This window comes from Pseudoalteromonas sp. J2K-J979 (assembly GCF_058169715.2).
The window spans coordinates 187672-418357 of sequence record NZ_CM200281.1; the positions used below are offsets into that span (position 1 = coordinate 187672).

Below are 230686 nucleotides of genomic sequence, written 5' to 3' on the forward strand. Positions count from 1 at the left end.
CGTGCGTTAATTAACCGTCCAGCCGTTATTTTTGCAGATGAACCAACCGGGAATTTAGATAGCAAAACATCTCACGAAATAATGACACTACTAACAGAGTTGCACCAGCAAGGGCAAACAATTGTGATGGTGACACATGAAGAAGATATTGCTGAATATGCACAACGTGTGATCCGTATGAAAGATGGCAATATTGTGGAGGACTCAGCATGCGTAGTGTGATATTAGGCAGTGTTTTGCTGATCAGTAGTCCTGCGTCAGTAGCGGGGTTGTTGCTTAGCGGCGAAATAAAAGCACGTGAAAATCAAGGTTTTTTTGCACCCAAAACAGACAGCTGGCGAGTTGAAGTCCAGTGGATGAAGCCTGAAGGTGAAGTGGCTCAACGTGGCGAAGTGGTGGTGGTGTTTGACAGTGGCAGCATTGCCACAGAGATTGAACAAGCGAAAGTAACACTTTTTACCGGTCAAGAAGAACTCCAGCGTGTCAAAACACAAGCAGAACAAACTATTTTCGAGGCTGAGTTTGCGGTTAAGCGCCATCAACTATTGCTTGAAAAAGCGCGTATTGATGCAGGGATCCCAAAAGAAAATCTGAGCGCCTACGATTATGAAAAAAACCAACTTGAATTAGAAAAAGCGTTAATAGAACTCAACAAAGCACAACAAAAATGGCACGAAAGCAAAATCACCAGCCAAGTCGAAATTACAAAACAGCAACTGTTAATAGAAAAAACCACCGCTGATCTAGCTCGAAATGAAAAACAGTTGGCCCAAATGAGTTTGACTGCTGCACAATCAGGACCACTGATTTACGGCAAACACCCTTGGAATGGTGAAAAAAACTTTGTGGGGATGACGGCTCAGCCTGGATGGAATATTGCCGAGATACCTTCTTTAGAAGGCTTATACATTGAAGCATGGGTTCATGAAGTGGATTTTCATCAACTCGCGTTAGGGCAATCTGCTTCATTTAAGCTCGATGCTTACCCTGGGAAAACGTGGAGCGCAAAGACTGCTGTTATTTCGACGCAACCAGAAGAGAAAAAACCTTGGGGGGGAGCGGCTTATTTTAGAACTGAGTTTAGTTTCTCTGCGACTCCGACATTTAAGCTTATTCCTGGAATGAGTGTGCAATTAGCATTAACAGGGGCTGACAATGAATAAAACACTCTTATTTTTGATCGTCTCGGTGTTACTTAATGGTTGCCAGCAAGAAATGACCCGAGAAGAAGCTCGCTCTGAGCAAAGACCCGTTGTTTATGCCAGTGGTGAGCTTGAGTCGGCCGAAAGCTACTTATTAGCTCCGCCTTCGATTAAGCGTATGTGGCAATATCAAATCAAGTTTTTAGCGCCAGAAAATAGCGAAGTCAAACAAGGGCAGGTGGTCATCAAGTTTGATGATAAGCAAGTTCAAGATCAGTTATTAGAAAAAACGGGCGAGCTGGATCGTGCAAAAAAAGCACTTGAAAATCAGGCGTCGAACGAGAAGAAGAATGAGCAAGAGTTGATTTTGGCCGTAGCCGAACAGCAGATGAATTATGATAAAGCTAAGCGAAAGGCTGAAATTATTGATCATTCTCGTTCAGATATTGAACGTAAAAAAGCGCAGATTGACTTTACTATTGCCCAAAATGATTTGGTCTTAGCGAAAAAGAAACTCGACTATCACTATCAGACTACCGAATTAAATCTAAAAATGGCACAAGGAAAAGTGGATCGTTTTGCAGCTGAAGTGAGTGGTTTAACGGATGATATTGAAAAGCTCAAAGTAAAATCACCGATTAATGGGTTTGTCATTTATAAAACCAATTTTGATGACGAAAAACTGTCCGTTGGAGAAACAGCACAATTTGGTCAGGCTGTGGTCGAGGTGGTTGAGTTAGACAAAATGCAAGTTCAAGCGCAGATTGATGAACCAGATAGCGGGAAAATTGAACTAGGTCAGCGTGTTAAAGTAATTTTAGACGGTAGCTCAGAGCGTGTTGTTAATGGCAGAGTGATGAGCCTCGGCAGTGTATTTCGCGAAAAATCGTGGCAAGACAAACGCCGAATTATTGATGCACAGATTTCATTGGATGAGATTGACACTCGCGTGATGCGCCCAGGCATGTCGACGCGGATAGAAATAGACATTGCATCCTCTTTGCACAATCAAGGAGGTGCATAATGGCTAGATATTCAATTTGCTTGGTATTGAGTCTAAGTCTTGTCGGTTGTGGTGGGGAGCCTGTCGCAACAAACCCTCTTCACTATCAGGTGGTTAAACAAGACTTTACTACTCAAGTGCCGGCTAAAGGGTACTTAGAAGCTGTCACGGCTACACCGGTTAATTCGCCATCGGGTTCACGAGGGCCACAAACATTGGCTTGGCTGGCTCCTGAATATTCGCTGGTTAAAAAAGGGGAGGTTGTTGCACGTTTTGAAGGAGAGCGGTTAGAAAATGAACGTGCACAATTGAGTAATGATTTGGCTGTTAATAGTGAAGACAGTCAAGGTAAAAAAGCAGAACTTGACAGCGAAAAAGCGATTTTACAGTTTGATCTGACGGCAGTTGGTCGTGAAAAGCAGTTTTCACAAGATTACAATATTGATGACATTCGCATTCGTTCCAAACTCGATATTATTGATGCGGCACAAAATACCGAATTCTTGCAGGCTAAGGAGCGGTTTTTATCGTGGAATGATCAGCGGTTTTCGCAAAGTTCTGCAGGAGAAATGGCGCTGATAGCCATGAAAGAGGCGCAATTTAATCAACGTATGGAGATGATCGATAGTAACCTTTCATCCCTTGAGGTGATCGCTCCTCATGATGGTTTATTGACTTATGAGGCAAACTGGCGGGGTGAAAAACCGAAAGAAGGGCAAACGTTGTGGCCAGGGCAGAAAATAGCTGAGTTACCCGATACCAGTGTAATGGCGCTTAAACTGTTTGTCGCTGAACGCGAGGCAATCGATTTAGCGGTTGGGCAGCGGGTGACTTTCACACTCAATGCTCAGGCGCAGCATGAGTTTCAGGCCTCGATTAGCGAAGTGAGCCCTTTTCCGCAAAGTATTAAACGGGGCGATCCGCAAAAATTCTATCAGCTGAAGGCTACCCTAGCGGCCACTCAGGCTGACTTTTTTCCGGGGTTGAAGTTGACCGCTGAGATTTTAGTTGCAGAGGTGACTCAGGCGGTTACTGTTCCTAGCCAATCGGTGTTCAAAGAAGAAAACGCTGATTTTATTTACCTTTATCAGCAAGGGGAATACAAAAAGCAACGGGTTGAAATTGGTCAGCGCAGTGCCAGTTTAGTTGAGATCATCAGTGGTGTTGATGTTGGTCAGGTTGTATCCCTTATTTCCCGAGCAGAGAGTTAATTTTATGAAGTACGTTACCTTATTTTACGATACAGCCGCAGAGCTCGCACAACACAAATTACGCACATTTTTGACTTTGCTCGGGATGATTTTTGGTGTTGGCGCGGTCATAGCAATGCTTAATATTGGTAAAGGCGCCGAGCAAGAGGCGTTGAAAATGATTGACTCTATGGGGTTATACAACGTCATTATCAATGCCAAGAAATTTGATAAAAAAGAACTAGCCGAGCAGCGTAAACACTCAGCAGGGTTGTCGATACGAGATGGGGAAGTCAGTGTAGCTTCTTTGCCTTTCGTGACAGGTTTTAGTGCCAAAAAAGAGGTCGAGACCTACCATATTTTTAGTGAGCATGGAAAAAGCGAAGGGCAAGCGGTTGGGGTGAGTGCGAATTATTTTGAATTGGCTCATTTTAAACTCGCGCAAGGGCGATTAATTAACTTGGCTGATGATCAGCGGTTTAAACAAGTTGTTTTGCTTGGCGCGAATACTGCGAAAAACCTTTTTCCTAGCGGCCATGCTTTAGGGCAAACAGTTAAAATTAATCATTTATGGTTTGAGGTGATTGGCGTGTTGGCTGACCCTTATTTAGGCCAAAATGAATTTCAGGGCGTTAAGTTAGGCACGGAACAAGATCAAGTTTTTATTCCGTTAAGAACAGCAATCCATCGCTTCGCTGATAGTGAGCTGGCCAGTGAAATAAGCAGCTTGACGCTTGGTTTAGACAAGTCGGTTGACTCGGTTGTGGCTGCGCAAGCAATTGAGCAATTGTTTAAGCGTCGTCATAATGATATCGAAGACTATGAATTAGTGATCCCCGCGGCTTTATTAGCTCAGCAAAAACAAACCCAGCAAATTTTTAATATTGTTATGTCATGCGTGGCGGGTATTTCTCTGCTCGTTGGGGGGATTGGTATCATGAATATTATGCTTGCCACAGTGCTCGAGCGGACAAAAGAAATTGGTTTATTACGCGCCATTGGTGCCACAGAAAAAGACATTCGCATTCAATTTATTGCAGAAAGTTTTACTATTTCGATTCTCGGAGGGTTACTCGGCGTTGTGTTTGGGATTGTGCTCTCAGAAGTGATTTCGCTCTATTCGCAATGGGCGGTTTCATGGTCGATGAGTGCTATTTTATTGTCATTTAGTATTTGTGCGTCGATTGGGTTGGTGTTTGGTGTCTATCCAGCGATAAAAGCCTCACAGCTTGACCCTATCACTGCGTTGCAAAGTGATTAACTCATTTTCGTCTAAAGTCAGCGAAGTTGCAGAGTCAAACAGGACTCAGTAACTTCATATGATTTTGAATACTCATCAATATTACCTTTTTATCCACAATTCAATACAGCCTTTTTAGCTTCAATAGGAATAGCACGCCAATTGAAATAAGGGTTTCTTTCTTAGGAGGTGCGCGCTACAACATGATGTTGAACAGTTACTTTTTATAAACAATTTTTATTTTCAAGGTCTTATAAAATAGATGCGTTGAAGTGATTATATAGGTTGTAAATTTAACAAAAATGCCTTATTTATTAAGTATGGCTGTTGTAGAGGTAGCGTCATGGCACATCATGGTTCAATAATAAAACACGGGATTTCGCTTAGCTGCGCAATCGCTTTTATGTGTTTTTCAGCATGGTTTAGCCACAGTGAAGTATCATTACACAGCCCCGCTGTGGAATGGGCCGCCAATTTAGATGATGTCCTGACTGCTGATTGGCAACTAGAACATGGCGATGACGTTGCTAATTTATGTGTGCTCCAACTCAGTCACGGCATTTACAGTGAGCCCGAAAGTGAGTTTGCTTCTTTTCCCTTATTACCTAAGCGCTATTGTGTTGCGGTTGGCCGAGCCCCTCCAAATAAATTTATTAGTTAAAAAACAATTTTAATAAATTTTTATGGTGGTCAATATGAATACATTTAAAGAACTCAATACAAAAACTATTGAGAATTGCGCGCTGCTTCAACCAACAGAACAAGTTGCATTAACGCTAAACGATCCTGTTAAAACAATTGTGACTGATTTTATTAGCTACAACCCATTACGATTAATTGGCACAACAGGCATTGATGATGCACTGGTTTCATTACGGGAGGCGGCGACATCTTTTATTTTGGTGCTCGATGAAAATGCACGTTTTTCTGGTGTGATTTCTGCCGCAGATTTGCAGTCTGCAAAGGTGTTAAGTTTAGCGACCCAACTAGGTTTAACACGAAAAGACCTGACAATTGAAGATATGATGACTCCGATTAAAAAAGCTCAAGGAGTCAGTTTACGCTATATGGAAACGGCGACGATTGGCGATACACTACACACCATGCAAAAGCGTGGAGCGATGTTTTTGTTGGTGTTATCGACAGATAATCAAGTATGTGGATTAATTTCTGCCAGAGAAATCTCTCGTAGGCTGAATATTCCCTTGCATATTACACCCATTGCAAATGGGTTCCATGAAGTGATGATGTCGGTCGATCATCCTCATTAGAGCAGGATGTAACATGCAGTAAAAAGCCCATTTAAAATGGGCTTTTTTATGTTGAGATTATTGATCTGGCTGTTCAGAAGCTTCTATGCGTGCTTGGTTTTCGCGCATTTGCTCAAATGCAGCTTTTATTTCATCCAGTACGGAGTCGACATCGGCATTGTGTTCATCTTGTGCTATCACGCCAAATAGCTCTATTTCTGGGCTCAAATCTCCAGATTCGTATAAGGCCCACATTTCTTCACCAAAATGAGTATCAAGTAGCTCGGGGGCGTACTGACCATAGTAATGTCGCATATTATGTACATCACGTAAGAACATACGTTCTGCATTGTTATTAGCCGCAGCATTAACGGCTTGTGGTAAGTCAATTACGATTGGACCATCTTGATCGACGAGCACATTAAACTCAGATAAATCGCCATGAACAATACCGGCACATAACATCAAGCGAATGTAGTGGATCATGGTGGCATGATCTTCAATCGCCTGTTCGGCGCTCATGCTAACATCGTTGAGCCGAGGTGCGATATCGCCATCTTCATCGGTCATTAAATCCATCAGTAATACGCCATCGTAGCAGCCATAAGGGTGAGGAACTCGCACACCAGCTTTGGCTAGCGTAAAGAGAGCGTCGACTTCAGCATGTTGCCATGCGCTTTCTTGCTCTGCTCGGCCAAATTTAGAGCCTTTTTCCATTGCACGCGCGCGTCGACTATTACGTACCTTCCGACCTTCTTGATACTGAACCGCCTGTTTGAAGCTGCGCTTTGCTGCGTCTTTGTAAACTTTCGCGCAGCGAATATCTTCGCCACAACGTACGACATAAACGCTGGCTTCTTTGCCGCTCATTAACTGGCTAATGACTTCATCAACCAAACCGTCTTCGATCAACGGTAAAATTTGTTTTGGTGTTTTCATAGCGCACTTATACCGCACTTCAGGGGAGATGTAATCATTGAACAAAAAATAATTAGTGTTTAGAGGCGATTGTCATAAAAAAGCCGCTGTAGAGTCACGGCTCAGTCATCAAAATTTTATGAAACAGCAACACTCACCGACTAGAGTATCCACGCTGATAGATGCATTCGCACATTCAAAAAACACGGGAAACAACATGAAATTTAACAAGCTTGCGCTGGCAATAGCCGCGCTTTCGATGGCTTCGGGTAGTGCAATGGCCAAGGTGCTACCAGATGTCCAAAAAAATTCACTCTGGTATAGCGCCGCACAAGACAAAATTGTCGATAAACAGACAATGCTGAAAATGGCAAAAGCGAAAAATGTTATTTTATTTGTTGGTGATGGGATGGGGATCTCAACCCTGACTGCAGCACGTATTTTAGAAGGGCAAAATAAAGGGCTATCAGGCGAAGAAGGGTTGTTAAGTTTTGAACAATTTCCTTATTCAGCGCAGGTGAAAACTTACAATGTCGACGCACAAACCCCAGACTCAGCAGGCACCATGACAGCGATGGTTTCGGGTGTGAAAACCGATGCGGGCGTGATTGGAGTGGATGCGGATATTGAACGTGGCAATTGTATTACAGTTGCGGGTAATGAGTTGGTTACAGCGCTTGAATTAGCAGAGATCAAAGGGTTGGCAACTGGGGTAATTTCAACTGCGCGGATTACACATGCGACACCCGCTGCGACCTATGCCAAGTCGGCTGATCGAAATTGGGAAGATGTATCAGATATGCCTGATGCTGCAATCGCTGCAGGCTGTGAAGATATCGCCTCCCAATTAGTTAATTTCGAAAAGAATCTTGAAGCGCGTTACTTAGGTGTCGATGTCGACGGCCTCGAAGTAATAATGGGTGGAGGCCGTCGTCACTTTTTACCAAAAGATGCGGCGTTTAACTCCTCTGATGCCCGAAGTGCAGTTGAAGGCGATCGTACCGATGGCCGTGATTTAACCGCAGAGTGGCAAACGCACTATCCGACGGGGCAATATGTGATAGACCAAGCTGGTTTTGACGCAATTAATGCCGATACAACCTCGCATTTATTTGGATTGTTCAACGAATCACATATGCAATATGAAGCTGATCGAGCGAATGATATTGCTGGTGAACCTTCTTTGACACAAATGACCACAAAAGCGATCGATATTTTAGATAATGCAGACAAAGGGTTCTTTTTGACCGTTGAATCGGGGCGAATAGATCACGGTCACCATGCAGGAAGCGCCTACAATGCACTGACTGATGCCATTGAGTTAAGTAACGCAGTCCAAGCTGCTGTTGATGCTACTAACCCAGAAGAAACCCTTATTTTAGTGACTGCCGATCACAGTCATGTCTTTACCATTGCAGGTTATCCAAAACGGGGAAATCCAATTTTAGGTAAAGTGGTTGGGGTTGGTAAAACAGAGCCAACACTTGCCAAAGATGGCATGCCGTATACCACTTTAGGTTATAGCAATGGCTTAGGGTTTCGTGATCTAGGGGATGAGACCAATGCGGATGCTTCTTACAGCAAACCTGCTGTGGTTACGGGTCGTCAGGATTTATCAAGTGTTGACACAACCTCGTCCGGTTTTCATCAAGAGGCATTGGTACCGCTGGGTTCTGAAACACACGCAGGTGAAGATATTTCATTGCATGCACAAGGGCCAGGAGCGCAGTTTGCGCAAGGGGTTATCGAACAAAGTGTCGTTTTCCATCTTATTAATCAGTCACTTGGCTTAATAGAGCAATAGTAGGTATCACAATGAAAAAATTAACACTTCTTTCGGTCGCAGTGACGGTAGCATTAGCGGGCTGTTCGGGTGACGACGGTAAAAATGGCCAAAATGGTATTGACGGTGCAAACGGGTTATCAAGCCTAGTATTACAAACGCAGTTATCTGTTGGCGATACGGTGTGTCGCAATGGTGGCGTTAAAATTGATTCAGGCCTTGATGCGGATAACAATGGCGCATTAAGCGCTGATGAAGTAAGTGGCACTGAGCACGTGTGTGCACCGACCATCACCAGTTTACATGCTGAAGATGTCGCTGTTACAGCGAATAATACGTGGTTCAGTGAAGGTGAAGACCAAGTGGCGATGGCTAAATCGTTGGCAGCAAAAATAGCTAAAGAGTCAGGTAAAGCGAAAAACGTAATTTTATTTGTCGGTGATGGCATGGGAATTTCGACTGTGACTGCCGCACGGATTTTAGAAGGGCAGCATAAAGGTAAGTTAGGTGAAGAGCACTCACTGAGCTTTGATAAAATGCCATTTTCTGGTTTTTCTAAAACTTATAATGTTGATGCTCAGACCCCAGACTCTGCGGGTACGATGACCGCAATGATTGCGGGTGTGAAAACCGATATTGGCGTTGTGGGGGTTGCTGAAGCGGTGGAGCGAGGTAATTGTCTATCAACCAAAGGGCAAGAGCTGGTGAGTGCAGCAGAGTTGGCTGAATTGGCAGGTAAATCGACCGGTGTTATTTCCACAGCCCGCATCACCCATGCAACCCCAGCAGCAGCGTATGCAAAATCAGCTGATCGTAATTGGGAAGACATCTCAGATATGCCAGCAAATGAAGCCGAAAACTGCGAAGATATTGCTCTTCAGCTGGTTAATTTTGAAAAAAATCTAGAGGCGCGCTTTGCCGGAGTCGATGTTGATGGGCTCGATGTGGTAATGGGCGGCGGGCGTCGTCACTTTTTGCCAAAAGATGCAGCGTATAACTCTGTCGATGCGGTCAGTGCAGTTGAAGGCGACCGTACCGATGGCCAAGATTTAACAGCGCAATGGCAAGCACAGTACCCGACTGGTAAGTATGTTGTCGATCAAGCTGGCTTTGATGCAATTAACCCAGCGCAAACAAATAAGGTATTTGCATTGTTTAACGAGTCGCATATGCATTATGAAGCCGATCGTGAAAACGATATCGCTGGCGAGCCATCATTAAGTGAAATGACAGCCAAAGCAATTGATATCTTAGACAATAATGATAAAGGCTTTTTCTTAACGGTTGAAGCTGGGCGAATCGATCACGGTCACCATGCGGGTAATGCCCATGGAGCGTTAACCGACACCATTGAGTTTTCGAAAGCAGTGCAAGCTGCGATGGATGCAACCAGTGAAGAAGATACGTTAATTATAGTGACGGCAGATCATAGCCATGTATTCACCATTGCAGGTTATCCAAAACGCGGTAATCCAATCTTAGGCAAGGTGGTCGGCATTGGTAAAGATCAACCGAGCCTTGCGGCAGATGGTATGCCTTACACAACCGTTGGATATAGCAATGGCGGTGGCTTTAAAAATTTAGGCCAAGAAGCTGATGCAGACCAAGGCTACTATCACTCAGTGGCAGCAGGTCGTGTTGATTTAACAGCTGTAGATACGACTGTACCAGGCTTTTTTCAAGAAGCGATGGTGCCATTATCATCTGAAACTCATGCCGGTGAAGATGTTGGGATTTATGCATCGGGTCCGGGCGCGCATTTAGTGACGGGCACAAACGAACAAAGCTATATTTTCCATGTGATGGACTATGCTGCTGATTTGGTTAAAAAGGCTGAAGCCGCTGTACTGTAACATGCGTTAAATTGACATAATTAACACATAAAACTGTCAATAAACGGCATTAAAGTAAGGGCCAATTAAGGCCCTTTTTTATTGAGATGTATGTATGAACCCCTTTCTTTGTAGCCTCCCTTTTTTAGCGAGTTTTTCTAGCGCGGCATTGACGCTGCAATGCCCAACAGGTGACAACCAACTTGGTGCACAGTATCAAATTGAATACACCAAAAATGGGCAAAGCCAAATCGAGACCTTTGAGTTATGGCGCAGTGGCCAACAAGTGGCACACTCAGGTAAGCAAAATAACATTACCGAGGTGTGGCAAAAACTCAGTAATGGCCAAATCAGACCCATTCGTTATTTTGAAGACTACCAGCATGGCATCGAGTACCAACCCATCGACTTAACTGGGCAAGGCAGCGTTCCTGCGTGGCAAGATAAATATCAGCTTATTACTCAGCAGCAGCTTAATAACATGTCGTTAAAGGAGCAATCTGGTGAAGGGTGTAGTGAAGTGCAGAAGTTCGAATTGAATAACGAAACGATACAATTAACCGTTGAATGGCTACCACAGCTGCATTTGGTTAAATCGTTGCAAGCGGTTAGGGCGCACCACACTGAACAATGGCAGTTAGATAATCTGATTATCGCAACGCAGCAAGTGAGTGATAAATTCCGCTATTGGGATAATTTTCAAACCACCGATTATGCCGATATTGGAGATAATGAATCCAACCCGCTCTTGGCAAAAATGATTAAACAGGGATTTATTGAACACGGGGCATCAGGGTTTTATCATGCCGACGGCACGGTTATTGGTAAGGGGCATCACCATTAGTCCGCACTACTGTTACATAAACAGGGGCTAAATTGGCCCCTATTTGATCTTTATTAGTCTATTAGTGATTGATAGCTTCACCATTAATGATTTTTATCAAGCTGGTAATAAATAGTGTGACAGCATCAAGGTCTGCAAATTTAAATGCCAATCCATAGTGGATGGGTTTACTGCTTTTAAAAATTCGGGTTGGAAAGCGAGTCATCTCTGCGCTATGGAAATACCCTTCTTTGTATTTTATGCCGGTTAATGCGACTAAGTCAGGTAAAAAAACTTCATAAGCTGGACGAATAATCAGTTGCGGGATCTGGTTGTCGACGTGCAAGTAAAAAGCTTCTTTGCTGTTAGGCAACATGTATTCCGTGAGATTTTTAATATTAAAATTAGATCGACACTGCAATTCAGTTAATAACTCGGTGGTTTGTTGCAAACTGATAGCCAAGATGAGCTCCAAAAAAACGTTGTATTTTAACCCATTAGACGTGATGTCAGTCCTGATGGCAAGAAAAGAAAAAGAGCCCACAAAGCGCAGGGGCGCAAAGTGGGCTACGGGAACAACAACTCTTTTCAGGGAGATTGCGGGTCCATGGGGAAACAGACTCGCAAACGGGTTACGCTAGTGATCGTGCTCTTCAGGGATCCCTAACCAAATTAGTTTATTTGGCACAAAATCAAGCGTTAAGATTGTTTCTGCACTTTGTTGTTCAAGGTCGACCGCCAGCACTTGTTTTGTTTCTTGAGCGGCAATATAAACTGTGTCGCTGGCTGATGAGGTGGTCAATGTGTATGTACCCTTTACTTCATCAAGTACTTTAAAGCGACTCGTTACTTGCCATTGTGCAGATTCAGCAAAAATATTGATAAACCCTTGGTTATCGAGTACAGCCATGATCCCGTGTGCTTCACTGAAACTATACGCAACAACCGTGACACTCTCATCGCTACGCCAGTTAATTTCACTCATTGTATGTGTTTCACTATCAATTAAGTAAAAATAATTGCGTTGGGCATTTGCAATGTAAAGGTGCGATTCATGGCTAGCTTTTAGGGTTCCAATACGTGCCCCTTCTGGCATAGAATCAAGGTTACTAATTTTACTGCCGGTGAAATTTTCATCCTCTTGAGTTACCAGTAGCACACCATCGGTACAACCAAATGCGATAGAGTCATGATTTTGTGCACTGCCATGTAAACCTGGGCAATTTGGCTCAATACGTTGCTCTTGATGGAAGTGATCGTCGTGCTGGTGGAAAACATCTACAAAATCGGGTAACACCGATGTTGCTTGGTCACTACGATAAGTCGCAAGTACGATATCTTCACGTAATTGAGCTGTACCATGCATTGCACGGTCTAAGGTATGACTGGCTAATTGAGTATTTTTTTCAATTGCTTCATCATCGAGTACGATAAAACCAGCCGGAATATTCAGCTCGTCATTGCCATCGATAAATAATGCTGCACGCTCATGTGCTACATCGAAATGCGTTGGTTTAGCAGCCGATATTTGAAAGCTACTCAAAGCAGGGTCTTCTTGATATGGGTGTAAGTGGTCGCCATGGTTTTCTTGGTAAAGGCCACCATCAACAAACTCGACAAGATCTTGATTGCGTTGAACGAGCACACCGTAGCGTAAACCTGGGCTTGCATATAAACCACTGACTACATTGGTGGTATTAAACGTCTCAAGCAGCTGATTTTCGTCGAGTTCGAAAACAGAAACCGCTGCATTATCTTTATCAGTGATCACTAAGCGACCATTAGATTCAATCGTGCTGTGATCATGACCATCGCCTTTGTCTGTTGATTTTTGCTGATTTTGCTCAGCGGTCATTTTATCAATTTCACTATTACAAGCTGTTAAGCTGACAAGTGCACAAAATATAGCGGCAAGTTTAAAACGATGAGAACGCATTGGCGGTAAAAAACCTATGTTTTGTTATAATATAACGAAATGATATATTATAACGTTTTTGCTGTGAAGTGCTTTTTGAATTAAATTGAGCAAAATTTAAAAATTATAAGATGATTGATGTGAGTGCCAGCGAATAAAACTAAAAAACCTGTGCCAGCAGGTTTTTTAGTTTACCGTCATGCTAAAACAGGGCAATGAAACGTGTTCGAGCATGAGATCCATTGTGATGGCGTTTAAAAGCTCGAAAAGTCACTTAACCCAAAATCGTTCACATCCCCATTTCTATCTATTATGTCTATTCGAATATAGCGGATTCTGACTTCGATATCCGCTTGGATCCCTTCGTTAGTCAGTCGAGACTCTAGCTGCTGCACTACGGTTTTTTCGGGTTTGACTGGTGCACGCAAGACTACTTTGACTCGCCATTTTTTATTCGTTTCTTCTAAAGAAATTTTGATAATGTTCACTGCATTAAAGGTGCTGAGTTCTTGTGTGATGACACGTCGTATTTTGCTCTCGAAAAGCTGTTTTTTAACAATAACCTGTAAATTGACAATCAGCGCGCCGCTAATCATTATCAGCAAAGCAATCGAGATGAAATTTCGTTTAATTACAGCGAGTAAACTAGTATCTTGCCATGCTGAAAAACCATGAAATCCATTGACCCAAAGCACAATTGACGAAATAAACTGGATCGCCAAAATATTGGTAAGCGTTAACAGTACCGCCCCTTGGGCTAAAGAGAACTCTCCTTTACTCAATAATATGCTCGCTGCACACAGAGGCGGGACGAGCGCTGTCGCAATAGCGACCCCAACAAAAGAAGTGCTTAATCTAGGGGATATAGTGGCGTATGCGCCCGCAGCTCCGCCTGCTAAAGCAATCATTAAATCAATAAAATTAGGTGATGTTCGCGCCATTATCTCTGGTGTGATTGGAATATCTTGATGGATGACACCAATTAAAAATGCCACAACAGAGACCAGTAAAGAACCTAAAACAATCGATTTCAAGGAATGGTTTAACAAGCTTTTGTCGTTTTCAACAACACTCAGTGCTAAGCCCAAAATGGGTGAATACAAGGTGGCGACAATCATGGCGCCAATGACAACGGCCGGGCTATTGGCGAGCAAACCATAGCTGGCAATAATCGCGGCCAGTGCGTTCATAATTACAAAGGCAATATCAATTTTGGCATTAAGCTGTATTGTTTGTCTGGTATGTTCTTTAAATTTAATAATATCCATAGGTTAACCTAGCCGAAATGATACCGTGTGATTTTGGTAGAAATAACATGCACCTGCTTACTCAGTGACACGTGATAATGCATCGTACCAACCTTGCAGTAAGAGGTGTCGTTGCTCAGGTGGCATACTAGCGCTAAAAGTCATTTTAGTATCTACTTTTTGCATTATCTCTGCCATATCGCCCCAAAATCCGACCGCTAGGCCAGCAAGAAATGCTGCGCCTAACGCCGTAGCTTCGGTCTGTTTGGGTTTGATAACAGAGACTTCGCTGATATCAGCCTGAAACTGCATCAAGAAATGATTATTTACTGCGCCGCCATCCACGCTTAGTTCGCGAAGGTGTAGCTGGCTGTCTTGGCACATGGCCTGAAGTAAATCTTGGCTTTGATAAGCGATGGCTTCTAAAGCTGCCCGAATTATATGATTGCGGTTTGTGCCTCGAGTTAAGCCAATTAATGCACCTCGCGCATCGGGATCCCAATGTGGCGCACCTAAACCGACAAATGCAGGGATCAAGTAAACACCTTGGGTGTCGTCAACTTGAGTGGCAAAATACTCGGTATCTTTCGCATCACGGATTAAGCCAAGTTCATCTCTGAGCCATTGAATGGTGGCCCCACCCATAAAAACAGCGCCTTCAAGGGCGTAATTAATGTCACCTGTCGGGCCGATAGCAACGGTTGTTAGCAAGCCATGTGTTGATTTTACGGCCTCCTTTCCTGTGTTCATTAATAAGAAACACCCGGTGCCATAAGTGTTTTTAGCACTACCTGCAGAGGTACAACCATGACCAAATAAAGCGGCTTGTTGATCGCCTGCCACCCCGGCGATACGAATTTCGCTGCCTTCACCTGCGATGCGGGTGGTGCCATAAATAGAGGAAGAAGGCAGGACTTGGGGTAATAAGCTTGCTGGAATATCAAAGAGCGAAAGTAACGAGTTATCCCACGCTTGCTGGTGGATGTTATACAGCATGGTTCGTGACGCATTGGTAGGATCGGTAGCATGTACTTTGCCTTCAGTGAGCTTCCACAGCAGCCAAGTATCAATGGTGCCAAACAGAAGTTGGCCACGCTCTGCTTGCGCTCGGGCATTGGGCACGTTATCGAGCAGCCATTTTATTTTACTGGCTGAAAAATAAGGGTCGAGGACTAAGCCCGTTGCAGCCGTAATGGCATCTTGATGACCTTGTTGTTTAAGGTGTTGGCAAATATCGTTGCTGCGTCGGCACTGCCAAACAATGGCATTGTGAATGGGTTTGCCAGTGTGTTTATCCCAAATGACCGAGGTTTCTCGTTGGTTGGTGATACCGATTGCTGCGACTTCATCACTGTGGATCCCTGCACTGGCAAGCGCCTCAATTAACGTTGAACTTTGAGTGGCCCAAATTTCCATTGGGTCGTGCTCAACCCACCCCGCTTTTGGATAATGCTGAGTAAATTCACGCTGTTTGCAGCTGATGATCTGTGCATTATGATCGAAAATAATGGTGCGAGAGCTTGTGGTGCCTTGATCGAGTGCAATAATATATTTTTTGTTTTTCGTGTTTGTCATTCAGTTTTTACCTGTTGCCAAATCGCGACCCACACTGAGCAAGCCTGTCACTTAGCTGTGTATTTTGCATCGCTGTGCAGTACGTTTTACGGTTCAGTGGTTTATTTTTCGGTCTGTTACTGGATTTAATTTCATCATAACGAGGCAATGAGAGACTGACCATGAAAAAATTCGCGCGAGTGTGTTTATTTGCGATAAACGCTGTTGAACTGAGGGGCCTTAAGTTGACACTGACGTTGTTTAACTTTAGTGAGCGAGTTAGAAAAATAACCAGATAGTGATGATTAAAAAAACACTCTGCAAACTTGTATACACAAGCTGCAGAGTACGGTTGGGATCAATCAAAGGTTAATTTTTATAAAATTTCGATGCTTTGCTTAACGACATATTGCTCTCATCAAGTGCGGTGACGGTAAACGTGATATCGGTCACTTTATTAGGTAAGTCATAGCCATCAGCAATCAGAGTAACCGGAACTTTTTGCATGACTCCGGGCAAAACAGTGATTGTGTTAGGTGCGTGCAACTGTGCTTGTACTATGCCAGATGCTTCGATTTTAAAACGCTGAATTTGCTGTGTTTTGTTGCTGATAGTGAGGGTGTAGGGGTTTTCTATCAAGCCTTCAAAGTTCATTCTGTACAGGGTATTTCGATCTCGTAATACTGAAACTTCAAGTGGCACACGAACCGCTAACCAGATAGCCATTATTATAAAAGTAGCTAAGGTAAACACGGCATAACCGACTAATTTCAATCGCCAAGGATTTGTTGATTGACCCTTGAGGTTATTTTCGCTGGTGTATTGGATGAGGTTCCTATCATAACCAAATTTATCCATAGTTTGATTACAAGCATCGATACACAAACCGCAGTTAATACATTCGTATTGCAAGCCATTTCGGATATCAATGCCCGCAGGGCACACGTCCACGCATAAATTACAATCGACACAATCGCCGAGGTTGTTACTTTTAGGATCTTCTTTGCGTTTACGTGGACCGCGGCTCTCACCGCGTTCGCTATCATAAGTGACAAGCAAGGTATCTTTGTCGAACATTACAGATTGAAAACGAGAATACGGGCACATATAAATGCACATTTTTTCCCGTAACCATCCTGCATTGCCGTAAGTGCATACGGTAAATAAGAAGACCCAGAATACCACTAAGCCACTGGCTTGCCAGGTAATTAAATCGCCATAGAGTTGATACACGGGGACGAAATAACTCATAAAAGTGGTCGCGGTTAGCACAGACATTACTAACCAAATGCTATGTTTAGCCGTTTTTATTGCAATTTTCTGTGTATTTAAAGGCGATTTATCAAATTTGATTCTTTGATTGCGAGTGCCTTCTATTTTGTGTTCAACCCAGATAAACATCAGCATCCATACTGTTTGTGGGCAAACATACCCACACCACACGCGGCCTAACCAGTTAGTTACAAAAAATAAGGCAAAAGCACCAGCCATAAATAAACCTGCAACTAACATAAAGTCTTGCGGCCACAAGGTGAGTGAAAAAATACGAAATTGTTGATTGGCCACATCAAATAACACAGCCTGCTCTCCTCGATACGAAATAAAGGGCACTAAAATAAAACAGAGCATTAATAGCCAATTTAAACTACGCCGGTATTGCTGGAATCGGCCCTTTTGCTCTCGCACATAAATACTTTGATCTTGCTTGTAAGGCTTTATGATCAAATCTTCTTCTTTTATATCAAACTTCATAGTGGTTCTCGCTAACGGTGATAACGAGATATCTCAAAGATTATGCCAAGATTAATCAATCTTAACTTCATGAAAATAAACAGTAAAAATTATTATGTATTTTCACTTGGCACGGTATATCGTGTGCGGCACGGTATGTCGTGTTATTTTTTGCTATGAGTCATTGCCTCAAGCTGTGAATGAGGTGCTATTTACATTCAAATAAGCTAAATTAATGCTTTTGTTGACGTTTTACATCCACCATTCTTACAGGTTAGGGCTATGTCCGAAGAAATAGACGATATTAAAGCAAAAGGATCACCGAGTTGGATGACAACGTTTGCTGATTTGATGTCATTATTAATGTGCTTTTTTGTCTTGTTGTTATCATATTCAGAAATGGATGTTGAAAAATTCAAGCAAATCGCCGGTTCCATGAAATATGCATTTGGCGTGCAGCGAGAGGTTATCGTTGAAGAAGTCCCGAAGGGAACATCGGTGGTAGCAAACGAATTTTCACCTTCTGTGCCGGCACCAACCCCAATTAATAACGTGGTGCAGAATACAGCAAGCCACGAGCAGCCATTTTTGCAATCAGGGCAGATTGAGCAAGCTCAAAACGAGCAAAATGAGGCCCTTAAAAAGCACTTAGAGCAGGTGTTTGCAGAGGAAATAGCCGACGATATGCTCGAACTTGAGTTGCTTGGGCAGCAATTGATTATCCGTTTAAAAGAGCATGGTACGTTTCCCTCTGGATCGAGTTTTTTACAACCCCGCTTTAAGCCTGTTCTACTGAAAATAGCGTCAGAACTAAATGATATTCCAGGAAAGATCACGGTTTCAGGCCATACGGATAACCGCCCTGTGCGCAGTGAGTTACACGCTAATAATTGGGACTTGTCGGCCAAAAGAGCCGCTGCCGTGTTGACTACCTTACTGAGTGATCCCGTTTTTGATTCGACCCGAGTAAAGTTAGAAGCGAGAGCTGACACTGTGCCGCTTAAACCGAACTCGTCTGCCAATAATCGAGCACAAAATAGACGGGTTGAAATTATGATTAATCAAGGTCAAGCGACAGAGCTTGCACCGATTTCATTTAATTAGAGGACAATATGGATAAAGCAAGTGGAATAGGGATTGCAATTATTGTTGGCGCACTCATTTTTGCGATTAATATGAGTGGGGCTGCACCGAGTATTTTTATCAATATACCTTCGATATTCATTGTAGTCGGGGGAACCTTGGGTGCTGTCATGTTGAGTTATCGCCTGAGTGTGTTTTTTAAAGCAATGAGCAATATTAAGCAGGTTTTCAGTGGGCAAACCCCGGATATGTTTACCACCCTTGATACTTTAGCTGATTTGGCTGAGGCATCACGAAAACGGGGGTTATTGGCACTTGAAGAACATCAAATAGATGACCCATTTTTGCAAAAAAGCATCAATTTACTGGTTGATGGCCATGATACTGATACTGTTGAGTTTGCGCTCAACCGCGAAATTCTACAGGCGCGCCAACGTAATAATCAATCGATCAAAGTACTGAACAGCTTTACCGAGCTGGCTCCAGCTATGGGAATGGTTGGGACGTTAATTGGCTTGGTGGCGATGCTGATAGCAATGGAAGACCCAAAAAGTATTGGTCCTGCAATGTCGGTCGCGCTTTTAACAACCTTATATGGCGCACTCATTGCCAATGGGTTTACTGGTCCTTTTGCGAACAAGTTAGGTGAGCGTGCGGATGAAATAAAGCAGCATATGATGTTAGTGCGTGATGGGGTACTGCATATCGCAAAAGGGGATAACCCAAAGATGATGAGTAACATGCTTGCTGGGTACCTTGGGGAAGATATTACTAGCCCGAGCGCAATGGCCTCGCCGCCCCCAGAGCAGGTGAATGAGCGATGAAACAAGTCAATAGTACCTTATGTCGTTGCCCTTGGGTTGATTTAACCAAGCCTGATTATGTGCAATACCATGATGAAGAATGGGGAGTGCCAGTGTATGACGATACTAAAATGTTTGAATTTATCGTGTTGGAATCCGCACAAGCAGGGTTGAGCTGGTACACCATTTTAAAACGACGTGAACACTATCGCGCCGCATTTGCGCAGTTTGATGTGGTGCAGGTCGCGCAGTTTGATCAACACAAAGTAGAAGCGTTGTTGCAAGATTCGGGGATTATTCGCCACCGGGGTAAAATAAATGCAGCGATTAGTAATGCACGTGTATTTATTGCTATCCAGCAGGAGTTTGGTAGTTTTTCTGAGTATTTATGGCGTTATGTTGACCATCAACCAATTATTAACTCGCCTCGCAGTAAAGAAGATTATTTAGCCACGTCTGATTTATCCGATCGGATTAGTCGAGATTTGAAAAAGCGTGGCTTTAAGTTTTTTGGTTCGACCATTTGTTATGCCCATCTGCAGGCGTGTGGATTGATTATTGACCACAGTCGCGATTGTTTTAAATATACGCCTCACAGTAGTTTGCTATAACGCCAGTTGCCAGTGTTGGGCTCAGTATGTATTCGTACTCAGGGTACGCCGTTTTAGTAGACGTAAGCCCTGCGGCCTTTTTACTACGCTGGGGGCATTGAGCATGTTAACTGTTTGCTCGACTAATTCGCAATTTCTGCATTTTTGAACGCAGAGTGCTATCGGCTAAATTAAGTATTTTTGCGGCGCCTTTTTCACCGCCGATGACCCAGTTACAATGGTTGAGCACTTGTAAAATATGATTTTTTTGTACTTCGTCTAAAGAAACAAAATGGGGCTCACTCGGAGAGTCAGCATGGCGTAGCTTCTGGCTGATATGAAGCGTGGTCTGTTGGGATAAAATGACTTCGCGTTCGAGTATGTTTTGCAGTTCGCGGATATTTCCCGGCCATGAATAAGCAGTGAGTTTTGTTAAGCTTTGCTGGCTAATGCTATCAATGTGTTTGCCTAGCTTTTTATTCAGGCTTTGCAAAATATTGAGGCACAACATTGGGATGTCTTCTTTACGGTCACGCAGGGCCGGTACTTGTATTGGAAAAACATTTAAGCGGTAATACAAATCCATACGAAATTGGCCTTGTTCGACCATTGCTAATAAATTCCGGTTAGTGGCAGCAATGATACGGATGTCGACTTGAATAGTTTGATTGCCACCGACTCGTTCAAATTCATGCTCTTGCAACACGCGAAGTAACTTACTTTGCGCTGCTAATGATAATTCACCTATCTCATCAAGAAATAACGTCCCTTTATTGGCTAGTTCAAAACGACCTTTTCGGCGCTCATTTGCGCCTGTAAATGCGCCTTTTTCGTGCCCAAATAGTTCAGACTCTAATAGGTTTTCACTAAATGCGGCGCAATTAACTTTGACTAATGGCGCATGTTTGCGTTGGCTGAGTTGATGGACATTGCGGGCCACGAGCTCTTTACCTGTACCGTTTTCACCTAAAATTAACACAGTACTGTCGGTTTTACTGACTAAGGCCAATTGACTGAGCATAGTTTGAAATATATCACTTTGTCCGACGAGCCCAGAGTCAGGCCAGTTTTCAGACAGTTCATTTTGCAAATAGACATTTTCGGCTTGCAGTTTTTCGCTTAAGGCTTGAATTTCGTTGAGTGCATTTCTGAGGGCTTGCTCTGTCTGTTTTTGTTGGCTTACGTCTCGAAACAGTGCCACTGCGCCAACAATTTTGCCTTGATGATAGACTGGGGTCGAGGTGTATTCAACATCAAAATAGCTGCCGTCCTTTCGCCAAAAAACCTCATTGCTGACGTGACGAGGTTTGCCATCTTGTAATGTGGCATATATGTGGCATTCATGTGCGGGGTAACATTGACCATTTTTATGGCTGTGATGGTGATATTGATGAATTTTTTTCCCAAGGAGTTCACCACTTTGCCAGCCTGTCATGCGCTCGGCAGCTGGGTTTATAAATACAGCATTTCCTTCTAAATCAAACCCATAAATACCTTCACCTGCGGCATTAAGTAGTAAGTCTGAATCGGCGAGTAAATCTTTTAGTGAGTCCATTATATTAAGCCACGAAATATCGTGCTGGCATTGTGGCGTGTTTAAACCCGAAAAGAAAGTGACAAGCGGTCATATAAAATGATTGCTGGTGAAATTTTTTCAGGTCAGAGCGTTATTATGGCAGCACTAAAAAAACTAAGGAGTGATGATGCAAATATCTGTCGAAGGGGTGGTGAAAAGCTACGCTCATGTTAAAGCGGTTAAGGGGATGAGTTTTGCTGTCAATGAAGGGGAAATTTTTGCTTTGTTAGGCCCTAATGGGGCGGGTAAGTCATCATTAGTTAGAATGTTAGTGGGTTTTACACACCCAGATGAAGGGCGTATCGCAGTTCGCCTTAATGACCAAGATTACTCAGCGATTCCTAATGAGGCATTGGGTTATTTACCTGAAGATCGTGGTTTATATGCAGAAAAAACAGTGAGTCAAAATTTACTGTATTTTGCCGCGTTGCATGGATTAGATAAGTCTGTGGCAAAAGAGCGGATGGATTATTGGTTAGAGCGTTTTGAATTACTCGATAGAAAAGATCAGCCGTTGAAGTCTCTATCCAAAGGCAATCAGCAAAAAGTTCAGCTGGTCAATGCGGTATTACATCAGCCAAAAATAGTGATTTTAGATGAGCCTTTTTCGGGATTAGATCCAATAAATCAAGAGAAAGTGGTGGTATTTTTAGCTGAATTAAAACAACAAGGCATGACCGTTATTTTAAGTGCGCATCAGATGTCGATGGTCGAAAAGTTAGCCGATCGTATGTTATTGATGAATCACGGCGAAGTTGTGTTGTACGGTAGCTTAGCTGAGATCCAACAACAAATTGGGGTTGGAGCGCAATTGCTTGTTGAATTTGAGCAGCGACCTAAAGTTGAAGAAATAGCCGTGGCACTGCGAAATTTTGAGTTTAGCTTTGACGAATCTCATACGTTAGAAGTGAATTTAGCCAGTGCAACACAGGTCAATAAAGTACTGACACAACTGCTTACCCTAGGGCATATAACAAAACTAGACAGTAAAAAAATGGATTTACATCAGTTGTATTTAAAAGCCATTTCAGATCATCAAGGAGCACCACAACATGTCGCAGCTTAATAAAACATGGCTTGTCGCGAAATGGGAGTTCATGCATTTTTTTAAATGGAAGCAAGAGATTATTAGTAAACTGGTTATGCTGCTTATTGCCGCGGTAGTCTTTTTTTGGCATTCAAGCCAAGAATTTGTTGCCACACAGTATAAGGTGAGTGTTATCGCTGAGCAGGCACCTAGTGGCGAAATAGGAGACTTCATTTTTACGCAAGCGCAAAGTAATAAAGACAGTGTCCTCGAGTTACTGAAAACAGGTGAGATCGATGCAGTTATTGTGGCTAAAAATGAAGGGACAGATACTGCGACTTTAGATGTATATAGTCAAGGCAAGCATGGCTGGCAAAGTGACCTGGCCGAGATTGTTGAACGTCATTACGCGGCACAAGTGACACAGCAGTTAGGTTTAAGCGCTGCACAACTCCAGCAATTGCAAAGCCCGGTTAAAATCGTAAATCAGTACCTTGATAACCAAATAAAAACACAAGACCAAGCTTCGAGTGTGACCGCTATTGGCGTGTTGGCCATGATGGCGATCGGTATTTTTGTTTCATTTGCACAAATTTTTGTATCAATCACAGGTGAAAAACAGCAGCGAGTGACAGAACAACTTTATGCATGTATGAATGCGCAAACTTGGATTGATGGAAAAATAGTGGGGCAAATGTTACTAGCACTTAAAGCGATGGCCGGAATGTTGATTTCGATGGTTTTATTTTACAGCTTTATGCAGGTGGTCATTCGCGGTCAAGGTTTGGACTTAACATTTATCGATTGGCAATTACTGCCTTGGGTGATTATTTTTGCCAGTCTAGGGTTGTATTTATCGACCGCCTTTATGGCTGCCGTGGCTGCGGCGATTGATGATCCTAATCATAGTGGTAAGTCATCTTTTATGTTGTTACCTCTAGTGCCGATGATTTTAACTTTTATTGTGATGGACAGCCCAAGCGGCTGGGCATTGACGATTTTAAGCTATCTCCCTTTGACTGCTTTTGCAGCCATGCCGGTGAAAATGGCGTTGGTTGAAGTGAGCTTGTGGCAGCCTTTGTTATCGATTGCTATTACAGTATGCACCTGTTGGTTTGTACGCCGAGTGGCAGGCCGAATGTTTAAAATGGGTATGGTGATGTATGGTAAGGAGCCTAGCTACAAGCAAATGTTAAAGTGGGCTTTTACATAAAATTAAATTGTTTAAACATGGCGCATAAATTGCGCCATTTTTTATTATTTATTAATAAAAACGCCAAAAATTTGCTTTAGAGCAATCTTTTTATGGTCGGATATTCCATCAACTTAGTTTTTTGATATAGGTCAATTTTTGTTCGTGATAATCATTAATACTTTGGGTGTCAAAAACAATACACCATCATGAGGGATTATTATGAGCACAGTAAAAAAAAGTGAAATAGTGGTTTTAGTGTTAGCGGTTGTGACATTTGTTATTGGGGTTGTCGGTCATTTAGCTGCTGCAAGTTATGCTAATTCCGATGCGTTTGGCTACATTGCAGCGCCTACGCCGTTAATTCTCGCAATTGTTGCTTATATTGCGTTTAAATATGCCCAAGCTGCAGAGTCAAACAATGCATCTGATCATTAATAATGCAATCAGATACAGTGAGTAAGTTGGCTTTATCCAGTCAATCACTTGCTAAGTCTCTTTACTTGGCAAGTGATTTTGTTAACGCGCGTTTGATGAATCATTTGGTTAGGCTAAATAGGCTTTTAGCATCCAAATCAGTTTTTCTTGCTCTTTAATGTAGTCACTCATTAATGAGGCCGTGCCTTCATCAGAGGCTTCACTTGCTTGGGCCAGAATAATACGCTGATGGCTGATAAGTTGCTCGAACCCTGCAAGTAAGTTTTGCACTGCTGTTGTGCCGTCTGAAATGTCTTGCGCTTCGCTGATATTGCTCAAGGCCATATAGTCTGAATAAGCGTGTTTGGGCTGGCCGCCTAAGGTTAAAATTCGCTCCGCTACTTCATCTACTTTGAGTAACAAGTCGTTATAAATCTCTTCAAATTTCAAATGTAGTTCGAAAAATTGACGTCCTTTGATATTCCAATGAAAGCCACGTGCATTCATATACTGAATTTGATAACTACTTAATAACGTATTGAGCTGCTTTGTTAGTGCTTCACTTTGTGTGATGTTTAATCCAATTGATGTTAGTTGTGTCATTACACTTCTCTCTTGTTATCGGTGAATGTTTTACTGTTGACGCTATAATGCCCAGAATTAACAAGTTGGTAAATTGATTAAACTTGATTGTAATGTTCGATAAAATAGATTGGTCAAGGTTTTGCAGCTAACGTGCAGAGGATATAGTTGAGCACTTGGCGGGAGTAAATCATACTGGTATGGCTTAGGTGAAATATTTTATGCTCAGCCATCCCATTTAGGCGTGTTTCATCTAGCAAGACTGTCCCGTCAGATTCACTGCCTTTTTTTAGAAGGGGCATGAGGCCTATAGGTAGATCTCCTGCAACACTAAACAACTTTGCTTTGAACGGCCAATCGACATTATGTGATAATAAAAATTCCACACTGCTTTTTAATAATCGCTCCAGCCCTTTTTGGTGCATGTGTTGCGCTATTTGGCTGCCCTTATGTGGGGTGCCTAATGTAATGACTTTTTCAATATGAGCAGACTGTTTACTTTGATTTTCAAGGTAAGCACGTGCGATTAGCCCTCCCAATGAATGACACACTAAAGCCGTGCTTTGTCCGTCAATAAACGCATCGATCTGTCGGAAAATCTCACTTTTATCAGGAGCCAAGCTGTTGTAGGTGAGGTTTAAAATTTCATAGCCTGCTTTTTTAAGTTGATAACATAATGGGCGCATCACAAACCCAGACATGTATAACCCATGCAATACAATTATTCGTTTAACGGCCATGTGTACCTCGCTTATTTATCTGTTGCAGTGTAACCATAGATGGCTTGGCTGTCATCGTTCCTTTTGATTTAGGTATTTGAATCCTAAACCGAAAAATATAACTAAGAAGAGCCAATTTAGAGAGCCCGCGCTTTGTTCGACTTCGATATAAAGATCGTTGTGGGTATGAACGTAATTTTCTGATTCTAGGGCTATATGACCTAAATTAGCCCATGCGCTGGCACTTAAATGATGGATTTTATTCCTGTAAGATGCATCTCGGATCACTAACTCGACATCATAATGGTCAGGATAAAAGCCTTGCTTGAGGGCAACCGAAAAGCGCTGTTTATCGTTACTTGAATGACCGTATAGTGTAAATGATTTGCTTGTATATACAAGCTGGTTGTCAATGATTAACTCCGCGATGACACGCTGACTCGAATATTGACTGTCGGCATCGAGGTGTAAGGTAAACGTTTCATAATAACCGTCTAGATCTTGGTCTTTATCGAGATCTAATTGAAGGGAATAGATTGATAAAGATGCATCTTGGTCAAATTGCTGGCTTTCGATGGCTAAGTCTTCTAATGCTGTAAATTGATCGCTCGTAGCTTGGAGTAAGATCTGACCTTGCGAATCTAATACATCAAATGATATCTGATAATAGCCACTCTCGAGTGGGGATAAGAATTGAAACTCAAATTGTTGAGTGTCATCACTTTGATTGCCTGATAAGGAAAAATAATGACTTCGGATAAGTGAGCTAATTTGACCCGATGGGTGGGTGAGGTAAAACGCCAACGCGACTTGTTGTTTGTGGTAACGGGTATCAAGATCCAGTCGTATAGATAAATTTTGATAAAACCCATCTTGGTCTAAATCTTGTTGTAGCTCTGTATCAATTTGATAAACCCATACGTTGCTTTGGGCATTGCTGGCAGTGTGTATTTTTTGGGTTGTCTGCTGGGCTGTCTGGACGATGTTTAGTGGGGTTGTTTGTGTGGTTTTAATTGATTGCTGCACGAGTGCTTGGGGGTTTGTCTCGGCATAGAGATTGGCAGATAATAACGTGCTGAACATTAGAAAATAAATTACAAAAAGTGGTTTCATAGTCGCGATCTCATTATTGGCATGGAGTAATCAAAGCGTTTCACCACTGAATCGAACCTGAATTAGTTGGAAATAATCACTCGTTTTCTCGTTATTCTGACTTCATCGTCGGGTTTTTTGTGTGTTTTCGGATTTAATAACGTATTGTTCGAATGAAAAATTCGATGCAACTGGTGCTGTGAAGAGTACAATTGCGGACTATTTTAAAAGGGAGTGAAGCGTGAGTGAGTGTGAAGTCGGGCGTAATAACCAGCATAAAAAATGGCTGATCCATCATTGGTTGGGGTTTCAGCTGAGCGGTGTGTTGGTGTTATTTATGTTTAGCGGCGTTATTGCGGTGCTTAAAGCGCCATTGACCGCGGCGTTTATCCCCGCACAAACGCAATCACCTAGTGAGAAAAGTGTTTCATGGACTCAATTAGAATCAGAGCTCGCCAAGTATTATCCGAATATGCAAATTTACGCTTTGACTCTTCCTAAAGAGTCATATTTGGCTGCCAAGATAACCTTGATGCAGGCAAAAACTGAGCATCATGCAGCACGTAGAATTGAAGTGTTTTTTGAGCGATCGACAGGCGAAATTTTAGATGAGAAGTATCGCGAAAGTTGGCTGGATAAAATCAGTGGTTTTCATCGTAATGTTACTCAGCAACGCTCTCTCTCAACATGGGTGTTAGTTTCTGCGCCGCTTTGGCTGGCTGTAATCATATTGAGTATGTATCAGTATAGGTATCGATTAATCAGGTTGTTGCGTGTCAACAATCAGCATGCAAGCAAAACACATGGCTGGGTGATGGCTTGGATGCTGCCGCTTAGTTTGATAATAGTGGTTAGTGCGAGTTGGTTTTTAGCTGAGCGAGTACTCTGGCAACAGAATATTTCCGTATACCCAAATTTACCCAAATCGGATGGCAAAGTGAGTGACGTCGCGTTATCGCTGAGTGAGCTAATGGCTCGCGTTGAGCAAGCAGCACCTGATGCAGACATTCGTTTTGCGGGCTACCCTTCAAGCCCAACGGGTACATTTTCAGTGTTGATACAATCACCTCAGCCTTGGGTCTATTACCGAGCTCATCAGTTGCACTTTAATGTATTTACAGGTGAGCTCATTGAGGTTGTTTTACCGGATGATAGCGAGGGGTTAGCTTGGTGGGCTGATTTGATGCGTTTTATTCACTATGGTGAAGCTCAGTGGTTGATGTGGGTATTGGCATTCGCAGGTGTATTGTTAGTGTGGATGATTTGTGGTGCATCGTGGCGATACATTATAAAAACCAAGCGCCAAGTTGGGGGGGTGACATTTTTGACAGTGATCACTATCAATGGCGTTGTGTTTGTGTTGGCTATTTATGGGTTGTGGTTACTCCGAGATGATAGGCCGTATCAAGGGTGGTCGGTAGTGTCGCCTATTTTGTGATTTTTCAGTGTGTTATTAGTTCGTGTTTTGCATGTGAGGTGCGCGAAGCGACCTCACAGTTGATCTATTAAAGTAACACGGTCGGTTTTATTTCTAGGCTGCTTTGTTCGTCTGAGAGCCACACATCGCCATCTTGCACTGTCATATTGAGCTGCATATTGCGTTTGGCCATACTGGCTAATTGTTGAGTGGCGTGAGCAGGCAAAGAAATAACAGATAGGTTTTTTTGCTGGTTAAGCTTTGGGGCGTTTTTTTGCCACCAAATGTCTTGCGCACCTTCGCCATAGGCATACACGATGACTTTTTTGGCGCGACCCAGTGCTTTTTTAAGGCGTTTTTCATCGGGTAAACCTAATTCAATCCATAATTCAATTTCACCAGAGTAATTTTTGTGCCAAATTTCAGGTTCATCATCAGCGCATAAACCTTTGGTGAATTCTAAATTTTCACACGCATTGAGTGCATAAGCGAGCACTCTAATCATTAAGCGTTGTTCTGTTTCTGATGGGTGTTGCGCGAGTGTCAGGCTTAAGTCTTGGTAATTGTGGGTATCCATATCACTTAAGGTGACGTGTGCTTTGATGATGGTTGCTTTTAGAGCCATGATTCTTGGTTATTTTAAAAATTTTACCAAGTATACCTGAATAAAGGTGACGGAGCTTGCTTTGGCCAGCTAAAATAGCAGCGAATTTATACTGAGGAGTAAATAATGGCGATCCAATGGTTCCCTGGCCACATGAATAAGGCCCGCAACGAAATTAAAGAAATCATGCCGCAAATGGATGTGATTATCGAAGTTCTCGATGCGCGTATTCCTTACAGTAGTGAAAATCCGATGGTGACCGCGCTGCGTGCAGACAAACCCGTGATTAAAATTTTAAATAAAGCAGATCTCGCTGACCCTAAACTAACACAAGCGTGGATGAGTTATTTTGAACAAGAAAATGGCGTAAAAGCCATTGCGTTTGGTCATGACAAAGCAGCTGAAGTACACAAAATTAATGAGATCTGTAAGAAGTTAGTGCCTCATAAAGTTGGCGCTGATAAGCAAATCAAAGCCATGATTATGGGGATCCCAAATGTGGGTAAATCAACATTGATTAATACACTGGCGGGGCGCATTGTTGCTAAAACAGGAAACGAGCCTGCAGTGACCAAAGCACAGCAACGTATCAAACTTGAAGATGGCATCATGTTGTACGATACGCCGGGTATGTTGTGGCCAAAAGTAGAAAATGAAAACTCAGGTTATCGTTTAGCAGCGACAGGTGCGATTCGTGATACTGCGATTGAATATGAAGATGTGGCCAGTTACACCGCAGAGTATTTGCTGGTGGCCTACCCTGAGCTGTTAAAACAGCGTTACAAAATTGATGAGCTTCCAGAGCAAGATTGGCAGTTTGTTGAGATGGCAGGTAAAAAACGAGGCTGTATCCGTCAGGGCAATCAAGTCGATACCCATAAAATGTCTGAAATTCTGATTAATGAATTACGTGATGGCATTATTGGCCGTATTACTATGGAAACACCAGCCATGCGTGACGAAGAAGAGGTTATGGTTGCGCAATTACGTGCTGCTGCAGAAGCAAAAAAAGCAGCCAAAGAGCAAGAAAAGAAAGAGCGTCGTGCCCGAGCGCGTAAAAATCGACGCTAAATGCTTAGCCAGCAGATGCTGGCGTTTATTTTTATTTTGATGAAGGAACACCACATGAGCAGAACAACACTTGTTGTGATGTGTGTCTTAATGGCAAGTTTAGGGATGAGTGCCCAAGTTGCGGCTGGTGATATTTTTAAATGGACAGATGATAAAGGCGTAGTGCATTATTCTGATCGTCCTCACGACAGTAAAGCAGTGAAAGTTGAATTAAAAGTGGCGAATGTTTCTAAGTCTAATTCAATAGAACCTCTGGGGCTGGAAGCCGATAAAAAGGCGGCTTCATTAGCCAGTGATGTGAAAAATATCAATCAGCAATGCCAATCTTTACGCCAAAAAATGGCGCAATTAGCGAAAAATAGACAATCAGACTTAACGAGTGTGAAAGCTCTGTTGAGTGAGCAACTCGAACAAAAGCTCGCTGATCTGGAGTGCTAGGGAATAAAAATGCCGTTATTATTGGAGCGTAGTACACCGATCTGTAAAGATTTATGGCAAATATCCACAGCTGATACCGCTCATTTTGCGTTTAATTGTTACCTGATCACGGCAGAAAAAACAGCTTTGATCCATACCGGGAAACCTTCACAATTTTCGGCGACTCTCGCGCTAATAAAAGCAAGACTAGCAGGTAAAGCGCTCGATTATTTATTGTTTTCTCATGTTGAGGCTGATGAGTGCGGCGCGATTGCTGCATTACTTCAAGCTTTTCCGCAATGCCAAGTGGTGTGTAATAAAGTGGCGGCGATTTCTTTAAAAGAAATGTTGGTACAGCCGCCGCTGATTTTTGATGACCAACAGGTTTTAGACTTAGGTGCTTACCAACTACGCTTGCTTAATACGCCTCATTTTCCACATAACTGGGACGGCCACTTATGGTATGAACCCCAACAACAATGGTTGTTTAGTTCTGATTACTGCAGTTTAGGTGGTATCCACCCTGCAGTGGTTGATGAGCCGTTATGCCAGGAAATGCTCGCATTTATGTTGCAAGGTCGCTTTATCGCCCATGGTGGCAGTGTGAGCCAAGTCACTCAGCAATTAGCGCAGCTTCCTGTATCGCTAATCGCCACAATGCATGGACCAGCGACTCAAGGTGTCGCGTGTAATCAATTATTGCGTAGCCTTCATAATGAATGGCTAGATAGGGCTCATGCAGAGCTGAAAACAATCGCTTATTTGTAATGCGGCTTTATAGGTTAAAATTTTTTACTAGCAGGTAATGAAAAATCATTCTGTGATAGGCATAAAAAAAGCCCGTTAGGGCTTTTTGGTTTCATATCTACCGTCACCGATATGAGCAATGTAGCAAGTAAAATAGGTTGGCCACCGTAATTTATGGCTCAGGGGCGATAGAGACAAAGGCTACAGTGGCCTAATCAGTTAACGTACTGTTGGACGTCTTCTAGGGTCGAGAAGATGGTTAAACCGATGGAGCTAAGTGGTTAACTGTTTTGTTGAGATTGATTATCAATTAGATCTTCACTCAGGTCAATACCTTTTTGATAATAATTCTCATTTTCTTTTGCGGGCTTGTTTTGGGTATTAACGTGCACAGTGTTGAGTAATGGATCTGCTCTGAATATAAGGCCATTATTTCACATCGATTGAGTGGGCAGAAAAGTTGGTTGTTTTTAGGGTATATTTAGGGCATAAAAAAAGCCCGTTAGGGCTTTTTGGTTTCATATCTACCGTCACCGATATGAGCAATGTAGCAAGTAATTGGGTCGACTGCTGTTACGAATCATTCAGGGGCGTCAGAACAATTCATAACAGTAGCCTAAGCAGTTAACGTACTGTTAAACGTCTTTCAGGGTCGAGAAAGAGAGTTGAATTAATGAAGCAACAAGCTTCTTAATGAGATTGATTATTAATTAGATTTAATCAGAGGTCAACACTTTTTTGATAATAATTATCATTTAGATCTGGTTTGATTAAAACAGCATAAACCTATTAACTCTGACATAAATCTTTAACATGTGATCTGTACAGTACGCTCAAACAGAGAAAGGCGACATCACGTTACGCTAACTCAGTTTGCAGATATACCCAGAATGACCCTTAAGTAACTTAGCCAGCCTATTGCTGGCTTTTTTTATGAGTGCTTTTTATCGGACAGACTTATCTCTAATTAAGCGATCTCGTGTTATAAAGGCAGGAGTTTATTTTTTATTGATAATGGAGGTTGTTTTTATGTAACAATTTATCAGATAGTGGGACATCTGTAGTAAATTTGTTTATAGTTCAAGCACATTAGAAATGGAGTTTGGCACTATGAAAAAAGCCCTGATCGCAACAGCTGTTATCGCCGCAGGCGTAACCGCATACCTATATCAACAAGATTCAACCTCAATAAATAATGCGCAGGTGCCGCAAGTATCTGAACTTGCCTATGTGCCTGCAGATACATTGTTTTTTGCAGGCCAATTAAAACCTTTTCCTGTTAAGCAATATTTAACGCATTTTTCTCCTAGTTACCCTGATGACTTATCTGCTGAATTGGAACAAGAGTTAGGTGCATCGAAGGAGCCCGCAGCTCGTTTTATTGCAAGCTTATCTCGTCAATATACTCAGGCCGTGACTTCGCCTGATCAGTTTGTTGAGGCGTTTGGTTTGGCAGAGCAAGTGAAAGGCTTGTTTTATATGGTTGGATTACTGCCTGTTCTGCGTTATGAAATCGCCCAACCAGAAGCGCTGTGGAAGATGTTTGAAAAAGCAGAATTGGAATCAGGTTTAGTTGCGAAAAAAGAGCAACTTAATGGCGTAGATATCAGAAAATACCCACTGATAGCAGAAGGTGAGGTTGAGTTTGAATTAGTTGTTTCAGTTAATAATGGCTGGGCGACCATAACGGCGAATACGAATTTCAATCAGCCGAAAGATTTATTACAAGCGCTGGCGATTGAAAAGCCGATCCGCTCTTTAGCGCAAACCGATACGCTACAGACAATGACAACGCAGCATCAGTTTGATGCCAAATACCTTGGTTTTGTGAACCATGTAGCGTTAATTAATGGTTTAACCGGTAAAGATGAAAATCAATTTAGTCAGATGCTTAACCAATTAGGCGGAAATGACATTGATGTTGAAATGGCTGAGTTTCGTACAGAAGCTTGTCAAAATGATTTTGCAGACATTGCTAATCATTGGCCACGTACAGCATTTGGCACCCAGAAGGTGGTTATCACCGATCAAACGGTCGAATTAAATGCAAAAATGGTTATTGAAAGCAACAGTACTGTGCTTAAAGCGCTTGCGAGCATGCGCGGATTTTTACCTGACTTCACAACTCATGCACAAAATAAGATTGCAAGTATTGCCTTTGGTATTGATGCAGCCAAACTTTCCCCCGCAGTAACATCAATGTGGACTGATTTCACCGAAGCGACATATCAATGTGAGCCCCTAGTGGCTGCACAGCAGCAAGTGAGACAAAATAACCCGATGATGCTGACAATGGCAACCAGTATGGCGACAGGGGTGAAAGGTGTGAGTTTATCTTTACTGGATTTTGCATTAAGCGAGCAGCAAGGTCAGCCAAATATCGACAAACTCGATGGGATCCTAACTGTTTCGGCTGCCAATCCAGTGGCGCTATTTAATAGTGTAAAAAGCTTTTACCCACCATTGATGGATGTAAAATTACCAACTGATGGATCAAGTATTAAACTGGAGCAATACCTAGATTTACCTCTTCAATTGAGTCAATCACTTGAGTTGGCTGTAAAGGGGGAGCATTTAGTCTTGTATCGTGGTCAGCAAGCGCAAACCTTGGCTGATTCTTTAATGAATCAAGCGCTCGATACTAATGGCTTTAGTAATTTAGCCGTTGATTATCAAGCATTCTTTAACCCTGTTTTTCAGTTTATAGAAGCCACGGGTGAGACCATCCCGCCTGAGCTGGAGATGCTAAAAGAAACGAATATGCAACTTTACTTTAATACGGACTTTAGCAGTAAAGGTATCGAGTTTAGCAGTGAAATGCGAACAAATAGCCTTTAGCGCTTAAAACAGCGAATAAGTAAAAGGTCTGTTAGTTTACTAACAGACCTTTTTTATTGCCTTAAACAAAGAGTGAAATTAAATATATAAAATGCAGGTCTGCTGTACTCGACGGTGGCTAAATTGGCTTGTGAATTAATGATATTAGACTATTAATTAATACTGTACTTAATTGTTTATTAGATAAAAACTCGTCGCTTAGCTATTTGGTTAAATAAAGGAAGTTTTATGTACAAGTATATTTTAATTGCCATGATAGCGAGCTTATCTTCAATACAGGTCGTTGCAAAATCCTTGTCTATACAAGTTCAAAACCAAGATAAACAACCATTGGAAAATGCGGTTGTTTGGGTTGAGCAAAGCGAGGAAGAATTCGTTCAATCTCAACCTGCCCATACACAAGCATATATTATGGATCAAAAAAATAAGCAGTTTGATCCTTATGTGTTGGCAGTACCTATGGCCAGCGATGTATTGTTTCCGAACTCAGATTCTATTAAGCACCATGTTTATTCGTTCTCACCCGCTAAGCCATTTGAGCTGAAACTGTATAAAGGGTCGAAACATCAGCCTTTGATTTTTAATAAATCAGGTGTGGTTGAGCTCGGTTGTAATATCCATGATTGGATGTTGGGGTATATTTTAGTAGTGCAAAGCCATATTTTAGCCACGACTAATCCAGATGGTTTAGCGACCCTTGAAGGAGTCAGTGATTCGAGAGAACTAAAGGTCTGGCATCCTAGATTTGAAAATAAGCAGTTACCATTCACTTACACTATCGAACCTGAAAAATCGAAGCAAATAATCACAATCACACAGCCTTTGCTCCCAGACCTTCGTCAATTCAGACAAACAGATAAATTTGATGCCTATGAATAAACGCAGCCAATCATTACAGGTAAAAATATTAACATTGTTTGTATTTTTGCTGATTTCTGTGCTCGCTGTGGCGATGGCGACAGTGCTTGGTCAAACTTATCAGCACTCTCATCAGCAGCTCGAGCAACGGATGGCAACTTCAGCCAATGTTGTGCGATTTAAATTTGTTGCCGACGCAGATGTTTTATTAAGGTCTTTGAATACTTTAGTAAAAGATTTTTCTGTTAAGCAGTTGATTGCCAGTGGCGCAGACGACCCTGCCTCCCTAGAATCTGCGCTTAGTAATCATAAGCGTCGTTTAAAGGCTGATTTTGCTTTAGTGTTAAATCAAGATCAAAAAATTATTGCGGGTACCACAGCATTTACTCAAGATGCTGATTTTGACTTTGATTTATCAAACTATAGTGACCATCAAATTAGATTGATTGAGCTTGCAGATCAGTTCTACTTAACAAAAATAGCCCCGGTAAAATTTGTTGAAAGTGCTAGCGGAGTCAATGCGTGGATGGTGATGGGGATTAATATTGACAGCCTTGTTAATGAGCGCATCGTTGAACTGGCTGGATTTAACGTCAGCGTGGTTTTGGCCCCACAAAAAGCGAACTATTTAGCCTCAACAATGAACAAAGCTCACTACCAAAATTTAATTAACAGTGGTTTAAGTTTTAATGATGAGGTGGCGTCATTTGATTTAGCTGATCAAAAGTTTGTTGCTGGCCTATTCGAACTAGGGTTTGTGAAAGAGCAAAAACTCTACATGTTGTTGACGACAGATAAAGCCCATGCATTTGTCTCGTTTAATACCCTAATGGTGCAATTATCTGTATTAATTATTTTTTCGGTAATTTTGGCATTTATTGCCGCCTTTTTTGTCTCTAAAAGTGTAACGAAGCCACTGACATCTTTGATGAAAATTGCTGAAAATATTCAAAAAGGCGATTACAGCAATCCGCTGCCTCAATCATCGACTCGCGAGGTTGATTCGTTATCTTTAGCACTTAATACCATGCAACACAGTATTGAAGAGCGTGAAGTAGAAATTAACCAATTGGCGTATTTTGATAAGTTAACAGAATTACCTAATCGAAATCACTTTGTATTACAGCTAAATAAAGTGATTTCAGAGCATCAAGAGCAAGGGCTGACCCTTGCGGTATTGCAACTTGATCTGGATCGATTTAAGGAAGTGAATGACACATTAGGTCATGCGTTTGGGGATGAACTCCTCAGAGTTGTGGGGAAAAGGTTGCAAACGTTTGTTTACCCCAATGCATTTTTTGCTCATTTTGCTGCTGATGAGTTTGGTTTGATTTTACCCGATATTGATGTTCAGCAATTAGACAGTGTGCTTGGGCAGTTTGAAAAGTTATTCGCATTGCCGTTTAGTGTTGAAGATGTCGCATTGGATGTTGATGCAAGCTTTGGGGTGTCACTCTACCCTGAGCATGGCGATACCTCAGGCAAACTGTTGCAGTGTACAGATATTGCAATGCATGCCTGCAAGGGTAAGCATGTACATCATATCCTGTATTATCAGCAGTTAAATAAACACTCGTTATTGCGTTTAAGTTTAATGTCTGAGTTGCGCAGCGCCATAAATGATGATCAGCTGGAATTGTTTTATCAACCTAAGCTTGATCTAATTCAGCAAAAAATAATCAGTGTTGAATGTTTAGTGCGCTGGCATCATCCAGAACATGGCTTTATTCAACCTGATGATTTTATTCCTTTGGCGGAGCAAAGTGGTCATATTCGTGCACTAACAGAATGGGCGATAGATACTGCGCTGAAACAAAAAAAATCATGGTTAAGGCAAGGGATTGATGTGCAGATGGCGGTTAATATTTCTGCGGTAGACTTAATTGACTTAAAACTGCCTGCCTACGTAGCACAACTGATGACTCATTATGGCTTACAGCCAAACGCTTTAAAACTCGAAGTGACTGAAAGTGCGGTGATGGCAGAGCCAGAGCAAGCATTGCGAGCGTTATGTATGTTAAACCAAATGGGGATCAAACTATCTATTGATGATTTTGGAACTGGGTTTTCATCGATGGCACAGCTTAAAAAGATGCCATTAGATGAGCTCAAAATAGATAAATCATTTGTTTTAGACCTCAATCATGATGAAGACGATGAGGTCATTGTGAAATCAACCATTGAATTGGCGCATAACCTGTCTTTATCGGTTGTCGCTGAAGGGGTTGAAGATTTAGCGACCTTGAATAAATTGGCTGCATTTGGTTGTGATACCGCACAAGGGTATTTTATTGCTAAGCCGATGACAGTTCAGAATTTCAATGATTGGTGGGATCCGATTGAGTTAATAAAGCAAATTTCTCAAGGAGAGTAAGGTGCGATTACAAACGCTTAGCTTTGGGTGTATGTTGGCATTTAGTGGTAGTTGTATTGCGGCAGAAGTGTCGGGTTTGATGCAAATAAGATACAACCAAACTGATAATCCTCAATCTTGGTTATACCAAGGCACGGGCGGGTATCGTTATGATGATGAACGCAGCGGATTGAGCATCGGTCAAGCGTTACTCAGTATTGAACAAGACTTTGATAGCGGATTGACGGGTCATGCCGTGGTTAATTATAACGATGATCCAAATCCGAGTGTTGGATTCACACAAGCCTATTTGAAGTATAAACCCTTAACAAAAAGTGGATATAAATGGCAGGTACAAGCAGGGTTGTTTTATCCCAAAATGTCATTAGAGAACCCGGATATAGCTTGGCTATCGCCTTATACGTATAGCAACTCTGCAATAAACTCTTGGATAGGTGAAGAAATAAAGACAGTAGGGGCTGAGTTTGAAATCAGCCGCCCTGGTCGGCAGTTTTCTAGTCCACACAGCTTTAATTTTGTCGCTTCAATTTTTAAAGGAAACGATCCTGCTGGTACGCTATTAGCTTGGCGAGGATTTGCAATTCATGACCGTCAAACCAGCTTAAATGAAGTAGTCCCGTTTGCCGCGCTTCCTAGTTTCGAGAATACACCGTTAAGTAAACAAGCTGATAATGTGCGACCATTTGAAGAAATTGATGGGCGATTTGGTGCATATATTGGCATACATTGGGATTATTTTAAGCAGTCGCAATTACGTGTTTATTTTTATGACAATAATGGTGATCCCAGTGTATTGAATGAGCGCACAGGCCAATATTCGTGGGACACGAAGTTTACTTCAGTGGCGTGGCAATATAAGTTAAATCAACAATGGCGGGTGATCACTCAGGCAATGATTGGGAATACTGCGATGGGTCATTCGCGAGGTGTCGATACTGATTTTAGCGCTTATTATGCGTTAGTGAGTTATCAGCATGGCGTACATCGATTCAGTGCCCGCTTTGATGACTTTACGGTGACTGAGCAGGATCATTGGTTTTGGGACCCGAATGATAGTGACGGTCAATCGTGGACGTTGGCATGGCGCTACGATGTAAGAAATAATTGGCAGTTCGGACTGGAATTTAGTCTATTGGATACGTTTGTTGAAAACCGCAATTTGTGGGGTTGGTCACAACACGAAACCCAGCAGCAATGGCAAGGGAATCTTCAATACCGCTTTTAATTACCCAATAAAAAACGCAGCGTCTGCTGCGTTTTTTATAATGACGTCACTTTATTTATTAAAAGCGCGCTTCATAAAGCCTGGTGTAGCGAGGGCTCCGTGGTGAATACCGGCATTATAATACTCAGTTTCAAACGATGCGTTTTGTGCATCATCTTCGCGAAAGCCCGAAAATTGTTCATCTTTGCGCGCAAGTGTGACAGACCATAAACCGGATGGGTAGATAGGTTGTGGAAATGGTAGAGTTTGCAAATCAACAAAGCCAACATCTAGCATTGCTTGGCGCATTTCAATTAACAAAGGCATATGCATCAAAGGTGATTCACTTTGCTGTACTAAGACTCCACCTGAGCGGAGTGCTTTTAAACAGCTGGTATAAAATGCATGGTTAAATAACCCTTCACCAGGCCCAACCGGATCTGTACCATCAACAATAATGACATCAATGGACTCAGGCGCTGCTTCAGCCATATATTTGATCCCGTCATCGAACATCACTTTGGCACGAGGGTCGTTGTTAGATTCACATAATTCAGGGAAGTATTTTAGCGACATTTCAGTGACGACTTCATCAATATCAATTTGATGGGCAGTTTCAACACTTGGGTGTTTTAACACTTCGCGTAATGTCCCACAATCACCGCCACCAATGATTACGACATTTTTAGGGTTTGGATGGCTGTACAGCGCTGGATGGCTGATCATTTCGTGATAAAAAAAGTTTTCGCGAGTGGTGACCATAGTGCAGCCATCAATAATCATCAGATTACCAAAGTCTGTGGTGTCATACATTTCTACTTTTTGAAATGGAGATTGCTTTTCATCGAGCTTTTTATTGATACGCAAAGAAAATGCGCTGCCATCACGGTCACTGATTTCAGTAAACCATTTATCTTGATCTAAGTTAGCCATGTCGTTATCACTATGGTGGTGGTAAAAATTGCGGCAATTTTGCCAGTGCTTGCCGAGGAGCTCAATTAAATTTTCGTCAAAATTGAAATTAGCTATGAATTATCGTTCAAAAGTAGCGAATTGTAGAGATTGGCAATAAATTAGAAGGGATTTTCATTGGCGTGGCTTTTGTTATCCGCATAAAATGCCTTGTAAAGAATTTAAATATAGAGACTGCCATGATGTGGGGTTCAGAAAAAGCAAAAGCAATTTACAACGTTGCTCATTGGAGTGAAGGGTATTTTGATGTTGATCCATCGGGACATTTGGTGGCTTATCCTGATCGAGATCAAAGTAAAAATGGGATTTCATTTCATACCTTAACTGAGCAATTCAAAGAGCAAGGTCTCACGTTACCGGTGTTGGTTCGCTTTACCGATATTTTGCAAAATCGCGTAGATAATTTAGTTGAAGCATTTGAGCAAGCCAAAACGGCACGCGATTACCAAGGTGTGTATACGGCCGTCTATCCAATCAAAGTGAATCAGCAATATTCAGTAGTTAAAAAGCTGATTGACCATCCAAGTAATAAAGTGGGGCTTGAAGCGGGCTCGAAACCAGAGTTAATGGCTATTCTAGGGGTTGCTCAACGGCCGTTAACGATTGTCTGTAATGGTTACAAAGACAGTGAGTTTTTACGTCTTGCTTGTATAGGTCAAGCGATGGGGCATCAGGTTAATATCGTGGTGGAGAAATTATCAGAACTCTCCACACTCTTGAACGAAATAGACGATTTAGGGGTTGAGCCTTCCATTGGTATTCGTATTAAGCTGAACTCTGTTGGAAAAGGAAAGTGGCAAAATACGGGCGGCGAAAAAGGCAAGTTTGGTTTAACCGCAGGGCAAGTGTTATCGGCAGTTAATACATTAAAAGCGGCAGGTAAGTTGCACCTTATGCAGCTAGTGCATTTCCATATTGGATCGCAAGTGGCCAATATTCGTGATATTCATCGCGCCCTTAGAGAATGTGCCCGCCATTTTGCAGAATTGTCACAAATGGGCGTGCCTTTAAAAATAGTGGATGTGGGTGGGGGACTGGGCGTTGACTACGAAGGATCAAGTTCTCGCAGTGCGTGTTCTATGAATTACAGCGTTGCTGAGTATGCGCGTAATGTAGTGGCGGCCTTTGCCGATGTGTGCGAACAAAATAACCTCGTACATCCAAATATTATTACTGAATCTGGGCGTGCGTTGACTGCGCACCACGCTGTATTGATCACCGATGTTATTGACATTGAAAGGGCACCTAAAGAAATGGCGCCTACGCCTCCTTCAGCAGATGCGGCAGCGATTTTGAATGAAATTTGGCATAGCTTTAATCAAATTAGCCCACGGATGGCGATTGAAACATACCATGATGTGATGCATCTATTCAGTGAGGCACATGGTCAGTATGTACACGGTTTATTGAGTTTGAATGATTGGGCGCAAGTGGAATTATTGTACTTTAGTACCTTGCATAAAGTTCGTGCTCAGCTTGATGTAAACTCACGTTCGCACCGAGAGGTGCTTGATGATTTAAACGAAAAACTCGCTGATAAGTTATTTGTGAATTTTTCTTTATTTCAATCAATGCCTGACGTGTGGGGGATTGAGCAGTTATTTCCAATTATGCCCATTGAAAATTTAGATCAACCACTGACCCAGCGAGCGATTTTACAGGATATTACCTGCGATTCTGACGGGCAAATCAGAGAATATGTCGATGGTGCAGGTATCGAGTCGAGCTTACCTATGCCACAGTACACGCCTGGTCAGCAGTATCATATTGGCATGTTTATGGTGGGAGCGTATCAAGAGATTCTGGGGGATTTACATAATTTATTTGGTGATACGGACTCGGTACATGTTGAGTTAACAGAGCAAGGGTATCAACTGACTTCGGCGATTAAAGGTGACAGTGTCACTGATGTGTTGAAATTTGTGCACTTTGATGCCAATAAATTAGAAACGGCATATGCCGAACAAATTGATAAACTGGCGGTTAACGTGGCGACTAAACAGCAATACTTAGATGAATTAAAGGCAGGGTTGAGAGGGTATACTTACTTTGAAGACTAGTACCGTTTTCATGTTCGCGAACGGAAAGATTGCCTAATTCGGTAGTGATTGATATGAAAAAGGGTTAACGATACTTCAAGTCGTTAACCCTTATTTAATTATGGAGTTTTTTCTCCTCTTATCAGGGGTCTTTGCAGGGTTGTTTATTCGCAATTTGCCTTTAAATGGGTATAATGAGCTGTTTTTTTAAGCGCTATTATTTAGTTATTTCATCAAGGAGCGAGTAGTGGCTGTTGTGCTCTCCAGTATCAGAATCATCATTGCGGGCATGCTTTATTGCCTCAATACCTTAGTGTGGGTTGGTCCTATTTTTTTATGTGGGCTTCTAAAGTTAATTCCAATCAAACCATGGCAAAAAGCAATGAGTTGGCTCGCAAAAAGTTGTGCCAGTTTTTGGGTTGGCTGTAATAGTGTTATCCAAAATGTTTGCACCCCTTTCGAGTTGTCAGTCAGCGGGCTGGATAGTTTAAAAAAGAAAGATTGGTATTTAGTAATCGCGAATCATCAAAGTTGGGTCGATATTTTGGTCATGCAACGCTTGCTCCATAAACGGATCCCATTTTTGAACTTTTTTTTGAAGCAAGAACTTATATATGTACCTTTCTTGGGTTTGGCTTGGTGGGCGCTCGATTTTCCATTTATGAAACGCACCAGTAAAGCGCAGCTGAAAAAGAACCCATCTTTACGTGGTAAAGATATGGAAACAACTCGTAAAGCTTGTGAAAAATTTAAAGAAATGCCGGTCAGTATAGTGAACTTTGTTGAAGGAACCCGCTTTACAGACAAAAAACATCAAAGGCAAAATAGTCCTTTCAATCATTTGCTTAAGCCAAAAGCAGGTGGGGTAGCATTTGTTATGCAAGCGATGGGTGAGCAATTAGCGCAAGTGGTGAATATTACAATTCATTATCCGCAAGGGATCCCTACTTTTGTTGATTTCTTGGCTGGGCGAGTGAAAGAAGTTCAAGTTGCTGTGAATGTTATGCCGGTGTCAGAGCACTTTATTGGTGATTACACCAATGACAATGAGTTCAGAGTGAAATTTCAACAAGAATTGAATCAATTATGGCAAGAAAAAGATCAACAAATTGCTCGCTTAGCACATAAGGAGCAAGCTTAATGCTTGCACGTTGGTTGCCAGCCCCCATACTAGCAAGTGTTGTTTTTTTTGGCTTGTTGGTTAACCTGATATTTTGGGGGGTAATTGTATTCACTTTAGGCTTAATTAAGCTGGTGTTTCGTGTTCGACCAGTCAGTGTGTTGTTGCACTGGGCTTACAAAGGCTGGTGTGTCGGTAATACATGGGCAATTAAATCGGCTTGTACAGAGCTACAAATTAATGTGCGCGGATCCTTAAAAGCAGATTCTTGGTATTTGTTAATTGCCAATCATCAATCAAGTTTAGACATCGTTCTTCTTACTGCTTTGGGGCAATTGCCAGCGCCTAAATTTTTCTTAAAAGATGAGCTTAAGTTTGTGCCCTTTGTAGGCATGGGGGCGTGGGCAATGGATATGCCGTTTATGAAGCGAGTTAGCAAAGAGAAACTAGCTAAGAACCCGAAGTTGAAGGGCTTGGATGTCGAAAGAACCAAGCAGAGCTGTCGTTATTTTCGTGAGCACCCGACAACGATTATTAATTTTGTCGAAGGCTCTCGCTTCACGGTTCACAAGCATGCGCAACAACAAAGTGAGTTCACCTATTTACTACGCCCAAAAGCGGGAGGTATTGCTTTTGCGTTAAGTGTATTGGGTTCGCAATTTGATGCGATGCTTAACACCTCAATTGTATATACAGGTGTATCAGACTCTATTCTGACGGATTTTTTTGCAGGAAAGTTATCATCGATCCAAGTCGATATTGATGTCACGCCCATTGATGTGAGTTTATTGGGTGATTATCAAAGCGATCGGCAATTTCGTATGGAGTTTCAAGAAAAGCTAAATCAAATCTGGCACGCTAAAGACCAACATATTGCTCAGATGAAGCGCCAACCACAGCCACAGTTTCAAAGTCAAATGGATGAAAGTGCGACTTAGGAGAAAGGAATGAGTCAATTAAAAGCTATGCTGTCCGATTGGATTGAGCCAATGAATAATGCGCCAATAATCGCAGATATTTGTGCAACAAGTGTCGGCTTTATCTGTCTAGCCATTATTTATTTGTTTGCTAAGCGCTTGTTTTTGCCAACCATTCAACGGTTTGTTATTTATTTATCCCCCAACAAGGCCGGTAGCCTTAGTCCTTTGCTGGATAAATTTAATGGTCGTTTAGCGGTCATGTTGTGTTGTGTCATTTATCTCAGCACGCTTACGTTTGTTTTTCCATTTTCGGAGTTCGTGATTGATTTAATGCGCTTTGCTGGTCAATGGGTCATGTTGGTATATGGCGGGTTAATTTTTAGTGCGATTATTAATATTCTTGGTGGTATATACAACCAATTGGCTTTTGCTAAAGACGTGCCTATTCAAGGTGTGATACAGCTTCTTAAATTAATCACTTTTATTGTGGTGGCAGTATTATCTGTCAGTTTGGTTATGGATAAATCGCCAACTTATATTCTGTCCGGATTTGGTGCTTTAGCTGCTGTATTACTACTTGTTTTTAAAGATACAATTTTGGGGTTTGTGGCGAGTATCCAAATCGCGGCAAATCGACTGGTAACTCATGGTGATTGGATTCAGTTTGACCAATATGGTGCAGATGGAGAAGTTGAAAGCTTAGGCCTTAACACGGTCAAGGTCCGAAATTGGGATAAAACCATCACCAGCATTCCGACTTATGCCCTAATCGCACATTCATTTAAGAATTGGCGTGGGATGCAGGAGTCGGGAGGTCGGCGAATTAAGCGCTCACTCAATATTGATATGCATACTATAGGGTTGATTGATGATGCTGTAATGGATCGATTAAAACAGCATGCCGTTTTTGATGATTTTTTAGCACAAACAGATGTCAGTTCGGTCGGAGTGACAAATGTAACTTTGTTTCGCCAGTACGCTGAATTCTATTTGAAACAACATGTGGCGCTGAACCGTACCATGACGTTAATGGTTCGCGAACTTCAGCCAACAGCGATGGGATTGCCTGTTGAGTTTTATTGCTTCAGTGATGATCAGCGCTGGATACCTTACGAGCATCTTCAGGCGGCAATCACTGATCATTTTTTAGCTGTGCTTCCATTGTTTGGTTTACGCCCATTTCAGCATTTGACAGGAGGGCTTGCCCAACCAGAGCGCTGATATGAAAATCGCTTTGGTACTTGTTTAGCGAACCGTCAGCACAACTGTATTATCTGAGTAATCTAATACGGCATGTTGACTAAAAAATTGTGGATATTGCTTACTGAGTTTGCGTTTGATTACTCTGGGGTAGCTGTAAACACCACTAATTGAGAGGCGCCAATGTTTCTCATCGCGTGTGAAACGAATATGCAGCGGTTGATCTACTTTACGATTCAGTAAATAACATAAGTGGTAAATACACAGGGGTGGAACCTCAATATCTGCAATTAATCGCTCGTCGATTTCGTCAATTATAATATCACCAGCATCGGCCAAATGTTGCATAAAATGCACGGCATGGAGCTCATCCTTTAGAAAGACTTCATTTTGCTTACTGGCTTTGAGTTTATAGCGTAACAGTTCGGCTAAGTCGGTAATTGAATCGCAAGCGGCATCACGATCCTTATCCATGAGTAGCTCTATTTTATCTAAGCTTTGATAAAGTAACTCTGGTTGGATTTGTTGTGTTAACAATTTGAGATTTAGTTCTTGGAATTGTGATTCAAGACGCCCTCTTTCTCGCGCGCTTAACGCGAGCCGATAACCGATAACCCAAATTATATTGAGTAAAATATTTAAGCCAAACAGACTATTAAACAAGCTGCTTTTATCATCTGAGTCAGTTTCCCAAATCATGGTTAACAAGTGAATAGGGACACTTGCGGCTAATGTCGTTGCCGTCACTGCAACAAAAAAAGAGATAATATGGCGGTGTGCAATTTTTTTGATGATGGCTCTGGCAACAAAATGCCAGCAAGTTAAACAAATAAAAATAAAGATCACCCAATCATGGGTATAGATGAAAATTTTACTGGGCTCTACAACCGCCAAAGAAATTAATGGGAAAGTACAAATAAGTAAAAAAATCACGGCTTGTGCTAGCCAATAATCAGTCATTCTAGGCATGTTTTTTTACCGAAAAAGGAATTACTAACGAGACCTGATAACTTGCATCGTCAATGACTTGGGATGACAGTTTGCTATTTTTTCCATAAATTAGGTCAAGCCTCTGAGATAAATTGGCAAGCCCGGTTTTGGTACCATCAGCTTGATGATCTGGTTTTATCGGATTAATGACTTCGATGGTTAACTTACCCCGGTAGACTCGTGCTCTGATGGTGATTTTCCCACCATAGATCAGCGGGGTGATGCCGTGTTTAATCGCATTTTCGATAAACGTAAATAAACTCATAGTGGGTAAAATTGCATTTAATGCTTTTTGATCTACAAGCCAAACCAGCGATAGGCGCTCTTCGAAGCGCACTTTTTCTAATTCTAAATATAACTGGCATAACTTGATTTCTTTTTCGAGCGTTTGTAAGTGTTGTTTATTCTCAAAATGGTGTTTGAATAACGCCCTAAATTGTTTTAATAGCGTTTTCGCTTCATCTGTATCTTCATAGAGCATGCCACGAATACTATTTAGTGAGTTAAATAAAAAGTGCGGATTTAATTGATATGTGAGGATATCGAGTTGCTGCTTTTTAAGTTGTTTTTTTAGTTGTTGTTTGTGCCTAAGAGCTTGATATTGAAGTAACACTAAAGCTAACAAGCAATAAAATAGGCCATGGACAAACATCTCAGCAAAAAATATCCCGGCTCCAGTGGCTGTATCGTACCCTTCAGCGGAGCTATTTAAGTGGATCCCAAAGGAGACAGAGGTTTCCTCGTCGTCTTCTTGATTGACTAATTGTTTGTTATGCGGTGAGGTTGCTTCATCCAAAGTGGGTTGCTCAGGGGTCTCTTTGGAGGCTTTTTCAACGTGCAACTTCAGTAAAAAAGAGCCAGGAGAGCTGATTGAATGAGTATAAGTGGCACTGCCTAGGCCTGCTAAAAAACCAAAGACCAGTGACAATAAATAAATGCGTTTACGGCTATTATTTTTTTTGTATAAGAGGAAATTAAGCGGAAAATAAATCAGTAAACAAGGCAGGAGTATAACTTGTACAAAGTGATGTAAAAAACTGACGCAAGCACGGGTATCTACATCTTTTAGAGATTCAGGAATACCTATGGTACTTAACGCGAGTAACAGTGTCAGAGACACTTGTACACAGATTAATACCCGATGCTGGCGAATTAATTTAAACACGATTTTCCCTGATGACTGCTTTTATAGCTTTTTATTAGTGCAATACAAAGCCTAGTGTAACAAAGGCGAGTACCAAAAACAGTATTTTAACTTTTAAAAATCGTAAACAAATAAAACCGAGCAAAACAATTGCTAAATCACGTGGTTGATGGACCGAAGAGGTAAATATAGGTTGGTAAAGTGCGGCCAGTAACAACCCGACAACAGCTGCATTGACCAGCGACATCGCGTGAGAAAATCGAGGTTGTTGACTCAAAGTTTGCCAACTATCGCGAACCATTAATAACAATAAGAACCCAGGTAAGAAGATAGCCAATGTTGCCAAAGTGGCGACCATTAATGCGTTATTCGGTTCGGCAATGGCGCCTAAATAAGTGGCGATGCTGAACATGGGCCCAGGAACTGCTTGGGCTGCAGAATATGCGACTAAAAAACTATCATCTGAAATATTGGGAACGGCTGCTTGTAAAAGGGGTAAGACCACATGGCCTCCTCCAAAAACAAACAAGCCAGCATAATAAAAAGAGGCCACTAATTGACTCAAATCATCCCAAGCAAAGAGTGCAGCGATACTCAAAATTAGAAAGGTAATTAAGGGGAGCTTACTGGGTTGTAATGCTTTTAAGCTGATGGTATTTGTAGATTGCTCTTTACAAGTTAAGTAGCCAAACAGAGCTGCGCAGCACAGGGCCAATAATTGAGTTTGTGGATGTGGGATCACTAAAATTACAACGGCGGTTAGCAGGCATGTAAGTATTGAGGTCTGCGTCTTACAAAAACTACGACCCATTGATATTACTGCATCGAGTACCACGACAACGGCAAAAAGCTTAAGTCCGGTTGTGGCGGCAAGTAAATATGCATTATTACTGTTAGGGATAGTAGCTAAACAATATAGCAGTAAGAAAGAAGGGAAAGTGAACCCTAAAAATGCAGCGCAAGCCCCTAATATACCACCTTTTTGTAAGCCGATACCAAACCCGACTTGGCTTGAGCTAGGTCCAGGTAAAAATTGTGATAAGGCGATGAGTTGTGCGTATTGCTCGGGTGTTAACCAGCGTTTTTGATCGACAAATACTCGTTGAAAAAAACCTAAATGCGCTGCAGGGCCGCCAAAGCTAGTACAGCCGAGTTGTAGAAATAGCCAAAAAATTTTAAGTGTATTCACGCATGCCCTTTTTGCTGAAGGTAGAGAGAGTAATATCTTACTTAATTTATATTTAATAGAAAGGCACGTTCAATTAATTAAGCTTAAATGAGCTGTCTTTGAACTTACATAGTATGGGTTGATCCTTGCTAATTAGGAGGACTCAGAGCAAGACAAATATTCTTAAGTGTATTAGAATCAAAATTGATCAAGTGAGTAGTAAAAGGATGTTCACATTTATCTAGAAGGTAATGATTGAGTGATAAACACCTTTATTCGACTTTTTATTTGTTTGCAGTTATTTGCTGGGGTTGTATATGCTCAGCAAAGCTACTCGCCGCGCATTTCTATCGGTATTCATCACGCGCCGCCTTTATCCTATGCTGATAATCAAGCTCGGCCATCAGGCTTAATCATTGATATTTTAGATGTCCTTGCAAAAGAGTTGGATTTCTCTTTACAGATTGTCCCTTGCCCTTTCTCCCGTTGTTTAAAAATGGTTAAAGAGGGAAAGATAGACTTACTTGGAGAGCTAATTTATACCGAAGCGCGCGCCAAAGAGCTGGAATATATGTTTCCGGCTTATATGATTTTACACTCGTCTTTTGTTTTTTATGCACTTCATAATAGTGATATTAAAGTCGAAAATTACCAACAGCTAGCTGATAAACGGATTGCAGTCATGCGAGGGGCAGCATATTTTTCTCGTTTTGACCAAGATACTTCTTTGCAAAAGGTGCCCGTCGATACCGAACGCGTAGTGGTTGAAATGTTACTTAAAGGCCGAGTTGATTTAGCGATTTCAGTTGAGGCTACAGCTGATCACAGTATGGGGGTGTTAAATCAACCGTCGCAACGGTTAAAAAAGCTCGCTTATCGTTATCAAGATGAAATATTAGGTCATGCCGTAATGTCGAAAAAGTTTGCGGCTAATCCGTTGGCGGATAAATTCAAAAAAACCTATCAATTATTAGCGCAGCAAGGAAAGTTCGATGACATCCTTGCTCGTTATAATTTACCGACGATTGCGTCAGCTTCGAGCACCACGAAAGATAATCACTGATCAAGATAATGTACCTCCAATTGCATTATCGGTTTGCTTGCTCAGTATTCGATAATGCTTTCATCATCTATTCAGTTTCAATGATTACACTCAATGACATTAAATTACCTTTATGTCAGTAAATTGTGCGGCATAATAGTGTAGAACACTTGTATATACATGGGAAAACACTAATGAAACAACCGATCCTTCTACTTCCGGCTATTATTTTACCGCTGATTTTGAGTGGCTGTGCCTCAACAAATGCCGAAAAAGGAGCCGCAATCGGTGCGGTTACCGGAGCCATACTTGGCAAGTCGACAAGTAACCATAAAGATAAACGCCTAGTATATGGTGCTGCAATAGGTGCGATTGCTGGTGCAGCGATTGGCAGTTATATGGATCAACAGGAGCAAGCTTTCCGTGATGAGCTCGCGGGTTCTGGCGTAGAAGTGATTCGAGAGGGTGATAACCTACGTTTAGTGATGCCGTCGAATATTACTTTTGCGACTGATCAGTCTTATATTTCTAGCGGTTTTCATGGCACCTTAGATGCGATTGCTAAAGTAATGAATAAATACGAAAAAACGTATTTGAGCATCGAAGGCCATACTGATAGCACTGGTAAAACACAGTACAATCAAACTCTGTCAGAACAACGTGCTTTGAGTGTTAAAAACTACTTATTAAACCAGCAAATTCTAGCGGTGCGCATAGCGACGCTTGGTTTAGGTGAAACACGCCCTATCGCTAGCAATCAATCGGCTTCGGGGCGTGCGTTAAATCGACGGGTAGAGATTCAAATCGTCCCTAATAAGGCATAATCGGTCAGCTGTTATAAACAAGAGCCAAGCTACAGCACGTAGATGGGCTCTTTTTTTAAGGCTGGTAAGTCGCTTGAATGTCTGGCGCTTTACAGGTAATCACACTCACGTTTTCATAACCAACCCGCTTGAGTTGCTCTGCACTTAAAGTCGCACGAGCTGCTGTGGCACAATGGAGGTATATCGGTTTAGTCGGATCTTTTTCGATTTCCAACAGCTTCATTTCTAATAATCCTCGAGGGATATTAATCGCGCCATAAGCTGGCATCGTTGCATGCTCTGCTGGCTCTCTGACATCAATGAGTAATCCATTGTTATCGTTCATCTCAGTTTTCGCTTGTGCTGCTGTAATGCGGCGTGTGCTAGCCGCCACCTCAGCAATTAAGTCAGGTATTGTTTTGAGCATGGTTAATCCTTAAATCCAAGAGAACGAAGAAAACTAATCATAGGGCACCACTTAGAAAATGCAGACTGAATTAAGTTCAGAGCAATAAATAAACTGAAAAAGACCCAATAAGGGTGAACAAAGTGACTAAGGAGTACTGAAATAATCATCATCAGACCTGCTATCAGTCGTAATGCATCATTAACAATCATAACTAAATCCTCATGTGTGAGCCGAAGTTATTTTTAGTATATTAGATTTTGTTAATTTAGCAATTTCTAATATTAGACTTTTCTAATGTATAAAACTATACTTTTATCATTCGATTGAAGTAGGGGGATAAAATGCAGCTAGATATGGCGCAATTAACACAAAATGCAGAACTGGCAGAGGCATTTTTAAAGCTATTAGCGAATAAAAACCGCTTAATGATTTTGTGCACCTTGCAGCAAGGGGAGTTGAGTGTGACACAGCTCAACAATCAGGTACCACTTGCGCAATCGGCGTTATCACAGCATTTAGCAAGTTTACGAAAATCAGGCCTAGTGTCGACGCGCCGCGAAGCGCAAACAATTTATTATCGGGTTGAGGATCCGCGAGTAGCCGCTATTTTGTCGCAGCTTTATCAGTTTTTCTGTCAAGGGAATTAAACCATGGCACAATTAAAACACCCGATAGATAGCGCTATTGCCCACTCATTACAAGGCGGGTTACCGCTGGCTATTTTTATTGTGGCAATGATTTTGGGGGCGTTAGCACTCAATTTCACCGCACGCGAAGAAGAACCACAAATAGTTGTCCCGATGCTTGATATTTTGGTTGAAGTCCCGCATGTCAGCGCCAACCAAGTAGAAAAACAAGTTACGATCCCGCTTGAAAAATTACTCGCGCAAATTCCTGGTGTTGAGCATGTGTATTCCAGCTCATCTCATGGCCAAACGGCCGTAACTCTCCGATTTAATGTTGGCGAAAATCGAGAAAATGCCATTTTAAACACTTATAACAAACTCAATGCAAATCAGGATGCGATGCCAAGTATCGTCCGCAATTGGCAAATTAAGCCCGTAGAGGTCGATGATGTGCCTGTTATGATGCTCGGTCTATGGAGTGATGCGCCACAGCTATACAGTGATTTTGAGCTTCGCCGCTTTGCTGATGAGATTGCGATCGACTTGCAAACCATTGCGGATAGCAATGAGGTCAACGTTGTGGGAGGCCGAAAGCGTCTGATGCAAGTGCAAATTGATGCCACTGCGCTGGCCGCTCGTAATACAACAATGAGTGATATTCTACATGCGCTGAATGTTTCAAATCAGTTAGCGCAAGTGGGTCAGCAAATTAGCGGTGAACGCACTATCGTCATTGAAGCGGGTGATGTATTACGAACAAAAGAGCAGCTCAGTGCATTAGTTGTAAATGTGATTAATGGCAAAGCGGTTTATCTTCACGAATTAGCTACGATCATCGATGGCCCAGCCGAGCCTGCTCAGTATCAGTGGTTGAGTTTTAATATTCATCATCAACCATTAGCTCAGTTAGATCAACAATACCCGATGGTGACAATCAGTGTGGCAAAACAAGCTGGCAGCAACGCAGTTGCATTGACACAGTCGATTGTTAAGAAAATGGATGAGTTAAAGCACACATTTTTACCTCACGAAGTGAAGTATCAGATCTTGAGAGATTACGGCCAAACCGCTGACGAAAAAGTGAATAATTTAGCTTCAAGTCTTGTGTTTGCTGTGTTTACCGTAGTGGTTTTTGTCGGTGTCTTTTTAGGTTGGCGTCCAGCAATTGTGGTTGGCTTAGCTGTGCCGATTTGCTACGGCATTACATTATTTTTGGATATGGCACTGGGCTACACCATCAATCGAGTCACTCTATTCGCTTTGATTTTATCGTTAGGTCTATTGGTGGATGACCCAATCACTGGGATTGATAATATCTCCCGTTTTATAACGAAAAAAGGCAACAAAGCCCCCAACATTGTCGCAGCGATGTCTGAAATTAGAGGGGCGCTGGTAATGTCGACACTTACCATCATGTTGGCATTTATCCCGTTGGCATATATTACGGGCATGATGGGGCCTTATATGGCACCTATGGCATTTAATGTGCCAGTGAGCGTGTTTGTTTCAACCTTAGTGGCTTTTTTAGTGACGCCATGGTTAGCGGCCAAATTACTCAAGCCCGGTGATGTGCTAAGCAGTGATGAGCAAGTTTCAGGAGGGGGGACTTATGGTCGAATGCTGGCACCCTTACTTGAAAATAAGCGACGTGCAAAACTTGCGCTTTGGTTGGTGTTGTTATTGTTTATAGTGAGTGCAGCGTTACCGATTTTTAGAGCTGTGCCATTAAAATTACTGCCTTATGACAATAAAAATGAGGTGCAAGTACTGATTGATTTGCCCGAATCTGCCACGCTCGAGCAAAGTTCAGCCATGACACAAACGGTGATAAAGCGATTGCAAACATTCCCAGAGGTTACGACACTCGCCGCTTATGTGGGTGAGCCTTCACCGATTGATTTTAATGGGATGGTTAGGGGGTACTATCAACGCCGAGCGGCTCATTTATCCGAAGTACGTGTGTTATTGGTGGATAAAACGCAACGTGAGCACCAATCTCATGCGGTGGTACTAAGAATGCGTGCTGAGTTAGCGGATTTAAGTCAGCAAGGTGTGGTGATTAAGGTGGTGGAAGTGCCGCCAGGTCCGCCTGTGCTCAGTACGTTAGTGGCCGAAGTGTATGCCGATCTGTTTATTGAAGATGAGATACATCGTCAAGCTGCTGAACGAGTGATGGCCAGACTAAAACGCGAACCACACGTTGTCGAAGTCGACTCAACATTAACAGCAAATCAACCGACTTTACGCTTTGTGACGGATCAAGAAAAAGCGGCGTTATCGGGGGTGTCAAAGCAAGATATCAAAGACACTTTGCAATTAGCTAGTGGCGGGATGACGGGGGGGATTGTTCATGTTCCTACAGAAAGCGAGCCGTTAGTTATCAACCTACAATTGCCTTATAGCGAACGCAATCAATTGGCTACTTTATTGAGTTTACAAGTAAAGGGGCGAGCGGGCATGAGTTATACCCAACAAGAACTCGGTTTGGAAACCGCCCCTCAACCGCTTGTTGCGTTATCAGAACTTGGGCAGTTCGAAGCGCGGGACAGTGAGCAAGTGATTATGCGCAAAGATCTCAAAAAAGTGATTTATGTGATGGCAGAACTCAATGGCCGTACCCCTGCAGAGGTGATTAGCGACCTCAGTCATGATTTAGTCACTGCAGCGCCATTAGAGTCAGATCTGGTTAATCTTGACTGGCAACAGCGCAGCTATCTTGATCCAGGGGCGAATGATTGGTGGCAACTGCCAGCAGGTACGCATTTAAGTTTCAGTGGAGAAGGTGAGTGGCGGATCACTATTCGTGTCTTTCGTGACATGGGAATTGCCTTTGCCTTTGCGTTGACAGCTATTTTTGTATTGCTCCGGCTACAGACTCAGTCGGTGGCTTTATCGCTGATTATTATGTCGGCTATTCCGTTGACGGTTATTGGCATCATGCCCGGTTTTTGGTTAATGAATCAATTTGGCGAGCGTATTGTAGCGGGAGCGCCTGAACCGGTGTTATTTACCGCAACGGCGATGATTGGCATGATTGCCTTAGCAGGAATTGTGGTTCGTAATTCATTAATTTTAGTTGAATTTATTTCTTTAGCTCGTAGTCAAGGTATGGCCATTAAAGAAGCTCTTGTACAAGCCGGGGCTGTCAGAATGCGCCCTGTCTTACTTACCGCAGGAACCACATTGTTGGGGAACTTAGTGATCACGTTGGACCCTGTATTTAGTGGACTCGCTTTGGCGATCATATTTGGCATTATTGCCTCTACGTTATTTTCATTATTTGTTGTGCCCTTAGTATACTTTTTAGTATTTGATTCATCGCTCAGCCACGTCGAAAAGGAGTAAGAGCATGACTGTTTTAGTAAACAAAAAGTGGTTGATACCATTAATCGCAATCAGTGGTTTATTAGTGCTGATTGCAGTAATGGTTGGGTTGTTTAATGATAAAATAGCCCCTGGAGAGCTATCTTCTCCAGAGTTATTTACAGGTAACACTTTCCCTGTTGCCTATCAAACAGTGGCAGATCAAGAAAGTGTGCCAGCGACCATTATTGCACAGCAAAATACGTTGATATCTAGTCGCATTTTAGCGCCAATCAGCGCTTTAAAAGTGCGGGCAGGGCAGATGGTTCGCCAAGGTGATGTTCTAATAGCGCTTGATGACAGTGAATTACAAACGCAAGTAGCGCAAGCTCAAGCCCAACTGGCAGCTGAGAATACACAGCTTATTCATGCTCAGTTGCAATTGGAACGAGCGATAAAGTTACAAGAGCAAGGGCTAATAGCCGTGAACGATTTAGATGAAGCGCGCGCTAATTTTGATGAACTCAGCGCGAGTTCAGTCCGTGCAAAACAGGGGGTCGCACAAGCTAAAGTGATGCTGTCTTATAGTCAAATAGTGTCCCCAATTGACGGTAAAGTGGTTGATAGAATGGCTGAGCCGGGAGATGTTGTCAGTCCTGGGCAGGTTTTATTATCTATTTATAATCCGACTTCGATGCAAGTCGAAGCCTCTGTCAGAGAGCATAAAGCGGTACAGTTGACTATTGGCCAAACTTTAGAGATTGAAGTGGCCTCAATAGAGTTGGAGACGACAGCGACGATTGCTGAAATTGTACCGGTTGCTGATAGTAATGCGCGGAGCTTTTTCGTCAAATTAGATATTAAGCAAGATAATCGACTAATGCCGGGTATGTTTACCAAGGTAAAGTTACCAGCACAGAGTTCGCAACAAATAGTGATCCCTTCGTCATTGGTAATCCCATATGGCCAGTTAGAGATGGTTCAGGTGGTTAATAATGGTGTGTTGGAACGTCGCTATATTCGCACTGGAAAACGGTTAGATAATCAAAATGTTGTAGTTGTTTCTGGCTTAGTAGTCGGGGATTTAATTGCACAGAAATAAAAAATGACAAGCAACCAATCACGAAGAGCTGGTTGCTTGTATATACCATTGATTGCTTTAATCTTTATATAAATGTAGCGATTTCTTCGAGGTCTTTTTTAACTAATGCATGTTCAGGCACTGTTGCATCGGCTGCAGGATAGCCTGCAATTAGCAGCATATATGGGCGTTCATTGTCTCGATCGCGTCCACAAATATCACTTAAAAAGCTCATAGGCTTAGGTGTGTGCGTTAAGGTTACTAGGCCTGCATGATGCAGAGCTTGAATTAAAAACCCTGTCGCAATCCCCACGCTCTCATGGACATAATAATTGGTGTTCTTATCCTCAGCATGAATGCCTCCTTTCTTTTGACTGAAAATGGCAATCAGCCACGGTGCATGCTCTAAGTAAGGTTTATTGGCATCGGTGCCTAAAGGTTTTAGCGCATCAAGCCATTCTTCACCTGCGCGGCCTTCGTAAAATGAACGCTCTAAATCTTCGGCCGCTTGGCGGATTTTCTGTTTAACATCTTGGCTATGAATGGCAACAAAATGCCATGGCTGATGATTGGCGCCACTGGGTGCAGTACCCGCAGCTTTTATACAGGCCTCGATTACTTCTTTTGGTACGGGCCGATCTGAGAATGAACGAATGGAATGACGGCGCTGGCTGTTTGCAAGGAAGTCATTTGCACGAGTTTGCATTTCGTTTACTGGGTATTCTATATAATCGTTTAGCGGCACATTTTGATGATCTTTCATTGGCTTTTCGCTTCTAATTTATGTTGTGTTTAGCTGTTTTATACCGAGCTTAATCAGGACGTGCAAGCGCAAAGTATAGGTTAAATGCTCTAAAATAAGCAGATTACAGAATGAGTGTTCACTTTCTATTCAGATGATTTACAGCAAAGTAAGACACCAACGAAATAGGAGTGGTGCTCATGATACCTGTAAATACAATTGCAGTTTACCCACAGAAAATGGAACCCATAAATGCCGCAGGCAAACCTACAGAGGTGGCATCGGCAAAGGGTTTACCTCAAGACCTTGTCAGCATTTCAACAGATGCACGAATGAAAGTGCATGCTGAAGCGGTCATGCCGCCATTTGAGCTAAAGCAGGCTACTTTTCCCAGTCAAGAAGAGAAACTGGAGCAAATTGATGCAGTTAAAAAGTCGATTGCGATGTATCAAGCTGTGAGTCAGATCCATGATGGAAAGTTGTCTTTAACAGAAGCTTATATCGTGAAAAACAATGAGAATGTACGCCAAGCCTATGTTGCGAAAGAGCAAAAGGCGCATAATCAAAGTTTGATCGCAGCGTACCAAAGTGGACAAGACATGGCGCTAAATTATTATGCGTAAGCAAAAACGACGCAATATATCCCAAGGATGGGGTGCGATTTTTGTGTGTGCCACTCATCATTTTATTTTACCGTTAATCACCTTCTTTTAGTGTTTGGCATCAGTCCGTTTTAACCTCTAGAGTGAAAGACACTCAATCAATCCAATTATAATAAGATGAAGAGGCTAAACCATGTTGAAAATAGAAGGGTTATCTAAAACATACGATAACGGTGTAAAAGCATTAAGTAATGTTAATTTAAATATTCCGAAAGGGATGTTTGGGCTGTTAGGTCCAAATGGTGCGGGAAAATCATCTTTGATGCGTACTATTTCGACGTTGCAGCAAGCGGATGAAGGAAAAATTGATTTTGCTGGGATTGATGTACTCAATGATCCGCAAGCATTACGTCAAAGACTTGGGTATTTGCCACAAGACTTTGGGGTGTATCCGCGAATTAGCGCGTATGAACTTTTAGATCACATGGCTATTCTCAAAGGTCTCAACAATGCGGCACAAAGAAAAGAAGCCGTAGAAGGGCTGTTAGCACATACCAATTTATACCAGCATCGTAAAAATGCAGTGAGTGGTTTTTCTGGCGGGATGCGCCAGCGCTTTGGGATAGCGCAAGCATTGTTAGGTAACCCAGATTTGTTAATTGTTGATGAGCCAACTGCCGGCCTTGATCCGGAAGAGCGTAATCGTTTTCATAACTTGCTTGTTAGCCTGGGTGAAGAAAAAGTCATTATTTTATCAACCCATATTGTCGAAGATGTCTCTGAACTTTGCCCGAATATGGCCGTGTTAGCGTCAGGACAAATCATTCTCGAAGGAAATCCGATTGGTCTGACTGATAAATTACAAGGTCAAATCTGGCGCAAAACGGTTTCCCAGCAAGAAGTACAAGAAATTGAAGCCGCCATGCCTGTAATTTCTAAACGCTTGTTTGCAGGTAAAACGATTGTGCATGTAATGGCTGATGATGCACCATCGGGGTTTGAAAAAGCGCCTGCGAATTTAGAAGATGTGTATTTCTCAACACTGCATAAACACCGCAGTGCTGCATAAGGGGGAATGACATGTTAGCTAAAATGTTTATGTTTGAATGGCGGTATTTTGTCCGTCAGCCCTCTTTTTATGTCACAAGTCTGATTTTTTTCTTTTTGACTTTTTTTGCTACGGTCAGTGAAAATGTTCAAATTGGTGGCGGTGGGAATGTGTTGTATAACGGGCCGTTTTCGATTGCGCAAACCTTAGTCATCATGGGGCTATTTGCGATGTTTTTGGTGGTTAATTTTGTGGCCAGTACAGCGACCCGCAATGATACCTCTAAAATGTCAGAGTTGCTTTATAGCAAGCCAATTAATCCAACAACGTATCAGCTTGGCCGCTTTTTAGGCTCTTTTGCGGTGGTGCTGACAGTCTTTAGTTTTGTACCACTGGGAATTTTATTAGGCACGTTAATTGGCGGGTTAACTGGGTGGGTTGATGTGGAGCGCTTAGGCGAAACTCACTTAAGTTACTATTTAACCGCGTTCTTTTATTTATCTGTGCCCACTTTATTTGTTTTATCGTGCTTCTTTTATGCGGTGGCGATTCGTTTTCGTTCGATGATGGCGGTATATTTATCGGCTGTTGGTTTATTTATTTTATATACCATATCGGGGCAATTCCTGTCAGAGCCTGAGTACCGAGCGATTGCCGCGCTTTCAGACCCTTTTGCTTTTAATACCTTAGGAGAAGTGACACGCTATTGGACTATGTTCGATAAGAATAATACTGTGATTGAGATGTCCGGTGTTTTACTCGAAAACCGCATTCTCTGGGTGGTTATTGGTGTGATTATTATGGTGTTATTTGGCGGTTTTAGAAATTTAGAGCGCTTGCCAAAAACTAAAAAAGCTAAGACTTCTAAAACAGTGCAGACTGATTTTACCCATTTACTCGGTAATAACCTTTCACATCGCAGTGAAGGGGAAAGTACCTTCGCTCAGCTATTGCATCGCACTCGTTTTGAGGTCAAACAAGTTGTGTTTAGTGCGCCATTCTTGATTCTCGGGGCGCTGACCATCTTTTTATTGGTTGCACCATTAGTTGATCCTACGGGGATGTTTGGTACGCCGGATTGGCCATTGACCCAAATGATGGTTGAACATATCGCAGGCTCTACGGGCATGTTGATGATGATTGTACTGGCTTATTACAGTGCAGAAATCGTGTGGCGAGAGCGCAGCTCTGGCATGGGCGATATTATTGATTCTATGCCGGTAAAAAATATCACATTTTGGTTATCTAAGCTGGTCGCCATTTGTTTGGTAATGGTATTGCTGTACGTGTTTGGCATGCTGGTGACGGTAAGTAATCAGTTTATCCAAGGTTATAGCAACTTAGAGTTAAGCCAATATGTGACTCGCTTAGGTTATGTGTATTTAATTCCTTTGTTTATGACTGCGGTTTTGGCATTTTTCTTACAAATTATCAGCCCAAATAAATATGTGGGCATGATGTTATTTGTTTTATACATCATTAGTACCATAGTGCTCAGTAACTTTGGTTTTAGTCATAATATGTTCCACTTTGGTCAAGCGCCCGCTGTTTTATACTCAGATATCAATGGCTTTGGTACTTATTTAACAGCGCATTCTTGGTATTTAGTGTATTGGGCGGCATTCACGGTGATTTTAGGTGTGCTTGGTTATGCTTTATGGCACCGAGGTCCATCACAGCCATTAAAAGTTCGTATCAGCCAGTTAGGGTATCAGTTAGCCCTGCCAGGTAAATTAGCTGTAGCTGCTAGCTTGGTGGTATTTATTGCATCTGGCAGTTACATTCATTACAACACTCGGATATTGAATGAATTTATGGTGCAAGATGATCGTGAACAGTTACAAGCTGATTACGAAAAGAAATATGTCCAATATAAAGATGCTCAGATCCCGACTGTGATCTCAACCAAAGTGAACGTGGATATCTATCCATATCAACGTAAGTTAACAGCTCAAGCCGATATCGTAGTAAAAAATACTTCGAATCAAGCCATTGAACGCTTTTTAGTGTCGCGACCTAGTAGTAATACACACCAATGGGACGTTGAAATTGAAGGGGGCAAAATCACCGAGATTGATGAGCAATATAGTAGCGCTTGGTTTGTGTTTGAACAGCCGTTATTGCCTGGTGAAGAACGCAGTGGTTTGTTAACGTCAGTGCGTGAAAATCAGGGCTTTGCAGATTCAGGTGAAGATGTGAAGTTAGTCGAAAATGGCACTTTCCTGAATAATTATGAGATTTTTGCTAATTTTGGTTACAACTCGAGTTATCAATTAACAGATCGCCATAAGCGCCGTCAACATGACTTAGAACCCTTACAACGTGCCAATAAACTCGAAGATACCGAATATTATAATGAAAGCTTTTTTGGGAAAGGTGTGGGGTTTATTGAGTTTGAAGCAACGATTACGACTGCAGATGACCAGTTTGCTATTGCTCCGGGTTATTTACAGTCAGAGAGTGTCGCTAACGGCCGTCGGACCTTCCATTATAAAATGGACGCCCCGATGGTGAACTTTTACTCTGTAATGTCGGCTAAATTAGAGCGTAAACACGAGCAATATAAAGGCATTGATATTGAGGTGTATTATCACCAAGATCACTCGATGAATATTGACCGTATGATTGAGTCAGTGCGTGATTCAATCGATTACTTTACGGCGAGCTTTGGTCCTTATCAGCACAAACAAATGCGTATCATTGAGTTTCCAGGTTATCAAACGTTTGCGCAAAGTTTTGCTAATACGGTGCCTTACTCTGAGAAAATAGGGTTTATCACCGACTTACGTGACCCAGAAAACATCGACCCAGTCTACTATGTCACAGCCCATGAAGTTGCACATCAATGGTGGGGACACCAAGTGGGAGCGGCCAATGTACAAGGTAGTGCGATTATTTCAGAAAGTTTATCGCAGTACAGTGCGTTGATGGTCATGGAAAAGAAATACGGTGAAGATAAAATTCGTAAATTTTTAAAATACGAACTTGATCGTTACTTACGTGGCCGCACGGTGGAATTTTTAGAAGAAATGCCCTTGATGCGCAGTGAAAACCAGCAGTATATTCACTATCGTAAAGGTTCTGTGGTGATGATGTCACTCAAAGACCGCTTAGGCGAAACACGCTTAAATGAGGCGCTTAAAGGCTTCTTACAGCAATACAAATATCAAAGTGCGCCTTATCCAACAACGGTTGACTTGGTTCGCTATATTAATCAAGACACCAATGAGCAAGAGCAGCAGTTTGTCAGTAATCTGTTTGAGCACATCACATTATATGATTTAAAAACCACAGAAGTCGCGATAGCCGAACAAGTGGATGAAAATGGATATTATGATGTCACTTTGACGATTGAAGCCAAGCTACAGCGTGCGGATGGTCAAGGACAAGAGACAGAAGTCACCTTTAACGATACGGTTGATATTGGTTTGTTTAGTGCCGATCCAGATGACTTAACCACAGATAACAACGTACTTTATTTACAAAAACACTTAATTAAAACAGGTACAAACGTGATTGAGCTGAAAGTAAAAGAAAAACCGTTGTATGCAGGGGTTGATCCTTTCATTAAATTAGTCGACCGCGACAGTGGCGATAATATTAAGAAATTATAACCAAGCTGCAAAGTGAAAAAAGCCGCTGAGTTAATATTACTCAGCGGCTTTTTTATGGACTAAATAGTGATTATCACTGAATAAAATTAAGATTGATTAAGCGAATACTATAGACTGACGTTGTACATTTGAAATGGAAATTAATCTGATGAATTTACACTGGAAGAATGGTCAAAAAATAGATCTGGCGGTTGGCAAAGTGGTGTGTGTGGGCCGCAATTATGTCGAGCATGCACAAGAGCTTAATAATGAAGTCCCTACAGAACCATTATTGTTTATTAAGCCAAGCAGTAGTTTAGTGTCGATGAAAAATGATATTAAACTGCCAAGCCGTTTAGGTGAGCATCATTATGAAGCAGAATTGGTGCTTTTAATCGGTGATACTATCAGTGCAAGTACTGAGATTAACTTACACAAACACATTGTTGGGATAGGTGTGGGGCTGGATTTAACCCTTCGGGAGCTTCAATCGCGTTTAAAGGCAGATGGGCACCCGTGGGAAAAAGCGAAAGCGTACGATAATAGCTGTGTAGTGAGCCCGTTTGTGCCCATTAATCAGAGCGTTGATTTTAAGGCCCTGCAATTTACACTTAGTATTAATAATGAGTTGAGGCAGCATGGTGATACGTCTTTAATGGTGTTTCCTATTGCTGATCTTTTAAAGGAAATAAGCCTATTTTTTACCTTGCATCCTGGCGATATTGTTTTAACGGGTACCCCAAAAGGGGTGGGGTTGTTAGAGACTGATGATCAGCTCAGTGTAACACTACAAAGTGAAATGCTTGCAAGCTGCAATATTAAATTGAGCTAGACTTTTCTATCAGTAAGCTTGTATATACATGCTGGTAAATATTGCTTAAGCGTTACTCTTGTAAGGATTCTACAATTCACTAACATTTTTTTACTATCTGATATTTTAGATTCTATTACACTTGCCGCATCAACATTTGTGGAATAAGTAGTATGAATAAGCTGGTGGCAGCAAGTTTAGTTTTGGTATTAGCGGGTTGTTCGTCAGTGACGATCCAGCCTGAGCGAATTACTAAATTAACAGAGAAACCAACCTACCAAGATAGTCGCCCTTTTTTCTTGTGGGGCTTAGTCGGTGAGCAACGGGTCGATGTCAAAGCGGTATGTGGCGATAAAAAAGTACTGCAAATGCAGTCTCAAGCAACGTTTGGCGATGGTGCTCTTGGATTAATCACCTTAGGTATTTACGCGCCACACACGATAAAGGTCTGGTGTGAAACCCAAGGTGTCAGTCATGTGGAGGTAAGTAATGCAAACTAAAACAGTCTTATTAGCCGCCGTTTTGGGGATAACCATGGGTTGTACCAGTATTCACTTTGATAATGGTACAGCGCATAGTAATCAAGCTGCTAAAGAGCAATGGCATCATAATTTTGCACTTGCATTGTATGAAGGATCAGAGCCAGTTGATTTAAAAGGTAACTGCGAAGGTGGACAATGGCAAAGTGTGGAAACACAGCTTTCATTCATTAATGGGTTAGCTGGCAGTGCAGCCAATGTGATTGCACCGATTTGGTATCCAAAGACGGTGAAAACAAAGTGTGCCGATACGCTGATCCCATTTGCGGTGAAAGAATAATGTGTATCGTTTAATCTCGCTCCGTAGAGGATATGTAAAAAAGGCAGCGCGTAAATAGGCTGCCTTTTTAGTCTTAGTGTTGTTGCTTATTCATACCTTAGTGCATCAATGGGGTTTAAGCGTGCAGCTTTAATCGCCGGCGCAAGGCCAAACACAATCCCAATCATTGAAGTAAAACCAAATGACAACATGATGGCCCACCCTGGGATATACGCTTCAGGCATACCGGGTAAGATTGCAGCGATGGTTGCGGCCATCCCATACCCCAATGCTAAGCCTATTAAACCGCCAAATAATGATAGCACCACAGCTTCCACTAAAAATTGCAGCATAATAAAGCCAGGCGTTGCCCCTAGTGCTTTAAGTGTTCCAATAACACGAGTACGCTCGGTTACAGATACCAGCATAATATTCATTACACCGATACCTCCAACAATTAGGCTTATCCCAACAATACCTGCGGTGATGGCTGTTGCGCTCCCAGTAAATTTATCGACATTGGCGCGAGCTTTTTCTGCGGTTTCAAATTCAAAATCGTTTTCTTGGCCATCTTTAATTTTATGGCGTTGACGCAATATTCGGGTAATTTGAGCTAAGACCTGTTCTTCATTGGCATCAGGCTTTAGGCGAAACATAATTTGTACATTACTGGCACTATTGGCGCCTTCTAATGCACTCATGGTGCTAATGGGAATGTTAATATAGTCGTCTTGATCGAAGCCTAAAAAGCTACCTTGCGTTTCGGAGACACCGATAATTCGAAACCATTCGCCGCCTAACTTAATGTATTCACCTACAGGGTTTTTAGGTAGGTTCAGCTTATCAATTACAGATGCGCCAATAAAAGCGACACGGCGACGCTTCTCATCGTCTTCTGCACGGATAAATCGGCCTTTATCAGGGTAGGTACGGTAAGCTTTTTGATAATCTTGCTCTGTGCCCATGACGCGGGTGTTATGGGTTTTGTTACCATATTGTGCTCCACCAGAGAAGCGCCATGTAAACATCAATGCGGTCATGGTTTCGGCTTCTTTTATTTTGCTTTTTAGCACTAAAAAGTCGTCATAGGTGAGTTTACTTTTCACACCAACCATTTCTTGCTCAACACTGGTATATGGTTTGATAGAGGTGACATCAGGCGCCATATCGGCAAGTTGGTCGTTGATTTGTTTAGTAAAGCCTTGCATTACGGCGACCACAGTAATGACCGCGGCTACTCCGATGATAATACCTAAACACGTAAGTGCGCTGCGCATGGCATTGGCCTTGATAGCCATCAGTGCCGCTTTTGTGCCCTCCATAATCGCAATCAGAGATTTAAACATTGAGCTTCTCCTCATGGTTATTGCGCGTATCGGCGACAACTTGGCCATCGACTAGGCGAATCACTCGCTGACAATGATCGGCAATTTCTTGCTCATGGGTAACTAAAATAATGGTGTGCCCTTCTTGGTGTAGCTCATCAAATAGCGCCATAATTTCTTTGGTGGTTTTGCTGTCTAAATTTCCCGTGGGCTCATCGCCAAGTAAAATGTGGGGCTTAGTCACCAATGCGCGAGCAATCGCTACTCGTTGGCGTTGACCACCCGAAAGCTGGCTAGATAAATGATTGACTTTATCGGCCAGACCCACTCGTTTGAGTGCTTCAAGCGCTTTTTCTTTGCGTTCTTTAGCAGGAATAAAGCGATAGACCAAAGGTTGCATCACATTTTCGAGTGCTGAAGCCCGAGGTAGCAAATTAAAGCTTTGAAAGATAAAACCGACACTTTCATTGCGTTGATGGGCCAGCTCTGTTTCGGTCATACTTTTAACGAGCTTATCTTTTAAAAAGTACTCGCCATTGGTTGGAATGTCTAAGCAGCCAATCAGGTTCATTAACGTTGACTTACCAGAACCTGACGGGCCGATGATCGCGACATAGTCATTTTCAGCAATTTCAATATTAATGCCATCAAGGGCTTTAAACACTTGCTCACCCATAGTGTAGTGCTTTTCGATATTATGAAGTTTGATTACCGCAGTCATTATGCGGCATCCTTATTTTCATCTTTGTCATCATTAGCGGTTTTGCGTGTAATTACATCACCTTCTTTAAGTTTACTAACAGGGCGAGCAGGGCCTAACACGACGTGATCGTTTTCTGTCAGCCCGTTACTAATCGCTTGCTCAATATCAGATGAAATACCTAACTCGACTACTTTTTTACTCACCGTGTTGTCATTGTTAACCACCCAAACAAACTTCTCATCATCGTTAGATTGAATTGCCTCAATCGGTAACTTTAAGATGTTTTCACCTATGCTTGATGCGATTTCAGCTCGACAGCTCATACCTGCATAAAGTTGGCGGTCGGTTGGGTCGAGTAAGACTTTAACTCGAAATGAGAGTCCTTGTGAGCCCGCTTGATTTTTTGCCGAGGTGCCTATGTTGATGACTTTGCCTTTAAATGGCTTATTGGGGTAAGCCGCAGCGTAGATATCTGCAACTTGGCCTATTTTAATGCTGGCAATGTCGGTTTCATCAACACGTAGCTCAGCCAAAATAGCACTGGGATCAGCGACGAGCATTAAGTCTGAGCCAATAATGTTAGTAGTACCCGCAATTACAGTTTCACCTTCTTTGATGTTGACTGAGGCAAGGAGACCGCTCATTGGCGCTCTAAATACACTTTTGCTTAAGCGATCTTCAGCAATAGACAGTGATGCTTTTGCTTGATTGAGTGATTCGTAACGCGCCTCGATATCAATTTTGGCTAAATCTCGAGCACTTTGGATGTTTTCGAACGTTTCTTGTTGCGCTAAGCCAACATCGTAGAGCTCTTTTTGGCGTTTTAACTGACGTTCGAAATTAATTAAGCGTGTTTTGGCATGTTTAATTTCAATTTCACTAGCACGAACAATGGCTTGAATACGTTCGACTTCTGATTCAAATGCTTGGGTATCGAGTTGCATTAAAATGTCGTCTTCTTGCACGCTTTGCCCTTCTTCCACAAAGACTTTGGCAACGCGGCCCGTGACTTCTGACCGTAATTGTACTTGGGTGTTAAAGACTAAGTTACCAGAAGCTAAGATTGAATCTGCAATTTGCCCCACTTTGGGTGATTGAACTTCAACTTTGACCGCTTCTTTATTGCCGGTTATTTGTTTTGATACAATTAGGGCAACAAAGCCTGCAATAGCAAGTGTAATAATAATGGCTTTTTTCATAAGGTACTCTTTAAAAAGCTGCACTTAAAGTGCAGCGATGATGGCCCAAATAACATAAATTACAACGGTTGGAAGCGCAGCAAAAACGATGGCTTTATTCATGCTGAAGTTGGTCCATGCTTTTAAACCAATAGCAGCGAGGGCGATGCTCCAAAAAGAGAAGATATTTAAGCTTTCTAGTAATGTCGTAAACGGTTGTCCTGCTTCTAAACCAAACACCAGTTGGTTAAGTGAGGCGTAGCTCATCATCGTCAGTGGCAGTTGATCGGTTTGCGCTGTTGCAACCAGAGCAATTAAACCGATAGCAGAAATACCAGCAGGCATTAATGTCCAAAGGCTAAAGCTATACCAATCGCCATATTTGTAATCAGTGGTCATATCTTGTTTGGCTACAAAGGTGTAATAACCGGCAATAATAGCGTTCATTATGAGTAAACCAATAACACCACCTATCATGGCAAATAAATATTGGCTGTCCACAGTGCTGGCCATTTGGTTACGCATCATTTTTTGCTCACCCGTTGTTAAGTCAGCGCCAGCTTGAGCAACTTGTTGTTCGATTAGAAAATTGGTGTCTACATTGCTGTAATAAGCGTACATAGATGCAGCAATTAAACTGCAGACAAAGACCAATGGTAATAAGAACCAGCCTTTGCCTTCTTTTAAGCCCGCAAAGGCTTTACTTGGGGCGATAAAGATATCGAGTCCTGCGGCAAATTGATTTGAAGATTGCATAATGTTTCCCTTGTTTTTTTTTGTAGCGCTAAATTAACATCTGATTACATTTACTGTAAAAAAAAATGATAAACGGTAAAATACAGGTGTGGACGGTTACACCAATTAAATTTGCTAACAATAGGAAACAACATGACATTTCTAGGCACTCCTTTTTCAGAAACAGCGAAACGAGTTTTATTATGTGGAGGGGGGGAGCTAGGCAAAGAAGTTGTCATTGAGCTCAAACGCTTGGGGTGTGAAGTGACTGTGCTCGATCGTTATGCAAATGCACCAGCCATGCAGGTTGCTGACCGAAGTCATGTTTTATCGATGCTTGATGGCGAGGCACTGCGTGCGATTATTGAGCGTGAAAAACCTGATCTCATTGTTCCTGAGATTGAAGCCATCGCCACAGATACCCTTGTTGCGCTTGAAGCTGAGGGGTTTACAGTCGTACCGAGTGCTAAAGCGACGCAATTGACCATGAACCGTGAAGGGATCCGCCGTTTAGCTGCTGAAACCTTATCGATTCCTACTTCTGCTTATCAGTTTGTTGATAATGAAGAGGATTTTTCTTCAGCTATCACTCGTATTGGTTTCCCTTGTGTAGTTAAACCAATCATGAGCTCTTCTGGGAAAGGGCAAAGTGTTGTCAAAAGCCTTAACGATGTCAGCCCTGCTTGGCATTACGCTCAAGAAGGGGGGCGGGCAGGTAAGGGGCGCGTGATTGTCGAAGGGTTTGTTGATTTTGATTATGAAATTACTTTATTAACCGTTCGTCACCGTGATGGCACTAGCTTTTGTCAGCCCATTGGTCATGTCCAAGTGAATGGCGATTACCAACAAAGCTGGCAACCACAAACGATGAGTGATGTTGCTCTGCAAAAATCTCAAGCGATAGCTACTAAAGTCACGCAAGCATTGGGAGGCTTTGGTTTGTTTGGTGTGGAGTTGTTTATTAAAGGTGACGAAGTCTATTTTAGTGAAGTATCACCGCGTCCTCACGATACTGGAATGGTGACCTTGATTTCACAAGACTTCAGTGAATTTGCCTTGCATGCGCGTGCCATTTTGGGGCTCCCTATCCCTAACATTCATTTTCATGGGCCTTCGGCTTCCAGTGTGATTTTAGTCAGTGGTGAGTCTTCGGCCGTTCGTTTTGGTAATTTAAATAAAGCACTGAGTTTACCCAATACCGATTTACGTTTATTTGCTAAACCAGAGGTTAAGGGCACGCGCAGAATGGGAGTTGGCTTAGCGCGAGCGCAGACTGTTGAAGCCGCGATAGAAGCTGCTAAATTTGTTTCTAGTTGCGTTGAGGTGACATTATGAGCGAATTAAAGTCAGTGAAGACAGTCGATGATTTAGTCTTGGGTTTCTGGCGTTTATTAGCATGGCAATTTACCCCAGAGCAGTGTTTATCGTTTTTACAACAAAGTATTGAACAAGGAGTTACCTGGACAGATCATGCTGATATCTATGGTGGCCATCAGTGTGAGGCGTTGTTCGGAGAGGCATTGAAACTTGCACCGAGCGTGCGTGAACAGATTAAAATTATCACTAAATGCGGTATTCGACCAGCTTCAGCCGAGCAAGCAAGGCAAGGATTTGTAAACCATTATGATTCTTCAGCTGCGCATATTATCCAATCAGCACAGCGGTCATTGCGTCATTTTAATACTGACCGTTTAGATGTGCTATTGATTCATCGCCCTGATTATTTGATGCAGGCAGATGAAGTAGCCGAAGCCTTCTATCAATTGAAAAAAAGTGGTGCTGTGCTGCAATTCGGCGTTTCAAACTTCACCTCTTCACAGGTCGAATTACTGCAATCGCGGTTGGACTTTACGCTATTTGCTAATCAAGTTGAATTTTCACCCTACCAGATGAGTGCTTTGGATGATGGCACGCTCGATCAGTGTCAACGTATAGGTATAAAGCCTATGTGTTGGTCTCCTTTAGCGGGTGGGCGTTTGTTCTCTGAACAATCAGAAAAAGCAATTCGCTTGCGGGCAACGTTAACACAAGTGGCCACTGAAATTGGCGCCACGGGGCTCGATCAGGTTGTATATACATGGTTGTTAACTCATCCAAGTCGACCATCAGTGGTGCTTGGCACCGGAAATATAGACCGAGTTTCATCTGCAATTACAGGGTTGAGGTTGAAATTGTCACGCGAGCAATGGTATCGAATTTGGCAGGCTTCTACCGGGCACAGTGTGCCTTAGACGCTTTACTTTTTCTTAGCATAAAGTGTGTTTGGCTGTTCACTAGCTGTTTTTAGTGAGGAAGCGCGCTAACAGAGTGAGCGCGCATTATAGCCTAAAGGGTGAAATCGATGCTGTAGCCGACAAAAACTTTGGTATCGTCGTCGACTAAGTCTGTTTGCAAGATGCCTAAACTAAAACCGTCTTTTGAAATACTGACACCATAATCCATATAACTGTCTTCTCCATACCATTCTTCGACAGTATCACCACTTGATTGACCTAGATGAAAAGCGAGCTCTGTGCCATTGAGTATTTCAAACGTGGCATTGAGTTCGAGGTAGAGCATGTCCTCTTCTGAGCTCGCATCATTTTGTGCGTGAGTCAGGTAACTCACTTTGCCTTCTAGCCATTGCCAACCGATCGCGCCGTAAAGTTCGCCAAAATCAATCGAGCCTGCTGCATCGGGGTAAGCGTAGTAAACATAGCCGACGTCGTAACTTAACTCCCCGATAGATTGACTAAAGCCAGCATAAAAATCCATTTCATAGCTTGCACTAGCATCTGGGCCAAAATCGATATTTGAAACCCAGCTACCGGCATAAAAACCGCTTTCATTACTGTAATCTATCCCTCCAGATACAGCGGCTTGATCCGCTGTTTGGGTGATACCACGCCAAAAGTAGTTTGATTGAGCTGAAAGGTTAGCTGTGACTTCAGCGTAGCTAGCTGTAGAAGTAAGAGAGAGGCAAGATAATGCAATGGCTGTTGTGAGATGTTTAATTTGCATAGTTTTTCCTTTAATTATTAAGTAGCGCAAAATTTATTTATCTTTGGGGTAGCAAAAGGTGAGCCAACGGTTTTTTTGTTTTCCTGATACTATTTAATATATATAAATCAAATGATTATGTTTGTTTGTAAAGTTATTAGTAATAAAAAACGCACCATCAAGGTGCGTTTTTTAAATTGCTTGCACATTTATTATGCAATTTGCTGTCATTTATTTAGTTAGCCGAAGATCGTACGCATCAAAGCGATAGTTTCGTTAACACTTCGGCCTTTGACGACTTCCGAGACAATGGAGTCGCGCATGTTTTTGATGTGTTCAGGAATGTCATCTGGACTTAAGGCGCGGTCAACTAATACTTCAGCAGAGTCTTTACCGCGCTTTTGTCCTTTATTTAAATTCCCTGCTGATGAAACTCTCTTTGGTTTATTAAGTAACTTTAAATAATTTGAGCTTTCAGCCTGCTGTTGGTCGCTGTAGAAAAATAAGCTTGGTAGTAAGGCTCGAATGTGCCACAACGTCTGTTCTTGTTCGTCATCAGGTAAACTGCTTTGGAACCAAGGCATAGTGTGTATGCTCATTAACACGTCATCCCAATAGCGTTGAAAATCGCGATTATTGAGTTTAACCACACCGACTGCTTGGCTTAATAATTCAAGTTTCGCCTGGCTGAGTGTAATGAAAAAATCCGGGCGACGCATCGCGAGTAAGCGTGTTGCTGGTGCAAGCGTTGCTTTATCATCATCTAACCCAACAAACGCAGCTAAATATTCACTGATAAATGCTGCGTATTGCTCATAACTGATATCCCCCTCGAGCGGAATGTGACTAAGCGCGCTATCAAGTTTATGAGGGCATTCAGTTAGAGCTAAATGAAAAGCTTTGGCAGCTTTGGTTGAGCAGAACCATTCGACATCAAATTGATATACAGATGGATCGTGATTGGCGGTGTGCTTACCTGCGTAAGCGAGCTTATCTTCTTCAATCATTTTTTCGAGTGGTTGCTCTTTGATTGAGCTAAGGTAGCTTATTAATGCAAGCTGCTCGTTTAATCCTAATTGCTCCGCTTTGTTGTTAATGAACGTAGCTAGCACTGGCCAAGGGGCAATGCGTAGCATTTTTAGTTGCTGTAAAGTCAGCGTTTGTTGTAATTGCTGCGCCATTTTTTTAACGATAGGGAGTTGCTTATCTTCTAAGAGGGCAAAATTAATTCTGTTTTGACACACATCGAGTAACTCTTCACACCAACCTGCAAAATCCTTAGGGTGATTCTCTACTTTGACTGCCATCAAATTTAAGCTGATCTCTGGTACGAGTTTTAGGATGTTTTGGTACAAAAGGTTATCAGCGTCAGATAGATTCATTTGTGATGGGGAGATAAGCAGTTTTTTCATTAAGTAAATTCAACTCGACTAAGATTAATAGGAAGCCCACAGAAAGCGGGTCGTGCATAATACCTAGTTCTATTTTTGATTCAATCTTGACACATAAAATAGTCAAATTTATTTCAAATTTGAATCCTGAATATTTGTTACACTATTGGATGGTTATTTATATAAATAATCAATAAAATTAATAGGCTAATGCGCAGCTTTTATTGAGAAACAAATATTGGTACGCTGTGTGTTAAATCGTAAAAAGGGAATGAAATGAAAACGTTATTAAAAATTTTTGCGGGAGTCGTGGTTGCGCTAGTGATATTAATTGCCGCGATCCCTTTTTTACTTCCTGTTGATTATATTTTCGAAAAAGTATCAACGTCAGTGGAGCAAACAACAGGTCGAACACTTGTGATTAAAGGTGATAAGTCCTTGTCTGTTTTTCCTTCCTTAAAATTAGAACTCAATGATGTTCGCCTAGCCAATCTAAAATCAAGTAGTAAACCAGATATGGTAACGATGAAGCAGTTGGCAATCCACATTCCTTACTTATCAGTGTTGTCTGGTGAGGTTGAGTTAGAAAAGTTTGTCATTCAACAACCGCGGATATTGTTAGAAAAAATGGCAGATGGGCAGGTCAATTGGCAACTTGTTCAACCCACTTCAAGCCCTACTCCAAGTGAAACCAAGGCTGGACAATCAGCATCTGCTTTACCTGAGGGGTTTGATATTATGCTCGGTGAAGTAGCGATATATGAAGGTGAAGTCAGTTATGTTGATCATCAAGCCGGCACACAAACTCAATTAACAGCTGTCAATATCAGTATCGTATTACCTTCTCTGTTTGAAGATCTTAAAATTAAAGGTCAAGTCACTTACATGAATGAAGCTTTCGAGCTTGATACTCAATTGAGTACACCAGCGAAAGTCATTAAAGGAGCTGATTTTTCGATAAAAAGTGAAATGGATTCATCTTTATTAAGTGCTAATTTTGATGGTGATATCTCAAAAGCGGGCAAAGAGTTTAAAGGCAGTATGTATGTCAAAGGCAGTTCGGTTAAAAGTATTTTAAATTGGCAAAATATCGCACTTGAAGCAAAAGAGAATGCCTTCAATCAATTTGAGTTAGATGCTCAAATTCATGCTCACACAGATACGCTGACTTTATCGAGTTTCAAAATGGCGCTTGATGAATTAGTAATGAAGGGGAGCGCATCGGTAGTTACCGCAGCTGTACCATCAATTAGTGCCAATATTGACTTGGGGATGCTTGATTTAAATCCCTACCTACCAGTAGAACAGGCTCAGAAAGACGCTAATGAAAAACAATCAGGGGCTGCTCAACCGATCGTCTGGGATGACACTGCACTCGACCTGTCAGGGCTAAAAGCAATTAATGCCGACATTAAGGTCAAATCGACAGGTTTGATTTTTAGAAAGATCACGCTTGGTACAAGTGCGTTCGCAGTGAAAATGAATAAAGGGATCGCGAAGTTAGCTATGACTGAGTTTAATGCATACTCAGGTAAAGGAGCTGGTAATGTAACAGTTGATGCAAACCAAACCCCATACAAGATTAATACAGATTTCCAACTTTCAGACATAGATGCCGAGCCTTTATTAAGCGATGCGGCAGGCTTTGATAAATTGATGGGTAAAGGTGAGCTAAGTTGGCAGCTCACAACGCAAGGACAAAGCCAAAAAGCCTTCGTGAGTCAATTAGCGGGGGATGCATCGTTTAGTTTTAATGACGGAGCTGTCAAAGGGGCAAATGTTGCAGCCCTAGTACGTAAAGCCAAAGAAATGCTAAAAGGTGATTTAAGTGCAGTTAAAGATGGCTTAAATACTGGATATGATAAGTCACAACAAACGGATTTTACCGCCCTCACAGGGAGTATGAAGTTTAACAATGGCGTTGGGGGAAATACCGATCTTTATTTGGCCAGCCCATTGATACGGGTTACAGGTTCAGGAACGGTCGATTTACCTAACACCCAGTTAGATTATCGTTTAGTGACAGGAATTGTTGATTCTATCGAAGGTCAAGGAACTAAAGACACCAGTACGGGGTTTAAAATTCCGGTAAAAATTAAAGGGCCATTTCATGATGTGTCAATTAATCTTGATTTAAGCAAGGCCGCAGAAGATGAAGTGAAAAATAAAGCGAAAGATAAAATTAAAGATAAACTGAAAGGGTTCTTTGGTTAATCAAATTTAATCAATAAAGTTGGCGCTTTCTATAGGCGCCTTTTTTGTACTTGAAAAGAAAATAACTATCCCAATATCGTTCAGAACGTAAAAAGATTTACGTCTGGCTATTAAATAAACAGCTGACCTGTAAAGAGAAGATCTTTGTAGCTGAAATTTTGATTCATAAATACACCATTTAATTAAAATTTAACCTACCACTGTCCAATGTTTGCTGGTACAATTGCCCGCCCTTGAGATGTCTCAGTGACAAAATTGAGGGGAAAATGAACAATATGTCTTGATTTCTTAGTAAGTTAAGGCGTTTCCTAAACTACACAGGAGCACATTTAGATGATCCAAATGCAAACTCAGCTGGACGTTGCTTGTAACAGCGGCGCTCGCAAAGTGCAGTGTATTAAAGTCTTAGGTGGTTCGCACCGTCGTTATGCTGCAATTGGCGACATCATTAAAGTTTCTGTTAAAGAAGCAATTCCTCGCGCTAAAGTGAAGAAAGGTGATGTACTAAATGCAGTGGTTGTGCGTACACGTAAAGGCGTTCGTCGTCCTGACGGTTCTTTGATCCGTTTCGATGGTAATGCAGCTGTAATGTTAAACGCAAATCTACAGCCTATAGGTACTCGTATCTTCGGTCCTGTGACTCGCGAACTTCGTACAGAGAAGTTCATGAAAATCGTTTCACTAGCCCCAGAAGTACTATAAGGAGTCTATCATGGCAGCAAAAATCCGTCGTGGTGACGAAGTAGTCATACTTGCAGGTAAAGACAAAGGAAAGCAAGGTAAAGTGCTTTCAGTTGTAACTGAATCTAGCAGAGTATTTGTCGAAGGCATCAATCTTATCAAAAAGCATCAGCGTCCGGTTCCACAATTGAACCAAGCTGGCGGCATTGTTGAGAAAGAAGCGTCTATCGACGTATCAAACGTTGCGATCTTCAACCAGGAAACTGGTAAAGCGGATCGTGTTGGTTTCAAGATTGAAGACGGTAAGAAATTACGTATCTTCAAATCTACCGGTAAAACTATCTAATAGTTATTGGAGTAGACGATGGCGAAACTGCATGAAGTATATAACGACAAAGTAGTAGCTGAACTTCAAAAAGAGTTCGGTTTCAGCTCTGTCATGCAAGTCCCTCGAATAGAGAAAATCACCCTGAATATGGGTGTGGGCGAAGCCCTTGCAGATAAAAAGATTCTAGAAAATGCTGTTGCAGATCTAGAAGCAATCTCTGGTCAGAAAGCATTAATCACTAAAGCTCGTAAATCAGTTGCTGGTTTTAAAGTTCGTGAAGGCTATCCGATCGGTTGTAAAGTAACCCTACGTGGCGAGCGTATGTGGGAATTCCTTGAGCGTTTGGTAACAATCGCCATGCCTCGTATTCGCGATTTCCGTGGTGTAAGTGCTAAGTCTTTTGACGGACGTGGTAACTACAGCATGGGCGTACGTGAGCAAATTATCTTCCCAGAAATCGATTATGATAAAATTGACCGTGTACGCGGCATGGATATCACAATCACTACTTCTGCTAAGAATGATGAGGAAGGCCGCGCGTTGCTAACTGCGTTTAACTTCCCATTTAAGAAATAAGGGTAGGGTTATGGCAAAGAATTCAATGAAAGCGCGCGAAGAAAAACGCGCTAAATTAGTTGTAAAGTTCGCTGAAAAGCGCGCAGCTCTTAAAGCTATCATCAGCGGTGTTGAAACTTCTGATGAAGAGCGTTGGGACGCGGTATTAAAGCTACAAAGCCTTCCGCGTGATTCTAGCCCTGCACGTCAACGTAATCGTTGTAACATTACGGGCCGCCCACACGGTTACCTTCGTAAGTTCGGCTTAAGCCGTATCAAAACTCGCGAAGCAGCCATGCGCGGTGAAATTCCTGGCCTTAAAAAGGCTAGCTGGTAATAGAATCTCGGGAGTAAGACAATGAGCTTGCAAGATCCAATCGCGGATATGTTTACACGTGTTCGTAACGGCCAAACAGCGAAAAAGGTTTCAGTATCTATGCCTTCTTCAAAGTTAAAAGTTGCTGTTGCAAAAGTGCTTAAAGACGAAGGTTACATCGCTGATTATTCAGTGAGTGGCGACGCTAAACCTGAACTAGCTGTTGAATTAAAATATTTCGAAGGCAAAGCTGTTATCGAAACAATTCAACGCGTTAGCCGTCCAGGTCTACGTATTTATAAGAAACGTGGTGATTTACCAACAGTAATGGGCGGTTTAGGCATTGCTATCGTTTCAACTTCTAAAGGCTTGATGACTGACCGTGCTGCACGTGGTGCTGGCGTTGGTGGTGAAATCATCGGCTTTGTAGCTTAATCGGAGGGAACTATGTCTCGTGTTGCTAAGGCACCAATCAATGTTCCTGCCGGTGTAGAAGTTACACTAAACGGCCAGGACATCAAAGTTAAAGGCAAAAACGGTGAGTTAAGCCGTACAATCAATGCTGCAGTTGAAGTTGTAGTAAACGAAAACGTAATCACTACTCTTCCTCGTGAAGGTGTAGTAAATGCATGGGCTCAAGCAGGTACTGCTCGCGCTCTAATCAACAACATGTTAGTGGGTGTTGATGCAGGTTACGAACGTAAACTTCAGTTAGTTGGTGTTGGTTATCGTGCTGCAGCCAAAGGTAAAGTATTAGACTTAACTCTTGGTTTCTCACACCCAGTGAATTTCGAAGTTCCTGAAGGAATTACAATCGAAACTCCAAGCCAAACTGAAGTTCTTGTTAAAGGCGCAGATAAGCAGCTTGTAGGTCAAGTAGCTGCTAACATTCGCGCATACCGTAAACCTGAGCCTTATAAAGGTAAAGGTGTTCGTTATGCTGATGAAAATGTGCGTCGTAAAGAAGCCAAGAAGAAGTAAGGTAAGACGATGGATAAAAGAACTGCTCGTCTACGTCGTGCTAAACGTACGCGTAGAAATTATATTGAACAAGGCGTAACGCGTCTTGTTATCCACCGCACGCCACGTCACATTTACGCTCAAGTAGTTACTGCTGAGGGTACTGTACTGGCTGCTGCTTCTACAGTTGAAAAAGCTATTAGCGAAACAGTTAAAGGCACAGGTAACATCGAAGCAGCGCAAGCTGTGGGTAAGACTGTTGCTCAACGTGCAGCTGACAAAGGTATCGAAAAGATTTCTTTTGATCGTAGTGGCTTTAAATATCACGGCCGTGTGAAGGCGCTTGCAGATGCAGCGCGTGAAGCCGGTTTGCAATTCTAGGAGTAGACGATGGCTAACGTAGAAGCAAAGCAACAACAGCCTGATTTAGCTGAGAAGCTAGTTGCTGTAAACCGTGTGTCTAAAGTTGTTAAAGGTGGTCGTATCTTTAGCTTCACAGCACTAACGGTTGTTGGCGATGGCGCAGGTAAAGTAGGTTTTGGTTACGGTAAAGCACGCGAAGTACCAGCTGCAATTCAAAAAGCAATGGAAAAAGCACGCCGTAACATGATTAATGTAGACCTTAATGGTAATACTCTGCAGCACCCAGTTAAGGGTCGCCATGCAGGTTCATTAGTATTCATGAAACCAGCCTCTGAAGGTACTGGTATCATCGCTGGTGGTGCAATGCGCGCAGTGTTAGAAGTTACTGGTGTACATAACGTATTATCAAAGTGCTACGGTTCAACTAACCCGATCAACGTTGTACGCGCAACTATCTCTGCGCTTGAGAACATGAGTTCTCCAGCACGCGTTGCAGCTAAGCGTGGTCTTAGCGTAGAACAGATCAAGGGGTAAACCATGGCTAAGCAAACTGTTAAAGTAACACAAGTAAAGAGCTCTATCGGTCGTTTACCGAAGCATAAAGCTACATTACGTGGTCTTGGTTTACGTCGTATCAATCACACTGTTGAGTTAGAAGATACTCCATGTGTGCGTGGTATGATCAACCAGGTTTATTACATGGTTAAGGTTGAGGGGTAATTCATGCGTCTGAATACACTTTCACCTGCTGCTGGTGCAAAAACAGAGAAAAAACGCCTAGGTCGTGGTATCGGTTCTGGTCTTGGTAAGACTGGTGGCCGTGGTCACAAAGGTCAAAAATCTCGTTCTGGCGGTACTGTACGCGTTGGTTTTGAAGGCGGTCAAATGCCAATCCAACGTCGTCTACCAAAATTCGGTTTCACTTCACGCAAATCATTAGTATCTGCTGAAGTTAACCTTTATGAAATCGCTAAAGTTGAAGGCGATGTGGTAGAGCTTAGTACACTACAAGCAGCTGGTCTGGTTAAGAAGAACGTTCTGTTCGTTAAAGTAGTTAAATCTGGCGAAGTTTCACGCGCTGTGACTGTCAAGGGTCTTAAAGTGACCAAGGGCGCTCGCGAAGCAATTGAAGCTGCCGGAGGCAAGGTAGAAGAATAATAAGGAAAGTACCATGGCTAAACCAGGTCTAGATATGCAAAGTGCCCAAAGTGGTCTAGCGGAATTGAAGCGTCGCTTACTATTCGTACTCGGAGCTATAATCATTTACCGTTTAGGTTCATTTGTGCCAATCCCTGGTATTGACGCCGCTGTACTAGCCGAATTCTTCGAGCAACAAAAGGGCACCATAGTTGAAATGTTTAACATGTTCAGCGGTGGTGCGCTTGAGCGAGCATCGGTATTGGCATTAGGTATCATGCCTTACATCTCAGCTTCGATTATTATGCAGCTATTGACGCACATACATCCCGCGATGATAGAGCTTAAGAAAGAAGGTGAACAAGGTCGTAAGAAGATCAGTCAATACACTCGATATGCTACGCTCGTGCTAGCAACTGTACAATCAATCGGTATTGCAACCGGTTTACCAAATATGATGCAAGGTCTGGTCGTAAACCCAGGTTTTGGTTTCTATTTCACTGCTGTTGTGAGTTTGGTAACTGGTACAATGTTCTTGATGTGGTTGGGCGAGCAAATTACGGAACGTGGTATCGGTAACGGTATATCAGTTCTTATATTTGTTGGTATTGTTGCTAACCTGCCGTCTGCTATTGGTTCGACAGCCGAAATGGCGCGCCAAGGTGATTTGAATGTTTTAATGCTGTTAGTGATTGCTGTAATTGTATTTGCTGTAACTTACTTAGTGGTGTTCTTTGAGCGTGGTCAACGACGTATAGTTGTTAATTATGCAAAGCGTCAGCAAGGCCGTCAGGTATTTGCCGCACAAAGCACACATCTACCACTGAAAGTAAATATGGCTGGTGTTATTCCACCAATCTTTGCTAGTAGTATTATTCTGTTCCCTGGTACAATTGCCAGCTGGTTTGGTCAGGGCGAAGGTCCTGTTGCTGATGCATTACAAACTATCTCATTAGCCCTGTCCCCAGGACAGCCGCTTTATGCGATGGTATTAGCTGCAGCAATTATCTTCTTCTGCTTTTTCTATACAGCGTTGGTATTTAATCCACGTGAAACAGCAGATAACCTGAAAAAGTCTGGTGCATTTATACCAGGTATTCGTCCAGGTGAGCAGACATCGAAATACATTGATAAAGTGATGACACGCCTGACATTGGCAGGTGCTTTGTATATTACCTTTATCTGTCTGGTGCCCGAGTTCATGACAATGGCATGGCAAACGCCATTCTATTTCGGCGGTACATCAATTTTGATTATCGTTGTTGTGATTATGGACTTTATGGCACAAGTACAGACCCATCTGATGTCACATCAGTATGATTCTGTGCTGAAAAAAGCTAACCTTAAAGGCTACGGTCGATAAGGTCAGTCTACGGAGTTGAGTTATGAAAGTTCGTGCTTCCGTTAAGAAAATTTGCCGTAACTGTAAAGTTATTAAACGTGCCGGTGTTGTACGTGTAATTTGCAGTGAGCCTAAGCACAAGCAAAGGCAAGGCTAAGTAATAGTCGTACAGGCTGAGTAAAAACTACTCAGCCTGTGTTCTTGGTTGAAGTTTGATTATTGGTTGAGTATCCTAACGGGCTTTTCAACAGAATATAATCAAATTCTAATATAGGAGATGTGTTAGTGGCCCGTATTGCTGGCATTAACGTCCCTGATCATAAACATGCTGTTATTGCATTAACTGCTATTTATGGTGTTGGTAAAACTCGCTCTAAGGCTATCTTAGCTGCGACAGGAATCGCTGAAACAACTAAAATCGGCGAATTAAACGAAGAATTACTTGATGTACTTCGTGAAGAAGTAGGCAAGTACACCGTTGAAGGTGACCTTCGTCGTGAAATCACATTAAATATCAAACGTCTTATGGACCTTGGTTGCTATCGTGGTCTTCGTCATCGTCGCTCTTTACCACTACGTGGTCAAAGAACTAAGACTAACGCGCGTACTCGTAAGGGTCCTCGTAAGCCTATTAAGCGATAAGGGTAAAGACAATGGCTAAAGCACCAATTCGTCGTAAGAAGGTTAAAAAGCAAGTTGCTGATGGTATGGCTCATGTCCATGCATCTTTCAACAACACTATTGTAACGATTACAGATCGCCAAGGTAATGCTTTATCTTGGGCAACTGCAGGTGGTTCAGGTTTCCGTGGTTCACGTAAATCTACTCCATTCGCTGCACAGGTTGCTGCTGAGCGTGCAGGTACTGCTGCTCAAGAGTACGGTTTGAAAAACCTAGAAGTATTCATTAAGGGTCCAGGTCCAGGCCGTGAGTCTGCTGTACGTGCACTTAATGCTGTAGGTTACCGTATTACAAACATCACTGACGTGACGCCAATTCCTCATAATGGTTGTCGTCCACCGAAGAAACGTCGCGTATAACAATAGGTTAGTGGAGAAAGAACATGGCTAGATATTTGGGCCCTAAGCTCAAGCTAAGTCGTCGTGAAGGTACTGACCTGTTCCTTAAAAGCGGCGTTAGAGCGATTGACTCTAAATGTAAACTAGAGACAGCACCTGGTCAGCATGGCGCCCGTAAAGGTCGTTTATCTGATTACGGTTTGCAGTTACGTGAAAAGCAAAAAGTACGTCGTATTTACGGTGTATTAGAAAAGCAATTCCGCAACTACTATAAAGATGCTGCTCGTATTAAAGGCAACACTGGCGAAAACCTTTTACAACTTCTAGAACAACGTCTAGATAATGTTGTATACCGTATGGGTTTTGCAAGTACTCGTGCTGAAGCACGTCAACTTGTAAGCCACAAGTCGGTTATGGTTAACGGTATTGTTGTTAACATTCCTTCTTACAGAATCACTGCAGATGATGTAGTTGTTATTCGTGAGAAAGCTAAGAAGCAAGCACGTATTGTTGCTGCTCTTGAGTTAGCAGAACAACGTGAAAAACCAACTTGGGTTGAAGTAGACGGTAGCAAAATGGAAGGCGTTTTCAAACGTTTACCAGAGCGTTCTGATCTGTCTGCAGATATTAACGAACAGCTAATCGTCGAACTTTACTCTAAGTAAAGTAAGAGTTAAGAGAGGATAAAATGCAGGGTTCTGTAACCGAATTCCTAAAGCCAAGATTAGTCGAAATCGACGCAGTCTCACCAACACGTTCTAAAGTAGTTTTAGAGCCGTTAGAGCGTGGCTTTGGCCACACTCTTGGTAATGCTTTACGCCGTATATTACTTTCATCTATGCCAGGATGTGCAGTGACTGAAGTCGAAATCGATGGCGTATTGCACGAGTACAGCGCGAAAGAAGGCGTACAAGAAGACATCATTGAAATATTGTTAAACCTCAAAAGTTTGGCAGTTACTCTAGAAGGTAAAGATGAAGTTTTCCTTACCCTGACAAAATCAGGCGTAGGCCCTGTAACTGCGGCAGACATTCAGCATGATGGTGATGTTACGATCTGTAATCCAGATCATGTGATTTGTCATTTAACGACAGATAGCAGCAATATCAGCATGCGTATACGTGTTGAACGTGGTCGTGGTTATGTTCCTGCATCTAACCGTTTATCCTCTGATGACGATGAGCGCCCAATAGGCCGTTTGTTGCTTGATGCATCATTCAGCCCGGTTGAGCGTATTGCGTACTCGGTTGAATCAGCTCGTGTTGAACAACGTACAGATTTAGATAAGTTAATTATCGATATGGAAACTAATGGTACTTTGGATCCTGAAGAAGCGATCCGTCGTGCCTCAACAATCTTAGCTGAACAGCTAGATGCATTCGTAGATTTACGTGATGTTTCAGAGCCAGAAGCGAAAGAAGAGAAGCCAGAATTCGATCCGATTCTACTTCGCCCTGTCGATGACCTTGAATTAACTGTACGTTCAGCGAACTGTTTGAAAGCCGAGCAAATTCAATATATCGGTGATTTAGTTCAGCGCACTGAAGTTGAGCTTCTTAAAACACCTAATTTAGGTAAGAAGTCTCTAACAGAAATTAAAGACGTGCTAGCTTCACGTGGCTTATCTTTAGGCATGCGCCTTGAGAATTGGCCGCCTGCAAGCCTTGCTGAATAATATAACTCACTGAATTAAGTTTAGTTAGAAGGATAGGGTAATGCGCCATCGTAAGAGTGGTCGTCAATTAAATCGCAATAGCAGCCATCGCAAAGCGATGTTTAGCAATATGGCAGGTTCTTTGGTGAAGCACGAAATCATCAAAACAACTTTACCAAAAGCTAAAGAGTTGCGTCGTGTAATTGAGCCTTTAATCACACTGGCTAAGACTGATAGCGTTGCAAATCGCCGTTTAGCGTTTGCTCGCACGCGTGATAATGAAGTTGTTGGTAAATTGTTTAACGAGCTAGGCCCTCGCTTTGAAGGTCGTCCTGGTGGTTACACTCGCATTTTGAAGTGTGGCTTCCGTGCTGGTGACAATGCTCCAATGGCTTATGTTGAGCTAGTAGGTCGTGTTTCTACGACTGAAGAAGTTCAAGAAGACGCACAGTCTGCAGAGTAAGTCTGATATGACAAAAAAAGCCGAGCATTAGCTCGGCTTTTTTATGTATCAAATTTATTATCTGCTTATAAAAATACACATTAGTAAAATCTACAGAAGTAAAAAATCTATATGTGTTTACTAGTCATTAAAGAATTACTTTGTCATGCCGTTAGTTGAACTATAAGTAAAAGCTTTCTTTTTGAGCGTTTCGTACTAATTTCGCCCTAAAACGATCTTTTTTACATTTTTCTGCAAATAACCCTTGCCAAAAAAGTTCGCCGCTCTATAATGCGACCCCACTGAGACGGCAGGCAGCAACGCTTAGCGAGGCGCAGGTCGAATCAGAGAGTTAAATAAAACTTAGTTTGGTTTTGAAAAAGAATTTAAAATTAAGTGTTGACTTGAAAAGTGAAACGTTTATTATGGCGCTCCACTTCGCAGCAAGCTCCTAGAGTTGGCGCTGCAACGTTCTTTAACAATATAAAGCAATCATCTGTGTGGGCACTCGTACAGGTTGAGTTCTAACAGCTAAGTTGCTTAGGTAACGAAGCAAAAAATTTAGAGTCTCAATTTAGTAAAGTGAGTGACTACACAGTCATAAACAGAATTCATTGAGCAGTCGAAAGACTAAAAACTTTTAATTGAAGAGTTTGATCATGGCTCAGATTGAACGCTGGCGGCAGGCCTAACACATGCAAGTCGAGCGGTAACATTTCTAGCTTGCTAGAAGATGACGAGCGGCGGACGGGTGAGTAATGCTTGGGAACATGCCTTGAGGTGGGGGACAACAGTTGGAAACGACTGCTAATACCGCATAATGTCTACGGACCAAAGGGGGCTTCGGCTCTCGCCTTTAGATTGGCCCAAGTGGGATTAGCTAGTTGGTGAGGTAAAGGCTCACCAAGGCGACGATCCCTAGCTGGTTTGAGAGGATGATCAGCCACACTGGAACTGAGACACGGTCCAGACTCCTACGGGAGGCAGCAGTGGGGAATATTGCACAATGGGGGAAACCCTGATGCAGCCATGCCGCGTGTGTGAAGAAGGCCTTCGGGTTGTAAAGCACTTTCAGTCAGGAGGAAAGGTTAGTAGTTAATACCTGCTAGCTGTGACGTTACTGACAGAAGAAGCACCGGCTAACTCCGTGCCAGCAGCCGCGGTAATACGGAGGGTGCGAGCGTTAATCGGAATTACTGGGCGTAAAGCGTACGCAGGCGGTTGATTAAGCGAGATGTGAAAGCCCCGGGCTCAACCTGGGAACTGCATTTCGAACTGGTCAACTAGAGTGTGATAGAGGGTGGTAGAATTTCAGGTGTAGCGGTGAAATGCGTAGAGATCTGAAGGAATACCGATGGCGAAGGCAGCCACCTGGGTCAACACTGACGCTCATGTACGAAAGCGTGGGGAGCAAACAGGATTAGATACCCTGGTAGTCCACGCCGTAAACGATGTCTACTAGAAGCTGGGGTCCTCGGACAACTTTTTCAAAGCTAACGCATTAAGTAGACCGCCTGGGGAGTACGGCCGCAAGGTTAAAACTCAAATGAATTGACGGGGGCCCGCACAAGCGGTGGAGCATGTGGTTTAATTCGATGCAACGCGAAGAACCTTACCTACACTTGACATCCAGAGAATTTTCTAGAGATAGAATTGTGCCTTCGGGAACTCTGAGACAGGTGCTGCATGGCTGTCGTCAGCTCGTGTTGTGAGATGTTGGGTTAAGTCCCGCAACGAGCGCAACCCCTATCCTTAGTTGCCAGCGAGTAGTGTCGGGAACTCTAAGGAGACTGCCGGTGATAAACCGGAGGAAGGTGGGGACGACGTCAAGTCATCATGGCCCTTACGTGTAGGGCTACACACGTGCTACAATGGCAGGTACAGAGGGCAGCGAGCTGGCGACAGTGAGCGAATCCCTTAAAGCTTGTCGTAGTCCGGATTGGAGTCTGCAACTCGACTCCATGAAGTCGGAATCGCTAGTAATCGCAAATCAGAATGTTGCGGTGAATACGTTCCCGGGCCTTGTACACACCGCCCGTCACACCATGGGAGTGGGTTGCACCAGAAGTAGCTAGCTTAACCTTCGGGAGGGCGGTTACCACGGTGTGATTCATGACTGGGGTGAAGTCGTAACAAGGTAGCCCTAGGGGAACCTGGGGCTGGATCACCTCCTTATCACGATTTAGAACTGATTTGTTCGTAGTGTCCACACAGATGATTGTTAGTTAGTACTTGGTACTAATTAATATTGCTCTTTAAAAATTTGGAAAGCTGATAAAAAAATTCTAGCGAATATTCTTCGGAATGTTTGTTAAGAGTTTTCAAAAGTAAAATTATGCCATTTGCATCGAAAGATGTGATTGGTGTCTACTTTAGTATTCAATATTTAACTTCTGGCGAAGTTTAAATCAGTCCTTTGTATATAATTCAAACTATTTTGGGTTGTATGGTTAAGTGACTAAGCGTACACGGTGGATGCCTTGGCAGTTGGAGGCGATGAAGGACGTATTAACTTGCGATAAGCTTAGTCGAGCTAGTAAAAAGCACTTGAGACTAAGATTTCCGAATGGGGAAACCCACCTGTTTACAGGTATCGTTAACTGAATACATAGGTTAACGAGGCGAACGCGGAGAACTGAAACATCTAAGTACCCGTAGGAAAAGAAATCAACCGAGATTCCGGAAGTAGCGGCGAGCGAAACCGGAACAGCCCTTAAGCTTATTTGTGATTAGTGGAACGCTCTGGAAAGTGCGGCGACACAGGGTGATAGCCCCGTACATGAAAATCTATAGTAAGTGAAATCGAGTAGGTCGGGACACGTGTTATCTTGACTGAATATAGGGGGACCATCCTCTAAGGCTAAATACTCCCAACTGACCGATAGTGAACCAGTACCGTGAGGGAAAGGCGAAAAGAACCCCTGTGAGGGGAGTGAAATAGAACCTGAAACCGTGTACGTACAAGCAGTAGGAGCCTACTAGTTAGGTGACTGCGTACCTTTTGTATAATGGGTCAGCGACTTATATTTTGTAGCGAGGTTAACCAATTAGGGGAGCCGTAGGGAAACCGAGTCTTAACTGGGCGTATAGTTGCAAGGTATAGACCCGAAACCCGGTGATCTAGCCATGGGCAGGTTGAAGGTTGAGTAACATCAACTGGAGGACCGAACCCACTAACGTTGAAAAGTTAGGGGATGACTTGTGGCTAGGAGTGAAAGGCTAATCAAACCGGGAGATAGCTGGTTCTCCCCGAAATCTATTTAGGTAGAGCCTCGGACGAATACTTACGGGGGTAGAGCACTGTTAAGGCTAGGGGGTCATCCCGACTTACCAACCCTTTGCAAACTCCGAATACCGTAAAGTACTATCCGGGAGACACACGGCGGGTGCTAACGTCCGTCGTGAAGAGGGAAACAACCCAGACCGCCAGCTAAGGTCCCAAAGTGTATGTTAAGTGGGAAACGATGTGGAAAGGCCCAGACAGCCAGGAGGTTGGCTTAGAAGCAGCCATCCTTTAAAGAAAGCGTAATAGCTCACTGGTCGAGTCGGTCTGCGCGGAAGATGTAACGGGGCTAAACATACCACCGAAGCTGCGGCTGCGTACTTATGTATGCGGGGTAGGGGAGCGTTCTGTAAGCCGTTGAAGGTGAACCGGGAGGTTTGCTGGAGGTATCAGAAGTGCGAATGCTGACATGAGTAACGATAATGCGGGTGAAAAACCCGCACGCCGGAAGACCAAGGGTTCCTATCCCATGTTAATCAGGGTAGGGTGAGTCGACCCCTAAGGCGAGGCGGAAACGCGTAGTCGATGGGAAACGGGTTAATATTCCCGTACTCGGCATGAATGCGATGGGGAGACGGAGCAGGCTAGGCAAGCATGGCGTTGGTTGTCCATGTAAAAGTAAGTAGGTTGAGAACTTAGGCAAATCCGGGTTCTTAAGACTGAGATACGAGACGAGCTACTACGGTAGTGAAGTTGTTGATGCCATACTTCCAGGAAAATCCTCTAAGCTTCAGTTCATGCTGAATCGTACCCCAAACCGACACAGGTGGTCAGGTAGAGAATACTAAGGCGCTTGAGAGAACTCGGGTGAAGGAACTAGGCAAAATAGTACCGTAACTTCGGGAGAAGGTACGCTGCTGACGGTGATAGGACTTGCTCCTTAAGCTGTTGGCAGTCACAGTAACCAGGTGGCTGGGACTGTTTATTAAAAACACAGCACTGTGCAAAATCGAAAGATGACGTATACGGTGTGACACCTGCCCGGTGCCGGAAGGTTAATTGATGGGGTTATCTTCGGAGAAGCTCTTGATCGAAGCCCCGGTAAACGGCGGCCGTAACTATAACGGTCCTAAGGTAGCGAAATTCCTTGTCGGGTAAGTTCCGACCTGCACGAATGGTGTAACCATGGCCACGCTGTCTCCACCCGAGACTCAGTGAAATTGAAATCGCAGTGAAGATGCTGTGTACCCGCGGCTAGACGGAAAGACCCCGTGAACCTTTACTACAGCTTGGCACTGAACATTGAACCTACATGTGTAGGATAGGTGGGAGACTTTGAAGCAGCGACGCTAGTTGTTGTGGAGTCGTCCTTGAAATACCACCCTTGTAGTTTTGATGTTCTAACGTAGGCCCCTAATCGGGGTTGCGGACAGTGCCTGGTGGGTAGTTTGACTGGGGCGGTCTCCTCCCAAAGAGTAACGGAGGAGCACGAAGGTTTGCTAAGTACGGTCGGACATCGTACGGTTAGTGTAATGGTAGAAGCAAGCTTAACTGCGAGACGGACAAGTCGAGCAGGTACGAAAGTAGGTCATAGTGATCCGGTGGTTCTGAATGGAAGGGCCATCGCTCAACGGATAAAAGGTACTCCGGGGATAACAGGCTGATACCGCCCAAGAGTTCATATCGACGGCGGTGTTTGGCACCTCGATGTCGGCTCATCACATCCTGGGGCTGAAGTCGGTCCCAAGGGTATGGCTGTTCGCCATTTAAAGTGGTACGCGAGCTGGGTTTAGAACGTCGTGAGACAGTTCGGTCCCTATCTGCCGTGGGCGTTTGAGAATTGAGAGGGGCTGCTCCTAGTACGAGAGGACCGGAGTGGACGAACCGCTGGTGTTCGGGTTGTCATGCCAATGGCACTGCCCGGTAGCTACGTTCGGAATCGATAAGCGCTGAAAGCATCTAAGCGCGAAGCGAGCCTCGAGATGAGTTCTCACTTGGAGTTTAACTCCACTAAAGGGCCGTTGGAGACTACAACGTTGATAGGTAGGATGTGGAAGCGCTGCGAGGCGTTAAGCTAACCTATACTAATTACCCGTGAGGCTTAACCATACAACGCCAAAGTGGTTTGTATGAAGCACTGATGAATAAGCAAGAAGTTAGATAGACTGAAGTAGACAATTTTAAAATCAGCGTTCCGAATTTAGTTTTACGGCGAAAGCGGTAAAACGGCAAAATTTTGCTTGGTGACAATAGCGTTTTGGACCCACCTGACTCCATTCCGAACTCAGTAGTGAAACGAAACAGCGCCGATGGTAGTGTGGGATTACCCATGTGAGAGTAGGACATCGCCAGGCTCCTATTAAGAAAAGCCCGACTCAATGAGTCGGGCTTTTTGCTGTCTGCATTTTTATTATCATTCAACTCTTTTGATTGTAGTGATGTAATATTTTTAGAATATAACGAAGTATTGTTTTAGATACTCTCTTCGAATCGTTTGATAAATGTTTGTCAGTGAATTATCAAGCTAATGACATACCTTGTTTAACTTTATTCTTCTCGTTTTTCTCGCTTGAGATGCTGGACTAATACTTTCGAATACTAGCTACATTCATTGTTCACGATATCGAACATGCTTTCACAATCAAATTTGAGTAGGATTTCGACCTTGAATACCACAATATTGTTGAGCGAGCTTGGAGAAAATCGCCTTTTTCAGCTTGCTTAAAAGTAGTTAATGTAAATTCTAGACTTTAGTCAGTCTGAGTGTATTTTACTCTTTGATTATCTGTATGTGCGGCGATATGCATTAACAGTCTAAACACATTTTAGGACGGGATAGAGATTTAATTTAAGGCAAAAAAAAGCGCCACCGTTACGTTGCGCTAAATGTTTCATGTTGGATTCGATTTTTGATTAAATACCATCACCATCTATATGGAGGCCACACTCGCGGTTTAGACCAAAGAATCGAGTTTCTTCTTCTGTCATACCCGGCTCTAGTTTTCGAGTTGTGTGTACATCACCCATTGAGACATAGCCATGCTCCCAAAGAGGGTGATATGGGAGGTCATGCTTAGTTAGGTATTGATAAACATCGCGGTTATTCCAGTCAATGATTGGGTAGAATTTAACAGTCCCTCTACTTAACTCAACAATGTTTTTGTCAGCTCTAGTTGATGATTGCGCCCGTCTTAACCCGCTATACCATGTACCGGCTTGGAGTTCGTTTAAGGCGCGAGTCATTGGTTCGACTTTGTTAAGCTGATTATATTTTTTGATCCCTTGCTCATCTTGCTCCCACAGCTTCCCATATTTAGCTTCTTGCCATGCTGGGCTCTGCTCGGAACGGTATACCTTCAAATTGAGGGATAAGCGCTCAGTGAGCGTATCAATAAACTGATAGGTTTCTGGAAAAAGGTAACCTGTATCGGTCAGTACCACCGGGATATCAGATTTTTGACTCGTGAGTAGGTGTAGCATTACAGCTGCTTGGATACCAAAACTAGATGATAGAAAATGGGTGTCAGGTAAGTTTTCTAACGCCCAAGCAACACGTTCTTCAGCTGTTTTATCAACGAGCAGAGCATTTGCTTCGGCCAATAGTTCCTTTTGGCTTTGCGGGTCCAGCGTTAAGATATTTTTGAATGTATTCATTATCATAATCCAGTTATCAGTTTGCTGTGTGCTCAGCACACAGCATTGAGCTATTATGCATAAAAGTCAGTTTTACTGACTTTTACTTCTGCAACCACGCCAGTACGAATGACGAAGTCACCAAAGCATTCGCCTTCATTGCGTTGCGTCGCCCAGTTGCCAATTAATTGGTCTAGCTCGGCGAGGATGATATCTTCACCCACGTTTTCTTTATAAAGTTTAGGGATACGGGTTCCTTCTCTGTTGCCCCCTAAGTGGAAGTTGTACTTTCCAGGCCCTTTACCGACTAGTCCAACTTCTGCGAGCATGGCACGTCCACAGCCGTTCGGGCAGCCGACGACACGCAGAATAATATTATCTTCAGCAATCTTATGTTTATTCAGTAAAGCTTCGACCTTTTCGATTAAGCTTGGTAAATAGCGCTCAGCTTCTGCCATAGCTAATGGGCAAGTTGGTAGAGATACACAGGCCATCGAATTAATGCGTTGTGGTGTGTGAGTATCATCAATTAAGCCATGATCACGTGCTATTTTCTCAATAATGTCTTTTTGATCTGCTGGCACTCCTGCCACAATCAGGTTTTGATTGGCAGTCATGCGGAAATCACCTTGGTGGATCTCTGCGATTTTGCGACAACCAGTCTTGAGTGGCTGATTTGGGTAATCCAAAATTCGGCCGCTTTGGATAAATAGGGTTAGGTGGAACTTTCCATCGATTCCTTCTACCCAACCAATGCGATCGCCGCGTGAAGTAAATTTATACGGACGACTATCTTCAAATATCACACCTGCGCGTGCCTCGACTTCTGCTTTAAATGCATCTGAACCAAAAGTATCGAGCGTGTATTTTGTTTTCGCATTCTTACGGTTAACACGATTCCCCCAATCTCGTTGAACTGAAACCACATTTTCAGCAATCTTCAGTGTGTGCTCTAATGGGATAAATCCAAAGTCATCAGCTTTGCGTGGATACGTTGCTGTGTCACCATGCGTCATCGCTAAACCGCCGCCAACTAACACGTTGAAACCGACTAGTTTTCCGTTCTCTGCAATGGCTACAAAGTTTAAGTCGTTAGCGTGCACATCCACTTCATTATTGGGTGGTATGGTGACTGTTGTTTTAAATTTACGAGGCAAGTAAGTCGAGCCTAAAATCGGCTCTTCCGTAGTTTCTGCTTTTTCACCATTTAACCAAATTTCAGCATACGCTTTGGTATGCGGGAGTAAATGTTCAGAAATTTTAGTTGCCCACTCGTAGGCTTCTTGATGAAGCTCAGACTCGACCGGATTAGTTGTACATAATACATTTCGGTTTACATCACCAGCCGTTGCAATCGAATCTATACCCACGCTGTTGAGCATTTGATGCATATCTTTGATATTTGGTTTAAGTACGCCGTGGAACTGAAAGGTCTGGCGAGTGGTTAAACGAATACTGCCATAACTTGTTTTATCCTCAGCAAACTTATCAATCGCTAACCATTGCTCTGGTTTGATGATACCGCCAGGCATACGCGCACGGAGCATCACGTTATGTAACGGCTCAAGCTTTTGTTTGGTACGCTCAGGGCGGATATCACGGTCATCTTGCTGATACATGCCGTGAAAGCGGATCAGTTGGAAATTATCAGCGGTGAACCCACCGGTGATTTCATCTTTTAAATCTTGTTCTATGGTGCCGCGTAAAAAGTTACTTTGTGTTTTTAAGCGTTCGTTGTCGGCAAATTTTGCATCTTTATCATGCTTACTGTTTGGCTTGCTCATTTTTTTTCCTAGAATTCTTTACTGTGACGGTAGCGGATGTGTGCTTAATTTAGTACACATCTTTTTGGTAGCGATTGTGGCTGCGCAAATCTTTCAGGTATTGCTCAGCATGTTCAGCATCTTTGCCGCCATGTTCGATAATGATATCAATTAGCGCTTGGTGGACATCTTTGGCCATGCGATTTGCATCACCACAAATATAAACATGAGCGCCTTGCTCTAACCAAGCGAATACATCTGCACCTTGTTTACGTAATTTATCTTGTACGTATACTTTTTGTGCTTGATCACGGCTAAATGCCACGTCACATTGTGTTAATAAGCCAGACTTTAAATACGACTGAATTTCAACTTGGTATAGAAAGTCTTGGGTAAAGTGAGGGTTACCAAAAAACAGCCAATTTTTACCTTCGGCACCTTGGCTATCACGCTCTTGTAAAAATGCACGGAAAGGCGCAATACCTGTACCTGGACCCACCATGATAATTGGCGTCTCTGGGTTCGCAGGGAGCCTAAAATTGTCATTGTGCTCAACAAACACTTTTACTTTACAACCTTCTTCAGCACGGTGAGCTAAGTAACCGGAGCACCCACCTAAGTGTTGGCTGCCAAATGCGTCAAATTCAACTACGCCGATTGTAAGGTGAACTTCCTCTTCCACTTCGGATTGACTTGAAGCGATTGAATACAAACGTGCTTGCATTTTACGTGCGCAGTCAACTAACGATTGTGCATCAATCGCTGCAGGGTACTGGCGAATGATATCGAATATCTGACGAGGTTCGATAAACTCGCGCATAGCAGCCTTATCTTCCGTGAATGCTAATAGTTCTGCATTGTTGGTCGCGAGGGCATATTTTTCAACAAAACCCGGGTAAGATTGGGTCAGCTCTAACTTTTCGATTAAAGCATCACGAAGCGAAATTTTTTCATCTGCTAAAGTGACTTGGGTGTCAGCTGAATTGCCCGTTAGTGATATGATTTCATCAACTAAAGCCTCATCATTTAAAAAGAATACGCCTAATGCATCACCTGCTGTGTAGGTGAGACCTGATTCTTCTAATGAAATTTCAACATGGCGAACATCTTTTGTTGAGTCACGCCCAGTAATTTTTTGCACAACAGTAAGCTCAGCAGCAAATGGATTTTGTTTATTGTACTGACTGGTGGTTGCTGCGCCGCCTAATGTAGCCATAGGGATAACTTGAGCACTTGATTGTGCGCTTAATTCTGGTTCGAATGCATCAAGGGTAGAATTAATCCATTGTGCTGCTAAGGCGTCGTAATCAACGTCTAAGTCGGCACGTTCGACAAGTGTTTCGGCACCTAATTTTTGTAAGCGCTGCTCAAAGTCGATCGCTGTTTGGCAGAAAAATTCATAGCTTGAGTCACCTAGGCCTAACACGGCCACTTTGACACCATCAAGTTTAGGTGCTTTTTTAGATACTAAAAATTCATGAAGATTTTCAGCATCTTCAGGTGGTTCACCTTCGCCATATGTCGATACAACGATAGAAAGGTACTTTTCTTTTTTCAGATTGTTAGGTTTGTAATCTGCCATATTAACAAGGTTGACAGCCAAGCCGCGTGATTGCGCTTGCTCTTTTAATTGCGTAGCAACCCCTTTGGCATTTCCGGTTTGTGAACCATATAAAATGGTTAAAGTAGCCGCTTCACCAGCTTGCACTGCAGCACCTGGGGTAGTTGCACCTAATATTGCTGAGTTGGCATTTGCAGCTAAATAACCACTAACCCAAGCCTGTTGAATTGGATTTAGTTCAGCGACTAATCCTTGAAGCTTTTGCACTTGTTCTTGCGTAAGCGGACTAGCCGCGGCTGAAAGTTGACCTAACAACATTGTTGATACCCCATAAACCTGAAAAAAACCGTGTTGTTCGCAGTAAAAACAACAAAGATTCAAAATTGTGTTACCAATATTGCTGGCACTTACAGCGCTAAGCAAAAGGATAATCCTGAGTGTGAAGAATACTCCTGACTCGATGATACAAAAAATAATAGAAAGTGCTTTGATATTCTTTTTTGGAATGAAAGAAGAGTATTTATATAAAAAATGGTTTAAAAACAATCATCGAGGATGGTCGATTGAAAATTGTACGATTTGAGGTGGGTTTATTTAAACAAAAATAATTTAATTTCAATGATCTATATCTTCAGAGTGGATTTAATTTAAGTAAATGCTCAATTGTTTGTTTTTTGTTAATTGATGTAATATATAATTAACATTGAACATCTATAGTTGCTGTTCAAATGAGAAAAATAACCTCAGATTTATTTAATTGAAGGATTGTCAGGTGAAAATTAATATGAAAATAGCATTAACTATTTTTTGTGTGGTGGGTTTTTCTGCCAAAGCGGAAGTTGTTAATGGTGGTTTTGAATCTTGGCAGGGAAGTCGTTTAACGGGCTGGGATACCATTGATTCAGGCATAACAGTTACGCAACAAGGGAATATAGTGAAAGTCGGTTCCTCTGCTGCGCAAGTGCAGGTTAATACGGCCAGTCAGGCATCAACGGATTTATTGCAAAATATTGATGTTATCGCAGGTCAAACTTATGTGTTTTCAACTTGGGTTTATCATACAGAAGGTTCTGTCAAAGCACGCTTAATTGTTGATGGTTATCAAGGTTACTCAGATGAGCACAGTGTCAATCAATGGCAGAAAATTCAATACAGTTATACAGCAACTTCATCAAAGCAAATTACCGTAGGGTTACGTTTTTATGATGTGACAGGGTTTGATGGGAGCGAAATTGTTTATGTTGATGATTTTCAACCTAGCGCAGATCCGACTTCCCCTCCTACTGACACTGAATGCACAGCTGATAATGTGACACTTGCAGTCACAACTGATAACTATGCAAGTGAAACAAGCTGGTCCTTAACCCGTGGTACAAGTGAAATTGATTCAGCAAGTGGGCTAGCGAATAATACTACTTATAACAAAAGTTATTGCCTGCTTGAGGGGGAATATACTTTTACCATTAATGATTCTTATGGTGATGGTATTTGTTGTAATTATGGTCAGGGGTCGTATCAACTGAAAGTCGCTGATGTGGTCGTTGTTTCAGGGGCGAGTTTTACTCGAGTTGAATCTCAATCCTTTACAGTGACAGCGGCCCCTCCTGGTGATGGCGGAGGAACGACCCCGCCGGATTTAGGAACTTATTATAGTCCGGTGACAGGATTAACGGGTTTTGATCTTAAAACAGGCCTTTACAACATTATTGCAGGTCATAACGTGCAAGGATATGGTGCAATATGGGGGTTTTACGAGCAGCATGCGTTGGATAAATATTATGAAAATGATGGCTCGATTTTAGATATTTACTCTGAAAAACCGCAAAGCTCAGACTCATATAATTATGTCAAAGTGAGCAATCAATGTGGTAGTTATAGTGGGGAAGGAGGATGTTATAATCGCGAGCATTCATTCCCGAAAAGCTGGTTTGGCGGGCAAGTTGAGCCTATGAATTCGGATATCCATCATATCTTTGCTACGGATGGTTTCGTTAATTCTAAGCGTAGTAGCTTTCCGTATGGAGAGGTCGGTTCCGCGACGTTTACATCGACAAATGGTAGCAAGGTGGGTAATGCAACGTCAGGTTTAGGTTACTCCGGAACTGTGTTTGAACCGATTGATGAATTTAAAGGTGACTTGGCACGTGCATATTTTTATATGGCGACACGATACGAAAATGCGATCGCTAATTGGCCAAGTAACAGTAGCTATGGCGCGGCGATATTAAATGGGACGAGTAATCAAGTGTTTGAAAACTGGCATATCAGCATGTTATTACGCTGGCATCAGCAAGATCCTGTCAGTCAAAAAGAAATCGATCGCAATAACGCGGCGTTTGAGCACCAAGGAAACCGTAATCCATTTATTGACCACCCTGAGTTTGCGACCATGATTTGGCAATAAAAACTTAGTTCACTTCAGCTCTTTATTTACTGTAATTAAGTAGTAAATAAAGAGCTTTTTTATGTGAGGAGATCAGTGAGACACTGGGTAAATGGTAATTTCCATTCCAGCACCAATCGCTGAAATTCGCAGTAATGTGTTATCACTTAAGGCTTGATTAAAGCATTTAGGTGTTGTACCAGATTCGAATCCAACATCAAACGTGCGTTTAGAACAAGTTAGCCATTGCTTTAATGCAGCGCGAGAACAAGATTCGATCAGCTCGCATAAGTGATTGATGGTTTTATCAGGAGTGCTATTAGCTAGCTTGGCTTCAATACGTGCAACTTGCTGATATTCATCATTATGATAGTGCAGGATAACAGCGTGCTTTTTTAAGTCATTAACTAAGACACTAATATCGTGTTTTGATTCAAGCTCGAGATCGACATTTAAAAATTGAATTTCTGACATGTTGGCCGTTATTAGTGAAAATAGATGATAAGTGATAAGCAGTTACTCTAACTCAAGTTGAGCTTAACCTCTAGTGTTGAAGCTTTTTTGTTAATAATTTCGCTGTTTAATCAGTGTCTATGGTAGCCTCTAAAATAGAAAAATAAGACATGAACAAATGATATGAATAAACGTCTGTTTAAACGTGCGCGCACATTACATAAATGGTTAGGTTACTTATTGGCTTTGCAAATTTTGCTTTGGTTATTGGGTGGATTGGTGATGAGTGCCATTCCATTAGAAATGGTGCACGGCAAGCATTTAGCTCAGCGTGAGTTGCCGAACCCGTTTACAGCTGAACATTACCAAGCTTCCCTTGATAACATTATTGCCAATGTCGCAGATGTGCGCACGATCTCTTATGATGCCTTGTTATCAAAACCGATTTATAAAATTGACACCGTTCACGAACAATTGATTTTTAATGCTGTGACAGGCGCTCAGTTACCTGCGCCTTCAAAGCTAGAAATAGAACAATTAGCCGTACAGCATTATTTGGGGAGTGGGAAAGTACAATGGGTTCACCTACTCGATATTGGCCCCAGAGAAGTTGGCATGCGCAAAGGGGTGTGGCAAGTTGTATTTGATGATGCAGTGACCACAACGCTTTATTTTCAACAGCATAACGGACAGATGATAACGGTCCGCAGTACGATTTGGCGTATCTTTGACTTCTTCTGGATGTTACACATTATGGATTATGAAGATAGAGAAGACTTCAACAACCCTCTGCTGATTAGTTTTTCTGCGGTGGCGGTCTTATTTTGCTTAAGCGGCATCATCATGTTGTTTCAAGGGGGCGCAAGCAAGCGCGCACGATTGCTTGCGCGATATAGAAAAATCAAACTTTAACTTTGAATATTCTCAAAGGTGAGGAGTATGAGGTTAATTAAATTTACAGGTTGGGTAGGGTTATTAGCACGCAATATTAATTGTGCAACAGTTATCTTAATCCAAGAGCAAACTCGTTAACTGAACTGAGTTCAGCGTTATCTTTTGTTGCTCAGCAAGGTAGCGCTGACCAACAACAGGTTGATGGGTAAATAAATGAGAAAATAACTATGATGGAGATTTTTAAGCAAAATATAAAAAGTTTTCTATGCTTAAGCTAAGTTAAAATTTTTATAGTAAAAACAATGCCTATAAAAGCTCAGCAAAATCCAGAAATCAACTGTTTTGTCATTGTGGCGACCGTCGTTGCGCAGCTCGATGTTATTTTAGTTGAAGCTAAAAACTTGTCGTTGACGGCAAAAAATGCACGAGTTGTCGCGATTCGAGCGGGTCAATCGGCGCTAGGTTTCAAATCTATCACAAATTTTATCGATGAGTTTTCAGCCCGAACCATTAAAACAACACAAGATATTCATAACCATTCACACTTATTATTTAAATTAGCATTAGAGCAATTGCGTGCTTCACAATTTAAAACTCATATGGGTCGAGCACATGCATTGACCGATGGCAAAAATGCAAAAATTAAACAAATAAATCACTTAGCAAATAGTCAGTTACGAGAATGCTGGTCTCATTTAGGCAGCGAGATGCAGTCATTAACATCACAGTTCGAGGAGATTCGTCAGCAAATGCGGGCCGCAGAATATATTGCCGTGACATCTCGAGTTGAAGCGTCCCAAGCGGGTGAATACTGCGATAGTTTAGAATCGGTCTCTGACTATATTGCATCAGCGGCACTTAGAATAAAAACTGCGATTACAATTAACTTAAATACCCTCTCACAATTACAGCGGATCATTAAATGAAATCAAGTGTTCTCTATCAAGGTAAGCACCATAAATGGATTGTTTTTGCTCGAGATCCGGCGAAGCCTGAAAAAATTATCGATACTAATCAATACCTCATTGTTAATGATAAAGAATCTATTTTATTAGATCCGGGTGGAATTGAGTTGTTTTCACCTATGTTAGCTGGGGTATTAAGCCAAATAGAACTAGATAAATTGACGACCTTATTTGCTTCTCATCAAGACCCAGACATTATTTCATCGTTAGGGTTATGGGATAAAACAATCCCTAATGCCAAACTTTATGCTCCTTGGTTGTGGGAGGAGTTTATTCGGCATTTTGGCATGGAAAACATTAAGTTTATGCCGATTAAAGATGAAGGGGGAGACTTGATGTTGGGAAGCACGAACTTAAAGTTTATCCCTGCACATTATTTGCATTCATCGGGCAATTTCAACGTGTATGATCCAGAAGCAAAAATCTTAATGAGCGGTGATTTAGGGGCTGCACTTGAACCTGCCGAAGCACCGATGTTTGTTGAAGATTTTGCAAAACATATTCCAAAAATGGAATATTTCCATAAACGATGGATGCCCTCAAATCGTGCTAAAATGAATTGGATTGCACGAGTTCGAGAGCTCGATATTGAAATGATGGCGCCTCAACATGGTCGAATTTTTAAGGGGGACAGTGTTGGCGAGTTTTTAGCTTGGTTTGAAAAGTTGGATGTCGGTTCGGCTATTTAATCTTGCATTTAGTGGGTTCTTTTAGCATTGTGCCACTTTTATCAGATGATAAAGTGGCATTTTTAATTTAGGTGGGTCATTAATGTTATCAAAAATACTCGGAATATTGTTATTAGTGAGTGTTACAAGTCAGGCAGAACAGCAGACTACAACTGAGCGGTTGTATGATTTTGATCATAAAGTTCACTTCTCACTCACTACTTATTCTGAGAGAGAGTTTTTGCTTGAGATAGACGCAGATACTTACACTCATTTTGCTAATCAAAGTGTTTTTTTGTTACGCCAAGCAGCGATTTTATGCCAAGGTTTGCCATTTGCACTCAAAGTGATGTCAGGCGTGCAAGAGTATCGCGCCATCCCAGTAGAGCCGAGAGCGTATCAAGGCCCCTTAACTGTTCAACTGCGTTGTGAATTGAAGGTGGGTAATTAATTTCAAGATTGGAAAATAAATCCATCTCAGACAGCTATTTTCAATATTTACAACGTTGGGTTAATGTGCAATCCAGCGCATGGCGAGTAATTTGCCTTGTCACCCTTGAAAACCTCTGACTAGAGATGAAGATATTTGCTCGTTATTTTTTATTCAATAAATTAGTCAATCCCTTATCCAAAACCGCGGTTAATGAGTGAGTTAGTCTTTGTAACCCCATGGCGCTGCTGGAGCCTCTATCGCTAGAGTTAGATCAAAGTCTACTCTGAATTCGCGCCCTTCACGTGTTAGGCGGTAGGTAAATTGTTCAGGATAAATATACATGTGCCAGGTATTACCCGTCGATTGAGGGATACCCGATGCTACAAACAGCTCTTTTGAATATTGGTCTGCAGGGAATGATTGTGCTTGAGGCCAGCCAGAATTTACGGTGTGCCCACCATACATGGTTGATTTATCATCTTCCCCATTTTTCATGCGATGATCATGCTTAAGAGAAAGCCCTGAACCTGTTTTGGTAATAATCCACGTACGTGACGCGTTTTCTCCAACGTGAAATGGAATGTGTAATTGTGAATCGGTGCAGCGTCTGACATGCATCACTAATTTTTTCTCACTAAAAGCGCTATCTGCACTATTTCCTTCGGTGACTTTTCCGACAAAAGCTTTACCACACAGCGCGTGTATTTGCTCAAAGAATTGATCTTGAGCAGGAATAGACACGAGCGGTGCTTGCGCAAATGCGCTTTGTGCCCAAAGTAGACAGCCAGTCGTGGTGAGGATCGATATTTTCATAATGTACTCTATCTAATAAGGTAAAACACTAGCTTAATTTGTTTTCTTGACAGCGCAAGCCATCTTCGGTGAATCACTGTTGTGATAGAGTACAAAGTGTACATTTTTTGTTAAATAAATGATATTTAAATGATTTATTAATCAATGTAAGGAAATATTACTTCAGTTTTTCAGAGAGCTACCGATAATAAGGTTAGTTGTTATGTTGTGCATAACTGCCTGTTAAGGATCTAGTCACCGCAATGGGATCTGCAATCAACGAGAGTGTCTCTATGTTCAAAACGTTAACTATAAAAAGAAAACTTCAGCTATTAGCTTTAATGGCGATGACGTCGCTTTTATGTTTGTCATTGCTTAACTTTTATATTGCCAACAAAAAACAAGTGATTGCCGATGCAAAAGACCAATTATCTCTGATCGAAAGTGCAGTAACAGACACTTTAAGAATTGAGGTGGCATTTTTGGCGAAACCCGAGCCTAAGCACTTGTCTCAAATGGAAGAGGTTGTGAAGCATGCATTAAAAACCAATGCTAATTTGCAGCAAATTATTAATCAGTTGGATTATCATTCAGTAAAATTTAACGCAATATCACAAGCATTTAATGACCTGCTAAGTAATTTTGAGCAAATGACTCATACCATGGAAAAATATGGATATGATCAAAATCAAGGGTTGCGAGGAGAACTAAGGAGTAAGGTTCATGAGTTGGAAGCGTTAGCAAAACAAAATCAAGATGATAAAGCGCTGGTTCTCTTATTGCAGATCCGTCGTAGCGAAAAAGATTTCATTATTCGTGGGCAAAGTAAGTACTTAGATAGAGTGGCCAGTGGTGTAAAAGAACTCAAAATGTACATGGAACAATCAGGGCATCGTAACCTTAAGGCGATTGACCAGTATTTAACCGCATTTATGAAAGCGAGTGAACAATATAATTTGCTTGGTTACAAAAGTACTGATTCAGGCTTGAAAAACGAGTTAGATACAATACAGCATCGCCTTGATGAAACAGTCGAAGCGCTTGTGTCGGAACTGCATCAAGTGCAGATAGCAGAATATAATGCAGCACAAACTTTGCAATGGTCTTTCAGTATTCTTATGGCGACTATTTTATTGACGTTATTGTTGCTCGTGATTCGGTCTATTACTAGCAGTATTGATGGTGCGATTTCTGATATTGCTAAAGTCACCCAGTCTGGAGATTTACGTTTAACTATCACCCAGCATAGTCAAGATGAAGTTGGGCAATTAGCCAGTTCCGTCAATGAGTTATTAGGCAAATTTTTATCTGTGATTCGATCTATTCATAGCGCTGTGGATATTGTTAATTCTGAGTCAACTCGCGTGGCGATGAGTGTTGAACAAAGTGGTCAGCAATTAGTGCAACAAAAAATGGAAGTCGAAACCGTGGCCAGCGCTGTAACTGAAATGGGAGCCGTAGCACACGATATTGCTATTAATGCAGAGCAAACAGCCAAGCGTGTGGATGCCGTATCAACGAATGCTCAAAATGGTCAAGTTCAGTTACAGTCAACAATATCCGCAATGACTGAGCTTAGTTCTCAACTGGTTGAGTCAGCCAAGCAAGTGTATTTATTGCAGGATAAAAGCAATGCTATCAATGCGGTATTGACTGTGATTAAAGGTATTGCAGAGCAAACAAATTTACTCGCGCTGAATGCCGCAATTGAGGCTGCTAGAGCGGGTGAACAAGGGCGCGGTTTTGCTGTTGTAGCAGATGAAGTGCGATCACTGGCAGTGAAAACTCAAGAGTCGACAGCAGAAATTACAGATATCATCAATGAGCTGCAAGCCAGTACATCAAATATCGTCGGTAGTATCGATCAGTGCAAACAGCAAGGATTATTAACTGCTGAGCAAACGGAATTAGCTGGTGCCGCTTTTGCTGATATTATTGCTGATATTCAAGAGGTTTCTGAAATGACCTCAACAATTGCGGTGGCGGTTGAGCAGCAATCAACAGTGGCTCAAGAAATTAATCTCAATATCGTACGCATTAGTGATTATGCCGATGAGCTGGCTAATAACTCCCAACAAAACGCCCATGCTTCATCGCAAGTTTCTGAGCAAGCACACCAATTAGATGAGGCAACCAGTTGGTTTAAAAGCTAATAGTTTAAGGTTGGTTTTTCAATTGTTGGAAAGCGGTTTTCTTGAGCGTCTTTCTCTCATGGTGGGTCGATATCTGCTTGGGTTACTAGGCCACACATTGAGCGCCGCGATGAAAGTACATCTAAGAGAACAAAAGTAGAGCTTCAAAAATCAACAAACCTTAGATACAAATAAAGTATTAAATCGCCACCCTTAGGTGGCGTTTCTGTTTAAAGTCTTATATTTTAAACTGATAAGTGAATAACATTGGAATGAATATGGCTGATTTATCTTCGCATCAAGCAGGTACGTTTTGTTGGGCAGAACTGTGTACACATGATTGGCAACAAGGGAAAGCATTTTATACCGCCTTATTTGGCTGGGGGGTTGATGATCAGCCTATAGGTCCAGATATGTATTATACGATGCTGCAAAAGGAAGGTGCAGACATTGCTGCAATGTATCAAATGGAAGCGGCTAGAATTGATCTTGATGTTCCAAGTCATTGGCTCAATTATATTGCGGTCGATGATGTTGAAACTGTGGCTGATAAAGCGCAAAAACTAGGGGCTAAATTAATTCATGGACCGCATGCGGTTGGAGAGGCCGGTAAAATGGCCTTATTTGAAGAGCCCCATGGTGCAGTTTTTGCTATTTGGCAAGGTATGGATCATCCTGGTGCTCGCAAGCTAAATGAGCCCGGCACCATGTGCTGGAATGAGTTAGCGACAAAAAATGCAGTACAAAGCCGTGAGTTTTATTGTCAACTATTCGATTGGCAATCGGTGATTGAAGATATGGAAGGTATGAAATATACCTTGTTTCAAGTTGCGGGTAATCCAGTGGCAGGCATGATGGAAATGAATGAAGAGTGGGGTGATATCCCATCGCATTGGATGACTTATTTTGCTGTCGATAATTGTGACGCAATGGCCGATCAAGCGACAAAATTAGGCGGTATCGTGTGTGTTCCTCCGACGACTGTCAAGAATGTCGGCCGCTTTAGCGTGATTACCGATCCGCAAGGAGCCGTATTTTCGATCATTGAAATAGAGGCGCCTCAATAACTTGTATTGGCGTAATTTGCCCTCATGATAAAAGGTGTAACTTAGTTACACCTTTTTTTATTTCGTTAATAAGGATTTGATATGTCTGCACATGTAGTGATCACTGGAGCAAACCGTGGGATTGGATTGAGCTTTTGTCAGCATTATTTGGCTAAGGGATATGAGGTGACTGCGGTGGTACGTGAGGCCTCTGCAGAGCTCAAAGCGCTGGCTGTTAATGTGATTGAAGGCGTGGATGTTAGTGTCACAGAAGACATAGCATTATTAGCGCAGCAGTTAAGCGGACGCAGTATTGATATTTTAATTAATAACGCAGGTATTTTTCACAATGAGACCCTCGCAGATATTAGTTTTGATTCAATAGAAAAACAAATTGCAATTAATAGCTTAGGACCTATTCGTGTCACCGCAGCCTTGCAAAGTAATTTAGCAAATGGTGCGAAAGTGGCGATGATTACCAGCCGCATGGGTTCAATAACAGATAATTCATCTGGTGGGTACATAGGCTATAGAATGTCAAAAGCCGCTTTAAACGCAGCGAGTGTTAGCCTCGCGCATGAACTCAAACCGCGCGGCATTGCGGTCGCTATTTTGCATCCAGGTTTTGTACAAACACAAATGGTTGGTTTTGCTGGCGATATTTCCCCTCAGGAAGCGGCGAGTCGATTAATTACACGTATTGATGAGCTAACACTAGACAATACCGGGACTTTTTGGCATTCAAATGGTGAAATATTGCCTTGGTAACCAGTGAGTAACTCGATTGCCTACTGTCGCACACGAGTATTTGCTATGATCCGATTAATTTTGGCTTAATCGGATCTTTTTTATGGAACTTGTTGTTGGAAATGTACTGCGATTACCTCTATTTATTTTAAATGACGGGTTGGCAGAGCGGGATATAGAGCAACCAGACTTATTTATTAATATCACACTTAATCAAGATTTGATTGATGAATTATGCGTTAATCCTGATGTTGATAATAACACTTGCTTGTACCTTGAGTCTTATCAACTTGAATCTATTAACATTGATTTTCAATCAATTACACAAGCCTCACATGCAGCGCAATTACAAATCAGTCACGGTCCACTAGTTGCAGCAATGCTAACAACTGAGGATGAACATGTATTCGTTTCGCCTCATATGGACTTCATACCGACGTTTGATTTAGGTTTGGAAGACGAGGAATAACCATGTTTAATCGTTTCGCGTTAGTGTGTTTGATCATCACCATGACAGGGTGTGCGCTGTATGGTGTCACGCAATTTGACACCTTGTACGGTGAACCCGCACCAAAATTAAGAATGACGACGTTACATGACCGTGAAGCGATCCATTACCTCGACACTGTTAAACCTATCATTGAAAGTCGCTGTGTTGTATGTCACGGATGTTACGATGCCCCGTGCCAGCTGAAATTATCTTCTCCAGAAGGTATCGACCGCGGTATCACGGAGGAATTGGTTTACGATGGTGCAAGGTTACTTGCAGCAACGCCGCAACGATTATTCCTTGATGCTCAAACCACTGAACAATGGCGATCCAGAGGATTTAAACCTGTATTAAATGAGCACATGCAAAGCCCTGAAGCAAATTTAGCGGCAAGTGTGATGCATCAGTCACTGGTATTGAAACAGGCTCACCCTCTACCTGAAAAAGCGGTATTAGGTGATGAATTTGATTTTTCATTAGATCGGAATCAAAGCTGTCCTTCAGCGGAACATTACCAGCAGTTTGCTCAAGATAACCCATTAGCAGGAATGCCTTATGGTTTTCCAGGTCTATCCAGTCAAGAGTTGACGACCTTACAAGCTTGGCTGGCGGGTGGAGCCAAAATGGCGCAAATTAATGAGCCAAGTGCGCAAGAAGTGGAGCAAGTTGCGCGTTGGGAAGCATTTTTAAATCAAACACCTAATAAACATCAATTGATGGCTCGGTATATTTATGAGCATTGGTTTTTGGCGCATATCTATTTTGACTCTCAGCCTAATCGGAACTTTTTCAAATTAGTTCGCTCAAAAACACCGCCAGGACAGGCTATCGAACAAATTAACACTTTGCGCCCGATTGATGATCCTAACGTGCCACAGGTTTACTATCGTCTTCGCCACGATAAAAGTACGGTGTTGGCAAAAACTCATTTACCACTTGCGTTAAACGATAGTAAGTTAGCACGTATTTACCAACAATTTCTTGCACCAGACTATGAGGTCGCTTCGTTACCAAGCTATCGACCTGAAATTAGTGCGAACCCTTTCAAGGCATTTGAAGCAATTCCGACATCAGCTAAATACCAATTTATGCTCGACGAAGCTCAACTTATTATTATGGGCTTTATCAAAGGGCCTGTGTGCCGAGGGCAGGTCGCACTAAATGTAATTAATGACCATTTTTGGGTGTTTTTTATCGACCCTGATAAAAATAGTAAAGCGGACATTGGTCAATTTTTAGCTCAAAATCAAGATGTACTAACGTTGCCCGCTCAAGATCAAAGTGCGGCACTCCCAGTGGCTTCTTGGTTTAAGTATGCCAAAGCGCAACTAAAGTATTTCTCAGCCAAAATGGATTTGATGAATCAGGTTTTTGTCGATCCAAGTAAACTAAATTTAAATTTAATTTGGCAAGGAGAAGGGCGCAACCAGAATGCAGCGCTGACAATTTTTCGTCACTTTGATAGCGCAACGGTGACTAAAGGTCTTGTTGGTCAGCCTCCTAAGACTGCTTGGGTGATTGATTACGCCTTATTTGAACGAATTCACTATTTGCTGGTGGCGGGGTTTGATGTGTACGGTAATGTTGGCCACCAATTGAATACGCGCTTGTATATGGATTTTTTACGCATTGAAGGTGAGCAAAACTTTTTAGCGTTACTTCCTGCGAATAGTCGTGAACGCATTCATCAGCATTGGTATCGTAACTCGGCCCTTAATTTTAATGAATACATGCAAGATAAAAATCGATTCATTCAAGAGTCCGGAGTGGTTTACAAAACGGATAATCCTCAGGCCGAATTATATGCAAAATTAAAGAAGCATCTTGCGCCTGTATTATCTCAAGCCCACCAATTTGTTCAGGATGATTTTAGGCAGCTTAAAGAGCTTGAGCAGAGCTCGGGCCTCAGCATTACCAATTTACCGCAAGTGTCATTTATATTGATACCTGAAAATGAGACTCATCGTGCTTATTCCATTATTAAAAATAACGCGCACTTTAATATTACGAGCTTATTAAATGAAGAATCGCAACGGGCTTATTCAGAAGATACGTTAACGATTGCGCGTGGCTTCATCGGGGATTACCCTGCTGTTATTTGGTATGTTAGCCCAAATGAAGTAGGCGATTTCGTTACCCAGCTGAAGAATATAAAAACATTGGCTGACTATCAGGTACTCAAATCACGCTTTGCGATTCGACGTACAGATCCTGAGTTTTGGAAATATAGTGACTTATTACATGATGTTGCAAAACAATACACAGGTGATGCGTTTGGCTTGTTTGATTACAATCGCTTTGAGAACCGCTAACGGTTGCAAAAGAATGTTCCGATAGCGAGTGCTTATAGTTGTTGCAGGCATAAAATTGCGGTAGCATTTGTAAAATAAATGTCAATTTATCATCTTCAACATGACGTTGATTGACGATGAAAATGTTGCCAAAAACATTGTTGAGAATAAAAATGAAATATCTAATTGCGTTATTGTTGCTATTACCAACAATGAGCTTTGCTCAAAAACAATTAAATAAATGCGTGAGTCCAACTGGGGAGATCCGCTACACCACTCGCAGTTGTAGTGCTGGAGAGCGTCAGATGGAAGTGGATCAACAGCAATCGCTTATGCAGTTCGCTCAAAGAGCAAAATCAGTCGTAGAAGAAGTCAAAGAGCCAATAGATAATCGTGATTTAACTTTCTTTTTGACCCAAAACTTTCCAGAAGCAGATTGGCCTGAAAATGTTGAACGTAGCTTTTTGGAAGGGGATGAAGCCGTCGTGGTTATGGATAGTTTTCGTTTGCATAAATTAGAAGCGGTGTGCGAGGCGACAATGCATTGGATTCACGATTACCCCCATCCATTATTTGATCTTAAAGCGATGCGAATTGAATTTAATACTGGAGAAACATTTGCGGCTCGTTATGTCATTGTGGATGAGTGCGATTTTGAGCTCAGGTAAGCACATTGCTATTCTTTAGACAAAAAAGCACACGAACTCGTGTGCTTTTTTATTATTAATTTTTTCGATAAGACTTATTTTGAAGTCTTTGTATCCTTTATCATTTGCTCGGCGGCACTAAGCAAAACAGCATTACTTAAGCGGACTTTGTAATTAGGGTTGGTGTATTGGAAGTGCACCATGCCTTGTGTATCGATTAGAAAAACGGCCGGTACAGGCAGAGCAACTTGGGGTTTTCCTTCAAGTCCAACGAAATTCACCCCGAGTTTATCGCGGTAAATTTGTGCCGTCTTATCATCTAAATAAAAAGCCAACCCAAGTTTTTGGCTAAAACTTAAGTCAATATCAGAAAGTAAGCGATAGCCATTATCTAGTTTACTGGTTTGTAAAACGGACGGTTGCTCAGGTGAAACCGCTATGATTTGCAACCCTAACGCCTCAAGCTTCGCTGTAATTTGTCCCAGCCCCATTAATTGACGGCTACAAAATGGACACCAGCCACCCCGATACACAACCAGCACAGTCGGTTTATCTGCAAATAATGTATCAGTGGTCACCTTATTTCCCTGTTTGTCTAATAGTGTACTGTTTGGGACTGTTAAACCAGGTAGGAGGGGGCTCACTGACTCAGCAGTGGATTTAATATTAAATGCGTCTGCAGCGAGTGTGATTGAACTGGTAAAGAGTAAAGCAAGTAAGTAAAAGTATTTCATAAATAATCTTAATAGTGAGTGTGGAGAATTAGAACTGAGTTTTGGTAAAAAAATTTCACGTGCCCTGAGTTTCGAGTATGATGAGCTTTTCAGATTCAAAATAGAGAATAGCGATGTCTGCAGATATTTCAAAATTAGCGACCATGCTTGAAATGCAAAATGCGATGAACACTAAGATTCATCCGCAGTGGTTCGAGCAGGGCTTTGAGTGGTATCGAGCAATTTGGGTTGAATGTGCCGAAATGCTTGATCACTATGGTTGGAAATGGTGGAAAAAACAAACACCCGATACCGAACAAGTGATCTTAGAATTAGTTGATATTTTCCATTTTGGTATTGCAATGCGTATTGATGGCCAAACAAGTTACCAAGCGCTAGCTGAGCAATTATTTACTGATATCTCAAAACCTGTGGTCGCCGAAGACTTCAAACAAACCCTTGAGCTATTAGCAGGTGCTGCAGTGATGGAAAAGCGTTTTGATGCCGCTGCGTTTGCAGGCTGTATGCAACAAATCGGCATGAGTTTAGATGATTTATATCGTGGTTATGTTGGTAAAAATACGCTTAATTTCTTCCGTCAAGATCATGGCTACAAAGATGGGAGTTACATTAAGATATGGAATGGTCAAGAAGACAATGAGCACCTTGTAGAAGTGGTTAAATCTCTTGATACTGCTCACCCTGACTTTGCTAAGCAAGTTTATCAAGGTTTAGAAGCGCGTTACCCTGCTTAATTTTTATCGGGTTTGTGATAAGAAAAAAGGCTCTTCGAAAGAGCCTTTTTTGTATGGATTATTTTTTTGTTTTGGCTTTGGCAAATGCATCGGCAAAGGCATTACCAAATGCTGGATTGGTAAACTCTTTTTTCGCTCTCGCTGGTTTAGTCGCAGACTGAGGCTTTTTCGCAGTTGCTGATTTACTCTGATTTTGTGTGGTGGGTAACTCATCATTTAAGCGCATGGTAAAGCTAATGCGGTTGCGTGATGCGTCAACTTCAAGCACTTTCACTTTCACAATGTCACCGGCTTTAACTACTTCACGAGGATCAGAAATAAACTTGTTGGTGATGGCTGAAATATGCACTAAGCCATCTTGATGAACACCGACATCAACAAAGGCGCCAAAGTTAGCCACATTGGAAACCACACCTTCGAGAATCATACCCGGTTTCAAATCGGATACCTTTTCAACTCCCTCTTTAAATGAAGCTGTTTTGAACTCTGGACGAGGGTCGCGTCCTGGTTTGTCGAGTTCGCCAATAATGTCTGTGATGGTTGGCACACCAAACTCTTCTGAAGTGAAGTCGCTGGGGTTGAGTGTTTTTAATACATCACTGTTACCAATTAGCGCTGCTACCTCAACTTGGCTCGATTGAGCCATCTTTTTGACTACGGAGTAGGCTTCAGGGTGTACCGCCGAGGCATCAAGAGGATCTTTCCCTTGATTAATACGTAAGAATCCCGCAGCTTGTTCAAAGGCTTTAGGGCCTAAACGTTCGACTTTTTTGAGTTCTGTTCGGCTATTAAATTCACCATGTTCATCACGAAAACGAACGATGTTTTGTGCCAGAGTCTTATTTAAACCAGAAACACGCGCTAACAGAGGAGCAGAGGCCATGTTGACGTTTACACCAACGGCGTTTACACAGTCTTCGACAACAGCAACGAGGCTTTGGCCCAGTTGGCTTTGTGATACATCGTGCTGATATTGCCCTACACCAATTGATTTAGGTTCAATTTTCACTAGTTCGGCAAGTGGATCTTGTAAGCGACGAGCAATCGATACTGCACCCCGTAACGAAACATCTAAATCCGGGAATTCATTCGCAGCAAATTCGGAAGCAGAATACACAGAAGCGCCGGCTTCGCTGACGACAATTTTATTGAGCTTTAAATCAGCCTCAGCTTTGATTAGCTCAGCCACGAGTTTGTCTGTTTCACGCGAGCCAGTACCATTACCAATGGCGACTAATTCAACTTTATGTTGGCGGCAAATTTGCGCCAGTGTGCGTAGTGACTTTTCCCAGTGGTTTTGCGGTGCATGAGGGAAAATAGTATTGGTAGCGAGTAGCTTACCTGTTTGATCGACCACCGCTACTTTAACGCCGGTACGAAGACCAGGATCAAGTCCTAAGGTGGTTTTTGCACCAGCAGGCGCAGCCATCAGGAGATCTTTTAAATTTTTCGCAAATACGTCAATTGCAGCGGTTTCTGCTTTTTCGCGCATGCTGGCTAAAAATTCATTTTCTAAATGCAGTTTGAGCTTAACTTTCCAAGTCCATTGCACCACAGTCAGTAACCAAGCGCTGTTAGCATTGTGTTGAATATCAAGCTTAAAATGCTGGGCAATCATATTGCTGCACACTTCGTGTGGTGATTCAGATTGCGGGTCAGGGTTGAGCTCTAAATTGATAAAGCCTTCGTTGCGAGCGCGTAACATGGCTAAAGCACGATGCGAAGGCACTTTTGTTAATAGCTCGCTATGAGCAAAATAATCTTGATATTTGGTGGCTTCTTTTTCTTTACCCGCGATTAATTTACTTTCGATAAATGCATGTTGCTGTAAGTGGGCACGGAGTTTAGCCAGTAACTTGGCATCTTCTGCAAAACGCTCCATTAAAATGAACTTGGCGCCATCTAAGGCTGCTTTTTCATCGTTGATCCCCGCTTGGGTGTTGATAAAATCACGGGCTGCGGCATTTGGGTCAAGATCATTGTTTGTGTACAGAGCGTCCGCCAGTGGGGCTAACCCTGCTTCGATGGCTATTTGGCCTTTAGTGCGACGCTTCGGTTTGTAGGGTAAATATAAATCTTCTAACTCAGTTTTACTTTGTGCGCCGCGGATGTCATTGGCTAAGGCATCGCTGAGTTTACCTTGTTCGCTGATGGTATTGAGTATGAACTCGCGGCGCTCGTTTAACTCTCTTAAATAACCTAAGCGTTGCTCTAATAAACGCAGCTGTGTGTCATCTAAACCGCCAGTTACTTCTTTACGGTATCGCGCGATGAATGGCACCGTAGCGCCTTCGTCCAGTAATTTAGTTGCGGCAACGACTTGTTGTTGAGATGCGTTTAGTTCGTGTGCTAGCTGCTGTGAGATTGTGGTCATTCATGAACCTTTTTTCAGTTTTCACTTGTTTCTTAAATCAATCAGATGAATTATTAGCACTAATTGATTGTAACTAATGACCTGATTGTCTCTATTCACTATGAAGAAGTCCAATTATATCACACGAGAAGGCTATGATTGCCTTGAAAGAGAGCTGCGCTATTTATGGAAAGAAGAGCGCCCGCGAATCACAAAGTCAGTCTCTGAAGCGGCGGCGCTTGGTGATCGTTCGGAAAATGCAGAATACATCTATGGTAAACGCCGTTTGCGAGAAATCGACCGCCGAGTGCGCTTTTTAAATAAACGATTAGAAGAATTACAGGTGGTCTACCCTTCTCCACAGCAAGAGGGAAAAGCGTATTTTGGCGCGTTTGTTACCGTTGAAAAAGATGGAGAGGAAGAGATTGAGTATCAATTAGTTGGGCCTGATGAGTTTGACTTGCGCCAAGGAAAGTTGAGTATCGACTCGCCGTTTGCACGTGCTATTTTAGGCAAAAGCGTTGAAGACGAATTTGAATTTTGCTCTGCCGCAGGTGTCTCTGAGTATTATATTGTGGCAATACGCTATAAATAATCAATAGTTAGCCAGCGTTAGTTGAAACTTTGTGTAACAATCTTATCGCGAAAACACTTTCTTAAATTGTGTTATTTCTTTTATATTAAAACCATAACTTGAATAAGAATAATTAATTATGACTATGGGACATGAAACTACCAAAATTTTAGTTGTTGATGATGACATGCGTCTTCGCAGTCTATTAGAGCGCTATTTGGTTGAACAAGGATATATTGTTCGCTCAGCAGCTAATTCAGAACAAATGGATCGTTTATTAGAGCGTGAGAATTTTCATTTACTCGTGTTAGATTTAATGTTGCCAGGTGAAGATGGCCTATCTATTTGCCGACGCTTGCGACAAAAAGAAAATGACATCCCCATTGTGATGCTGACAGCAAAAGGCGATGAAGTTGACCGTATCATAGGTTTAGAGCTTGGTGCAGATGATTACATTCCAAAACCATTTAATCCTCGCGAGTTGCTTGCGCGCATCAAGGCGATATTAAGACGCCGCTCTAAAGATGTTCCAGGCGCGCCGACAGCGGAAGAAAATTTAATTACGTTTGGTGAGTTTACTTTAAACCTTGCTACCCGCGAGATGGGAAAAGGGGATGAAGTGATTTCACTGACCAGCGGCGAGTTTGCGGTACTTAAAGCATTGGTGACACACCCAAGAGAGCCGCTCAGTCGTGATAAATTGATGAATTTGGCACGTGGCCGAGATTACAGTGCTCTTGAACGCAGTATTGATGTTCAAGTGTCGCGTTTGCGCCGAATGGTTGAGGTGGATCCTGCGAGCCCTCGATATATCCAAACTGTCTGGGGCTTAGGTTACGTCTTTGTACCAGATGGCAATAAGTAACCGTGATTTTGTTGATAAAGGTGAACTGAGGTTCACCTTTTTACGTTCTACTGCTTAATTTTTTAGTGATGATTCTATGCGAATATTTCCACGTAGTGCATTTGGACAAACTGTTTTTTTAGTTGGCGCATTGCTGCTGATTAATCAGATCGTGTCTTACATTTCAGTGACGTTTTATGTGGTGAAACCGACTATAGAACAAGTGAATTTGATGCTGGCTAAGCAAGTCAAAACGGTGTTTATTGGGTTTGAAGATGGTGTCGAAGTGTCGACAAATATTTCGCGAAAATTTTATGAAGCCACCGGTGTTGAAGTGCTCAGCGAATACGATGCGATGCAACGAGGTTTGGAATTTGCATCAGAATACCCAATGTTATCGCGAATTATGACCGAGCAGTTGGGTGGGCAGGCGCGTGTTCGAATTAGTCAGTCAGAGACTTTGGTTTATTGGGTTGAACCACCACAAATGCCGGGTCATTGGGTTCGGGTGCCATTGATGGGGTTCAAAGAAACGAACCTTGAGTTCTTGTCTTTTTATTTAGCATGTATCGGTGTGCTGAGCGTCTTAGGTGGTTGGTTATTTGCCACACACCTTAATCGACCGCTCAAAGAACTTCAGCAGGCGGCGATGAAAGTCGCAGTGGGGGATTTTTCGTCGCAAGTCAAAGAACAAGGCTCAACCGAAGTCATTGAAGTAACAAAGGCATTTAATCAAATGTCCCGTGGGATCGCCGCACTTGAAGAAGACCGCCGCTTATTAATGGCGGGTGTTTCTCATGATTTACGCACACCGCTCACTCGCATTCGTTTGGCCACTGAAATGATGGCTGAAAATGAAGATTACCTTCGGGATGGAATAATTGCAGATATTGAAGATATGAATGCAATTATTGATCAATTTATAGAATATTTACGTCACCATAAATTAGCTGATTTACAGTCAGAAGACCTGAATGCATTGGTGGCCGAAGTGATTAGCTCTGGTCAGCAGCATCATCGTACTATCTCAGCGAGTTTTAACGAGAGTATTGCTAATATTCCGTTGAGTCATGTGGCCATTAAACGTGTTATCACTAATATGATCGAAAATGCACTGCGTTATTCGGATGGTGATATACATGTCGTGACAGGGATAGAGAAAAATAAAAAGTATGCCTTTGTTGCGGTGCAAGATAAAGGGCCAGGTATTCCCGAAGATGAACTAGAGCGAGTTTTTCAACCTTTCACACAAGGAGACTTAGCGAGGGGCAGTGAAGGGAGTGGTTTAGGGTTGGCGATTATTAAACGGATCGTCGATATGCATCAGGGGAAGGTAACGCTTCGCAATTTACCTGAAGGCGGATTAGAAGCAAAGGTAAGCTTTTTATTTAAGCATTAAACAATGAAGTGATAAATATATGGGCTAAAATTTTATTAGAGCCCATTAAAAAGCCCGTATTAAACGGGCTTTTTTGTATTTAGTTAGAGGTGAGATTACTCAGCTTTAGGGCCTGCTTGCTTGATAGCTTCTGACACATCATATTGAGCAAAGTTTTCAGAGAAATCAGTTGCTAGCTTGTGTGCATATTCAACGTATTTCGCTTGATCTGCCCAAGTGTTAACAGGATTAAGTAATTTGCTATCAACGCCTTCAACTGCAACAGGTACATCGAGGTTCAAGATGTCGATGTGCTGCGTTTCTACACCGTTTAAGCTACCCGAAACAATTGCTTCAATCACTGCACGAGTTGTTGGGATATCAAAACGCTTACCAGTACCGTAAGGGCCACCAGTCCAACCTGTGTTAACTAAGTATACTTTTGCACCAAACTCACGAACGCGTTTCATTAGTAATTCTGCGTAAACGCCAGCTGGACGTGGGAAGAATGGTGCGCCAAAACAGGTAGAGAATGTTGACTCGATGTCCGACGTTGAACCAATTTCAGTTGACCCTACTTTTGCTGTGTAACCACTTAGGAAGTGGTAAGCCGCAGCTTCTTCAGACAGTACTGAAACAGGAGGTAATACACCACTGACGTCACATGTTAAGAAGACAACCGCTTTTGGCTCACCAGCACGGTTTTCAACTTTACGCTTTTCAACGTGCTCAAGCGGGTAAGCTGCACGTGTATTTTGCGTTAGGCTTGTGTCGTTAAAGTCTGGTACACGGTTTTCATCTAAAACTACGTTTTCTAAGATTGTACCGAATTTAATCGCGTTCCAGATAACTGGCTCGTTCTTTTGCGATAGGTCGATACATTTAGCGTAACAGCCACCTTCGATATTAAATACGCTACCAGGTGCCCAACCGTGCTCGTCATCACCGATAAGGAAACGAGTCGGATCAGCTGATAATGTTGTTTTACCCGTACCAGAAAGACCAAAGAATAATGCAGTGTCGCCAGCTTCACCAACGTTTGCACTACAGTGCATAGGTAATACACCTTTAGCTGGAAGAAGGAAGTTTTGTACAGAGAACATCGATTTTTTCATTTCACCGGCATAATGCATGCCCGCTAATAACACTTTACGCTGTGCAAAGTTAATGATAACAGTACCATCGCTGTTCGTGCCATCACGTTCTGGATCACAAACAAATGAAGGGACATTCATCACTTGCCATTGTGGTAAATCAGACACATTGTATTTTTCAGGTTTGATAAACATGTTGTTTGCAAAAACATGGTGCCAGGCAGTTTCTGTTGTAACAACAACTGGAAGGTAATGCTCAGGATCGGCACCTACTTCAAGATGAGAAACAAAGTGGTTGCTTTCTTGAACATGAGATTCTACACGTGCCCATAGCGCATCAAACTTTTCGGCATCGAAAGGACGGTTTACATTGCCCCATTGAATGTCATTTTGTGTGCTTGGCTCTTGCACGATAAAACGATCTTTTGGTGAACGGCCAGTACGACGACCTGTATTTGCAACAAATGCACCATTTGCTGCTAGGGTACCTTCACCGCGGGCGATGGCGTGTTCAACTAATTCTGCAACTGTTAAATCAACAAAACGAGTAGCGCTTGAAGTCATGTGTATACCTAAAATGTGAGAGATTGAACGGGTAACTCAGTAAATCATGAGATTAAAAAGTCAGCTAAATAGTAACAGAACAAGTAGGGATATACGACCGTTAAAAGTGGCTAAAAGGCCTATTTTTCCTAGATTTAATGTGATTTTTTTCATGATACCGGTGTCATTTTTTTTTGTAAAAAATATGATACCGGTGTCATTGTTAAATATAAAAAAACCGAGCTTACCTCGGCTTTTTATATAAACTGAATAATGACCGTTTGAGTGTTTAAAACAACCCTCGGATTTCACTTTCATTGAACTCATAGTCTTTCAGGCAGTAATGACATGAAATCGTCACTTTGCCCTCTTTTTCGATATCCTCTAGTAACGGTGCGAGTCCGACATTGATCAAAGCTGTCATGGTTTTTGTTCGACTACACGTACACTGAAACTTAATTGGCTGTGGCTCAAATACTTCTGGGTTATCTTCATGGTACAGACGAGTAAGTAAGGTCATCGCATCAAGGTTTAATAACTCATCATCTTTGATGGTATTGCTCAGCGCTTCTAAGTGGCTGAAGTCATCGGCCGACTTTTCTTTATTATTAGTGACAGGTAGCGTTTGTAATAATAAACCAGATGCTTTTAGTCGTTCGTTTACAATGTCGGTGGCAATCCACATCCGTGTACTGAGCTGCTCGGACTGTTTAAAGTATCCTTCAAGGCACTCGGCTAACGAGTTCGAGGTGAGGGGAACAACCCCTTGATAGCGTTCACCTTGAACAGGTGTGAGCGTAATAACCATATAGCCATTGCCAATTAAGTTGGTGACGCCACCTTCGGTCACTTCGCCAGTAATACGCGCAACGCCACGCATGTTTTGGTTATTATCACCATTGATTACAGCGTATTTAACCGGTCCGTCACCTTGAAGTTGAACTGCGATATCCCCTTCAAATTTTAATGTGGCGGTTAGCAAACATGTTGAGACTAATAATTCGCCCAGTAGTTGTTTAACCGGCGCTGGGTAATTATGACCAGCAAGCATTTCTGTAAAAGTTTGCTCTATTTGAACAAGCTCTCCGCGAGCATCTAATTTTTCAAATATGTATCGATGAAGTAAATCGTGTTGCATGATTATTTATTACCTAGCTTTGCTTAAATTTAATTAATGTGCGACGTTGTTTTTTGTCGGGTTTGTGATCTGGGCTGGGAGAGAAAAAACTATTATTCTTCCTTGCCCAACTGGTCTCTTCACGTTTTTTGATACTTTGCTCTGACTCTTGGTAAAGTTGCTGAGCAATCTCGGCTTTTTGCCGATGCACTGAGAGTTCCAACACTGTGATGGTTTTTTCATCTGATCCCATCGTTACTTTTATGATGGCACCAACCTCGACTATTTTACTGGGTTTGCATCGCTGCCCATTGTAATGAATTTTACCACCTAAAATCATTTCGCGCGCTAATGATCGGGTTTTATAAAATCGTGCCGCCCAAAGCCATTTGTCTAAGCGTACACTGTTGTCTTCTTTATCTGACTGCTTGGTTATTTTCGCCACAATATTCATTAATGAGGTGGGTGAATTTTGCGCGAAAGGTAGCATAATTTGCGTGATAAAAAAAGTAACCTCATTTGCCGCGGTACATGCTCTGTACCCAGAAATACTGGCCTAGATGGTGCTTTATAAACTGTGACACGGCCTGTGTCACCATAATTCATAGTCGTGCGCTTGTTGTATTAAAGTTGAAAGGGTACTATTGATGGGCTTTTTATTATAAAAATACAGCAGGTCATGCAAGTTAAATTAGAACAATTAAAAAAACTAGTTGCGAAGTTGCCAGAGAAAAAAATAAGCCAAAGTGTGTTGGTGATGATAGTGATCTACCTAGCATTCTTAGCTGCGAAATTTGTGTGGTTGGTTGTCCCGACTCCAGCTAAAGGTCCTGTTATTTCGCCACCACAAGCAAATCTCTCATCCTCATCTTCTGCGTTTAATAGTCGTGCAGTGACAGATCAAAATTTATTTGGCTCAGTATCTGCCAAGCCAGTTGTTAAAGTTGAACAGCCCAAGGTGATTAACAATGCACCAGAAACTAGGCTCAGTATTAGTTTAACGGGCGTTGTTGCGGTTAATTTAGATGATCAAGCTGGGCTTGCGATCATTGAGAGCCAAGGCTCCCAAGAAACTTACCAATCGGGCGATGTGGTCAAAGGCACGCGCGCGCAAGTTAAACAGGTGTTTGCTGACCGCGTGATTTTGCAAGTGAATAGTGGCTTTGAAACGTTAATGCTCGATGGGATCGAATTTAGTAAAACATTAGCATCAACACGTCATCAAGACACTCCGCGATCAAGGCTCACGCCTGTTGAAGAAGATGATACGCGTGTTATTGAGCCGACACAGGATGAAGATGTGCAAGAAGAGTTACGTGAAACCCGCGACGAGATTATGGATGAACCAGGTAAGCTCTTTGAGTATCTCCAGGTTTCACCTGAGCGAAATGGCGGTGAGTTAGTTGGTTATCGTCTGCGTCCAGGCAAAGATCCTGAACTATTTAATCGCATGGGGTTACAAGCAAACGACTTGGCAACTTCAATTAATGGGTATGCGCTCACTGATATGAAACAAGCGATGACTGCAATTAATGAGTTGCGCAGCGCCACATCGGCTAGCATCACTATCGAACGAGATGGAGAGCAAATAGATGTGCAATTTAGCCTTGAATAAAACAATAAGATTCGGAGTTTATAAGTAATGAATCACTTGCTACACCTAAAAAAAATCAAAAAGGGGTTAGCAAAATACACTGCGCTGTTTATTGCTGCGGGTATTTCTTGTTCAGCCATGGCGGTTCAGTATTCGGCTAATTTCAAAGGCACCGATATTAATGAATTTATTAATATCGTTGGTAAAAATCTGAATAAAACCATCATCATCGATCCAAACGTGCGCGGTAAAATTAATGTCCGCAGCTATGTGTTAATGGATGAAGAACTTTATTACCAATTCTTTTTAAATGTGCTTGAAGTCCACGGTATTGCCGCTGTCGAAATGGATAACGGCATCCTTAAAGTGAAGAAAAGTTCCGATGCGAAGAAATCGAGCGTTCCTGTGCTGGGCGATGAGTCAGAAGTGCAAGGTGACATGCTGATTACTCGCGTAGTCCAAGTTAAAAATGTCAACGTGCAAGAGCTCGGGCCATTGATTCGCCAATTCAGTGATCAAAAAGATGGTGGACATGTTACCAACTACAATCCATCAAATGTAATGATGTTGACCGGTCATGCGTCATCAGTGAATCGTTTAGTCGAAATTATTCGTTTGGTTGACCAAGCGGGTGATCAGCAAGTCGATATTGTGAAATTACAATATGCCACAGCTGCAGATGTGGTCTCTGTAGTTGATAATATTTACAAACCCGCGACAGGTAAAAACGATGTACCGGCTTTTTTGATTCCAAAGGTTGTGGCCGATGAGCGGACTAATAGCGTTATTGTTAGTGGTGAAAGTCAAGCGCGTGAGCGAGCGATTACTTTAATTAAACGCCTAGATAATGAGCTTGAAAACCAAGGTAATACCAAGGTTTTTTACCTTAACTATGCCAAAGCAGAAGATTTAGTCAAAGTCTTACAGGGTGTCAGTAAAACGATTGCCGACGAGCAAAAACAAGGGGCTAAAACTTCATCGCGTAACCGCAATGATATCAGCATCGAAGCACACCCAAATTCGAATTCATTAGTGATCACTGCCCAACCTGACATTATGCGCTCGTTAGAAGGGGTGATTGCCAAACTTGATATGCGCCGTGCGCAAGTCTTGGTTGAAGCCATTATTGTTGAAGTGTATGAAGGTGACGGTGTCAACTTGGGCATGCAGTGGATTAATGAAAAAGGCGGTATGCTGCAATTTAACAACGGCACAACGGTTCCGGTGGGCAGTTTAGCGGTCGCCGGTGAAATGGCGCGTGACAAAACCATCGTCGACAATGTTATTGGTGGAGATACAGGTAATGTCACGCCTATCGAAAAAACAGTTGAGGGTGACTTAACCGCGCTTGCAAGTTTGCTAGGTGGTGTCAATGGTTTAGCGCTTGGTTTTGCTAAAGGCGATTGGGGGGCGATTATTCAGGCTGTTTCGACAGATACCAACTCAAATATTCTCGCAACGCCTTCAGTGACCACTATGGACAACGAAGAAGCCTCGATGATTGTCGGTCAAGAAGTGCCAATTATTACTGGTTCTCAAACAGGCAGTAATAACTCAAATCCATTCCAAACGGTTGATCGTCAAGAAGTCGGTATCAAGCTAAAAGTGACACCACAAATCAACGATGGCAGTGCCGTACAATTAACCATTGAACAAGAAGTGTCGAGTGTCAGTGGTGCAACAGCGGTTGATATTACAATTAATAAACGTGAAGTAACCACTACGGTACTCGCCGATGACGGCGCCATGGTTGTATTGGGTGGTTTGATTGATGAAGATGTGCAAGAAAGTGTCTCAAAGGTGCCATTATTAGGTGACATTCCAATTCTAGGTCACTTATTTAAATCAACAAATACCAGTCGTAGAAAGCGTAATCTACTGATTTTCATTCGCCCAACGATTGTACGCGATAGTGCAACCATGAATACCTTAAGTAACAGTAAATATAACTATATTCGCACTGAGCAACAAAAACAAAAAGATGACGGCATCGATTTAATGCCCGCTTCGACAACGCCAGTATTACCTGAGTGGAATGATGAGCTCATTTTGCCACCCACTTATGAGCAATATTTGCATTCAGAGAACAAAAAATTACAAGAGAAAAAAGATGACTGAGCAAGTGGGCTTAATTAAGCGCTTGCCCTTTTCTTTTGCAAAGCGCTTCGGAGTATTACTCGCGCAAGAAGCGTCGGGTTATGTTTTATATTGCCATGGTGATATTCGTAGCGATACGCTTTTAGAAGTGCGTCGAGTTGCTGGCAATGAATTTAAAATTGAAGCCTTAACCGATGATAAGTTTGAGTTGTTGCTGGAGTCTGTTTATCAACGTGATAGCTCAGAAACACAGCAAATCATGGAAGATATCGGTAACGAAGTTGACTTATTTTCCCTTGCTGAAGAAATGCCGCAAACTGAAGATTTGTTAGCAGGCGAAGATGATGCCCCCATCATTAAACTGATCAATGCAATGTTAGGTGAGGCCATCAAAGAGGGCGCTTCTGATATTCATATCGAAACCTTCGAGCAAGATTTAGTCATTCGTTTTCGTGTAGATGGTGTGCTTAAAGAAGTTCTTAAGCCTAATCGTAAGTTAGCGTCGTTATTGGTTTCGCGTATTAAAGTCATGGCGAAGTTAGATATCGCTGAAAAACGTATTCCGCAAGATGGCCGCATCAGCTTGCGTATTGCAGGTCGTGCTGTCGATGTACGTGTATCGACAATGCCGTCTAGCTTTGGTGAGCGGGTAGTGCTGCGTTTATTGGATAAAAATAATGCCCGTTTAAACCTTGAAGATCTTGGTATGCTGAAGCAAAACCGTGAACGTTACGCTGATCTTATTCGCAAACCCCATGGCATTATTTTGGTGACAGGGCCAACGGGGTCGGGTAAAAGTACCACCTTATATGCCGGTTTAACAGAGATTAACTCCCGTGACAGAAACATTCTCACCGTTGAAGATCCAATCGAATATGAGATCCCAGGCATTGGACAGACACAAGTTAATTCAAAAGTAGATATGACCTTTGCGCGTGGTTTACGGGCGATTTTACGTCAAGATCCAGATGTGGTGATGGTCGGTGAGATCCGTGACTTAGAAACCGCACAAATTGCGGTGCAAGCTTCGTTAACGGGTCACTTGGTCATGTCGACTCTGCATACAAATACCGCTTCAGGTGCGATTTCCCGTATGGAAGATATGGGGGTTGAGCCTTTCTTACTGTCTTCGTCTTTACTGGGGGTGTTATCGCAGCGTTTAGTGCGTACTTTATGCAACGATTGTAAAGAGCCGCACTTGGCGGACGAAAAAGAATGTAAGTTGTTAGGCGTGCCGTTTGGTCAGCAAACTCAGATTTTTCGGGCTGTGGGCTGCGAAAAGTGCAATCACAATGGCTACCGTGGACGGACAGGGATTCACGAGCTGTTAATTGTTGATGAAGCCATTCGTGAACTCATCCACAACGGAAAAGGTGAGCAAGCGGTTGAAAAATACATTCGTCAGCACACTCCGAGTATTCGCCAAGATGGGTGTGCACGGGTGCTTGCAGGTGACACCACATTAGAAGAAGTGCTCAGGGTTACCAGAGAGGAAGTCTAATGGCGGCATTTGAATACAAGGCACTAGATAAAAAAGGCAAAACCAAAAAAGGCATTCTTGAAGCAGACACGGCTAAGCAAATTAGGCAGATGATCCGTGAACAAGGTATGACGCCACTTGAAATAAACCAAGCCGCAGATCAAGAAAAAGCACAAGCACGACAAGGTTTTTTCAAAACCAGTATTTCTACCTCAGATCTGGCGTTAATTACACGCCAACTGGCTACGCTAATTCAATCGGCCTTGCCTGTTGAGGCTGCGGTTTTGGCGGTCGCAGAGCAAAGCGAAAAGCCGCGTTTAAAGCGGATGTTAATGGCGGTGCGCTCTAAAGTCGTTGAAGGGTATTCGTTGGCTGAAGGTTTGGCTGAGTTTCCACATATCTTTGATAATTTATTTCGTTCTATGGTGGCTGCAGGTGAGAAATCAGGTCATTTAGATCAAGTTTTGAACCGTTTGGCTGATTACACGGAACAACGCCAGCATATGCGCAGTCAAATCACACAGGCAATGGTGTATCCAACTGTGCTGGTGGTCTTTGCAATAGGCATTGTGGCGATTTTATTGGGTACTGTGGTGCCAAAAATTTTAAAAACATTCGAAAAGTCTAAACAAGCGCTTCCTTGGACAACCGAGTGGGTCATGGCAGCCAGTCACTTTGTGCAAAATTATTGGTTAATTTCATTAATTGTCATCGTTGCTTTAGTGGTGGGAATCAAACAAGCTCTTAAAAAACCAAAAGTTCGTTATTGGTATGACAGTCAATTACTGACTTTACCAGGAATTGGTAAAGTGGCACGGGGTGTTAATACTGCGCGATTTGCGCGAACACTCAGTATTTTGTCTTCATCGGCGGTGCCGTTATTAGAAGGTATGCGTATCTCAGGGCAGGTGTTATCAAACTCGCGGATCCGAGAAGCGGTGGCCGGTGCATCAACTCGAGTCAGTGAAGGGGCCAGTCTGCGCGCCTCGTTAACAGAAACTAAGTTATTTCCGCCGATGATGCTTCATATGATCTCAAGCGGTGAAAAATCTGGTGAGCTTGAGCAGATGCTTGAGCGTGCTGCCGATAATCAAGACCGTGAATTTGAAACATTAGTCAGTGTTTCATTGAAGTTATTAGAACCTGCCATGATTGCAGGGATGGCGGTAATCGTGTTGTTTATCGTCATGGCGATATTGCAACCGATTATGGCAATGAATAAAGCGATTGGGTTATAAAGCCAAACGCAATTAAAAACAGTAAAAGAGGTATTTCAATGCGAAAACAAAGTGGATTTTCATTACTTGAAGTGATGGTGGTGTTGGTTATCATCGGTATGATTATGGCGATCGTTGCACCGAACATCATGGGACAACAAGAAGAAGCGGCAGCCGATAAAGCCCGTTTAGATATTCAACAACTTGAAGATGCAATGAGCATGTACAAGTTACGAAATAAAGTATATCCAAGCACAGAGCAAGGGCTTGAAGCGCTTGTGACAGCGAGTAATATCGACCCAGTACCAAAGCGTTTCCCTGATGGTGGTTTTATTGAATCATTACCTGAAGATCCATGGGGTAACCCATATCAATTGCTAAGCCCAGGAGAGCGTGGCAAGTTTGATATTTTATCGATGGGACCTGATGGGGTAATTGGCACCGAAGATGATATCGGCAATTGGAGCGATGAAGAGCAGCGCTAAGCTCTTTATTCTGAAATAAGTAACTATTAATGAAAAAACGCCAAGTTGGATTTAGCTTAATCGAGATTTTAGTTGTATTGGTGATTATTGCTTTTGCGACCAACTTGGTGGTGTATACCATCAGTGATGGTGATGAAGAGTTGTTAGAAAAACAATCATTAAGAGTGCACACCCTCATTAATCTGGCTGCTGACTTTGCTGTCCTCAATCAAGTGGAGTTAGGTTTTCATCTCGATAAAAAAAAGTTTGAGTTTTTAGCGTTTGATGGTGAAAAATGGCAATCATTTGAGCAGGTTGCCGAGCAAGAAGTGTTTAAGGCGTTTGAGTTTGAACCCACCTTAGAGGTTGAACTCAATTTGGATGATTTACCGTGGGCGCAAGACAACCTTTTAGAGCAAGTTGACTGGCGTGAATTGATTGATGCCGAAGATGAAGAAAGCCTGTTGGAGTTAGATAAAATGAAAATTCCCCAAGTAATCATCTTGTCTTCGGGTGAGATTAGCCCCTTTTCGATGGTGCTGTCGATTAAAGACAAACGCGAGCCTGTTTTTTTAATTGAAGGTGAGTTTATGGCTCCGGTTTCCCTCAGACGTGAACCCGAATAATGACGCGTTTGAATGTTTTTCCTCACGCTCGGGTACAAGGTTTTACTTTACTTGAAGTATTAGTGGCGTTAAGTATTTGTGCCATGGCCGGCATCGCAGCTATGCAGGTATCGGGCGAGCATATTAATCACTTATCGACATTAGAAGAGCAAGCTTATGCATCTTGGGTTGCTGAAAATCAATTAGTTGAAATAGTAGCGCAAGGCAATGAATGGTCAGCTAGAGATAAAGCCAAAGGCAAAGAAGAGATGGCTGGCCAAACATGGTATTGGCAGCAAGAAGTAACCAAAAGCGAAGTGAAAAATTTTGTTGAGGTTAGAATTCATATTTACCGCGATGAAGCACTGACTGAATCTGTCTACGATTTATCGACATTTGTCTTAACGGGGGGCAAATGAAGCAGCGCGGTTTTACCTTGTTAGAAGTAATGGTTGCATTGGGTATTTTGGGTTTTATTGTGGTGGCGACTCATCAGATATTCCAAACATCGCTACGTACCAATGAATTATCCGAGCAAACCATCGCAGAGTTAGAAGGGTTACAAACGACATTCAGGTTGATGGATCAAGACTTCAGTCAAATTGCCCGCCGAATAGGTCGAAATGAAGCCGGTGATTCAGTTGAACAATATGTGCTGGCGGGTCGTAATTTGTTAGACAGCCAATTTGATGGTATCGGTTTTGTTCGTGAAGGGTGGCGCAATCCGGCTTACCTTCTCCCTCGCAGTGAGCTTCAAGCAGTCGGGTATCGTGTGTTTGATGATAATTTAGAGCGGGTTTATAAAGTCTATGTCGATAGCCTTGATGACAGTGAACCACGCAAACACGTATTACTGCAAAATGTGGAAGAATTTAAAGTGACCTTTCGAGATAACAAAGGGAAATGGCTCGAAAAGTGGCAAGAAAAAGAATTACCACTGGCAGTGGCAATAGAAATTACCCTTAAAGATATGGAGCCAATCAAACGCTTATTTTTAGTGCCTGGAAGTGGTGAGAAATAATTATGAGTGACCACGATCATATTCATATAAATTCGCGCGCACATCCTCATCAGGGGGCTGCGTTAGTTATTGTTCTATTTGTGGTGGCGCTGGCGGCAACGTTAGCCGTTGAAATGAGCTCGCGTTTAATGGTGCAAGTGCAAAAAAGTAGTAATTTACAAGACTATCAGCAGGCAAAATGGTTGGGATATGCGGCTGAGTCATTTGCCAAAAAAGTCATCATAGAGTCAAAAGCGAAAGATAAAAATAAAACCAGCTTAGATCAGATTTGGGCTGCGGATGAAACGACCTTCCCAGTGAAGGGCGGCGGAACGATTGCTGGTAAAATTACCGATTTACAAGGCTGTTTGAATTTAAATGCTTTACGCGCGGCCACCGCGCCTGGCGCAGCGGCGACTACAACAAATGACGGGCATAAAGCTTTGTATGCGTTAATCGATGGCATGGATGACTTACCGATAGATGAAACCCCACAAGCGTTAGCAGATAGCGTACTCGATTGGGTTGATGCCAACAGCAATACTTACCGAGATGGTGCAGAAGAAGATGAATATCTCTCGCGTAGCACTCCGTATTTAACCGCGAATAATTTTATGGCGTCACTTTCTGAATTACGGGTCATTAAAGGGTTTAACCCATTGGTAATGAAAAAATTAACCCCCTTTTTATGTGTCATCCCAGGCAGCGATTTACTGGCGATTAATGTCAATACAATACCAGAAGAAAGCAGTGCAATTTTAGCTGCACTGATCGGAGTCGACACCAGTGCAGCCAGTACGATTTTATCGGCTAGGCCTGACGCTGGCTGGGATTCGTTTGCTGATTTTTATAGTGAAGCGAAAGCAAATAACCCGAAAAATTTAGCGAACCCTGATCCGAGAATTGTTATAAATAGTAATTATTTTCAGCTGGCAGCAACAGCCACCTATGCTGAGAGTCGTTTTCAATTGACCACACAGTTTTATGTCGATGATAAAGATAACGTAACCATACTGGCGCGAAAATTTGGAGCCGTACAGTGACAGAAGCATTAATAATAAGAGTAAATGGTGAACAAGCGGCACCGATTAATTGGCTAATTTGGTCCCAAACAGAACAAGAAATCATAGCCAGTGGCATTCTGGATGATGCAGATGAGCTTGAAGCATTAACTGACAAGGCACATGGTCGAGAGTGCGTGTTATTGTTACCAGCATCACAAGCACAACTAAAACGAGTGACTTTACCAAGTAAGTGGGGGGCTAAACTCCAGCAAGCATTGCCATTTATCATTGAAGATGAAATCGCCAGCGATATTGATGACGTCTTTATTGCAATCGGCCAGGCGCATACCATTGATGACAAACACTTGCTTGACGTTGCAATTGTGGATGATGAGTGGATGAAACAGTGGCTAGATTGCTTAGCATCTTATGGATTAGTGCCGAGCAAGGTCCTCCCCGATGCGATTTTATTGCCTTTGCCTGAAGAGGCGCAGCAAGTTAGTGCGATTGAACTTGATGGAAAATGGTTGTTTAGAGGAGAGCCTTGGCATATTGCTGAGGTTGAATTACCTTGGCTGGAGATGTATCTCCATGCACAAAAGGTTGCCACAGTGAACCATTATTCACCGTGTGAATTTACAGGCGTCAACTTAGAGCCAAAACCTAATGAGGTTGATTTGCCTTTAGCCATTTTTGCTCGCCAACTTCCTCACAGCACATTTAACTTATTGCAGGGTAAGTATAAGGTTAAGAAACAAGGGTCACCTTTTTGGCTGACTTGGCGTGCGCCATTGATTGCGGCATCTGTGGCATTGGTTTTATCGTTGGGTTTTAAAGCCACCGCTTTATATCAATTAAATCAGCAGTTAATTCAAAGTGAAGCTGATATTACAGCGCAATATTTATCGGCCTTTCCTGGCAGTAAAGTGCGTTTTCATCTCATTCGCAATCAAATCCGTAATAGACTTGCGGCAGTGGATGGCGGAGGTGAGAGCGACTTTTTAACGTTAATGGAAACAATTGTACCCGTTTTCTCATCGGTAAAAGAGTTTCACCCACAGTCTTTACGCTATGATGCCAAGCGACAAGAATTGCGTTTTAGGGCCGTCGGAAAAGACTTTCAGAGTTTTAATCAAGTCAAAACTGAGCTTGAAAAAAGTGGCTTAATCATTGAGCAAGGTGGCTTAAATAATGAAGGTGATACAGTTGTCGGTGAGTTAAAAGTGAGGGTCCAATCATGAATCAGTTAGTGAAATATTGGCAATCCTTAAATGCAAAAGAGCAAAAACTGCTTACGATAGCCGGTGCAACCTTTGCGGTGTTTGTATTAGTAATGGGAATTATACGTCCATTAAACACAGCGTTAGCAAAAGCGGAAAAAGAGCTAGCCAGTCAGCAGCAATTAGCTGTGTGGTTGCAATCGAGTATTCAAAAAATAAAAGCCAGCAATCCACGCGCTGTCTCTAGCTCGGCATCGTTAAGCAGCCTAGTGAATACCACTAAAAACCGCTATAACATCACCATTAATCGCATGCAGCCAAAAGATGACAGTTTGCGAGTCAGTATTGATACCGTTGAGTTTAATAAGCTAGTCGATTGGCTTGCTGAATTAACCGTACAGCACGGGGTGATGATCACTAATGTTGAACTGAGCAAACATGATAACTCGGGTTTTGTGAAGGTTAACCGTTTGGTAATTGAGAAGTAATATGAAAAAAACGATCTTGTTAGTCATCTTGTTTACGGTATTTTGGCTTTTTTTTATTGTCTGTTTAATGCCTGCTCATATCGTTTTAAGTGCCGCGCAGCCGTATTTACCAAAGCAGCTGCAGATAGGCGAAGTATCAGGCACCTTGTGGCAAGGTAGAGTCAGTGAACTTTTTTATCAAGGCACGTATATACAAGGTGCGCAGTGGCAGTTATCTGGGGGGGCTTTGCTCCTTGGGCAAGCCAAACTTGCGGTGACATTCGGTGATGCAAAACAGACCCAGTTATTATCTGGAAAAAGTGACATTAATTATGGCCTATTTAACGCGGATCTGACGTTATCGAATACATTATTACGTGCTCCTTTACAAACGGTGATTAGCCAGCTGCAATTGCCTTTGCCGATCAATGTGAAAGGTCGTTTGTTGGCTGATATTCCGAATTATCAATTAGGCACACCCTATTGCCAAATATTACAAGGTGACTTAATGACACAAGATGTCTCAGTACAAGGGACGTCGGGTTGGTTTAGTCTCGATACGATTTTAGGTGAAGTTTCCTGCCAAAAAGGGGGGCTGGCATTAAAAATTGAACCTGATAATGAATTAGGGCTAGAGCTCAATGCACAGTTGTCGGGTCCAAATCAACTGGCAGCAACAGGGTTTGTTAAACCTGCAGAATCATTGCCAAGAGATGTCCATAACGCAGTGAAGTTTTTAGGTCGTGCGGACGCTCAAGGGCGTTACACCCTTCGTTTTTAATTGAAAAGGTTTGGATTAAAGTGCAACAGCTTCATTTAACATCAGATGAAAAGCAGGCTTTGGCAGCGTGGCTTGCTAGCCCTGAGCTTATTGGTAAAGCCATGACATTTTCGCAACTTGAAGGGTACTTGTTTGCGATTATTTGCGCTCCAGCACCATTGGAAATGGATGTGTGGGTGAAACAAGTGGTTGGCGAAGATATCAGTGAGTTATCTGAAGATCAATTGTTTGCTTTGATGGCCTTACACAATGAGCTGAGCGAGCAAATTTTCGAAACTGGGTTTGTGTTACCTACGTATCTTAAGACGTTAGCAGGGCAGTGTATTGACGATCAAATCCATGGCGAGGGTCAGCTCTGGTGCTTGGGTTTTGCTATTGGCGCGATTGATTATGTCAGTGATATTTTGAAAAGTGGTCAACTTGATGCGGAGTTAACTGAAAGTTTTACGCTGGCATTTAATTGTTTATCTGTTTTAGCTCAGCCAGATCAGATTGCATCAACGGCAAAACAGTTGGGGATGCCAGAAGATGTATATTTGACCAATATGATTTCTTTAATGCCTGATTTTTCTCTCGGCTTTGCTGAACTCGTTGAAATGGCTGCGTTGCAAAGTGGCTTATTTGATCAAGAGGGTTGGGAATAAAAAGCACTCACCGAATTATTCGAAAAAAGGAAGCTCAGCTTCCTTTTTTTATGCAAAATCTAGAGCGATATCCGTGCAGCCCTTATCGCAACGCGCACCAGGATTGGCACTTTGATGCGGTAAGAATAAGTGAATACTCTGTTTGCATAACGGGCAAGTGACAGGGCGCCCTTGCATGAGCTTTTTAATCGTTGCCTTTTGATCGTTAAATGATTTTGCCGACGACTTATTCAGTGCAGAGAAATCCATGTTATTTTCGTTTTATCCGCTCAGCCATAATTTGGCAGACTTGACGTAATTTATCACCATAAAAGAACTGATTTAAATCGCGCTGTTCACAATAGCGTTTATGCCAAGCAATGACTTTGTCATCAGAGGTTGTAACCTCTTCAATATGAATGCGTTCTTTTTCGCGTAGGCGCACCGTTTCGATGATCTCGATTCGTACATCTTTGGATAAGCTTTCTTTTTGTAGTTTTGTTGAATCACTCAGTTTGCCGGTAATTTGCTCAAAGAGTTTTTCGCGAGGTTCTTTAATTGTGGGATGGTCAATACTTAGCAAGGCTAAAATGATGACCACAAAAATAAAAAAATTCTTCATAAATCACTCTGTTTATTGATCTAATTTCAACATTTATACAATGATTGTAATAAAATGCAATTCAGTTACGGGCATTTTCGGTATTTGTTTCGTAACAAGGGGCATTGTAAAGATAACTTCGTGGTCAGGCGACACATTTATTACGCAGTTGTTTATACTCAAACTAGTTTATCCAAAGGGTCGAGAACGTCGATGGACAAAAAAATAGACATTAAGAATATTCCAACTGATGTAAAAATTCAGCCTCCTAATCCTGATAAGTCTGATCGATTTAATCCTCGAAATAGAATTTATGTGCGGGCCGTAAATGGCTTACATCAAATGTTGCGCCAGCGTTTGGGTTTTATAGCCATGCTGTCTTTTATGTTGTTGCCTTGGATAACCTTTAATGGTCAGCAAGCAATTCTTTTTGATATTTTTGCGCAAAAATTCAATATTTTTGGCATGACGCTTTGGCCGCAAGATCTGACCATTTTAGCTTGGATTTGTATTATAGCTGCATTCGCTTTATTTTTGGTCACGGCATTTTATGGGCGCGTTTGGTGTGGGTATATGTGCCCGCAAACTGTGTGGACCTTTATTTTTATTTGGTTTGAAGAAAAGTTAGAGGGCACTGCGAATCAGCGTAAGAAGCTTGACCAGCGGCCGATGGATTTTGATAAACTTTGGCGAAAAACCGCTAAACACACGAGCTGGGTGGCTTTCTCATTGTTTACTTCGTTGACGTTTGCTGGGTACTTTACCCCGATAGCCGATTTAATGATCGACTTTTTTACTTGGCAAGCCAGTGCGTATGCTGTGGGTTGTGTATTGTTTTTTACGGCGTGTACGTATGGTAATGCGGGCTGGATGCGTGAAATTATGTGTTTGCATATGTGCCCTTATTCGCGCTTTCAGTCGGCGATGTTTGATAAAGATACCTTTACAGTGACTTATGATGCGGAGCGTGGCGAAAGTCGCGGACCACGTGGTCGTAAGCAAAACCCTAAAGAGATGGGGCTAGGTGATTGTATCGATTGTAATTTATGTGTGCAGGTGTGCCCGACAGGTATCGATATCCGTAATGGCTTACAATACGAGTGTATTAATTGTGGCGCATGTATTGATGCCTGTGATGGGGTAATGGATAAAATGAATTACCCGCGGGGCTTAGTCGCCTACACCACAGAGCGAAATCTTGAGAAGGGCAAAAATACTCAGGCAATTAGGCCAAAGCTAATTGGTTATAGTGCGGTGCTCATGATCATGGTCGGCGTGCTAGCTGTGGACATCATTAGTCGTAAACCAATGGATTTAGATATTATTCGGGATCGGAATCAATTATACCGAGAAACCATAGAAGGTTTGATTGAAAACACCTATACCCTGAAAATATTAAATAAGTCGCAGCAAGACCATTATTACAATATTGAGGTCGAAGGGTTAACGCATTTTACTTATTTAGGAAAACAAGAAGTGCATATTAAAGCGGGTGAGTCGTACAGTTTGCCGCTATCTATTGCGATCGACCCGTATGATTTGAAGAAGCCAGTCACAGAATTTAATTTTGTGTTATTTAACAAAGAGACCCCCGACAGTCGCATTGCACAGCCGAGTAACTTCTTTAAGGGGCGTTAAGGCTACGAATAATGTTAAACTCTAAAACGAGGCAAATGCCTCGTTTTTTTACGGTGAACCATGAGTCAATTTAATTTCAATGATTTAACGCCCGACCTTATTTTAGATGCCGTCGAATCCGTGGGTATTTATGCCGAGTCAGGGTTGTTGGCACTCAATAGCTACGAAAACCGCGTCTATCAATTTAAAGCTGAAGATGGTCTGCGTTATGTCGCAAAATTTTATCGTCCTGAACGTTGGACGGCAGCACAAATTAAAGAGGAACATGCATTTGCTTTTGAGTTAGCAGAAGCAGAAGTGCCGGTGGTTGCACCGATTGTGCGAGATGCAGAGAGTTTATTTAGTCATCACGATTATTTGTTCACACTGTTTCCAAGTGTTGGCGGTCGGATATTTGAGGTTGATAACCTTGATCAACTTGATGTACTAGGGCGGTTAATTGGTCGGATGCACCAAACAGCCAAAGCGACAGCGTTTACGCATCGGCCGACCATTTCTAGTCAAGAATATTTGCATCAAGCGCGAGCGCATATTGTCGCCAGTGACTTGATCCCAATGACATTGGCGACATCATTTTTTACTATTTTAGATTTAGTTATTGAGCATGTCGCACAAAGTTATCAGGCGGCTGATCTCATTCGCTTGCATGGTGACTGCCATGCAGGCAATATTATGTGGACCAATGATCAATTAAGGTTTGTTGATTTGGACGACAGCCGAATGGGGCCTGCGATTCAGGATTTATGGATGATGCTCAGTGGTGATCGGCACAATCAACTTGTCCAGCTTGATACGTTAGTTGAAGCGTATCAGGAGTTTTGCCCTTTGGATGCAAAGCAATTTAAGTTGATTGAACCACTTCGGGCGCTTCGTATGGTGCATTATATGGGGTGGGTTGCTAAACGTTGGCAAGATCCTGCTTTTCCTAGGAACTTTCCATGGTTTGCATCAGACAAATACTGGGAACAACAAATTCTGGCCCTTAAAGAACAATTATCGGCATTACAAGAGCCTGCGCTTAGTTTAATGCCTTAAAAAGAGACGATTATGATTAAAAAAATTTCACTAACTTTGTTAATGTGCCTGATGCCACTCGTTGTTTGGGCTGACCAATTTGAAGCCAACAAACATTATGTCGAAATCAATACGGCTAAGAGTGCAAAGCCGCAAGTCACCGAGTTTTTCTCTTATTACTGCCCGCACTGTTACAAAATGGAACCGGTAGCTATCGCATTAGCTCAGCAATTGCCAGCTGGGGTTGAGTTGGTCAAAAGCCATGTTGATTTTTTAGGCGGTTTAAATAAAGAGCAACAAACTCTCTTATCGCGTGGCTATTTAGTGGCAAAAGAAAAAGGGGTGGGTGAGCAAATGAGCGCCGCTATTTTTAACTATATCCACCGTGATCGCGCGCGATTTAATTCAATAAAAGATGTACGTGACTTGTTTGTACTCAATGGCTTTGAAGGCAAAGAGTTTGATGACTTAGCATTTACGATGCCGATTGAGGCGCAAATCAATGAAATGGTGGCCGCACAAACAAAATACAGTGACTTAGGTGCGTTATCGAGTGTGCCGACGTTTATTGTTAATGGTAAATACAAAATCAATTTTCATGAAGTGAGCTCTCAAGAAGAGTTCAATCAGTTGGTTGGCTTTTTACTAGAAAAATAATTTTAATAATCATAATGAGTGGAGAATACAAAGCATGAAGTTTGTTACAGGATTGATTTTAGCGGCACTAATGTCGCCGTTTACATTAATGGCGGCAGATTATGAAGAAGGTGTGCATTACGAAGTGATTTCTGACCGCGCGAGCAAAAAGCCAGAAGTAAAAGAGTTTTTCTCTTTTTACTGCCCAGCCTGTAATAATTTTGAACAAGTCGTTTATGACTTAAAAACGCTATTACCCAAAGATATCGCATTTAAAAAGAGCCATGTTGATTTTATGGCTGGAAATACAGCTGAGAATCAACAAATGTTGACGCAAGCACTTGCAACGGCAGAAGTGTTGCCACAAAAAGATAAACTCATTGCTGCGATTTTTAATCATTATCACGGTAAGCGTAATAAGTTTAATGATGTCGCTGATGTGAAAGATATCTTTGTTGCACAAGGTGTCGATGCTGAAAAATTTGATAAGCTGTATAAAGGTTTTTCAGTGAGAACCAAAGCGGCAAAAATGAAACGCGATCAGGACTTCTATAAAGAAAAAGGTGCACTCGCATCAGTCCCAACGTTTATCGTTAATGGTCAGTACAAAATTAACTTTGGTGGTAAAACAGGTATTGCTTCTGCTGAAGATATGAATAAGTTAATTACGTATTTAAACAATAAAAAATAGCGCTTAACAGCATAAAAAAAGCCCTCAAGCGGGTCACGCTTGAGGGCTTTTTTATATGTGTAATCTGATTATCTTAGAGCGTTAGTTTAATCGCCTTCTTAAGCTGATGAATAACGCGAATAAACCAAATAAAGATAGGGTACCACCTGAACTACTTTTTGGCGGCTCAGTAGGTTCAATAGGTGGATGGGTTACGGCTGCGCCAACGATGGTAATGGTTAAAGTATCGCTGGTGCTAGCACCTCGTTCATCGGTTGCGGTCAGTTGTAAGGTTAGGTCACCAGCTTCGTTACTGCTTTGTACCGTCACAGCCAGCTCGTTTGTTTGTGATAGAGTGACCGCAGGTCCTGATATTTTTTGCCAAGCATAGGTGAGTTGATCTCCTTCAGGATCGCTGACTTGTGCGGCTTGGTGAGTGAATATCACATTGGTTGACTCTTCAAAGGCTTGCCCAGCATCAACAACGGGTGCTTGATTGTTTTCATCATCTAAAATTGTAAATTCAAAACGAGCCTGCTCGATTAAACTAGGGTCACTTGGGTGGCTTAAGAGTACTTCAACAGTTTCATTTTGCTCTGATTGGTCATCATTAACTAAGCTCACCACGATGGTTTTATTATTTGTCTCACCAGCAGCCCAGGTTAGCGTCCCTTGCGCGACCTCAATATCATTGGCTGAGGCGCTGAGCGGATTGACCTGGTAATCAATAGTTAACTCACCTTCACTACCGCCGCTTCGAATGACAGTGACTGGGTAGTGCGTTTGGTTCTCAGCAATGGTGGTTTTGGTGTTAGCAAAGCTGACTTTTCCACTATTCACCTTACCAGCAAGGTTAATTCGTTGATAATGGTGTTGACCGAGTGTTGCGCCATTTTTAGGGTCGTATAAGCGGACAAAAAAGGATTGTGTTAATGCATTTGCATCGGCTGGCAAGATAGGTATCTGGATCTCTTTTGAATTGGTGTCAGCAATCGCCCATTCTAGAGTCCCTTTTACGCCTTGGTAGTCGACCCCATGCTCAGCGCTACCTGGCAGTGTTTCGTAACCGACTTGCGTTGCGCTGCCATTACCGCTGCGAGCTACTTTGATTGTCAGAGTTGTATCACGCTCGCTGCTAACGGCCGCTTGCTCAAATGATACACTGCCTTGTTCCACATCACGGGTATGCTCTCGTAGCACATATAAACCACTATTAATGTCACTGAGTAGGATCAGCCCTGAGGGTAAGTAAGGGTACACCCCCCAAGCACCTAAGTATGCGCTATTGTCTGAGCTGGGGAATGAATCAAAAAAACCAACCTCTATTGGATGAGTCGCATCTGTGATGTCTAAAATAGTTAAACCACGCTCATAATTCGACATGTAATAGCGATTGCCACGAACAAAACCGTTGTGGTCGATGGCTTGGTTTGAGCTTTGCCACTTTCCTGCTAGGGTTGGGTTATTGAGATCTTCAATATTTAAGATCCGTACCGTCGTGTTCAGTCCGCCATATTTTTCATCCCACTCGTCATGCACAAAAACATATTGTTTATCATCACTAAACCAGCCTGAGTGGACGTATTGGAAGGCTTTATCGACATCATCATAGCCAATTTTTCCCAATTCCTGTGTGTCTTGTGGTTTAGTTGCATCCCAAAAGCGAATTTCATTTTCATTAAAATCGACTAACAAAGTGCAACCAAATGCCGAGCCATTCACACAATCTCGTTGATTACGCTCATCGTCGATCAGTAAAGAAGTGGCATCGTGGGTATAATTGCTACGAGATGAAACTGCCGGAGTGTAAACGCGGTTGATATTGACAGGGTCATCAAGTAGATAGCTGGTAAAAGCCCCTCCAAAGGAGTTTGCGCCTACAATTTGAATTGCGGGCTGAGCATGCGTAAGTTTGCTGTTGAGCGTGTAATCGACATTACTAATATAAATATTATGCGATGAGCTTACTGTGTTATTTCGTTTCGCAAGGCTTACAGAATGAGGCAAATTATTTAAATCGATAATTTGAATACCATCGCTGCCTTCAGATGCCACATAGGCGTAAGCGCGATAACTAGCAAAATTGGCATCATAATATTGGTAAACTTTAATGTCTCGCCAGCTGGTGTTGCTGCCACTAATATGGCCGACTTCGATAGGGTTGGCTGGGTTTGCCAAATTAAACACTTTAGTGCCCGTGTTGTAACCCATGATTGCGTATTCAGTGCCGGTATTTAAATCTACATGGCCCCAAATATCAGAACCCGAGACGCCAGATGGCATAGGAGTGTGGGAAACAAGGTCCACTTTATGACAAGCAAAGTTGCCTGCTTTTCCATTATTACAGGTCAAGTTTTGTTGTTTTTTACTGAGCATTTCAAAGTTGGCAAGTCGTTGTGCTAAGGCTTCTGAAATATCGCTGCTTTTATGGTCTGCCATCACTTTAAAACCAGCCTGTGTAAGACTTTCTCTGAGTGCTTCTGGTACGCCGGTTAGTACGGTGGGGTTAACATCAGGGCTTTGCACTTGAAAATGGTCAAATTTATTAAACCCCCCTTTGACCGGAACCAATTGGCTTTGCAAATAAAACAGATCCGATTCATTACTCAGTGGATATTCACCGCTAGCGACTAAGACCTTGTCACCTTTATTGGCTTGACTCACCGCATAGTGGATACTTTGACAAGGTCGAACTGGATTGTCACATTGGCCGGCATCTTTGCCATTTTGCGCCACATATCTGGCTTTATCATGCTCAGCATGAGCGAAAATCAATTGGCTGCTACACAGTAAGCCAAGCCCTATTGGGATTAAAAAAGAGTGCTGGTTCATCGAAGGTTCCTGTGTTTATAATTGTGTTTGTTGCCATTTTTTTAACAAGTTATCTGTTTATTCATTGAGGTACAAGTGCAATTTTGTAAAGCTTTGTTTGTTATTTTGTGTTGTTTGCAGCTCGCTGCTTGTAACGAGCCACGTACCATTAAATTAGAATTTATACCTGTTTATCAGGGGACACCACTTGCATGTGGCGACACCTTACCTATCCAGCAGGATGCAGGCTGGAAAATCAAGACGTTACAATTTTTTGTTGCCAATATGGCACGAAAAAGGGCTGAAGATACACACCTAATGCAGTTAACACCTTCAGTGAATAGTAATGCTGATGTTGGGCTAATCGGCGGGCAATGCCCTCTGACTGGTTACTGGCATATGTCGGCCAGTGTTGATGAGTTTAAAGATGGCGATACACTCAGTTTTGATTTGGGTGTGCCATTTACTTTGAACCATGCTAACCCGCTCACAGCACCAGCCCCTTTGGATCAGTCTGATATGTTTTGGAGCTGGCAAATGGGGCATAAATTTTTACGCTTAGACTTAGTCAATGCAGCGAAAGGTGACGTATTTTCATTTCACTTAGGTTCGACGGGCTGTGATGCGGTGTCGAGTTTACGAGCGCCGAAAACGCCGTGTCAGCATGACAATTTATTTCAAATTGAGATAGAACACTTTGTGCCCGACAAACCTATTTATATGGATTTAGCAGTGCTGTTAAATGAAGTCGCACTAACACAAGAAAACCGTTGTATGAGTGATTTAAGCGTGACAAGTTGCCAGCAATTATTTGAACAATTGCAGCGCAGTAAGGTGTTCTATCAATGAAACCTTGGTATGGGGTATGTTTACTCTCAATGCTAGTTGGTTGTGGGCAACCAGCACCGGTAAAGGACTATCAATGGACTATTCCAGAGGGGTTTCCTAAACCGCAAGTGCCAGCCGATAACCCGATGAGCGCTGCCAAAGTGACACTGGGACGATTTTTATTTTATGACCCACAGCTGTCGGGTAATCAAACCCAAAGTTGTGCCTCGTGCCATCAGCAGCAGCATGCCTTTGCCGAAACCCGAATGGTGTCGATAGGATCAACGGGGGAATTGCATCGTCGCAACGCACAAGCGCTGGTCAATATTGCCTATAATAAAACCCTTACTTGGGCGCACCCGAGCCTTGATTCGATTGAACGGCAAATGCTGCTACCAATGTTTGGAGAGGAGCCTGTAGAAATGGGCATCAGCGGCCATGAAGAGCGGGTGCTAGCTCGGTTTAATACCCCGGAATATCGGGCTCGGTTTTTGGCCGCTTTTGGTGAACGAGATATTAGTTTCCATAAGATAAATCAGGCCATTGCAAGCTTTGTACGGAGCCTTGTTTCATTTAATAGTCCTTTTGATCGCTATGCGTATCAACTGGACGATACAGCTTTGAATGAAAGCCAATTAAAAGGTATGAATTTATTTTTTTCTGAACGGTTAGAGTGCCATCACTGCCATGGTGGATTTAATTTTACCCAGTCCACTAGTCATGAAAAGCAATTGCTGGATCGCCGACCATTCCACAATACGGGTTTGTATCAGGTTAATGCTTCTTACCCAGAAAAAGACATCGGCCTCGCTGAACTCACCCTCGATCCTCGTGATAACGGGGCATTTCGTGCGCCAACACTGCGGAACATCGCACTGAGTGCGCCTTATATGCATGATGGCAGTGTCGCGACTTTATCTGAAGTGATTGATCTGTATGCCGCTGGTGGGCGAAAGATCGAATCAGGCCCATTTGCTGGTGATGGGCGCACCCACCCGCAAAAAAGCCCATTTGTGAAGGGGTTTGAACTCACAGAGGAAGAAAAAGCCGATTTACTCGCGTTCTTACATTCTTTGACAGATCAGCACTTTATAAATGACCCCGCATTGAGTTCGCCTTTTGTAAGTGAGTGATGGTTTCTCTGATGTGTCATGAAAACGTCATAAAATGTATGTACATTAACTCGGTATAATAGGATGCTGGACCCATAAAAATTTGCATTTATTTTATATTTCTGGCATATGTAGCTTTAATGTTAAGGTTTTGATATTTTTTAAACGGAAGTAAAAATAACTCTAGGACGAAGTGGTATCTATAACTAATGTAGTATTTAGTGAATTTATAGATGATTAGTAGAGTTTTAGAGTATAAAAAAACAACTGTCGAAAAGAGGAAAAACATCAGTACCTCAAAGTTTCCAAAGGCTTTCTGGTCCTGTTCAAACTTACCTGTTTATTTGATTTGCCCCGACTCAGAATTAGCAAATCTTCAATTTTTCTTGTCTGAAAATCTGCATATCTCTGTACTGAATAACTTTGAAGTATTACCTTCTCGCTGCATGCTGCTGTATTTTAAACACGAAAGATTGGCGGATAATCAGAAGCGATTTCTTACTGAAAGCATGGTGAAAGGCCACAAAGTTGATTCGCTAACTAATTATATCGAAAAAACACTTGGCTACACTGAAATATCCCTCCTAACCAAGAGTTGCTTATTCACAAGTCAGCCTTCTAAGTTATTGAGTAGTTATTTTGTTAGGGTACTAAAACAAAGCAGTGAGTCTTTTTTTGCTGCATTATTATTGGTTCTTACTTTTCCGGTGATGTTGATCACAGCGATAGCAATCAAAGTTGAGAGCGCAGGTCCTATTTTTTATCGTCAAGCTAGGGTGGGTCAGTTTGATAAAGAGTTTTATGTTATTAAATTCAGATCTATGCCTACCAATGCAGAAGAAAAAGGCGTGCAATGGGCGACTAAAAATGACCCTAGAGTGACAAAAGTTGGTCGATTTATTCGCTGTACTCGTATTGATGAGTTACCTCAATTGTTAAATGTATTACGTGGAGAAATGTCTTTAATTGGACCGCGTCCAGAACGGCGCTTTTTTATTGAGCAGCTAGAGAAAGAAATACCTTACTATTCACTGCGCCACGCTGTAAAACCGGGTATCACTGGATTAGCTCAAGTTAAATATACTTATGGCTCTTCGGTAGATGATGCAATGTGGAAGCATAGATATGATCTGCACTATATTAAAAACTATAGCTTTTGGATGGATATTAAAATATTTATCCGAACTATTAAAACAGTCATTTTTGCATTGGGTAATTAATAGCGAACATTGTGAGTTTTAACCGTATTAACTTTAAAAATAAATTATTGGATGTTTCGTACCGCAGTTTGCCTGCGGTATTTTTGTTTTTATTATTAAAGGGAATCTCTGAATTTGGATCAGTTAATGTTCAATCGATACTGATTGATATCATAGTTATTGCTCCTTTTTTAACTCCTTTTTTTCGATTTGGATTTCCGATTGTTTCTCAGGGCTTAGTTGATGAATCTTTACGCTTTGCCTTATATAAAAAAACATTGTCATTGCAGTTATTTATAATTGTTTTAATTCAACCTTTATTTTGGTTTGATCACAACATTTATATGGTTACAAATATTGCTGTGATTATGGCTGTTTGCTTTAATTTTGGCGCTTACCTTATACGTTCAGGCATCAGGACTGGTTTTTTATGGCAAAATGGATTGGTTAATTTTTTGTTGCTAATCAGTTTTTTTTGCTCGTTTTGGTTTTTTAGTGAGTCGTTTATAGTTTATATTCAATTTTCAACTGCATTTATTTTTTTATGCGCAGCTTTTTATTTTCGGCCTTCAATTACCTCACTATTTTCCTATCGATTAAGCCTTGGTAAGTTTGCTCTCGATGTTATGGCTACATTTTTAATTCCACTTATAACTTGGTTCGCAATTGAAATCTCTATTGAAAATAATGCTGAATTACTTATTTTAATAAAGTTGAGTGCCTTTATATCTGGAATGTTCGGGGCGTTGTTACTACTCAATATGAAAAGGCTAGATTCACTATCTTTAGAAGAGAGATTGCCGGAGTTCACCCGATTAAAGGATAATCAAAAATATATATTACTGTATTTTTTGATGTTTGGATTAATCGCAAGTTTAGTGTTGTTGCCTCTCAGTTTAGCTGTTTATTTCCTTGTTTTTATGGTGATGGAGTGGTGTATTTTCAGGTTTGGGCACTTTAATTTATTGTTAAATTATGCTGGTAAGTCTCTAAATGCCCTTTATGCCAACCTTACTACGGGGGTGATATGTACGCTGATCTTCTTGATGTATAAATTAAGTGAAGGTTCTAAAAATCAGGAGCTCGCTATTGCTTTTTATATCTTCTCTATTGTATTCACTCACAGTGCCTATCGCTTTTGGTACGTTGTGAATAAAAAATAATATGACTAGTTTTATCTATGCTTTTTGTATCAGTTTAGCAACGGTACCAGTTCCATTTTTGGGATTAAAACTGTTTTTTCCATTATCTATAATCGTAGCCTTATCACAGTTTAAAAAAATATCCTTACGAAGGCTGATAGCAGGGCTTGTGATTTTATTACTACTGACAGGTTTATCATTATTGTTTAAAAATGAGCCTGGGAAAGTTTTGATTATTCTGTACTGCTCATTATCTGTTAGTTTAATTTTTTTTGATTTCACCATCAAGACACTTGATTGGGTGAAAGTTGCAAACTTCCATATTTTTGCTTTTTTATTATCATTAATTTCTATTTCTTTCTTAGATTTTGATATTGTTGCAAAGTTTATATATGGGGAATCTCGGCATTTAACGGGGGCATTTGAAATGATCCGCTTCAGAGGGTCAGGCGTGTATCAAGAGCCTTCTACCTATGCTTATCATTTGCTTGCTATCGCATTACTGATACAAATACTAGAACCCGACGAGTACTTTTATACCAAACTGTATATCTTGTTTTTTTCTCTGTTGAGCTTTTCTGCTGCAGCAGCTGTATCGCTTATTTTTATTTGTTATTTGATGATAAAGTCACCGATTAAATTCAAATTGAAAGTCGTCATTTTTACCGTGCTGATTCCTGTGGTTACTTATGTGGGTTTTATCGTTATTGAATTTATGTTTTATAAAATAAATGTGTATGCGCAGTCGGGTTTTGCTGACGTTACTCGCTTTCAAGCTGTAAACTTATACTTAGAAACATTGCCTTTATTGGGACTTGCTGAAAATGATTTGAAGCAATTGGTTGTATTTGACTTAGGTCCGGTTTTTTCAAGTGTCATTATGTTTGGAATAGCAGGGGTAATTGTAATTTTTCTATTTTTATATACCTGTTTGAAACAGCCACTGTTTAGTACACTAATAGTCACAAAAATACCACTGACCGACCCCTTATTATGGATGGTTGTGAAACAAATACTGGCAAAATCTGACAGGCATTAAATGAAGTACTTATCTGTGAATATCAATCCTCTTGAAAAGAAAAGGTTTACTGAGGACGTTCTTGAGCAAGATTGTGAGTTCTATTTTCATGAAGAATTTAAATCGGTATTTAGCCGTTGTAAATTTAGGCATGCAAAAACAGTTTTTATTTGGGGCAGAAGGCCGCCTGATATCAGCGCATTTAAGCTAGCAGTAAAGACAGTTGAAAATGTAGTCATTATGCAGCATGCAAAAAACCCACGTCGTGAGGTGGTGCCATTTACATACTTTTTCACCAACTTTAAAAAAGTATGTAAATGGCTAGCCTCTATGGGGCGTTTGAAGCTCAGTCGTTTAATGACACTAAGTAATCGTTCTCCAAAGGTTTTTGTATTTTACTTTACTGATGCGTATCGGGCTGAATGGCAAAGTCATACTCGCGGCTTACAAGATGTTAACTTTATTAGGTGTGAGGCACCAAAAGTTAATAAATATGGTGTAGTAATTGAACCTGAAATTTCATTTGAACCAGTAAACTGTTTTTATGTGGACGAGCCTTTAACAACAACGCTAGGGATAAGCGATGGTGGTGAACGACAAGTTCTTGTTAACCTCGCACGCAAAGTCGGAGGTCCTATTTTTGTAAAACTCCACCCTCGCTCTTGCCAAGCAAAATTTGAAGGATTGCCGCAATTTCAAGTCGTCGATGCTATCTATCAGCACGCAAAGAATATTGCGGGATACAATTCAGCGCTTTTGGATTTTAATTTTTCGGCTAAGAATATATTTAAATTACAAAAGTCAGGCGAATGGCTTGAGGAATTAAGAATAAATACGAGTCAAGACGGTGATTATGTAACACAAATTAAGGGGTACTTAAGCACTTATGATTTATAATATTTTATGGAGTGATAAATCATTTGGTGGCGCAGAGATATATGTGAGAAAAATGGAAGCGCAATTAGATATAGAGTTTATTACTTTAAAAAACAGTACATTTAAAGAGAAGTTATCATTAGTAAAGTTGTTATTAAATCGAAACAATCAATTTATTTTTCATGATTTGAGAGCGTCTTTATGTTCACTTGTTCGTTTTTACTTTTTTAAAGATATTTGTGTGCTTCATGGTCCTGGTAAGCATGCAAAATTCAATGAATTCATGTTTAGATTTATGGCGCTTTACCTCCAGAAGGTCGTGCTTGTTAGTAGTTCCATTTTTAATCGATTGTATTCAGAAACCTTTATAGTTATCGAGAATGAGTCATCACTGAGCTCGCAAGCCAGTTATCAATCCCAAGATGCGATTTATTTTGGTCGAGTCGAAAAATCTAAAAATGTTGATGCACTTTGCAATCTTTGGTCGATGAGTAAGGGGAAAGGAGTACTCCACCTTGTTGGTGATGGAAGTTTACTAAGTGATTTAAAAGCGCGATTTAAAGGGAGTAGTAAGATTATTTTCTATGGTGCTAAAACTCATATAGAAATAGAAAGAATAATCCCTGCGTGTTGCTTTTATATTAGTTTAAGTGCTCGAGAAGGTAAGTCATTAGCATTGCAAGAAGCGATGAGTTGTGGGCTATTACCAATAGTGACAGATATCCCAAGCCAACATTTTTTGCAAGCCAAGTATAGCTTGAAGCTCGTTGACCCAGATCTTAAAAATGCTTCAGAGGTGCTGGCATATTTCAAAAACAACTCGGAATCCGAGAAAAAAACGTTAGGTCACAAGATTAAAATAAATAACTCTCAAAAAACAGAAGGGGCGTGGACACATCACTGGTTAGCGCTGCTCAACCACTAAGATTGCTAAATAATCGTTATTGATAGTTGAAAACTGCTAAATTGTAGGTATATTGTATGCAAAATTAACTTTTTGCTAACGTTAATATGCAACCAAACTCTTTTTTTGATTGGCAGCCGCCTGCCGAGCTGCGCGTCATTACCAGTTTAGATATGCACACTGGGGGAGAGCCCTTACGGATCATCACCAGTGGTTTTCCTGTGCTTGAAGGGAAAACGATACTCGAAAAACGCCAATTTTGTCTCAGTCATTATGATTCTTTACGGACGGGGCTGATGTTTGAACCGCGTGGGCATGCTGATATGTACGGTGCACTGATCACTGAACCTGAACGCAGTGAGAGTGATTTTGGGGTGTTATTTCTACATAATGAAGGGTATAGCACTATGTGCGGCCATGCCATTATCGCGCTGTCAAAAGCGGCGGTGGAAGCGCGTGTGGTTAAGGTGTGTGAAGGTAACAATTTACTTAAAATAGATACCCCCGCAGGGCTTATTGAGTCAAGAGTGCTTGTCGAAGACGGTCAGGTTATTCATATTTCTTTTCGCAATGTGCCATCATTTATGGTGTTGGCTGATCAATGGCTTGAGGTGGCTGGAATTGGGCGTGTGCAGTTTGATTTAGCCTATGGTGGTGCATTTTATGCGTTTGTGGATGCAGATGCTATGAGTCTCAATTTAGCTGCAAATAATAGCAATCAGATCATTGCGTGCGGGCAAGCGATTAAACAAGCTGTAATGGCCGAAACAGTGGTCGAACATCCATTTTCTCCTGATCTGAGCTTTTTATATGGCGTGATTTTTACGAGTCAGCAGCAAATTATTCATGCTGATTCTCACAGTCGTCATGTGTGTATTTTTGCTGAGGGTGAACTCGATCGTAGCCCTACGGGCACGGGAGTATCAGCACGAGCAGCGGTGTGTCATGCAAAAGGGAAATTAGAGTTAGGTGAAGCCATTCAGATTGAAAGTATATTAGGTTCGCAGTTTAGCGTCAGCGTTCAAGAAACCTGCCAATTTGGCGCATACCAGGCCATTGTACCTGAGGTCTGTGGTACAGCATTTGTGACGGGTAAAAATGAGTTTTATTTTGATCCTAGCGATCCTCTTTTAAACGGGTTTATTTTTCGATGAAAGCAATTTATGCACAGCGTCAACAGCAGTTACTGAGTCAATTAGCGGCGCATAGGTTAGACAGCCTATTAATTTTAGGTCATGAAAACATTCAATATATTACTGGGTTTACTGGTAATGCCGCGTACGCAATTATCACGGCTAAACATCAATTTTTAATTACTGACTATCGTTACTTTGAGCGGGCTCAACATGAGTGTGTGGGTTTTGAAGTGGTGTCGCGAGATCGCGATAACGAAAGCTTAGGCGCGTGTATTAAACGTCATTTAATCGATGTAAAAGCGCTGGGATTTGATGCTGCGTTTATTAACGTCAGTGCTTGGCAAGCGATATTGAGCGAGTTAGGAAAACTTGATGTGCAGGCGGTCACTGGATTAATTGAACGTCAGCGTATGGTGAAAGATGACTGGGAGATTAAGCAAACTAAGCTGGCTGCAGCCATCGCAGATCAAGCGTTGGCAGAAACAATGAGTTATTTCCAAGCCGGTGTCACTGAGCGAGATGTAGCGTTAGAGCTTGAATACCGTTTGCAGAAGCTCGGTTCACAAGGAATGGCGTTTAGTACCATTATGCTGTTTGCTGAGCGTACGTCGTTACCGCATGGGAATCCAGGAGAGCAAGTGTTGCGTGAAGGTGATTTTATCACCCTCGATTTTGGTGCGGTGATTAATGGCTATCGTTCTGATATGACGCGAAGTTATATTTTAGGTGCTGCCAGCGATGAGCAAAAAGCCATTTATGACACTGTGAGTGCAGCTCAGCAAGCCGCTGTTTCGGTGCTAAAGCCGGGTGTAAATGGGCTTGATGTTTATCTAGCTTCACAGGCGGTCCTGCAAGCCTCGCCGTTTGCACAATGGGCAGGTGAAGGATTGGGACATGGAGTCGGTCTGTTTTTACATGAGCAGCCTATTTTAGGCCCTAAAACAGATTACTGTTTAGAGCCTGGAAATATTATTACTATCGAGCCAGGCATATACATTCCAGAGTTAGGAGGTGTGCGCCTAGAAGATGATTATTTAATTACTCAGACAGGTTGTCGGGTGTTAACTCATGCCCCCAAACCTTTTGAAATATAAGAGATAGCTATGTTAGTAATCGATCAGCAACAGGTTGAGCAGTCGTTGGATTTTCCAAGTTTAATTGCCGCACTCGATTCTGGGTTTTCAGGTTTGTTTTTTATGCCAAAACGACAAGTCTTTGAGTTGATCCCAGGTGATGCTGCGCATAATGCATTTGCTGTGTTACCAGCGTGGAACGAAGAGGTGATAGGGGTTAAGTCGTTTACTTACTTCCCTCAAAATGCCACGGATGGTTATGAGTCACTTTATTCAAAGATTATGTTATTTGATCGTCAGCACGGAGTGCCATTAGCACTTGTTGATGGCACCACAGTCACCTATTGGCGTACAGCTGCCGTATCGGCATTGGCCTCGCGCTATCTTTCTCGTGAAAATAGCCAAACCTTGTTATTTTTTGGAGCGGGTAACTTGGCCAGTTTTATGATTGCGGCTCATTTAAGTGTCAGAACTTTAACGAAAGTGATGGTGTCTGCGCGAAACGCTCAAAAAGCATCTGCACTGATTGCGCGATTACAAACAGCTCATCCGCAGGTGATGTTTAGCATCTGTGAAGATGTACAATCTGCAGTGGCCGAGGCGGATATAATCAGCTGTGCCACAGGTGCCAAAGAGCCGTTATTCGAAGGGGGCTGGCTCAAACCTGGAGTGCATGTAGACTTAATTGGCAACCACCATAGTGAGTACCGTGAATGCGACACCCAAACTGTAGTGCGAGCGAGTGTTTACCTCGACAGTATGGCTAATGTGATGAATGAAGCTGGTGAATTGATATTGCCCATAGCAGAAGGGGCGATTACAGAGGCGCATATCAAAGCCGAGCTTGCCGATTTATGTGCAGGTAAACAGTATGCAAGGCGAGATGAAGATGAAATTACCTTGTTTAAATCGGTGGGAACCGCATTGAGTGATCTCGTTACAGCGCATTTGGTTTATAAAAAGCAAGTCGCAGGGTTATAGTGCGGTAGCATCATAAAATAATAAAGACGATAGGATGCAATAATGAAACTTGAACTTACCTTATTTGGTGTTGTGGTGGTGTTTTTGGGATTAGAGCCATTTATTCGTCAGGCACTACAAATAATGAAAAAGCGCACATGGCGAGTTTGTAAGGTCGAAGCGGTGACACTTGTGTCGAGTAATAAAGCAATGCCTTTTACCAACGTCGCTAATCAACAGATGTTGGTAGAGTATTCCTTTGAACAGCAGCGTTTTAGTGTGGTGATGAACTATAATAAGCATTTTTACAATAGTTATGCCACTGAATCAGATTGCCATCTATTGGTCGATCCTCAAGCGCCTGAACGGATCCAAATGCGTACATTGAAGCACCCTTATGTTGCGGTGGTATTTATGTTGTTGGGAGCGTTGGTGATAGGTTATTCACAACTAGGCATGAGTTAATGAGCTTGTAATGCATGTTTCATATACCACAGGTTAAGCAAGCTGATAAATAAGACTTGTTGCTGTGCAACCGAAAGCCCATCGCTTAACCAAAGTTCAGCTGGGTTATTCATCGAAATAGCGGCTAATTTTTGTTGATCATGTATTTCAAAACCAATAAAGGCACGCTGCGGCAAGGGGAGTTGATTGTGATTGAGCGCAAAAATGCGTAATGATTGCCCTTGGTCATCATGGAGCTGATAGCTTACTTTGCCAAAATTGTCGGCTAACACCAATAACTGCCATTGTTTTATTCCTTGCTGAAACTGACACGCGTAACTAAAGCTCGCATTAAAATTTAACGGTAAACTAAACCCTTTATTGATTGCCCATGATTGCTCAAACTTGCTGGTGTTTTGAGCGCATTGTACGGACGTTGTGCCGCTAGGCCCTGAAAATAGGTAGTTAAAAGACTGCTCTGATTGGGTCGTTTGTTGGTTATACCCTAATTCATTAGCGCCAATACGCGTTGCGTCTTCCTGACTGGTTTGCCAGCTGATATCCATATTGGTCACCTTGTATGGGCCTATCGTTACATTCATTTTATCTTCATGCCAAAACTCTGCTCGCTCATCAACACTATAAAACTGACTATTGGCCAAAAACTCAGGAGAGTGGGGCATGATTGGCAAAGGAGTAGTGGTTTGGCATGCAACCAGTAAACAAGATGCAGCGAGTAGTAGCGTGTATTTCATTTGTTATTCCTGTGCATTATCCAAAAATTGATTGGGCAAAAATTTAGCCGAGTCAAGCTACTATGTGCCAGATGATATGGACTTAGCAAGTATCGGTTTGTGATAAATTGTTCGCGGTTTGTTCCTTTTTTAATAGTTAATGGTAAGCTGTTAAAAATTATATAAGGATATGAAATGAAAGTTAAAAATTTAAACTTAATCGTGCTTGCATTAGGCTTGAGTGCGTGCAGCATGACCAGTGAGTTTGATGAAAAATTCCAACAAGTAAGGGATTCGCTACCTGAGTACGATGCTCGAGTGAATTTAGATGAGCTTAAAGAGCGCGATGGGCGTAAGGCGTTTGCTTATGTTTATACCGCTCAAGGTAGTGCATGGGGTTACGCCTATGGGTACACCAGCACCAGCCGGGCTGAAGAAAAAGCACTGGCATTTTGCCAACAAAAAGCGCTTAGTTTAGGGTTAGAGAAAGAATGTGAAGTGCTGATTAAGCATTAAACACTCACTCAAAGCGATAACTCGGGCTGAGTGAGTGTTATATCGGTGACGTTTAAGTCATGGTCATCACGACGCGGCCATTGATATCGCCTTCGATCATATCGCTAAAAATTGCATTTATATCTTCAAGAGATTTTTCGATGGTAATGGCTTTTATTTTACCCCGAGCGGCAAAATCGAGGCATTCGACTAAATCTTGGCGAGTACCAACAATTGAACCAATAATACTGACACCATTGAGTACAGTGTCAAAAATTGGCACGGGCATGTCTTCAGGTGGCAAGCCGACCAGCACACATTTACCACCCCGGCGAATAGCACGATAACTTTGTTCGAACCCAGCTTTACTTACAGCGGTACAGATGCTGGCATGCACCCCGTGTGTTTGAGTAAGGATCTGAGCCACGACATCGTCTGTTTTGAAGTCGAGACATATTTCAGCGCCGAGCTGCTTGGCAAGGGCTAATTTTTCAGTGCCCGTGTCGATGGCAACAACGTTTAACCCCATTGCCACCGCATATTGCACCGCCAGATGGCCGAGTCCACCAACACCGAAAATTGCCACCCAATCGCCCGGTTTAACCTGAGCGACTTTGAGGGCTTTGTAAGTGGTGACACCGGCGCAAAACAGTGGTGCGGCTTCGATATAACTCAAGTTATCAGGGATTTTAATGACATAATCGCCATGGGCTTTGCAGTATTCAGCGTAGCTTCCGTCGACAGAGTAACCTGCATTTTGCTGTGCTAAGCAGAGGTTTTCGTCGCCGCTTAGGCAATATTCGCAATGGCCACAAGCACTGTAGAGCCAAGGGATCCCGACGCGATCGCCAATGCTCAAATGACTGACTTGCTCACCTAAAGCGACAATTTCCCCCACACCTTCATGCCCAGGCACTAAAGGAAGTGTAGCCTTCACAGGCCAATCACCCTGGCACGCATGCAGATCCGTATGACAAACCCCGCAAGCATGAATTTTAACTAATACATCATGTCCTGCGATGCTTGGGGTGGGCCGCTCTTCAATGACAAGTGGTTGTTTATAACCATGAGTGACAGCTGCTTTCATATCATCCTCCTATTTAACTGACCCTATTTTAAATAAGGCGCTGAAAAAAAATCTGAACTAGATCAAACTATCGGTGGTTTACCGAGTAAGTTTGGTAACAAAAAATCGCAGACAGTGCAATGGTGCAGTGTTAGCATGCGCCATTATGGTTTGAAAATATGTACATGCGATGAAACAAAAACTGATATCTGGCTTGTTAATTATTGTGGCTTTGGGTTTGTTACTCCCTGGGATCACTTTACCTGTCTTGACCTTGAAAGGGCATATAGAAAAGTCTCAGCTCGCGCAAACAGGGATAGAAATGCTCGCAGAAGAAGGCAATAACCGTTCGCGAGGAATGCTACAAATGGTCTCCGGTATGCTCGGTCTTGATAAGCTTGAAGGGCAAATAGAAGTGTATCAAAAAACACGCAGTATCAGAGGGACAGTCGCGGAACTAAAAGAAAACGGCAATCTGTTAGTTGCGGGGTTAGTTGCTTTATTTGCGATTATTGTGCCTGTGGTTAAATTGCTCTCACAATTGGTTTATACCTTATTGCATCCATGTAAATTTAGACGGGTATTAGCTCAGTTAATTCTGTTAATTAGTAAATGGAGTATGGCTGATGTGTTTGTGATTGCACTGATTGTGACTTATTTAGCGGGCAATGCAGATGGTCAAATGGGGGAGTTACTGATTATGCAGGCTGAGCTTGGCCAAGGTTTCTGGTATTTTGTTGGTTATTGTATCTGTGCGATTTTATCGAGCTATTTTGTATCGAGTATTCAAAAAAAGGATGTTTTAAGTGTTTCAGAATAAAAAATTAATTACAGTCTGTGTGAGTTCATTATTGTTGGCTGCTTGCTCAGATGATGACCCAATCAGGATAGCCGATGTAATTTTTGCTGACAGCCAAATTAAGTCATGCATAGATAAACTAGTTGAAGATCATTTATATGAATATACCTATGAAATTAAAACATTATCTTGTGATGCCTCACTTGAGGAGCCAGTAAAGAAACTCGATGGGATTGAGAGTTTATCTGATTTGACTAACCTAACGTTAGCAAATAATGAAGTGACCTCATTATTGCCGTTAAGTGATTTAAGCTATCTTAAGTTAGTTGATTTAGCTCAGAGCCTAACGCTCGATTGTCAGCAAGCGAAAGATCAGTTAGCTATTTCACGTTTTAGCAGCTTGTCATTTACAGGGTTTTGCCAGAGTCCAATAGCGACGGTTGAGGATGATTTTAGCCAGCAATTACAACTGATTTTAAGTGGGGATCTGGAGTTAGCAACACAGCAAGAAGATAAGGTCGTCTTACAATCGCGATTTGACTCAGATCAGGATGACAATCTTCAACAAGGCGAACTGGCTTGGCCGTTGGAAAAAGCAAATGATGGCATCGGCTTTATCGCTAATACTACGACTCACGTGTCTAACTTGACAGCATTAGATAAACCTATTTTTGATAGCTACTTTTCAAAATTGATGCCTGATGAACAGGCGCAATTAAGCTTTATTTTTGATTCTTCATTAGTTGGTGAGCAAGTCCCAGAGCTCATTATGAGCTATCAGTATGTTTATCATAAAAATAGTCACCAATTTAAAGGCAACATCAATATTCAGGGCGTGACTTATGGTTTTTCACTTTTTAAGAATGAGCTTAGTGAAGAGAAGCAAATTGAGCATTTAGATATTGATTTAACTTTTAAAGCTGAACCTGTAACAACACAAAACAATGTTTTACCGCAATTTGGCTGGCGAGTATCAGGGCCAGGCAATCGTGGCACATTGCTTAATGAAGGCCAAGTTAATTTAAACCGCGTGACGGCGTCTTTTGCTCATATTTATAATATGAGTACGTTATCAGCTAACTCACTTTGATTTACTCTCTGTTTCGTGCAATGCATATTGCGCTTTATTCATCATAGCGGCTAACGCCGACTGTCGATGATTGGTTAAGTGTTCGGACATCGTTTCAATGGTGAGCGGGGATTTATTTTGACTCAGTTTGAAATTTCCTTCGGCATGACTTATGTCGACTTTAAATATTCTGATTGCGTTTAGCATCCCATCTAGGTGGGGTTGCGAAAGAGACTCAATTAACCAAGGTTGAGCTGCGAAGCGTTGCTGTAATTGTTGTTCAAAATGGTGGCTGATTAGCGCCATCAGTTTGATTTGCTCAGCTTTATCCGTTACCACTTGAGCCTGTCCGCTTACCTGTACTTTGGCATAATTCCAAGTCGGTACTTTTTGAGCGTCGGGACAGTAGTGAGGTGAAATATAACCATCAGGGCCATTAAAAATTAATTTGAGTTGGATGCATCTTTTATCGAGTTCAGTTGCTAAAGGATGCGAGCGACTTAAATGGCCAACCAGCAAACCTTGCTGATAGATAAAGGGTAAATGACTGATGTGAGGCCATTCATCTTGTTGGTTGAAAAAGAGTACAGTAGCCAGAGGTGATTGTTCTATTACGTCTAGCAAGAGTGCATTGTTGTGTGTTTGATAATCTCGATTAGGATACATTATTGATAGTCCCTCATAGTATGCTCAAGAGTGTGTTTAATGGCGGGCCAATCATCGTCAATAATGCTAAATTGCGCACTGTTGCGATACTCGCCATTAGGTAAAAGACGTACTTTGCGAATGAGCCCTTCAAAGGTTGCGCCTAAGCGGCTGATTGCATTGCGTGAGCAGGTATTTTTTTCGTGTGTCACAAATGAAACTCGCGCCACTTTTAATGTTTCAAATGCATGTTTTAGCATTAGATATTTAGCGTGCGTATTAATATGGCTGTGTTGCCAATCGGGATGAATAAAGGTATGGCCAATTTCAAGGCTTTGATTTTGGCTATCTAAGCGAAACATTCTGGTTGTGCCAACCAGCGTGTTAGTTGTTTTATCAAATGTAGCAAAAACAAGTTGCTGCTTGGCATCAAATCGCGCACTTGATTGATACCACGTTGTGAGCGCCTCCTCAGATACACAGTAATTTTCAAATACCCATTGCCAAATTTTTTGTGGTTGTCCTGCTATTAAAAGGGCCGGCAAGTGTTGCTCTGTTAATGGTTGTAATTCGACCATGGTTGTCTGTAGTACGATTTCTTCAAATTGCATTGTGATGCTCCAAATTCAATCAGGTGTTCATTATTTCGTTACTTTGGTATAAGGTTAACAACCAGTTTTATTTATTTTGTTAGACCAAAATGCACCCGCTAGCACTGACTTTCACTGACACCTCACGCCCTAAATACTTACAAGTAGCTGATTCGATCCGTACGGCTATTCAGCAAGGTTTGCTGCAACCGGGAGAAAAGCTCAGTTCTGCTCGGGAGTTTGCTCAAGCTCTCAAGATTAACCGTCATACTGTAATGGCAGCTTTGTCGGAATTGGTGGCTGAAGGGTGGCTTGATTCGCATGAGCGTTCTGGCTATCGCGTTAATCAGGCGCTACCGATTACTCAAAGTTGTGAGATAGAGCAAGGCCAACCGCTCGTCGCGCATCAGTTTGAGTTTTCGCGGCCTTTGCCCTATCAAAGTACAGTTAAAATGAGTGATTATTCATTTTGCTTTGCCGGTGGGTTGCCTGATCTACAGCGCTTCCCGCACCGTGAATTTCAGCGTTGTTTAGTTAAAGCCAGTCAATCTACTCAGTGGTCAGCTTTTCACTATGGTGAGGCCGATGGTTCACCCTTACTAAAAGAGCAAGTAGGTGAATATTTACGTCGTGCGCGGGGGATTAAAGAAAGTAGAAACAAGGAGGTGATGATTTGCAATGGCTCGCAAGAAGCACTGTTTTTAATCGCCAAAGCCTTTATAAACCCGAATGATAAAGTCGCTGTCGAGGCGTTAGGGTATCCGCCAGCACGGGCTGCTTTTAAAGAGTGCGGGGCTAATATTGTGGCAATTGCACAAGATTATGAAGGCATGTGCCCTAATGATTTTGAGCGTCAACTTAAGCTCGGTCAGATTAAATTGGTGTATTTAACCCCATTGCATCAGTACCCGACAACAGTGACGCTCTCTATTGTTAGACGCATTGAGTTATACAGGTTGGCGTGTGAGTATGGGGTGGTGATCATTGAAGATGATTATGATCATGAATTTCATTACGCTTGTCAGCCGCTTCAACCGCTGGCGGCGAATGATCCGGCCCGTCGGGTTATTTATTTATCGACTTTTTCTAAGTTAATGTTTGCGGGGGCACGGGTTGGGTATATTCATGCTGCGTCTGAGGTGATTGCGCAGCTCTGTGGTTTAAAGCAAATCATTAATCATAAAAACGATATTGTCATGCAACAAGCGGTGGCTTATTGGATGAAAGAGGGCGGCTTTGAGCGCCACCTCAGGCGGATGACTAAATTATACCAAAGTCGATTAGCCGCTATGGCCAGTGAGCTACAGCGTTATCAAGCTAGAGGCTATCCGATAGAGTTTAATGTCCCTGATGGTGGGATGGCTTTGTGGGTGAAAGTCAATCGGCCAACGAGTGGGCTCAAAGCTGTGTTAGCTAAACGTGGCGTGTACCTTCAAACTGAAGAAGAGTTTGTAGTCGATGGACAGTGGCAGAGTGAGCATTTGCGCCTTGGTTTTGCAGGGCAAGATGAGTCGCGGATGAAAGATGGTTTAGCGATTATTATGACTGAGCTGTATGGGCGTAATTAGTTTGAGCATCTTCTCATTGAGGCGTTACAATAGCGCATCTTTATCCATGTGTAGTAAACCATGAAACAACTCCAACTCGAAATGTTTGGCCAAGCGCTACGCATTGAATTTCACCCAGACTTAACCCAAAAAATATTTGCTAACAGTGAGTTGCAAAGTGAGGTGCAAGCCATAACAGATACGAGCAGTGCTCATCACTTTTCCATTGAGCATCAAGGGTCCCAGCAAGAGATTGTAATGAATCTGCTGCCTGATTTCGAAACTGACACTGTGAAAATGCAGTTATCTGTTAATGGTGATTATGTCGAAGGTGTGCAGTATCCATTAATCAATGTTAGCGGGGACTCTGCGACTGCAAAACGCGGCTGGTTTGGGCTTGCGGCACTGGGTTTTAAGTTATTTAAAAGTGCTAAGGTAATTAAAGCTACGCTAGCGGGGGCATCGATAGCGGGTTATGCATGGCTCTTTACTATTGAGTTTGCCTTAATGCTGGTGGCATGTTTGGTGGTCCATGAGTATGGTCATGTGCGTGCAATGAAGTATTTTGGCATTAAAACAAAAGGGATTTATTTGATCCCATTTGTTGGCGGACTGGCTGTGTCGGATGAAAAGATTACTACACGCTGGCAGGATGTGGTGATCTCAATTATGGGGCCGGTTTTTGGCTTATTTATGTCGATACTGTGTTTAGTGTTTTATTATGCAACCGACCTTGAGTTGTTTGCGGGAGCGGCCGTTTTAAGTGCTTTATTGAATTTATTTAATTTACTGCCAATGTTGCCGCTGGATGGCGGCCACGTTTTAAAAAGTATCAGTTTTTCAATGCGCTCTTGGGTGGGGTTATCTGTTTGTCTTGCTGGAGTGGTGCTAGGGCTGTGGATATCTTATGTATTTGGCTTGACATTGTTAGTGTTCTTTTTATTTTTAGGGGCGCTTGAGGTGGTGTTTGAGTGGCGTCAGCGTCATTTCTCGCATTTAGTGCCATTGGATATGTACGGTCGAGTGTTTTCAGCTGTGTGGTATTGCTTAGTGGTGGCTGGTCATGTCGCGATTATTTATCATTTTGCAGATTCTCAGAGTGAAATCCTCGCGTTACCAATGAAAATTTTGTCGAGTTGATGAATGAACTATGGCAAAAGCTAAGGTGGATTTCACTAATAATTAGGCTTTTATACTAATTATTAGCCACTCAATATATCTAGAGTGTTTTAAGTTCATGTTATTAAAGTGAATTTTTTTGGCATGTAAATTGATTCATGAAAGTAAATTAAACTAATATTCGACGCTATCTTGCGATATTATCTTAAGCAATTCATAACTCATTGTTTAGCTAATAAAAACGAAAATGGAGAGGTAACTATGTCAGGACAAGGTTCAGGTGGAAATGTCATTGCAGCAATTTGTAATATCTTTTTTCCAGGTTTAGGCCAATTAGTACAAGGGCGGATTTTACCCGCGATTGCATTTTTCTTATCTTGGGTAATTTCAGGCGCATTAACTTGGGTATTGGTTGGTTGGGTACTGTTACCTATCGTCTATATTTGGGCAATTATCGATGCAGCTAAATACCGCTCAGATCATTAACCACTGAGATTGAAAAAAGCCCCTAATACGTTTTGTATAGGGGCTTTTTTTTGTCCACTTATTGTGACTCTTTGAGCTGGCACTGTGATAGTACTCGGTTGATAAGCGTGTTAAAAAACGGCTGTTTTGCTACTAAAAGACTTAAGTTGTAAAAGGCTTGTGTATGTAATGTGGGTTTAAGATATTTTTAAGTTACAGCTTGATAATTGAATGTTGGTATAAAATCTGAACTGTCATTGTAAATGAATGTAAATGACTTTTTTGTTGTTAATTTTACTGGAGTGATTTATCAAACTATTTACTTTTTTAAGATTATGAAAGTAAGAGTAAAAAGATTTTTTTGATTGTTTATTCACCTCATTGTTAAGTATTTGTTTATATATGGTTGTTTTTGTGGTTCTTTTTTATATTTCTGGATGTGGTAAAAAAGAGTCAATCTAAAAGTATGCAAATAAATTGGTTTATTTTTAGAAACAACAAAACAAAAAATTCAGGGAAATTCATTTTGAAAAAATTAACTATCTTAGCAATGGGCGTTAAAACCGCATTGTTTGCAGGCGCTGTATCTAGTAGTGGCTTTGTTGTGGCTGCTGATGAAGAATCAGCTCAAAAAGTAGAGCGTATTCAAGTTACAGGTTCAAAAATTAAGCGTATTGGCGATCTTTCTCCTACTCCAGTAACAGTTGTAACAGGTGATGCGTTAGTTAATGCTGGTATCACAAACGTTGCTGAGCTTTTAGCTGAAATGCCATCGGCAACAGTGGGTCTATCACCAGAGACTACAAATAATAGTGTATTTGCTAATGGTTTAAGCAATACCGACCTACGTGGTTTAGGTTCGTCAAGAACATTGGTACTTGTGAATGGTCGTCGTTTCATTTCTGGTGCGCCAGGCAGCAGCGCGGTTGATTTAAACAACATCCCTACTGCGATGATTGAGCGTATGGAAATCTCAACCGGTGGTGCATCAGCGGTGTATGGCTCTGATGCAATGGCGGGTGTAGTCAATATCATTACTAAAAAATCATTTGATGGTTTTGAAATCGATGCATCAACATCACAGCCGCAGCAAGAAGGCGGTGAGAACTCGTTTGTATCATTCACTTTTGGTGATGAAGGTGAGAAATCGAGTTTCATTACTAACATCTCCTATACAAAGAGCAAGCAGCTACGCGGTGATCAGCGTGATTTCATTCGTGATGGTGTGATTGCGATCGACCACCCTGACAATGTAAATAACGAAGATGGTATTCCTCGTCGTATTATTTGGGATAAAGAAGGTGCGACAACGTTAGGTTTCTACAGTCCTACGGGTGATTTCTTCGCACCAGATGGCCACTTTATTTTTGCTGATGATGGCTCAATTCGTGCTTTTGAAGAAGGCGAGCGCTTCCCTGCAAGCTCAACGCCAGGTAGTCGTAATACCAACTATTACTTAGGTAATGAGGGCGATGGTTATCACTTTTTAGATCATAACTATGTGCGTACACCGCTTGAGCGTTTAAATCTGTCTTCAAATGTAAATTATGAATTTTCTGATGCGCACGCGATGGCATTTGAATTAACGTATTCAAATACTCATGCTTACGGTGAAAGTTCACCTGCGTTTTTTGGATTAAGTGGCATGCATGCTGATAATCCTTTCTTTAGCCAAGAAACAAAAGATTTCTTTGCACAAAGAGATATGTCGACGTACACCGCTTACCTGACCACAGATGCATTAGGTAACCGTGTATATGATCAAAAACGCCAACTTATTCAAGGTACTTTAAGCTTTGAAGGTGAGATCAGTGATAACTGGTTCTACTCTGCTTATGTACAGCGCGGTACTGTTCAAGCCGATACTACTTGGTTTGGCGAAATGCTGAAAGAGAATTTCTATAACTCGCTTGATGCAGTTGAAATTGATGGCCAAATTGTTTGTGCTGATAGAAACAAAGCAGGTGAAGTCGAGGGCGCACTTGCGGGTTGTTCCCCTCTTAACATTTGGGGTGTAGGCCTAGCTTCACAAGAAGCGCTTGATTATGTAAAAGCGGATGCGTCACGCCGTGCTACGATTGACCAAACAACGTTTGGTGGCACAATTAGTGGTGATTTATATGAATTACCTGCAGGTCCTTTAGCCTCTGCATTTTCTTTTGAGCACCGTAAAGAAGCATCTACGACCTTACCTGATCCAGCAATGCGTAAAGGCTTAATCTTCAATAACCAATCAGATGCACTAACAGGTTCATTCGACGTATCTGAAGTGGCGGCTGAGTTCTCTATCCCAGTAGTTGTTGATACGGCATATGCTGATGAAATCTATGTTGAAGCCGCTTATCGTTACATGGATTATTCATCAACTGGTGGTGATGATGCATGGAAAGTGAGCTTTAACTATGTATTAAATGATGAATTAAGAATTCGTTATAACCGCTCTAAGTCAGTACGTGCACCTAATATCAATGAGTTATTCCAACCACGTGCTGAGACGTTTAGTTCGTTCAATGATCCGTGTGAGCAAGGTCAAATTGATAACGCAGGTGAATACAAAGAAAATATCGAGCGTAATTGTCGTGCACAAGGTATTCCAGAAGGTTGGGAACCAAGCGCAGACTGGAAGCGTACCAATCACTCAGGTTTTGCTTTAGGTAATATTGATCTGAAAAATGAAACGGCACATGACGTGACATTTGGTGTGATCTATACGCCAGAATACTTAGAAAACTTCAGCTTAACGCTTGATTACTGGGCATTTGACTTAACGGATATGATCCGTACACCGAATGCATCAACAGTGGTTAATGGTTGTTACGAATTTGAAACGACTGAGAATCCATACTGTCCGTTAATTTATCGTAATGCTGATACGTTTGAAATTGATTCATACGATCTTAAGCCTGTGAACTCTGCATCAAATAGCATTGCGGGTACTGATATTGAATTAAACTACTTATTCGATACTGATTTTGGTGCGCTACGCTTTAATATGCTAGCAACTTACACATCAAAGAATGAGCAGAACTTTACTGGTAAGCGTGAAGATCAGCGTAAAGCAGTGGGTGAAGTGAGTGATCCGCGTTGGAAAGCACGTTTCACTACGAACTACACTTACAATGACTTACAAGTAAATGTGCTAGCTTCATATCGCCATAGTTCAGTGTGGGATAACGAGTGGACTGCAGAAGATAACAACTACAATGACATCCCTTCTTACATTAAGTGGGATTTAACAGCTCGTTACAACTTAACTGATGAGCTGCAAGTGCGTGGTGGTTTCTTAAATGTGTTTGATGTTGCTCCACCAAGACACCCTTCATTATATGATGACGGTGAGTACTATGACTTAAACGGTCGTACACTTACTCTGGGTGTAAACTATAAATTCTAATTAGAATTTTCACGAAAATGCCGCTCACATGAGCGGCATTTTTTTTGGTCGCGGATTGAGTGTATTTAGGGCTGCAGCAAAATTGCTAACCAGAAACTAAAACTGACCACACTCAATAAAGTTGAAATAACGACACTGCTGGCCAAAGTGGATTGATGTTGTTTGATTTGATTAGCGACTAAATAGGCATTGACGCCAAGGGGAGAGGCGCTAAGTAAAACGACCACAGCCAATGTTTCTCTTTCAAGCTGCATATATTGACTGCCAAAGACATACACTAACGCAGGTAAAATAAGTAACTTCATGACACTTGCAACGCTTGCTGCGCGCCAGTCAGCTGAAATTTTATAAAATGCCAGATTTGCCCCCAGCACAAATAAAGCACTGGCTATCGCAGGTTGTGATAATAGAGAGAGGCCATTGATCACATCGCTAGGGATCTCAAATGGTGCCAAGTTAACCGTAATACCAGATGAAATACTTAATACCACCGGATTGAGCAGCATCGTTTTGGTAAATTTTTGCCATGAAAAAGAGTGCTCTTTCTCACAAGCACTGAGTAAAAACGTCAGAGCAAAGAGCAAAGCACTATGAAAGGCGATGATCATAAATACATGGCCCACCACATGTTCACCAAGTGCCGCATTAATAATTGGCAGACCAACTAATACTGTATTTGAATAACTTGTGCCAAGAGCAAACACGGCATGGCGCGCTGGCTGAGATTGATCTGAAAAAAAGAGTCGGTCAACGCATATCCCGATAACAAACATGGCAATGACCGGAAGGTAAAAAGCCAACAAGCTTGCAGGATGAAAGCTTTGATTTAAGTCTGCTTGCGCCATATTGACAAACAAAAAGGCCGGGACGCTGATGTAAAAAGTGAATCGACTCAGCCCCACGATATGTTCTTTTGTTAAAAAACGTTGTGAAGAGGTCAAATAACCAGCAGAGACTAAAAAGATCAGTGGGAAAATAATGGAGAAAATACTCATAACAACAGCCGTGGCTTATAAACCTCTATTATGCGTGCAAGGATGGGGAGATGAAAAGGCACAGGGCTAAAAAGCTTGGTTAAATGATTTTATTGTTATTTCAGGTGCTAAACGGCTGTTTAACGGGTTAAATGCGTTTATTTTATAGATTGCTATTGTAAATGATTGTAAATGAATGATTTGTTATAGGGTTTTAATAATTTGTTGCGTTTTATGCAACTCTTGTTAATTATTGATTTATATAGTGTATTGGTCGTGTTTATTAATTCGAGTCATTATGTTTATATTTTGTTAACCACCTTTGTGACAAGCGGCGTTTTGATCTGTATCTGAGTATGATAAAAATATCTCGTTACATAGCGGTATCTCTTTTAAAAACAGATTCGCATGTCAATTTAACGACTAATAACAAATATATACTTCAGGGAAATTCATTTTGAAAAAATTAAACTTATTAGCAATCGGTGTTAAAACCGCATTGTTTGCCGGGGCTGTCACCACGGGTGGTTTTGCAATGGCGGCAGACGAAGAGTCTGTAGAGAAAGTAGAACGTATTGAGGTTACGGGCTCAAAGATTAAACGTATTGGTGACCTATCTCCGACTCCTGTTACTGTAGTAACTGGTGATGCGTTAGTAAATGCAGGTATTACCAATGTGGCTGAATTATTAAGTGAAATGCCATCAGCAACGGTTGGCCTTTCTCCTGAGACAACTAATAATAGTGTTTTTGCTAATGGTTTAAGTAATACGGATTTGCGCGGTTTAGGCACATCTAGAACCCTAGTTCTGGTTAATGGTCGACGTTTCGTATCTGGTGCGCCAGGTAGTAGTGCTGTTGATTTAAATAACATTCCGACCTCAATGATTGAACGAATGGAAATCTCAACAGGTGGTGCATCTGCTGTTTATGGTTCCGATGCAATGGCTGGTGTTGTAAATATTATTACCAAAAAATCTTTTGATGGTTTTGAATTTGATGCATCTACATCACAGCCACAGCAAGATGGCGGCGAAAACTCATATTTCTCATTTACCTTTGGTGATGAAGGTGAAAAATCAAGTTTCATTACAAACATTTCTTATACAACAAGTGAGCAATTGCGAGGTGAACAGCGTGACTTCATTCGTGACGGTGTGATAGGAATCGATCATCCTGATAACGTCGATAATGAAGATGGCATCCCAAGAAGAACTATTTGGGATAGAACTGGTTCAACAACACTTCGTTTTTATAGTCCTACAGGTGATTTTTTTGCACCTGATGGGCACTTTATTTTTGCTGATGACGGTTCAATTCGCGAGTTTGAACAAGGTGAATTACTACCTGCAAGCTCAACGCCGGGTAGTCGAAACACAAACTATTATGTTGGTGAAGGTGACGGTTATCACTTCTTAGATCATAGCTACGTTCGTACACCATTAGATCGCTTAAACTTAAGCTCAAATGTGAATTATGATTTTAATGATGCACATTCAATGGCCTTTGAGTTTACTTATTCAAATACACATGCATATGGTGAAAGCTCGCCTGCATTTTTTGGCTTGAGTGGCATGAATGCAAATAATGCGTTTTTTAGCCAAGAGACTAAAGATTTTTTTGCTGAGCGTGGCATGAGTTCATACACAGCTTATTTGACTACAGATGCACTGGGTAATCGTGTTTATGATCAGAAACGTCAATTAGTACAAGGGACATTGAGCTTTGAGGGTGAGATATCCGATAGCTGGTTCTACTCTGCTTATGTGCAACGCGGCACAGTTCAATCTAACACTACTTGGTATGGTGAAATGTTAGTTGAGAACTTTAGAAACTCACTTGATGCAGTTGAAGTAGATGGCAAAATTGTATGTGCTGATAGAAACGATGCAGGTGAGGTTGTTGGTGCTTTAAGCGGTTGTGCTCCTTTAAATATTTGGGGTGTTGGCTTGGCCTCTCAAGAGGCATTTGATTATGTAAAAACAGATGCCACACGCCGAGCTTCTATTGATCAAACGACGTTTGGTGGAACGATCAGTGGGGATGTATTTGAGCTTCCAGCTGGACCAGTTGCTTCAGCATTTACTTTTGAGCACCGTAAAGAGGCGTCATCTACATTACCCGATCCGGCAATGCGAAAAGGTCTAATCTTTAATAATCAATCAGATGCTCTTACTGGCTCATTTGACGTTTCTGAAGTCGCAGCTGAGTTCTCAATCCCTGTTGTTGTTGATACTGCCTATGCAGATGAAATTTATGTTGAAGCAGCATATCGTTACATGGATTACTCATCAACTGGTGGTGATAGTGCATGGAAATTGAGTTTTAACTATGTATTAAATGATGAACTAAGATTACGCTATAACCGCTCTAAGTCAGTACGTGCACCTAACATTAATGAATTATATCAACCTCGTGCAGAGACTTTCAGCACGTTTAATGATCCGTGTGAGCAAGGTCAAATTGATAATGCGGGTGAATATAAAGAAAATATTGAGCGTAACTGTCGTTCTCAGGGCATTCCTGAAGGTTGGGAGCCAAGTGCAGATTGGAAACGTACAAACCATTCAGGTTTTGCTTTAGGTAATATCGACCTAAATAACGAAACTGCCCATGATATGACTTTTGGTGTTATCTATACACCTGAATCGTTGGAGAACTTTAGCTTAACTTTAGATTATTGGGCATTTGATTTAACAGATATGATCCGGACACCATCAGCTTCGACAGTTGTTAATGGTTGTTATGAATTTGAAAGTACAGACAATCCATATTGCCCATTAATTTATCGTAATAGCAGTACGTTTGAAATTGATTCGTATGATTTGAAACCAGTTAACTCAGCTTCAAATAGTATTGCTGGTACTGATATTGAGTTTAATTATCTTTTTGATAGCTCTTTTGGTGCTTTCCGCTTCAATATGCTTGCCACTTATATGTCTAAAAAAGAGCAGAACTTTACAGGTCAGCCAGAAGATCAGCGTAATGCAGTGGGTGAAGTGAGTGATCCACGCTGGAAAGCGCGATTCACAACTAACTATACGTACAACGATTTACAAGTGAACTTACTTGCCTCTTATCGTCATAGTTCTGTTTGGGATAATGATTGGACACCAGAAGATAATGATTATAATGATATTCCTTCTTATATTAAGTGGGATTTGACAGGCCGTTATAACATTACTGATGATCTTCAGGTACGAGGTGGTTTCTTAAATGTGTTTGATGTGACTCCACCAAGACACCCTTCGTTATATGATGATGGTGAATACTATGATTTAAATGGTCGTACATTCACTGTTGGTGTTAACTATAAATTTTAATTAGCTGTTAGAGATAAAATGCCGCTCACCTGGGAGCGGCATTTTTTATGCCTGATTTTTCCTTCCTGTTATTTTATCCGCTATACTCCTCGCTCATTTTTAAGGGGCGATGATGGAATACCAATTTGTACGCGATCCTATTTTTGGCTTTCGCGCAAAATTTACTGATGAGCAAGCGCTATTTGGTCGCTGGTTAACTGAAGAAATCAATACTGACCCGCAGCAGTTAACAGCTTTGTTAGAGTTGATTGAGCAAGTTCAATCAGTGCAGGTTAATGAGCTTAAACTTATTGGTAAAGAAGTGAGTTTAACATTAAGCGATGCTGAGGCGTTGATTGAGGCCAATATACTTCATCAAGGAGATGAAGATATCTCGATGTATCAAGATGATGCATTGGCATTGGATGAGGATGGCCTGATGGCTGTGTGCGGTTATGAAGATTTTGTGGCCTTGATTTATGCTTGGTGTGAATTCATCCGTTTTCGTGCCACGCGTTAATCCACACCTATCATCATATTTGATTACTTGAGCATCTTGAGTTTTTTCTGCGTGAGTTTGGATAATTGTTCATCTGCACTGTTGAGAGCGAGCCAACCGAATATGTTTTTGGCTTCGCCTTCTTTGTCGTGTTCTAAATAAAGGCTGGCTAAGTTGTAATGCGCCCATAAAAAATACGGGTCATGGTTATCTTGGTTATGCGCCTCAATAAATGCGTTAAGCGCCACGATGCCGTTATTAAGCTGAGTCTGGTTTTGTAGTGCAAAAAAGCCAACATAATAGCGTGTCATTTGCACCAAAGAGTGTGGGTATTGGTGGGATTCAATGAGTTTATAGCTATAAAGAAGTGCCTGCTCTGCTGGCTCATCGTCTTGTTTTTTTATTAAAATTAAACCGATATTGAGATGAAGGAGTAAGTCATCTGGAAATTGCGTTTTAGCTTGCTCTAACAGTTTTGCTAACTCTTCTGAACTGCTATGAAAAGTTGATTTTGCTAATAGATGATAACGAGGTGAGTGCTGACTTAATTGTTCTAACCAATAATCGCCATCATCATCACTACCACCTAAAAACCACGGCGTTAAATGGTAGTAACCAGCTAAATGCAGCATAAAAAAGCCATTGTTGGGAGCTAGCTCTTGCGCACGGGTAAAGTGCGTTTGTGCTAGGTCACTTAATCTGAATGCGCTGAGGTAGCTCTCTTTGGCTTCTTCAAAACAGGTTTTTCCATACATAAAGTGTGCAGCTGCAAGAGTGGGGGCTTGTTGCAAAAATTGCTGGCTTAAAGTTTGTGCTAGCGAGAAGTTTTCATGGTTGAGGGCGCGATCGATGTCGAAAATGGTTTGTCTTTGGCTTGCGTTTAGGTCGCCAAGCTCACCTTGCTCGACGAGTACAGTTAAGGCTGCCGTAGGGGCGCTAAGCGTTGATACAGCGCTAATTGCTTGCAAACTCAAGGTGAGGGAAAAACAAACGATAATGGCTTTTAATACAACACTCATGGCAATAAATCCTTAAATATCAACATGGCTAGCATATCAGTGTTTCAAGGTTTTGAAAAATACCCATTGTCGGAATTTGTAAGTATTCGTTAACGATTTTGTGTCGCTTTGAGTTACTGTTGTGTATGGAATAAAACAGTCGTTATGCTGACGCTGTTGAAAAACAAAACACGACTGTTTCATTAAAAATACTTGCTGGCATAACTCAAACTGCACTTGGTCTGTATTTAAGTGAAACACTCAATAAAATGCAATGGCTGAAAACCTCAATAGATTAATCAGCAGTTGATTGTCAATTATATGCATTATAGAGGTGCAGCTAAACCGACAACCATAGAGATCAATCGTTAAGGTTGCGCTCTTTTAGTTTTCGGGTCAGGGTGTTGCGACCCCAGCCAATTTTGACCGCGGCATCTTGTTTGTGGCCATTGCAATGTTGGAGCGCGGTGTTAATAAGTTTGACTTCAAGCTCGGCTTGCACATCGGGCCAAATGTTTTCTCGGCCTTTTTTGAGTTCACCATCAAACCAAGCCTGAAACTGGCTAAGCCAATCGCCCGATGCCGTGTGCTGAATTGGGTTGGTCAAAATTTCGGGGGGCAAATCGGCTTCTGTGACCGTTTGCCCAGGAGCCATGACCGTCAGCCAGCGGCAGGTGTTTTCTAGTTGCCTCACGTTGCCGGGCCACTGAAAGGCTTTGAGCTTTTGGCATGCATCAGAGGCGAGGATTTTGCTTTCGACTTTTAGTTCTTTTGCACTTTTGGTCAAAAAGTAATGAGCCAATTTTTCGATGTCCTCGGTGCGCTCTCGCAGTGCGGGAAGCTTTAAGCGAACGACATTTAAACGATGAAATAAGTCTTCACGAAACTTACCTGTTGCGGCCAATTCTTCAAGGTTTTGATGTGTGGCAGCAATAATGCGCACATCAACTTTTATGCTTTGATGGCCTCCAACACGATAAAACTCACCGTCTGCGAGTACTCTAAGTAATCGCGTTTGTACGTCCAGTGGCATATCGCCAATTTCATCTAAAAATAAAGTGCCACCGTTGGCTTGCTCAAAACGACCTTTGCGGACGCTATCAGCACCAGTAAATGCGCCTTTTTCATGACCAAATAGCTCTGATTCGACTAATTCTTTGGGGATTGCTGCCATGTTGAGCGCAATAAATTCTTTATCTTTACGGGGGCTATGATTGTGCAGTGCGCCGGCTACCAATTCTTTACCCGTTCCCGATTCTCCGTTAATTAACACACTCATGCTCGATGCAGAGAGTTTTCCAATTGCTCGAAAAACTTCTTGCATTGCGGGGGCTTCACCGATGATATCTTGTGTTTTTTGTTCGGGGATTTTGTTTTTCTTTTTTAGGCCCTGATTTGCACGGCAGGCACTTTCGACTAAATTAACAGCTTCATTGAGATCAAACGGCTTTGCTAGGTATTCAAAGGCCCCTTTTTGAAATGCCTGAACGGCGGAATCGAGATCGGAATGCGCAGTCATAATGATGACTGGTAAACCAGGGTTGTTTGCATTGATCCCTTCGAGTAATGTCATGCCATCCATGCCTGGCATACGAACATCAGAGACTAATACAGTCGGCTGACTGTATTCTAAGGCGCTTAAAACGGACTCTGCGCTGGCAAAACTCTCGGTTTGAAAACCGGCGCGGCTGAGTGCTTTTTCAAGAACAAACCGTATCGATGCATCATCATCAACCAGCCAAACTGTTTTCATTTATTACTCCAAACACGTTCTTTGTTATTGTTGATTAACAAAGGGTAGATATATATTAAATTCTGTATGACCGGGCCAACTTTCGCATTCGATATAACCATCATGTTGGTCTATCAAGGTTTGTGCGATGGCTAAACCTAAGCCCGACCCACCATCTTTGTTGGTAACCATCGGGTAAAAAAGAGTGTCTCTTATCGCTTTGTCTATTCCCGGACCATTGTCTGAGATTTTAATCATCAGGGCATTTTTCATCGCTTTATTATGAATGCGCATATGGTGACGAATGCGAGTTTGCAAGGTGATTTCACCGCCTTCGGTGAGCGCTTGCTGCGCATTACGTACAATATTGAGCACTACTTGTTGGATCTTGCCTTGATCAATAAAAATATCAGGAATACTCGGATCATAATCTTTAATCACATTGATTTGACTGTGATTTGATAGCATTGTGAGCTTCACTACTGATTCAAGGGTTTGATGAATGTTGCACCACGCTTTGTTGGGAAGCTGATTAGGACCTAGTAGGCGGTCGACGAGCTCGGTCAATCGATCGGCCTGTTCAATAATCAGTGTTGCGCATTCATCTCTTTCTTGTTGATCAACTTCATACTGCAATAACTGCGCCGCTCCGCGAATTCCTCCCAAAGGATTTTTTATTTCGTGTGCTAACCCGCGGATCAGGGTACGGGCGGCAATGTATTGATGCATTTGATGTGAGGCTTTGTCGTGTTTGATCTCTTCATCGAGCGCCCTGCATTCGAGCATGATATACGGGCTAGAATCGATGGTGAGTTTTCGGCTGTTCAAGGTGATTTTTGCATGGCGAGAATCAAGAAAAACCGCGTCAGCTCTATGTTGGTGACAATCACTGCCTTCATTTAATGTGTGACTGATGATGCGCTTAATATCGATGTTATGGTAATTAAATAAAGACTCAAACTCTTGGCCTAAAAAGCGTTTATGGCCCAGCGCAAATAGTTCGCTGGCGCTGTCGTTAGCATAAACAACAATGAGTTGCTCATCGAGAAGGATAACCGCCGTGGCTAAGTTTTCACATATAGAGAGTAAGGTATCGTGCTTGAATGTTTTATTTCTGGGCATCTTTGCACCATTATAGTGCGCTGCTGTATTGGCGGTATTATTAAGATAATTTTGCATCAGCAACGGAAAATTAAAAATGAAGTTATCTCAGCTAAAAAGAGATTATCATGAGGTTATTATACGTGAAAGTGTTGAATACGTGCGATTGAATACGTAGTCAAAAAAATGGTTAAAGGCCTTTACGATGCAAGTAAATCGTGACGATTTCACTGTGGCCGATTTCTTTTCCTTTGGCGTCGATAAGTTTTAATTGCAGCTTGTGTTCACCGCGTTCTACATTGCGTAATGCAAATATTGCTGAGCTTTTGGGCGCTTGTGTAGCCATGCCATCTAAATAAAGTTGGATTGAAAGGCCGCTCTCGAAACGTGGGCTGACTTTACCACTGACGTAAACTGAACCGGTATTATCGCGAATAGTTGCGTGATTTTTGGGCTCAGTAATAGAAATACTAAATTGGGTTTCTTGGTCTTGTTTAGATTCTTCTTTATATAAAATGCTGGTATCAACGGCTTGCATGTCGACAGTATTGATATTGAGATTTAGCTCTTCAGAACCTTTTTGAGGTGTATCAGAAAATACAAGCACGCCTTTAGCGTCACGCCAAACGTAGATTTTTTTTTGACCAGCTATAGAAGGAGCTGCAAGTAAAGTCATGCAGACAGCAAATAGTATTAAGCGTTTTGCCACCTAATTTTCCTTCTATTTTTATAGCTTGTTATTGAATAGTTAATAACTTTATATGATTAGCGCTAATTTTGCTATAAAAAAAGCCTGCGAAACAGGCTTTGGAACACACATTGAAACAAATAGTTAGCTTACTTAGCAGCTGTAGTACATTTCAAACTCAACTGGGTGAGTTGTCATGTTTAATTTTTCGACTTCTTTGCCCTTAAGTGCAATGTATGCATCGATTAGGTCGTCAGTGAATACACCACCTTGCGTTAAGAACTCGCGGTCAGCATCTAAAGAATCAAGCGCTTCTTGTAATGAGCTGGCAACTTGTGGAATCTCAGCCGCTTCTTCTGCTGGTAAGTCGTATAAATCTTTATCCATTGCATCGCCAGGGTGGATTTTGTTTTTAATACCGTCAAGGCCAGCCATTAGCATTGCAGAGAACGCTAAGTATGGGTTTGCTGTTGGATCTGGGAAGCGAACTTCGATACGACGTGCTTTTGCAGACGGAACAACAGGAATACGGATAGATGCAGAACGGTTACGTGCAGAATATGCAAGCATAACTGGCGCTTCAAATCCTGGTACTAAACGCTTGTATGAGTTAGTAGAGGCGTTTGCAAATGCATTGATTGCTTTAGCATGCTTGATGATGCCGCCAATGTAAAATAATGCTTCTTCAGAAAGGCCAGCATACTTATCACCTGCGAATAAGTTAACGCCATCTTTTGCTAAAGATTGGTGACAGTGCATACCAGAACCGTTATCGCCAACGACTGGTTTAGGCATGAATGTTGCTGTTTTACCGTATAAATGAGCCATGTTATGAATAACATATTTCATTTCTTGGATTTCATCGGCTTTTAATACCATGGTATTAAAACGAGTTGCGATTTCATTTTGACCAGCTGTAGCTACTTCGTGGTGGTGTGCTTCGACTACTTGGCCCATTTCTTCTAGGACGAGACAAGTCGCTGAACGCCAATCTTGGAAATCATCAACAGGAGCAACTGGGAAGTAACCGCCTTTAACGCCAGGACGGTGACCAGTATTGCCATCTTCATAGCTTTTATCTGAGTTCCAAGCTGCTTGCTTAGAATCGATTTTGTACATTGAGCCAGACATGTCAGTTTTGAATTTAATGTCGTCAAATACGAAAAACTCAGGTTCTGGGCCAAATAAAACAGTGTCAGCAATACCTGTAGAACGCATGTATTCTTCTGCGCGCTTTGCAACAGAGCGTGGATCGCGCTCGTAGCCTTGTAATGTAGATGGTTCAACAACATCACAACGAACAATTAATGTGACTTCTTCAGTGAAAGGGTCTAATTTCACTGACTCAGCGTCTGGTAGTAATACCATGTCTGATTCGTTAATGCCTTTCCAGCCAGCAATTGAAGAACCATCAAACATTTTACCATCTTCAAAGAAATCTTCGTCAATTTGGTGATGTGGAATAGAAACGTGCTGCTCTTTACCTTTGGTATCAGTAAAGCGTAAATCGATAAACTTAACGTCATTTTCTTTGATAAACTGTAAAACTGAATGAGACATGCGTCCTCCAAACTGTGTGTTGTTTAATATTATTTGCTTTTGCAATTTTTCATTCTATAAGCTCAATGTGTGCCAACTTTTCAACTACATGATAAATATGAAATTTATTTTTTTAGATGCAGTGTTGACTCATTTTGGTGCACCACATTGATCGTTGTTTGCACCTTGTTGGTGCGTTGAAATATCCAGAAATTATAGTCCAAAATGTTCTTTTTATTGGTTTATTTCACCTAAGCATGATTTTTATCTCTTGATGAAAAAAATAGAAAAACATTTCTGTGCGTAACTAAATGTAATCCATCACTAATTGTGTAATAAAACAGCAGTAATCTAAGCTTTTTTAAATAAAGTTTAAAAAATTCTGTTGGATAAACTTTCATCCCTGCCATTATTAAGGGATAATATGCGACCATTTTTTTTAAACGCTATGCCGCTTGTTTTTCGATTCTTTTTGAATGTCGAACAAAGAGCGTAGATATTTTAGGATCAGCCAGATTAATTCTACTGAGTAAGTTTATGAGCATCGAAAAGTTAAGAAATATCGCGATTATCGCGCACGTTGACCACGGTAAAACAACCTTGGTTGATAAACTGCTAGAGCAGTCAGGTACGTTAGAAACTCGCGGCGGTAATGAAGAGCGCGTCATGGACTCTAACGATATCGAAAAAGAGCGTGGTATTACCATTCTTGCAAAAAATACTGCAATTTCATGGAATGATTACCACATCAATATCGTAGACACTCCTGGACACGCCGATTTCGGTGGTGAAGTTGAGCGTGTTCTTTCGATGGCTGACTCAGTATTATTACTTGTTGACGCGCAAGAAGGTCCAATGCCACAAACGCGTTTTGTGACACAAAAAGCATTCGCGCAGGGTTTAAAGCCAATCGTTGTAATCAACAAAATCGACAAGCCAGGCGCGCGTCCTGATTGGGTTATGGATCAAATATTTGATTTATTCGATAACTTAGGCGCAACTGACGAACAGTTAGATTTTAAAGTAATCTACGCATCAGCTATCAATGGTTGGGCAACATTAGATTTAGACGAGCCATCAGATAACATGGAACCTATGTTTAAGATGATCGTTGACGAAGTATCACCACCAGATGCTGATCCTGAAGGCGCATTCCAAATGCAAATCTCTCAGCTTGATTACAACTCGTATGTAGGTGTAATCGGTGTGGGTCGTATCAAGCGTGGTTCTGTTGCCGTGAATCAACAAGTGACTATCATCAGTGCTGACGGTTCAAAACGTAACGGTAAAATTGGTTCAGTTCAGAGCTACCTTGGTTTAGAGCGTATCGATACTGAGCGTGGTTATGCTGGTAACATCGTAACAGTAACTGGTATTGGTGAGTTGAAAATCTCTGATACTGTGTGTTGTCCAAACAATGTTGAAGCTTTACCACCGCTAAGTGTTGATGAGCCAACAGTAACAATGACGTTCTCTGTTAATAACTCACCATTTTGTGGTAAAGAAGGTAAGTTCGTAACGTCACGTAATATCCGTGAACGTTTAGATAAAGAATTAGTACATAACGTTGCACTTCGTGTTGAAGACACAGCTAACCCAGATAGCTTCCGTGTATCGGGTCGTGGTGAATTACACTTAGGTATCTTAATTGAGAACATGCGTCGTGAAGGTTACGAGCTAGCTGTTTCACGTCCTGAAGTAATTTTACGTACAGTTGATGGTGTTCTTGAAGAGCCGTATGAAACAGTAACGATTGACTGTCAAGAAGAGCATCAAGGTTCTATTATGGAACAAATTGGTCTGCGTAAAGGTGAACTAACTGATATGTCTCCAGATGGTAAAGGCCGTATGCGTATGGACTTTATGATCCCTAGCCGTGGTTTAATCGGTTTCCAAACTGATTTCATGACGCTTACATCAGGTTCTGGTTTGATGTACCACACATTCGATCACTACGGTCCTCACAAAGGTGGTGAGCTTGGTGTTCGTAAGAACGGTGTAATGATTGCAAATGCAACAGGTAAAGCGTTAACAAACGCATTATTTAACTTGCAAGAGCGTGGTAAATTATTCATCGGTCATGGTGTTGAAGTTTACGAAGGAATGGTTATCGGTATTCATAGCCGTGATAACGACCTAACAGTTAATGCGCTTAAAGGTAAGCAACTTACTAACGTTCGTGCATCAGGTACTGATGAAGCACAAACGTTAACGCCGCCATTGAACTATACACTTGAGCAAGCGCTTGAGTTTATCGATGATGATGAATTAGTTGAAGTGACACCTTTGAATATCCGTATTCGTAAACGTCACCTAACTGAAAGTGATCGTAAACGCGCTGGACGTGCACCAAAATAATCGCATGATTAATTTAAAAAACCCGCAGAAAAGCGGGTTTTTTTATGAGCTAAATAAATCTTTAACGGAGTGTTTTGTTTAGCCAGCCTTGTTCATTTGCTCGATGAATTTATTTGAGTCGGCGATTGATTTGTTCATGTCTGTCATCAGTGATTGGATATCGCGTTTAAGGTTATTAAATTCACCTTTAATGGCACTGATTGCTTGGGCGTTGAGGTTGTGCTTGAGGTAAAGCACGTTATCTTGCAGGGCCGACAAAACGGGCGCCATTTTTTTCTCTGATGTTCGCATCGAACGAAGTAATTTATCAAACTGGCGTTTAGTTTGGTTGAGTTTTTTTTCGCTTTCACGTTTGAGATTAGCATTTGAATATTGCGCTAATTCTTCATTCCATTCATCAAATAGTGCTTCAGCAACATCTTCAACTTTATTAATGCGATTTGAGACATCTTCGGCGGCTTTTAAACTGGATTCGTAATCATCATTGAGCTCTTCGTAGACGGTTTGTAACTCACCGCCATCAAAGTTAATTAGCAGGCTCAGGCGTTCTAGAGCCGACTGAAATTCTTGTTGGGATGCTTCTTGGGATTCTTTCGCTTCTTCAACGCGATCAACTAAAATATCACGTTTGTGAACACCTACTTTTTCCATTGCTGAGTAATAAGCTGTCTGGCAACCAGTTAAGGACAATGCCAAGCAGGCAGAAAGTAATATTTTTTTCATATTTAAAACCTTTTAATGTCAGCTGAAAAGTTCACTGACTTAACTCTGTAATTTAAACCGATGCGTGATATCTTAATAATAACAGAATAAATCATAACAGAATAAATTGATATGCAAGGTAAATTTAGTCAATTCATCATCTTAATTAAACCAATGGTTCGCAAACATTTAGCGTGGTGGCGTTTATATTTCAAGCGTTGTAAGGAAGATGCCATCACAGTCAATGCTGGTTATCTAGCGTACGTTACTTTGTTATCATTAGTACCATTAATGGCGGTAGCGGTGGCAATTTTTTCTGCGTTTCCGGTTTTTGAAACTTTGCGAGAAGGCATTGAGAGTTTTATTTTCACCAATTTTGTACCAACTTCTAGTGAAGTGATCCGCGAGCATATCGGTGCTTTTGCTGGTAATGCCAGTAAAATGACCACGATAGGTGTGAGCTTCCTGGTGGTTGTTGCATTGTTTTTAATCCGTAACGTTGATGGCACCCTTAATCGTATTTGGCGGATTGAAAAAAAACGTAATCCAATGATTTCTTTTGCTATTTATTGGATGGTGTTAACGCTTGGCCCAGTGTTGTTAGGAGCAAGTTTAGGGGTGACATCGTATATTATTTCTCTTGCAAGTATCGCTGATCAGGGGATACCAGGTCTTAGTGGGTTTATTTTAACTCTAATCCCTTATTTTATATCTATAATTACATTTACTTTGTTATACACCGTTGTGCCTAATACGGTTGTGCCGTTTAAGGCGGCGTTACCGGGTGCCTTATTTGCCGCTGTATTATTTGAGCTCAGCAAACAAGGTTTTGCCCGCTATGTAAGTGAATTTCCATCTTATGAAGTGATTTATGGCGCATTGGCAACAGTCCCTATCTTATTTGTGTGGGTGTATTTATCTTGGATCGTCGTATTACTCGGGGCTGAAGTGACGGTGTGTATTCAGCATTCATTGGATCGAAATCAGCGTATAAAGCAAACAAAAACCGAAGTTGATGAATAGATAAAAATAAGCACGCATTAAAAAGTAGTCACTCGCGGCTTGTTGCTTTTAATAAAAGGATTGAATTGATGGCGACACTTTATGGGATCACCGATGCGATTAGTCATCATATTCCGGTGGGGCAAGGGCACCAAGTTCACGTCGAACAATATGGTAATCCTTCAGGTTTGCCTGTGTTGGTTTTACATGGAGGCCCTGGTGCGGGGGCCAATGTATTAAATTGCCGATATTTTAACCCAGAAAAATACAGAATTATTTTATTTAGCCAGCGTGGCTGTGGATTATCTACTCCTCATAATGATCTGCAGCATAATACGACATCATACTTACTGCATGATATTGAGTTAATTAGAGAAACCTTAGGCATTAAGGCCTGGGTGATAAGTGGGGACTCATGGGGGGCGACTCTGGCATTACTGTATGCTATTGCCTACTCAGATAACGTGTTAGGAATGCTTTTAAGGGGCACTTTTTTAGCTCGGCAGCAAGATTTTGATTGGTTGTATGGTGCCGAGGGCAGTGCCCAGTTATTTCCTGATTATTACGCCCTGTTTAATCCAAAAAATCTATCGAGAGCAGCATTATTATCAGATTATCAGCAGCAGCTAAATAGTTCAGATCAGCTAGCTCAAATCAAGGCTGCAAAAGCTTGGTGTGAATGGGAAATGGTGTTATCAGGTTTATACCCAAAACATACGAATCAATACCAAATTTGTGATAACCAAAGTGCGGTCAATTTGGCCTTATTGGAGCTGCACTATTTTAGTCACCAATGCTTTATTGAAGAAAATTACATATTGAATCAACTTGGTGCAATCAAACATCTCCCCATTCACTTTTTACATGGGCGGCATGATTTTGTGACTCCTTTGGCTGGAGTGTATGCAATATCGGCGGGCTTAAATGCAAAGCTCGATATTTTAAATGATGTGGGTCATAGTAGTGAAAATGTTGTCTACGCCCAAGCTATGCGCCGTGCAGCAGATACTTTATATTGTAAGGCTAAATTAAGTTATCAAAAATTATAGAGGTCGTTTTGATTGCAGTTATTCAACGAGTGAGCGAGGCAAAAGTAGTTGTTGCTGGGCAGGTTATTGGTGAAATTGGACAAGGTTTATTAGTGCTTTTGGGAGTAGAAAAGACTGATCAAACCGAGAACGCAGATAAGCTATTACACAGAGTGAGTGGGTATCGTATTTTTAGCGACGAACAAGATAAAATGAATTTAAGCTTATTGGATATCCAAGGGGAGCTGTTGGTGGTGTCGCAATTTACCTTGGCTGCCGATACCAAAAAAGGCATGCGTCCTAGTTTTTCGTCAGCAGCTTCTCCCGATCATGCAAACGCGATGTATGAGTATTTTGTTGCTCAAGCTAAGTTGAAAGGGTTGAAAGTAGCAACAGGGCAATTTGCTGCAGATATGAAAGTGCACTTAGTCAATGATGGGCCGGTGACGTTTCGTTTAGAGGCTTAACCACATAATGTGATTCGCATAACCGGGGATTTTTTCGACCTGTACGTCTATACCAAATGACGCACGCAATAAGCGTTTTAGTTGAATAATTTGCGAATCATGTTGTGCCAAAAAATTAATAAAAAGACTGCCATTTAAACTCAAAATATGACTTAGTGATTCGTAAAATTCTTGGTTAAACAAAAACACTGGCGCATCTATTTGACTGAAAATATCGACGATTACCCAATCAAACGTCCGTTTGACCTTTATTTCATTGAGTACATCTTGGCAATGTAAATTATTAGATGCTTCGCCACCAAAATACTTTTTATAACAATGAATTATTTCGGGGTTTTTCTCTGCAGTAATAATTTCAGCCTGTGGGTAGTGAAATTGAAGGTAATTACGTATTGCGCCAGCGCCAAGCCCGATTTCAAGTACTGACGAAGGTGCCGGTAGGTGGCGCCAAATGTTTGAAAGGGTTTGTAAATGCGGAAACAGCAAATGATCCGGTTCATCAATCTGAATCACGGATTGTAATACTTCATCAATTAACAACCAGCGCAGTTGTTTAAATTGTCGCACTTGTACATTTTGACCTAAATGTTTATGCCAATAAATTAGCTGGCCAATTTCATTACAATGGCGAATGAAGTGGGGTTGAATTGCGCCTGTCTCGGCTTGCACATATTTCATAGTCTAATCAGGATAGTAGAGCATTTTCTCTCTGTCACGTTTTGTGCCAATGTGGTGCAAAGTGACTATTTTATCTAAATGATAATTGAGGTAAGGTGGTGCGCAATCACTCGATGTAAAAAATAAAAAGTCCTTATAAATCAAAGAAGGTGTCAATATGTTTCAGGTTACGACTCCGCAAAGCAGTCAAGATTGGCAAGATTATTATCAACTCCGATGGCAGGTATTGCGTGCGCCTTGGCAGCAGCCTCGCGGTTCAGAGCAAGATGATTTAGAGCAAGATGCAGAACATCGCTTTATTCGTAATACACAAGGTGAGGTATTAGGGGTTGCGCGCTTGCATTTTAATAACCACCAACAAGCTCAAGTTCGTTACATGGCGGTTGCAGAAGATGCGAGAAACCAGCATATCGGAAGCCGTTTGCTGCATGAATTAGAGTTAATCGCTTGGACACAAGATGCAGAGCAGCTCGTTTTATTTGCTCGAGAGCGAGCGGTTGCTTTTTATCAGCGTCATGGCTACGAAGTCACAGAGCAAGCACATTTAGCGTATGGCGATATTCAACATTTTAAAATGGTCAAAAATAGGCCGTCAGAGCCAGGGTGGTTTCGTCATCCTGATTGGACACAAGTGCTGCAAAATACCTGGCGTGAGGCAATTCCAATCAGTGATGCGATGGGAATAAAAGTGAATAGCTATACGGATTGGGAGTTTTCTACTCAAGCCGACTTTGCTGCAAATGTGAATTTACATGGTTCGATGTTTGCGGGCTCAATTTATAGCTTAGCCACCTTAACTGGCTGGGGAGCAACGTACTTAGCACTCAAAGAAGCAGAGCTAGAAGGTGATATTGTACTTGCCGATGCCACGATTAAATATCATAAACCATTGAAAGCAACTCCACGCGCGACAGTCGTACTCACTGAATGTGAAGGAGAGTTAAGTGTCATTAGACAAGAAGGAAAAGCACGTTTTACAGTGCCAGTAACTATTTTTGATGGGGATATGAAAGTGGCTGAATTTATTGGGCAATTTGTAGCTATTCAGCCAAGCTAACCGTTCGATTGTGATTTATGCAGCTTCACTTAATACCTGTGGAACTGCATTCTTTTTATAATAGATCGGTGAGTAAAATACCAACCCCAAATCGTTCGATATCCGCGTTATAGTCAATTAAGCTTTCGCCATAGCCATTAAAATACTGAGCATAACCACGTAATCGTCCCCAAAGAGGAAAAGACCAATCGAGCTGGAGTGCGCCGCGATTGTCAGAGTGAATGTTATTACGGGTCATAAAACTAAACTCATGTTCATGAAAGCGGTAAGCACCAGAAAATTCCATATAGCCCATATACTTGTAAATATCAGGGTTATCATCTCCTTTGGGGCTCATCGGGTCCGATTTTTCGTTTTCAGGAATGCGGTACCAAGGCTTTAAACTAAATACAAAACCACGGTTTTCCCAAATAAAGTCTGCATAAATACGATTCCAAGAACGTGAGTTTGGCTGGCTTCGACCATTGGATTGATGGACTGCACCTAGCACGATTGCCATCTCATCTCCCCATAAAACATGTTTCTTATCGAGGAAGTTAATCCAGAAAACTTCAGGCTCGTAATTGGTTTCACGAAACGGTGAGGAAATTTCTTTGTTGTAAACTTGCCAATAAGACTGCAAGGTGAAACCAAAGTATATCGCCTGATCTTTGTCTGAAAAGTCATTATATAAAGGTACTTTTATTGACAGTTGATACTTAGCCTCAAGGTTATCCAATGGCTCATCTTCATTATCATCAAGTTGGTCATAACGATTAAATGGGGCTGAGTTTGGATCGTCCATGTAGGTCAGTGGCAAAATATAATTGCGACGATGCGGAGTGATGACATTACGATTGTCTTGCGAGTAATGCTCGCGTGCCATGCGCTTATCTAACGCGGTGATAGCGCGATCTTCTTCAGGGTTTTGGCAGTTGTGCTTAATTTGGCCGATTGTTCGGTCTTCATCGCTTGTTAGCAACTCATTTAATACACACTCTTTAATCGCATCAACTTTTTCTGATGGTGGCGAAGTGTCGTTGGCCGATAAAGCGGTGCTCTGTAGACCGATGCAAAGCAGTAGTAGGGAGATTTTATGCATACTGTTATCACTTGATTACCGTTGAAGCTTGATAGTATATCGTGATCAGAAACAAATGTATTAACAACCATAGAAAGAGTGAAAATAATAACCGTTAGCCATTGTTTGAGTAAAAAAGGCTGCGGCATGTTTGCCGCAGCCTAGGTTTGCCACGGGATACATGGCTACTCTCACGCAATTAGAGTTCGGTTACTTATAATTCGGTGTAGTTGGTAAAAAACTTATACAGCTCGGTACCTTGATTGACACTCGCTGAGGCAAAATGCAAAATTGCGATTGCATCCTGATCAAAAGTTAAAGTGTGCAAGGGGGTTTCGCTTAAGTAGCGTTCCATGCGCAAGATATTCGCAATAGGCTCTCCGGCTTTAATGTGCCCACCTAGCGGTGCTAAATACTCCACCATGCCTCCCATCGGGGAGTAATACGCGATGTAATCATCTAAATGGCAGGCATATCTGGCCATTTTGGCTGGGCGATACTGTGCATTGTTCAAGGTCTCTTTGTATGTGAGGTAACTTAAAATACTTTGTGCATCGTATTTTGCAGCACTAAGATCGATTTTTTCTTGTGAGCCAAGCTCGACCGTAAATGCTTCTACGGTTACAGCAAAATCTCGGCCGTGCTTAGCAAATGCATTACTCAAATCCCACCATGGACAAAAGCTGGCTTCATCCAATGCACCAGCAAAGCCATTATCGATCAAAAGAACATGTTCAATATTGAAGTATTGGGCACTATTTTTTGCATATGTTGGGCAATAAAGATGTTTACTTGATATTGGCCCAGTATGAAGGTCGAGAACGATGTCAGCTTGGTGGGCGAGGCGCTGCAAGTTATAAGCGATGCGTTGACCTGTCGTGAGCTGATGGGCTGGGCCGTTGAGCTTTGCATCTAATTCATTAACTAAAGTTTGGCGAAACTCATTGATAACCACATCTTGACTACTGTGAAGGTGTTGCTTAGCAAACTCATTCACCAAATGTGTTGTGTCGAAATACATGCGATTCCAATTGGTGCCGGTAATTGGATCAAAACGCCCGAGTGTAAACTCCCCAGATTTCTGGTTGCAGCCAATCGGATTTGCGTAAGGGACTAAAGTAAAATCTGCACGCAAATCAAGGTTTTTTAGTTGTTCAAGTAGTTGATAAATTACAGCATTCCCTTGAACTTCAGCACCATGCATATTGGCCTGAATATACACATGCGGGCCTGTACCATCCCCTTTAATTCGATAAACAGGAATGGTAAGTGGTAAACCATTGGCTATTTCACCGACTAAGATATTTTCTTGGCTGATTGGGTTCATGGCATTATCTCAAATAATAATCAGCATTTTCGCTTTGGCGAACACAGCTGACAATCTCGTTTTCAATTACATATTCAGCTGCAAGTTCGTGACATAAAAAATACGGCATACTTTCGGTAAATCCGTACGCCCCGACTTGGCTAAAAACTAAGTGATCGGTTTCGTTTACATCATTGGGGAGCAAGTGTTCACCAAGGCTGTCTAGTGCTGTACACAATGGACCATGGACTAGAAATGACTGAGCTGGCGCTGAGGAAGTGCGCAGTAACTGGGCCGGAAATGCTTGATTGGTGACAGCAGGGCGTAAAATATGATGAATGCCACCACGAGTGATGAGTTGCTGGTGACCAAAATTCTCTTTTTGTTCAACCACCGGATTGATGTAGTGGCCGCATTCCCCAACAGCATACCGACCTAATTCCATCCATAGTTCTGTCACCCCTGCAGTGCGTTTTATTTCACTTAAAGCGTCAACCAGTACAGGCCAATTGAGGCGTGTATCGCCGCTGCTGTAAGGGATCCCTAAGCCACCGCCTAAATCGAGTACCTCAAGTTTAAAACCGAGTTGTTGGGCCAAAGCCTGTAACGGTGGCACCATTTGTGACCATAACGCTGCGAGTTTATCGGTACTGAGCATATTGCCCCATTGGAAAATATGTAAGCCGACAAAGTTGAGCTGTTGGTAATCAGCAATTGTTAATGCCTGCCATTGCTCACAGCCTAATCCAAAAGGCGTTAAGCTATTGCCTCCAAGTGGGTTTTTTTCGCCATCAGGCCAACGAAGTTGAACACGCAGAAGAATATCGAGCTTAACTTCGTAGTCTTGCGCGGCTTGATTTAGCCACGTAACTTGATTCAAGCTTTCAGCCACAAAAGTACGCACGCCTGCAGCAAGAAAGTGAGCAATTTGCTGTTTACTTTTTGCAGGGCCAGTATTGAGCACTCGCTCAGCAGCGATCCCTTGTTTTAATACCTGATTTAACTCGCCGCTACTGGCGACATCAAAATTGAAACCACATTTATCTAAGGTTTGGATCACCTTCGATAAAGGGTTTGCTTTTACTGCATACCAGAGTTTAACCACATTTTGTTCCGTCAACGGCTTAAGGTGGTTGCTTAGCTGGTCTAAATCATAGATAAAAAATGGGTTCTGCTCAGTCTCAACCAGTTGGTTGAGATGGCCGCGAACATGAGTGCTCAAAAAGCTCATTAACGTAATACCTCTTCTAGCGCTAATGATGCATTTGATTGCTCGTCGCGGTATTTAACGATCAAGGCACATGACATGCTTAATCCTTGGCTGCGACCCCATTCGCTAGAAGCTGGGCGAGATCCTGGGACAACAATTGCATATTCTGGAATGGGCTCACCGCGTTCAAGTTGGCGCTCATTCACGCAATCATAGACAGGGATAGTGGCAGATAAACGGACGCCCGGAGCGAGAACCGCACCTTTTTTAACCACGACACCTTCAACGATGACACAACCAGCTCCAATAAACGCATCATCTTCAATCACGACAGGGCTAGCACCCACAGGCTCAAGTACCCCACCCAATTGCACTGCAGCACTAAGATGAACATTTTTACCAACTTGTGCACATGAGCCCACTAAGGCGTGACTATCGACCATGGTACCGCTATCGATGTATGCACCGATGTTGACGTAGGCTGGTGGCATAATAATTGTACCTGAGGCGACATAAGCACCAGGGCGAACACTGGTTCCGCCGGGGACCATGCGCACACCGTCTTCTGCGGAAAAACCACGCACAGCGAGGTTATCTTTATCAACAAAGCCACCCGGGAACTCGATGTTAGTGCCATTTTTAAAGACGTCTAGAATGCCTTTTTTCACTTCAACATTGGCATGCCAATTGCCATTTTCATCTTGTGTTGCGGCACGAACCGTACCTGCTTCTAAATTTTGTAATAATGCTAACCAGCTCATGACTCATCCTGTTTAGTTAAAAGTTAAAATAGTGTGATTGGCAGCTTCAATGGCTGCATGATCAGTTAATTCTGTGTGCGTTAAAGGCGGGCGTAAGTCAGGGCAGTCTATCCGCCCTTGCTTATGCATGAGCACTTTAACGGGAATAGGGTTGGCGACTGCAAACAGGCTGCTTATTGCGAGTGACCATTGGCTAAATAAATTGGGATATGTGCCCGCGAGTGAGCGGCGAACAAACTCAGCAGTTTGACGAGGCCAAGCATTGGCCGCGACAGATACAAGACCTTTTGCTCCGGCTTGAGCAAAATAAGGCATGAGCGCATCATCACCACTGTAAATCGCAAGCTCTGGTGCAATCGAGCGAAACGCTTCAAATTTGGCGATGTCACCACTGGCTTCTTTCATCGCCCATAACGTTGAATGGTGGCTTAAATTTGCCAGTACTTGCGGATCGATAGCGACGGCACTGCGACCTGGCACGTTGTATAACATACATGGGTGAGCAGCTTTCGTTAGTAAAGTATCAAACCACTGTGTTTGGCCTTTAACCCCAGGTTTTGCATACAAAGGTGAGCCAAGTAAGTAGGCATGGATAGGCATGTCATTACAAAATTCAAGCCATTGCACTTGTTGCTTTAAATTAAAGCCCCCGACAGCAACCATCAGAGGGACGCTTGGGGCCAAGTCACACACAAAACGGACGATTTCTTGTTGTTCATCTAGAGTGAGAGCAAGTCCTTCGCCGGTACTTCCAAGTAATAAAATACCGTTATTTGCTTGATTTTGTTCTGCAACAAGCTGTGCCAAGCCATTAAAATCAATGGTATCTTGCTCTGTAAATGGCGTAATTAACGCCGTCCATAATGGATATTCAGATAAATCGAATTGTTGGATCATCTCTACCGAACTCATAACACGTCGATAGGATGCAAATGATGAGAAGTCATATCGCTATCGAACATATAAAATTCGAAGAGCGAATGGACTTAAAGAAAATAAAGCGAATGGCCTTATTTTTCTAAGACCAGAAGCTCTCCACCAAACATACAACAGCGTCGCTGTTATTGGTGACAGTCGCTGGGATTCAGCCCAGTCGCCCGAAATAGTATTGCAGCAAACAATACGCATTCTCGGCGTTAATTCCCCTCATATACGGTCAACGGAGTTTGCTCTCCTCGCGTGTATTACCTGAATAACGCACCTCTTCTAGCCCTAAAGTACCTGCGATTTGATTCAGCAAATACTTTGAAATAGGGTGTATGACGTAAATTGAACCATTTTAGCCGTCTATATGTCAATAATGTTTTGTTAAATTTTATGCAATACCAGGAGTATTAGCGCATTACTATAGGAGAATTGTCACAAATAAAATGCTAATTATAGAAATTAAAATTATTAAAATTAGTGTGTTAGTTGTTTAGATTTAAACTTTTTGATGTGGTAATAAAAAAAGCGGCTAAAGCCGCTTTTTTTACATTTTATTAAGGAGGAGTTAGTGACGAACTCGAATATCACCGACACCAACTTCGAGGTTTAATGTGAACTCGCCTTGACCACGGTATTCAATTTCAGAGCTAACTATCTTACGGCTCTCTTTAATCTCATTAACTAAACCTGTTACACGAGTATCGCCCACACCTGAGTCTAAATCGATACGTTTAAAGTCATTTAATACGGTTTCAACACGGATAGAGCCGACACCTACTTCGATATCCGCAGAGTTTGCCAGTTTGTTTACTTCGATGCTACCCACGCCTAAATTAATGTCTAGTGCGGCAGTGCGTGGAACGCGAAGAATCCACTCTTGCTGAAGATCATCTTCATCGATTTCAAGCTTGATTCTATTGTCGGTCACTTTTTTCGCTAATGTGATCTTTGATAAGTCTTGGCTTGAGGAAAACCAACCATTTTTTTTAGGTTTGATGTCTATCTCAACTTCGAGCTGGTTACTGTCAGTGACTTCAATTTCGAGACTGCCAACAGGAAAGTTAATATGCAAACTTTGTTGTTCAGTCATAGTGAAATTTTCACTGATCCGTTTCTCGCCATCAGCCATAGCAGCAGAAGCAAATAAAATGGAGGCGATTGCGATGATATGTGTGGCTAGTTTCATGAGTGTCTTCCTGAGTCATTGTTTGTTGTTATTTATTTAGACGCAACACCGGTTTAAAAAGGTTTAAATAAATTTAAAAAAATTATTGTATATTGAATTCAATTTTGCGTGTAACATAAAATTAATCTATTTACACTGTTGCTGTAAGGAGTGTGAATGATTCACCATTTATACAACTATAGAATAAATAATTCTAGTTTTGTGGTTTAAACCCTCTTTAGTGAATTTTTTTTTCAAAGTTTTGTTTTTATTTGGATTGAATTTATGGTTGACTTGCAAGGGCGAAAAGGTTACTAATAAAAAGGTAATCAACGCAGGTGATGATACCCTGCTTAATATAATGAATTTTGGTTAACAATTTAATGTTTAAAAACACACTTTCTCTAGTCCTAATTATTATCAGCGTGGTGATTATTATCACCGCGGGGGCGAGTTAGTGTCTAAGTAAAATTGCTTAACTACCAACCCTCCGCACTGAAAAGTTCGGGGGGTTTTTTGTTTCTAGGTGTTGTGAAAAATTAGTAAAAATTAAAGGGTTAAATACAATGACAGGCGCGCAGTTATTAATAGAGTTACTAGCCAAGCATGGCGTTAATGAGGTTTTTGGTTATCCGGGTGGAGCAATCATGCCTATTTATGACGCCCTGTATGGTGCGCCAATCAAACATTATTTAACCCGTCATGAGCAAGGGGCCGGATTTGCTGCTGTCGGTTTTGCTCGTAGTACTGGAAAATTAGGGGTGTGTTTTGCCACATCAGGGCCTGGTGCAACTAATTTAATTACTTCCCTTGCGGATGCCATGATGGACTCCGTGCCGTTACTAGCCATCACAGGTCAGGTGCCGACCGCCGCGATAGGTTCGGATGCATTTCAAGAAATTGATGTCTTAGGCATGTCACTATCATGTACGAAGCACAGCTATTTAGTTGAACGCCCTGAAGATTTGGCGGAAATATTACAAGAAGCCATCCATGTTGCACAATCTGGACGCCCAGGCCCCGTTTTAGTGGATATCCCTAAAGACATTCAATTAGCTCAGGTGCCATTTCATCCATGGCTTGCCGCTGATGATTACAAGCCGACTGTCAGTATGAGTGAGGTGAAAAAAGCCAATCATTTGTTAGCAAACGCAGAAAAGCCAGTTGCTTACATTGGTGGAGGGGTGCAATCGGCAGAGGCGCAATCACATTTGATGGAGTTTTTAACGCGGACTCAAATGCCAGCTGTGTCAACATTAAAAGCGTTAGGGTCGGTGTTACCGGAATATCCTTTGGATATGGGCTTGCTTGGGATGCATGGTGGCCAAGCTGCCAACTTTGCAGTGCAAGAGTGTGATGTTTTAGTTTGTATCGGGGCGCGTTTTGACGATCGTGTCACCGGAAACTTAGCAAAGTTTGCCGCTAAAGCGAAAGTAATTCATCTTGATATTGATGCAGCCGAAGTCGGTAAGCGTAAGCCCGTTGCGGCCTCACTGGTGGCAGATCTAAAAGATTCATTACCTCACTTAGCTACCCCTGTAACCAAGTCTGCATGGCAGCTTCATTGCCAACAGATGATGAAAGAGTATGCGTGGCGTTATGATTATCCAGGTGAGAAAGTGTTCGCCCCATATCTGCTCAACATGCTCAGTAAGATGATGCCTGAAACGGGTGTTGTCTGTTGTGATGTAGGCCAGCATCAAATGTGGGTAGCGCAGCATATGAAATTTAGCCATCCAAGTAATCACTTGAGCAGTGGGGGAGCGGGTACGATGGGATTTGGTTTGCCAGCTGCTATCGGCGCTCAAATTGCCCGTCCAAATGATTTTGTGATCACAGTCTCGGGTGATGGTTCGATCATGATGAATATTCAAGAGCTTGCCACTATTAGGCGTAATAATTTGCCGGTCAAAATACTTATCCTTGATAACCAGCGTTTAGGTATGGTGCGTCAGTGGCAACAGCTATTTTTTGATGGTCGTTACAGTGAAACAAACTTATCTGATAATCCTGACTTTGTTGCGTTAGCTGCGGTCTTTGGGATCCCAGGGCAAACAATCACTCATGCCAATGAGGTTGATGCCGCGCTTGAGAAGCTAGTCAATTCTGATGGCCCGTATATTTTACACGCATGTATAGATGATAAAGAAAATGTCTGGCCATTGGTTCCGCCAGGTGCAAGCAATGAACAAATGATGACAGAGGTGCAATCATGAAACACTATTTACAAGTCGAATTGAAAAACCAAAGTGTTGCAGTTGAGCGTTTTTTGCGGGTCACTCGACACCGAGGATTTGCTCTGACTCATATGCAACTCGAAGCAAAAGATGAACGTTACTTAGTCAATTTCACTGTTGATAGTGATCGCCCAATTCACTTATTAACACAGCAGCTTAATAAGCTGATTGATGTCAGTTTTGTTGAACAACAACTCCAACAGCAAGCGGGTTAACTCATCGCTTATTTTTAATTTTACCGGTTTGCCGGATATTTGATTAACAGGAAAGCCTTTATGTCACAGCAGTCAGAATTCATTTGGTTAAATGGCAAGATGATCCCTTATGAGCAGGCCACGACTCACGTACTGAGTCATGCGATTCATTATGGAAGTTCAGTTTTTGAGGGGATCCGTGCATACGATACACCAAACGGGCCCGCTATTTTTCGCTTAACTGACCATATGAAGCGTATGTATGATTCAGCTAAAATTTACCGCATGGAAATTCCTTATCCGTTAGAAGAGTTAATTCAAGCTTGTAAAGATGCAGTCGCTAAAAATGGTTTTAAAGATGCGTACCTTCGCCCTTTTGCCTATTTAGGTCATGTAGGGCTAGGGCTTAACCCGAAATCACATATTGCCGATGTCTCTGTTGCTGCGATGCAATGGGGGGCATATTTAGGTGAAGATAGCCTTGCTGAAGGTGTGGATGTCTGTATTTCGTCATGGAACCGCTTAGCCCCGAATACCATGCCAACCGCCGCTAAAGCGGGCGGGAATTACTTATCTTCTCAATTGATATCAGGTGAAGCTAAGCGTAATGGTTATGTAGAGGGAATAGCCCTTGATACAAACGGCATGCTGAGCGAGGGAGCAGGTGAAAATTTATTTGTCGTTAAAAATGGCGTGTTATTCACCCCACCGACCACAGCTTGCATTTTACCTGGCTTAACACGAGATACGATCATGACCTTAGCTAAAGAGTTTGGTTATGAAGTTCGCGAAGAAGCGATTGCACGAGAAGCTTTATATCTAGCAGATGAGTTTTTTATGACAGGAACCGCGGCAGAGATTGTACCTGTACGCAGTGTGGATCGCATTCCGGTCGGCGCAGGAAGCCGAGGCCCGATCACAGAACGATTACAAAAAGCCTATTTTGATTTGGTTAAAGGGCAAACAGACGACCCACATGGTTGGTTAGAGTACGTCAACGAATAACATTATTTTTTGGGAATGAGGACTAGGAGACAAGTCTCCTAAAACACAGAGGTAACTATGGCTAAATTAAGAAGTGCAGAAACAACTGAAGGTCGAAAACGCGCAGGAGCGCGGGCTCTTTGGCGTGCGACAGGAATGACAGATAAAGATTTTGGAAAACCGATTATCGCGGTTGTTAATTCATTTACTCAATTTGTGCCTGGACATGTTCACCTCAATCAGCTCAGTGAGTTAATGGCACAAACCATCACCGATGCCGGTGGGGTACCAAAAGAATTTAATACTATCGCCATTGATGATGGGATTGCGATGGGCCATGGCGGTATGCTGTATTCATTGCCATCTCGTGACTTAATCGCTGACTCAGTGGAATATATGGTTAATGGCCATTGTGCTGATGCAATGATCTGTATTTCTAACTGTGACAAAATTACTCCGGGAATGATGCTAGCAGCCTTGCGTTTAAATATCCCGGTTATATTTGTCTCGGGTGGCCCAATGGAGGCAGGAAAAACCCGATTGGCAGGCATTGATATCAAACTTGATTTAGTTGATGCAATGGTTAAAGGTGCGGATTCGACTGTCAGTGATGCTGATTCTGAGCAAGTAGAGCGTTCAGCGTGCCCAACTTGTGGCTCATGCTCGGGCATGTTTACTGCTAACTCAATGAACTGTTTATTAGAAGCGATCGGATTAGCGTTACCGGGTAACGGCACGACCCTTGCCACACACAAAGATCGTAAACAGCTGTATGTTGAAGCAGGTGCACGCATTGTTGATTTATGTCGTGAGTATTACCAAAAAGATAACCCTGCAGTTTTACCCAGAGCAATAGCAAACCGCACCGCCTTTATGAACGCAATGGTGGTGGATATTGCGATGGGAGGCTCATCCAATACAGTCTTGCATTTATTAGCAGCCGCACAAGAAGCGGGGGTTGATTTTGATATGTCTCATATTGATGAGCTGTCTCGTAAAACGCCTTTCTTGTGTAAAGTGGCTCCAGCGACACCGGACTACCACATTGAAGATGTACACCGCGCGGGTGGCATGATGGCGATTATTCGTGAGTTAGGTAAGGCGGGTTTGGTTGATTTATCGGTTGATCATGTAGCGGGTATGACGATGGCTGAACTTGTCAAAAAATGGGATGCCACTGACCCAACAAATGAGGCCGCTCAGAAATTCTATCGAGCAGGCCCTGCAGGTATTCGTACAACGAAAGCTATGAGCCAAGAGTGTCGTTGGCCAGAAGGGGATAATGACCGTGAACATGGATGTATCCGTAGCGTTGAAAATGCCTTTCGACAAGATGGCGGTCTCGCTGTTCTTTATGGAAATTTGGCACTAGATGGCTGTATTGTTAAAAGTGCGGGCGTTGTTGATGAAATGCTGCATTTCGAAGGGCGTGCTGTGGTTTATGAATCTCAAGATGACTCAGTTGCCGGCATCTTAAACGATGAAGTAAAGGCGGGTGATGTGGTGGTCATTCGATATGAAGGCCCTAAAGGTGGTCCGGGCATGCAAGAAATGCTTTACCCCACCAGTTATTTAAAATCAAAAGGACTGGCTGAAAAATGTGCTTTAATCACCGATGGCCGTTTTTCAGGAGGAACGTCGGGATTATCCATCGGACATGTCTCACCAGAGGCAGCCAGTGGTGGAGCAATCGCTTATGTCGAAAATGGCGATAAAATCATCATTGATATTGCCACTCGTCAAATTCAGCTCGATCTGAGTGAAGATGAACTTGCAGCGCGTAAGCAAAAACAACTTGATCGCGGTAAGTTAGCATTTAAGCCTGTTGACCGTGAGCGTTATGTTTCATCGGCATTAAAAGCTTATGCGTTATTAGCAACCAGTGCAGACAAAGGTGCCGTGCGTGATTTAGCTAAATTAGAGGAGCTCAGCTGAAATGGTTTCAAAAGAGCTTGAATACTTCAGAGCAATTATCCAAGCCAATATGGAACCATTGGCTAAATTGACTCAAGTGAGTGAAATGCCCAGCTTAGAAAAAAAACTGGGCAACAAAATTTGGCTAAAGCGCGAAGATCAACAGCCTGTTTATTCGTTTAAACTGCGTGGTGCGTATCATAAATTAAAGCAATTACCTGAAAAGTCGAAAGTAGTCACAGCTTCTGCGGGCAATCATGCGCAAGGTGTAGCACTGAGTGCGAGTTTTTTAGGTCATACAGCCAAAATTGTCATGCCGGTTACAACACCTGAAATCAAGGTCAATGCCGTCAGAGATTTAGGTGGGGAAGTGATTTTACACGGCCATCATTTTGATGCTGCCAATAGCTTCGCTTTGAATCTGGCTGAACAAGAAAATGCGGTGTTTGTGCCGCCATTTGATGACCCAGATGTGATTGTCGGTCAGGGCACGATTGCACGAGAGTTGATGCAACAGCTTCCTCAATTGGATGCAGTTTTTATTCCTGTAGGCGGTGGTGGATTATTGGCAGGGATGTCTGTGTATATCAAGTCGCTGCGCCCTGAAATTAAAGTTATTGGTGTCGAATCAGAAGAAAGTGCATGTTTAAAAGCTGCGATGGAAGCAGGGCAACCTATTGAGCTTGAAAGAGTCGGTAGTTTTGCGGACGGAGTGGCAGTTAAGATAATCGGTAAAGAAACGTTTCGTTTAGCACAGCAATTTTGCGATGAAGTAGTAACGGTGAGCAGTGATGAAATTTGTGCAGCCATGCAAGATGTCTTTGTTGGAACTCGTGCTGTAGCGGAGCCATCTGGGGCACTTGCCCTTGCGGGGTTAAAAAAATGGAGCGTGGCAAACCAAGCACGCAATATGAACTTGGCTGCAGTGTTGTCTGGGGCCAATCTCAATTTTGACAGATTAAGGTATGTTGCAGAGCGCACGGCCTTAGGTGAGAAAAACGAAGCGTTGCTTGGTGTGACTATCGGCGAAGAAAAGGGCAGTTTTCGTAAATTTTGTCAGGCATTAGGCGGGCGAGCTATAACAGAGTTTAACTATCGTTACAGTGCAGCAGCAATGGCGCAAATTTTTGTGGGTGTTGGGCTGCGTCGAGGGCAAGTGGAGTTAGATGAGCTAAAGAGTGAACTCACTACACTCGATTATGATTTTGCTGATTTATCTGATGATGAATTGGCTAAGCTCCATCTGAGATATATGGTGGGTGGAAAACCCGACCAAATATTACAAGAGCGGCTATTTCGCTTTGAATTCCCTGAGTACCCAGGCGCATTAGAGCGTTTTTTAGATACGTTAGGAACAAATTGGAATATTACTTTGTTTCACTACCGCAATCATGGTGCTGCTACAGGGAATGTCTTAGCGGCATTTGAAATTCCTGCGCAAGAAGATGGGGCATTTTCAGAACATTTAGCACGCCTCGGTTACGAATACCAAGAAGAAACGGATAATCCGTGTTATCAACGCTTTTTGGCAGCCAATATAGGTTGTTTAGCTCAAGTAGGCTAACCCATATTGACTATCGATTAAAGCGCTACAATGGTAGCGTTTTTTTTTATTTTTCGACTATAGTTTAAAGCCTTAAGGCACAATAAATTTAGCAACAAGGATTGTATGCGAACCTTCTTCATCGGCTTATTGTTACTCGTTACCTCTTTCCATGTTGCGTCTAATAGTCATGTCGTATTACAACTTAAATGGCAGCACCAGTTTCAGTTTGCTGGCTACTATATGGCTGTAGAGCGTGGTTACTATCAAGAATTGGGGTTGAATGTGACAATTGTTCCGGCCAATCCCCAAGATGTCGATACGATTCCAAAAGTACTTTCAGGGCAAGCTGATTTTGGGATCGCTAACTCAGGTTTATTATTGCATCGGATGGAAGGTGAATCATTAGTGGCTTTGTCGGCCATTTTCCAAAGCTCCCCTTATTGTTGGCTTGCCAAAGCTGATCAAGGGATAAAAACTGTGAGTGACTTTAAAGGTAAACGGATCGCATTTTTTAACCGAAAAGAAGGGGCTGAACTGTTTGCTATGCTGTCACAGCATGGCTTAGGTACGACAGATTTCATCTTAGAAAATAATAAAGTCTCTTTGGATAACTGGATTGAGGGTGAAGTGGATATCTTACAAGTCTATGCCACCAATGAACCTTTTTTACTCAAACAACGACAAATAGATTTCCACTTGTTTTGCCCTAAAAAGCAGGGCTTAAATGCATATTCTGATGTGTTATTTACCCGCCAAGATGTCATTGATAAAGACCCTCAATTAGTACAAAGTTTTCGCACTGCGACCAATAAAGGTTGGCGAGAAGCAATCAATCATCCGGAAGAAGCGATAGAGGTGATTAAAACCCACTATAACAGTCAAAAATCCCGTGCTCATCTGGCATTTGAAGCCGAAAAACTCATTAACTTTGTTCATTCCGATCACAGTCAATTAGGGCAAATGTCGAGTGCCCGTTGGCGAGTCATTGCTGACATGTATGGTATTGAAAAACAAATAGTGGAGCAAAATCTACCCGGGTTTATGTATCAAACAGTTAAAAATCAGTCATGGAATATTTCGTGGATGCATATTTTAGCCTGCTTGATTATTGTTGTTTCATTTCCGAGTTATTATCGACTGTTTTCTAATGATGAAAAGCGCAAAAATAAGTTGTTAGTGAAGTTAAACTGACAAGCGTGAAACGAAATTGGTATGATAGCGTGTTTTTTTGTTTGAGTTTTATCTATGACTTTTGATGCGCACTTCTTCGCTTTAGATCAGCTTTTATTCCAAACTCAGCGTTATTGGCAGTTGGTTGCATTCGATCACCGTGATATTCCTTGGCCTGAATTAGTATCGCCATTGCAAGCACTCAGTGACAATGATGTCGCTGAGCTGGACCGCTGTCCGGATAAGTTACAGCAATGGTTAGCGCAATATATACCTCAAGTTGCTCAATTAGCGTCACTCGAATTATTACCTTGCTTAGATAATCAGGATGTCGTTTGGCCATTTTGGCTTGAGAATGGCATTAAAGGCCGGAAGGTTGCGCAATTGAAAAGCTTTGTTGCGGCAGTCGATGAGCAAACTTTGCCAGTTTTAGAGTGGTGTGCGGGTAAAGGGCATTTAGGGCGTATGTTGGCATACTCTGGCGCACCGGCTGTTCAAAGTGTGGAATTGCAACCTCACTTGTGTGAACAAGGAGTTGAACTTGCGCAAAAGTATCAGTTGAATATTCAATTTGATCAACTCGATGTGTTGAGTGAGCAAGCTGGACGTTTTGTTGCCGAGCAACAGCACGGGGTTGCTTTACATGCATGCGGTGCACTTCATCAGCAATTGATGCAATTAGGTGTAGCGAAACATATTCAAAAACTGACATTGTCGCCATGCTGTTACCATCTTATTGAGCAAGATTCTTACTTTGCGATGAGTGAACGGGCTCAGCAATCCGCATTACAGTTGAAAAAATCAGATTTAAAACTTGCTTTACAAGAAACGGTTACGGCCGCTGAACGAATCACTCATTTGCGTCAAACAGAGGTCGAATGGCGCTTGGCGTTTGATTCGTTGCAACAGGAGGTGTGTAATCGACATGTCTATTTAAGTGTTCCCTCAGCCAGTAAATCAATGTTTAGTGGTACATTTGTTGATTTTTGCAAATGGGCTGCTGATAAAAAAGGCATTCAGCTACCGAGAAATATTGATTTTGAAAACTACTTAATTAAAGGTAAACACCGCAAACAGGTAACGGATCGTATTGAGTTAGTTCGCCATGCTTTTCGTCGAGCAGTGGAGTTATGGTTAGTGTTAGATCGGGTGTTATTTTTGCAGCAGCATGGCTATCAGGTTACCTTAAGTGAATTTTGTGTTAAAAGTATTACTCCGAGAAACGTGTTAATTCAAGCAACTAAAAATAAGAATAAAGAATGAAGAAACTAGGTCAGTTATTTGCTAATAATCGGCATTGGGCATGCAAGATGACTGAAGGTAATAGCCAATTTTTTCAAATATTATCTATGCAGCAAACCCCAGAATATTTATGGATAGGGTGTTCGGATTCACGGGTGCCTGCAAATGAAATAGTGGGTTTATTGCCAGGCGAATTATTTGTACATCGTAATGTTGCAAACGTTGTGGTGCATACTGATCATAATTGTTTGTCTGTTATGCAATACGCCATTGATGTACTCAAAGTTAAACATATTATGGTCGTTGGTCATTATGGGTGTGGCGGGGTTAAGGCTGCATTGGAAGGTGCGCGGTTTGGGTTAATTGACAATTGGTTGCGTCACGTTAGCGATGCAAAAGAGAAGAATCAGCATCAATTAGATGCGATTATTGATCCACAGCGTAAGTTTGATGCCATGTGTGAAATCAACGTTATAGAACAAGTCAGGAATGTGTGCCAAACTAATTTAGTAGAAAACGCATGGGATAGAGGGCAAGAGCTTTCTGTACACGGTTGGATTTATGGTCTCAAAGATGGGCATCTAAGAGATCTCTGCTCTGGGATCAGTCACACGAATGAAATGCATACTTTATATCAACATGCGATCGAAGATGTTTTTACATCAACGCGTTAATTACCTGATTAGCAGTCTGATTGGGCTGCTCTTTGCGCCGATAAGTGTCGCTGCTTTTGATAAGTTGGCCATCGATGTGCCTATTTTTCCGCCATATGCTTATTTGACCAGTGATCAGCGTTTAGCAGGGCAAGGCGTAGAGAAAGTGAGCAATATCTTGGATAAAATGGGGGTAGCCTATACCTTAACTGTCGTTGCGAATCATGGTGTGGCGTTAGATGGTCTTAAACGTGGCCATAACACAGGCTTTTGTTTAGGAACTCAAAATCCAGAGCGCGATAAATTTGGTGAAATATCTCGTGCTGTTTTGGTCAATGATTGGGCGTGGTTTTATTTATCTGATAGCCCACTGACCCCTGATTCAGTGAATTTCAAGCAAACCGCAAAAGTTGGGACTAAGCTTAATACTAATACTTATCAATGGCTTAAGGATAATAACTATCACGTTGCCTCTCTTCCCAATGAAGCGACAACTCTCACTAAAATGTTATTTAAACAGCGAATTGATGCGGTTTTTCTTTCAGCTGATGTTTTTTGGTATGCATTGCGCGCCAATGGGTATGATGTCAGTAAAGTTAAGCAAAAAACACAATCATCACGGCCTTTTGGCTGTTACTTTTCGCATGCTTATTTAGCTAATAACCCAGAATTCTTAGTCGAATTTAACCAACGGATCGGTCAATAATAGCGATCCAGAACGACGATTCTGGATCGCATTGTGTTATTCATGATCTGAAGATAATTTTGCTTCAAGTTCAGATACTTTTTGCTCCAATTGGCTTAACTTCTCACGCGTACGGATCAGTACTTGGCTTTGGATATCAAACTCTTCTCGCGATACAAAATCCATCTGTGAGAGTTTGCTTTGCAATACTTGCTTGGTTTTGTTTTCAAAGTTCTCGGCTAAGCTTTTAACACCTTGCGGCATATTGTCAGTGAGCTGTTTGGCTATTTCTTCAATTTTTGTTGGGTTAATCATATCTTCAGTCTCAATAGAGTTTAGTTTGTTTATGGTAACGCATCGTTACTGTGCTTAGCAAAAACTGTGTGATTTATATTGCCAGTAACAGCAGGATCAAAACCTAATTACTTATTTTCCTCGCTGGTAAAAGTGCTGAGATCCGTTAAAATCCCTGTTCTTCTTTTTTTGCACGTTGTTCTGTTATGAAATTAAATCCCAATCAAGATGAAGCGGTCAAGTACATCAGTGGTCCTTGCCTTGTTTTAGCTGGCGCTGGCTCCGGAAAAACGAGGGTTATTACGAATAAAATTGCTTATTTAGTGCAAAAGTGCGAATACAAATCAAAGAACATTGCAGCGGTGACGTTTACCAATAAAGCGGCACGCGAAATGAAAGAGCGATTGATCCAGACATTAGGCAAAAAAGACGCAAAAGGGGTTTGGGTATCGACGTTTCACACCTTGGGGTTGGAAATCATCAAAAAAGAGCTGATGACATTAGGGTTTAAGCCGGGCTTTTCGTTGTTTGATGACCAAGATATTTCTCAGCTGGTGGCTGAATTAACAGAAAAAGAACTAAAAAAAGATAAAGACCAACTTAATGCACTGAAAATGCAAATTTCCAACTGGAAAAATGATTTGATTCATCCAGAACGGGCCATTCAAGAAGCGAAAGAACCTCAAAAAGCACTGTTTGCTCAGTTGTATGGCCGTTATCAAAATCAATTACGTGCTTATAATGCGCTCGATTTTGATGATTTGATCATGGTGCCAACGGTGTTACTTGCTCAATACCCTGAGGTAAGGGAACGATGGCAAAATCGTTTTCGTTATTTATTGGTTGATGAATATCAAGATACGAATACCAGTCAGTATTTACTGGTTAAGTACTTGGTTGGTGAGCGAGCGCGTTTTACTGTGGTTGGAGATGACGATCAATCAATTTATTCTTGGCGAGGTGCTAAGCCACAAAATTTAGTGTTACTCAGTAAGGATTTTCCGGCTTTACGCTTAATTAAGCTAGAGCAAAATTATCGAAGTGCAGGCAGGATCTTAAAAGCGGCCAATATTTTAATTGCCAATAATCCGCATGTGTTTGAGAAAAAATTATTTAGTGAGCTTGGTTATGGTGAGCAAATTAAAGTGATTGGCACCCGCGACGAAGAGCATGAAGCTGAGCGTGTCGTTGCTGAAATTATTTCTCATAAGTTTACTAAGCGCACTAATTATAAAGATTATGCGATTTTGTATCGTGGAAATCATCAAGCAAGAATTTTTGAAAAAGGCTTAATGGCGAACCGGATCCCTTACAAAATTAGTGGGGGCATGTCATTTTTTAGTCGCTCAGAAATTAAAGACATCATGGCTTACTTACGTTTACTGGTTAATCAAGATGACGATAATGCCTTTTTGCGCATTGTAAATACACCACGACGTGAAATCGGCACCACGACGTTAGAGAAGTTAGGTAACTTTGCCAATCAAAAGCATATCAGCCTTTTTGCTGCAGCCTTTGAGCCTGAGTTAAATGAGTATTTAACCGGGCGAGGTTTCAATGCGCTGCAAGGTTTTGTCCGCTGGGTGGTTGAGTTATCTGACAATGCGGTCCGAGGGGACACGTTAGAAGCGGTTAAAACCTTGATTCGTCAAATCAACTATGAAGACTATTTGTATGAGTCGTCGACTAGTCCTAAAGCTGCAGAAATGCGGATGAAAAATGTTTCGGAGTTATATCGTTGGATCACGGATATGATCACTGGGAACGAGGACAACCCGCCAATGACACTAGCTGAGGTGGTAACTAAGCTGACTTTGCGCGATATGATGGAGCGAAATGAAGATGAGGATGAGTCCGATGCTGTGCAACTACTGACATTGCATGCTTCAAAAGGGCTGGAGTACCCGTACGTTTTTATGGTGGGAATGGAAGAAGGTTTGTTGCCGCATCAAGCCAGTATTGATGAAGACAATATTGAAGAAGAACGTCGGCTAGCTTATGTTGGGATTACCCGTGCGCAACAGGAGCTGATTTTTACTTACTCAAAGGTTCGTCGCCAATTTGGTGAGACTTCAAATACTGAGATTAGCCGCTTCATTGAAGAGTTACCACAAGACGATTTGGCCTTTGAATCACGTAAACAGCCAGCAACACAAGCTGAACGCATGGAAAAAGGGCAGGCTCGAGTTGCAAACTTGCGCGCGATGCTTAAAAAGGATTAATTGTTATTAGCAGTGTTGAAGCGAGCGTGTCGGGTCTGCACCTGTCTTCGGTGAAGGCAGGGTAAACGCTTGTTGGCTTGAAAAAAGCGTGATGCCATGTTTTTCTAATAAAATCTGATAATTCAAAATGGCGGGCCCTTTGGCGATTACTTGGCAATGACAGCTGTTTGTGATGGCTAACAACCCTTTTAGTTGTAATTGATGTGCTGTTTGCTGTAACAGTCGCTGGCTAAAAATAGGGCTTAGAACGATATAGTCAAATTGGCAACGAGTGACGATATTCAGGTCACAGCGGTATTGTGCAAAATCGTTGAGCCCTATTTTGATACCCAAGTCTTTAAGTTGGCTTAAATTCAAAATTTGTTGATTGTCTGCCCGGCTAATCGCGTCTTCATTAAACAATAAACATAAAACACTTGTCCCTAAGTGTTTTATGAGCGTATTTTTTAAGGCGGCAAAATGACCGAGATTCAACATAGTAATGTTGCAGTTGAGTAAAATTGGTAACCGAGTTGTGTGTTGCTGAAGAATGCGAGTCAGTAAGTTGAGTTCTGACTCGATGAGCTGCTGTGCATCGCTGAGATATTTTTCGATTTGACTAAATTTTATTTTTCCGAGATTTGGATGCTGCCAAAAACGTTCTATTAAACAGGCTTGCGTATCTCCGTTGTGATTAGCAATGATGGCTTTGCCGTTAAAGTGCAAATCATGTGGCTGTAAAGTGTCGTTGATTTGGGTAATTGTGCCGCTGTTAATATCAAGTTGACGCAGCAGTGGGTGGAAAAATTCACACTGTCCGCGGCCGTTCTTTTTCGCTTGATACATGGCGGTATCGGCATCGCGAATAATTTCATCAGTGTGTTTATAATTATTATGACTATGTGTAATACCGACGCTAGCACCGGACTTAATGCAAAAGCCATCACGGCAAAATGGTACCCGCATTATTTCGATAATACGATTTGCGACATCAATCGCTTCTTGAGGGTGTTGTAAATGATTAAGTAAAATAACAAACTCATCACCAGCCAGTCGAGCCAGTAAATCGTGTTCTCGAATACAATGACTAAAAGACTGCGCAACCTCGACCAAAAACTCATCTCCAGCATGATGGCCTAAATTGTCATTAATCGCCTTAAAATTATCTAAATCAATAAATAAGACAGCAAAACCAAGCTGTGGATGGCGAATATATTGCTGTAGTTGTTTATCAAGCTGCATTAAAAATAGGCTACGGTTTGCAAGTCCGGTTAACGCGTCGTGATGTGCATCATGATAGAGCTGCTGCTCTATTTTTTTACGCTCTTCAATCTGTAATTGTAAATGTAAATTACTTTGTTGCAGTGCTTTCGTTTTATCTTTAACTCTTTTTTCAAGCTTTTCATGACTTTGTTTTAACGCTTCATTTGCGAGGTGCTTTTGCAGGACGTTGGCGATTTGTTGCGAGACAAAGTTTATTAACTCGACGTCATCTTCGTTGTAGTAATGCTTATGATCATACGATTGACAAGCGATCACGCCTATTACATTGCCATCACTGATTAATGGTGCGCCTATCCATGAGGTCTCACTGCTATTTGATGAGTGATTTTCTGTGCGTATGATGTCGCCTTGCGCGATTAATAGCTTCGCCCTTTTGCTATCAATAAGTTGAGCACTGCGCTGGGTGATTACGTATTCTGTAAATCCTTTTTGGTACGGGCGAGTCCGATATGCACTGATCCGTTCATCGACCGCATAGGGAAAAGAGAGTTGATTCGATGTTTTATCGTATAGGCAAATGTAGATGTTTTCGGCATAAGTAATTGACTGTAGAATATGATGAATTTGTTGATAAAAGTCAGATAAATTTTCAGTTTTGGTTGCGAGTCGAGATATTTTAAATAAAATTTTCAGCCGCTCTAATGCTTGCTTTCGTTGCCCAATCTCATTTTGGAGTGCTTGGTTACTTTGTGTTAATGCATAGGTGCGATATTTTACTTCAAGTTCGAGTAACTCTCGCTTTTTTACTCGCTCTATTGCTGTCGATAAATAAAGCGAAATCACCTCAAATAATTCAACATGACTTGGGTTAAATAAAGCATTGGCATCGTAACTTTGCGACACCATTACACCCATAATTTTCTTATCTTGAAAAATAGGCACACCAAGCCAATGCTCACACACAGTCCCCATCACTTTAAATTTATCTGTTTGGTGGCCATTCAATATATCTGTTTGCGTAAATAATTGGGTTTGCCCGGTTTTAAATACGTAGCCTGTTAGTCCTTCATTAAAGTGATGCGCTTCGGCTAAAGGGACTGACTTATGATCTTTTTCATCACTGAAATAAGTCAGCTCTAATGTATGGGTGAGTTGATTTTCAAGTACAACATAAAAATTACTACTAGGAAGATATACTTCAAGGATTTTATGGATTGCAGGGTACAGCAAGGTCAGCTCAGCGACGTTACTCGCTTGTTCAGACAATTGGATTAGCGCATGCTGCATGTTGTGGGCATGCTTGTACTTTTTTATTATTTTTTTTAAGCGAGCAATTTTAGTATTGAGCTTTTTATTGTCGCTAGCTAAATCATCCACTGACTTAAACCGTTATCGTTATTATGCGGTTATATTTTATGCGACATATTTCCATTGATTGTGTTTTACGTCAAGATTTAATGAATTACATGCAATAAAAAAGGTCGCATTTGGCGACCTTTTTTAAAATTAAACGGCTGAAATTACTCGCCTTTGATCATGAAATCAATAGCAATTTTAATTTCATCATCGGAACAATCCATACAAGTACCACGTGGAGGCATTGAATTAAAACCATTGATTGCGTGGTCTAATAATACATCCATACCTTTTGCAACGCGCGGTGCCCAATCCGCTTCAGTTTTTGGAGCGCCCAATGCACCGGTTCCGTGACAAGCAAAACAGCTTGCTTGATAGACTTGCTGGCCTGTTCGAGGGCCTGCTGGTACGACTGGACCAGCTGGTTTATCACCTTTCAAATAAACAGAACCTACCGGTGCTAAACGACTTTTGATCGCTTCTTCTGTCATTGAATTATCATAAGCCTGGGCTGTTGCTGTTGTTGCTAGCAGTAATAGTGCTGCGGTTAGTTTTTTCATTTTACCTTGCTCACTTCGATTAGAACGCGATCAAACACGATAGACGGAAATTAAGCCAATTATAACGTCAGCGACGAATTTATAAAATGCTTAGTCGACGTATAAACCTATAAAAACCAAAAAATTTGCGTTAGCGCAAAGAAAAGCGGCAATTTTTATTTAAGGCATCAATCTTTTATATGTTCCGCTTGGATCAATTTAACCGAAATGCTTTTTTACATATAAATACTTAAAATCGGACTTAATTACGCTAATATGGCTCAATGATGTAAAAATAGCTGTTTCACATCTATTTTTAGCCCAATAATTAAGTGTTTATATTTTTTATAAAACACTACTTTAGTAAGTAGTTGGAGGTTCAGGTATGAAACTAGCCTGGCAGGTTTTGCTGGCCATTAGTGTTATCGGCTTTTCGAGTGCGCAAGCGCTGGTCAATGCAAACGATGTAGAAACGTTTACATTAGAAAATGGTTTAAAAGTGATTGTATTGGAAGATGACTCGATCCCGAATGCGAACATGTACACTTTTTGGAAAGTCGGTTCTCGTAATGAGTCTCCTGGCACCACAGGTTTATCACACTTTTTTGAACATATGATGTTTAACGGAGCCAAAAAATATGGCCCGAAAATGTTTGATCGAACAATGGAAAATCATGGTGGTCGCAATAATGCTTATACCACAGAAGACTTAACTGTTTATAGCAACTGGTTTCCTGCGGCATCTTTAGAGATCATTTTTGATTTAGAAGCCGATCGCATCGCAAATTTAGATATCAATCAACAGGTACTTGAAAGTGAGCGTGGGGTGGTGACCTCAGAAAGAAGTACAGGTCTTGAAAACTCAAATTGGCGCACTTTATCCGAAGAGGTGAAGGGGGCAGCATTTCGGGCTCATCCATATTCTTGGTCAGTGATAGGTCATCAATCGGATATCGATAATTGGACCCTTGAAGATTTAACAACATTCCACAAGACTTATTACGCCCCTAATAATGCAGTGATGGTTATTGTTGGCGCAGTGAAATTGGAGCAAGTTAAACAGTTGGCGACTCAGTATTTGGGTCCAATTGCTGCGCAGACTCCACCAGAAAAAATCCGCACTATTGAGCCTGTCCAGCGCGGCGAACGCCGAGTGTATATTGAAAAGACATCCGTTTCTTCACCAAACATTATGATGGCCTACCATGTGCCAGCCACATCAGATGATGACTATTATGCTTTAGCTTTGTTGTCGGATATTCTGTCCAGTGGTAAAAGTGCACGCTTGTACCAGCAATTGGTTGAAAAACAAATTGCATTGGATGTCACCACTTATTTACCGCAGTCGTTTGATCCTAATTTATTTTATGTGTATGGGGTTGCTGCAAATGGCATTGACGCGACGCAATTAGAGCGAGCATTAGTACATGAAGTGAATCGAGTTATTAAAGAAGGTGTGACGGAACTCGAACTCGATAAGGTGAAAAATCAACGTTTAGTCTCCTTATACAGAACATTAGCAACGATAGATGGCAAAGCTGATGAAATGGGGACGTATGAAGTCTTTTTTGGTGATTATAAGAAATTATTTAATGCGCCAGAAGATTTTGCAAAAGTAACCGTCGCAGACATTCAACGTGTTGCTGCAACGTATTTGATCAAAAAGAACCGTACTGTAGGTGTATTAGCTGCACAAGAGGATAGCCATGAAAATGATTTATAATTGCCTTGCCTTCTTTGTGTTTATAAGTGCACCTTTTGTAAATGCCGCGAGTTTCACTTTTCCTCAATATGAAAAAATGGTGCTGGATAATGGCCTAACAGTCTATTTGTTAGAGCAGCATGAAGTACCATTGATTGATATGTCGGTTGTGGTGAAAGCTGGATCTGCTTCTAAGCAGCAATTATCAGGCGCTGCGTACCTAACAGCGCAAAGCTTAATGCTTGGTACACAAAAAATCAGTAAAAGTGAAATAGAAGAAAAACTCGATTTTTTAGGTGCTCAAGTCAGCGTTTCAGTCAGTCAAGATTCTGCACAGATGGATGCTTCGTTTGCGGCAAAAGATCAAGCAGTGGTCATGGCATTGGTACGCGATATGATAGTGCAACCTCGCTTTGATGATAATGAGTTTAATAAATTAAAAACGCGTCATCTAAGTCTTTTGGGGCAACAAAAAGAAAGCCCACAAAGCGTCATCAGAGCATATTTCAATCAACTCTATTACCAACGCCACCCTTATGGCTTGCCGGTCTCTGGTGATGAAGTGAGTGCAGCTAAAGTAGGCTTAGCAGATGTGAGGCGTTTTTACGATACTCACTATGTTGCTAATAATAGTGCAGTGGTGATTAGTGGTGATTTTAATAGCGCTGCGATGAAAGTTCGCCTCCAAGCTTTATTTGCCTCTTGGCAGAATAAAGCAGTTTCAGAGCCAGCTATCACAGCTTTAACCCCACCCAAACACGCGCATGTTTTGTTAGTGAATAAAGCTGATGCGAATGAAGCGACGATATTGATTGGTGGCCAAGGGATCCCAAAAAATGCCAAAGATGCTGTGCAACTTCAAGTGATCAATACTATTTTAGGTGGACGCTTTACTTCATGGCTAAATGATGAATTAAGAGTCAATAGTGGTTTGACTTATGGCGCAGGTAGCCAGTTTTCAAGCCAAAAACATGCTGGGGTATTTTACATCGCAACTTTCACAAAAACCCAGACAACAATTGAAACGATAGACTTAGCGTTAAAAACATATAAAAAACTGTGGTCAGCAGGCATTGACGAGGCGACCTTGGCTTCAGCGAAATCGTATGTAAAAGGACAGCTTCCTCCTCGATATGAAACCAGTGGTGACTTAGTCAACTTTTTAACCGATATGTATGTGTATGACACCGATGTAGGCTTTATTAATGGCTTTGAGCAAGCAATGGATGAATTGACACTCAAGCGAGCAAACGAATTGGTTGAGAGCTATTTACCTGCAGAAAATCTTCAATTTGTAATAATTGGTCAAGCTGAAGTTTTGCGCGAACAGCTCAACAAGTATGGTAAGGTGCAAGAAGTGGAAATTACGCAGCCAGGTTTTGGTCTGTAGTCGTCGAATCCATACTTAACACAAAAAAGCCAAACCGTGACGTTTGGCTTTTTTGTGTGCAACGTCTCGAGTAAGTTGTGGATCTAAGCTGTAGCAAGGCAGAGATATTGGGGCTTAGATATTTTTATCGTGAACAATTCTACCTAAAGAATAAAAAAATATAAAAGGATCGCTAGGATCTTTGATCCTTTGTGGTAAAGTATCGCCTCTGATAATTAAGCCGTGTTAATTATCGTAAGTCAAAGTAGTACATATTAAGATTTTCCACATTGGTAAATTATAAAAAAAATAATATTCTTACCGAAAATTATTTTATATATCCTTTAAAAGTAACAGGTTACATAAACTCCAGATTATATTTTTAATCTGGTGAAATTACCCCTGCCTTTTTATCTACAAACTTATCCACAGTTTATTCTGATTCATTTGTGTTTAGGTTGTCGTTGTGACTCGTTTTCTGAAAGGCCTTATGGCATGCTTGCTAATCAGAATGCATTATTAAACTTTATTGATTATAGGATCCTTTAAAATGGCGCAGATCCAAGAAAACCCCCTTATTTTAGTTGATGGTTCTTCCTATTTATTTCGAGCTTTCCATGCGCCACCGCATTTAACAAATTCAAAAGGTGAGCCTACAGGTGCTATTTATGGTGTGGTGAACATGCTAAAAAGTTTGGTTAGGCAGTTTGATCCTAGCCATATGGTGGTGATCTTTGACGCAAAAGGTAAAACCTTTCGCAATGATATGTATGTTGATTATAAGGCAAACCGCCCGCCAATGCCGGATGATTTACGCTCACAAATCGCGCCTTTACATGACATTATTCGCGCCATGGGCTTTCCGCTGATCAGTATAGAAGGAGTTGAAGCGGATGATGTGATTGGAACTTTTGCGCGCATTGCAACAGAACAAAAACGTAATGTATTAATTTCAACAGGCGATAAAGACATGGCTCAACTGGTCAATGAGCATGTGACTTTGATTAATACCATGACGGATACTGTCCTTGATCCTGCTGGGGTGACGGATAAGTTTGGTGTGCCACCTGAGTTAATTATCGACTATTTAGCTTTGATGGGCGATAAAGTTGATAACATCCCAGGTGTCGATGGATGCGGACCGAAAACAGCCGTTAAGTGGCTGGATCAATTTGGATCATTGACAGGTGTACTTGAGAATGCCGACTCAGTGAAAGGGAAAATAGGTGAGAAACTACGTACCGCTTTAGCACATTTACCACTTAGTTACGAATTAGCCACCATTAAATTAGACGTTGAAGTGGAGGCAGATCTTGAGCAGTTAAAGATTCAAGATGCAAATAGTGATGAATTGATCAAACTTTATGGCGCGTGTGAATTCCGTCGCTGGCTCGCAGAACTTCTCGATGCCAACCCATCAGCTTCAGCACCTCAAGTCGTCATCGCCCCAGAATTAGAAAATCAAGAACCGGCTCAATCAGCAATCGAAACTGATTATGAAACGATCTTAACAATAGAGCAATTAGATACTTGGCTTGAGCGTTTAAATTCAGCTGACTTATTTGCCTTTGATACAGAAACAACCAGCTTAGATTATATGCAAGCAGAGATAGTGGGTATGAGCTTTGCTGTAAAAGCGGGCCAGGCGGCTTATTTGCCCATTGGCCATGATTATATGGGTGCGCCACAGCAACTGAGCCGTGATGAAGTTTTTAAAAAAATTGCACCTTTATTAGCTGATGAAACAAAAGCTAAAGTTGGGCAAAACTTAAAATATGATAAAAGTGTATTGGCACGTGCTGGCTTAGTGCTCAATGGGATTAAATATGACACGATGCTTGAATCATACGTGCTCAATAGTGTCGCTACTCGACATGATATGGACTCTTTAGCGCTTAAATATTTAGGTCATAAGAATATTAGTTTTGAAGAAATTGCTGGCAAAGGTAAAAATCAGCTGACATTTAATCAAATCGAGATGGAGAAAGCTGCGCCTTATGCTGCTGAAGATGCTGATATCACCTTACGTTTGCATCAAATGTTGTGGCCTAAACTCGAAGCGGATGCAAAGCTGAAATCTGTCTTTGAAGAAATTGAATTACCGCTAGTCAATGTGCTTTCTGATATTGAACGGACTGGTGTAGAAATCGATAGTGATATGTTGGCTAAGCAAAGCTTAGAGATAGGCGCTCGTCTTGAGCAACTTGAAAAAGAAGCGCATGAATTAGCTGAAGAGCCCTTTAACTTGAGCTCACCTAAGCAGCTCCAAGCTATCTTGTTTGAAAAACAAGGGCTGCCAGTGGTCAAAAAAACCCCTAAAGGGGTGCCCTCTACTGCAGAAGAAGTATTGCAGGAGCTCGCGCATGATTATCCATTGCCTAAGTTGATTATTGAGCATCGTGGTTTATCGAAATTGAAATCAACGTATACCGATAAGCTACCGTTGATGGTTAATGCAGATACCCAGCGAGTACATACTTCATATCATCAAGCAATCACAGCGACTGGCCGGTTAAGTTCAACCGATCCTAACCTACAAAATATTCCAATCAGAACGGAAGAAGGACGTAAAATTCGCCAAGCGTTTATCGCGGCCAAGGGGTTTAAAATTGTCGCGGCCGATTATAGTCAAATTGAACTTCGTATCATGGCGCATTTATCACAAGATAAAGGATTACTGAATGCCTTCTCAAGAGGCCTTGATGTGCATAGTGCGACTGCCGCAGAAGTATTTGCAGTACCTGTTGAGGAAGTCACAACAGATATGCGTCGTAAAGCGAAAGCCGTTAATTTTGGTTTAATTTATGGTATGTCTGCGTTTGGTTTAGCGCGTCAACTTGATGTGCCTCGCCATGAAGCACAGCATTATATCGATAAATATTTTGAACGTTTCCCTGGTGTACTCGACTACATGGAAGCAACGCGTGAAAAAGCGGCCGAGCTGGGATATGTTGAGACACACTTTGGTCGCCGCTTATATCTCCCTGAGATCAAAGCACGTAATGGAGCGCGTCGAAAAGCCGCCGAGAGAGCAGCAATTAATGCACCAATGCAGGGCACTGCTGCTGATATTATTAAAAAAGCAATGATTACAGTGAATGCTTGGGTCAATGAGCAGCCTGCGAATACGGTCAGGTTATTAATGCAAGTACACGATGAATTAGTGTTTGAGGTAAAACAAGAATGTGTTGAATCTTATACAAAGCAAATTTGTCAGCTGATGTCTGACGCTGCAAATTTGGATGTACCATTAATAGTGGAGTCTGATCAGGGTGATAACTGGGATCAAGCGCACTAATATTTTTTAAATGTTTGGCGTAATAATAAACAGCATGTTGCGCCGAACGTTAACGAAAATGATAGATTTGTAAGTAATTAGTAAGCATTGTGCAGGGATTGAGCGACTCGTTGCAATTGTTTACAAAGGCGCTTTATTTCTTTGGGGGGCTTTGTTAAAGTGCGCGCCGTCCTGCTTAGGTAGGCATCCTGTTGATGATGTATCTGCCTTTTTGGAGGTACAGCGTATTAATAGCTTCTCCCCAGAATTGCTATAACCGGCTTATTTTCATAAGCCGGTTTTTTTTGATCTATTGGGCTGTAATGTCAGGCTCATTATCTTCAGGCGCTTGATGAATAATCTCACCTAAATACCAATTATCGAGCTGTTTTCCTAATTCTGGTAAACCAATGCCATTTAATGATGAAAAAGCATGAACGCTGATCTCACCATCAAGCTCTTTTAACTCTCGGCGGATGCGCAGCACTTCACCTTTACGTTTACCTTGTTTAAATTTGTCTGCTTTGGTGAGTAGGACCAATACAGAGATTTTACTGTCGACAGCCCAGTTGATCAGGTCGCGATCGAGATCTTTTAATGGATGGCGGATATCCATTAAAATAACGAGTCCTTTCAGGCTTTTACGCTTTTCTAAATACTCCCCAAGTGAACGCTGCCACTTCTTTTTCATTTCAATCGGAACTTTTGCATAACCATAACCTGGTAAATCGATTAAGCGCATGTTGTCGCCTAAATCAAATGCATTGATTAATTGCGTGCGACCTGGAGTTTTACTGGTTTTGGCAATTTTTTTATCTGTCAGTGTGTTTAGTGAGCTGGACTTGCCGGCATTTGAACGTCCCGCAAAGGCAACTTCTATACCTGTGTCAGGTGGGAGCTTGCTGATATCGGGCGCGCTAGTAATAAACGTTGCAGCACTGTATTGTACACGTGATTTAAGCACAGTGACTCCTTAAGGTATGCTGGGAAAGAGGCAGGCAAGCTGCGAAATGTTAGATTTATCTGTCAATTGGCCATTTTATACTAATATCAATAAAATGTTGAGTAACTATCGAGTCAGATTAGCTTTCAGGTGTCAAAAAAAGGGCGAAACTTATTAATCTAGGTCAAAACCCTTATATTTTATAAGTTTTTACATGGCATAAGACGTGCCAGAGAAATTAATATCGTGTAGAATAAGATTCTAATGCTGGTAGATATACCTGCATTGCAGGTTAATAGGGTCGAAAACAGAGAATCCACCATGAAAAAAATAGCACTATCTTTAACTATGTTGTTTGGTGCATTGGCTGCAAACAACGCAACTGCATTTGATGGCGATGCAACTGCAGGTAAGGCAAAGTCTGCAACATGTGCAGCGTGTCATGGCGCCGATGGCAATGCGCCAATTAGTATGTATCCTAAAATTGCGGGTCAACATGCTGAGTATATCTACAAGCAATTAGACGAATTTAAAAAGGGTATGACCTCGGGCGGAAAAGAAGGTCGTATGGATCCTGTCATGAGCGGTATGGCAATGCCATTATCTGACCAAGATATGAAAGATTTAGCTGCTTATTTTAGTACGCTACCTATTCAAGAAGGTGAAACACCTAAAGATGTGGTAGAAGTAGGCACTAAATTGTATAAAGCAGGTGATGCTGAACGTGGTATTCCTTCTTGTGCATCATGTCACGGCCCACGAGGAAATGGCACTTCATTAGCCGGTTTCCCGAAGATCTCATCACAGCACCCTGAATACATCAAGCTACAACTTGAAAAATTCAGAAGTGGTACTCGTAATAATGACCTTAATGGTATGATGCGTGATATCGCGAAAAAACTGACTGACGAAGATATCGAAGTATTATCACAATACTTAAATGGCCTTCATTAAACTTAGGCGTCGTCTAAAAAAGCAGCATTAGCTGCTTTTTTTGTGTCTGATGCTTTGAGATATATCTCACAATGGTTGTAAGTTATTAGCTGGCTTTACGTGTGCGTAAAGTCTCTTTGTGAGCTTAAGGTTAGACTTAAGTCTATGTTATTCCGAAGGTTGAAAAAAACAGCTTAAAATTTTATTATTTATTTTATATAAACCAGTTGTAACAAAATTATTAACAAGTATATTAATCCCTGTCGCAGAGACAATAAAAACAACATGGATAGACGTAAATACGGAAGTTATAGCGATAAATTTGTGCAAGGGGAAAAGAACATAAGGCATTTGATTTTATGTTCACTAATGGAATGAGAAGAAAGCGTCAGGAAGACCGAAAATAATAAAACTCATGGAAGTTAAATAATAAAAACAATACGGATAGAAAAAAAATAATAAAAATATGACTGAAGACATAGATCGAACAGTCGAAGGGAGAGGTGTCCAGATCACTAGGCACTCGAATTAGCAGGCGGTAGAGCAATCTACCGCCTTTTTATTTGTTTTTTTGTTATACTCACGCCAACAAACTTTATCTTAGTGTTTATATGACTCTTAGTTGCACGTTATGTGACTCAACACAAGTAACGCATTTCTTCACCGATAAACATCGTGAATACGTTCAATGTCAACAATGTGCATTAGTTTTTGTACCCGCTCAATTTTATTTGACAGCTGAGCAAGAAAAAGCACTGTACGACAAACATGAAAACCATATTGAAGACCAAGGGTACCAGACTTTCTTGAGTCGGGTTATCGCACCATTACAAGCATCTATTAGCCCGCAAAGTGATGGCCTTGATTTTGGATGTGGCCCAGGCCCAGCGCTGGCGCATATGCTAATGGGCTTAGGTCATACTATGAGCGTGTATGATATTTTTTATGCCCCAGAGACTGATGTACTCACAGCACAATATGATTTTGTAACGTGCACAGAAGTTATTGAGCATTTTCACACACCATCAAAGGAGTGGAAAATGTTAACAGAGTTAGTCAAACCGAAAGGAACTTTGGCGGTTATGACTAAACTTGTAATAGATAAAGATAGATTTTCTAACTGGCATTATAAAAGCGACCTCACGCATGTTTCTTTTTTTAGCCAAACGACTTTTAAGTTTTTAGCGCAGCGAGATGGGTTAAGTGTCGAATTTTTTGGCAATGATGTGATCCTCTTTAAAAAGCCATAACTAAATTCTTAGCCTTGATGTAAAATGACTCCAATTATTGAATGGTTGATAGCAAATGAGCAGAAAAAAATCTCGTAAGGGTGGCAGCAACGGCCCTACACGATTAAGTAAAGATAAGTTAAAAGAGTTACGTGCGCTGAAAGAAAACCGTGTAAAGGCTCAAAAGGGTAATAAAGCGGGCACACGTAATGCGGTTGAAGCAAAGAAACCTCAACAGGATGATCAAAAAAACAAAGATCATCAAAAAGGTAAAGGTAGTAAAAAACCAATTAGCTTAGTGATTGAGCCAAAAGTGGTTGAGCATGAGCCTCAATTAAAACGTCACCTCAAACCTCAAGCCGAGCTTAAAAAAGCCGCGCCAATTGAACTGACACCAGAGCAAGAGCTTGAACAGCTAGAAAATGATCAGCGCTTACTTGACTTGATTGACCGCCATGAAAGTGGTGAGTTACTTGTGGGTAAAGATGCGAAGTACTTTAATACTAAGGTGGCTCGCCATCAAGCCTTGTGCCAGTTACTGGGTATTGATGACGAAGACGATGAAGACAGCGGTGATGACTTGCTCGAGCAATTTATGTCAAATAATCTCGCCAATGAGTGGTTAGATGAGGACGATGATAAATGAGTATAGGGTTAATCGTAAGCTTAGTGTTAGGTACGATTATTATTGCTGGCTTAGCATTTTATGCGGGTCGCTTGTTAATTCAAGTGAAAGCGCAAAATGCAAAAATTGCAGCCAAGCAAGCTCAGTATCAAGCCCAACAGGCCGAGAAAAATCTCAAACTGTCAGATAGCATTAATTTGATTGCTAAAGCAATGAAAGAAAAGCAATGTGAGTACTCTGAAGGCTGTTTAAGAATCTGGGTATTAATGTCGCAATATCAATTTGAACAGGATGTTGATCTTATTGCAGAATATCCGGGTGTGCATAAAATGTATGAGGTCGTAAAAGATATGCCGACTCATCAGGCCCGGAAAAAATATTCGAAGAAAGAGATTTTTCAGCAAGACTCTTTACGTTGGCGTAAAGAGGAGGAGCTTGCTCAAGAAATTATCAGTGATTTAACATTGATAATTGAGCGCTTTCCAGCTGATCCGGCTACAAAAACTGTGATGTCAGTATAAATTTATGATTTTAAAAAGGGCTGTACGTGTGCGTGCAGCCCTTTTTTTATTTAAATCACTTGAGAAAAGCGAGTTAGCTTGGCTTGACGTTGCAAATGAGCATCAAATGCCATGCAAATGATTCGAATAAACAATAAGCCTTTAGGTAATACGGTAATGCCGTTATCGGTAATGCTGAGCATGTTATCTTGCGCTAACGCACCCAGTGAGGTTAAGGCCTCTTGGAAGTAATGTTGGAAATTGATTTTATAACGGGCTTCAATCTCCGCAAAGTCTAACTGAAAATGGCAAATTAGTTGTCGAATCACAGCTGCGCGGATGCAATCATCCTCACTTAAAGTGAGCCCTTTAACGACTGGAATCGAACGTACGCTCACCGCTTGATAATACTCTTTGAGATCTTTTGGGTTTTGAAAAATGCTATTGCCGACTTGAGAAATTGACGACACACCTAAGCCAAGCAGATCGCACTCACCATGAGTGGTATAACCCTGAAAATTGCGATGAAGCTCACCTTTTTGTTGTGCAATTGCAAGGCTGTCGTCCTTTTTAGCAAAGTGATCCATGCCAATGAGCACATATCCCGCTTGTTCCATCTGCGTCAAAGTATTTTTAAACATCGCGAGTTTTTGAGATGCAGATGGTAAGTCCTGCTCACGAATTTTTCGTTGAGCGGCAAATCGGTCGGGTAAGTGGGCATAATTAAAAACCGAGACTCTATCAGGCGAGAGGGCGATTAACTTATCCATTGTTTCAGTAAAGCTCTCAGGCGTTTGTAATGGTAGCCCATAAATCATATCTGTATTGACGGATTTAAAACCTAATTGACGCGCTTCAACAACTAAATTAGCAACATTATCAGCACATTGCTCCCGATTCACAGCTTGTTGCACATCATCATTAAAATCTTGAATCCCAAACGATACACGGTTAAATCCTAACCCTCTTAAGGTTGGCAGCATGCCGTTGGCTAAAGAACGAGGATCAATTTCGATCCCTTTTTGCGCATCAGCCGTAAAGGTGAAGTGCTTATTGAGTGAATTAACCAAACGGGCCATTTGTTCGGTTGTTAAAAATGTGGGGGTCCCGCCGCCTAAATGCAGTTGGTCAACTTGGTAATGTTGATATAGCTTGGCTTGCGATGCCATTTCTTGCTCTAAAAAATCAAGATACAAGTCAGCTTTATGTTGATGGCGGGTGACGATTTTATTACAACCGCAGTAGTAACAAAGTTGATGGCAAAACGGGATATGAATATATAAAGAGAGAGTTTTATTGCTTGAGTGGCTGATCGCAGCCTTAACACTTTGTTCGCTGTAACCATCTTCAAACGACAGAGCCGTTGGGTAAGATGTGTAACGCGGACCAGATACATTATATTTTTTAATAAGGGAATCATCCCAATCTATAGAATTTTGCACGACCAATACTCTCTCAGATTTATAATTTTTCCCATTATAGTCAGCAAAAAAATACACTCATTGATCTGGCACAACTTTGCTTGGTTTAGGCTAGGCTTATAAAAAGTGATAAATTATTCAACCTTTAGTTGATAGGGCTTGTTCAGTAGTCAGGCTAATTTTAGCGTAGAGTGTACAATTTCTGACAAATTAATTAGTGCAAACTGAAAGCGTAAAATGTGTAATTGTGCTGTTAAAATACGTTTAAAGTTGGTTTATATTAATATTTTGACTTTAACGTGTTTTTTGTTTTTGCTGCTGGTACTTTGTGTTGTTTTGGTTATAAGTAATGTGTTTTATATGTTATTTAGTTTCTATGTCGTTGGTTTTATATTCATTATTGATTAAATTAATATGCACCTGATAACTGGTTTGATGAGTATTTTCGGTGAAAATGCTGTTAACGTCTGTAAAATTGTGGTCGAAATTAAATTGACCGAGATTTTTAGAGTTTGGCAGTATTTTACTTGAAATTCTGGTTAATAAAGGTATCGTTAATCTCAATAGCGAATTTTATCTCACTCTCACATTTAACTTCTTGCAGGAAAAAATCGCCCCATGTCAGACTTTAGACAACAAGCTTTAAATTATCACGCTGAGCCCGTTCCAGGTAAAATCAGTATCGAGTTAACTAAATCAGCTGAAACAGCTAAAGATCTTGCGTTAGCTTACAGTCCTGGAGTCGCTGAGCCTGTACGTGAAATTGCAGCTAACCCTGCCGATGCCTATAAATATACAGCCAAAGGAAATCTAGTCGCGGTTATCTCGAATGGAACCGCAATCTTAGGTTTGGGTAATTTAGGACCACTAGCTTCAAAACCAGTTATGGAAGGTAAAGCGCTCTTATTTAAACGCTTTGCTGGCATTGATTCGATTGATATCGAAGTAAAACACCGTACAACTGAAGATTTCATTAATACTGTTGAGAATATAGCAGACACGTTTGGCGGCATTAATTTAGAAGACATTAAAGCGCCAGAATGCTTTGAAATTGAAAAAGCATTAATTGAACGTTGTGACATTCCAGTATTTCATGATGATCAGCACGGGACTGCTATCGTAACAGCTGCAGGCATGCTTAATGCGTTAGAAGTACAGGGTAAAAGCCTGCATGATGCACAAATTGTTTGCTTAGGTGCGGGTGCAGCTGCAATTGCCTGTATGGAGCTACTGATTAAATGTGGAGCCCAGCGTGAGCACATTTATATGCTTGATCGTAAAGGAGTTATTCACACCCGTCGTGACGACTTAAACGAGTATAAAGAATTATTTGCCAATAATACTGATAAGCGCACCTTGCAAGATGTAATTGCACAAGCGGATGTGTTTGTTGGGGTATCAGGCCCTGATTTGATTACAGCAGACGATCTTAAGTTAATGGCTGACAATCCTGTTGTGTTTGCTTGCTCAAACCCTGATCCTGAAATTAATCCTGAGCTAGCACATTCTGCGCGTAATGACTTAATCATGGCGACAGGTCGTTCTGACTACCCAAATCAAGTAAACAACGTATTGTGTTTTCCGTTTATTTTCCGTGGGGCTTTAGATGTACGTGCTAAAACGATTAACGACGAAATGAAAATTGCCGCTGTTCATGCAATTCGTTCAATAGCGAAAGAGCCAGTGCCGCAGGAAGTGCTACAAGCTGCCGGAGTCGATGCACTTGAATTTGGTAAAGATTACATTATTCCAAAACCAATGGACCCTCGTTTGTTGCCTCGAGTTGCTCGTGCGGTTGCTGAAGCTGCAGTTGCGTCAGGTGTGGCACGTATCGCACTACCTGAAAACTATATGGAATAATAAATACAAATAGAAAGTGGCTATTTATCTTCTCTGTAATATTTTATTGCACTATTGCTTAAGTAATGGAGTTATTTGTTGATTGTAAATTCAGCATTGACACAATTCTAAAAGAGTTAAAAATGCTCAAAATTTAGGTTCTCGAACTAAGAGGGTGTGGAGCTTTTAATGTGCGTGAAGTAAATATAAAGTCAATTCACTAGAAAAAACAATGCCGCTCATCTAGGGTGAGCGGCGCTTATTTCGGCTTCTCTTGCATTTAAAAATACATGGCTTGAAATGTGGCTAATATTTGCTGATCTTTATTGAGCAAAGTTAGGTGTTCACCTTCGATTAAGTAACTGGTGGTTTCATTGAGAGAATGGAATACTTTTTGCTCCTGCTCCATCGAATCTATACACATTTTCATGGTGCTAGCTATTTGCTTAAATGTAATTAAAGAATCTCTTTGTTCAAACGAGCCTTGAAAATTATTACAGCCAGCGAAACCTCTAACTTGGTTGCCTTCTCTTAATTGTAAAAATAGTTCTTTGAAGTGTTCTTGATTGGTGACCGCTTCTTGACCAAGAGTCATTGCTTTCCAATAAGTATTTGTTAAGGCTACATTGGGTGTACGGCTATGAACTCTTTCTACTTCAATGCTGTAGGGTCCATTAACAACTTGATTAAATGGATCGTAGTGCTGTGTTGAAGTGTAGATGAGCTGCCCTTGATGAGTGATTTGAGCGCGTATATTGTAGCGCATGTTACTTTTTATTTTACTCTTTTGGTAAGGCAGTGAAACCACATACGGTGGCGCACTATCGAGTTGTATAACCTGAGTACTAAGCACTTTAGAGGCGACATCCATTTTTGAGACATCTTCTAGAGTTACGTGCAGCTCTGAGCCAGGGCGTAACATGCTTCTATCACGATACAATACACTGATTGTTAAAGTTTCATCAGTGGCTTGTTGGGGATCGGAATTGGCATGAGAAAGTTGGCAGCCAGTTAAAATGATTAAGGCTGTAAGCATGCTTGTGGTAAACATGATTGATTTCAAAAAAACGTTGTTCATCGTATCGCGATCCTTGTGGTTTAATGTGCCCTAACTTATAACACGCAGCTTAATCTAAGCTTAATATGATTAATAAATGAGAGCGACTCATTTTTAACCTATTAATTGTGTGCTCAGCAAAATTGAGTTGTTATGGTTTTAAGCGGTTAATAAAACGTGCCCAACTTAACTGAGGGGGTAATGAACGCACTTTTGACAGAATAGACGGTAAATTAGTCATTTGTGGTGTGATATCACCTTGAAATTCAGTAAAGCCGAGTAAATAGTTAAAGAGGTCTTTGTTACCAGCTTGAATCGCAGCGATACGAATTTGTTGTTCAAAGTTAAGTCTAAATGAGCTGATTGCGACTTTGCGACCATCGTGGTCAATATTAGGTATCAAGCATTTTTGTAAATAGCCTTGGCGTTCCCCTTCACCTGAAAACCAAATGCGTGCTTTTTCACTATAGCGACCACTTTTTGCTGGTAAATCATATAAAAGGCGCGAATTTTCATTTGGTAGAGTGGCAATAAACTCAAATAATCCAGCATGATAGAGCGCTGGGTGAATAGGGATAAGACGAGGTTGTAATTTTCCATTGGTATGAAAGTCGAAAAAAGTATGTTCGCCAATAGTCGTGATATCACGTTTAGTTAAGCATGCAATCTCATCACTAAACGCCCCAGTATAATAAGCAATAACAGGAAGCCAAAAATGCCAGTTTTTGGGCTGCTCTTTCGCGACTTTAAAATCTGAATAAATATAGCCATTGAACAGTGCATGCAGTTCCATGGCTGTGAATGGTCGTCGACCTAAATGAGTTTTCAAACAAAATGCCACAACATCAATTGATTACTTATCATTTTAAACCCAAATTGGTGGTATACCCTACTAAAAATATTTATCTTTTAGCCAACCATATTGGTAATAGGCTGCTTGACCGACTCGGCGAAAAGCAGCAAAGGGAAATGCTGGTAAAGGCGTTTGATAAAGAGGTAATGCAGGTACGGGTTGTTTCGCTATCATTTGTGCTAAACGGAAGCCTGCCTGAGCACTAAACGCCACTCCAGAACCGCAATAACCTAAACTGTACCCTAATCCTTTATCTACAATTACATGGGGCATATCATCAAGCGCAGCAGCAATCCAGCCACTCCAAAAATAGTCAATGTGTATATCGGATAATTGTGGAAAACAAGCAGTGAGTGCTGCCATTAAATTATTTTTATAGCGCTGTTTATCTTGATCTTGTCCTCGAACCGCGCCTCGGCCACCAAACAAAATGCGGTTATCTGGAAGTAAGCGATAATAGTATTTTAAAGTGCGAGTATCCATTGTGACTTGATGGGTTTTGATGCCTGTCAGTGCTAGCTCTTCTGCTGTTAGTGGGCGTGTCACCATAATATTGCTTAAGATCGGTAAGTATTTTTTGGCGATAGCAGGGTGCGTGTGTTTATTATTGTAGGCATTGGCTGCGCAGATCACCTGTTTGGCCTGTATTGAACCTGATGGCGTATCGAGGTGATGAAGCTTGTCTTGTCGCCAATTGACAACAGGTGTCTGTTCGTAAATGCTGACAGCCGCTTGCTTGACCATATCAGCATAACCGTGAACTAATTTTAACGGATTGAGGCCAAATCCATCATCTAAGCGTAATGCGCCATAAGCTTGATGATTGATCATATACTGGTTCTTTAAAGTTTCAGGAGATAAAAATTCTGCGTTCCCTCCTAAATTCTCACTGATAAATTGACTTTGATTTTGCAGTGAAGCCAGGGCTTTTGCATTATGCGCTATTTTTAAATACCCATATTCCTGTTTATCACACTGAATATGGTGTTCGTCAATCAGAGACTCGACTCGGTGAACGGCTTGGCTGAATTCGTCGTATATACCTTGAGTGATAGGGAGGCCCCATTTATCAGCCATTTGTTGATAACTTAAACGACCAGAACCTTTAAGTACAAATCCGGCGTTGCGTCCACTTGCTCCAAATCCAATTTGATTGGCTTCCAGTACGCAGCAATCAATATTAAACATTGTCGACAAATAATAAGCCGTGGTTAAGCCTGTAAAACCACCACCTATAATAGCCACATCGACTTGTTTATGTTGGGTTAATGGGGCTTTGGCAATTGGGTAAGGGTGAGTGCTTGCCCAGTAACTGGATGCAAGTGGCGCGTTGTAACACATGGTTGAAATCAGGGGATCATAGTGCATAAATTAAAACTCTAAAAACATTTCAACAGCATCGCAATGACACTCTGAGCCACATAAAGTACACAAGTACCCAAAATCAAAGCAGTCTTGTAACCAGCGATTTGGGTGTACTTTGATTGTTTGACCACCCGCTTTACTAAAGTATTTAAAAGCAGCATTACCCGGGCTTTGTTGCCATATATGGCAAACACCACCTGTTGCACCTTGTTGTTTGAGTGCATTTATAGAAATACGAAGTAGTTGACCGCCTAAGCCATTGCCTCGAGCTGATTCAATTAAGGTACTTGACTTGAAATAGCCGACTTTTTGTCTTTGGGTTGGCCAAAGCTCGGTGCTGCACCATTCATCCATAGGCCATTGCTCGGGTGCATAAGTAAGGCGAAAGCCAATAACCCGTTGGTTTTTGATCGCTACAAAACTGGCATTGATACCTTGCTTGATTGAGTAGAGGTAAATTTTTTCAAGACTCGGGAGGTCTAGGTAGTTGTCACCATGGACTAGATTACCTATTTCAATAACTTGTTCGAAGTGTTGAGGTGAGAGTTCTGTGATTGTGATATTCATGGTTACCTTAGCTGAGAGAGCTTGAACGGCTAACTAACAGCTAGGTAACTTAACGTGTTTGTGCTTAGCTATCAAGCAAAGCTTTGGCCACATCGATGGCTGTAAGTTCTAAGCAGGCTTCTTCTTCAGACCACTGAATTCCGACAAATGTGTTATCTTGGCTTAAATCCTCGACCCAATACTCTAAGTATTCTTCTTTACTAATTGAAACAGGGCTGTAATCGGCCCACTCATCACAGCAGTGTTGTTTGGCTGTTTCTTTGTTGCTCCAAAGTAAAAGTACATCGACATCTTCGAATTGTTCTGAGTCACAGACAACGTAACCGCCATCAGGAGCTGTTAATGCCCAAATGACTTCATTTTGATTAACTTCTTGCGTAAAAATAGCGAGTTGTGAGGTTTGCTCTGTCATGGTTTGATGCTCAATGTTTTGAATTTGTATCATTAGTTAATATGGACGCTGCTAATAGCTGTATTCACTATTTAACTATAGATGTGAATTAATGCCGTGGATCGTTATTTATCACATGTGCGTGAGTTTGGTAACGTTGCCAAAAGTTGCTGAGATGCTCAAATTGAGTCAAATCAAATAGTTTACGAAAGCAGATCCAATCGAGGAGGCAATATAAACTGATTGCTGGATAATCAAAAGTGTTAAATTGATTATTTGCTACTTGCGCTTCTAAGACTGCAAGTGTCTCTGTTGTACGTTCATGCTGAAGATTAAAAAACAAGCGGTCGTCTTGAATATTCAACCCTGAACGTTGGCATAACAGGAGCTCGACGAAAGAATCGTTGCAGCTATTAATTAGGGACAGTTGATTATGCTGCTCCCAAGTCAATGATGATAATCTGTATTTAACAGCTAGATACTGTTGAATAACGCCTGAATCAAAGATGATTTGATCTCCATCTTCAAGCATGGGAATTTTTCGAGTTGGGTTGAGTGTGATGAGAGTCTTGCGATCTTGTTCATTAAAAATGTCTAAAAAGATACATTGAAACTCGATACTATTTTCAAGGCAATAAATTTGAATTCGACGTGCATAAGGTGAAGTGCTTGAACCGTATAATTTCATAGTGAAAAATACTTTTAGTTAGCGGTCAGCCAAATAAATGGCTGACGCAATAAATGGGGTTACTCGCTACGACTAGTTACTTCTAACAGGTGATAGCCGAATTGAGTCTGGACAGGGCCCTGAATTGTATTTACAGGAGCAGAAAAAACAACGGTGTCGAATTCTGGCACCATCATACCTGGTCCGAACTCTCCGAGTTGACCGCCATCTTGGCCTGAAGGACAGTTTGAATATTCTTTAGCAATTTGCGCAAAGTCAGCACCGGATTCGATTTGTTTTTTTAATTCGTTACATTGTTCTTCGCTGTCGACTAGGATGTGACGTGCACTTGCAAGAGTCATGGTTTATTCCTTTTCATTAGAGGTAAGTAGCAAGTTTAAATCAAAATCTAAAAGATGCTAAATTTTATTAACTTACCTTCTTCCTTCTTTTATTTTATTAGCTATTAGTCGTTAAGTGCTGCACAAATAATCGAGCCTGAGCTGCATTACTGAAGTTCTTTTCTACATGACCTGATTGGTCTTCATAGATTACTTTGCATTTGTTAATTGAAACAAAGCTAATAGGATGATGTATAGCTATATGTTGGTTTTGGTCCATTTGCATCTTAATCTCCTCGATTTTCTTATAAAATAATGGCCTCTCTTTAAAGTTTTATGACAAACAACATAAAAGTGACCATTAACTTATAGCTACTTTAGAGTGATTGTTCAATAACTTTAATGAGCTCTGCATCATCAGGCGTTGTTTTGCTGTTAAATTTTGTGATTGTTTGCCTGTCTTTGCTGACTATGTATTTATAAAAATTCCATTTAGGAGAGCTAGTTTGATCGCCTAAATGTTTAAATAATGAATGTGCGTTTTTGCCCCTAACCGAAATTGGGGAAAACATATTAAAAGTCACCCCGTAATTGATAAAACAGACTTTGGCCGTGTCTTTTTCATCGTCTTCTTCTTGGAAAAAATCATCGGATGGAAAACCCAATACTATGAGACCTTGATCTTTGTATTTTTGATGGATTTTTTCTAGCCCTTCAAATTGTGGTGTGAACCCGCAATTACTTGCGGTATTGACTATTAAGAGTGGCTTATCTTTGAATTGGCATAAGTCGATGGTTTTATCTGAACGAAGTTTACGCATTTCAACATTGGTAAAATCGTTACACTGTTCAGCCAAAGCTGTCCCAGAAAAAAGCATTAAAGGAATAAGTAATTTTTTTAACACGTCAAATCCTTACTGTTTAAGTTCTAGTAGTTTACGAGCTAGATGTGAGTTTCGATCAATTTAATTTGATATCAGCATGCGCGGCTTGTTCCAGTGTATCGACACTGCTAAATTAGGCAAGCGTATTATTTCTTAAAACTTTGCCGAGACTTTGTATGATAAGAGTTGCTGAACCTAATGATTTATATCCAATAGTTGATATTTATAATCAAACCATTGCCAGTCGTTTAGTGACGGCGGATCTTGAAGTTGTGAACTATGAAGATAAAAAACAGTGGTTCGAATCTCACAATGTACACCGTCCTATTTTTGTTTTTTGTCATGAAGAGCAAGTCATTGGCTGGCTGAGTTTTAAGTCTTTTTATGGGCGGCCAGCATATAATGGCACCGTAGAAATTAGTATTTATGTGTCGGAATCAGCCCGAGGGCAGGGTGTTGGGCGTCAGCTCCTTTTATTTGCAGAGCAGCACAGTGAACACATCAGTATTAATGTATTGCTCGCGTTTATTTTTAGTCATAATCACCCGAGTATTTCTTTGTTTACACGCCATGGGTTTAATCAATGGGGACTGCTGCCTAATGTTGCGAACATGGCTGGACAGGCATGTAGCTTAACCATTTTAGGCAAACACTTAGGCGAGAAAGGTTAACCTACAGAGTCGTTGGTTTTATTTCGCCCAGAGCAATAATCTTCAACTATGCTTTTAGAAGTGATTTTTTAGCAACTATCAGTCATTTGAATTAAACAAGAAGGTTTTGTTATGCGAGAAATAGCGCTCAGTAAAAAGTTGTTATGGTTGAGTACATTCGCTGTGTTATTAACTGTGGTGATACTTGTGGGTGTGTTACTGGTTCAGTTGCAAGCAACAAACAAAGAATTATCCGTTCAAGCTCAAGAAGTTATTCTTCAAGAAATCGAAGTCAAATTACATGCAAAAGCTGGACAAGAGGCCGCTCATATCCAGGGATTCATCAATGAGGCTTATCGTATCCCATACACGGTGGCTGCCGAACTGAGTGCCACCGCCGAAACTCAGCCATTATCTAGAGAAATGGTGCAGCTTATCGACCGATCTGTGCTTGCTCAGAATGATAATATTTCTTCCATTTACTCTCAATTTGAGGCGAATGGCTATGATGAACGCGATCAAGAATACGCTGGAGGAAAACGCCACTCGGTTCCAACGTCAGGCACCCTAGAAGTTTATTTCACACGTGATCAAAGCGGTAATATCACTCAACATGCAGTTGAAGATGCCGCTGAAAAATACCTAGATAAACTTAATGAGTTCGGAAAACGAGAAGCTGAATGGTATTTGTGTGCTAAAGACACCAAGCGTCCCTGTATCATGGAGCCCTATTTATACGAAATTACCCCGGGGCATTCAGAAATGATGACCTCTTTAACAGTGCCTATTTTAAAGAGGGGAGCTTTCATAGGGGTTATGGGGGTCGATCTGAATTTACCCGTATTGCAAGAAATTACAAAAAAATTATCAAAAGAGTTATACAACGGCCAAGCACGTGTCACCTTGTTAAGTGAGTTAGATTTGATAGCTGGAAGTAGTCATTATGATGAAAAATTGGGCCGGCCACTTAAAGAAGCGATAAATACAGAGCAATTCTCTTTGTATGAGAGGTTAAAGCAAACCAATACATTGCTTTCTACATCAGCTGATTATCTTGTATCTGCAGAAGTGCATATTGCGCTACCTGGGGTGAAATGGCAGCTATTGATCGAAGTACCCAAAGATTTGGTGCTAGCTGGTTCGAATGAATTAAAGCAAACTTTAGATGATAATACTGCCTCGTTAGGCCAGACTATATTTTTAGTTGGAATCGCGGTGGCTTTGTTTGCAACAATTATTATGAGTGGATTGATAAAAACCATCATTGCCCCGTTAACGTTAATTCAAACGCGAGTCGATAACTTGGCAAGTGCAGAGGGAGATCTGACTCAGACCATAGTGGTTGCAGATCATGCAGAATTGATTGCGCTTGCTGGTGGTTTTAATCGCTTTATTTTGAAGTTAAAAGAATTAATTACCCATTTAAAAAATATTGCAGAACAAAGTAATTTACAGTCACAAAACTCTGCTTCATTAGCACAAGAATCAGAGCGTTATATTGCTGAGCAGTTCAAAGAAATTGAAAGTGTCGTGACTGCGATGACACAAATGAGTTCAACCGCTCAAGAAGTCGCGAATGCTTCGGAGTTTGCTGCTGGACAAACTAATGAGATCACCAGTGATGTCTTAAATTGTGAGAAAAACTTATCATCAGCGGTTGAGCAGGTAGAAGTCATGTCACAAGAGATATCTGATGCAAATCAAGCTGTTGAAAAGGTGTCAGCTCGCAGTAGCGATATTAATCAGATACTTGAAGTTATTCGTTCTATCGCTGAACAAACAAATTTACTGGCTCTGAATGCTGCAATTGAAGCCGCACGAGCTGGAGAGCAAGGGCGAGGATTTGCCGTTGTCGCGGATGAAGTGAGGGCGCTTGCTTCAAAAACGCGTGCATCGACGGATGATATAAGTCGTTTAATAGAATCGCTACAGGTTGAAGTGGCCAGTGCATCCACGATTATAGAAAAAGGAGTCAGTAGAGCTGGTAATGCCGTGCAACAAACCGGTCATGCATTTGAAACTTTGCACGATGTCGTTGAGAAAGTGCAGGCAGTGAGCGATCAAGTGACGCAAATAGCCACTGCAGCGGAAGAACAAAGTGCGGTGACAGAAGAGATCAATCGCAATTTAACCCGAATTTCGGATGCTGCAGCCCATTTAGCTGATTTATCGACTCAAGCAGGTAAAGGCAGTGCAGAATTAGCTGGCTTAGTAAACGAGCAGAGCACTCAATTAGCTCGACTTAAGACATAAGTTAATTGCTGGATATAAAAATAGAGGCAAAAGCCTCTATTTTTATATCCAGCAATTAACATCGAAGCAAACGGTTAGAAAAGCAATCAATAAGTACAGTGTTAAGTCACGCAAGGACTCACTGTTAAAAATAATAATGAAGGAGCCAACAATGAAAAAATATATCCCGCTGCTGTTTAGCGCATTCACAGTAATCGTGAGCCCTGATGCATTATCGAGCGCTTTTATTATTGAAGCAAAAGCGATGTTTGATGCGCACAACGGCACGTTAATCACCAACCCAGCAGTTGTCATTGAAAATAATCAGATAGTCGAAATTAGCTCACACGGTAAAATACAATACAATCAACCTGCTGAGAAAATTAGCTTGCTTGAACATACATTAATACCTGGGCTTTTTGATATGCATGTTCATTTAACCAGTGATGCACATATTCATGGGTATAAGCGTTTGCAAGTGACATCAACACGGGCGGCAATTACAGGGGTGCGCAATGCGCAGCGAACTATTAATGCGGGATTCACCTCTGTTAGAAACTTAGGTGCACCAGGATACGCAGATATTGCCCTTAGAGATGCGATAAACGCAGGTGATGTGGTCGGTCCGAGAGTATTTGCCGCGGGCCCTTCATTAGGTATAACTGGAGGGCATTGTGATAATAACTTATTGCCTCATGAAATTGCGGTCACAGCGGCGGGAGTGGCTGATGGACCGTGGGCTGTAAGAGCGAAAGTGCGTGAAAATATTAAGTTTGGCTCTGATGTTATTAAGTTTTGTGCAACAGGTGGAGTGTTATCAAAAGGGACGCAAGTGGGGGCACAGCAATATACACAAGAAGAAATGGATGCGTTGGTGGCTGAGGCGCATTTACGTGGATTAACGGTGGCGGCACATGCACATGGAACCAATGGGATAAAGGCGGCTATTCGTGCTGGCGTTGATTCAATTGAGCATGCGAGCTTTTTAGATGGTGAAGCGATTCGTTTAGCCAAAAAGCATGGCACGTACTTATCTATGGATATTTACAATACTGAATACATACTTTCTGAGGGTGAAAAAGCGGGAATCCTAGAAGAAAGCTTAAATAAGGAACGAGTTGTAGGAGCAAAACAACGTAATAGTTTTCAGCAAGCTGTCAATGCAAATTTAAATATGGTATTTGGTTCGGATGCTGGTGTGTATCCTCATGGGGAGAATGGAAAGCAGTTTTCTCGAATGGTAAAGTTCGGTATGAGTCCCTCACAAGCGTTACAAGCTGCGACAATTAATGCGGCGACATTATTGAGGCAACAGCAATCGCTTGGGTCGATAGAGGTCGGAAAGCTGGCTGATATTATTGCTGTGAAAGGTGATCCAATTGCAGATATTACTGTTATGGAAGAAGTTAGCTTTGTCTTAAAAGGTGGGCAAATAATCAAGCGTTAGATGGTTCGATAGATAGATAAGTAAAATAGGCAGCTCACAATCAGCTGCCTATTTTCAAAATGCTAGAGTAGGGGAATGCTGATTAAGCCACTTGAGACGATACCGCTAGGCGTTGTGATTGAAAAGCTCACGATAGTCTCTGTTGCAGGTTCAGTCCCTAGCAAATCATTTTCAATGGCAAACTGCAAAATATTCCCTCCAAACAGTGAATTATTATTAGCATCCTTAAAACTAATATTTGCATCAAGTTGCGCTTGGCTAATCGCTATATTGGTACCCAGGGTGTTACCAACCACAAATGAAGTGGTACCAGATATAGTGCCTTTACTTGAATTAATGCTCACTGAAGTGCCTTGCGGCATAGTTTGCAGTGCTGAATCAGAAAAATAAAGTTGGAAGGTGCGTGTTGAATTACGTGCAACTGCGGAGGGAGTACCGACTGCGTTTTCTCCAGCATAGTTACTGATCAAGGGGTTTGTGACGGTGGTATCATATAATGACCAAAGGCTTTGCGATGAAGCCATGATCATTTTTATTGCTTTACGGACATTGATTGAACGGCTAATAGTCGGACCACACTTTAATGTACTCGTGCATTGAGGGCCATTAAACTTACCATCTTGTGGTGTATAATTACTGTCATCTTGATCGATTAAGCTGTCTCGCTCAAAGTCTAAAAATAATTCACCCGGATCACGTACTAAATTTTCATTATCGTCTCGCCATGCTTCAGGCATATCAATAAACCCTGATGATTGATACTGCGCTCTTCCAAAGCCGCTAGCTACTTGATTATTTAAGATTGGCTCCCCGTCGGCATTATCAAATACGTTATTGCCATTGGTATCAAAAAATGTTTCGTGACCTATTGCTGTAGCAAGAATGGTAATGCGATGGTTGTAAACTTTAGGCTCGGCACTACGCCATGTCACTGCGCAGCTACCATTGGTCGTTGTACAAGACGGCGTAATTTGCCCTCCTTCAGTGGTAAAGTTTACGGTTGTACCATCGGGGACAGGATTGTTAAAGCTATCCGCTAACCAAGCTGTAATAGGTACTTCAATTCCGTTGATATTGTTAGCTTCTGGGTTAATGACCTCTGTAGCAAGGGTCATACTATTTTGGTCGGCAAGGCCTGTATTGACAGATAGTAAATCAGATTGCGTTTGAATTAACGCGTCAGCGTTTGTTTTCGCCGATGCAGTCACCCGTACAACGGTAGGTACATTGCCAGCTGTGACTTTGGTGCCAACTTCGCCTTTTGAGTTTGTATAAGCGACAATCGGGTTTAGAGTAAGGCCTCCTAAATCGCTGTCGAGCTCAAAGGAAACTTCTTGCTGAGCAAGTGGATTACCCAGCGCGCCCTTAACTAAAAAGCTTAGCGTGGAAATTTCTTGCTTGCCTTGGCCTCCAGTTCCTTTTAAGACGATAGATTCGGGCTCAGCAGCGATAAACTCAATGGCACCGAGTTCTTCAGCCTGTAAGTTAATTGTTTGAGCCAAGGTGATGGTTTCGCCATTGCCATTAATAGTAGCGATGATTTGATCTTGGTTTCCCAGGCTTCCAGCACAGCTAATATCTTCATATGTTGCACTCGCTTCACCATTGATGGTGAGCACCTGTTGATCTATATTAGCTTGTTCATTGGTGACGCAGTTTGAGCTAAATGAAATGGCTGTCGGACTACTTAAACGTTGACCATTTTCATCCACCAAAGCAACCTTCAACCCTAATGTCCCACCAGCACTTAATAACACACTATTATCGGGTTGCTTCTCGAGCGTTAAACCGATTTGGTTAGGGATGAAAGTGTTTGTATTATCAAAATAGCCAGCTTGGATTTGCGGTTGGTCTACCACATCGCGATCAAGTATTTGGTAATTAAACTGCTGAGTTACACTGCTATCGTCATTAGGATCAAATGTGACCGTTAATGAAGCTGCGCCCACTGTATTGTCGACTGCAGCCGTAAGCTCGATAGTGGTTAAGCCTTGTTGATCGGTTAAGCCAGTGGTAGCCGAAAGTGTTCCGAGTTCAGCCGAGAATGCGACGATTTCATTTTCAATCGGATCATTACTGGCATCGGTGAGCTTTGCTTGTACCTTAACTGTTTCGCCCTGTTTGAAGCGATTGTTGGCACTACCATCTTTAAACATCGAGACGGCTAGTTGCGGTAGCTGCGATCCGACGGTCTCATTATTTATAAACTCATAATCTGTACTCGCAGTGATGGATTGGCTTGTTGCACTGATGGTTGCAGCGCCTACATTCGCTAAATCACTGTCGAGAAAGACTTGGGCGACTCCGTTGTCATCACTGAGTTTAGAGGGCTGGCGGAGTGTGCCCAAAGGAGTTGAAAAAGAAACGGAAGAAGCGCTGACGGGTTCGCCATTCTTATTCAAAAGTGCTTGAATACACACTGTTTCACCAGCTTTGAAACTTGGAGTCGTCACCGCTAAACAGTTTTCATCCAGTACATTGACTGTGATACTAATAGGGGCATCTGGATCGGGAGGGATGACTTCGTCATTTTTACCAGATGAACCATTGCAAGCGGTTAAAAAGCAAATAGTTAGTAAGCTCAGTGAGTGTCGTATATCAAGCATGAATATTCCTTAGTCGAGAATATACTCTTTTAAATATTGAAATAGCTCGCGATAACCTTTGGCAGGTTTTCCTAATTCTTGTTCTTTTTTGGCTTGTCGAACAAGTTGACGCAGCTTTTGTCTGTCTAAGCTACCATATTCGGCAAGTAACTCATTAATTTTTTTGTCACCTTGTTCAATCACTTGGTCGCGGGTGCGCTCCAATTTATGAAATAAAACAGTCGACTCTTTCCCCATGTCTAAAATAGCATTGAGGACTTTTTGAATTTCATCAGAGTTTTCAGCTAAGCGTAGTTGTTTGCCAACATAGTTGAGGTGTCGGCGAAACGCTTCAGTTTTAGTGTTGAGTTTGTCGGCTAAAATCAGTGCTTCTTTTAAATCTTCATTTAAAGGCAGTTTGTCACGTTGTTTCTTATTCAGTTTACATATTTTCCCTGCTAAGTCGTGCATCTCTTGCGCTTCGCGCTTTAGCTCGCTCTTTGAGATGTAAATAATTTCTTCTTCAGGTATTTTTTTGCCTTTTTTTGCCATGATGATGCCAAAGCTCGCTTTTGATAAATATATTAATAATCTTGTGATTATATCAATAGCTTGGTTTTAATGCTCATAGATAGTGTTTTTTCTTTTATCAAAAGCGAAATAAGGCTTTTTCGGTATTTTTATTGTGTAAATTTTTCAGTGAATTCTCTATAAAGTAGGCTCAAGTGCTGAGCCTTATGATATCCTTAAATTAATTTAAACCTTCGAGTAGAGTTCATGAATTCACCCCGTGAAGAGACTGTTTATAATCAAATTACACAAATAAAAGCAGCAGTTGAGCAAGCTTTAGGCGAGGCCAAGGCATTGGGTGCAACGACAGCTGAAGCTGCAATGTCTAGCACGTCAGGTTTGTCTGTGACCACCCGTTTGGGGGAAGTTGAAACGATTGAGTTTAATCAGGACGGGGCACTAGGGATCAGTGTGTATGTTGGTAATAAAAAAGGCTCAGCATCGACAGCAGATTTAAGTCCTGACGCACTTCAGTCTGTGGTTAAAAAGGCGATTGAAATTGCTAAATACACCTCAGAAGATCCTTGTAATGGTATTGCAGACAAAGCGTTACTTGAGTTTAACCCACCTGATTTAGACTTATTCCATCCTTGGGATGTGTCCCCAGATGAAGGGATTGCTTTGTGCCAGCAGGCCGAAGATGCCGCATTAAATTATGATGCGCGTATTATTAACTCTGATGGTGCTAGTTTTAGTTCTCACCAAGGTTTACGGATTTATGGCAATAGTCATGGCTTAATCGCTGGTTTTCCGCGTACACGTCATAGCATTAGTTGCATGGTCATTGGTCAAGATGGTGAAATTATGGAGCGTGAGTCTGCGTATACGCTCTCGCGCCTGCAAAGTGGCCTTAAATCAGCTCAATCAGTTGGTATTGAAGCCGCAAGTGAAACGCTCGCTAAGTTAAATAGTCGCAAAATTGCTACAGGTAAGTATCCGGTAATTTTCAGAGCGGATATCGCAAGTTCGTTATTTAGTCATTTAGTTGCTGGTATTGGCGGAGGTGCACTGTACCGTAAATCGAGTTTTCTTTTAGATACTTTAGGTCAGCCAATATTCAGTGATGTAGTTAATGTGGTTGAGCGACCTCATATTTTGCAAGGTCTGGCATCGTCGCCTTTTGATAGTGAAGGGGTGAAAACTCAAGACCGCACAATTATTGACAATGGTGTATTACAAACATACTTATTAGGCACGTACGCTTCTCGTAAACTCAATATGACAGCGACAGGTCATGCGGGGGGGATTCATAATTGGTTAGTCAGTGAGACCGAGCCTGATTTAGCCGCGTTACTTGCCACAATGGGCACCGGTTTATTAGTCACAGAACTAATGGGACAAGGGGTTAACACTGTCAATGGTGATTACTCCCGTGGCGCGGCAGGTTTTTGGGTTGAAAATGGTCAAATTCAATACCCAGTGAGTGAAATTACCATTGCAGGCAACTTGAAAGATATGTTTAAAACGATTGCAGGAATTGGTGGTGACTTTGATTTACGTGGCAGTGTAAAAACAGGCTCGATTTTGATAGAGCAAATGCAAGTTGCAGGAAACTAGTTTGTATCAATGAATAAAAGCACCGAAAGGTGCTTTTTTATATGTCGTAATATAAGGCTCTCGGTGATGTGGATATTTATGGAAGCAAAAACCAGGTCGCTGTGCCAAGAAAAGCGAAAATACCCACAATATCAGTGACAGTTGTCAGTACCACTCCACCAGCTAAGGCAGGGTCAATGTTTAATCGTTTTAAAAACAACGGAATACTTGCCCCTGCAATCCCCGCAGCTAACAGATTCATAAACATTGCAAAAGCGATCACACACCCTAAAGTGAAATCCCATTTCCAAAGAGCGACTACGCCGGCTATTAATAGTGCCCAAAGGAGGCCGTTCAAGGCACCAATCGCGAGCTCTTTGCCGAGTAAAAAGCGCTGATTAGCTTGATTGATATGCCCGACAGCCATACCGCGGATCACCAAGGTGAGCGTTTGGCTACCGGCGACGCCACCCATTGAAGGTACAATACCATTGAGAACGGCTAATACAGGTAAAATGTCGAGGGTTGACTCAAAAAAGCTGGCTACAAACGCTGCTAGAAGTGCAGTAATCAAGTTCACTCCTAGCCAAACTGAGCGACGTTTTGTACTTTTCACAACAGGAGCGAAGGTGTCTTCTTCATCATCAAGACCGGCCATACTCATCATGCTATGCTCTGCGTCCTCGCGGATAACATCAACGATATCATCGATGGTAATTCGGCCAAGTAAATGTTCATGTTCATCTACAACAGGTGCTGAAATCCAGTTATGACGTTCAAACAGTTGTGCGACTTCTGATTCATCCATTGTGACAGGAATGGATTCGCAATGATCATTCATCACATTTCGCACAGTGAGATCGGGGCTACGAGTGAGGAGTAAAGCTAATGAAACAGCGCCAATAAAGCAATTATCTTTATCAACAACATACAATTCATCTGTCCCTTCAGGCAATTCACCCTTAAGACGCAAATAGCGTAAAACAACATCTAAAGTGACATCTGGGCGGATGGTCACTGTATCTGTGTTCATTAAGGCGCCGGCTGACTCCTCCGGATAGGAAAGTGCTAACGCAGCTCGCTCACGATCTTGACTGGCCATGGAGCCGATAACTTCTTGATAAATGGTATCGGGGAGACTTCGCAGCATTTCTGCGAGGTCATCATCATCCATATCTTCAGTAGCAGCCGCAATGAGTGCTGGATCCATCTGGGCGATAATACCATTTCGCACATCTTCAGAGAGCTCTTCGAGGATGTCGCCTTGGAGATCGGAGTCGACTAGTTGCCACAGGACTGTTCGGCCTTTATGAGGGGAGGATTCAAGTAATAGGGCAATATCACAAGGTGCCATGTGGGCCAGCATACGCCTGACATGAACAAACATACCGCTATTAAGTGCTCGGGTTATTTCGTGCAATCTTAGCTGGGTGTTGTCTTGTTCAATAGCTTCTGGCATGGCTGCTCTTTATTGTAATAGTGTTGGTGGTAGTCAAACAGATTGATGCTGTGTTGTTTATCGATTAATAGGTTAAAGCAAGTGATTGATTTTGGATAAGTATAGCGTATTAGTTTTCAATTTTCAGTTAGTCTTGCTCGTTAAATTTATCAGCAATTAATGCGCCGATAGCAATTAAAGCTAGCTCAGCATCAGGTCCATCACAAGTGACTTTAACTTCTTTTCCTTGGCTGCTTTCGAGCAACATTAATGCAAGTACGCTGTCCGCTTCGGCGGTTTTAGTATCTTGCTGTAAGGTGATATTAGCGTCAAAGCTCAGTGCCAGTTGAGCTAATGCTGTGGCTGCTCTGGCATGTAAACCTAACTTATTTTGAATCAAAAATGTATCTTCGCAGCGCATCTTATTTCTCTTGCTCACGGTGATGGACTTTTACATTCTTATGGCTGCGACAAAAGCTGTCGGCTAGAGTTTGAGCTAGATAGACTGAACGATGTTGGCCACCTGTGCAACCAATTGCAATGGTCAGATAGCTGCGATTATTACGCTCTAGATGAGGCAACCAAGTTTGTAAAAAGGTTTGGATTTGCCATGTGAATTTTTGCACTATGCTGTGGCTGGCCAAATAGTCTTTAACGGGTTGATCTAAACCATTTAATGGCTTTAACTCTGGCTCCCAGTGTGGGTTTGGCAAAAACCGTGCATCAAACACATAATCTGCATTTTTAGGAATGCCATGTTTAAAGCCAAATGACTCAAACGTGATAATAAGTTGATTGTCTTTTTTGCCTAAAACACGCTCGCGAATGGACTCAGCGAGTTGATGTACGCTTAAATCAGAGGTGTCAATAATGATGTCGGCACGGCTGGCGACAACATCAAGTAGCATTTTCTCTTGTTTGATGGCTGAATCAAGTGGTTGAGCATTGATTGAAAGTGGATGCAGGCGTCTTGTTTCTGAAAAACGTCGGATTAATGTCTGATCGTCACTATCTAGATAAAATAATGATGGTTTGGCAAACTCAGGTAAATATTCGAGAATTTCATTGAACTCTTGTTGCTCTTTGGGCAGGTTACGTACATCAATGCTTACGGCTATTTTATCGTAACTATCTGACACGCTGCGTACTAAAGAGGGCAGTAAATTGACGGGAATATTATCGACAGCATAGTAGCCAAGATCTTCTAAAACTCTTAATGCTACGGATTTTCCCGATCCTGAGCGGCCACTAATAATAATAAGTTGCACGGTACATCTCCTTGATGATTACGCAGCATCGATAATGGCGTAGAGCTCTTCATCGCACGTCGCATTACGTAATTGTTTGCAAAATAGCTTGTCCTTTAGTTTATCAGCAATTGCTGCAAGCGTCTGTAGGTGAGCTTGACATTCATCTTCAGGTACGAGCAGTGCTACAAAAATATCGACAGGTTTATTATCAATCGCATCAAA

General features: G+C 41.8%; 214 protein-coding genes, 3 rRNA genes and 1 riboswitch (2 of these 218 running past the window's edge). Of the genes, 141 read left to right on the forward strand and 76 right to left on the reverse strand.

The features are described 5' to 3' along the window. The 7 genes from AC3KVK_RS00890 to AC3KVK_RS00920 form a co-directional block, all read left to right on the forward strand. Nucleotides 1-222 carry the 3' portion of an ABC transporter ATP-binding protein gene (locus AC3KVK_RS00890; RefSeq protein WP_490312517.1) on the forward strand. 459 nt of this gene lie to the left of the window's left edge, so 222 of the gene's 681 nt are visible here — the last part of the coding sequence; its start codon lies off the left edge, out of view; it ends in the stop codon at nt 220-222. Next, a complete protein-coding gene (locus AC3KVK_RS00895) occupies nt 210-1163 on the forward strand; it encodes an HlyD family secretion protein (protein WP_490312516.1) in 954 nt (317 codons plus the stop codon). The genes AC3KVK_RS00890 and AC3KVK_RS00895 overlap by 13 nt, the downstream gene beginning before the upstream one ends. After that, a complete protein-coding gene (locus AC3KVK_RS00900) occupies nt 1156-2166 on the forward strand; it encodes an HlyD family secretion protein (RefSeq protein WP_490312515.1) in 1011 nt (336 codons plus the stop codon). The genes AC3KVK_RS00895 and AC3KVK_RS00900 overlap by 8 nt, the downstream gene beginning before the upstream one ends. Further along, a complete protein-coding gene (locus AC3KVK_RS00905) occupies nt 2166-3356 on the forward strand; it encodes an efflux RND transporter periplasmic adaptor subunit (protein ID WP_490312514.1) in 1191 nt (396 codons plus the stop codon). The genes AC3KVK_RS00900 and AC3KVK_RS00905 overlap by 1 nt, the downstream gene beginning before the upstream one ends. 4 nt (nt 3357-3360) lie before the next feature. Beyond that, nucleotides 3361-4596 carry an ABC transporter permease gene (locus tag AC3KVK_RS00910; protein WP_490312513.1) on the forward strand — a complete coding sequence of 412 codons (1236 nt, stop codon included), beginning with the start codon at nt 3361-3363 and terminating at the stop codon, nt 4594-4596. 322 nt (nt 4597-4918) lie between these two features. Beyond that, a complete protein-coding gene (locus AC3KVK_RS00915; protein ID WP_490312512.1) occupies nt 4919-5236 on the forward strand; it encodes a hypothetical protein in 318 nt (105 codons plus the stop codon). 34 nt (nt 5237-5270) lie between these two features. After that, nucleotides 5271-5846, forward strand: a complete 576-nt coding sequence (locus AC3KVK_RS00920) for a CBS domain-containing protein (protein WP_490312511.1) — start codon at nt 5271-5273, stop codon at nt 5844-5846. A gap of 57 nt (nt 5847-5903) precedes the next feature. Here AC3KVK_RS00920 and AC3KVK_RS00925 read toward each other — a convergent pair whose 3' ends face one another. After that, complete coding sequence (locus AC3KVK_RS00925) at nt 5904-6764, reverse strand: PA4780 family RIO1-like protein kinase (protein ID WP_490312510.1); 861 nt, start codon at nt 6762-6764, stop codon at nt 5904-5906. Between the two features lie 196 nt (nt 6765-6960). On the opposite strand from AC3KVK_RS00925, the gene AC3KVK_RS00930 reads away from it, so the two are divergent. The 3 genes from AC3KVK_RS00930 (at nt 6961) to AC3KVK_RS00940 (ending at nt 11202) form a co-directional block, all read left to right on the forward strand. Further along, a complete protein-coding gene (locus tag AC3KVK_RS00930; RefSeq protein WP_490312509.1) occupies nt 6961-8547 on the forward strand; it encodes an alkaline phosphatase in 1587 nt (528 codons plus the stop codon). Nucleotides 8548-8558: 11 nt separating this feature from the next. Then, nucleotides 8559-10379, forward strand: coding sequence for an alkaline phosphatase (locus AC3KVK_RS00935; RefSeq protein WP_490312508.1), 1821 nt, complete (start codon nt 8559-8561; stop codon nt 10377-10379). A gap of 94 nt (nt 10380-10473) precedes the next feature. Next, on the forward strand, nt 10474-11202 hold the full coding sequence (locus AC3KVK_RS00940; RefSeq protein ID WP_490312507.1) for a hypothetical protein: 729 nt from the start codon (nt 10474-10476) through the stop codon (nt 11200-11202). 61 nt (nt 11203-11263) lie between these two features. On the opposite strand, the gene AC3KVK_RS00945 is transcribed toward AC3KVK_RS00940, so the two are convergent. The 5 genes from AC3KVK_RS00945 to ccoG (AC3KVK_RS00965) all read right to left on the reverse strand — a co-directional run bounded on the left by AC3KVK_RS00945 (nt 11264) and on the right by ccoG (AC3KVK_RS00965) (nt 17649). Further along, entirely contained in the window at nt 11264-11644 is a 381-nt protein-coding gene (locus AC3KVK_RS00945) for a hypothetical protein (RefSeq protein ID WP_490312506.1), read from the reverse strand. A gap of 174 nt (nt 11645-11818) precedes the next feature. After that, nucleotides 11819-13117 carry a hypothetical protein gene (locus AC3KVK_RS00950; protein WP_490312505.1) on the reverse strand — a complete coding sequence of 433 codons (1299 nt, stop codon included), beginning with the start codon at nt 13115-13117 and terminating at the stop codon, nt 11819-11821. A 233-nt stretch (nt 13118-13350) separates the two neighbouring features. Further along, nucleotides 13351-14364 carry a DUF389 domain-containing protein gene (locus AC3KVK_RS00955; RefSeq protein ID WP_490312504.1) on the reverse strand — a complete coding sequence of 338 codons (1014 nt, stop codon included), beginning with the start codon at nt 14362-14364 and terminating at the stop codon, nt 13351-13353. Between the two features lie 57 nt (nt 14365-14421). After that, nucleotides 14422-15918 carry a glycerol kinase GlpK gene (glpK, locus tag AC3KVK_RS00960; protein ID WP_490312503.1) on the reverse strand — a complete coding sequence of 499 codons (1497 nt, stop codon included), beginning with the start codon at nt 15916-15918 and terminating at the stop codon, nt 14422-14424. A 348-nt stretch (nt 15919-16266) separates the two neighbouring features. Beyond that, nucleotides 16267-17649, reverse strand: a complete 1383-nt coding sequence (gene ccoG, locus AC3KVK_RS00965; protein ID WP_490312502.1) for a cytochrome c oxidase accessory protein CcoG — start codon at nt 17647-17649, stop codon at nt 16267-16269. A 261-nt stretch (nt 17650-17910) separates the two neighbouring features. Between ccoG (AC3KVK_RS00965) and AC3KVK_RS00970 the strand changes: the two genes are divergently transcribed. The 3 genes from AC3KVK_RS00970 to AC3KVK_RS00980 are packed head-to-tail and all read left to right on the forward strand — an operon-like array spanning nt 17911 to nt 20125. Continuing rightward, nucleotides 17911-18732 carry a flagellar motor protein MotB gene (locus AC3KVK_RS00970; RefSeq protein WP_490312501.1) on the forward strand — a complete coding sequence of 274 codons (822 nt, stop codon included), beginning with the start codon at nt 17911-17913 and terminating at the stop codon, nt 18730-18732. An 8-nt stretch (nt 18733-18740) separates the two neighbouring features. Further along, nucleotides 18741-19535 (forward strand): motility protein A, encoded by a 795-nt coding sequence (locus tag AC3KVK_RS00975; protein ID WP_490312500.1) that lies wholly within the window; start codon nt 18741-18743, stop codon nt 19533-19535. Beyond that, on the forward strand, nt 19532-20125 hold the full coding sequence (locus AC3KVK_RS00980; protein ID WP_490312499.1) for a DNA-3-methyladenine glycosylase I: 594 nt from the start codon (nt 19532-19534) through the stop codon (nt 20123-20125). The genes AC3KVK_RS00975 and AC3KVK_RS00980 overlap by 4 nt, the downstream gene beginning before the upstream one ends. Before the next feature lie 106 nt (nt 20126-20231). On the opposite strand, the gene AC3KVK_RS00985 is transcribed toward AC3KVK_RS00980, so the two are convergent. Beyond that, nucleotides 20232-21659 carry a sigma-54 interaction domain-containing protein gene (locus AC3KVK_RS00985; RefSeq protein WP_490312498.1) on the reverse strand — a complete coding sequence of 476 codons (1428 nt, stop codon included), beginning with the start codon at nt 21657-21659 and terminating at the stop codon, nt 20232-20234. Between the two features lie 145 nt (nt 21660-21804). Between AC3KVK_RS00985 and AC3KVK_RS00990 the strand changes: the two genes are divergently transcribed. The 3 genes from AC3KVK_RS00990 to AC3KVK_RS01000 all read left to right on the forward strand — a co-directional run bounded on the left by AC3KVK_RS00990 (nt 21805) and on the right by AC3KVK_RS01000 (nt 24337). Beyond that, a complete protein-coding gene (locus tag AC3KVK_RS00990; RefSeq protein ID WP_490312497.1) occupies nt 21805-22746 on the forward strand; it encodes an ABC transporter ATP-binding protein in 942 nt (313 codons plus the stop codon). Further along, nucleotides 22733-23920 carry an ABC transporter permease gene (locus AC3KVK_RS00995; protein ID WP_490312496.1) on the forward strand — a complete coding sequence of 396 codons (1188 nt, stop codon included), beginning with the start codon at nt 22733-22735 and terminating at the stop codon, nt 23918-23920. Before AC3KVK_RS00990 ends, AC3KVK_RS00995 begins: the two co-directional genes overlap by 14 nt. A gap of 201 nt (nt 23921-24121) precedes the next feature. Then, nucleotides 24122-24337, forward strand: coding sequence for a hypothetical protein (locus tag AC3KVK_RS01000; RefSeq protein WP_490312494.1), 216 nt, complete (start codon nt 24122-24124; stop codon nt 24335-24337). 108 nt (nt 24338-24445) lie between these two features. Here AC3KVK_RS01000 and AC3KVK_RS01005 read toward each other — a convergent pair whose 3' ends face one another. From AC3KVK_RS01005 to AC3KVK_RS01015, 3 genes are all read right to left on the reverse strand, one after another. Beyond that, entirely contained in the window at nt 24446-24919 is a 474-nt protein-coding gene (locus AC3KVK_RS01005; RefSeq protein WP_490312493.1) for a Dps family protein, read from the reverse strand. A 113-nt stretch (nt 24920-25032) separates the two neighbouring features. Beyond that, a complete protein-coding gene (locus AC3KVK_RS01010) occupies nt 25033-25638 on the reverse strand; it encodes a lipase family alpha/beta hydrolase (protein ID WP_490312492.1) in 606 nt (201 codons plus the stop codon). A 51-nt stretch (nt 25639-25689) separates the two neighbouring features. Continuing rightward, nucleotides 25690-26730, reverse strand: a complete 1041-nt coding sequence (locus AC3KVK_RS01015; protein ID WP_490312491.1) for a choice-of-anchor H family protein — start codon at nt 26728-26730, stop codon at nt 25690-25692. A gap of 220 nt (nt 26731-26950) precedes the next feature. On the opposite strand from AC3KVK_RS01015, the gene AC3KVK_RS01020 reads away from it, so the two are divergent. After that, a complete protein-coding gene (locus AC3KVK_RS01020; RefSeq protein WP_490312490.1) occupies nt 26951-28147 on the forward strand; it encodes a PepSY-associated TM helix domain-containing protein in 1197 nt (398 codons plus the stop codon). Between the two features lie 67 nt (nt 28148-28214). Here the strand turns inward: AC3KVK_RS01020 and AC3KVK_RS01025 are convergent, their stop codons facing one another. Continuing rightward, a complete protein-coding gene (locus AC3KVK_RS01025; protein ID WP_490312489.1) occupies nt 28215-28751 on the reverse strand; it encodes a YaeQ family protein in 537 nt (178 codons plus the stop codon). Nucleotides 28752-28856: 105 nt separating this feature from the next. Between AC3KVK_RS01025 and ylqF the strand changes: the two genes are divergently transcribed. The 7 genes from ylqF (at nt 28857) to AC3KVK_RS01060 (ending at nt 38260) form a co-directional block, all read left to right on the forward strand. Then, complete coding sequence (gene ylqF / locus AC3KVK_RS01030; RefSeq protein ID WP_490312488.1) at nt 28857-29801, forward strand: ribosome biogenesis GTPase YlqF; 945 nt, start codon at nt 28857-28859, stop codon at nt 29799-29801. Nucleotides 29802-29855: 54 nt separating this feature from the next. Beyond that, complete coding sequence (locus AC3KVK_RS01035; RefSeq protein ID WP_490312487.1) at nt 29856-30239, forward strand: DUF4124 domain-containing protein; 384 nt, start codon at nt 29856-29858, stop codon at nt 30237-30239. Nucleotides 30240-30248: 9 nt separating this feature from the next. After that, a complete protein-coding gene (locus AC3KVK_RS01040; RefSeq protein WP_490312486.1) occupies nt 30249-30986 on the forward strand; it encodes an oxygen-binding di-iron domain-containing protein in 738 nt (245 codons plus the stop codon). Nucleotides 30987-32075: 1089 nt separating this feature from the next. Continuing rightward, nucleotides 32076-33803 carry a hypothetical protein gene (locus tag AC3KVK_RS01045; RefSeq protein ID WP_490312485.1) on the forward strand — a complete coding sequence of 576 codons (1728 nt, stop codon included), beginning with the start codon at nt 32076-32078 and terminating at the stop codon, nt 33801-33803. Between the two features lie 228 nt (nt 33804-34031). Further along, nucleotides 34032-34682: a methylamine utilization protein gene (locus AC3KVK_RS01050; protein ID WP_490312484.1), complete on the forward strand. Its 651-nt coding sequence runs from the start codon at nt 34032-34034 to the stop codon at nt 34680-34682. Next, entirely contained in the window at nt 34669-37035 is a 2367-nt protein-coding gene (locus AC3KVK_RS01055; RefSeq protein WP_490312483.1) for an EAL domain-containing protein, read from the forward strand. The genes AC3KVK_RS01050 and AC3KVK_RS01055 overlap by 14 nt, the downstream gene beginning before the upstream one ends. 1 nt (nt 37036) lies before the next feature. Continuing rightward, on the forward strand, nt 37037-38260 hold the full coding sequence (locus tag AC3KVK_RS01060; protein ID WP_490312482.1) for a hypothetical protein: 1224 nt from the start codon (nt 37037-37039) through the stop codon (nt 38258-38260). A 51-nt stretch (nt 38261-38311) separates the two neighbouring features. Here AC3KVK_RS01060 and speE read toward each other — a convergent pair whose 3' ends face one another. Beyond that, a complete protein-coding gene (gene speE, locus AC3KVK_RS01065; protein WP_490312481.1) occupies nt 38312-39172 on the reverse strand; it encodes a polyamine aminopropyltransferase in 861 nt (286 codons plus the stop codon). 218 nt (nt 39173-39390) lie between these two features. Here speE and speA point away from each other — a divergent pair, with 218 nt between their 5' ends. The 4 genes from speA to AC3KVK_RS01085 all read left to right on the forward strand — a co-directional run bounded on the left by speA (nt 39391) and on the right by AC3KVK_RS01085 (nt 44511). After that, entirely contained in the window at nt 39391-41271 is a 1881-nt protein-coding gene (speA, locus tag AC3KVK_RS01070) for a biosynthetic arginine decarboxylase (protein ID WP_490312480.1), read from the forward strand. Between the two features lie 226 nt (nt 41272-41497). Then, entirely contained in the window at nt 41498-42391 is an 894-nt protein-coding gene (yihG, locus tag AC3KVK_RS01075) for a 1-acylglycerol-3-phosphate O-acyltransferase, YihG family (protein WP_490312479.1), read from the forward strand. Further along, the gene (gene yihG, locus AC3KVK_RS01080; protein ID WP_490312478.1) at nt 42391-43308 is read left to right on the forward strand and encodes a 1-acylglycerol-3-phosphate O-acyltransferase, YihG family; all 918 of its coding nucleotides are present in this window, start codon (nt 42391-42393) and stop codon (nt 43306-43308) included. The genes yihG (AC3KVK_RS01075) and yihG (AC3KVK_RS01080) overlap by 1 nt, the downstream gene beginning before the upstream one ends. A 9-nt stretch (nt 43309-43317) precedes the next feature. Continuing rightward, on the forward strand, nt 43318-44511 hold the full coding sequence (locus AC3KVK_RS01085; protein WP_490312477.1) for a mechanosensitive ion channel family protein: 1194 nt from the start codon (nt 43318-43320) through the stop codon (nt 44509-44511). Between the two features lie 24 nt (nt 44512-44535). Here AC3KVK_RS01085 and AC3KVK_RS01090 read toward each other — a convergent pair whose 3' ends face one another. Genes AC3KVK_RS01090 through chrA form a run of 3 tightly spaced genes read right to left on the reverse strand, consistent with a single transcriptional unit; the run spans nt 44536 to nt 47813 of the window. Continuing rightward, nucleotides 44536-45459: a histidine kinase gene (locus AC3KVK_RS01090; RefSeq protein WP_490312476.1), complete on the reverse strand. Its 924-nt coding sequence runs from the start codon at nt 45457-45459 to the stop codon at nt 44536-44538. Continuing rightward, on the reverse strand, nt 45452-46645 hold the full coding sequence (locus AC3KVK_RS01095) for a sensor histidine kinase (RefSeq protein WP_490312475.1): 1194 nt from the start codon (nt 46643-46645) through the stop codon (nt 45452-45454). Before AC3KVK_RS01095 ends, AC3KVK_RS01090 begins: the two co-directional genes overlap by 8 nt. Before the next feature lie 34 nt (nt 46646-46679). Beyond that, the gene (gene chrA / locus AC3KVK_RS01100; RefSeq protein ID WP_490312474.1) at nt 46680-47813 is read right to left on the reverse strand and encodes a chromate efflux transporter; all 1134 of its coding nucleotides are present in this window, start codon (nt 47811-47813) and stop codon (nt 46680-46682) included. A 238-nt stretch (nt 47814-48051) separates the two neighbouring features. On the opposite strand from chrA, the gene AC3KVK_RS01105 reads away from it, so the two are divergent. Continuing rightward, complete coding sequence (locus tag AC3KVK_RS01105) at nt 48052-48855, forward strand: substrate-binding periplasmic protein (RefSeq protein ID WP_490312473.1); 804 nt, start codon at nt 48052-48054, stop codon at nt 48853-48855. Nucleotides 48856-49028: 173 nt separating this feature from the next. Further along, the gene (locus tag AC3KVK_RS01110) at nt 49029-49658 is read left to right on the forward strand and encodes a YiaD family glycine zipper/OmpA-like lipoprotein (protein WP_490312472.1); all 630 of its coding nucleotides are present in this window, start codon (nt 49029-49031) and stop codon (nt 49656-49658) included. Nucleotides 49659-49713: 55 nt separating this feature from the next. Here AC3KVK_RS01110 and AC3KVK_RS01115 read toward each other — a convergent pair whose 3' ends face one another. Together AC3KVK_RS01115 and AC3KVK_RS01120 are read right to left on the reverse strand one after the other, a co-directional pair. Beyond that, complete coding sequence (locus AC3KVK_RS01115; RefSeq protein ID WP_490312471.1) at nt 49714-50064, reverse strand: rhodanese-like domain-containing protein; 351 nt, start codon at nt 50062-50064, stop codon at nt 49714-49716. A 2-nt stretch (nt 50065-50066) separates the two neighbouring features. After that, nucleotides 50067-50255 (reverse strand): YgaP family membrane protein, encoded by a 189-nt coding sequence (locus AC3KVK_RS01120; protein ID WP_490312470.1) that lies wholly within the window; start codon nt 50253-50255, stop codon nt 50067-50069. A gap of 132 nt (nt 50256-50387) precedes the next feature. Here AC3KVK_RS01120 and AC3KVK_RS01125 point away from each other — a divergent pair, with 132 nt between their 5' ends. Genes AC3KVK_RS01125 through AC3KVK_RS01135 form a run of 3 tightly spaced genes read left to right on the forward strand, consistent with a single transcriptional unit; the run spans nt 50388 to nt 55077 of the window. After that, on the forward strand, nt 50388-50693 hold the full coding sequence (locus tag AC3KVK_RS01125) for an ArsR/SmtB family transcription factor (RefSeq protein ID WP_490312469.1): 306 nt from the start codon (nt 50388-50390) through the stop codon (nt 50691-50693). A 3-nt stretch (nt 50694-50696) separates the two neighbouring features. After that, nucleotides 50697-54017, forward strand: coding sequence for an efflux RND transporter permease subunit (locus AC3KVK_RS01130; RefSeq protein WP_490312468.1), 3321 nt, complete (start codon nt 50697-50699; stop codon nt 54015-54017). A 4-nt stretch (nt 54018-54021) separates the two neighbouring features. Further along, on the forward strand, nt 54022-55077 hold the full coding sequence (locus AC3KVK_RS01135) for an efflux RND transporter periplasmic adaptor subunit (RefSeq protein ID WP_490312467.1): 1056 nt from the start codon (nt 54022-54024) through the stop codon (nt 55075-55077). A gap of 64 nt (nt 55078-55141) precedes the next feature. Here the strand turns inward: AC3KVK_RS01135 and AC3KVK_RS01140 are convergent, their stop codons facing one another. Continuing rightward, nucleotides 55142-55819 carry a nitroreductase family protein gene (locus tag AC3KVK_RS01140; protein ID WP_490312466.1) on the reverse strand — a complete coding sequence of 226 codons (678 nt, stop codon included), beginning with the start codon at nt 55817-55819 and terminating at the stop codon, nt 55142-55144. A gap of 179 nt (nt 55820-55998) precedes the next feature. Here AC3KVK_RS01140 and AC3KVK_RS01145 point away from each other — a divergent pair, with 179 nt between their 5' ends. From AC3KVK_RS01145 to AC3KVK_RS01170, 6 genes are all read left to right on the forward strand, one after another. Next, nucleotides 55999-56421: a hypothetical protein gene (locus AC3KVK_RS01145; protein ID WP_490312465.1), complete on the forward strand. Its 423-nt coding sequence runs from the start codon at nt 55999-56001 to the stop codon at nt 56419-56421. A 172-nt stretch (nt 56422-56593) separates the two neighbouring features. After that, entirely contained in the window at nt 56594-57469 is an 876-nt protein-coding gene (locus AC3KVK_RS01150; RefSeq protein ID WP_490312464.1) for an ABC transporter ATP-binding protein, read from the forward strand. An 11-nt stretch (nt 57470-57480) separates the two neighbouring features. Continuing rightward, nucleotides 57481-61062, forward strand: a complete 3582-nt coding sequence (locus tag AC3KVK_RS01155) for an ABC transporter permease/M1 family aminopeptidase (protein WP_490312463.1) — start codon at nt 57481-57483, stop codon at nt 61060-61062. Nucleotides 61063-61210: 148 nt separating this feature from the next. Further along, nucleotides 61211-61873 carry a fumarylacetoacetate hydrolase family protein gene (locus tag AC3KVK_RS01160; protein ID WP_490312462.1) on the forward strand — a complete coding sequence of 221 codons (663 nt, stop codon included), beginning with the start codon at nt 61211-61213 and terminating at the stop codon, nt 61871-61873. A 152-nt stretch (nt 61874-62025) separates the two neighbouring features. Beyond that, nucleotides 62026-62352: a Bor family protein gene (locus tag AC3KVK_RS01165; RefSeq protein ID WP_490312461.1), complete on the forward strand. Its 327-nt coding sequence runs from the start codon at nt 62026-62028 to the stop codon at nt 62350-62352. Then, a complete protein-coding gene (locus AC3KVK_RS01170; protein WP_490312460.1) occupies nt 62342-62671 on the forward strand; it encodes a Bor/Iss family lipoprotein in 330 nt (109 codons plus the stop codon). Before AC3KVK_RS01165 ends, AC3KVK_RS01170 begins: the two co-directional genes overlap by 11 nt. 86 nt (nt 62672-62757) lie before the next feature. Here the strand turns inward: AC3KVK_RS01170 and AC3KVK_RS01175 are convergent, their stop codons facing one another. From AC3KVK_RS01175 to AC3KVK_RS01190, 4 genes are read right to left on the reverse strand one after another with little or no spacing between them, the layout of a single operon-like run. Next, nucleotides 62758-63996, reverse strand: coding sequence for an ABC transporter permease (locus AC3KVK_RS01175; RefSeq protein WP_490312459.1), 1239 nt, complete (start codon nt 63994-63996; stop codon nt 62758-62760). Next, entirely contained in the window at nt 63989-64696 is a 708-nt protein-coding gene (locus tag AC3KVK_RS01180) for an ABC transporter ATP-binding protein (protein WP_490312458.1), read from the reverse strand. Before AC3KVK_RS01180 ends, AC3KVK_RS01175 begins: the two co-directional genes overlap by 8 nt. Continuing rightward, complete coding sequence (locus AC3KVK_RS01185) at nt 64696-65877, reverse strand: efflux RND transporter periplasmic adaptor subunit (protein ID WP_490312457.1); 1182 nt, start codon at nt 65875-65877, stop codon at nt 64696-64698. Before AC3KVK_RS01185 ends, AC3KVK_RS01180 begins: the two co-directional genes overlap by 1 nt. Nucleotides 65878-65901: 24 nt before the next feature. Then, nucleotides 65902-66612 (reverse strand): YIP1 family protein, encoded by a 711-nt coding sequence (locus AC3KVK_RS01190; RefSeq protein ID WP_490312456.1) that lies wholly within the window; start codon nt 66610-66612, stop codon nt 65902-65904. Between the two features lie 132 nt (nt 66613-66744). Here AC3KVK_RS01190 and purT point away from each other — a divergent pair, with 132 nt between their 5' ends. Both purT and AC3KVK_RS01200 read left to right on the forward strand, forming a co-directional pair. Next, on the forward strand, nt 66745-67926 hold the full coding sequence (gene purT, locus AC3KVK_RS01195) for a formate-dependent phosphoribosylglycinamide formyltransferase (protein ID WP_490312455.1): 1182 nt from the start codon (nt 66745-66747) through the stop codon (nt 67924-67926). Next, nucleotides 67923-68822 carry an aldo/keto reductase gene (locus AC3KVK_RS01200; protein ID WP_490312454.1) on the forward strand — a complete coding sequence of 300 codons (900 nt, stop codon included), beginning with the start codon at nt 67923-67925 and terminating at the stop codon, nt 68820-68822. The genes purT and AC3KVK_RS01200 overlap by 4 nt, the downstream gene beginning before the upstream one ends. A gap of 94 nt (nt 68823-68916) precedes the next feature. Here AC3KVK_RS01200 and AC3KVK_RS01205 read toward each other — a convergent pair whose 3' ends face one another. Continuing rightward, complete coding sequence (locus tag AC3KVK_RS01205; RefSeq protein ID WP_490312453.1) at nt 68917-69591, reverse strand: TorF family putative porin; 675 nt, start codon at nt 69589-69591, stop codon at nt 68917-68919. A 218-nt stretch (nt 69592-69809) separates the two neighbouring features. Beyond that, nucleotides 69810-70982, reverse strand: a complete 1173-nt coding sequence (locus AC3KVK_RS01210) for a hypothetical protein (protein WP_490312452.1) — start codon at nt 70980-70982, stop codon at nt 69810-69812. A 255-nt stretch (nt 70983-71237) separates the two neighbouring features. Between AC3KVK_RS01210 and AC3KVK_RS01215 the strand changes: the two genes are divergently transcribed. From AC3KVK_RS01215 to rrf, 21 genes are all read left to right on the forward strand, one after another. After that, entirely contained in the window at nt 71238-73175 is a 1938-nt protein-coding gene (locus tag AC3KVK_RS01215) for an AsmA family protein (protein WP_490312451.1), read from the forward strand. Between the two features lie 333 nt (nt 73176-73508). Further along, nucleotides 73509-73877 (forward strand): 50S ribosomal protein L14, encoded by a 369-nt coding sequence (gene rplN, locus AC3KVK_RS01220; protein WP_086745962.1) that lies wholly within the window; start codon nt 73509-73511, stop codon nt 73875-73877. Between the two features lie 10 nt (nt 73878-73887). Next, the gene (rplX, locus tag AC3KVK_RS01225; RefSeq protein ID WP_086745963.1) at nt 73888-74202 is read left to right on the forward strand and encodes a 50S ribosomal protein L24; all 315 of its coding nucleotides are present in this window, start codon (nt 73888-73890) and stop codon (nt 74200-74202) included. Nucleotides 74203-74220: 18 nt separating this feature from the next. Then, nucleotides 74221-74760, forward strand: a complete 540-nt coding sequence (gene rplE, locus AC3KVK_RS01230) for a 50S ribosomal protein L5 (RefSeq protein ID WP_086745964.1) — start codon at nt 74221-74223, stop codon at nt 74758-74760. A gap of 10 nt (nt 74761-74770) precedes the next feature. Then, nucleotides 74771-75076, forward strand: coding sequence for a 30S ribosomal protein S14 (gene rpsN, locus AC3KVK_RS01235; protein ID WP_086745965.1), 306 nt, complete (start codon nt 74771-74773; stop codon nt 75074-75076). A gap of 21 nt (nt 75077-75097) precedes the next feature. Then, complete coding sequence (rpsH, locus tag AC3KVK_RS01240; protein ID WP_490312450.1) at nt 75098-75490, forward strand: 30S ribosomal protein S8; 393 nt, start codon at nt 75098-75100, stop codon at nt 75488-75490. 12 nt (nt 75491-75502) lie between these two features. Further along, nucleotides 75503-76036: a 50S ribosomal protein L6 gene (rplF, locus tag AC3KVK_RS01245; protein ID WP_086745967.1), complete on the forward strand. Its 534-nt coding sequence runs from the start codon at nt 75503-75505 to the stop codon at nt 76034-76036. A gap of 9 nt (nt 76037-76045) precedes the next feature. After that, entirely contained in the window at nt 76046-76396 is a 351-nt protein-coding gene (gene rplR / locus AC3KVK_RS01250; RefSeq protein WP_086745968.1) for a 50S ribosomal protein L18, read from the forward strand. Nucleotides 76397-76405: 9 nt separating this feature from the next. Further along, nucleotides 76406-76912, forward strand: a complete 507-nt coding sequence (gene rpsE, locus AC3KVK_RS01255) for a 30S ribosomal protein S5 (RefSeq protein ID WP_086745969.1) — start codon at nt 76406-76408, stop codon at nt 76910-76912. A gap of 3 nt (nt 76913-76915) precedes the next feature. Further along, nucleotides 76916-77098: a 50S ribosomal protein L30 gene (gene rpmD, locus AC3KVK_RS01260; RefSeq protein ID WP_086745970.1), complete on the forward strand. Its 183-nt coding sequence runs from the start codon at nt 76916-76918 to the stop codon at nt 77096-77098. A gap of 3 nt (nt 77099-77101) precedes the next feature. Further along, on the forward strand, nt 77102-77536 hold the full coding sequence (gene rplO / locus AC3KVK_RS01265; protein WP_086745971.1) for a 50S ribosomal protein L15: 435 nt from the start codon (nt 77102-77104) through the stop codon (nt 77534-77536). Between the two features lie 13 nt (nt 77537-77549). Continuing rightward, nucleotides 77550-78878: a preprotein translocase subunit SecY gene (gene secY, locus AC3KVK_RS01270; protein ID WP_086745972.1), complete on the forward strand. Its 1329-nt coding sequence runs from the start codon at nt 77550-77552 to the stop codon at nt 78876-78878. Nucleotides 78879-78900: 22 nt separating this feature from the next. Next, complete coding sequence (rpmJ, locus tag AC3KVK_RS01275; RefSeq protein ID WP_002959476.1) at nt 78901-79014, forward strand: 50S ribosomal protein L36; 114 nt, start codon at nt 78901-78903, stop codon at nt 79012-79014. 128 nt (nt 79015-79142) lie between these two features. Further along, entirely contained in the window at nt 79143-79499 is a 357-nt protein-coding gene (gene rpsM, locus AC3KVK_RS01280) for a 30S ribosomal protein S13 (protein ID WP_086745973.1), read from the forward strand. Between the two features lie 11 nt (nt 79500-79510). Then, nucleotides 79511-79897 carry a 30S ribosomal protein S11 gene (gene rpsK / locus AC3KVK_RS01285; protein ID WP_009839382.1) on the forward strand — a complete coding sequence of 129 codons (387 nt, stop codon included), beginning with the start codon at nt 79511-79513 and terminating at the stop codon, nt 79895-79897. Between the two features lie 23 nt (nt 79898-79920). After that, a complete protein-coding gene (gene rpsD, locus AC3KVK_RS01290) occupies nt 79921-80541 on the forward strand; it encodes a 30S ribosomal protein S4 (RefSeq protein ID WP_086745974.1) in 621 nt (206 codons plus the stop codon). 23 nt (nt 80542-80564) lie between these two features. Next, the gene (locus tag AC3KVK_RS01295; RefSeq protein ID WP_086745975.1) at nt 80565-81551 is read left to right on the forward strand and encodes a DNA-directed RNA polymerase subunit alpha; all 987 of its coding nucleotides are present in this window, start codon (nt 80565-80567) and stop codon (nt 81549-81551) included. 40 nt (nt 81552-81591) lie between these two features. Then, nucleotides 81592-81993: a 50S ribosomal protein L17 gene (gene rplQ, locus AC3KVK_RS01300; protein ID WP_086745976.1), complete on the forward strand. Its 402-nt coding sequence runs from the start codon at nt 81592-81594 to the stop codon at nt 81991-81993. Nucleotides 81994-82613: 620 nt separating this feature from the next. Continuing rightward, nucleotides 82614-84147 (forward strand): 16S ribosomal RNA (locus AC3KVK_RS01305). 273 nt (nt 84148-84420) lie between these two features. Next, nucleotides 84421-87304 (forward strand): 23S ribosomal RNA (locus AC3KVK_RS01310). A gap of 130 nt (nt 87305-87434) precedes the next feature. Continuing rightward, nucleotides 87435-87549 (forward strand): 5S ribosomal RNA (gene rrf / locus AC3KVK_RS01315). Together the 16S, 23S and 5S rRNA genes form the textbook arrangement of a ribosomal RNA operon. 559 nt (nt 87550-88108) lie before the next feature. Here the strand turns inward: rrf and AC3KVK_RS01320 are convergent. From AC3KVK_RS01320 to AC3KVK_RS01330, 3 genes are read right to left on the reverse strand one after another with little or no spacing between them, the layout of a single operon-like run. After that, a complete protein-coding gene (locus tag AC3KVK_RS01320) occupies nt 88109-88849 on the reverse strand; it encodes a phosphoadenylyl-sulfate reductase (protein ID WP_490311229.1) in 741 nt (246 codons plus the stop codon). Between the two features lie 53 nt (nt 88850-88902). Next, complete coding sequence (cysI, locus tag AC3KVK_RS01325; RefSeq protein ID WP_490311228.1) at nt 88903-90612, reverse strand: assimilatory sulfite reductase (NADPH) hemoprotein subunit; 1710 nt, start codon at nt 90610-90612, stop codon at nt 88903-88905. 49 nt (nt 90613-90661) lie between these two features. Next, nucleotides 90662-92470 carry an assimilatory sulfite reductase (NADPH) flavoprotein subunit gene (locus AC3KVK_RS01330; RefSeq protein ID WP_490311227.1) on the reverse strand — a complete coding sequence of 603 codons (1809 nt, stop codon included), beginning with the start codon at nt 92468-92470 and terminating at the stop codon, nt 90662-90664. Between the two features lie 466 nt (nt 92471-92936). On the opposite strand from AC3KVK_RS01330, the gene AC3KVK_RS01335 reads away from it, so the two are divergent. After that, a complete protein-coding gene (locus tag AC3KVK_RS01335) occupies nt 92937-94556 on the forward strand; it encodes an HNH endonuclease signature motif containing protein (protein WP_490311226.1) in 1620 nt (539 codons plus the stop codon). Nucleotides 94557-94628: 72 nt separating this feature from the next. Here AC3KVK_RS01335 and AC3KVK_RS01340 read toward each other — a convergent pair whose 3' ends face one another. Beyond that, nucleotides 94629-95009 carry a hypothetical protein gene (locus tag AC3KVK_RS01340; protein WP_490311225.1) on the reverse strand — a complete coding sequence of 127 codons (381 nt, stop codon included), beginning with the start codon at nt 95007-95009 and terminating at the stop codon, nt 94629-94631. 162 nt (nt 95010-95171) lie between these two features. On the opposite strand from AC3KVK_RS01340, the gene AC3KVK_RS01345 reads away from it, so the two are divergent. The 4 genes from AC3KVK_RS01345 (at nt 95172) to AC3KVK_RS01360 (ending at nt 97966) form a co-directional block, all read left to right on the forward strand. Then, nucleotides 95172-95900 (forward strand): hypothetical protein, encoded by a 729-nt coding sequence (locus tag AC3KVK_RS01345; RefSeq protein ID WP_490311224.1) that lies wholly within the window; start codon nt 95172-95174, stop codon nt 95898-95900. A 284-nt stretch (nt 95901-96184) separates the two neighbouring features. Beyond that, on the forward strand, nt 96185-96808 hold the full coding sequence (locus AC3KVK_RS01350) for a chemotaxis protein (protein WP_490311223.1): 624 nt from the start codon (nt 96185-96187) through the stop codon (nt 96806-96808). After that, complete coding sequence (locus tag AC3KVK_RS01355) at nt 96805-97536, forward strand: oxygen-binding di-iron domain-containing protein (protein ID WP_490311222.1); 732 nt, start codon at nt 96805-96807, stop codon at nt 97534-97536. The genes AC3KVK_RS01350 and AC3KVK_RS01355 overlap by 4 nt, the downstream gene beginning before the upstream one ends. An 82-nt stretch (nt 97537-97618) precedes the next feature. Next, the gene (locus AC3KVK_RS01360) at nt 97619-97966 is read left to right on the forward strand and encodes a hypothetical protein (protein ID WP_490311221.1); all 348 of its coding nucleotides are present in this window, start codon (nt 97619-97621) and stop codon (nt 97964-97966) included. 201 nt (nt 97967-98167) lie between these two features. Here AC3KVK_RS01360 and AC3KVK_RS01365 read toward each other — a convergent pair whose 3' ends face one another. Beyond that, nucleotides 98168-98761: a hypothetical protein gene (locus AC3KVK_RS01365; protein WP_490311220.1), complete on the reverse strand. Its 594-nt coding sequence runs from the start codon at nt 98759-98761 to the stop codon at nt 98168-98170. A 272-nt stretch (nt 98762-99033) separates the two neighbouring features. Between AC3KVK_RS01365 and AC3KVK_RS01370 the strand changes: the two genes are divergently transcribed. The 6 genes from AC3KVK_RS01370 to AC3KVK_RS01395 all read left to right on the forward strand — a co-directional run bounded on the left by AC3KVK_RS01370 (nt 99034) and on the right by AC3KVK_RS01395 (nt 106114). Then, on the forward strand, nt 99034-100893 hold the full coding sequence (locus AC3KVK_RS01370) for a methyl-accepting chemotaxis protein (RefSeq protein WP_490311219.1): 1860 nt from the start codon (nt 99034-99036) through the stop codon (nt 100891-100893). A 257-nt stretch (nt 100894-101150) separates the two neighbouring features. Further along, nucleotides 101151-101939 carry a VOC family protein gene (locus tag AC3KVK_RS01375; protein WP_490311218.1) on the forward strand — a complete coding sequence of 263 codons (789 nt, stop codon included), beginning with the start codon at nt 101151-101153 and terminating at the stop codon, nt 101937-101939. A gap of 81 nt (nt 101940-102020) precedes the next feature. Beyond that, a complete protein-coding gene (locus AC3KVK_RS01380) occupies nt 102021-102686 on the forward strand; it encodes an SDR family oxidoreductase (RefSeq protein ID WP_490311217.1) in 666 nt (221 codons plus the stop codon). 82 nt (nt 102687-102768) lie between these two features. Next, nucleotides 102769-103134 carry a hypothetical protein gene (locus tag AC3KVK_RS01385; RefSeq protein ID WP_490311216.1) on the forward strand — a complete coding sequence of 122 codons (366 nt, stop codon included), beginning with the start codon at nt 102769-102771 and terminating at the stop codon, nt 103132-103134. Nucleotides 103135-103136: 2 nt separating this feature from the next. Further along, a complete protein-coding gene (locus AC3KVK_RS01390; RefSeq protein WP_490311215.1) occupies nt 103137-105467 on the forward strand; it encodes a fatty acid cis/trans isomerase in 2331 nt (776 codons plus the stop codon). A 152-nt stretch (nt 105468-105619) separates the two neighbouring features. Then, the gene (locus AC3KVK_RS01395) at nt 105620-106114 is read left to right on the forward strand and encodes a hypothetical protein (RefSeq protein ID WP_490311214.1); all 495 of its coding nucleotides are present in this window, start codon (nt 105620-105622) and stop codon (nt 106112-106114) included. 74 nt (nt 106115-106188) lie between these two features. Here the strand turns inward: AC3KVK_RS01395 and AC3KVK_RS01400 are convergent, their stop codons facing one another. Then, nucleotides 106189-106827, reverse strand: a complete 639-nt coding sequence (locus tag AC3KVK_RS01400) for a peroxiredoxin-like family protein (RefSeq protein WP_490311213.1) — start codon at nt 106825-106827, stop codon at nt 106189-106191. A gap of 113 nt (nt 106828-106940) precedes the next feature. Here AC3KVK_RS01400 and AC3KVK_RS01405 point away from each other — a divergent pair, with 113 nt between their 5' ends. Further along, on the forward strand, nt 106941-107561 hold the full coding sequence (locus AC3KVK_RS01405; RefSeq protein WP_490311212.1) for a dUTP diphosphatase: 621 nt from the start codon (nt 106941-106943) through the stop codon (nt 107559-107561). A gap of 58 nt (nt 107562-107619) precedes the next feature. Here the strand turns inward: AC3KVK_RS01405 and AC3KVK_RS01410 are convergent, their stop codons facing one another. Next, a complete protein-coding gene (locus tag AC3KVK_RS01410; RefSeq protein ID WP_490311211.1) occupies nt 107620-109935 on the reverse strand; it encodes a Tex family protein in 2316 nt (771 codons plus the stop codon). Between the two features lie 100 nt (nt 109936-110035). On the opposite strand from AC3KVK_RS01410, the gene greB reads away from it, so the two are divergent. The 3 genes from greB (at nt 110036) to envZ (ending at nt 112731) form a co-directional block, all read left to right on the forward strand. After that, nucleotides 110036-110509, forward strand: a complete 474-nt coding sequence (gene greB, locus AC3KVK_RS01415; protein WP_490311210.1) for a transcription elongation factor GreB — start codon at nt 110036-110038, stop codon at nt 110507-110509. 118 nt (nt 110510-110627) lie between these two features. Beyond that, nucleotides 110628-111353, forward strand: coding sequence for an osmolarity response regulator transcription factor OmpR (gene ompR, locus AC3KVK_RS01420; RefSeq protein ID WP_490311209.1), 726 nt, complete (start codon nt 110628-110630; stop codon nt 111351-111353). A gap of 76 nt (nt 111354-111429) precedes the next feature. Then, the gene (gene envZ, locus AC3KVK_RS01425) at nt 111430-112731 is read left to right on the forward strand and encodes a two-component system sensor histidine kinase EnvZ (RefSeq protein WP_490311208.1); all 1302 of its coding nucleotides are present in this window, start codon (nt 111430-111432) and stop codon (nt 112729-112731) included. A 95-nt stretch (nt 112732-112826) separates the two neighbouring features. Here the strand turns inward: envZ and AC3KVK_RS01430 are convergent, their stop codons facing one another. The 3 genes from AC3KVK_RS01430 to hslR form a co-directional block, all read right to left on the reverse strand. After that, on the reverse strand, nt 112827-114368 hold the full coding sequence (locus tag AC3KVK_RS01430; RefSeq protein WP_490311207.1) for a phosphoenolpyruvate carboxykinase: 1542 nt from the start codon (nt 114366-114368) through the stop codon (nt 112827-112829). A gap of 268 nt (nt 114369-114636) precedes the next feature. Then, nucleotides 114637-115485, reverse strand: a complete 849-nt coding sequence (hslO, locus tag AC3KVK_RS01435) for an Hsp33 family molecular chaperone HslO (RefSeq protein ID WP_490311206.1) — start codon at nt 115483-115485, stop codon at nt 114637-114639. 13 nt (nt 115486-115498) lie between these two features. Continuing rightward, nucleotides 115499-115909 (reverse strand): ribosome-associated heat shock protein Hsp15, encoded by a 411-nt coding sequence (gene hslR, locus AC3KVK_RS01440; protein WP_518526922.1) that lies wholly within the window; start codon nt 115907-115909, stop codon nt 115499-115501. A gap of 234 nt (nt 115910-116143) precedes the next feature. Here hslR and gspC point away from each other — a divergent pair, with 234 nt between their 5' ends. The 13 genes from gspC to AC3KVK_RS01505 are packed head-to-tail and all read left to right on the forward strand — an operon-like array spanning nt 116144 to nt 128037. Then, complete coding sequence (gspC, locus tag AC3KVK_RS01445) at nt 116144-117079, forward strand: type II secretion system protein GspC (protein ID WP_490311205.1); 936 nt, start codon at nt 116144-116146, stop codon at nt 117077-117079. A gap of 27 nt (nt 117080-117106) precedes the next feature. Next, nucleotides 117107-119176, forward strand: coding sequence for a type II secretion system secretin GspD (gene gspD, locus AC3KVK_RS01450; RefSeq protein WP_490311204.1), 2070 nt, complete (start codon nt 117107-117109; stop codon nt 119174-119176). Continuing rightward, on the forward strand, nt 119169-120656 hold the full coding sequence (gene gspE, locus AC3KVK_RS01455) for a type II secretion system ATPase GspE (RefSeq protein ID WP_490311203.1): 1488 nt from the start codon (nt 119169-119171) through the stop codon (nt 120654-120656). Before gspD ends, gspE begins: the two co-directional genes overlap by 8 nt. Next, nucleotides 120656-121873, forward strand: coding sequence for a type II secretion system inner membrane protein GspF (gspF, locus tag AC3KVK_RS01460; protein WP_490311202.1), 1218 nt, complete (start codon nt 120656-120658; stop codon nt 121871-121873). The genes gspE and gspF overlap by 1 nt, the downstream gene beginning before the upstream one ends. Before the next feature lie 38 nt (nt 121874-121911). Next, nucleotides 121912-122337 (forward strand): type II secretion system major pseudopilin GspG, encoded by a 426-nt coding sequence (gene gspG / locus AC3KVK_RS01465; RefSeq protein ID WP_490311201.1) that lies wholly within the window; start codon nt 121912-121914, stop codon nt 122335-122337. Between the two features lie 29 nt (nt 122338-122366). Next, nucleotides 122367-122942 carry a prepilin-type N-terminal cleavage/methylation domain-containing protein gene (locus AC3KVK_RS01470; RefSeq protein WP_490311200.1) on the forward strand — a complete coding sequence of 192 codons (576 nt, stop codon included), beginning with the start codon at nt 122367-122369 and terminating at the stop codon, nt 122940-122942. After that, nucleotides 122942-123340, forward strand: a complete 399-nt coding sequence (gspI, locus tag AC3KVK_RS01475; protein ID WP_490311199.1) for a type II secretion system minor pseudopilin GspI — start codon at nt 122942-122944, stop codon at nt 123338-123340. The genes AC3KVK_RS01470 and gspI overlap by 1 nt, the downstream gene beginning before the upstream one ends. Continuing rightward, nucleotides 123337-123942 carry a type II secretion system minor pseudopilin GspJ gene (gspJ, locus tag AC3KVK_RS01480; RefSeq protein ID WP_490311198.1) on the forward strand — a complete coding sequence of 202 codons (606 nt, stop codon included), beginning with the start codon at nt 123337-123339 and terminating at the stop codon, nt 123940-123942. The genes gspI and gspJ overlap by 4 nt, the downstream gene beginning before the upstream one ends. Nucleotides 123943-123944: 2 nt before the next feature. Beyond that, nucleotides 123945-124964 carry a type II secretion system minor pseudopilin GspK gene (gspK, locus tag AC3KVK_RS01485; protein WP_490311197.1) on the forward strand — a complete coding sequence of 340 codons (1020 nt, stop codon included), beginning with the start codon at nt 123945-123947 and terminating at the stop codon, nt 124962-124964. Continuing rightward, the gene (gene gspL / locus AC3KVK_RS01490; protein ID WP_490311196.1) at nt 124961-126166 is read left to right on the forward strand and encodes a type II secretion system protein GspL; all 1206 of its coding nucleotides are present in this window, start codon (nt 124961-124963) and stop codon (nt 126164-126166) included. The genes gspK and gspL overlap by 4 nt, the downstream gene beginning before the upstream one ends. Beyond that, complete coding sequence (locus tag AC3KVK_RS01495) at nt 126163-126633, forward strand: type II secretion system protein M (RefSeq protein WP_490311195.1); 471 nt, start codon at nt 126163-126165, stop codon at nt 126631-126633. Before gspL ends, AC3KVK_RS01495 begins: the two co-directional genes overlap by 4 nt. 1 nt (nt 126634) lies before the next feature. Further along, on the forward strand, nt 126635-127393 hold the full coding sequence (locus AC3KVK_RS01500; protein ID WP_490311194.1) for a type II secretion system protein N: 759 nt from the start codon (nt 126635-126637) through the stop codon (nt 127391-127393). A 20-nt stretch (nt 127394-127413) separates the two neighbouring features. Further along, nucleotides 127414-128037: a UPF0149 family protein gene (locus tag AC3KVK_RS01505; RefSeq protein ID WP_490311193.1), complete on the forward strand. Its 624-nt coding sequence runs from the start codon at nt 127414-127416 to the stop codon at nt 128035-128037. 48 nt (nt 128038-128085) lie between these two features. On the opposite strand, the gene AC3KVK_RS01510 is transcribed toward AC3KVK_RS01505, so the two are convergent. Both AC3KVK_RS01510 and AC3KVK_RS01515 read right to left on the reverse strand, forming a co-directional pair. Then, the gene (locus AC3KVK_RS01510; protein ID WP_490311192.1) at nt 128086-128286 is read right to left on the reverse strand and encodes a hypothetical protein; all 201 of its coding nucleotides are present in this window, start codon (nt 128284-128286) and stop codon (nt 128086-128088) included. A gap of 1 nt (nt 128287) precedes the next feature. Continuing rightward, the gene (locus tag AC3KVK_RS01515) at nt 128288-128638 is read right to left on the reverse strand and encodes a hypothetical protein (RefSeq protein WP_490311191.1); all 351 of its coding nucleotides are present in this window, start codon (nt 128636-128638) and stop codon (nt 128288-128290) included. A gap of 192 nt (nt 128639-128830) precedes the next feature. Here AC3KVK_RS01515 and ccoG (AC3KVK_RS01520) point away from each other — a divergent pair, with 192 nt between their 5' ends. Genes ccoG (AC3KVK_RS01520) through AC3KVK_RS01535 form a run of 4 tightly spaced genes read left to right on the forward strand, consistent with a single transcriptional unit; the run spans nt 128831 to nt 132596 of the window. Then, entirely contained in the window at nt 128831-130255 is a 1425-nt protein-coding gene (gene ccoG / locus AC3KVK_RS01520) for a cytochrome c oxidase accessory protein CcoG (protein ID WP_490311190.1), read from the forward strand. 60 nt (nt 130256-130315) lie between these two features. After that, the gene (locus tag AC3KVK_RS01525) at nt 130316-131290 is read left to right on the forward strand and encodes a serine/threonine protein kinase (protein ID WP_490311189.1); all 975 of its coding nucleotides are present in this window, start codon (nt 130316-130318) and stop codon (nt 131288-131290) included. A 12-nt stretch (nt 131291-131302) separates the two neighbouring features. After that, complete coding sequence (locus tag AC3KVK_RS01530) at nt 131303-131926, forward strand: thiol:disulfide interchange protein DsbA/DsbL (RefSeq protein WP_490311188.1); 624 nt, start codon at nt 131303-131305, stop codon at nt 131924-131926. A gap of 34 nt (nt 131927-131960) precedes the next feature. After that, complete coding sequence (locus AC3KVK_RS01535) at nt 131961-132596, forward strand: thiol:disulfide interchange protein DsbA/DsbL (protein ID WP_490311187.1); 636 nt, start codon at nt 131961-131963, stop codon at nt 132594-132596. Nucleotides 132597-132677: 81 nt separating this feature from the next. Here the strand turns inward: AC3KVK_RS01535 and AC3KVK_RS01540 are convergent, their stop codons facing one another. Continuing rightward, nucleotides 132678-135407 (reverse strand): choice-of-anchor B family protein, encoded by a 2730-nt coding sequence (locus tag AC3KVK_RS01540; RefSeq protein WP_490311186.1) that lies wholly within the window; start codon nt 135405-135407, stop codon nt 132678-132680. Nucleotides 135408-135482: 75 nt separating this feature from the next. On the opposite strand from AC3KVK_RS01540, the gene AC3KVK_RS01545 reads away from it, so the two are divergent. From AC3KVK_RS01545 to AC3KVK_RS01560, 4 genes are all read left to right on the forward strand, one after another. Beyond that, nucleotides 135483-136235, forward strand: a complete 753-nt coding sequence (locus AC3KVK_RS01545) for an MbnP family copper-binding protein (protein ID WP_490311185.1) — start codon at nt 135483-135485, stop codon at nt 136233-136235. Continuing rightward, nucleotides 136232-137347 carry an MbnH family di-heme enzyme gene (locus tag AC3KVK_RS01550; protein WP_490311184.1) on the forward strand — a complete coding sequence of 372 codons (1116 nt, stop codon included), beginning with the start codon at nt 136232-136234 and terminating at the stop codon, nt 137345-137347. Before AC3KVK_RS01545 ends, AC3KVK_RS01550 begins: the two co-directional genes overlap by 4 nt. A gap of 212 nt (nt 137348-137559) precedes the next feature. Next, nucleotides 137560-138546: a sugar transferase gene (locus tag AC3KVK_RS01555; protein ID WP_490311183.1), complete on the forward strand. Its 987-nt coding sequence runs from the start codon at nt 137560-137562 to the stop codon at nt 138544-138546. An 11-nt stretch (nt 138547-138557) separates the two neighbouring features. Next, complete coding sequence (locus AC3KVK_RS01560) at nt 138558-139688, forward strand: hypothetical protein (protein ID WP_490311182.1); 1131 nt, start codon at nt 138558-138560, stop codon at nt 139686-139688. Between the two features lie 15 nt (nt 139689-139703). On the opposite strand, the gene AC3KVK_RS01565 is transcribed toward AC3KVK_RS01560, so the two are convergent. Beyond that, complete coding sequence (locus tag AC3KVK_RS01565) at nt 139704-139952, reverse strand: hypothetical protein (protein ID WP_490311181.1); 249 nt, start codon at nt 139950-139952, stop codon at nt 139704-139706. 16 nt (nt 139953-139968) lie between these two features. On the opposite strand from AC3KVK_RS01565, the gene AC3KVK_RS01570 reads away from it, so the two are divergent. From AC3KVK_RS01570 to AC3KVK_RS01600, 7 genes are all read left to right on the forward strand, one after another. After that, complete coding sequence (locus AC3KVK_RS01570; protein WP_490311180.1) at nt 139969-140706, forward strand: hypothetical protein; 738 nt, start codon at nt 139969-139971, stop codon at nt 140704-140706. 15 nt (nt 140707-140721) lie between these two features. Next, nucleotides 140722-141582 carry a hypothetical protein gene (locus tag AC3KVK_RS01575; protein WP_490311179.1) on the forward strand — a complete coding sequence of 287 codons (861 nt, stop codon included), beginning with the start codon at nt 140722-140724 and terminating at the stop codon, nt 141580-141582. After that, nucleotides 141572-142486 carry a glycosyltransferase gene (locus tag AC3KVK_RS01580; protein WP_490311178.1) on the forward strand — a complete coding sequence of 305 codons (915 nt, stop codon included), beginning with the start codon at nt 141572-141574 and terminating at the stop codon, nt 142484-142486. The genes AC3KVK_RS01575 and AC3KVK_RS01580 overlap by 11 nt, the downstream gene beginning before the upstream one ends. Before the next feature lie 86 nt (nt 142487-142572). Beyond that, nucleotides 142573-143619: a proline racemase family protein gene (locus AC3KVK_RS01585; protein ID WP_490311177.1), complete on the forward strand. Its 1047-nt coding sequence runs from the start codon at nt 142573-142575 to the stop codon at nt 143617-143619. After that, nucleotides 143616-144695, forward strand: coding sequence for a M24 family metallopeptidase (locus AC3KVK_RS01590; RefSeq protein WP_490311176.1), 1080 nt, complete (start codon nt 143616-143618; stop codon nt 144693-144695). Before AC3KVK_RS01585 ends, AC3KVK_RS01590 begins: the two co-directional genes overlap by 4 nt. A gap of 9 nt (nt 144696-144704) precedes the next feature. Then, on the forward strand, nt 144705-145655 hold the full coding sequence (gene lhpI, locus AC3KVK_RS01595) for a bifunctional Delta(1)-pyrroline-2-carboxylate/Delta(1)-piperideine-2-carboxylate reductase (protein ID WP_490311175.1): 951 nt from the start codon (nt 144705-144707) through the stop codon (nt 145653-145655). A gap of 42 nt (nt 145656-145697) precedes the next feature. Further along, nucleotides 145698-146099, forward strand: coding sequence for a hypothetical protein (locus AC3KVK_RS01600; RefSeq protein WP_490311174.1), 402 nt, complete (start codon nt 145698-145700; stop codon nt 146097-146099). On the opposite strand, the gene AC3KVK_RS01605 is transcribed toward AC3KVK_RS01600, so the two are convergent. Next, nucleotides 146096-146833 carry a hypothetical protein gene (locus tag AC3KVK_RS01605; protein ID WP_490311173.1) on the reverse strand — a complete coding sequence of 246 codons (738 nt, stop codon included), beginning with the start codon at nt 146831-146833 and terminating at the stop codon, nt 146096-146098. The genes AC3KVK_RS01600 and AC3KVK_RS01605 overlap by 4 nt on opposite strands. A 174-nt stretch (nt 146834-147007) precedes the next feature. On the opposite strand from AC3KVK_RS01605, the gene AC3KVK_RS01610 reads away from it, so the two are divergent. Next, complete coding sequence (locus tag AC3KVK_RS01610) at nt 147008-147328, forward strand: hypothetical protein (protein ID WP_490311172.1); 321 nt, start codon at nt 147008-147010, stop codon at nt 147326-147328. Between the two features lie 52 nt (nt 147329-147380). Here AC3KVK_RS01610 and adhP read toward each other — a convergent pair whose 3' ends face one another. Continuing rightward, nucleotides 147381-148394: an alcohol dehydrogenase AdhP gene (adhP, locus tag AC3KVK_RS01615; RefSeq protein ID WP_490311171.1), complete on the reverse strand. Its 1014-nt coding sequence runs from the start codon at nt 148392-148394 to the stop codon at nt 147381-147383. Between the two features lie 169 nt (nt 148395-148563). Between adhP and AC3KVK_RS01620 the strand changes: the two genes are divergently transcribed. Together AC3KVK_RS01620 and AC3KVK_RS01625 are read left to right on the forward strand one after the other, a co-directional pair. Then, complete coding sequence (locus AC3KVK_RS01620; RefSeq protein ID WP_490311170.1) at nt 148564-149193, forward strand: paraquat-inducible protein A; 630 nt, start codon at nt 148564-148566, stop codon at nt 149191-149193. Next, the gene (locus tag AC3KVK_RS01625; RefSeq protein WP_490311169.1) at nt 149180-150262 is read left to right on the forward strand and encodes a hypothetical protein; all 1083 of its coding nucleotides are present in this window, start codon (nt 149180-149182) and stop codon (nt 150260-150262) included. The genes AC3KVK_RS01620 and AC3KVK_RS01625 overlap by 14 nt, the downstream gene beginning before the upstream one ends. Here the strand turns inward: AC3KVK_RS01625 and AC3KVK_RS01630 are convergent. Together AC3KVK_RS01630 and AC3KVK_RS01635 are read right to left on the reverse strand one after the other, a co-directional pair. Beyond that, nucleotides 150254-150907: an FMN-binding negative transcriptional regulator gene (locus tag AC3KVK_RS01630; RefSeq protein ID WP_490311168.1), complete on the reverse strand. Its 654-nt coding sequence runs from the start codon at nt 150905-150907 to the stop codon at nt 150254-150256. The two genes, AC3KVK_RS01625 and AC3KVK_RS01630, sit on opposite strands and share 9 nt — an antisense overlap. Next, entirely contained in the window at nt 150907-151497 is a 591-nt protein-coding gene (locus tag AC3KVK_RS01635) for a GNAT family N-acetyltransferase (RefSeq protein ID WP_490311167.1), read from the reverse strand. Before AC3KVK_RS01635 ends, AC3KVK_RS01630 begins: the two co-directional genes overlap by 1 nt. Before the next feature lie 89 nt (nt 151498-151586). Between AC3KVK_RS01635 and pdxR the strand changes: the two genes are divergently transcribed. From pdxR to AC3KVK_RS01655, 4 genes are all read left to right on the forward strand, one after another. Then, nucleotides 151587-153044 (forward strand): MocR-like pyridoxine biosynthesis transcription factor PdxR, encoded by a 1458-nt coding sequence (gene pdxR / locus AC3KVK_RS01640; RefSeq protein ID WP_490311166.1) that lies wholly within the window; start codon nt 151587-151589, stop codon nt 153042-153044. A 60-nt stretch (nt 153045-153104) separates the two neighbouring features. Further along, on the forward strand, nt 153105-154163 hold the full coding sequence (locus tag AC3KVK_RS01645; RefSeq protein WP_490311165.1) for a metalloprotease: 1059 nt from the start codon (nt 153105-153107) through the stop codon (nt 154161-154163). Nucleotides 154164-154403: 240 nt separating this feature from the next. Beyond that, entirely contained in the window at nt 154404-154628 is a 225-nt protein-coding gene (locus AC3KVK_RS01650) for a hypothetical protein (RefSeq protein WP_086744814.1), read from the forward strand. A gap of 505 nt (nt 154629-155133) precedes the next feature. Further along, nucleotides 155134-158001, forward strand: coding sequence for a TonB-dependent receptor plug domain-containing protein (locus tag AC3KVK_RS01655; protein ID WP_490311164.1), 2868 nt, complete (start codon nt 155134-155136; stop codon nt 157999-158001). A gap of 65 nt (nt 158002-158066) precedes the next feature. On the opposite strand, the gene AC3KVK_RS01660 is transcribed toward AC3KVK_RS01655, so the two are convergent. Beyond that, a complete protein-coding gene (locus tag AC3KVK_RS01660) occupies nt 158067-158996 on the reverse strand; it encodes an AEC family transporter (RefSeq protein ID WP_490311163.1) in 930 nt (309 codons plus the stop codon). A 436-nt stretch (nt 158997-159432) separates the two neighbouring features. Here AC3KVK_RS01660 and AC3KVK_RS01665 point away from each other — a divergent pair, with 436 nt between their 5' ends. After that, nucleotides 159433-162297 carry a TonB-dependent receptor plug domain-containing protein gene (locus AC3KVK_RS01665; protein WP_490311162.1) on the forward strand — a complete coding sequence of 955 codons (2865 nt, stop codon included), beginning with the start codon at nt 159433-159435 and terminating at the stop codon, nt 162295-162297. 112 nt (nt 162298-162409) lie between these two features. Beyond that, complete coding sequence (locus AC3KVK_RS01670) at nt 162410-162796, forward strand: YacL family protein (protein WP_490311239.1); 387 nt, start codon at nt 162410-162412, stop codon at nt 162794-162796. Between the two features lie 23 nt (nt 162797-162819). Here AC3KVK_RS01670 and AC3KVK_RS01675 read toward each other — a convergent pair whose 3' ends face one another. From AC3KVK_RS01675 to glnA, 5 genes are all read right to left on the reverse strand, one after another. Further along, on the reverse strand, nt 162820-163794 hold the full coding sequence (locus AC3KVK_RS01675) for a tetratricopeptide repeat protein (RefSeq protein ID WP_490311161.1): 975 nt from the start codon (nt 163792-163794) through the stop codon (nt 162820-162822). Nucleotides 163795-164134: 340 nt separating this feature from the next. Then, entirely contained in the window at nt 164135-165526 is a 1392-nt protein-coding gene (glnG, locus tag AC3KVK_RS01680) for a nitrogen regulation protein NR(I) (RefSeq protein WP_490311160.1), read from the reverse strand. A gap of 24 nt (nt 165527-165550) precedes the next feature. After that, complete coding sequence (gene glnL / locus AC3KVK_RS01685; protein ID WP_490311159.1) at nt 165551-166627, reverse strand: nitrogen regulation protein NR(II); 1077 nt, start codon at nt 166625-166627, stop codon at nt 165551-165553. 169 nt (nt 166628-166796) lie between these two features. Then, nucleotides 166797-167315 carry a DUF4124 domain-containing protein gene (locus AC3KVK_RS01690; RefSeq protein WP_490311158.1) on the reverse strand — a complete coding sequence of 173 codons (519 nt, stop codon included), beginning with the start codon at nt 167313-167315 and terminating at the stop codon, nt 166797-166799. Nucleotides 167316-167447: 132 nt separating this feature from the next. Next, on the reverse strand, nt 167448-168854 hold the full coding sequence (glnA, locus tag AC3KVK_RS01695; protein WP_490311157.1) for a glutamate--ammonia ligase: 1407 nt from the start codon (nt 168852-168854) through the stop codon (nt 167448-167450). Between the two features lie 516 nt (nt 168855-169370). On the opposite strand from glnA, the gene typA reads away from it, so the two are divergent. Beyond that, nucleotides 169371-171191: a translational GTPase TypA gene (typA, locus tag AC3KVK_RS01700; protein WP_490311156.1), complete on the forward strand. Its 1821-nt coding sequence runs from the start codon at nt 169371-169373 to the stop codon at nt 171189-171191. Nucleotides 171192-171269: 78 nt separating this feature from the next. Here typA and AC3KVK_RS01705 read toward each other — a convergent pair whose 3' ends face one another. Continuing rightward, the gene (locus AC3KVK_RS01705) at nt 171270-171914 is read right to left on the reverse strand and encodes a DUF2959 domain-containing protein (protein WP_490311155.1); all 645 of its coding nucleotides are present in this window, start codon (nt 171912-171914) and stop codon (nt 171270-171272) included. 153 nt (nt 171915-172067) lie between these two features. Between AC3KVK_RS01705 and AC3KVK_RS01710 the strand changes: the two genes are divergently transcribed. The 3 genes from AC3KVK_RS01710 to dtd all read left to right on the forward strand — a co-directional run bounded on the left by AC3KVK_RS01710 (nt 172068) and on the right by dtd (nt 174390). Next, a complete protein-coding gene (locus AC3KVK_RS01710; RefSeq protein ID WP_490311238.1) occupies nt 172068-172916 on the forward strand; it encodes a virulence factor BrkB family protein in 849 nt (282 codons plus the stop codon). 68 nt (nt 172917-172984) lie between these two features. Next, the gene (gene pip, locus AC3KVK_RS01715; protein WP_490311154.1) at nt 172985-173944 is read left to right on the forward strand and encodes a prolyl aminopeptidase; all 960 of its coding nucleotides are present in this window, start codon (nt 172985-172987) and stop codon (nt 173942-173944) included. A gap of 8 nt (nt 173945-173952) precedes the next feature. Beyond that, nucleotides 173953-174390: a D-aminoacyl-tRNA deacylase gene (gene dtd / locus AC3KVK_RS01720; protein ID WP_490311153.1), complete on the forward strand. Its 438-nt coding sequence runs from the start codon at nt 173953-173955 to the stop codon at nt 174388-174390. Here dtd and AC3KVK_RS01725 read toward each other — a convergent pair. Continuing rightward, nucleotides 174379-175068: a spermidine synthase gene (locus AC3KVK_RS01725; protein ID WP_490311152.1), complete on the reverse strand. Its 690-nt coding sequence runs from the start codon at nt 175066-175068 to the stop codon at nt 174379-174381. The two genes, dtd and AC3KVK_RS01725, sit on opposite strands and share 12 nt — an antisense overlap. A gap of 157 nt (nt 175069-175225) precedes the next feature. Between AC3KVK_RS01725 and AC3KVK_RS01730 the strand changes: the two genes are divergently transcribed. Further along, on the forward strand, nt 175226-176125 hold the full coding sequence (locus AC3KVK_RS01730) for a bifunctional GNAT family N-acetyltransferase/hotdog fold thioesterase (RefSeq protein ID WP_490311151.1): 900 nt from the start codon (nt 175226-175228) through the stop codon (nt 176123-176125). 55 nt (nt 176126-176180) lie between these two features. Here AC3KVK_RS01730 and AC3KVK_RS01735 read toward each other — a convergent pair whose 3' ends face one another. From AC3KVK_RS01735 to AC3KVK_RS01760, 6 genes are all read right to left on the reverse strand, one after another. Then, complete coding sequence (locus AC3KVK_RS01735; protein WP_490311150.1) at nt 176181-177206, reverse strand: phospholipase A; 1026 nt, start codon at nt 177204-177206, stop codon at nt 176181-176183. A gap of 193 nt (nt 177207-177399) precedes the next feature. Next, a complete protein-coding gene (locus tag AC3KVK_RS01740) occupies nt 177400-178512 on the reverse strand; it encodes a succinylglutamate desuccinylase/aspartoacylase family protein (protein WP_490311149.1) in 1113 nt (370 codons plus the stop codon). A 4-nt stretch (nt 178513-178516) separates the two neighbouring features. Then, a complete protein-coding gene (locus AC3KVK_RS01745; RefSeq protein ID WP_490311148.1) occupies nt 178517-179722 on the reverse strand; it encodes a PLP-dependent decarboxylase in 1206 nt (401 codons plus the stop codon). Next, on the reverse strand, nt 179722-180462 hold the full coding sequence (locus tag AC3KVK_RS01750) for a 2,3,4,5-tetrahydropyridine-2,6-dicarboxylate N-succinyltransferase (protein ID WP_490311147.1): 741 nt from the start codon (nt 180460-180462) through the stop codon (nt 179722-179724). The genes AC3KVK_RS01745 and AC3KVK_RS01750 overlap by 1 nt, the downstream gene beginning before the upstream one ends. Before the next feature lie 12 nt (nt 180463-180474). Continuing rightward, nucleotides 180475-181359, reverse strand: coding sequence for a 4-hydroxy-tetrahydrodipicolinate synthase (dapA, locus tag AC3KVK_RS01755; RefSeq protein ID WP_490311237.1), 885 nt, complete (start codon nt 181357-181359; stop codon nt 180475-180477). A gap of 123 nt (nt 181360-181482) precedes the next feature. Continuing rightward, nucleotides 181483-181676, reverse strand: a riboswitch (Lysine riboswitch). Nucleotides 181677-181954: 278 nt separating this feature from the next. Continuing rightward, complete coding sequence (locus AC3KVK_RS01760; RefSeq protein WP_490311146.1) at nt 181955-182575, reverse strand: toast rack family protein; 621 nt, start codon at nt 182573-182575, stop codon at nt 181955-181957. Between the two features lie 545 nt (nt 182576-183120). Between AC3KVK_RS01760 and ilvG the strand changes: the two genes are divergently transcribed. The 9 genes from ilvG to AC3KVK_RS01805 all read left to right on the forward strand — a co-directional run bounded on the left by ilvG (nt 183121) and on the right by AC3KVK_RS01805 (nt 193200). After that, complete coding sequence (ilvG, locus tag AC3KVK_RS01765) at nt 183121-184770, forward strand: acetolactate synthase 2 catalytic subunit (RefSeq protein ID WP_490311145.1); 1650 nt, start codon at nt 183121-183123, stop codon at nt 184768-184770. Next, on the forward strand, nt 184767-185006 hold the full coding sequence (gene ilvM / locus AC3KVK_RS01770) for an acetolactate synthase 2 small subunit (protein WP_490311144.1): 240 nt from the start codon (nt 184767-184769) through the stop codon (nt 185004-185006). The genes ilvG and ilvM overlap by 4 nt, the downstream gene beginning before the upstream one ends. A 60-nt stretch (nt 185007-185066) precedes the next feature. After that, complete coding sequence (locus AC3KVK_RS01775) at nt 185067-185990, forward strand: branched-chain amino acid transaminase (protein WP_490311143.1); 924 nt, start codon at nt 185067-185069, stop codon at nt 185988-185990. Nucleotides 185991-186047: 57 nt separating this feature from the next. Next, nucleotides 186048-187904 (forward strand): dihydroxy-acid dehydratase, encoded by a 1857-nt coding sequence (ilvD, locus tag AC3KVK_RS01780; RefSeq protein ID WP_490311142.1) that lies wholly within the window; start codon nt 186048-186050, stop codon nt 187902-187904. Between the two features lies 1 nt (nt 187905). After that, nucleotides 187906-189447: a threonine ammonia-lyase, biosynthetic gene (gene ilvA, locus AC3KVK_RS01785; protein ID WP_490311141.1), complete on the forward strand. Its 1542-nt coding sequence runs from the start codon at nt 187906-187908 to the stop codon at nt 189445-189447. A 105-nt stretch (nt 189448-189552) separates the two neighbouring features. Then, complete coding sequence (locus AC3KVK_RS01790) at nt 189553-190620, forward strand: ABC transporter substrate-binding protein (RefSeq protein WP_490311140.1); 1068 nt, start codon at nt 189553-189555, stop codon at nt 190618-190620. A gap of 54 nt (nt 190621-190674) precedes the next feature. Continuing rightward, nucleotides 190675-191862 (forward strand): methyltransferase, encoded by a 1188-nt coding sequence (locus AC3KVK_RS01795; protein ID WP_490311139.1) that lies wholly within the window; start codon nt 190675-190677, stop codon nt 191860-191862. Then, complete coding sequence (can, locus tag AC3KVK_RS01800; protein WP_490311138.1) at nt 191859-192515, forward strand: carbonate dehydratase; 657 nt, start codon at nt 191859-191861, stop codon at nt 192513-192515. The genes AC3KVK_RS01795 and can overlap by 4 nt, the downstream gene beginning before the upstream one ends. Next, a complete protein-coding gene (locus tag AC3KVK_RS01805; RefSeq protein ID WP_490311137.1) occupies nt 192493-193200 on the forward strand; it encodes a substrate-binding periplasmic protein in 708 nt (235 codons plus the stop codon). The genes can and AC3KVK_RS01805 overlap by 23 nt, the downstream gene beginning before the upstream one ends. Nucleotides 193201-193236: 36 nt before the next feature. Here the strand turns inward: AC3KVK_RS01805 and ubiK are convergent, their stop codons facing one another. Beyond that, complete coding sequence (gene ubiK / locus AC3KVK_RS01810; RefSeq protein WP_490311136.1) at nt 193237-193494, reverse strand: ubiquinone biosynthesis accessory factor UbiK; 258 nt, start codon at nt 193492-193494, stop codon at nt 193237-193239. Nucleotides 193495-193679: 185 nt separating this feature from the next. Here ubiK and rep point away from each other — a divergent pair, with 185 nt between their 5' ends. Next, nucleotides 193680-195695: a DNA helicase Rep gene (rep, locus tag AC3KVK_RS01815; RefSeq protein ID WP_490311135.1), complete on the forward strand. Its 2016-nt coding sequence runs from the start codon at nt 193680-193682 to the stop codon at nt 195693-195695. A 6-nt stretch (nt 195696-195701) separates the two neighbouring features. Here the strand turns inward: rep and AC3KVK_RS01820 are convergent, their stop codons facing one another. Both AC3KVK_RS01820 and AC3KVK_RS01825 read right to left on the reverse strand, forming a co-directional pair. Further along, nucleotides 195702-198275 (reverse strand): sensor domain-containing diguanylate cyclase, encoded by a 2574-nt coding sequence (locus AC3KVK_RS01820; RefSeq protein ID WP_490311134.1) that lies wholly within the window; start codon nt 198273-198275, stop codon nt 195702-195704. Between the two features lie 143 nt (nt 198276-198418). Further along, a complete protein-coding gene (locus AC3KVK_RS01825; RefSeq protein ID WP_490311133.1) occupies nt 198419-198814 on the reverse strand; it encodes a c-type cytochrome in 396 nt (131 codons plus the stop codon). 364 nt (nt 198815-199178) lie between these two features. Here AC3KVK_RS01825 and AC3KVK_RS01830 point away from each other — a divergent pair, with 364 nt between their 5' ends. From AC3KVK_RS01830 to polA, 3 genes are all read left to right on the forward strand, one after another. Next, nucleotides 199179-200516, forward strand: coding sequence for a M16 family metallopeptidase (locus AC3KVK_RS01830; RefSeq protein ID WP_490311132.1), 1338 nt, complete (start codon nt 199179-199181; stop codon nt 200514-200516). After that, entirely contained in the window at nt 200500-201885 is a 1386-nt protein-coding gene (locus tag AC3KVK_RS01835; RefSeq protein ID WP_490311131.1) for a M16 family metallopeptidase, read from the forward strand. Before AC3KVK_RS01830 ends, AC3KVK_RS01835 begins: the two co-directional genes overlap by 17 nt. A gap of 529 nt (nt 201886-202414) precedes the next feature. Next, complete coding sequence (polA, locus tag AC3KVK_RS01840; RefSeq protein WP_490311130.1) at nt 202415-205162, forward strand: DNA polymerase I; 2748 nt, start codon at nt 202415-202417, stop codon at nt 205160-205162. Between the two features lie 289 nt (nt 205163-205451). On the opposite strand, the gene yihA is transcribed toward polA, so the two are convergent. After that, on the reverse strand, nt 205452-206105 hold the full coding sequence (gene yihA / locus AC3KVK_RS01845; RefSeq protein ID WP_490311129.1) for a ribosome biogenesis GTP-binding protein YihA/YsxC: 654 nt from the start codon (nt 206103-206105) through the stop codon (nt 205452-205454). 300 nt (nt 206106-206405) lie between these two features. On the opposite strand from yihA, the gene AC3KVK_RS01850 reads away from it, so the two are divergent. The 4 genes from AC3KVK_RS01850 to AC3KVK_RS01865 all read left to right on the forward strand — a co-directional run bounded on the left by AC3KVK_RS01850 (nt 206406) and on the right by AC3KVK_RS01865 (nt 209392). Beyond that, a complete protein-coding gene (locus tag AC3KVK_RS01850; RefSeq protein ID WP_490311128.1) occupies nt 206406-207038 on the forward strand; it encodes a c-type cytochrome in 633 nt (210 codons plus the stop codon). A gap of 590 nt (nt 207039-207628) precedes the next feature. Then, the gene (locus tag AC3KVK_RS01855) at nt 207629-208267 is read left to right on the forward strand and encodes a class I SAM-dependent methyltransferase (RefSeq protein ID WP_490311127.1); all 639 of its coding nucleotides are present in this window, start codon (nt 207629-207631) and stop codon (nt 208265-208267) included. A gap of 55 nt (nt 208268-208322) precedes the next feature. Next, nucleotides 208323-208892, forward strand: a complete 570-nt coding sequence (gene yihI / locus AC3KVK_RS01860; protein ID WP_490311126.1) for a Der GTPase-activating protein YihI — start codon at nt 208323-208325, stop codon at nt 208890-208892. Then, nucleotides 208889-209392 carry a DUF2489 domain-containing protein gene (locus AC3KVK_RS01865; RefSeq protein ID WP_490311125.1) on the forward strand — a complete coding sequence of 168 codons (504 nt, stop codon included), beginning with the start codon at nt 208889-208891 and terminating at the stop codon, nt 209390-209392. Before yihI ends, AC3KVK_RS01865 begins: the two co-directional genes overlap by 4 nt. 50 nt (nt 209393-209442) lie before the next feature. On the opposite strand, the gene hemN is transcribed toward AC3KVK_RS01865, so the two are convergent. Further along, a complete protein-coding gene (gene hemN, locus AC3KVK_RS01870; protein ID WP_490311124.1) occupies nt 209443-210813 on the reverse strand; it encodes an oxygen-independent coproporphyrinogen III oxidase in 1371 nt (456 codons plus the stop codon). 597 nt (nt 210814-211410) lie between these two features. Between hemN and AC3KVK_RS01875 the strand changes: the two genes are divergently transcribed. Continuing rightward, nucleotides 211411-212652 (forward strand): malic enzyme-like NAD(P)-binding protein, encoded by a 1242-nt coding sequence (locus AC3KVK_RS01875; protein ID WP_490311123.1) that lies wholly within the window; start codon nt 211411-211413, stop codon nt 212650-212652. 259 nt (nt 212653-212911) lie between these two features. Here AC3KVK_RS01875 and AC3KVK_RS01880 read toward each other — a convergent pair whose 3' ends face one another. The 9 genes from AC3KVK_RS01880 to AC3KVK_RS01920 form a co-directional block, all read right to left on the reverse strand. After that, on the reverse strand, nt 212912-213709 hold the full coding sequence (locus AC3KVK_RS01880) for an META domain-containing protein (RefSeq protein WP_490311122.1): 798 nt from the start codon (nt 213707-213709) through the stop codon (nt 212912-212914). A 130-nt stretch (nt 213710-213839) separates the two neighbouring features. Beyond that, nucleotides 213840-214517 (reverse strand): site-specific integrase, encoded by a 678-nt coding sequence (locus AC3KVK_RS01885; protein ID WP_490311121.1) that lies wholly within the window; start codon nt 214515-214517, stop codon nt 213840-213842. A 63-nt stretch (nt 214518-214580) separates the two neighbouring features. Then, complete coding sequence (locus AC3KVK_RS01890; protein WP_490311120.1) at nt 214581-215909, reverse strand: NAD(P)/FAD-dependent oxidoreductase; 1329 nt, start codon at nt 215907-215909, stop codon at nt 214581-214583. A gap of 3 nt (nt 215910-215912) precedes the next feature. Beyond that, entirely contained in the window at nt 215913-216473 is a 561-nt protein-coding gene (locus tag AC3KVK_RS01895) for a GNAT family N-acetyltransferase (protein WP_490311119.1), read from the reverse strand. 64 nt (nt 216474-216537) lie between these two features. Then, nucleotides 216538-216885 carry a DUF2750 domain-containing protein gene (locus tag AC3KVK_RS01900; protein WP_086744108.1) on the reverse strand — a complete coding sequence of 116 codons (348 nt, stop codon included), beginning with the start codon at nt 216883-216885 and terminating at the stop codon, nt 216538-216540. Between the two features lie 88 nt (nt 216886-216973). Beyond that, a complete protein-coding gene (locus AC3KVK_RS01905; RefSeq protein WP_490311118.1) occupies nt 216974-217552 on the reverse strand; it encodes a glutathione S-transferase family protein in 579 nt (192 codons plus the stop codon). A gap of 59 nt (nt 217553-217611) precedes the next feature. Further along, nucleotides 217612-217893: a peptidylprolyl isomerase gene (locus AC3KVK_RS01910; protein WP_490311117.1), complete on the reverse strand. Its 282-nt coding sequence runs from the start codon at nt 217891-217893 to the stop codon at nt 217612-217614. A 97-nt stretch (nt 217894-217990) separates the two neighbouring features. After that, on the reverse strand, nt 217991-218158 hold the full coding sequence (locus tag AC3KVK_RS01915; RefSeq protein WP_490311116.1) for a hypothetical protein: 168 nt from the start codon (nt 218156-218158) through the stop codon (nt 217991-217993). A gap of 91 nt (nt 218159-218249) precedes the next feature. Then, entirely contained in the window at nt 218250-218777 is a 528-nt protein-coding gene (locus AC3KVK_RS01920; protein ID WP_490311115.1) for a glutathione peroxidase, read from the reverse strand. Nucleotides 218778-218932: 155 nt separating this feature from the next. Between AC3KVK_RS01920 and AC3KVK_RS01925 the strand changes: the two genes are divergently transcribed. The 3 genes from AC3KVK_RS01925 (at nt 218933) to AC3KVK_RS01935 (ending at nt 223085) form a co-directional block, all read left to right on the forward strand. Beyond that, nucleotides 218933-219427: a GNAT family N-acetyltransferase gene (locus AC3KVK_RS01925; protein WP_490311114.1), complete on the forward strand. Its 495-nt coding sequence runs from the start codon at nt 218933-218935 to the stop codon at nt 219425-219427. Between the two features lie 111 nt (nt 219428-219538). Next, complete coding sequence (locus AC3KVK_RS01930; protein WP_490311113.1) at nt 219539-221659, forward strand: methyl-accepting chemotaxis protein; 2121 nt, start codon at nt 219539-219541, stop codon at nt 221657-221659. A gap of 151 nt (nt 221660-221810) precedes the next feature. Next, nucleotides 221811-223085, forward strand: coding sequence for a Xaa-Pro dipeptidase (locus AC3KVK_RS01935; protein ID WP_490311112.1), 1275 nt, complete (start codon nt 221811-221813; stop codon nt 223083-223085). Between the two features lie 62 nt (nt 223086-223147). Here the strand turns inward: AC3KVK_RS01935 and AC3KVK_RS01940 are convergent, their stop codons facing one another. Together AC3KVK_RS01940 and yjgA are read right to left on the reverse strand one after the other, a co-directional pair. Next, nucleotides 223148-225691 (reverse strand): Ig-like domain-containing protein, encoded by a 2544-nt coding sequence (locus AC3KVK_RS01940; RefSeq protein WP_490311111.1) that lies wholly within the window; start codon nt 225689-225691, stop codon nt 223148-223150. A gap of 9 nt (nt 225692-225700) precedes the next feature. Beyond that, complete coding sequence (gene yjgA / locus AC3KVK_RS01945) at nt 225701-226225, reverse strand: ribosome biogenesis factor YjgA (protein WP_490311236.1); 525 nt, start codon at nt 226223-226225, stop codon at nt 225701-225703. Between the two features lie 222 nt (nt 226226-226447). Here yjgA and pmbA point away from each other — a divergent pair, with 222 nt between their 5' ends. Continuing rightward, complete coding sequence (pmbA, locus tag AC3KVK_RS01950) at nt 226448-227797, forward strand: metalloprotease PmbA (protein WP_490311110.1); 1350 nt, start codon at nt 226448-226450, stop codon at nt 227795-227797. A gap of 76 nt (nt 227798-227873) precedes the next feature. Here pmbA and mgtE read toward each other — a convergent pair whose 3' ends face one another. From mgtE to ptsN, 4 genes are all read right to left on the reverse strand, one after another. Further along, nucleotides 227874-229235, reverse strand: a complete 1362-nt coding sequence (gene mgtE, locus AC3KVK_RS01955; protein ID WP_490311109.1) for a magnesium transporter — start codon at nt 229233-229235, stop codon at nt 227874-227876. A gap of 127 nt (nt 229236-229362) precedes the next feature. Further along, nucleotides 229363-229635: an HPr family phosphocarrier protein gene (locus AC3KVK_RS01960; RefSeq protein WP_490311107.1), complete on the reverse strand. Its 273-nt coding sequence runs from the start codon at nt 229633-229635 to the stop codon at nt 229363-229365. Nucleotide 229636: 1 nt separating this feature from the next. Beyond that, nucleotides 229637-230482 carry an RNase adapter RapZ gene (rapZ, locus tag AC3KVK_RS01965; RefSeq protein ID WP_490311106.1) on the reverse strand — a complete coding sequence of 282 codons (846 nt, stop codon included), beginning with the start codon at nt 230480-230482 and terminating at the stop codon, nt 229637-229639. An 18-nt stretch (nt 230483-230500) separates the two neighbouring features. Continuing rightward, nucleotides 230501-230686: the 3' portion of a PTS IIA-like nitrogen regulatory protein PtsN gene (gene ptsN / locus AC3KVK_RS01970; protein WP_490311105.1), read on the reverse strand. The gene runs 264 nt beyond the window's last position; 186 of the gene's 450 nt are visible here — the last part of the coding sequence; its start codon lies beyond the right edge, outside the window; it ends in the stop codon at nt 230501-230503.

Excerpts from the sequence above, each read along its gene's own strand:
- AC3KVK_RS00895 (WP_490312516.1), top strand. The coding sequence starts at position 210 with ATGCGTAGTGTGATATTAGGCAGTGTTTTGCTGATCAGTAGTCCTGCG.
- AC3KVK_RS00900 (WP_490312515.1), top strand. The coding sequence starts at position 1,156 with ATGAATAAAACACTCTTATTTTTGATCGTCTCGGTGTTACTTAATGGT.
- AC3KVK_RS00905 (WP_490312514.1), top strand. The coding sequence starts at position 2,166 with ATGGCTAGATATTCAATTTGCTTGGTATTGAGTCTAAGTCTTGTCGGT.
- AC3KVK_RS00910 (WP_490312513.1), top strand. The coding sequence starts at position 3,361 with ATGAAGTACGTTACCTTATTTTACGATACAGCCGCAGAGCTCGCACAA.
- AC3KVK_RS00915 (WP_490312512.1), top strand. The coding sequence starts at position 4,919 with ATGGCACATCATGGTTCAATAATAAAACACGGGATTTCGCTTAGCTGC.
- AC3KVK_RS00920 (WP_490312511.1), top strand. The coding sequence starts at position 5,271 with ATGAATACATTTAAAGAACTCAATACAAAAACTATTGAGAATTGCGCG.
- AC3KVK_RS00925 (WP_490312510.1), bottom strand. The coding sequence starts at position 6,764 with ATGAAAACACCAAAACAAATTTTACCGTTGATCGAAGACGGTTTGGTT.
- AC3KVK_RS00930 (WP_490312509.1), top strand. The coding sequence starts at position 6,961 with ATGAAATTTAACAAGCTTGCGCTGGCAATAGCCGCGCTTTCGATGGCT.
- AC3KVK_RS00935 (WP_490312508.1), top strand. The coding sequence starts at position 8,559 with ATGAAAAAATTAACACTTCTTTCGGTCGCAGTGACGGTAGCATTAGCG.
- AC3KVK_RS00940 (WP_490312507.1), top strand. The coding sequence starts at position 10,474 with ATGAACCCCTTTCTTTGTAGCCTCCCTTTTTTAGCGAGTTTTTCTAGC.
- AC3KVK_RS00950 (WP_490312505.1), bottom strand. The coding sequence starts at position 13,117 with ATGCGTTCTCATCGTTTTAAACTTGCCGCTATATTTTGTGCACTTGTC.
- AC3KVK_RS00955 (WP_490312504.1), bottom strand. The coding sequence starts at position 14,364 with ATGGATATTATTAAATTTAAAGAACATACCAGACAAACAATACAGCTT.
- glpK (WP_490312503.1), bottom strand. The coding sequence starts at position 15,918 with ATGACAAACACGAAAAACAAAAAATATATTATTGCACTCGATCAAGGC.
- ccoG (WP_490312502.1), bottom strand. The coding sequence starts at position 17,649 with ATGAAGTTTGATATAAAAGAAGAAGATTTGATCATAAAGCCTTACAAG.
- AC3KVK_RS00970 (WP_490312501.1), top strand. The coding sequence starts at position 17,911 with ATGTCCGAAGAAATAGACGATATTAAAGCAAAAGGATCACCGAGTTGG.
- AC3KVK_RS00975 (WP_490312500.1), top strand. The coding sequence starts at position 18,741 with ATGGATAAAGCAAGTGGAATAGGGATTGCAATTATTGTTGGCGCACTC.
- AC3KVK_RS00980 (WP_490312499.1), top strand. The coding sequence starts at position 19,532 with ATGAAACAAGTCAATAGTACCTTATGTCGTTGCCCTTGGGTTGATTTA.
- AC3KVK_RS00985 (WP_490312498.1), bottom strand. The coding sequence starts at position 21,659 with ATGGACTCACTAAAAGATTTACTCGCCGATTCAGACTTACTACTTAAT.
- AC3KVK_RS00990 (WP_490312497.1), top strand. The coding sequence starts at position 21,805 with ATGATGCAAATATCTGTCGAAGGGGTGGTGAAAAGCTACGCTCATGTT.
- AC3KVK_RS00995 (WP_490312496.1), top strand. The coding sequence starts at position 22,733 with ATGTCGCAGCTTAATAAAACATGGCTTGTCGCGAAATGGGAGTTCATG.
- AC3KVK_RS01000 (WP_490312494.1), top strand. The coding sequence starts at position 24,122 with ATGAGCACAGTAAAAAAAAGTGAAATAGTGGTTTTAGTGTTAGCGGTT.
- AC3KVK_RS01005 (WP_490312493.1), bottom strand. The coding sequence starts at position 24,919 with ATGACACAACTAACATCAATTGGATTAAACATCACACAAAGTGAAGCA.
- AC3KVK_RS01010 (WP_490312492.1), bottom strand. The coding sequence starts at position 25,638 with ATGGCCGTTAAACGAATAATTGTATTGCATGGGTTATACATGTCTGGG.
- AC3KVK_RS01015 (WP_490312491.1), bottom strand. The coding sequence starts at position 26,730 with ATGAAACCACTTTTTGTAATTTATTTTCTAATGTTCAGCACGTTATTA.
- AC3KVK_RS01025 (WP_490312489.1), bottom strand. The coding sequence starts at position 28,751 with ATGGCTCTAAAAGCAACCATCATCAAAGCACACGTCACCTTAAGTGAT.
- ylqF (WP_490312488.1), top strand. The coding sequence starts at position 28,857 with ATGGCGATCCAATGGTTCCCTGGCCACATGAATAAGGCCCGCAACGAA.
- AC3KVK_RS01035 (WP_490312487.1), top strand. The coding sequence starts at position 29,856 with ATGAGCAGAACAACACTTGTTGTGATGTGTGTCTTAATGGCAAGTTTA.
- AC3KVK_RS01040 (WP_490312486.1), top strand. The coding sequence starts at position 30,249 with ATGCCGTTATTATTGGAGCGTAGTACACCGATCTGTAAAGATTTATGG.
- AC3KVK_RS01045 (WP_490312485.1), top strand. The coding sequence starts at position 32,076 with ATGAAAAAAGCCCTGATCGCAACAGCTGTTATCGCCGCAGGCGTAACC.
- AC3KVK_RS01050 (WP_490312484.1), top strand. The coding sequence starts at position 34,032 with ATGTACAAGTATATTTTAATTGCCATGATAGCGAGCTTATCTTCAATA.
- AC3KVK_RS01055 (WP_490312483.1), top strand. The coding sequence starts at position 34,669 with ATGCCTATGAATAAACGCAGCCAATCATTACAGGTAAAAATATTAACA.
- speE (WP_490312481.1), bottom strand. The coding sequence starts at position 39,172 with ATGGCTAACTTAGATCAAGATAAATGGTTTACTGAAATCAGTGACCGT.
- speA (WP_490312480.1), top strand. The coding sequence starts at position 39,391 with ATGATGTGGGGTTCAGAAAAAGCAAAAGCAATTTACAACGTTGCTCAT.
- yihG (WP_490312478.1), top strand. The coding sequence starts at position 42,391 with ATGCTTGCACGTTGGTTGCCAGCCCCCATACTAGCAAGTGTTGTTTTT.
- AC3KVK_RS01085 (WP_490312477.1), top strand. The coding sequence starts at position 43,318 with ATGAGTCAATTAAAAGCTATGCTGTCCGATTGGATTGAGCCAATGAAT.
- AC3KVK_RS01090 (WP_490312476.1), bottom strand. The coding sequence starts at position 45,459 with ATGCCTAGAATGACTGATTATTGGCTAGCACAAGCCGTGATTTTTTTA.
- AC3KVK_RS01110 (WP_490312472.1), top strand. The coding sequence starts at position 49,029 with ATGAAACAACCGATCCTTCTACTTCCGGCTATTATTTTACCGCTGATT.
- AC3KVK_RS01115 (WP_490312471.1), bottom strand. The coding sequence starts at position 50,064 with ATGCTCAAAACAATACCTGACTTAATTGCTGAGGTGGCGGCTAGCACA.
- AC3KVK_RS01120 (WP_490312470.1), bottom strand. The coding sequence starts at position 50,255 with ATGATTGTTAATGATGCATTACGACTGATAGCAGGTCTGATGATGATT.
- AC3KVK_RS01125 (WP_490312469.1), top strand. The coding sequence starts at position 50,388 with ATGCAGCTAGATATGGCGCAATTAACACAAAATGCAGAACTGGCAGAG.
- AC3KVK_RS01130 (WP_490312468.1), top strand. The coding sequence starts at position 50,697 with ATGGCACAATTAAAACACCCGATAGATAGCGCTATTGCCCACTCATTA.
- AC3KVK_RS01135 (WP_490312467.1), top strand. The coding sequence starts at position 54,022 with ATGACTGTTTTAGTAAACAAAAAGTGGTTGATACCATTAATCGCAATC.
- AC3KVK_RS01140 (WP_490312466.1), bottom strand. The coding sequence starts at position 55,819 with ATGAAAGATCATCAAAATGTGCCGCTAAACGATTATATAGAATACCCA.
- AC3KVK_RS01145 (WP_490312465.1), top strand. The coding sequence starts at position 55,999 with ATGATACCTGTAAATACAATTGCAGTTTACCCACAGAAAATGGAACCC.
- AC3KVK_RS01150 (WP_490312464.1), top strand. The coding sequence starts at position 56,594 with ATGTTGAAAATAGAAGGGTTATCTAAAACATACGATAACGGTGTAAAA.
- AC3KVK_RS01155 (WP_490312463.1), top strand. The coding sequence starts at position 57,481 with ATGTTAGCTAAAATGTTTATGTTTGAATGGCGGTATTTTGTCCGTCAG.
- AC3KVK_RS01160 (WP_490312462.1), top strand. The coding sequence starts at position 61,211 with ATGAATTTACACTGGAAGAATGGTCAAAAAATAGATCTGGCGGTTGGC.
- AC3KVK_RS01165 (WP_490312461.1), top strand. The coding sequence starts at position 62,026 with ATGAATAAGCTGGTGGCAGCAAGTTTAGTTTTGGTATTAGCGGGTTGT.
- AC3KVK_RS01170 (WP_490312460.1), top strand. The coding sequence starts at position 62,342 with ATGCAAACTAAAACAGTCTTATTAGCCGCCGTTTTGGGGATAACCATG.
- AC3KVK_RS01175 (WP_490312459.1), bottom strand. The coding sequence starts at position 63,996 with ATGTTTAAATCTCTGATTGCGATTATGGAGGGCACAAAAGCGGCACTG.
- AC3KVK_RS01180 (WP_490312458.1), bottom strand. The coding sequence starts at position 64,696 with ATGACTGCGGTAATCAAACTTCATAATATCGAAAAGCACTACACTATG.
- AC3KVK_RS01185 (WP_490312457.1), bottom strand. The coding sequence starts at position 65,877 with ATGAAAAAAGCCATTATTATTACACTTGCTATTGCAGGCTTTGTTGCC.
- AC3KVK_RS01190 (WP_490312456.1), bottom strand. The coding sequence starts at position 66,612 with ATGCAATCTTCAAATCAATTTGCCGCAGGACTCGATATCTTTATCGCC.
- purT (WP_490312455.1), top strand. The coding sequence starts at position 66,745 with ATGACATTTCTAGGCACTCCTTTTTCAGAAACAGCGAAACGAGTTTTA.
- AC3KVK_RS01200 (WP_490312454.1), top strand. The coding sequence starts at position 67,923 with ATGAGCGAATTAAAGTCAGTGAAGACAGTCGATGATTTAGTCTTGGGT.
- AC3KVK_RS01205 (WP_490312453.1), bottom strand. The coding sequence starts at position 69,591 with ATGCAAATTAAACATCTCACAACAGCCATTGCATTATCTTGCCTCTCT.
- AC3KVK_RS01210 (WP_490312452.1), bottom strand. The coding sequence starts at position 70,982 with ATGAAAAAACTGCTTATCTCCCCATCACAAATGAATCTATCTGACGCT.
- AC3KVK_RS01215 (WP_490312451.1), top strand. The coding sequence starts at position 71,238 with ATGAAAACGTTATTAAAAATTTTTGCGGGAGTCGTGGTTGCGCTAGTG.
- rplN (WP_086745962.1), top strand. The coding sequence starts at position 73,509 with ATGATCCAAATGCAAACTCAGCTGGACGTTGCTTGTAACAGCGGCGCT.
- rplX (WP_086745963.1), top strand. The coding sequence starts at position 73,888 with ATGGCAGCAAAAATCCGTCGTGGTGACGAAGTAGTCATACTTGCAGGT.
- rplE (WP_086745964.1), top strand. The coding sequence starts at position 74,221 with ATGGCGAAACTGCATGAAGTATATAACGACAAAGTAGTAGCTGAACTT.
- rpsN (WP_086745965.1), top strand. The coding sequence starts at position 74,771 with ATGGCAAAGAATTCAATGAAAGCGCGCGAAGAAAAACGCGCTAAATTA.
- rpsH (WP_490312450.1), top strand. The coding sequence starts at position 75,098 with ATGAGCTTGCAAGATCCAATCGCGGATATGTTTACACGTGTTCGTAAC.
- rplF (WP_086745967.1), top strand. The coding sequence starts at position 75,503 with ATGTCTCGTGTTGCTAAGGCACCAATCAATGTTCCTGCCGGTGTAGAA.
- rplR (WP_086745968.1), top strand. The coding sequence starts at position 76,046 with ATGGATAAAAGAACTGCTCGTCTACGTCGTGCTAAACGTACGCGTAGA.
- rpsE (WP_086745969.1), top strand. The coding sequence starts at position 76,406 with ATGGCTAACGTAGAAGCAAAGCAACAACAGCCTGATTTAGCTGAGAAG.
- rpmD (WP_086745970.1), top strand. The coding sequence starts at position 76,916 with ATGGCTAAGCAAACTGTTAAAGTAACACAAGTAAAGAGCTCTATCGGT.
- rplO (WP_086745971.1), top strand. The coding sequence starts at position 77,102 with ATGCGTCTGAATACACTTTCACCTGCTGCTGGTGCAAAAACAGAGAAA.
- secY (WP_086745972.1), top strand. The coding sequence starts at position 77,550 with ATGGCTAAACCAGGTCTAGATATGCAAAGTGCCCAAAGTGGTCTAGCG.
- rpmJ (WP_002959476.1), top strand. The coding sequence starts at position 78,901 with ATGAAAGTTCGTGCTTCCGTTAAGAAAATTTGCCGTAACTGTAAAGTT.
- rpsK (WP_009839382.1), top strand. The coding sequence starts at position 79,511 with ATGGCTAAAGCACCAATTCGTCGTAAGAAGGTTAAAAAGCAAGTTGCT.
- rpsD (WP_086745974.1), top strand. The coding sequence starts at position 79,921 with ATGGCTAGATATTTGGGCCCTAAGCTCAAGCTAAGTCGTCGTGAAGGT.
- AC3KVK_RS01295 (WP_086745975.1), top strand. The coding sequence starts at position 80,565 with ATGCAGGGTTCTGTAACCGAATTCCTAAAGCCAAGATTAGTCGAAATC.
- rplQ (WP_086745976.1), top strand. The coding sequence starts at position 81,592 with ATGCGCCATCGTAAGAGTGGTCGTCAATTAAATCGCAATAGCAGCCAT.
- AC3KVK_RS01320 (WP_490311229.1), bottom strand. The coding sequence starts at position 88,849 with ATGAATACATTCAAAAATATCTTAACGCTGGACCCGCAAAGCCAAAAG.
- cysI (WP_490311228.1), bottom strand. The coding sequence starts at position 90,612 with ATGAGCAAGCCAAACAGTAAGCATGATAAAGATGCAAAATTTGCCGAC.
- AC3KVK_RS01330 (WP_490311227.1), bottom strand. The coding sequence starts at position 92,470 with ATGTTGTTAGGTCAACTTTCAGCCGCGGCTAGTCCGCTTACGCAAGAA.
- AC3KVK_RS01335 (WP_490311226.1), top strand. The coding sequence starts at position 92,937 with ATGAAAATAGCATTAACTATTTTTTGTGTGGTGGGTTTTTCTGCCAAA.
- AC3KVK_RS01340 (WP_490311225.1), bottom strand. The coding sequence starts at position 95,009 with ATGTCAGAAATTCAATTTTTAAATGTCGATCTCGAGCTTGAATCAAAA.
- AC3KVK_RS01345 (WP_490311224.1), top strand. The coding sequence starts at position 95,172 with ATGAATAAACGTCTGTTTAAACGTGCGCGCACATTACATAAATGGTTA.
- AC3KVK_RS01350 (WP_490311223.1), top strand. The coding sequence starts at position 96,185 with ATGCCTATAAAAGCTCAGCAAAATCCAGAAATCAACTGTTTTGTCATT.
- AC3KVK_RS01355 (WP_490311222.1), top strand. The coding sequence starts at position 96,805 with ATGAAATCAAGTGTTCTCTATCAAGGTAAGCACCATAAATGGATTGTT.
- AC3KVK_RS01360 (WP_490311221.1), top strand. The coding sequence starts at position 97,619 with ATGTTATCAAAAATACTCGGAATATTGTTATTAGTGAGTGTTACAAGT.
- AC3KVK_RS01365 (WP_490311220.1), bottom strand. The coding sequence starts at position 98,761 with ATGAAAATATCGATCCTCACCACGACTGGCTGTCTACTTTGGGCACAA.
- AC3KVK_RS01370 (WP_490311219.1), top strand. The coding sequence starts at position 99,034 with ATGTTCAAAACGTTAACTATAAAAAGAAAACTTCAGCTATTAGCTTTA.
- AC3KVK_RS01375 (WP_490311218.1), top strand. The coding sequence starts at position 101,151 with ATGGCTGATTTATCTTCGCATCAAGCAGGTACGTTTTGTTGGGCAGAA.
- AC3KVK_RS01380 (WP_490311217.1), top strand. The coding sequence starts at position 102,021 with ATGTCTGCACATGTAGTGATCACTGGAGCAAACCGTGGGATTGGATTG.
- AC3KVK_RS01385 (WP_490311216.1), top strand. The coding sequence starts at position 102,769 with ATGGAACTTGTTGTTGGAAATGTACTGCGATTACCTCTATTTATTTTA.
- AC3KVK_RS01390 (WP_490311215.1), top strand. The coding sequence starts at position 103,137 with ATGTTTAATCGTTTCGCGTTAGTGTGTTTGATCATCACCATGACAGGG.
- AC3KVK_RS01395 (WP_490311214.1), top strand. The coding sequence starts at position 105,620 with ATGAAATATCTAATTGCGTTATTGTTGCTATTACCAACAATGAGCTTT.
- AC3KVK_RS01400 (WP_490311213.1), bottom strand. The coding sequence starts at position 106,827 with ATGAAATACTTTTACTTACTTGCTTTACTCTTTACCAGTTCAATCACA.
- AC3KVK_RS01405 (WP_490311212.1), top strand. The coding sequence starts at position 106,941 with ATGTCTGCAGATATTTCAAAATTAGCGACCATGCTTGAAATGCAAAAT.
- AC3KVK_RS01410 (WP_490311211.1), bottom strand. The coding sequence starts at position 109,935 with ATGACCACAATCTCACAGCAGCTAGCACACGAACTAAACGCATCTCAA.
- greB (WP_490311210.1), top strand. The coding sequence starts at position 110,036 with ATGAAGAAGTCCAATTATATCACACGAGAAGGCTATGATTGCCTTGAA.
- ompR (WP_490311209.1), top strand. The coding sequence starts at position 110,628 with ATGACTATGGGACATGAAACTACCAAAATTTTAGTTGTTGATGATGAC.
- envZ (WP_490311208.1), top strand. The coding sequence starts at position 111,430 with ATGCGAATATTTCCACGTAGTGCATTTGGACAAACTGTTTTTTTAGTT.
- AC3KVK_RS01430 (WP_490311207.1), bottom strand. The coding sequence starts at position 114,368 with ATGACTTCAAGCGCTACTCGTTTTGTTGATTTAACAGTTGCAGAATTA.
- hslO (WP_490311206.1), bottom strand. The coding sequence starts at position 115,485 with ATGCAACACGATTTACTTCATCGATACATATTTGAAAAATTAGATGCT.
- gspC (WP_490311205.1), top strand. The coding sequence starts at position 116,144 with ATGCAAGTTAAATTAGAACAATTAAAAAAACTAGTTGCGAAGTTGCCA.
- gspD (WP_490311204.1), top strand. The coding sequence starts at position 117,107 with ATGAATCACTTGCTACACCTAAAAAAAATCAAAAAGGGGTTAGCAAAA.
- gspE (WP_490311203.1), top strand. The coding sequence starts at position 119,169 with ATGACTGAGCAAGTGGGCTTAATTAAGCGCTTGCCCTTTTCTTTTGCA.
- gspF (WP_490311202.1), top strand. The coding sequence starts at position 120,656 with ATGGCGGCATTTGAATACAAGGCACTAGATAAAAAAGGCAAAACCAAA.
- gspG (WP_490311201.1), top strand. The coding sequence starts at position 121,912 with ATGCGAAAACAAAGTGGATTTTCATTACTTGAAGTGATGGTGGTGTTG.
- AC3KVK_RS01470 (WP_490311200.1), top strand. The coding sequence starts at position 122,367 with ATGAAAAAACGCCAAGTTGGATTTAGCTTAATCGAGATTTTAGTTGTA.
- gspI (WP_490311199.1), top strand. The coding sequence starts at position 122,942 with ATGACGCGTTTGAATGTTTTTCCTCACGCTCGGGTACAAGGTTTTACT.
- gspJ (WP_490311198.1), top strand. The coding sequence starts at position 123,337 with ATGAAGCAGCGCGGTTTTACCTTGTTAGAAGTAATGGTTGCATTGGGT.
- gspK (WP_490311197.1), top strand. The coding sequence starts at position 123,945 with ATGAGTGACCACGATCATATTCATATAAATTCGCGCGCACATCCTCAT.
- AC3KVK_RS01495 (WP_490311195.1), top strand. The coding sequence starts at position 126,163 with ATGAATCAGTTAGTGAAATATTGGCAATCCTTAAATGCAAAAGAGCAA.
- AC3KVK_RS01500 (WP_490311194.1), top strand. The coding sequence starts at position 126,635 with ATGAAAAAAACGATCTTGTTAGTCATCTTGTTTACGGTATTTTGGCTT.
- AC3KVK_RS01510 (WP_490311192.1), bottom strand. The coding sequence starts at position 128,286 with ATGGATTTCTCTGCACTGAATAAGTCGTCGGCAAAATCATTTAACGAT.
- AC3KVK_RS01515 (WP_490311191.1), bottom strand. The coding sequence starts at position 128,638 with ATGAAGAATTTTTTTATTTTTGTGGTCATCATTTTAGCCTTGCTAAGT.
- ccoG (WP_490311190.1), top strand. The coding sequence starts at position 128,831 with ATGGACAAAAAAATAGACATTAAGAATATTCCAACTGATGTAAAAATT.
- AC3KVK_RS01525 (WP_490311189.1), top strand. The coding sequence starts at position 130,316 with ATGAGTCAATTTAATTTCAATGATTTAACGCCCGACCTTATTTTAGAT.
- AC3KVK_RS01530 (WP_490311188.1), top strand. The coding sequence starts at position 131,303 with ATGATTAAAAAAATTTCACTAACTTTGTTAATGTGCCTGATGCCACTC.
- AC3KVK_RS01535 (WP_490311187.1), top strand. The coding sequence starts at position 131,961 with ATGAAGTTTGTTACAGGATTGATTTTAGCGGCACTAATGTCGCCGTTT.
- AC3KVK_RS01540 (WP_490311186.1), bottom strand. The coding sequence starts at position 135,407 with ATGAACCAGCACTCTTTTTTAATCCCAATAGGGCTTGGCTTACTGTGT.
- AC3KVK_RS01550 (WP_490311184.1), top strand. The coding sequence starts at position 136,232 with ATGAAACCTTGGTATGGGGTATGTTTACTCTCAATGCTAGTTGGTTGT.
- AC3KVK_RS01555 (WP_490311183.1), top strand. The coding sequence starts at position 137,560 with ATGATTAGTAGAGTTTTAGAGTATAAAAAAACAACTGTCGAAAAGAGG.
- AC3KVK_RS01565 (WP_490311181.1), bottom strand. The coding sequence starts at position 139,952 with ATGGTGAAATCAAAAAAAATTAAACTAACAGATAATGAGCAGTACAGA.
- AC3KVK_RS01580 (WP_490311178.1), top strand. The coding sequence starts at position 141,572 with ATGATTTATAATATTTTATGGAGTGATAAATCATTTGGTGGCGCAGAG.
- AC3KVK_RS01585 (WP_490311177.1), top strand. The coding sequence starts at position 142,573 with ATGCAACCAAACTCTTTTTTTGATTGGCAGCCGCCTGCCGAGCTGCGC.
- AC3KVK_RS01590 (WP_490311176.1), top strand. The coding sequence starts at position 143,616 with ATGAAAGCAATTTATGCACAGCGTCAACAGCAGTTACTGAGTCAATTA.
- lhpI (WP_490311175.1), top strand. The coding sequence starts at position 144,705 with ATGTTAGTAATCGATCAGCAACAGGTTGAGCAGTCGTTGGATTTTCCA.
- AC3KVK_RS01600 (WP_490311174.1), top strand. The coding sequence starts at position 145,698 with ATGAAACTTGAACTTACCTTATTTGGTGTTGTGGTGGTGTTTTTGGGA.
- AC3KVK_RS01605 (WP_490311173.1), bottom strand. The coding sequence starts at position 146,833 with ATGAAATACACGCTACTACTCGCTGCATCTTGTTTACTGGTTGCATGC.
- AC3KVK_RS01610 (WP_490311172.1), top strand. The coding sequence starts at position 147,008 with ATGAAAGTTAAAAATTTAAACTTAATCGTGCTTGCATTAGGCTTGAGT.
- adhP (WP_490311171.1), bottom strand. The coding sequence starts at position 148,394 with ATGAAAGCAGCTGTCACTCATGGTTATAAACAACCACTTGTCATTGAA.
- AC3KVK_RS01620 (WP_490311170.1), top strand. The coding sequence starts at position 148,564 with ATGAAACAAAAACTGATATCTGGCTTGTTAATTATTGTGGCTTTGGGT.
- AC3KVK_RS01630 (WP_490311168.1), bottom strand. The coding sequence starts at position 150,907 with ATGTATCCTAATCGAGATTATCAAACACACAACAATGCACTCTTGCTA.
- AC3KVK_RS01635 (WP_490311167.1), bottom strand. The coding sequence starts at position 151,497 with ATGCAATTTGAAGAAATCGTACTACAGACAACCATGGTCGAATTACAA.
- pdxR (WP_490311166.1), top strand. The coding sequence starts at position 151,587 with ATGCACCCGCTAGCACTGACTTTCACTGACACCTCACGCCCTAAATAC.
- AC3KVK_RS01645 (WP_490311165.1), top strand. The coding sequence starts at position 153,105 with ATGAAACAACTCCAACTCGAAATGTTTGGCCAAGCGCTACGCATTGAA.
- AC3KVK_RS01650 (WP_086744814.1), top strand. The coding sequence starts at position 154,404 with ATGTCAGGACAAGGTTCAGGTGGAAATGTCATTGCAGCAATTTGTAAT.
- AC3KVK_RS01660 (WP_490311163.1), bottom strand. The coding sequence starts at position 158,996 with ATGAGTATTTTCTCCATTATTTTCCCACTGATCTTTTTAGTCTCTGCT.
- AC3KVK_RS01670 (WP_490311239.1), top strand. The coding sequence starts at position 162,410 with ATGGAATACCAATTTGTACGCGATCCTATTTTTGGCTTTCGCGCAAAA.
- AC3KVK_RS01675 (WP_490311161.1), bottom strand. The coding sequence starts at position 163,794 with ATGAGTGTTGTATTAAAAGCCATTATCGTTTGTTTTTCCCTCACCTTG.
- glnG (WP_490311160.1), bottom strand. The coding sequence starts at position 165,526 with ATGAAAACAGTTTGGCTGGTTGATGATGATGCATCGATACGGTTTGTT.
- glnL (WP_490311159.1), bottom strand. The coding sequence starts at position 166,627 with ATGCCCAGAAATAAAACATTCAAGCACGATACCTTACTCTCTATATGT.
- glnA (WP_490311157.1), bottom strand. The coding sequence starts at position 168,854 with ATGTCTCATTCAGTTTTACAGTTTATCAAAGAAAATGACGTTAAGTTT.
- typA (WP_490311156.1), top strand. The coding sequence starts at position 169,371 with ATGAGCATCGAAAAGTTAAGAAATATCGCGATTATCGCGCACGTTGAC.
- AC3KVK_RS01705 (WP_490311155.1), bottom strand. The coding sequence starts at position 171,914 with ATGAAAAAAATATTACTTTCTGCCTGCTTGGCATTGTCCTTAACTGGT.
- AC3KVK_RS01710 (WP_490311238.1), top strand. The coding sequence starts at position 172,068 with ATGGTTCGCAAACATTTAGCGTGGTGGCGTTTATATTTCAAGCGTTGT.
- pip (WP_490311154.1), top strand. The coding sequence starts at position 172,985 with ATGGCGACACTTTATGGGATCACCGATGCGATTAGTCATCATATTCCG.
- AC3KVK_RS01725 (WP_490311152.1), bottom strand. The coding sequence starts at position 175,068 with ATGAAATATGTGCAAGCCGAGACAGGCGCAATTCAACCCCACTTCATT.
- AC3KVK_RS01730 (WP_490311151.1), top strand. The coding sequence starts at position 175,226 with ATGTTTCAGGTTACGACTCCGCAAAGCAGTCAAGATTGGCAAGATTAT.
- AC3KVK_RS01735 (WP_490311150.1), bottom strand. The coding sequence starts at position 177,206 with ATGCATAAAATCTCCCTACTACTGCTTTGCATCGGTCTACAGAGCACC.
- AC3KVK_RS01740 (WP_490311149.1), bottom strand. The coding sequence starts at position 178,512 with ATGAACCCAATCAGCCAAGAAAATATCTTAGTCGGTGAAATAGCCAAT.
- AC3KVK_RS01745 (WP_490311148.1), bottom strand. The coding sequence starts at position 179,722 with ATGAGCTTTTTGAGCACTCATGTTCGCGGCCATCTCAACCAACTGGTT.
- AC3KVK_RS01750 (WP_490311147.1), bottom strand. The coding sequence starts at position 180,462 with ATGAGCTGGTTAGCATTATTACAAAATTTAGAAGCAGGTACGGTTCGT.
- dapA (WP_490311237.1), bottom strand. The coding sequence starts at position 181,359 with ATGATCCAACAATTCGATTTATCTGAATATCCATTATGGACGGCGTTA.
- AC3KVK_RS01760 (WP_490311146.1), bottom strand. The coding sequence starts at position 182,575 with ATGAAACTAGCCACACATATCATCGCAATCGCCTCCATTTTATTTGCT.
- ilvG (WP_490311145.1), top strand. The coding sequence starts at position 183,121 with ATGACAGGCGCGCAGTTATTAATAGAGTTACTAGCCAAGCATGGCGTT.
- ilvM (WP_490311144.1), top strand. The coding sequence starts at position 184,767 with ATGAAACACTATTTACAAGTCGAATTGAAAAACCAAAGTGTTGCAGTT.
- AC3KVK_RS01775 (WP_490311143.1), top strand. The coding sequence starts at position 185,067 with ATGTCACAGCAGTCAGAATTCATTTGGTTAAATGGCAAGATGATCCCT.
- ilvD (WP_490311142.1), top strand. The coding sequence starts at position 186,048 with ATGGCTAAATTAAGAAGTGCAGAAACAACTGAAGGTCGAAAACGCGCA.
- ilvA (WP_490311141.1), top strand. The coding sequence starts at position 187,906 with ATGGTTTCAAAAGAGCTTGAATACTTCAGAGCAATTATCCAAGCCAAT.
- AC3KVK_RS01790 (WP_490311140.1), top strand. The coding sequence starts at position 189,553 with ATGCGAACCTTCTTCATCGGCTTATTGTTACTCGTTACCTCTTTCCAT.
- AC3KVK_RS01795 (WP_490311139.1), top strand. The coding sequence starts at position 190,675 with ATGACTTTTGATGCGCACTTCTTCGCTTTAGATCAGCTTTTATTCCAA.
- can (WP_490311138.1), top strand. The coding sequence starts at position 191,859 with ATGAAGAAACTAGGTCAGTTATTTGCTAATAATCGGCATTGGGCATGC.
- AC3KVK_RS01805 (WP_490311137.1), top strand. The coding sequence starts at position 192,493 with ATGTTTTTACATCAACGCGTTAATTACCTGATTAGCAGTCTGATTGGG.
- ubiK (WP_490311136.1), bottom strand. The coding sequence starts at position 193,494 with ATGATTAACCCAACAAAAATTGAAGAAATAGCCAAACAGCTCACTGAC.
- rep (WP_490311135.1), top strand. The coding sequence starts at position 193,680 with ATGAAATTAAATCCCAATCAAGATGAAGCGGTCAAGTACATCAGTGGT.
- AC3KVK_RS01825 (WP_490311133.1), bottom strand. The coding sequence starts at position 198,814 with ATGAAAAAACTAACCGCAGCACTATTACTGCTAGCAACAACAGCAACA.
- AC3KVK_RS01830 (WP_490311132.1), top strand. The coding sequence starts at position 199,179 with ATGAAACTAGCCTGGCAGGTTTTGCTGGCCATTAGTGTTATCGGCTTT.
- AC3KVK_RS01835 (WP_490311131.1), top strand. The coding sequence starts at position 200,500 with ATGAAAATGATTTATAATTGCCTTGCCTTCTTTGTGTTTATAAGTGCA.
- polA (WP_490311130.1), top strand. The coding sequence starts at position 202,415 with ATGGCGCAGATCCAAGAAAACCCCCTTATTTTAGTTGATGGTTCTTCC.
- AC3KVK_RS01850 (WP_490311128.1), top strand. The coding sequence starts at position 206,406 with ATGAAAAAAATAGCACTATCTTTAACTATGTTGTTTGGTGCATTGGCT.
- AC3KVK_RS01855 (WP_490311127.1), top strand. The coding sequence starts at position 207,629 with ATGACTCTTAGTTGCACGTTATGTGACTCAACACAAGTAACGCATTTC.
- yihI (WP_490311126.1), top strand. The coding sequence starts at position 208,323 with ATGAGCAGAAAAAAATCTCGTAAGGGTGGCAGCAACGGCCCTACACGA.
- AC3KVK_RS01865 (WP_490311125.1), top strand. The coding sequence starts at position 208,889 with ATGAGTATAGGGTTAATCGTAAGCTTAGTGTTAGGTACGATTATTATT.
- AC3KVK_RS01875 (WP_490311123.1), top strand. The coding sequence starts at position 211,411 with ATGTCAGACTTTAGACAACAAGCTTTAAATTATCACGCTGAGCCCGTT.
- AC3KVK_RS01880 (WP_490311122.1), bottom strand. The coding sequence starts at position 213,709 with ATGAACAACGTTTTTTTGAAATCAATCATGTTTACCACAAGCATGCTT.
- AC3KVK_RS01890 (WP_490311120.1), bottom strand. The coding sequence starts at position 215,909 with ATGCACTATGATCCCCTGATTTCAACCATGTGTTACAACGCGCCACTT.
- AC3KVK_RS01895 (WP_490311119.1), bottom strand. The coding sequence starts at position 216,473 with ATGAATATCACAATCACAGAACTCTCACCTCAACACTTCGAACAAGTT.
- AC3KVK_RS01900 (WP_086744108.1), bottom strand. The coding sequence starts at position 216,885 with ATGACAGAGCAAACCTCACAACTCGCTATTTTTACGCAAGAAGTTAAT.
- AC3KVK_RS01905 (WP_490311118.1), bottom strand. The coding sequence starts at position 217,552 with ATGAAATTATACGGTTCAAGCACTTCACCTTATGCACGTCGAATTCAA.
- AC3KVK_RS01910 (WP_490311117.1), bottom strand. The coding sequence starts at position 217,893 with ATGACTCTTGCAAGTGCACGTCACATCCTAGTCGACAGCGAAGAACAA.
- AC3KVK_RS01915 (WP_490311116.1), bottom strand. The coding sequence starts at position 218,158 with ATGCAAATGGACCAAAACCAACATATAGCTATACATCATCCTATTAGC.
- AC3KVK_RS01925 (WP_490311114.1), top strand. The coding sequence starts at position 218,933 with ATGATAAGAGTTGCTGAACCTAATGATTTATATCCAATAGTTGATATT.
- AC3KVK_RS01930 (WP_490311113.1), top strand. The coding sequence starts at position 219,539 with ATGCGAGAAATAGCGCTCAGTAAAAAGTTGTTATGGTTGAGTACATTC.
- AC3KVK_RS01935 (WP_490311112.1), top strand. The coding sequence starts at position 221,811 with ATGAAAAAATATATCCCGCTGCTGTTTAGCGCATTCACAGTAATCGTG.
- AC3KVK_RS01940 (WP_490311111.1), bottom strand. The coding sequence starts at position 225,691 with ATGCTTGATATACGACACTCACTGAGCTTACTAACTATTTGCTTTTTA.
- pmbA (WP_490311110.1), top strand. The coding sequence starts at position 226,448 with ATGAATTCACCCCGTGAAGAGACTGTTTATAATCAAATTACACAAATA.
- mgtE (WP_490311109.1), bottom strand. The coding sequence starts at position 229,235 with ATGCCAGAAGCTATTGAACAAGACAACACCCAGCTAAGATTGCACGAA.
- AC3KVK_RS01960 (WP_490311107.1), bottom strand. The coding sequence starts at position 229,635 with ATGCGCTGCGAAGATACATTTTTGATTCAAAATAAGTTAGGTTTACAT.